Below are 222,077 nucleotides of genomic sequence, written 5' to 3' on the forward strand. Positions count from 1 at the left end.
GGCGGCGGAACTGATCGCCGGGCTGGCGGCAAGCCAGCGCAAGGTGGGCATGCTGGAGTAGGCGCTAGCGCCGGGAGCATGGGATCAGCGCTCCCGGCGCGGATTCAGCAAGGACATCGGCATGAGGCAAACGAGGCAGGAGGCAGCCAAGACGCAACATGAGAGGAGGCACGGCGCTGCCGAAGATCATGCCAGGTGAAACGATGGCAAGGCAGGAGGCCGGGTGTCGCTGTCAGGAGACATGGCAGGGATAAGTGGCAAGGAAAAGATAAAGCAAAAGATAAAGCAAAAGATGGCAAGAAAGGTAAAGCAAAGCATGGCGAGAAAAAGGTAAAGCAAAGCATGGCAGCAGGGAAAAGGCCAGGCAAGGAAAGGCCAGGCAAGGCAAGGCATGATGTCTCTCTTGTCGAGGCATGATGCCTGTCCCGTCCCGCTTTGCTATACCTCGCATGCCTGACTGCGATTGATGTGCCTGACCGCTGGCGCTCAGCGCCCCGAATGCCAGCGGTCAGGCGGGATCGGCGCATGCCGCGCTGATCCCCGGATATCGTTAATAGCGCTGCAGCAAGCCGTTGACCACCTTGACCCTATCGCCGATCTGGTAGCCTGGCTGGGAGTTTTGCATGAGGGTGCGCGTGCCGCCGTCGTCCAGGCGCAGGGTGACCCGGTACTGCATGTTGCCCGAGGTGGTGCCCGCTGTGCCGGAGGTGCCCGATTGCATGTCGCCGCTGCCCTGATCCATGCCACGTTGCACCGGCTCGATCGATTGCACCGTGGCAGAGGCGATGCTGACGCCCGACTGGCTGCCGTCCATGCTCATGGCGTTGTTGGCCGTGGACGTGCGCGTGTCGGCGCTGCCGGTGCTGGTGTCGTTCATGGTGCTGCCGGTGATGCCGGCGTTGGTCGCTGCGTTGCCCGTCGCGGTCGTATTGCTGTAGCTTTCACCACTGCGGCCGTTCATGCTGCTCATGCCGGTGCTGTTCGGATTTGAACTGCAGGCGGCCAGCGTACACAGCAGGCCGGCCAGCGCCATGGTTTTTTTTGCTCTCATCTTGTTCTCCTCTTGGTCTGACAAAGTGTTAACCCGGTTTCCAGGGTGTGGCGGAGGTCAGCGTCAATGGCGCATGCCAAGCACGCAAAGCATGGCCGCAACTACTGCTAAGTAATCCTCAGGAAAATATTGTCAATTTATGACGAACAGAACCGGATGCTATGCAAGGCCCCAGTTGCGCCGCGGTGCGCGCACTGCCAGCAGCTGGCAAGCCTCGTCGGCCACCTTGCAGAGCGCCGGTTATGGAAGTCAGAAATCACAATAATTTAATGGGGGTTACTTGGTAAGAGAGCAGGGCGGGAAAGATGTTCGATCCTTGTTATTTCACATTGAGGTACATCAAGCGCTTCAATTGTAGAGCTTGGTATAAAAGACATTCTTGTGCAGGGCGAGCACGGTGTTCGCGCTTTCCCCTTGTTCCCCGTTGCTTACTTCAGGAGAATAAATGTCTGCCGATTCCCATAGCGTCAAGCTGATCAATGAGCTGGTGATTGCGGTGTACGGTGCCCCGGGCGCTGCGAACGGCGCGCGCGCCCGTTATGCGCTGACCCAGGCCCTGCATGCCTTGACGAGGCTGTCACGGTCGGAGCAGTTGATGGAGATGCAGCGCGATGCGGCGCGTGCAGCGGGAGCGGCCAGCCGGCGGGAAATGCGCACGGCCTTGCGCCGTATCGCCAGCCGGGCGGCAGCCGGCCAGGGGCAGCTGTCGCTGGCGCTGGGTGCCGGCGATGGTGGTGCGCCGTGATCAGCCCCGCTGTTTCTTCAGCGCGGCGGCGGCCATGGCAGGCCAGCAAAAGTACAGTGGCAGCGCCACGGCCGTCGCGGCCGTGATATCGATCACCCAGTCGCTGACGGCGCCACGGCGGTAAGGCAGGAAACTCTGGATGAATTCGTCCAGCGCGCCCATGGCGGCCACCATCAGCACCGACAGCAGCGCGCGGCGCGCCATGCCGCCGGCCGTGCCGCTGAACAGGATCAGAGCCAGCACGCCATAGCCGACGGAATGCAGCACGCCGCCCGACGCATATTGGCCCACGTCCGCGCGCACACCGGGAATGTCGCCGATCAGGATCACCAGGGCATAGAGCACCAGCGCCGTGCGGTAGCGCAGGCGTTCGTAGCGGTCGGCAAAACACAGTTCGGGCAAGGGTGCAGGCATGAGGCGTCAGGACAGGTGGAAAGGCCGTCACAATATCATGGGCAGGGCGGGCTACCGTGTTTTTGCGAAAGAGCTTGCTGTGCGGGCAAAAAAAAGGCCCGCGGGGACGCGGGCCAAAAACCCAAATGAAATGGGTCAAGAGTTGAGAGTTGCTCGGTACTCACCATGTCGCGCGCCTTGCCGGCGCCCGCCACGGTCATGAAAGGGAGTGGTGTGCCATCGCGGCACACCTGTCTGTAGTCAGGCATATCGGTTGCCTGTACAGCAGATGAAGCAAGTATGGGGGACGAAGATGACGGGCTGATGACACGCCGCAACATTTTTTGCGGCGAGGCCATTTCTCGGAAAGATTGTGCGCCATGGCAAGAATGGCCATGTTTCAGGAAGGACAGCGAAAAAAAAGCCCGCTGGTGAAAGCGGGCTTAAAACTATTTTCTTGGAGGAGAATAGTGGAGACAGGTGCATTATGCTGCGTCGCACGATATGTGTCTAATGGTCTTTTCAGATAACCATTATTCTTTTTTGATATAACTGTCTGCGTCTGTCTTCATTCCTTCACGGCCACCGTGTAGTTGAGCGCCATGCGTCCGCCATCGACATAGATGGTCTGGCCCGTCATGTAGGTGGCGTCGTCGCTGGCCAGGAAGGCGGCGATGCCGGCCACTTCCTCCGGCTCGCCGCAGCGGCCCAGCGGCGTGCGCGACAATATCGTGTGGCGCGCCTGCGGGCTCGACAGCACCGCCTGCTTGGCCAGTTCCGTCAGGATGGTGCCCGGGCCGATGCCGTTCACGCGCACGCCATGCGGCGCCAGGTTCAGGGCCATGACCTTGGTCAGCTGGTTGATGGCGCCCTTCGACACCACGTACGGCACCTGGTTCGGGATCGCCAGTTCCGCATTCACGCTGGACATATTGATGATGCAGCCGCTGTTGCGCTTGACCATTTCGCGCGCCACGGCCTGGCCGCACAGGAACATCGATTTCAGATTGATGCGCATGACCCGGTCGAAATCGTCTTCGCACACGTCGAGGAAATCGGCCGCGTGCGTGACGCCCGCATTGTTGACGAGGATATCGATGTGGCCGAACTGGGCCAGGGTTTCCTTCAGCATGGCGTCGACGTCCGCCTTCTGGCTGACGTCGGCGCAAAAGAAGCGCGCCTGCGGGCCGAGCGCGGCTGCCGCCTGCGCGCCTTCTTCCTTGATGTCGACCAGCATCACCTGCGCCCCTTCGGCGATCAGGCGGGTGGCGCAAGCCAGGCCGATGCCTTGCGTGGCGCCCGTGACGATGGCGGTTTTATTGACTAGTTTCATGTGTGCTCCTCGGCGGGTGGGGGCGCCGCCATGCTGCGGTGCCATGGCGGATTTTAATCCCTGGGCAGGAATCAGAGGAGGATGGGTTCGTTCGGCAACTGGTTGCCGCGTGTGCCGTTGGCAGGGAAGTGGCTTTGCAGCAAGGTATTCAGCTGCGCCAGTGCTTCCACGGTGCTGTCGTGGTAATTGCCATCCTTGAACCCTTTGGTCATGGTGCGGCACACGGCTTGCCATTGCTCCGGCGTGACGCGGCGGCCCACGTTGCGGTCGGCCACGATATCGACCTGATGCTCGGCCAGGTTGATGTAGATGAGCACGCCAACGTTGTCTTCCGTATCCCACACGCCATACTGGGCGAACAGTTCGCGCGCCCGCTCGCGGTTGCTCACTCCCTGGTAAGCCATTCCTGGCGTCAGGGCAGCTTCGACGATCAGGCGCACTTCCGCCTGGTGCATCGCTTCACCGTCGGCAATCGCCGTCTCGATGGCTTTCAAGGTGCGCTCTGGAAAAGCCTGGCGCGCCGTCGCCGGCGTGCCCCGCAAATGTTTTAACGCGCGTCCGCAGCGCTGGCCAAATGTCAGATGTTTCGTCATTACCAATCTCCCGAGGCGCCGCCGCCGTCAAATCCGCCGCCGCCGCCACCGAAACCACCGCCGCCACCGCCACCGCCAAAACCACCGCCGCCGCCGAAGCCGCCACCACCACCACCGCGGTTGTTCAGTGCCTGGCTGAGGATGCTGCCCAGCACGACGCCGGTGGCGCCGCTGGACCAGTTGCTGCCGCGCTGCAGCCGCGTCGGCCCGCCGCGTGAGCGGAACAGGGTCAGCACGACGAGGAAGCCGAAGAACAGCAGCGGCAGCCAGAACGTCATGCCGCCCGCTTCCACCGTCGCTGGGGCCTTCTGCTGTGCGGGAGCGGGAAATTGCTCCTGGTTCAGCAAGGTGGCAATCGACCCCACGCCGGCCACCAGGCCGCCGTAATAGTCGTTTTGCTTGAAATGCGGGGCGATCACGTCTTGCAGGATGCGTTTCGATTGTGCATCCGTCAGCACGCCCTGCACTCCGCGGCCCGCCTCGATGCGCAGGCGGCGCAGCGACGAGGGGTTGTCCTTCGCCACCATCAGCAGCACGCCGTCATCAACGCCTTTGCGGCCCAGCTTCCAGGCATCCGTCACGCGGATGCTGTATTGCTCGATGGCTTCCGGTTCCGTGCTCTTGACCAGCAGCACGGCGATCTGGCTGCCCGTCTTGGCTTCGTAATCGGCCAGCACGCCTTCCAGCGCCGCCTTTTGCTTGGCGTCGAGCATGCCGGCGTTGTCCGTCACGCGCGCCGCCAGCGGCGGCACGGGCTGCAAGCCCTGTGCGCCAGCTGGCGCCATCGTCCACAGCAGCAGCGCCAGCGCCGCCAGATAAGACCAGGCTTTCATCTTATTTGCCAAAGTTGACGGTCGGTGCGGTCGAGATGGCTTTTTCGTTTTCCACCGTGAACGATGGCTTGACCTTGTAGCCGAAGACCATGGCCGTCAGGTTGTTCGGGAAGCTGCGCGCATGCACGTTGTAATCCTGCACGGCAACGATGTAGCGCTGGCGCGCCACGGTGATGCGGTTTTCCGTGCCTTCCAGCTGCGACTGCAGGTCGCGGAAGCTGGTGTCGGCCTTCAGGTCCGGGTATTTCTCGGACACCACCATCAGGCGCGACAGGGCCGACGACAGCTGGCCCTGCACTTGCTGGAATTTCTCGAACGCGGCCGGATCGTTCAGCACTTCGGGCGTGATCTGGAAACTGGTGGCGGCGGCGCGCGCCTTGGTCACCGCTTCCAGGGTTTCGCGCTCGTGCGTGGCATAGCCCTTGACGGTGTTGACCAGGTTGGGGATCAGGTCGGCGCGGCGCTGGTACTGGTTGACCACTTCGCCCCAGGCGGCCTTGGTGGCTTCATCCTTGCTCTGGAAGTCGTTGTAACCGCAGCCCGTCAGGACGCCGGCCAGGACGGTGACGCTCAGCGCCAGGCGCAGCCATTTGGTGAATTGATTGGTGATTTGCATGATGGGTTCCGTGCCGAGTAAAAGGGATGCGGCAAATATACCTGAAACGGCCCGCCATGTCGGTTTAATCAGAGCCGGTCGCCGCCTCCGCCTGCCTTCGCAACCCCGCGCCGCGTTACAATACGGGGTTTGCAACTGAATATAGAGAAGGTGTACCGTGAATTTCATCAATAAATTATCCGCCGCGTGGACGGCCAATAATTCCCTGCTGTGCGTGGGCCTGGACCCCGACCTGGCGAAACTGCCGGCCGAACTGCGCGACCTGCCTGATGGAATCACTACCTTTTGCACGCGCATCATCGACGCCACGGCCGACCTGGCCTGCGCCTTCAAGCCGCAGATCGCCTATTTTGCCGCGCTGGGCGCGGAAAAGCAGCTGGAAGACATCTGCCGCTATGTGCGTGAACACTATCCGCACATCCCGCTGATCCTCGACGCGAAACGGGGCGACATCGGCGCGACGGCCACGCAGTACGCGCGCGAAGCGTTCGAGCGCTACGGCGCCGACGCCGTCACCGTGAACCCCTACATGGGCGAGGATTCGCTCGACCCCTATCTGGCGTGGAAAGACCGCGGCGTGATCATCCTGTGCCGCACCTCGAACCCGGGCGGCTCGGACCTGCAATTCCTGAATACGGACGGCGAACCGCTGTACCAGCGCGTGGCGCGCCTGGTGGCAGATAAGTGGAACAAGAATGGCCAGTGCGCGCTCGTCGTCGGCGCCACCTTCCCTGAAGAGCTGGCGCAAGTGCGCGCCATCGTCGGCGACATGCCGTTGCTGGTGCCAGGCATCGGCGCCCAGGGCGGCGACATCGCGGCGACAGTTGGCGCGGGCCAGACGGCGAACGGCATGGGCATGATGATCAGCTCCTCGCGCGCCATCATCTACGCCACGCCGCAAGCGGGCGAAGATTTCGCCGACGCGGCGCGCCGCGTGGCGATTGAAACGCGCGATGCGATCAATCAGCATCGTTCTGCATAAAAGACCCAACACCTGAAATGCCGGGGTCGGACCCTGAGGGTCCGACCCCAGTCTCTGCATTGGGGTTTCAGTCGCGCATGGGCGCCACCATCTCCGCGTAGTCGTACAGCTCGCCTAAAATCTCTTCTCCCCGCTCATCGACCGATTCCGACAGCACGTCGATCTCCGTAAACAGCATTTCGATGGTGCGGGCGCCGCCGTCACCGTCGAACAGGCGGGCGGCGCGGTGCTGTTCCCAGCGCAGGCTTTCCGCTTCGCTCAGGGTTTGCGGGAAATTGCGGGCGCGGTAGCGGAACAGCAATTCCTGCAGGCGCTCGTCGGCAAACGAGGGGCGGGCCGTGGCCAGCTTGGCCGGCGTTTCGCGGCGCAAGGACTCAAGCAGGCGGCGGTCGTCGTTGCTGACGAAACCATTGTACAAATCCTCATCCACGTCCAGCGCGGCGTTCGCGCCCGGACGCTGGAACACTTCGGCCCAGATGGCATCCATGTTCGGCGCCGTCGCGGCCAGCTGCGCGTTGACCTTCGCCGCGTCCAGATCGATGCCCCATTGCGCGGCCATGGCCGGCGACAAAGTTTTCAGATTGCCGACCAGCATGGGCGATTTGTTCAGGTGCACGCTTTTCACGGGCAGGCGCGTCATGCCTTCCGGCATGGCATCCTTGCGTGTAAATAAACGCGTGCGGATGGTGTCGGCGTCCAGCGCGAACAGTTCGCGCGGGTCGTAGGCGCAATCCCAGACGAGGATTTCATTTTTGTTGCTCGGATGCGTGGCCAGCGGCCAGACGACGCCCAGGCAGCCCCGTTCGGCGGGGAACATGCCCGACACGTGCAGGAAGGGCTGGCGTTCGGCGGCGGCCAGGTGCATGCCCATTTCGCTGGCGACCCGGTCCTTCTTGTGCAGGGCCAGGCAGAATTCGAACAGTTTCGGCTGCTTTTCCTTGATCAGGCGCGCCAGGGCGATGGTGGCGCGCACGTCGGACAGCGCATCGTGCGCCGCTTCGTGGGCCAGGCCATTGGCCTTGCTCAAGTGTTCCAGCTTAAAACTGGTCTGGCCATCGTCGCGCTTCGGCCATTGCATGCCTTCCGGGCGCAGCGCGTGCGTCATGCGCACCACGTCGAGGATGTCCCAGCGGCCGCAATGGTTCTTCCATTCGCGCGCATACGGGTCGATCAGATTGCGCCAGAACAGGAAACGCGTGACTTCATCGTCGAAACGGATGGTGTTGTAGCCCACGCCGATGGTGCCCGGTTCCGAAAAGGCAGCTTCGATGGTGGCGGCGAACTGGTGCTCGGGCACGCCCAGCTGCAAGCACTGTTGCGGCGTGATGCCGGTGATCAGGCACGATTGCGGGTCGGGCAGGAAATCATTGGCAGGCTGGCAATACAGCATGATCGGCTCGCCGATCTCGTTGAGGTCGGCATCCGTGCGGATGGCGGCGAACTGGGCCGGGCGGTCGCGGCGCGGCTGGGCGCCAAAGGTTTCGTAGTCGTGCCAAAGAAAGGTCTGGTTAGTCATTGATGGTCGTTGCTTGATTGGTTATCCGGGCCGCTAAAAGCGGCCGCTGCTACAGTTTTCTGAAAACCTGCCGATACTACACGAGAGGATGGTCATCATCGCGTTTCCCGCATGGTGGCATACATTGTCCGTTCAAGGAGGTCTATCGTGTCAATTCCCATCGCCGCAAGCGGCAATTCCAACCCTTCCGTGACTTCCGTCAGTACGGGCGTTGCCGGCAAGGACGATAAAGTCCAGCAAAAGGACGGCATCAACGCTGAAATGAGCGTGAATGACCGCACCAAGCTGCAATTGAACGCTTCCATCATGCAGGCGTCGCTGAATGTGTCCATCGGTTCCGAGAACGAACCGCTGGCGCTGCTGTACAAGACGGCCATCACCAACATCAATGAAGCGCTGAAGAGCCAGTACGGCGACGATGCGATCCAGAACGCGGCCTCGCAGGATAACAGCGCCGAAGCGACGGCGAGCCGCATTGTATCGCTGTCGACGGGTTTTTTTGACGCCTACAAGAAGCAAAATCCCGGCATGGACGACGATACGGCCCTGACCAAGTTCATGGACACCATCAGCGGCGGCATGGAGAAAGGTTTCAAGGAAGCGCGCGATATCCTGGAAGGCTTGAAAGTGCTGGGTGGCGATATCGCTGGCAATATCGACAAGACGTATGAGCTGGTGCAGAAGGGCTATGCCGATTTCATCGCCGCGCACAGCAGCAAGAAGGATGACGCCAAGCCGGATGCAAGCAAGCCGGCCGACAGCAAGGCTGCCTGATCTATAGCATGACCCGGTTGCGTCCGCCTGCCTTTGCGCGGTACAGCGCCGCGTCGGCGGCCGCGATCAGCGCCTCGTCGTCCTGTTCGGCCGCCAGGCTGGCCACGCCGAAGGAACCCGTAATGTGCGGCAGCGCGCTGCGCATGTCGGCGAAGATGACGGCCAGCTGCATGCGCTCGCACAGGCGCTCGGCCACCCGCAGGGCCACGTGTTCGTTGGTATCGGGCAAGATCACCATCATTTCCTCGCCACCATAGCGCACGGCAAAATCCGTGGGCCGCAGGGCCGCGCCCAGCACTTGTGCGGCGATGCGCAGCGCCTGGTCGCCCGCCTGGTGGCCGTGCGTGTCGTTGAAGCGCTTGAAATGGTCGAGGTCTATCATCACCAGCGACAGCGGCGAGCCGCTGGCGTGGGCCGTGACGATCATGTTAGGCAGCAGATCCGTCAGCCAGGCGCGGTTGTACAAGCCCGTCAGGCTGTCGACCATCGATAGCTGGCGGTAGAATTCGCCCAGTTTCTGGCGCCGGCGCAGCAGGGCATTGGCGGCGCGGATGCGGAAGGACAGCAGCCGCAGCAGGTTGCGCGCCAGGCCGTTCGACTGCTCGATCAATTCCCAGACGACGGCCGCGTCGATTACCAGCAAATCGGTTTCTTCCAGGGCGGAAATGGCGGCCAGGTTGCTCGCTTCATCGAGCACCGATTGTTCGCCCACGCTTTCGCCGGGCAAGACCTTGCTGACGGTGCCGTCATCCATGCCCGTGTGGGTGTCGGCGGCCACGGCCAGCGAACCGCGCAGGACGATGTACAGACTGGCGCCTTGCGTGTCGGAAATAGCTTCGCCCGCTTCGAGGCGCATGACGGGGCAGGGCGCCAGCATGGCGGCCGTCTGGCTATCCGCCCCATCGCGAAATAGCTGTAAATCGCCGATGTTGCAGCCTGAAGCGCCGAAGTTGCCGATCTGTTCCACAATCACACTTTCAAAAAGCCGGCGCGCGAGCAGGGGGCCGGTCACTTCATGATAGCGTAAAGCGGCCTTGGCCGTAACGGCAATGCCTTGCTTGATGTCACTTACTGTGAGAAATACGACAATTATTTCATTGCCGCGTTAATACGCTGGAATGCTTGTGGTTTTATTATTGAAGTTGCCGCGCGCAAAAGGCGGGCCAGATGTGCAAAGGCAGCCTTGAACGGCTGCCTCAGTCTCTGGAAATCTTGCAGGTGGGGAATTACTCGGCGGTTTCTTCCGCTTCGGCCGTATCGATCACGGCATTCTTGCCGGTGGCGTGGCGCTTGCTGTCTTGCAGGCGGCCCAGGGCGCTATCGATGGCGCGTTTCAGTTTATCGGTGGCGCCGGCAACGGATTGATGCACGGTGGCGTTCTGTTCAGTCACGGCGATCGGTTGATAGCCAGCAACGCGTGCTTCCATGACGCAGCGGATATCGTCGGCGCCGCCTTTCGGGCCATTCGTGTCGCTGATGTGGACTTCGATGCGGGTCAGGTTGTCGCGGAAGCGGTTCAGTGCGCTTTCAAGTACGGATTGCACATGTTCGTTCAGTCCAGCGGTGTTGGCGATGGTGCTGTCGGTATGAATATTGATTTGCATATGCTTACTCCTGTCAATTCAAAAAAAACCCATCTCAGGCGTGCTGCGGCCTGGTTGCTGCCTCATGCACATGACCTCTGTGCATGGAACTTATCTTACTCCTCTTTCCAGTATTTCAAGAGGGTGCGCACGATTAAGATGAGCTTAACCCTTCAGCCAGGTCAAGTTTCCACCACGAAATGATTTTTCAACCATTGATGAGTCCAGCCGCGATATTGATCGACAGCCCCAGCACGACCAGGTTGAAGAAAAAGCTCAGCACGGATTGCCCCAGCACGATCTGCCGCATCGTGCGCGTCTGCACGGAAACGTCCGACGTTTGCACGGCCACGGCGATGGTGATGGCGAAATACAGAAAATCCCAGTAATCGGGGTTTTGCTCGTCGTCGGGAAACTTCAGCGGGCGCAGCGCGGGGTCGGCCTGGTAATACAGGTGGGCGTAGTGGAAGCAGAACAGGGTGCCGACGAGGAACCACGAGCCGACCAGGGTGAGGATCGTCAGGCCGTAATGCAGCGCGCGCTCGTCCGGCGCCATGTCTTTCATCGAGGACAGTTGCGAGACGATGGCCACCAGGCTCATCACGGAAGCGACGGACAGGGCCGACAAGACTGTTGCCGCCCGCTCGTCCTGGCGCGCCGCCATGGCTTTCACTTTGTGATGGTTGGCGCGCATCATCATCCAGGCCATCGTCGCCAGGTAAAACCAGACGGCGACGTTCCACGCCGTCAGCAAGCGCGTCATCTGTTGCCAGGACGAGGGCAGCAGCAGGCCGGCCGCCACGCCGATGACCGTGGCCAGGCTCAGGTGGGGGCGGCTGCGGATGAAGCTGCGAAACGGAAGCGTGATTTTCATGGTGCGGCTTGGTCAGTGGCGATAGCGCATCTTAGACCTTATGGGCTGGCCGTGGTGGCCGTCCTGGCGGCCGCTTCCTTTTCGTGGTGGGGGAAGCGGTCCATGCGCGACAGCACGGGGAACAGCACGGCCCAGATGCCCGTCACGGCCAGGGTGGCGGCGCCGCCGAAGAGCACGGCGCGCACGAGGCCGAACCAGCCTGCCGTCAGGCCCGATTCGAATTCGCCCAGCTCGTTCGAGGCGCCGATGAAGACGGCGTTCACGGCGCTGACCCGGCCGCGGATCTCGTCGGGCGTCTCGAACTGCACCAGCAGGTGGCGGATGTAGACGCTGACCATGTCGCCGGCGCCCATCAGGAACAGGGCCGCCAGCGCCAGCGGGAAATAACTGGTGCTGCCCAGCACCAGGGTGCCCAGGCCGAAGACGGCCACGCCGCCGAACATCCAGGCGCCCACGCGGCGCGTGATGGGGAAGATGGCCAGCGCGATCGAGCACAGGGCCGCGCCTGCTCCGGGCGCCGTGCGCAGCAAGCCCAGGCCGCTGGGGCCGATATGCAGCACGTCATGCGCGAGCGCCGGCAGCAGGGCCGTGGCGCCGCCGAACAGCACGGCAAACAGGTCGAGTGAAATGGCGCCCAGCACGATGGGTTTCGACCAGACGAAGCGCAAGCCTTCGAGCAGGGTATGCCAGCTGACGGGTTCGCGCTTGACCACTTGCGGCGCCGGCGTGGTGGCGCGCATCAGCAGGACGGACACGACCAGCAGCGCGGACGAGATCAAATACACCACCTTGGGGCCGAAGTAATACAGCAAGCCACCCAGGGTAGGGCCCAGGATGATGGCCACGTGCGAGCTCGACGAACTGAGCGCGACGGCGCGGCTGAAGTGTTGCGTGGGCACCATGTTCACCAGCACGGCTTGCGTGGCCGGCATCATGAAGGCGCGCGCGCTGCCGAACAGCACCAGCACGGCAAACACGGGCCAGACGATGGACAGTCCGCTCAGGGTAAAGGCCAGCAGGGCCAGCGCGCAAGCCAGTTGCGCCGCCAGGCACCAGGCGATGATGTTGCGGCGGTTGTAGCGGTCGGCCACGTGGCCTGCCGGCAAAATCAAGACGAGGAAGGGGGCGAACTGCGCCAGGCCGATCAGGCCCAGGTCGAACAGGCTGCCCGTGATCTGGTACACCTGCCAGCCGATGGCCACGCTTTGCATCTGCACGGCCACCGTGCCCAGCACGCGGGCGGAAAGGTAAAAGGCGAAGTTGCGGTGACGCAGGATGGCGAAAGACATGAGATTTCCAGGGGGCAGCGGGGTAGGGCGGTGGCGGCAGCGGGCGCCGCACCAGCCGCGCCCCGCTGTCTGGAAGGTGACGCTTACTTGGCCAGGTCGGCTTCCGTGGTGAAGGCGTCCGCGTAAAACTCGTCGGCTGGCAACTGGCACAGCTGCACGAAATCGCGGTTGGCCGACTCGACGACGATCGGGGCGCCGCAGGCATACACCTGATACGCGGACATATCCGGCAAGTCGGCGATGACGGCCTGGTGCACGAAGCCCGTGCGGCCTTCCCACGCGTCTTCCGGCAAGGCGTCCGAGACGACGGGCACATAGGTGAACTGCGGCAAGTCGGCGGCCCACTGGCGGCACAGCGCATCCATGTACAGGTCGTGTGGACGGCGGCCGCCCCAGTACAGGGTGATCGGGCGCGGCGATTGCTCGTTGATCATGTGCTCGACGATGGCTTTCAGCGGGGCAAAGCCCGTGCCCGAGGCCAGCAGCACGATGGGCTTGTCGGAATCTTCGCGCAGGAAGAAGGTGCCCATCGGGCCTTCGAAGCGCAGGATGTCGCGCTCTTTCATGCTGCCAAACACCTGGTCCGTGAACAGGCCGCCGGGCATGTGGCGGATGTGCAGGCTGACCGGGCCGCCTTCGACTGGCGCGCTGGCCATGCTGTAGCTGCGGCGCTTGTTGTCGCGCAGCATGATTTCGATATACTGTCCGGCGCGGTAGTGCAGGCGCTCGCTGGCCGGCAATTGCAGGGTCAGCACGACGACGTCGGGAGCGACTTTCTCGATGGTGGTCACGCGCGACGGCATTTTCTTGATCGGGTAGTCGCTGCTGCCCGCCACTTCGCGCGCCTGCACCACGAGGTCGCCCTGGGGCACGGCGCAGCACAGCAGCGAATAGCCGGCGGCCGCTTCATCTTCCGTCAGGGAGCGGGCCTGGTATGGCTTATGCTGTACGTTGCCGGAGACGATCTTGCCCTTGCAGGAACTGCAGGCGCCGCTCTTGCAGCTGTACGGCAGGCCGACGCCGGCGCGTATCGCTGCCGACAGGACGGTTTCGTCCGCTTCGCAGCTGAATTGGTGGCCGCTGGGCTGAACAGTAATTTGAAAAGTCATACAATCCTTGAGATGAAAAATATGTTAATGCACTCTTTGCGCAAGCCGTCAGGCTTGCCGCGCTTGCTGATCCTCGGCTGCGGCGACGTCGGCATGCGGCTGCTGCCGCAGCTAGCGGCGCGTTTTCGCGTCTTTGCCGTCACCAGCCAGCCGGCGCGCTGCGCGCAGTTGCGGGAAGCCGGCGCCGTGCCCATCGTGGCCAACCTCGACGACCGCGCCAGCCTGAAACGACTGGCGGGACTGGCGACGATGATCGTGCACCTGGCGCCGCCCCGGTCGTCGGGCTTGCTGGACCAGCGCACGCGCAATCTGGCCGCCATTTTACCCGAGCATGCGCGCATGGTGTATGTGAGCACCAGCGGCGTGTATGGCGATTGCGCCGGTGCCTGGGTCGATGAAACACGGCCGACGGCGCCGGCCAATGCGCGCGCGAAGCGGCGCGTCGACGCGGAACAGGTCTTGCGCGGCTGGGGCGCGCGCCGCGGCGCCAGGGTGGCCATCCTGCGCGTGCCCGGCATTTATGCGGACGATCGCCTGCCTTTGAAGCGCTTGCGCGAAGGCACGCCGGCCCTGGCCGCGAGCGACGATGTCTACACCAACCATATCCATGCCGACGACCTGGCGCGCATCATCGAGCGGGCCTTGTGGCGGGGCAAGCCGGGACGCGTGTATCACGCCAGCGATGACAGCGAACTCAAGATGGCCGAGTATTTCGACGCCGTGGCCGACACGTTCGGCCTGCCACGCCCGCCGCGCCTGCCGCGTGCCGAGCTGCGGCAAGTGGTTACGCCGATGCTGCTGTCGTTCATGTCCGAGTCGCGCCGCCTGCACAATGTGCGCCTCAAGCGCGAACTGGGCGTGCGTCTGCGCTATGCCCGCGTGGCCGATGCCTTGCAGTCGCTGTCAGCCGATGGCGCCGGCATCAGGTAAAATGGCCGGTTATCTGCGCACTTTGCTGGGCCGGCGCGCAGCGCGCCGTTCCCGCGCTGCGCCACTCACTTAAGGAATACCGCATGAGCACCCTCACTTACGAAGAATACCTGGACGAGGTCACCACCGTCCTGACGGAACTGTACGACCTCGACGACGAGGCCGCCATCAAGCTGGTGGTGGCGGCGCAGGACGCCGAATTTTTTGTCCCGCACGATGCGCATGAAGAAATGCGTACCGCCGAGCAGGCCAAGAAAGATGCGGTCACCCTGTTCGAGCGCAAGCAGAATCGTCAGCAAACGCAGGAAAAACAGCAGCAGCGCGTGCGCCAGCAAAAGAAGTAAGGATGGGGCAGTACGGGCTTCGGCGCAACGCCGGGGCCTTGCCATTTGATGCAGCGCAAACGCGCCACGGCGCGCTGGCGATATGGTGAGCGATGTCGTCACGCGTCTGGGCTCTTGTGGCGAGCTCTGCAGAGCGTGACGCTGTTTCCCGTCAGCAGGAGCGAGCCATGCGAGCGACGAGTCACCCCAGCAAGGAACAGGTGCGCGCCTATATGCGCAGGCGTGAACACGCGCTGCAGCCGCCGCCACCACCCGATGAAATTCGCCGGCAACTGGCCTGGTGCCGTGTGGACGATGCCGGATGCACTTGCCTTCCGGCCACTCCGGCCGGCGTCGCCGTGCAAGGCTGGCATTTATCAGCGGAAATGGCCCGCCTGAGCACCCTCATGGCGATAGCCTGGCTCATGCATAGCGGTGTTGCTCATCGTAAAAACTGATGACGTGCAGCAAACTTTCCCGATTTGAGTTATCCTCTAGCACATTCCAAGTGCGTCAATTCTCTTCAATTATCACAATTTTGCTTTAAGTTACGCAAAAATCAACAATAGCGTGTATTATATTGTTTGCGGCGTAAAAGCCGCATAAGTGATGGCGCTTTTTAGTGTGTTTACCCTGAATTATTGCAGAAGAGACATTCGGTTTCTTATTGCTCTAATACAACAAGTACGGATTTTTGATCATGTCTCTCAAACAAATTACCTCTTTGCCTACCTACAACCCGAATCGCGTCCTCGACGCGATCATCGACAAGCTGCAACTGAAAAATGATGCCGCCTTGTCGCGAGCTCTGGAAGTGGCGCCACCGGTCATCAGCAAGATTCGTCACAATACCTTGCCGATCGGCGCCACGATCCTTATCCGCATGCATGAAATCAGCGATTTCAGCATTCGTGAACTGCGCGAGTTGATGGCTGCCTAAGAGCGCCTGACAGACGGCAAACTGAGAGGTGCCGTCTGGGTAAGTCAGGCTTGCCGCGTGCGGCAGCCACATCTGTTTTCCGCTTTTCTATTGCGCGTCGCGGTTCAGTACCGGACGATCGACATAGAAACGCCCCATTTCCTGGCCAGTCGAGGACGACTTGACCACCGCTGCCGTCAATGAGGCTGGTGCGCTGGAAAATGCGGTGCTGGCAAGCCCGGTCGCGCGGCCCGAATACGCCGTCGCCTGTACCGCCGCACTCGAAAACGCCGTCTGCACGGCCCGGCCCGAATACGCCGTCGCCTGTACCGCCGCACTGGAAAATGCTGTTTGCACAGCCCGTCCAGAATACGCCGCTTGTACTGCCCGTCCCGAATACGCCGCCTGTACCGCACGCCCCGAATACGCCGTTTCTGCGCGGATATAATCTTCCCCGAACGTTTGCTCATACAATTGCTTCATGCGCTCGCCCACGCGGTGGTGCGCCGCTTCGTCGTCTTCGCCGCGCAAGCCGATGTACGGGAAGTGGTGGAGGAAGTAGCCGAACACCTGTTCGCAGTCCGCCGCATATTTCAGGGTGTCGAGGATGTGGTAGTGCCAGAAGGTATCGACGTCCATCAACGGTGCCGTCTCTTCTTGTGGAAATTGTTTCATCAGGATCAGGAAGCGGCGGTATTCGAATTCCACCGCATTCGCCTTCTCCAGGCTCCATCCTTCGCCTGACTCACGGTGCATCAGCTTGACCTTGATCGCGTCCAAATTCAAATCTGCAATTGCCTTGAAACTGTCGTTCGTATCCATGAATGTCCTTTTGTAAAGAGCGTTGTGGGAAATACGGTGAAGCAAGGGAAAGCGGCGGCTGTGTACTCCTGGCAAGTGGTCGAGGAATGCCTGGCCCATGGCGGGCGGGCGCTGAGTTGTTCTACATCAATATTGCATCTAATTACGAAATATGCAAGCTGAGCTTGCTTCATGCGGGCGCGCGCCTGTCAGCTGCTGGCCCGGCTTTCTTCCTGGTAGGGAAAGGCGGTGGCGTCCGCGCCCAGCGGCACGCTGACGTGCACGCTCATGCCGGCGCCGGGGCTGCTTTCGATGTAAAAAGTGCCGCCCAGCAATTTTATGCGTTCCTCGATGCCCACCAGGCCAAACGAGCCCAGCTTGTTGCGCCCGTCGATGGCCGCGCCCACGCCGTTGTCGCTGATGCTCATCGACACCGTATCGCGGCACTTTTCCAGCTTGACTTGCACGCGGCTGGCATTTGCATGCTGGGAAATGTTGCTGAGCGATTCTTGCAGGATGCGGAACAGGGCCGTCGCGCATTGATCGCTGAGGCAAATGTCGTCATGGCTTTCGTTCACTTCGCAGGCGATGCCCGTGCGCTGGCGAAATTGCGCCACCTGCCACTCGACGGCCGCATTCACGCCCAGGTCCAGCACGGTTGGGCGCAAGTCGTTGATGATTTGCCGCACGCTCTTGATGGTGGCGTCGATCTGCTCCAGGGTCGAGCGGGCGCGGGCGTTCAGGCGCGGATGGCGGCGTTGCGTGCGCGAGGCCAGCATGTCGGCGTCGATGCGCAGCACCAGCAGGTTCTGTCCCAGGTCGTCGTGGATTTCGCGCGCGATGCGCTTGCGTTCTTCTTCCTTGATCTGGTCGGCGTGGGCCGCCAGCCGGCGCAGTTTCTGGTGCGACAGTTGCAGGCGGATCTGGCTGGCGCGCAATTCCTCCGTCATGCCCGTCGCCATCTGGATGGCGCGCCGGCGCGACGACGCCAGCGTGTGGAACAGCATATACAGCAGCATGGTGCTGGCACAGCCGATCAGCAGGGCCAGCCACGGCAGGAAGGCGTCGAAGCGTGAATACAGGTCGCTCTTGCGCACGCTGAACAGCGCTTGCCAGGCGCGGCCATTGTGTTCGATCAGCATCGTACTGCTCAGATAGCGGCCCGAGCTGCCGGGCTGCCACCATGGCGCATGCATGCCCGCCGCCGTGCTGTCGAAGATGGGGCGCATGTCGTGCGGCAGCTGCAGCGGCAAGTCCGGCTGTTCCGGCGCCTGCGGGCCGATATCGAACACGGTCAGGCGGACGTTGCGTACCGGCATGTCGGCCAGGGCGCTGCGCATCATCGACACCAGGTCGTAGCCGATGCCGACGGAACCCTGGTAAGCGGCGCGCCGCTGCTCCACCGTAGCGACCGGCATGCCGAAGCGGTACACGGGCAGGCGCATGGCCATGGCCGTCAATTGGGGACGGCCGTCCATCGGCACGGGCATGCCGGAATTGCTGACGTTCCCGGAATCGCGCGACTGCGCCAGCGTTTCGGCGATCAGGGGGCGCGAGGCGATGTCATAGCCATACTTATCCGGGGCGCTGGCGATCGGTTCGACGTAGACAAGCACGGAATAATGGGCGCGTGGGGCTGGCGGATGGATGGCAAACGCCGGATAGCCGTCGCGCCCGGGTGGATAGTCGTGTTGCATGGCCGCTTCGAAGGCGGCGCGCTGCGTCTCGTCGAGTTCCTGGCTGTAATTGAGATTCATCACGCCCGGATAGTTCTGTTGCAGCGCGAGGTTTGCCACGTAGCGGTGAAATTGCTCGCGGCTCACGTGCGCATTGGCGTGGAACAGGCTGGCGGTGCCGCGCAGCAGGTTGGCATACGATTTGGTGCGTGATTCGATGCTTTTCTGGGTATTGCGCGCCAGATTGTTGAACTGTTCGCTGGCATCGCCTTCGATCGACAGCGAGGCTGCCATATAGAACAGCAGGCCCACCATCATCGACATCACAAAGCCGAGCAGCCACAGCGGTCTTTTTTCAACAGATAAGGGGTGTTCGCCGGCAGTAGAAGACATCGCCATCCGCATCAGGAAGAGGAATCGGGTGCCGCCTGGGCGGCGGAGGCTGGACTGCGTTGTACAAGCGCCATCGACATTGTAAATTGCTCAATAGCTGCCTAATATACAAAATTATCGTGAATATAGTCAACTGGCAATATTCTCAGGTGATATATATGGTTGAAACGAAAAAAAACCGCCGCAGCGGTTTTTTGGGGTGAGGGGCATGCGCGCCTTATTTGGCGGGCTGCCAGCTGTCTTTCAGGGTGACGATGCGGTTGAAGACGGGCTTGCCAGGCTGGCTGTCCACGCGGTCGGCCGCGAAATAGCCGTGGCGCTCGAACTGGAAGCGCTGTTCCGGCTGGGCCAGTTCCGCACCCGGTTCCAGCCACGCTTGCACCACTTCCTTGGCCAGCGGATTCAGTGCCAGCTTGAAGTCCTTGCCGCCCGCGTCCGGCTGCGGGTCCGTAAACAGGCGGTCGTACAGGCGCACTTCGGCGGGAATCGCCGTCGGCGCGCTGACCCAGTGCATATTGCCCTTGACCTTGTAATTGGCGCTGCCTTCCGTGCCTGACTTGCTGTCCGGGAAGTAGGTGCAATGCACGGCGATGACCTTGCCGTTGTCATCCTTGTCAAAGCCCGTGCACTCGATCACGTAGCCATAGCGCAGGCGAACCTTGCTGCCCGGCTTGTCGTCGATCGGCGGATACAAACGGAAATAGCCTTTATTTGGCACTTCCATGAAGTCGTCTTCCTCGATCCACAGCTCGCGCGAGATGGGGAAGGTGCGCAAGCCGCGCTCGGGGAAGTGCGGGTGCACGGGCGCCGTGCATTCCACGCTGTCGTTTTCAGGGAAATTGTCGATGATCAGTTTCAACGGACGCAGCACGGCCACCGTGCGCGGCGCTTTGGGGTCCAGGTCTTCGCGCAAACAGCCTTCGAGCACGCTGTAGTCGATCCAGCCGTCGGACTTGGTTACGCCCGTGCGTTCGCACATCAATTGAATCGCTTCCGGCGTGTAGCCGCGGCGGCGCATGCCCACCAGGGTCGGCATGCGCGGGTCGTCCCAGCCGTCGACGATTTTTTCTTCCACCAGCTGGCGCAGCTTGCGCTTGCTGGTGACGATGTAGGTCAGGTTCAGGCGCGAGAATTCGAACTGGTGCGGCACCGGCTTGGCAAAGAAGCCGCCGGCCGACAGGGTTTCCAGCAGCCAGTCATAGAACGGACGGTGATCCTGGAATTCCAGCGTGCAGATCGAATGCGTGATGTTTTCCAGCGCATCCGAGATCGGGTGCGTGTAGTCGTACATCGGATAGATGCACCAGGCGTCGCCCGTGCGGTGGTGATGCGCGTGGCGGATGCGGTAGATGGCCGGGTCGCGCAAGTTCATGTTCGGCGAACTCATGGCATCTTCGCTCATCTTCGCGCGCAGGATGTGCTCGCCATCCTTGAACTGGCCCGCCTTCATGGCGCGGAACAGGGCCAGCGATTCGTCGCGCGGACGGTCGCGGAACGGCGAATTCTTGCCGGCCTGGCCGAAATTGCCGCGGTTGGCGGCCATGTCTTCGGCGCTCTGGCTGTCCACATACGCAAAGCCGGCCGTGATCAGGTACTCGGCCATCGCGTACAGCTGGTCAAAATAGTCGCTCGCGTAATGCAGGTGGCTCTGGCCATCGGCCTGCTTCGGCTCCCAGTCAAAGCCCAGCCATTTCACGCTGTCCATGATGGTGTCGACGTATTCCTGCTCTTCCTTGGCCGGATTGGTATCGTCGAAGCGCAGGTTGCACTGGCCGGCGTAATCGCGCGCCAGGCCGAAGTTGACGCAGATCGACTTGGCGTGGCCCACGTGCAGGTAGCCGTTCGGCTCCGGCGGGAAACGCGTGATCACCTGGGGCAGGCCGGGACGCACGTGGGCGCCGGCGGCCAGGTCGGCTTCGATGATGTTACGCAAGAAATTGGGCGCCAGCGCTGGCGCGGCGGTATTCGGTTTATCATTGCTCATTGATCAATGCGGAAGAGTGACAGTAAAAAGCATTTTACCGTACCGCAAGCGCTTTATAAGCACGTATTTACCCCCATTTCCCGGCATGCAAGCGACGCCGACGCCGTTCTATAGGATAATTCGCCTTTAATTAGTAGAAAAACGTGACCCCGGAGCCTTTTATGGAAAATTTATATAACGTCCTCGGTGTCGCGCCCAATGCCAGCGACGATGAAATCAAGAAGGTTTACCGTTCGCTGGCCATGCGCTTCCACCCCGACCGCAACCAGGCTCCCGGCGCCGAGGCGCGCTTCAAGAGCGTGACCAAGGCGTATGAAATCCTGGCCGACCCGGCCAAGCGCGCCGAATACGACCAGAGCGTGAACCACCGCATCATCATCGACCCGGAAGCGGAAGCCTATGCCCTGTGGTGCGGCGTGTTCCGCCTGCACGGCACCGTTCTGCCGGCAGACTAAGCCTGCCGGCGGCCGCCCGGCCAGCCCGAATGATTTGAAAAACAACAACAACGGCGCTTTTGTCAGCGCCGCGCATCACATTGGAAAGCACAGCATGAGAAGAGTACACCCTGAATTCGCGTATCAGTCGCGCGAGCTGGAAGGCCAGATCGAAGGCATCCTCGGCGACCCGCCGAACCGCAAGAACTACAAAAGCATGGTCGACGCGCTGGTGGGCGAATACGCGAGCGGCGGCGGCATCGAAGACGTGAACATGCTGGCCTTCGCGCTGGTCGATCACATCACGTTCAGCGACCCGAAAGGCTTGCTGGCCGAAAGCGAAGACTACGAATTCGGCGATACGGCCCGCGTGTTTTCCATGGCCGCCTGCGCCGCGCCGGAAGCGGCCAAGATGTACGCCGCCATCGAAGAGAGCTTCCCCGACCTGGCGCGCCAGGCCATCATCACGGCTTTCCTGCACAAGAACCCACGCCTGTGGGACGACGACGACCAGTCGCTCGACCAGCTGGCCGCCAATGACGACGGCGACGACGATCACGACGAAGACGAAGCCACCGACGATTTCGCCCAGATGTTTGACCAGGATGGAGATGACCATGGCCGATAACACGGAACAAAAGAGCAATCTTCCCGCGCTGACGAAACAGGTCACGGAATTGGTGCTGTCCGGTTCGCTGGGCCACGCCGAGCAGGCGTTTGCCGACGCGGCCGACCAGTATGGCGATCTGGCCGTGGTGGAAGTGCTGAGCGCCATCCCGCCGCAGGTGACGGCCCTGCACCTGGCCGGCTTTGATGGCGGCAAGATGTCGCTGGCCACCCTGCTGGTGCCGCCAAAAGCCTGGGCCGACAGCCTGGCCTTCATCGCCGCCACCTGGAGCGACGACCAGATCGAGGACGATCCGGAACGCATCGCCGAGTCGCTGTTCGCGCACATCCACGGCGTGGTGTTTTCCACCGACGACGCCGAGCGCCGCCGCGAGCTGCTGCTGGAAGCATCGGCCACCGACTGGGGCGCCACGGCGTTCGCCATCCTGTTCTCGATGGCGCCGAAGGAAATCCTCGAAGTGGCGGGCGAGATCGTCATCAAGGGACCGTATGTGACGGGCGTGACCTCGTCCGACAACGACGTCGTGCCGCTGGCCATCGAGCTGGCGCAAGCGAATGAAGACGGCTGGGACCGCTCGCTGTTCGAACTGTTCCCCGACTTCCGCCACAGCGCCGACCTGGCCGACGCGGAATATTCGGACGACCCGGACGAAGAGCCGACCATGTTGCAGCGCAGCACCAAGGAATTGCTGTACCGCCTGCGCAAACAAGTGCCGAGCACGCGCAGCGCGCCACGCTCCAGCACGCGCCGCAGCCTGGGCACGGGCATTTTCTCGTAATGAAAGCAGGGAACGTCTAATGCTGCCAGCAATTGTTGTAGAGAATCTTCCGCGCCTGGTGCGCGCCATCAAACTGTTGCCAGGCGACCCGCGCGAAGACGCGGCCTTGAACCTGGCCGACGAATTGACGGGCATCACGGCCATGGTGGCCGAGAAGTTCACGAATGAACGCACGGCCGACGGCATCCAGAAAGCGCTGTTCCTGACGGTGGGTGGCGTCTCGCTGGGTCTGGAACAGGCCGTCACGCATGAAGGCGACCAGGCCGCCCTCGACTTCCTCGTCGAACACGGCGCCGAGCACGCATTCCAGGTGGGCTTCCGCCTGATCAAGGAATTGTCGCAGCTGCCCGAAGACGCCCTCGTCGGTGAATACGACCAGGACCCCGTCTACCTGCAGCGCCGCCTGCGCGAGCTGTTCATCGATATTTGCCAGGCCGACCCGAACCAGAACTGGGCCGGCTATGAAAAGTATGCCGTGCAGTTGCAACAGCGCAAGGAAGTGCAAGCCGTCGTGCGCCTGGCCGGCTGGCTGCGCCGCCACCATGACAACGGTCCCGTCAGCGACAGCGACTTGAATGCCGAGGGCGTCATCGCCCTGGCCATCATCTTCGCCATCGAAGGCGGGGGACGCATCATCGCGCGCACGGGCCAGAAGGAGTTTGAACGCTTCGTGCGTTCCGTGCGCAAGAACAAGCCCGACTTCGAGGAAGGCTGGGCCGCCCTGGTGGCCAAGGTGCCCGTGCAGCACCATCCCGTGTTGCTCGACCGCATAGAGTCGTACCGCCGCAGCTGCACCGTCGTGCATAAAATCCTCACGCGGGCCAGCATGAAGAGCCTGTTCGAGGACCTGGAAAATTATGCGGGTTCGGAGCTGGATGCGGATTATTCGTGACCTGCGACTTGACGCATGCGATTGTCGGATTACGGCCTGCGGCCTAATCCGACCTACGCCGACCTACGCCGACCTCATCGGCCTATTCTTTCTCTTCCATGGCCGCTTCTTCGGCCAGTTTTACAAACGCCGCCACCAGCGGCGACGTCTCTTCTTCCCTTTGTGCAAGTAATAAGCTGGTGGTCGCCTGCGGGTCGGCGATGGGGCGGTAGCACACGCCATCCATGCGGATGCGGTCGAACGAGGCAGGCAGCACGGAAATGCCGCAGCCGGCCGCCACCAGGCCGATGATGGTTGACGCTTCGCCCGCTTCCTGCGCCACCTGGGGCACGAAGCCGGCCGCCTTGCACAGGCGGAAGATCTGCGGATAAATCCCCGTGCCCGCATCCTTGGGGTACATGACAAAGCCTTCGCCCGCCATGTCGGCGATGGCAATCGCATCCTTGGCCGCCAGCGCATGGGCGACGGGCAAGACGAGGAACAGCGGATCCTGGCGCAATTGCGTCAGCTTGATATCCGATGGATACGTCGTTTCCGGCGGGCGCACGAAGCCCAGGTCCATGGTGCGGCCGCTGATCGCTTCCAGTTGATGCAGGGTCGCCATTTCGTGCAGGGTCAAGGTGACGTGCGGAAACTGCTGGCGGTAGCGGTTGATGACGGTGGCGAAGTAGGGCGTGAACGGCGTGGAAAACGTAAAACCGATGCGCAATTCGCCCGCTTCACCCCGCTGTGCCCGGCGCGCCGTGACGGCCGCCTGTTCCGACAGGGCCAGGATGCGCCGCGCATCGTCGAGGAACAGGCGGCCTGCTTCTGTCAGGCGCACGGAGCGCTTGTTGCGCTCAAACAACTGCGCACCCAATTCCGCTTCCAGCGCCTGGATCTGCTGGCTCAGCGGCGGCTGGCCGATGTGCAGGCGCTCGGCCGCGCGCGTGAAGTGCAGCTCTTCGGCGACGGCGACAAAGTAACGCAGGTGGCGCAGTTCCATATTCGTCCAGTAATCGTTTTAAAGTATGAGCTGGGCCTTGAATATATATTGGACGATATGAGTTGGCAATCCTAAGATGAAGAATCGCTCCTTCTTCGAAACACGGCCATGTCTGATTCATCGCTTGCCTTTGCCCCCGCTGCCCCATCCGCCATTCCGGTTTCTGCTCCTGTTCCCCGCACGGCCATCGCCAAGAGTTCCATCGAATTCAAGCGCAGCAACCGCGCCCTGTTCTTCGGCGGCTTTTCCACCTTCAGCTTGCTGTATTGCATCCAGCCCCTGTTCCCGCTGCTGTCGCAGCAGTTTCATCTGACGCCGGCGCAAAGCAGCTGGTCCTTGTCCGTGTCGAGCGGCTTGCTGGCCATTTCCTTGGTGTTGCTCAGCGCCGTGTCGGACCGGGTCGGCCGCAAGCCCTTGATGGTGGCGTCGATGTTTTCCGCCGCGATACTCACGATTTTGTCCGCCTTCGCGCAGGATTATGCGCAACTGCTGGCCATCCGTGCCGCGCTGGGTGTCGCCTTGGGCGGCATGCCGGCCGTGGCCATGGCGTACCTGGGCGAGGAAATCGAGGGGCCGTCTCTGGGCCTGTCGATGGGCTTGTATATTGCGGGCAGCGCGTTTGGCGGCATGTCGGGACGCTTGATCGCTTCCATGCTCAGCGATTTCCTGTCGTGGCGCTGGGCCCTGGGCGTGCTGGGCGTGGCCGGCGTGCTGGCGGCGGCGGAATTCTGGCGCAGCCTGCCCGCATCGAAAAATTTCGTGCCCAGTACCAAGGGTTGGCATGCCTTGCCGCACGCGATAAAACAGCATTTTTCCGACCGGGGCTTGCCGTGGCTGTTCTGCCTGGCGTTCGTGCTGATGGGCTGTTTCGTCAGCCTGTATAACTACATCGGCTACCGCCTGCTGGCCGCGCCATTTGGCTTGCGCCAGAGCACAGTCGGCTTGCTGGCCTTCCTGTACCTGATCGGTATCTTCAGTTCCGTCTGGGCCGGGCGCCTGGTGGATCGGCTGGGACGCCGGGGCGTGCTGTGGATTATGCTGTCGGTGATGTTGTCCGGTATTTTATTGACCCTGTTCGATTCGCTGCCGCTGATCGTCATCGGCATGGCGCTGGCCACCTTCGGCTTCTTTGCTTCGCACTCGATCGCCAGCAGCTGGGTCAGCCGCCGCGCCCGCGCACCGCAGGCCCTGGCCTCGGCTTTCTATCTGCTGTTCTATTACCTGGGATCGAGCCTGATCGGTTCCGCCTCGGGCATGATGTGGGGCTTCGATGGCTGGACGGGCGTGATCATCATGCTGGGCCTGTGCCTGGGAGGCGGCGTGCTGATCGCCTTGCGCCTGCGCCATCTGCAGCCGCTGGGGGCGCGCGAAGCGGTGGGCTGAGGCGGCTATTTGGGGCAGTTGCCGATCATCGTTTCCCCCTGCTTGCCCGCGCGCGTGGTCACGCACAGGCTGCCCAGCGCGCTGGTGATCTTGTAGGTGCGGCTGCCCTTGGCCTCATTCGCGCCCACTTCCTCGATTTTTGACGCCTCATACCATTTCGGCGGCACGGCCGCGTAGGCTTCGGCAAATCCTTGCTGCATGCGCTTGAAGCCCGTGTCCTCCAGTTTTTGTTCTCCCCGCTGGGGAAATTCCTTGCGTAAATCCTTGTCGATCTTGCCCACGTCGCGTTTGGCTTGCGCCAGGATATCGGCCGCGCTGGGCGCTGGCGGCGCCGTGATCGCTTCCGGCGTTGCCGGCGCCGGCGCCTGCTCGACGGCAGGTGGCGGCAAGGGGCGGCTGACGGGCGCCGGTATGGTTCGGCGCGGCACGTTTTCAGCGGCCGGTTTTGCGCTGCGCAAGGCTATCGGCCTGGGCGGCGCGGGGGCCGTGTAGCGCAGCCAGGCGATGGCCAGACCCTGCGGCAGGTGCTCGTCGGCGGCAAGGCGGGGACGCGACTGCAGGACGATGTAGGCCAGCCCCGCGTGCAGCAGGACGATCAGCAGCAGGCCGGGAGCGCGGCGGGGCAGGGGTGGCAGCGAGGTCATGGAGGGCAGGGTTGTTCAGGTACGCCAATGTATCTGAAGGATTTGATAATTGTCTAGAATGTCACAAGCGCTTACAAAAAAGTGCCGCATGGAAATTTCGACGCCGTGGCCGCTGGCGGGGAACCCTGCGCCGGCCTGGCGATCCAACTCCCAATACCATGGGAGGACACATCATGATGCAGGCAAAGGAAGTGGCACGGCGCTTTGGCGCCATCGAACACGCAATCGGCCAGGCGGCCCAGCTGTGCGGCAAGCAGCAGGGCATGCCCATGGACTTGAAGGATTGCATCAACCAGCTGGACCAGCAAAAGAGCGCCGTGCGGCAAGCCATCGACACGCAAGACGATGCGCGCATCCGGCAAGCCGTCGACCAGATGGAATCCTTGGGCGACCGCGCCAAGCGGGCCTGCGGCACGGCGGCCAGCGTCACGCCGGAAATGAAGAGCGCCGTGCTCAAGGTGCACGATGAGTTGTCGGACCTGAAGCACCAGCTGCATTAACCAGCTGCATTAGCTACATCTGGCGGAACAAATGCGCATATAAAGGGCTGACGCGCAGTTGCGCCGGGTGCTGGCGCAGGGTCAGCGACAGCTTGCCGGCCTCGTCGCGCACGGCCGTGGCGATGGCGCTGGCGTTGACGATGGTGCCCCGGTGGATTTGCCAGAATTGTTGCGGGTCCAGCTGGGGCAAGAGTTCCTTCAGGCTCGTGCGTATCAGCGCTTCGCTGTCCTGGCACACGACGTTGATGTATTTGTCCAGCGCTTCGAAATACACGACGTCGGCCAGCGCGATCATGCGCACGCTGTTGCCGACGGCGGCCCGTATCATTTGCAGGCGCGGGGCGGGCGGCAGCATGGCTTGCAGCTGGCTCAGCAGGCGGGCCATGTTGTCGTCGCTGGCGGACTGGGTTGCCTGCGGCGCTGGCGGCACCGTTTCGGCTGGCGCTGCTGTTGCAGTGGTTGCAGTGGTTGCAGCGGTGCCGCTGCCACCGCCGCTGTCGCGCAAGCGCTGCTGCAGCCGTTCCACCGTCTTGCCCAGTCGCGCATCGTTGACGGGTTTTAAGACGTAGTCGGCGGCCGCGTGCTCGAAAGCGGCCAGCGCATATTCGTCGTAGGCGGTCACAAACACGATGTGGGGAAACGCAACGCCGTCGGGCCACTGTTCCGCCAGTTCCTCGGCCGCTTCCAGGCCCGTCTTGCCTGGCATCTTGATGTCGAGAAAGAGGATGTCGGGTTGCAGCGCCAGGCCTTGCCGCAAGGCTTCCACGCCATTGGGGCAGGTGGCAACGATGTCGAGCTCTGGCCACAGCCGCTGCAAGGCGTGCGCGAGGGCGGCGGCGAGTATCGGTTCGTCTTCGGCGATCAGGGCGCGTGGCGCGCGTGGAGTGTATTGGCTCATGCGAGGGGACTCGTGATGGTGGATGGAAGGGGGAATGTCAGGCGGGCCGTCGCGCCCGCCGGATGGTTGGCGGCCAGCGACAGGCTGGCGGTATCGCCATGCATGCCGCGCAGGCGTTCGCGGATATTCGCCACGCCCAGGTGCGTGCCCTTGGTCTGGCCCGGATGGTCGAGGCCCAGGCCATCGTCGCTGACGGTAAGAATCAGCACGCCGCCGTCGGTGGCGGCCTGCACGTGGATATGGCCGCCTTCGATCTTCGGTTCCAGGCCATGCTGGATGGCGTTTTCCACCAGCGGCTGCAGCAGCATGGGCGGCACCTTGACCTGGCGCAAGGCATCGGGCAATTCCAGCGCAAAGCGCAGGCGCGCGCCCATGCGTATCGACATCAGGCCCAGGTAGGCTTGCATCAGGGAAAATTCCTGCTCCAGGGTGGTGGACTCGGCGCGCGAGGAAGAAAGCGTGGCGCGCAAATACTGGATCAGCTGGTCGAGCAGCAACTGGGCGCGCTCCGGATCAAAGCTGATCAGGCCCTGCAGGTTGGCCAGGGTATTGAACAGCATGTGCGGTTCGATCTGCGCCTGCAGCAGCTGCAGCTGGGCCTGCATGGCCTGGCGCGCCACGGATTCGGCGCGGGCTTTTTCCTCGGCTGCCGCCATTTGCAGGCGGGCAATCTTTTCGCGGCTGGAGAAAAACAGCACGGCGCCTCCCGTGGCCAGCAGGGTGAATACGAGTGTGCCCATCATTTGCGTGGGCAGCAGGTTTTCAAAGCCCCCCACGTCCACGCCCGTCAGCCAGCTGAACAGGGCCAAGCCCAATATTTGCGCCACGGGCACGGAAATCAGGATGATGAGCATGAAGGGCAGGAATCTGGGCCGCTGGTCCGCGCCCCATAACGTCAGGCGCACACCGTCGATCAGCAGGAAGGCGATCGTGCCGATGCACATCGAGGCGATCAGGTTTTGGCCAAAATGGCTGCCCGGATTGAGGATGAACGTGATGACAAGCGCGCAGATCACGTTCAGCGCCAGCGCGTAGCGGGCATCGTGCAGCATGCGGTAGTACGGAGACCTGGCCTTGGCTATTGGCGTATCGGCGGAGGGAGCGTCGGTTTTCATGGTGGTGTCTGCTAGTAGCGATGGGGCATTGTGTGCCAGCGCAGGCCAGGGCGCAACAGAGCTGCGACGAAACGGGACTGGCGCGCCGCCATTCACCGCGGCGCGTCGCCAAACGGGGCCGCTTTACTTTTCAGCATTGGCACGGGATAGTATGGCAAGACAGTCTTGCATCCATAAAATTGCGATAAAGGAAATCCCATGTGGCCCTATCCACGCACCCTGGCGCACCGCGGCGGCGGCACCCTGGCGCCTGAAAATACCCTGGCCGCCTTGCGCTGCGGCCTGGCCTACGGCTATCGCGCCGTGGAATTCGATGTCATGCTGGCGTCCGACGGCGTACCCGTCGTGGTGCACGACCCCGAGCTGGGCCGCACCGTGGCCGGCAGCGGCCATGTCAATGACTACACGGCCGCGCAGCTGGGAGCGATGGAGGCGGGCGCCTGGTTCGGCCCCGCATTCGCAGGCGAAGGCGTGCCCACGTTCGAGGCCGTGGTGGACTATTGCAAGGCGCAGCGCATCTGGATGAATATCGAAATCAAGCCGGCGCCCGGCTTCGACGTGCCCACGGGCAAGACCGTGGCGCGCGCTACGCGCGATTGTTTTGCAAAGGAAATTGCTGCAGGAGAGTTATTGCCGTTGCTATCATCGTTCAGCATCGCTGCATTGGACGCGGCGCGCGAGGCGGCCCCGGAACTGGCGCGCGGCTGGCTGGTCGAACAGATACCGGAAGACTGGGTGAAAAAGGCGAAGGAACTGGACGTGGTGGCCATCCATTGCGACCACCAGCAGCTGACGCCGGAACTGGCGCGAGAGGTCAAGGAGGCGGGATACGGGCTGTTCTGCTACACCGTCAACACGCCGGAGCGGGCCAGCGAGCTGCTGGCCTGGGGCGTGGATGGGTTTTGTACGGACAGGATCGACCTGATTACTGCGGTGGAATAATGTGATGAATACGCAGCGGAAATCCGGGGTCAGACCCGTCGGGTCTGACCCCAGCAGTTCGGCAGTTGTCGTCCAGAAAAAAGGTTAGAACGTTACACGCATGCCTACTGTCAAGTTACGTCCCATCAACGGCGCCGCATTCTTGATGAACGAGGTGTGGCTGTACGCCAATTCGTTCGTCAGGTTATTCGCCTTGATGTAGAACTGGGCCGGCGTCGTGCCGATGCGCGTGTCGTAGTTGGCGGACAGGTTCAGCATGTTGTAGCCCGGCGTTGCCGTTTCAAATGCTGCCACTTTATCCTGCTTGCCCACGCGGTAGAGCTCGGCCACGCCGCTCCACGCCTGCCAGTTGGCGTCGAACTTCACACCAAAACGCTGGGCCGGAATGCGCGGCAAGTTGCCACCATCGTTGGCCAGCTTGGCCCGCACGTAGTCGCCGAACACGCTGGCGCCGAACATGGGGTTCAACTGCTGGCGGATCTGCCCTTCGACGCCCGTGAACGTGGCGTCGCGCTGGGCGTACTGGATCAGCTGGAAGCCTTCGTGATTGTCCAGCGTGCTGCCGAAGATGTAGTTGTCGACCTTGTTGCGGTAGGCGCTGGCCGAGAACGTCGTGGCGCCCGCATATTTGCGCAAGGTTAAGTCGATATTGTTCGACGTTTCCTTGCCCAGGTTTTCATTGCCCAGCTCATACGTGGCTGTGGCCATGTGCACGCCGTGCGCATACAGTTCCTCGGCGCTGGGCAGGCGGTGCGTGCGCGAAATGGTCGAACCGAGCGAATACTGGGGCGCGAATTTCCACACGGCACCCAGGGAAATCGAGGTGCCCTTGGCGCTGCGGTCTTGCAAGGTGGCGCTGTCGACCGTGATGTCTTGCCATTCGTGGCGCAAGCCCGCTTCGAAGCGCCATTGGTCGAGCTTGTATTCTTCCACCAGGAAAGCCGCGTGTTTCTTTGTTACCGTCGGCGCCACGTACGCTTCTTCGCCCAAGGCGGAGAAATCGCGTTTCGACGTTTGCAGGCCGACCACGCCGCGCCAGCCGAAGACGGGATGGTGTTCCATTTCCAGGCGCGCGTCGTGGCCCTTGTTTTTAAACGTGGTGGCGATTTCCGTGCCTTCGATTTCATCGTGCTTGTAATCGGTGAACGCGGCGCGCAGGCGCAGCTTGGCGAAGCCGGGCACGGGGTCGCGCAGTTCGCTGCGCACATCCCAGCGTTCGCTCTTCAGTTTTACGTACGGCACGCTTTCGTGTTCATGCTCGTGCTCATGTTCCTCTTCGTCGCCATGGCCGTGGCCTTCGTGGCCGCCGCAATGCAGGTGCGTGCCGTGCGGGTGGCAGCTCTCGAATTCGTGGTTGTGGCCAGGTAAGCCATACTCCGCATGCTGGCTGGTGAAGGCCAGGCCCAGGAAGCCGCGCGATCCTACCCACGACACGCCCACGCTGCCCGTGTCCGTCTTGTTGTAGCTGCCGCCTACTTTCGAGCCGCCTTCCCAGCCGCTGCCGACCTTGTATTCTTTCGCGTCGCGCTTGACGCCTTCCGCGTGGAAGGCGATGTTGCCGGAGCCGCCAGTCACTTCAAAAGCGCCCGCCTTTTCGCGCGCGCCCGAGTTGGCGCGCACTTCCGCGCTGCCTTCCAAGCCCTTTGCCGGCACGCGCGTGGGGATTTTCTTGTCGATTACGTTGACGACGCCACCGACGGCGCCGCCGCCATACGCCAGCGCGGACGGGCCGCGCAAGACTTCAATCTGTTCCGACAGCATCGGTTCGGCCGCGACAGCATGGTCGGGGCTGATGGTCGATGCATCCTGCACTTCGGCGCCGTCGGACAGCACTTTCACGCGCGGGCCATCCATGCCGCGGATGATGGGACGGCTGGCGCCTGCGCCGAAATGGCTGGACGTGATGCCGGGCTGGCCGGCCAGCGTTTCACCGAGGGTCGCTGCCCTTGCCAGCACCAGTGCCTCGCCTTCGAGCACGGTGACGGGCGTGCTCATGTCGTCGCTGCCCAGGGCCAGCGCGCTGGCCGAGACGGTGACGGCAGGCAAGGTTGTCGCCTGCTGCGCCAGGGCGCTGGCAGGGGCGGCAAAGGCCAGCATGATGGCCAGCGCGACGGGAGTGGGTTGGTGAGGACGTACGGACATGGGCAAGATTTCCTTATCGGCTATCGGTGTTGGCAGGGTTGGGGCAGCGCGTGAAAAGGAAATAGCCTGCCCTAAGTTGATAATGATAACCCATTATCATTACTGTGTGACAGTTTTTCCGGGCGGTAGATAGAGGCGGATGGTGTATTCTGTCGGCTATGGAACGCACAACACGTCAAAAAACCGCTATTCAAGCCGCCATCGAGTCGGCCCAGCGCCCATTATCGGCGCAGGAAATCCTCGAACAGGCCAGCTTGCAGGTGACGCAGCTGGGTATTGCCACCGTTTACCGCAACTTGAAGTCCCTGGTGCTGGAAGAAAAAGTGCATGTGGTGACCTTGCCGGGTGAAAATCCGCGCTATGAGTCGAATGCTGTCGCCAATCACCACCACCACCATTTCCAGTGCACCACCTGCCAGCGCGTGTTCGACGTGCATGATTGCCCGGGTGACTTGAAGCGCATGGCGCCGCAAGGCTTTGTTGTCGAGCGCCATGAACTGACCCTGTACGGCCGCTGCGCCGACTGCAATGCGGCGGCCGGCGCCAGTGTGGCTGGCACAGCCCCGCACGCCTGCGCCAGCCACCACGACCCGGCTTGAGCGGGCAGGGCGGTATGCGTGGGCAGGCTTGCAACAATGCTGCCTGTCCGGCGCCAATTCCCGTACCCAGATCACGTATAATCTTCCCTTTAAAGCTGCCGCCACTCTTTGCCAAAAAAACATGAAATCAACTGAAATCCGCGACAAGTTCCTCAAATTTTTCGAGTCCAAGGGCCATTCCATCGTCCGTTCCAGCTCCCTGGTGCCAGGCAATGATCCGACCTTGCTGTTGACGAACAGCGGCATGGTGCAATTCAAGGACGTGTTTACGGGCACGGACAGCCGTCCGTACACGCGCGCCACCTCGGTGCAGCGCTGCGTGCGCGCCGGCGGCAAGCACAACGATCTGGAAAACGTCGGCTACACGGCGCGCCACCATACTTTCTTTGAAATGCTGGGCAACTTCAGCTTTGGCGACTATTTCAAGCGCGACGCGATTCAATACGCGTGGGAACTGCTGACCAAAGTCTATGGCTTGCCGGCTGACAAGCTGACCGTCACCGTGTACATCGAAGATGACGAAGCGTACGATATCTGGGCAAAAGAAATCGGCGTGCCCGTCGAGCGCATCATCCGCATCGGCGACAACAAGGGTGCGCGCTACGCATCGGACAATTTCTGGCAGATGGCTGATACGGGCCCATGCGGCCCATGCACGGAAATCTTCTATGACCACGGCGCCGACATTCCTGGCGGCCCGCCGGGCTCGCCTGACGAAGACGGCGACCGCTTCATTGAAATCTGGAATCTCGTGTTCATGCAGTTCAACCGCGACGAAGCGGGCGTCATGCACAAGTTGCCGAAGCCATGCGTCGACACGGGCATGGGCATGGAGCGCCTGGCCGCCGTGCTGCAGCACGTGCATTCGAACTATGAAATCGACCTGTTCCAGCACCTGATCCGCGCTGCCGCGCGCGAAACGGGCGCCACGGACCTGGAAAACAAGTCGCTGCGCGTGATCGCCGACCACATCCGCGCCGCCGCCTTCATGATCGTCGACGGCATCATCCCGGGCAGCGAAGGCCGCGCGTACGTATTGCGCCGCATCATCCGCCGCGCCCTGCGCCATGGCCACAAGCTGGGCCAGACGAAACCGTTCTTCTACAAGCTGGTGGCTGACCTCGCCATCGAGATGGGCGGCGCCTATCCAGAGCTGGAAGACGCGAAAGACAACGTCGCCAACATGCTCAAAGCCGAGGAAGAGCGTTTCGGCGAAACCCTGGAAACGGGCATGAAAGTGCTGGAAGCGCAGCTGGCCAAGGATGCCACGGGCATCGACGGCGCCACCGCGTTTACTTTGTACGAAACGTATGGCTTCCCGCCGGACCTGACGGCCGACATCTGCCGCGAACGCAACATCAGTTTCGACCAGGTGGGCTACGAGGTTGCCTTGAAGGAAAGCCAGGAACTGTCGCGCAAGGGCGGCAAGACGCACAAGGACAGCAAGGTCGAGTACACGGGCGAGAAAAACACATTCGTCGGCTACGACCAATTGACGTTCAGCGGCAAGGTCGTGGCGCTGTACGCGGCCGGCACGCAGGTCACGGAACTGAAGGCGGGCCAGGAAGGCATCGTCGTGCTCGACACCACGCCGTTCTACGCCGAATCGGGCGGCCAGGTGGGCGACCAGGGCGTGATCGCCTCGGGCGCGGGCAGCTTTGCCGTCAGCGACACGCTGAAAATCCAGGCGGACGTGTTCGGCCACCACGGCGTGCTGGAGTCCGGTGTATTGAAAGTGGGCGACGCCGTCTCGGCGCAAGTCGATACGGCCAAGCGCGCGCGCACCATCCGCAACCACTCGGCCACGCACTTGATGCACAAGGCTTTGCGCGAAGTGCTGGGCAGCCACGTGGCGCAAAAGGGCTCGCTGGTCGATCCCGATAAAACCCGTTTCGACTTCAGCCACCATGCGCCGATGACGGCGGAACAGATCGTCGCCGTGGAAACCATCGTCAACAAAGAGATCCTGGAAAACCGCGCCACGCAGGCGCACCTGATGTCGTTTGACGATGCCGTCAAGCATGGCGCGATGGCCCTGTTCGGCGAGAAATACGGCGACGAAGTGCGCGTGCTCGACATCGGCAGCTCGAAAGAGCTGTGCGGCGGCGTCCACGTGCAGCGCACGGGCGACATCGGCCTGTTCAAGATCATCGGCGAAAGCGGTGTTGCCGCCGGTATCCGCCGCGTGGAAGCGGTGACGGGCGAGGGCGCGCTGGCGCTGGTGCAAACCATCAACCGCCGCCTGGTCGAAGCAGCGCAAGCGCTGAAGGCGCAACCGGAAGAACTGACTGCCCGTATCGGACAGGTGCAGGACCATGTGAAGGCGCTGGAGAAGGAACTGGCCGCGCTGAAATCGAAACTGGCTTCGGGCCAGGGCGATGAGCTGGTCACGCAAGCCGTCGATGTGAACGGCATCAAGGTGCTCGCTGCCGTGCTCGATGGCGCCGACGTGGCCCGTTTGCGTGAAACCATGGACAAGCTGAAGGACAAGCTGAAAACGGCCGCCATCGTGCTGGCCAGCGTGGCTGACGGCAAGGTCAGCCTGATCGCCGGCGTGACGGCGGACGCCACGTCGAAGGTCAAAGCGGGCGAGCTGGTGAACTTCGTTGCACAGCAAGTGGGCGGAAAAGGCGGCGGACGCCCCGATATGGCGCAGGCTGGCGGTACCGATCCGAGTGGTCTGGCGGACGCCCTGGCTGGCGTGCCGGCCTGGGTCGGCGAACGCGCAAAATAAGGCGTAAGCTAGCAGGCATGCGGGGTTTTCACCCCACAGCCCCTTGAAAACGGCCCGCAGACGGTGTTTGCGGGCCGTTTTGCCGTGTGGAATCTCGTTGTGACACCACAACAGCCGATGAACTATTTTGGTGCAGCGCGTCAATGCCCCTGATTTAGAGTAGTATGTCGAAAATCAGTACAACAAAACAATGGTGGGATATTGATGATGAGCGACACACTACTTGATACCGAGATTATGGAATTTCACAAAGAACTCGACGCGCGGGGCTTGAATTGCCCGTTGCCGATTCTGAAGGCGAAAAAGGCTTTGTCAGAGCTGCAGAGCGGGGAAGTGCTGCGCATCATGGCAACCGATCCCGGTTCCGTGCGCGACTTCCAGGCTTTCGCCAAGCAAACGGGCAATGCCCTGCTGTCGCACGTGCAGACGGGCACTGAATTCGTCTTTCTGATGCAACGCAAATAATTCTGCCCGCCGGGGCCGCCGTGGCGCGGCCTGGTTTTCCTTCCTGAGCCAGCCCTTTTGCTGCCCTGCAGCGTAGCGGCGGACACCCTTGAAATCCCCGAAGCTGGACAGTTTAGATGGATTGCTCTAACAAAAAATCGCACGATCGTGCTTAAATTCGGTTCAAGATTCAAATTTCTCTTATAATCGAACGCACAATCAGCACTTGATCCGTCATTTTTATAATTTCCCAAAGGCATAGCTATGAAAGTCTTGGTACCCGTCAAACGCGTGGTCGACTATAACGTCAAAGTCCGCGTCAAGAGTGACGGCACTGGCGTCGATACCGCCAACGTCAAAATGTCGATGAACCCTTTCGATGAGATCGCGCTGGAAGAAGCGATGCGCCTGAAAGAAGCTGGCAAGGTCACTGAAGTGGTCGCCATCTCCTGCGGCGTGACGCAGTGCCAGGAAACCCTGCGCACGGCCATGGCCATCGGCGCCGACCGCGGCATCCTGGTGGAAACGACGACTGAACTGGAACCGCTGGCCGTGGCCAAGCTGGTGAAAGCCCTGGCCGAGAAAGAGCAGCCGCAACTGATCATCCTGGGCAAGCAAGCCATCGATGACGACAGCAACCAGACCGGCCAGATGCTCGCTGCCCTGCTGGGTTGGCCGCAAGCCACGTTCGCTTCGAAAGTCGTGCTGGAAGACGGCAAAGTCACCGTCACCCGCGAAGTCGACGGCGGCCTGGAAACCCTGGCATTGACCTTGCCAGCGATCATTACCACCGACCTGCGCTTGAACGAGCCACGCTATGTGACCTTGCCGAATATCATGAAGGCGAAGAAAAAGCCGCTCGAGACCGTCAAGCCGGAAGACCTGGGCGTCGATGTTGCGCCACGCCTGAAGACCCTGAAAGTCGTCGAGCCAGCCAAGCGCTCGGCCGGCATCAAGGTCCCGGACGTCGCTACGCTGGTCGCCAAGCTGCGTACCGAAGCCAAAGTCATCTAAGCGCGGCCTCGCCGTTTATCCAGAACAATTACAGGACACATCATGGTCGCATTAGTTATTGCTGAACACGACAACGCTACCTTAAAGGGCAGCACCCACCACACCGTGACCGCGGCTGCCCAGTGCGGCGGCGACGTGCACGTACTGGTCGCAGGTTCGAACGCATCGGCCGCCGCTGCTGCCGCCGCGCAAATCGCCGGCGTGACGAAAGTCATCGTGGCCGACGCGCCATATTTTGCCGACGGCCTGGCCGAAAACGTGGCCGAGCAAGTGCTGGCCATCGCCGGCAACTACAGCCACATCCTGGCGCCAGCCACCGCCTACGGCAAGAATATCCTGCCACGCGTGGCCGCCAAGCTGGACGTGGCGCAAATCTCGGAAATCACCAAGGTCGATTCCCCTGACACCTTCGAGCGCCCGATCTACGCCGGTAACGCGATTGCCACCGTGCAATCTGGCGACAAGGTCAAGGTCATCACCGTGCGCACCACCGGTTTCGACGCCGCTGCCGCCACCGGTGGTTCGGCTGCCACGGAAACCGTCGCCGCCGTTGCCGACAATGGCAAATCGTCCTTCGTCGGCCGCGAACTGGCCAAGTCCGACCGTCCTGAACTGACCGCCGCGAAAATCATCGTGTCGGGCGGCCGTGGCATGGGTTCGGCTGAAAACTTCCACATCCTGGAGCCGCTGGCCGACAAGCTGGGCGCCGCCATGGGTGCGTCGCGCGCCGCCGTCGACGCCGGCTTCGTGCCGAACGACTGGCAAGTGGGCCAGACGGGCAAGATCGTCGCCCCATCGCTGTACATCGCCGTCGGCATCTCGGGCGCGATCCAGCATCTGGCCGGCATGAAAGACTCGAAAACCATCGTCGCCATCAACAAGGATCCGGAAGCGCCGATCTTTGCCGTGGCCGACTACGGCATCGTGGGCGATCTGTTCGAGATCGTGCCGCAACTGGTCAAAGAACTGGGTTAAGTCACACCCCTTCCGGTTTTGTTATTGACAAAGCCACGCCGGCCCGCCCCACACGGCGAGCCGCGCGTGGCTTTTTTCTTGGAGAAAAGAAGATGAGCTATCAAGCCCCGCTGAAAGACATGTTGTTCGTGATGAACGAACTGGCCGGCCTGGCCGAAATCCACACGCTACCTGGCTGCGAAGACGCGACGCCCGACACGGCCGAAGCCGTGCTGGAAGAGAACGCCAAGTTCTGCGGCGGCGTGGTGGCCCCCTTGAACGGCCCCAGCGACAAGGAGCCGAGCTTCTGGCACGACGGGCAAGTGACTACCTCGAAAGGCTTCAAGGAAGCATTCAAGGCCTACGGCGAAGCGGGCTGGCAGGGCGTGCAGCATCCGACGGAATTTGGCGGCCAGGGCTTGCCCAAGCTCTTGGCCACGCCATGCATCGAAATGCTCAACTCGGCCAGCATCTCGTTCGCCCTGGTGGCCCTGCTGTCGGACGGCGCCATCGAAGCGCTCTTGACGGCTGGCAGTGACGAACAAAAAGCCGTCTACCTGGAAAACCTGGTATCCGGCAAATGGACGGGCACCATGAATTTGACGGAGCCGCAAGCCGGTTCCGACCTGGCCGCCGTGCGCACGCGCGCCGTGCCGCAGGAAGATGGCACCTATAAAGTGTTCGGCACGAAGATTTTCATCACGTACGGCGAACACGACATGGCGGAAAACATCGTCCACCTGGTGCTGGCCCGCACGCCGGATGCGCCCGCCGGCGTAAAAGGGATTTCCCTGTTCATCGTGCCGAAGTTCCTCGTCAACGCCGATGGCAGCCTGGGCGCGCGCAACGACGCCCATTGCGTGTCGATCGAACACAAGCTGGGCATCAAGGCCAGCCCAACGGCGGTGCTGCAATTCGGCGACCACGGTGGCGCCATCGGCACGCTGGTGGGCGAGGAAAACCGCGGTCTCGAATACATGTTCATCATGATGAACGCGGCCCGCTTCGGCGTGGGCCTGCAAGGCATCGGCCTGGCCGAGCGCGCCTACCAGCAGGCCGTGGCGTTCGCCAAGGACCGCGTGCAGTCGCGCGACCTGGCTGGCTCGCCCGGTCCGGTGTCCATCATCCATCACCCGGACGTGCGCCGCATGCTGATGTCCATGCGCTCGCAAACGGAGGCGGCGCGCGCGCTGGCCTACGTGGGGGCGGCCATCAGCGACGTGGCGCACCACCATCCGGAGGCGGACGTGCGCGCGGAAAGCCTGGCGACCTATGAATACCTGGTGCCCGTGATCAAGGGCTGGGCCACGGAAATGTCGCAGGACGTCACGCGCGACGGCGTGCAAGTGCATGGCGGCATGGGTTTTATTGAAGAAACGGGCGCCGCCCAGCATTACCGCGACGCCAAAATCTTGACCATCTACGAAGGCACGACGGCCATCCAGGCCAACGACCTCGTGGGCCGCAAGACGGTACGCGACGGCGGTGCCGTGGCGAAAGCCATCATCGCCCAGGTGCGCGCCACGGAAGCCCAGCTGGGCGAACTGACCGGTGCCGACTTCCAGGCCATGCAGCGTCACCTGGCCGAAGGCAGTGCCGCGCTTGAAGCGGTGGTGGAGTATGTGGTGGCGAACATGAAGACGGACATCAAGGCCGTGTTCGCAGGCAGTGTGCCGTATCTGAAGCTGGCCGGCATCGTGCTGGGCGGCTGGCAAATGGCGCGCGCGGCTGTGGTGGCGCAGCAAAGGCTGGGAGAAGGCAGCGGCGACGCTTCGTTCTACAAGGCAAAAATCGCCACGGCGCGCTTCTTTGCCGACCACATCCTGTCGCAAGCGCCAGGACTGCGCGCCACCATCATCGACGGCAGCGCCGGCGTGATGGCGCTGTCGGAGGAGCAGTTTTAAGTTGAAACTTGGCCAGCCGAAGCTGGCTGAATGCAAAAAAGCGCTGGAGATCACTCTCCAGCGCTTTTTTTAACCCCAAACGTAAGTGCCGGGGTCGGACCCTCAGGGTCCGACCCCAGTCCTTGCTCTTGGGTTCAGCTTACCTTCTGGCAATACCATTACCTGAATTGCGCACCAGGTCGCCAGCCGCCAGCCCTGGATCCTGGTCAAACGCGAAGTCCGCCTTGGCGCCCGTTTCGTATTGCACGGTGACGGTCCATACCTTGCTGTTTTTCATGTGGCCTTCGACTTGCTTGCCCGCGAAAGCGCCGCCTGCGGCACCGGCCAGGGTGGCCAGATCCTTGCCGCGTCCGCCGCCGACCTGGCGGCCCAGCAGGGCGCCGGCCACGCCGCCGCCGATCATGCCCAGCGCACCGCCTTCACCGGCCTTTTCAGCGACGTTGACTGCCAGCACCTTGCCGCAATCGGCGCAGATCTGGTGCTGTGGCTGCTTGGAAGGCTGGCTGGCGTAGGAATTACCGGCTTTTTGCGCGGCCTTGGCGTTGATGATGGCCTGGTCGTATTCGCCCTTGGCGTCGCGCAGGCATTGCATGCGCGCTTTCGAGCTGCTTTCTTCTGCACACAGTTTCTTGTCGTCCGCATAGCGGGTGCTGGCCTGCTTCGTGTCGTAGGCGTATTGCGCCTTCGGCGACAGGTTTTGCGCGAAGGCGGAAGTGCTGAACAGGGCCGTGATGGCGACTGCGAGGATGAATGGGCGACGAATCATGATCTTCTCCTAGGGGGTGTTAAATGTGCCAGTAATGTCGGCATTGTGAATGCAGTATAGAGGAAAATCATGATTGCTTACCAACACTTACATGTGGGCGAGTCGAGCTGGTTTCCGTGCGGAAATTAACCGTAGGCACCGCCTGTATACAGCAAGTCGAACAGGCGCGCCATGGTGGCGATCAGCACGCCTGCGCCTAGCATCAACGTAGCGACCAGCACGACGGCCAGGGGCCAGCCCGTGTCCGACAGGTGGCCGGAGGTGGCGTTGTAGCGCGCATCCCATTTGTCGTCCGGCATCAGGCCCAGCACCAGCGCTTGCAGGAAGCCGCCCAGGGCGGACAGAGTCAGCGGCAATATCTGATAAAACCAGTCGGCATCGGGAAACAGCTGGCGCAGCAGCAAGCTGGCGGGCAGGGCGGCCAGGTGCAGCCATCCCCAGCGGTCCTTGGCGCCATGCAGGTAGAAGCGGTGGGCGCCCAGCATGCCCAGCAGGAAGGCCAGCAGTGCCGTGAAGGCCTTGTTCTTGTGCGACTGTTGCAAAATGGTAGCGGTGGTCATGGGACTCCAGAGTTGCTCATCGGTAAAGATTGCCAGTATCGGTCATCGTCTCGCACAACGATAGCACTTTCCTGTGGCGTTTATGTAATGATTTCGCCTGATGCCAAGCCATGGCCGGCACGATAGACGCACGCGCCTATTGCGTCTTCGGCCATGACTGGTCATAATGTTTGATTAGCCCAAATTACACGCCCGTCATCATAACGCTTGCTGCCTGGCGGTAAAGCGCGCTATAATTTGCGGCTTTTTCCGCCTCAGCACACTTTTTGGAAATATTATGGTCGTTATTCGTTTAGCTCGTGGAGGCGCCAAGAAGCGCCCGTTCTTCAACATCGTCGCTACTGATTCGCGCAATCGCCGCGATGGTCGCTTCATTGAGCGTATCGGTTTTTACAACCCGATGGCGCAAGGTGGCGAAGTTCCACTGCGTATCACCGCAGACCGTCTGGCCTACTGGCAAGGCGTTGGCGCACAATTGTCGCCAACCGTTGCTCGCCTGGTAGCTAGCAACAACAAAGCAGCAGCTTAATTAGATCACTGGTTTGACGGTCAAGACTGCATCCGGGGTGAAAGTCCCCGATGACCTGGTACAGGTAGGCTATGTCTCCGGTGCTTATGGCATTGCTGGCGGAGTCAGGATCACTCCTTTCTCCGACGACGCGGATGCATTATTAAGCGTCAAAACCTGGTGGTTTGATAAACCGACCTTGCATGATGTTCAAGTCAGGCAAGCGAAGTTACACGGCGGCGACGTCGTGGCCCAGCTGGTGGGTGTGGTCGGGCGGGATGCCGCAGAAGCGCTGAAAGGCGTCTCTGTGCAAATTCCGCGTAGCCATTTCCCGACGCTGACGGCCGATGAATTTTATTGGTCCGATCTGATCGGACTGACAGTCGAGAATTTGCAAGGCGAGTGCCTCGGCACAGTGCACGACATGATGAGCAATGGTCCGCAGTCGATCTTGCGCGTTACGCCCGTCGCCACTGCCGATGAGACCGTTGAAAAGGCGCCTGAGCGCCTGATCCCGTTTGTTGGCCAGTTTGTCATTAACGTTGACAAGGCTGCCAGCAAGATCACGGTCGACTGGGGCCTCGATTATTAAACCGCCTGCGCTTAACAATGCGCCGGGCAAACGTTGCAGGATGGTGAGCGATGCAATTTGATGTCGTGACCCTGTTCCCGGAAATGTTTGCCGCGCTGACGCAGTCGGGTGTGACCCGGCGCGCCTTCGAGCAGGGGAAATGTGGCTTGTCGCTGTGGAATCCCCGTGATTTCACCACCGACAATCACCGTACCGTGGATGACCGCCCGTATGGCGGCGGCCCCGGCATGGTGATGATGGCCCGTCCCCTCGAAGCGACAATCAATGCCGCGAAGCAACGCCAGACCGAATCGGGCCTGGCGGCGCCCCGCGTGGTGTTCATGTCGCCGCAAGGCCGTCCGTTGACGCACGAGCGCGTCACGCAGCTGAAAGCCGAACCTGGTTTGGTGATCCTGTGTGGCCGCTACGAAGCCGTGGACCAGCGTTTGCTGGACCGTTGCGTCGACGAGGAAATCAGCGTCGGCGACTTCGTGTTGTCGGGCGGTGAATTGCCTGCCATGGCGCTGATGGATGCGGTGATCCGCTTGTTGCCGGGTGTCTTGAACACCGAGGCATCGGCCATCGAGGACAGTTTCGTCAATGGCTTGCTCGATTCGCCGCACTACACGCGGCCGGAAACATACGAAGGCATGGCCGTACCGCCCGTCTTGATGGGTGGCAATCATGCCGAGATCGTCAAGTGGCGCCGCCAGCGCATGCTGGAAGCGACCGCGACAAAGCGGCCTGACCTGCTGGTCAGTGCGCGCGCCGCCGGCTTGCTCAGCAAGACCGACGAAAAATTCTTGGCCAGCCTGTAAGCCGTCTCCGGACGGCCGGCAGGGTGGCCAGTAGTGCCGGGCATGTTGCCCAAATTGGTAATACCCATCCTCTACCGGGCGGATACTTGCTATCCACAGTGCGCCGGCATGATGGTTTTCGGAGTTATAAAATGGACTTGATTCAACAATTAGAGCAAGAAGAGATCGCCCGTCTGGGTAAATCGATTCCTGACTTCGCACCAGGCGATACCGTTATCGTCAGCGTCAACGTAGTCGAAGGTACGCGCAAGCGCGCCCAGGCTTACGAAGGCGTCGTTATCTCCCGTCGTAACCGTGGCCTGAACTCGAACTTCATCGTTCGCAAGATCTCGTCCGGCGAAGGCGTTGAGCGTACGTTCCAACTGTACTCGCCGCTGATCGCTTCGATCGAAGTGAAACGCCGTGGTGACGTTCGCCGCGCCAAGCTGTACTATCTGCGTGAGCGTTCGGGTAAATCGGCGCGTATCAAAGAAAAATTGCCAAATCGCCGCGTTGTGGCGAAAGCAAGCGCGTAATATCAGCGTCTGCGTTGGGAAAAGGGTGCCTCGCGGCGCCCTTTTTTTATTCTGAATTGCTGTTGAGGCAAGCTGCCATGGCCACTATCGCATTTGATCCAAAACAACTCGCCATCGATTCGATCGCCGGCGAAGCGGCGCTGGACGCCGTGCGCCTGACGCCGGACTGGCTGCGCCAGCGCCTGGCCGAACAGCCTGACTGGCAGCCCGAGATGACCCAGGATTTTCTGTCCGCCCGCGCCGTGCCCGTGCGCGCCGCCGTGCTCATTCCGCTGGTGCAGCGCCCGCAGGGCTTGACCATCTTGCTGACCATGCGCACGGATCACCTGAGCAGCCATGCGGGCCAGGTCAGCTTTCCCGGCGGGCGCAGCGAAGCCTTCGATGCGTCGCCCGTCGCCACGGCCTTGCGCGAGACGGAGGAAGAAGTGGGTCTGGCGCGCGAGCATATCGAAGTGCTGGGCTGCCTGCCCGACTACCTGACGGGCACCGGCTACCAGGTCACGCCCGTGGTGGGCCTGGTGACGCCGCCGTTCGAGCTGCGCGCCGACCCGTCCGAAGTGGCGGAAATTTTCGAAGTGCCGCTGGCCTTCCTCATGGATGGCCTCAACCATCAGCGCCTGTCGGTGGAATTGCCCGGCGGGCGGCGCTCGTTCTACGCGATGCCGTATGAGCGCTTCTATATTTGGGGCGCCACCGCCGGCATGCTGCGCAATCTGTTTCACCTCTTGCGCGCGTAAAATGATGCCGCGCACGTAATAAGTTTGATTCCAGCACGGCACTGCGCTATCGTAGCGGGCATTGCGGTATTGCTGAAAAAGACAAAAAGGACGTTTGATGACATTTCTCTCCATACTTTGCGCATTGCTGATCGAGCAGCTCAAACCTTTGCGCGCGGACAATCCGATCTACGCCGAAATCAAGAGCCTGGCGATGCGCATGGAGACCTGGTTCAATGCCGGCCACGCCAACCATGGCCGCATGGGCTGGTTCCTCATGATCGGTGCGTTGATGGTGCCGACGGCAGGCGTGTACTGGCTCTTGCGGTATTACCAGCTGACCCCCCTGGCCTTCGTCTGGAACGTCCTTATCGTCTACCTGACCCTGGGCTTCCGTCACTACAGCCATTATTTCACCTCGATCCAGCTGGCCCTGAGCGCCGGCGACGAAGCGTCCGCGCGCACCTTGCTGGGCGAGTGGACCAAACTCGACACGGTAGGCATGGAAGCAAGCGAAATCGCCCGCATCGCCGTGGAAAAAGCCCTGATCACGACGCACCGCAATGTGTTTGGCGTGTTCTTCTGGTTCCTGATGCCGGTGGGTCCTGCCTGCGCCGTGATGTACCGCGTGGCCGAATACCTGGCGCGCGCCTGGAACGAGCCTGAGCACATGCGCAATGAAGCGTTCGGCCAGTTCGCCGCGCGCGCCTTTTACTGGATCGACTGGATCCCCGTGCGCCTGACGGCCGTGGCGTTTGCCGTGGTCGGCAATTTCGAGGATGCCATCTACGCCTGGCGCAATTTCGCCCAGCGCTGGCAGGACGAGGCCATCGGCATCATCCTGACGGCCGGCGGCGGCGCCATGGGCGTACGCCTGGGCACGCCAGCGGAAACGGCGGCCCGCGTGCTCGTCACGCCGGACATGGCCGTCGATGACAGCGACAGCGAAAGCGATATCCTGCCAGGCGAAGAGCCGGGCGCGCGCGCCTTGCAGAGCACGGTGGGCCTGGTCTGGCGCGCCTTGCTGCTGTGGATGCTGCTGCTGTTGTTGATGTCGGGCGCCGTTTTCCTCGGCTGACGCGGGCGCACACGCGCCATCCATGCGCCTTGCGCGTGGAACAAGGTTAAAATAGGGGCTGGCGCGTTAGGCGTGCCGGCCCCTGTTTGCATCGTCAGGGCAGATCGAGGTAGAACCCAAGTCTTCTATAAGATATAATACTGGCTTACCGCAGCAAACGTAGTTGACTACCAGCCCGGCTTACCCGCCGGGGCCATTCACGCAATCCAGTCCCGACAAGCCACATGGCCGAGTTATCTCAAAAAACAGGGGAACTCTCAGACGAGTTCTTCATCCTTGGTCTCACCAGCAATGGCAAGCAATTCCGACCCAGCGATTGGGCCGAGCGCCTTTGTGGAGTGATGTCCTGTTTCAATCCCGAAGGTGGCGGGCGCAATGCGCACCTCCAGTATTCGCCCTACGTGCGCCCGACCGTCGTCAATGGCGTCAAATCGGTGGTGGTCAACACGAAGTTGCGCGAGATCGAGCCGATGGCGTTTCACTTCGTGCGCGAATTTGCCAAGGATAACGACCTGCAAATCGTCGAAGCCTGCTTCCTGCCGCCCCCCGAAGAAAAGTAAGACTCGTTTCATTGATGTGCCTCAAACCCGCCACGGCGGGCTGGCGTAGCGTGGACACTCTGCCTCAAACGGAGTGGCGACATGCGCATCGGCGACATCTGTACCCTGCACACCATCCATTGCCAGCGTGACACCAGCGTGCAAGACGCGGCGCTGCTGATGCGCCAGCACCACGTGGGCGACCTGATCGTGGCCGAGCAGCCGAACGGCGAGCGCGTCCCCATCGGCATCCTCACCGACCGCGACATCGTCATTTCCGTCATCGCCCTGGGCCTCGACCCCGCCAGCCTGCTGGTGGGCGACATCATGAGCGCGCAGCTGCTCACGGCCAGCGAAGACGAAGACGTCTACGACATCATCGAACGCATGCGCGTCAACGGCATCCGGCGCCTGCCCGTGGTCAACAGCCTGGGTGCGCTTTCCGGCGTCGTCAGCATCGACGACCTGCTGGCCTTCCTGGCCCAGGAGATGGCCGAGCTGGCGCGTATCAGCAGCGGCCAGCTGGTGCATGAAAAGCGCACCAGAAAGTAAGCCGGTATTGCGCAATTCCGGTCAAGTCACGCCTGCCTGAAAATGCTACAGTCGCTGCTCGTTCAACGGGAAGCGTCCATGCACACTCTGGCCAAGGCACTCTGGTATATCGAATCGCATTATGCGCAAAATATTTCGCTCGGCGACATCGCCCACGTGGGCGGCGCCTCGCCGTGCCACCTGACGCGCGCGTTTGGCCTGGCCACGGGCCACTCCGTGATGCGCTATGTGCGGGCGCGCCGGCTCAGCGAGGCGGCCCGCGCGCTGGCGCAGGGCGCGCAAGACATCCTCGCCGTCGCCCTGCAGGCCGGCTACAGTTCCCATGAGGCATTTACACGGGCCTTCCGCGACCAGTTCCAGATCACGCCGGAAAAGGTGCGGGCCCAGCGCCACGTTGCCAACCTCGCGCTGGTGGACGCCATCAAAATGGATGTGGCGCCTGGCGTGGCCCTGGAAGCGCCGCGTTTCGAGCAGGGTCCCGCCTTGCTGCTGGCCGGCCTCGTCGAACGTTATCGCGCCGAAACGGCTGCCGGCATCCCCGCCCTGTGGCAGCGCTTTCTGCCCCATGCGGCGCCCGGCCAGCTGGTGTATGGCGTGTGCTGCAACAATGACGAGGCGGGCAATTTCGATTACCTGTGCGCCATGCCGGTGAGCGACTTTTCCCAGGCCCCCGAGGGCTGGATGCGGCTGCGCATCGCGCCGCGGCGCTATGCCGTGTTTCATCACCGCGGCCACATTTCCACCATCCGCGCCACCTGGCATACGGTGTGGAACGAGTGGTTGCCCCAGTCCGGCCTGGAAGTGGCCGACGCGCCCGATTTTGAACGTTACGACCAGCAGTTCGACCCCGCCAGCGGCATCGGCGGCGTGGAAATCTGGCTCCCCTTGAAAGCATGAGCATGCTCAATACCTTGTCCAATACCTTGTCTGCGCCGGCCCTGTTTGCCGGCGGCACCGCGCTGCGCCAGCGCCTGTTGCAAATCGCTGCCGCTCTGGCGGCCGGCGTGCCTTTGTACTGGGTGCTGGGACCGCAGCCGCTGGGCCCGCTGGCCTGGTGCGCGCCGCTGCCCGTGCTGTGGCTGGCCCTGCGCTCGTCGCGTCGCGATGCGGCCTGGATGACGTTCCTGGCCGCCGTGCTCGGCTTGTCGTCGAACCTTGCCTATTTCCGCCTGCTGATGCCTTTGCCGGCCGTGCTGGCCGCGATCGCCGTCAAGGCACTGCTGTGGCTGCTGGTGGTACTGGCCACGCGGCGCCTCGTGCTGCGCTACAGGGCAAGCTGGACGGTGCTGGCGTATCCCGCGCTGTGGGTCGCCATCGATACCCTGATGGCCGCATTGCTGCCGGACGGTAACTGGGGCAGCCTCGCGTATTCGCAAGCCGATAATATTGCCGTGTTGCAGGTGGCGGCCCTGGCCGGCGTGCCTGGCCTGCTTTTCTTGCTGTGCCTGGTGCCATCCGCGCTGGCCTTGCTGCTGGCCGGGGGCCGCGCGTATGTGCCAGCGGCGAGCACAGCCGTGCTGCTGCTGGCGGCCGCGTGGGCCGGTGGCGCCTGGCGCGTGCACGGCGCCCCTGCGCCGTCCGGCCCGCTGGCGGGGCTGGTGACCATCGATGACTTTATCGGCCCGGCCACGCCGCCGGCGCGCGCGCAAGCCATCTGGGACCAGTACGCGCGCCACGTCGAAGCGCTGGCCGGGCAGGGTGCCACGCTGGTGCTGCTGCCGGAAAAGATCGCCGTGCTGGACCCCGCGCAGGCGGACGCCGTGCGGCAGCGTTTCCAGGCGCTGGCGCGCGGCACGGGCGCGTGGATCACCGTGGGGATTGGCGTGCAGGACGCCGCCGGCCGGCGCAACCTGGCCTGGTTGTTCGCGCCCGATGGCGCGGTGCCCGTCAGCTATCAGAAACAGCATCTGGCGCCGCCCGAGCGCGAGTTTCTTGCCGGTAGCGCATATGCCGTGCAGCCGGTGGCGGGGCAGGCCATGGGCCTGGCCATCTGCAAGGACATGCATTTTGCCTCCCTGGGGCAGACGTATGGCGCGGCCGGCGCGCAGGCGATGCTGGTGCCGGCCTGGGATTTTCAACTGGACGCCTGGATGGGCGCGCGCATGACGGTCGTGCGCGGCGTGGAAAACGGTTACGCCGTGCTGCGCGCGGCGCGCGAGGGCGTGCTGACGGTCAGCGATGCGTATGGCCGCGTACTGGTGGAACGGGCCAGCAGCGCCATGCCGGGCAGCACCTTGCTGGCGCCGCTGCCGGCGCAGCCGTCTATTGCCACTTGGGCTGGATGGCTGGGGCCGCTATTCGGCTGGCTGTGCGTGGCGCTAAGCGTGATCCTGCTGTGCATGGGCCGCCGCGCCGCGCCCGCTGCCTGAGGCATAAGGCTCTGTTTTGTTGCAATGCGCAAAAGCGTATTGCACGGCCTTATTTTATATTCCGCGCAGGCAGCCACATAATCGCCGCCGATGATTGCACCATCGCCGTGCATATATTCGGCGAGATACCGGCATATATATTGCACTGCAATAAGTGGTGTTATCTGGTATTGAGAAATTCGGCCATCTGGTATTAATTGGTACTTAATTCCGCCACGAAGTCATACATATCGCCGCGGAAGTAGGAGCGGCAAAATTCCACGGCGCGGCCATCGCGCAAAAAGCCCAGCCTTTCCACCGACAAGCCCGCGTCGCCTTCCTCCGCCTGCAACAGGCTGGCCTGTTCCCCCGTCAACAAAAGCGCGCTGAGCCGCTGCAAGGCGCGCACGGGCCGGTTGCCGGCCTGTTCCAGCGCGTCATACATCGATACGTCGACTGCGTCGAGCGCCGGCAGGCAACTGGCGACGATGGTCGCGTACTCCAGGCACATCGGTATTTCGTCCGCATAGCGGATGCGGTGGAAGCGGTACACGGGCGCGCCCGGCGACAGCCGCAGGCGCAAGGCCTCTTCCGGCGTGACGGTGCCCTCCGCGCGCTTGAGCCACACGCTGCGCGGCGTGCGTCCGCGCGCCCGCATGTCCTCGGAAAACGAGGTCAGCTTGGCGAAATTTTTCTCGATGCGCGTATTGATGAAATTGCCCGAGCCGGGGCGCCGCACCAGCAAGCCCTCGTTGACGAGGCCATCGATGGCCTTGCGCACGGTGATGCGCGAGACGGACAGGTCGCTGGCCAGCTGGCGCTCGGCCGGCAGGGCTTCCTCTGGGCCGAGGATGCGCTTGTCGATCGCTTCGCGCAGCGCGCGCTGCAGTTGCTGGTACAGGGGCAGGCTACTCGTCTGCCCCAGGCCTTGCATGATGTGAGCCAGGGTGGTCATACGCTGAGGGTCTCCGTTACGGCGCGTTGCAGACGCGCTCTGTATCTGTTTTGTGTCGCTGGATAATACCAAAAAAGGCCGTTATAAAACCAATTTGAATTATCAGGCCAGCAATTTATGCCCTGCCTCACAGGTATTTAACCGGCTCATACGGGCTACGGATTGATTTGGATAAAGTGGTCTGTGTGATTCAAGCAACGTTATAAAAAAAAAGTTGCAACTGGTAGTGTTCTGGTATTGGATAGTAGTATATTGGCGTTGAATTGGTTTTGTAAGTGGTTGTGCCGAAGGGTCTGCAGCATGCCGGCGAGAGTGGGCGGGCTGGAAAGAAGACCTACATTAAAAATGAAAAGGTTCCAATCCTGGAGCCTAAATCAAGGGGGAGTACATGAAACGCAATTTGACAGCTAGCGGTGTAACGCGCCTGACGCCTATCGCGGCAGCCGTGGGGTTGATGGTACTGGGTGCGAGTTTTGCCGCCCAGGCGCAGGAAGCAGTGCAGCCGGATTCAAGTGTTGTGGTGGTAACCGGCGTGCGCGCCGCAATGGCCCAGTCGCTCAATCAAAAGCGTAATTCCGACTCCCTGGTCGAAGTCGTCACGGCCGAAGACGTGGGCAAGATGCCGGACAAGAGCGTTGCCGATTCGCTGCAGCGCATCCCTGGCGTGTCCGTCGCCACGGCAGGCGGCTCCGAAGGCGGCTTTGGCGACAATGACCGCGTCAGCCTGAAAGGCACGCCGTCGAACCTGACCTTGACCACCCTGAACGGCCACACCGTGTCGAGCGGCGACTGGTATATCTCGAATATCACGAACGGCGGCCGCAGCGTCAGCTACTCCATGTTCCCGTCCGAGCTGATCGGCCGCGTCACCGTACACAAAAGCTCGCAAGCGGACCTGATCGAAGGCGGCGCCGCCGGCAATGTCAATATCGAAACCCGCAAGCCCTTGAGCTTCAAGAAGAATCTGACCCTGATGGGTTCGATTGAAGGCGCTTACACGGAATCGTCCAAGAAAACCGATGCGCAAGTCAGCGGCTTGATCAACTGGAAGAACGACGCCAACGACCTGGGTATCTTGCTGCAGGTGTTTAACGAAAAACGCACCTTGCGCCGCCAGGGCCAGGAATTCCTGTGGTGGGAAAAGCTTGACGACACGAATGCGAAAGCCTGGATTGCCGCCAATCCTTCAATCGCAGGCAAGTCTTTGTCATTCCTGACCGGTTCATCGCTGTTTGAGCAGAAGCGCCAGCGCAAGGGCGGCTCGCTGGACATCGAATACAAGGTATCGAACGACCTGAGCTTCAACGTCAACGGCTTCTACACCCGCCTCGATGCGGACAACGTCAATACCAACTTCATGCTGGCGCCGTATCAAGTCCTGTCGAATAACTGGAGCAACGTGGGTGGCGCCATCCCGTCGTCGTACACGCTCAAGGGCAACACGATTACGTCGATCGCCTTCCCGTCGAAGTGCCCGGTCGCCGATTGCTCGGAAATGGGCGCCTCGGTGCAGGACATCATTGCCCGTCCAGGTTCCTACAGCGATTCGAAATTTGTCGACTTTAACTTCAAGTACCGCGCCAACGCCAACCTGAAGTTTACTGGCCAGGTCGGTACCACGCGCGGCACAGGCCACGCCCGCGACTACGCGTATGAAGGCTGGCTGGCCTATTCGGGCAGCAGTCTGACCATGCATGGCACCGATGCGCCGGCCAATGTCGTCATCGACAATGCCGCGACCTTGAATCCGCGCACCGGCGCCCCGTTCTTCACCGGTTGGGCAACGGACACCACCACGCGTGACAAGGAAAACTATGGCCAGGTCGATGGTGCCTACAGCACCGTATGGGATGCCGTGCCGACCATCCGTTTTGGTCTGCGTACCGCCAAGCATGACCGTTCCCTGACCGCGCTCGAAGGCACCTATGGAGCGGGCGCCGGTCTGCTGGAAAATGTGCCGAAAGGCTTGACGCGTTTCCCGACCAGTCCCCTGGCCAACGTGCTGCAGAATCCCTGGACCTTCAGCGGTTCCTCGATGAAGGAGTGGGGCGACAAGTACGTGACGTACGACAGGCATGCTTACCAGGGCGAATTCCAGATGACGGAAAAGGCCAATGCCGCCTACGTCATGGGTGACCTGAACTTTGCCGACGTGCAAGGTAACTTCGGTGTGCGTTATGTCAAGACCGAGATCGACGTGGCCAATGCATCGCCGAACACCGTGTGGAAACCAACCCTCACCTCGAATACCTACAATAACTTCCTGCCGAGCGTGAACTTGCGCACGGACCTGGCGAAGAATGTCGTGTTGCGCGGCGCGGCCAGCCGCACCATGGCGCGTCCTGACTTTGGCGCACTGGGTGCCTTGAGCCTGAACGACTTGACGATGTCCGGTTCCGGCGGCAATCCGAACCTGAAGCCGATCATGTCGAACAACGTCGATGCGGGCGTGGAATGGTACTTCATGCCGAAGTCGCTGATCGCCGTGAACCTGTATCAGATGAAACTGGGTTCGTATGTCACCTACGGCTCGTCGGTGGCGCAGTACTACAACACGACTCTGGGTCGCGTAACCAACTACAACATGAGCGCCGCCGTCAATACCAAGGCGCGCGTGCGTGGCGTGGAACTGCAGTACACCCAGGACCTGAGCAATGGTTTCGGCTTCAGCGCCAACTACACCTATGCTGACGGCAAGGAAACGCAAGCGGCGCCAAAATCGGCGTGCGCCGATGAAGGCAACTGCGATATGGTCGGCACGTCGAAGAACTCGTACAACCTGTCGGGCTTCTTTGAAAATGCCAAATGGAGCGCGCGCCTGAACTACAGCTTCCGTTCCGCCTTCCTGAACGGCCTGGATCGCAAGAGCGCCATTTACCAGGATGACGTCGCCACCGTTTCGGCTTCCGTCAACTACAACATCAACGAGTTCCTGACCCTGTCGCTGGAAGGCAAGGACTTGAACAATCCGCTGTTGAAATCGTATGCCTCGACCAAAGACCAGCCGCGCGCGTTCTACAAGAATGGCCGCCAGGTATTCTTCGGCCTGCGTGGCAAGATGTAAGACGTTTTACTTGGTTAATGCCTCCCGGCGGACACCCGGGATGGCATGACAATGGCGGAGCGCAGCTGGCTCCGCCATTTTTTTATTGCAAGATGGATTTTTTATAGGGTGGGATACCTCCGATGACATTACACGCAATGCTGGCTTGCTTCGCCTGCGCACTGCCACTGGCCGCCGCCTCCGCCAGTCCTTCCGCTCCTGCCGCGCCGGCTTTCGCGCCGGAAGTGGTGGCGTATTATCCCGGCTGGAAATCGGCCGATTTTCCCGTTAACGAGCACAATATTCGCGCTGGCAATGTCAGCCTGATCCAGTACGCGTTCGCCGACATCTGCTGGGATGGCGAACATGGCAATCCCGCACCGGAGGGCGGCGGCGTGAGCGCCTGCCTGGATGCGCAGGGCCAGCCGTCCCGGCCGGCCAATGGCAGCATCGTCCTGCCGGCGCCGCAAGCTGATGCCGACAACTTGCGCAAGCTCAATGCGCTCAAGCAAAGTCATTCGCGGTTGCGCGTCCTGCTGTCGGTGGGCGGCTGGATCTGGTCGAACCGCTTTTCGGACGTGGCCGCCACGCCGGCCGCACGCCAGGCGTTCATCGCCTCCGCGCTGGAACTGGTACGCCGGCATGGCCTCGATGGCGTCGATATCGACTGGGAACATCCGGCCACGGGGGGGATTCCCTGTATCGAAGGCAAGCTCTGCCATCGCGCCGACGACAAGGAAAACTATGTGCGCCTCGCGAGCGAACTGCGCAGCGCCTTCGAGCAGGCCGGCAAGCAGGATGCCGGCCGCCATTACCTGATCACCATCGCCGCCGGCGCGCATGCCAGCCTGAGCGACGACAGCGACGCTTCGCCCGGCTGGATCGTCCGCCTGGCGGCGCAGCTGGACTGGATCAACCTGATGACGTATGACTACCGCGGCGTGTGGGATGCCGAGAGTGGCCAGCTGGCGCCCCTGCATGCCGACCCCGCCGACCCGCAGCGCGACAAGCAGCTGTATGCGGACGCCACCGTGACGCGCTTCCTGCGCGCCGGCGTGCCTGCCGCCAAGCTGGTGCTGGGCGTGCCCTTTTATGGCTATGGCTGGAAGCAGTGCGCCGCCGGTCCTCGCGGCGATGGCTTGTACCAACCTTGCGAGGGCGCCGCCAGCGGCAACGACGCTACGCCGACATTTACTTACCGGTATCTGCAGGAGCAAGGCTACCTGGCCGAGGGCGAGGGCGCGCGGGGCTTCCAGCGCCATTGGAATGCCGCGTCGCAAGTACCGTATCTGTACAACCGCGACAGCGGCGTGTTCATCAGCTATGAAGATGCGCAATCTGTGGCGCATAAAGTGCGCTATATCCGTGACAAGGGCTTGCGTGGCGGCATGTTCTGGGAATTGAGCGGCGATGCGCAGCATGTGCTGGGTACGGCCATGGCGCCCATCCTGAAGGGGGCGCAGCCATGAACCAGCGCTACCTCGCCCTCGACGTCCTGCGCGGCCTGACCGTCGCACTGATGATCGTCGTCAATACGCCGGGCGACTGGGGCAGCGTGTATGCGCCGTTCCTGCATGCCGAATGGCATGGTTTTACCCTCACGGACCTGGTCTTCCCCAGCTTTTTGTTTGTCGTCGGCAATGCGCTGGCGTTTGCGTTGGGGAAATATGAACATCTGGGCCATGGCGCCGTGCTGGCCAGGCTGTGCAAGCGCAGCGCGCTGATTTTTTTACTGGGCTTCCTGCTGTACTGGTTCCCTTTCTTCAAGCTCGACGATGCGGGCCAGTTCGCCTGGTCGCCGCTGTCGCACACGCGCATCCCCGGCGTGCTGCAGCGCATCGCCGTGTGCTACCTGGCCGCCGCCCTGATCCTGCATTACTGGAAGACGCGCGGCGCGCTGGTGTTCAGCGCCTGCGCCTTGCTCGGTTACTGGGCCATCCTGGCGACCTGGGGCGATTACAGCTTGCACGGCAACGCGCCCGCCAAGCTGGACCTGATCTTGCTGGGCGACAGCCATCTGTACCATGGCGAAGGCATCGCCTTCGATCCGGAAGGCATCCTCGGCAGTTTGCCTGCTATCGTCAATGTGATTGCCGGCTATCTGGCGGGCAGTTTCCTGCGCCAGACGGCGCCGGCGCAGCTGCGTTCGAGCCTGTATCAGCTGGCCGTGGCTGGCGTCATCTGCGTGGCCGTGGCCCTGTGCTGGAATGAAGTGTTTCCGATCAACAAGAAGCTGTGGACCAGCTCTTACGTGATGCTGGGTATTGGCCTGGACTTGCTGCTGCTGGCGCTGCTGATGTACATCATTGACGTACGTCAAATGACTGGCTGGACGTATTTCTTTGAAGTCTTCGGCAAGAACACGCTCTTCATTTACCTGGTGTCGGAAGTGCTGGTGATCATCGCGTTTACCGTGCGCATCGGCGGCGGCAATCTGTACCAGTGGCTGTACACGCACTGGTTTACGGGCTGGGCACCGGCGCGCGTGGGGTCCATGCTGTTTGCCGTCAGCTTCATGCTGCTGTGCTGGCTGATTGCCTACGGCATGGACAAGCGCAAGATCTACATCAAAGTCTAGAACTTCAGCTTCAGGCCGTAACGCGTGGCCAGGGCGGTGAAGAGCAACATCAGGGCGGTGACGGCGGCGGCATTCCACAGGCCGGCCGCGCCGCCCGTTTCAAGATACGGCCACCAGAAGTGCGGCAGGTGCAGCACGGCCGCCAGTTGCTGCCACAGGTCGGGCACGATGTAGGCGAACAGGGCATTTGTTCCGGCAGGCAACAGCACCACCGCCCAGGCGCGCCAGCGCCACACGTCGATGACGACATAAAACACGAGGAACAGGGCCAGGATGATGGCGCTGCACACGAGCGTGTAGGATTCCGTTGCCGCGATCTTGTTGATGTGGTGATACGGGCGCAGCAGCATGCCCGCCGCCAGCAGGCCCAGCGCGAACCACGCCATGAAACGTATCCTCTGGGCATGGCTCAGGGCGGCGCCGCGCAGGAACAGCTGGCCCACCAGGGTGCCGGCCAGCACATTGGCCGCCGTCGAACCGAGCACTTGCGGCACGTTGACAAACCCGTTGATACCCGCCGGCAGGAAATCCAGGCTGCCCGCCGTGCCGCCCATGTACAGCGTGATCAGCAGGGCAAACACGCCCATCAGCGCCGTACCGTTGCCCTGGCACGCCAGGTACAGCAAGCTGCACAGCAGATACGCCCAGCCGATCATGCCGAGGATGCCCCACCATGACGGTTGCAGCCAGGTGCTGGAAAATTCCGCATTCAATCCGCCGCGGAACGTCGCCAGCAGGAACAGCATCAGGATGCTGCCTGCGGCCAGTTCCAGCTTGCCCGCGCCCTGGCGCCACAGCAGGATCATGGCCATATAAAACAACAGGACATAGACGGCGTGCGGCAGCAGCGCCGCCTGCGCATCGTAGCGGTAGGCATTCGCCAGCACCACGCCGGCCAGCATCAGGCTGGCGGAGCGCCACAGCAGGCGCCCCAGCAAGGCTGGCGTGACGTGGCCGCAATGGCGCTGCAAGGCCAGCGGAATGGCCATGCCGACCATGAACAGGAAGCCGGGAAAGACCAGGTCGGGCACGGTGATGCCGTCCGCGCGCGGCCCCGCATGTTCGAGCCACCAGGCAATGCCGGGCATGCCGGCCAGGTAGTTGACCCAGATCATGGTGACGATCACGAAGCCGCGAAAGGCGTCCAGGCTGGTCAATCGTTCGGCGGCGGTGGCAGTGGCGACAGTGGCTGGCGGCATGGAAGGAGGAAAAAAGGTCGAAAAAAAAGCAGCCCCGGCCTGAGCCGGGAACCGCCTTGCGTGTGCTGCCGGGAGCGGGAATTACTGCGCCGCTGCTGCCGCTGCTGCCGGTGCCGCTGCCGTGGCAGGACGGTTCAGCCACAGGATCCAGTAGCGGGCCAGATCGCCCACGCCGTCGCCGCCCTTGACCGTTTCCAGCACCTTGATGGCGTCGTCTTTCTTGCCGGCCATGGCGTAGGAATAGCCGAGGCGCAGCTTGGCGTCTTCAACGCGCTTCAGGCCGCCCTTGGCGATGCCTTTCTGGATCAGGTCGATACCTTTGTCGAACTGGTCCATCGTCACGAAGGCGTAGCCCAGGTTGATCAAGCCCGTGCCATCCTTGCTCTTCATGGCCGAGGCTTCGCCGCTGGCGATGTTTTTCGCATCGTCGGCGGCAGCCTTGCTGGCCTGGTCGCGCAGTTTCTTGTGCTTGGCGGCATTCGCGCCCGTGCCCAGCACGCCTTTGGCAAAGCCGGCGTCGAGGACTTTTTTCGCCTCCGTCGGGAAGGCGTTCTGCAAGGCGATTTCAGCCATGTCGCTGTAGTCCTGTGGCGGCATGGTGCCGACGGCCTGGAATTGCAGGCGCAGCACGTCCAGCGCGAAGCGGTCGGAATAGCCGGCCTTGCCTTGCAGGCGGCCCAGCAGGTCGCTCCAGTAGTCATCCGACGGGTAGTAGCGCACCAGGTTTTCCATGGCGATCAGGTAGGTGGCTGGATCCTTGCTTTTCGAACCCGTGTTGGCCAGCAACTGCAGTTCTTCGATGCTTGGCGTCTTGCCCGCTTGCTGCTTGGCCGTCACGTCGGCCATCAGTTCCTGCTTGGCGCGCGCGAAATCGTTGCTGAAGTAATAGGCGCGGATGATGTAGGGACGCACGGTGGCCACGTCTCCCGTTGCCGTCTGGTAACGGGTGAACCATTTGATGGCGTTCGGGTAATCCTTGGCGTTGTAGTGGTAGTTCGCTAGTGCCTGGATGAAGTCGCCTTCCGATTTCTTGTCCAGCTTGCCCGATTCGATCACCGCTTCCAGCGCCGTCATGGCCATCGGTGCATTGTTGGTGGTCGAGGCCAGCGCCACGCGCAGGCGGTTCAGCACGAACGTTTCATACGGCGTCAGGGCCGGAATGGCGGCAGCCTGGTCGATGCGGCTTTGCACGTCGGCGTAGTTCTTGGCATCCATCGATGCCTTCACGACGGTCGGATCGAGCAGCTTGAACACTTCAGGGCGCACGGAGTCGGCCGGAGCGGCAGCGGCGGCGGCTGGCTTGGCATCCTGCGCATGCGACAGGGATGGCAGGACATTGAGGCCGATGGCGGCCAGGAGCAGACTAAGACGGGCAAGACGGAATTGGGACATGGGTTATCCTTCAATCAATAACAAAAATACGCACCTGCACTGGCAGCCGCAACATCGGGTAGTGGCTTTGCCAGAGGGGCAAGGAAGCTCGAAAAAACATCATTCTGCCAGTCTGTGTGCACAAGTCAAACAGAAGCGGCATGATACAAAACGGCTATTGTCACATAAACGGCTGAGCGGGTGCGGCAAACGTGCGCGCCAGGGCTTGCCCTTTTGCATCGAACAGCAGGCAGCGCTGCGGCGGCAGATGCAGGCGCATGGCGTCGCCCGCCTGGCGCATGCCTTCCTCGGCCGGCAGCTTAACGGCCAGCATTTCGGCCAGCATCTCGTTCACGCCCGGCATGCTGGCGTACACGATGGCCACGTCGCCCAGGTATTCGACATGGCTGACGGCCGCGTCGACCACGTTGTCGCCTGCATCGTTCGCGTGCCGCAGGCTGACATGCTCGGCGCGTATGCCCAGGGTCAGCTGGTCGCCCGGCGCCACGCTCCCGCCCTGCGCTTCGACGTCGATGACGGCGCCGCCGGGCAGGCGCACGGCCACCGAGCCGGGGCTGCTGGCGACGGCCTCGCAAGCGACGAAGTTCATCTTCGGCGCGCCGAGGAAGCCGGCCACGAACAGGTTGCCGGGATTGTTGTACAACTCGTGCGGACTGCCCACTTGCTCGATGCGCCCGCCGTTGAAGACGACGATGCGCTCGCCCAGGGTCATCGCCTCGACCTGGTCGTGCGTGACGTAGATCATGGTGGTTTTCAGTTCCTGGTGCAGGCGCGAAATTTCCACGCGCATCTGCACGCGCAACGATGCATCGAGGTTCGACAGCGGCTCGTCGAACAGGAAGACCTTGGGCTTGCGCACGATGGCGCGGCCGATGGCCACGCGCTGGCGCTGGCCGCCCGACAGATCCTTCGGCTTGCGTTTCAACAGTGGCGTGATCTGCAGGATCTCGGCCGCGCGTTCGACGGCGGCGCGCACCTCGGCCTTCTTGTGCCCGGCCAGACTCAGGGCGAAGGCCATGTTCTCGTACACCGTCATGTGCGGGTACAGGGCGTAGCTCTGGAAAACCATGGCCAGGCCCCGTTCGGCCGGCGCGACGTCGTTGGCCAGCTGGCCGCCGATATGCAGCTCGCCATCCGTGATGTCTTCCAGCCCGGCGATCATGCGCAGCAGGGTCGATTTGCCGCAACCGGACGGCCCCACGAAGACGACGAATTCGCCGTCGCGGATATCGAGGTCGATGCCGTGGATGACCGGGTGCTTGTCGTCGTACAGCTTGACGATGTTCTTTAATGCGATGTGTGCCATGGACTGTGCGATTCCTAGCTTGCGCTGGCCGGCGCGGAGGCTGCGCCGGCGTCAGATGGGTCGGAGGACTCCTTCGGGCCGATGCGCATGAAGCGCGACAGGATCAATACGGGCACGGCCGACACCAGCACCCACAGGAAGAAAGTCTTGTAGCCGAGCGCCGTCTGGATGTCGCCGCTGATCATCTTGAACAGAACGGAACCGAGCTGCATCACGCCGGTGGCAAACGCATAGTGGGCCGTCTGGTACTTGCCGACGGAGACCACCTGCATCATGAACAGGATCAGGCCGACGAAGCCGAAGCCATAGCCGAACATCTCCACGCTGAGCGCGGCCGTGATCAGGGTCAGATCGGTCGGCATGCTGTGGCTCAGGTAATAGAACACCAGGTTCGGCAAGTTCATGGCCAGGATCAGGAAGAACATGGCACGCTTGAGGCCCAGCCAGGAAGTGAAGTAGCCGCCGCCGATGCTGCCCAGCAGGAACGCGACGGTGCCGGCCGTGCCGTACACGGCGCCCACTTCCGTCGTCGACAGGCCCAGGCCGCCCAGTTCGCGCGCTTCGCGCAGGAACAGCGGGCCGATGGTCTGCACTTGCGCTTCGCCCGCGCGGAACAGGATGATGAAGGCGATCATGCCCCAGATGCCGGGCTTTTTCAGGAAGTCCACCAGCACGTCCCACAGGGTGCGGCTGATGCCTGCCACGCTCTTGTCGGCCACGGCCGCGTTGCGCACCTGCGGCAGGGCCCACAGGTGGTAGGCGGCCAGCGACAGCATCATGGCGCCGATGATCAGGAAGATCACCGACCATGCCGGCTTGATGCCGATTTTTTTCTCCAGGTAGCCGGCCAGGATCACCAGGCCGCCCAGCGAGATGAACTTGCCCGCATTGAAGAAGGCGCCTTGCCAGCCCGCGTAGGCGGCCTGCTGCTTGTCCGACAGGCTGGCGATGTACAGGCCGTCGCAGACGATGTCGTGCGTCGACGAGGCCAGCGCGGCGACGAACAGCACGGCGATGCAGGCGGCGAACCACAGCGGCGTTTGCAGGGCCAGCGCGATCAGGCCCAGGCTCAGGCCGCCAAGGAACTGGAACAGCACCACCATGGTCTTCTTGCTCGAGGCCAGTTCCATGAAGGGGCTCCACAGCGACTTGAAGACCCAGGCAAAGCCGATCAGGCCCGTCCAGCGGGCGATCTGGTCGTTCGGCACGCCCATGCTCTTGAACATCAGGCCGGCCACCAGGGCCACGGCGTAGAACGGCAAGCCCTGGGCGAAGTACAAGGTGGGCACCCAGGAAATCGGGCTGCGGACTTTTTTGCTGATGCTGATGCGCTGGTCGTGCATGGAGGCTTCCTTATCGAGAGACGTTTTCATTTGACTGCGCCGTCCATGCCGCGCATGAAGAAGCGTTGGGTAAACAGGAAGGCGAGCAGGGTCGGCACGATGGTGATCAGGGTGCCGGCCGCGATCACGCGCGTGCTGCTGCCGAAGGTGCCGCGCAAATACAGCACGCCGACAGAAAGCGGGAATTCATCGGGCTTGCTCATGACGATGGAAGGCCAGATGTATTCATTCCACGATTCGACGGCCGTCAGGATGCCGACGGTGGCCAGCCATGGCGTAATCAGGGGCAGCATGATGCGGCTGAAGATGACCCACTCGGACGCGCCATCGACACGCGCCGCGTCGATCAGGTCTTGCGGCACTTCCTCGAATGCCTGCTTGAGCAGCAAGATGGCCACGGCCGTCACCACGTTGGGCAGGATTACGCCCGTGTAGGTGTCGACCAGGCTCATTTGCGTGATGGTGATGAAGTTGACGAGGAAGTTGACCTCGGACGGCAGCACCAGCGTGGCCAGGATCAGGCCGAACACCAGTTTGCGGCCGCGGAATTTCAGGCGCGCCAGCGGATACGCGGCCAGTGAACACAGCAGCAGCTTCCAGAACACGGTAAACACGGCGATCAGCACCGAGTTCCTGAAGAACGACCAGATCGGGATCGCATTGAACACTTCGATGAAGTTGGCCAAGGACGGCGCCTTCGGCCAGAAGGTGGGCGGAAAAGCAAAGATATTGCCTTGCGTGGAAATGGCCGTCACCAGGGTCCACCAGAACGGGAAGACGCAGACGACGGCGATCGCGCACAGCACGGCATAGTGGCCCAGGATGTGCAGGCGTGTTTTCAGGGGGCGGGAGCGTTTTTTCATGGTCAGTCCCGGTTAGCGGTGCTTCGGTTTCAGGTAGCGCAGGCACAGCAGGGCGATGGCTATGCAGAACAGCGAGACGACGAAGCTGGCCGCCAGCGCGCGCGGCAGTTTCAAGTGCTTGAGGCCCTGGTCATAGGCGTAGTACAGCGCCGTGAAGGTGGAGTTCATGGGCCCGCCTTGCGTCAGCACGTCGACTTCCTGGTACGCCTTCAGGGCCGCCAGCACGGACAGGATGGAGCACAGCATGATGGTCGGGCGCAGCATCGGCACGGTGATCTTCCAGAAGCGCTGCCAGCGGTTGGCGCCATCGAGCATGGCCGCTTCCTGCATGTCCGACGGTATCGATTGCAGGGCCGCCAGGTACATCACCATATACCAGCCCAGGCCGCGCCACAGGGTGACGAACATCACGGCAAACAGGGCCAGGCTGTCGTTCGACAGCCAGCCCACGGGCGCATTCACGAGTTTTAAGGTCATCATCACGTAGTTCAGCGCGCCCTGTTCGTGGAACATGAAGCCCCACATGATGCCGACCACGGAAACGGTGGTCACCACGGGCACGTAGAAGGCGGCGCGGAACAGACGGATGCCGGGCAGGCGGTTGTTGACCAGCACGGCCAGGGTGATGGCGCCCACCTGCACGAAGGGCACCATCAGCAAAAACATCAGCGAGTTTTTCAGGCCCGAGACGAACATCTCGTTGTTGAAGATGTAGCGGAAGTTGTCGAGGCCGACGAAGCGCGTCTCGCGTATCAGGCTATAGTCGGTGAAGGCCAGCACGGAGCCGTAGCCGACGGGCCAGAAGGAAAAGGCGGCCAGCAGCAGCAGAGCGGGGGCGAGGAACAGCCAGGCTTGCACGGTATGGCGGTGGGCGAGTTTCATGGTGTCCTTAGTGGCGCGGCAGGGTGGCCAGCTTGCGGTTCCAGATGGCGACGGCCTGGTCCAGCGCCTGCTTCACGTCCTGCTTGCCCGTGACCCCGGCTTCGACTGCCTTCACGAGCGAGCGGCGCAACTCGTCGTAGTCGTCGATGCCGGCCACGTACAGGGTGCGCGAGTGGCCCATCGACAGGGCGCCGGCGGCCACCGCTTTTTCAGCCGCGCCCGCGTTCTGCGGCGTGGACAGAAAAAACGGGTCGGCCGCCGCTTTCACCGTGGTGGGAAAGACGCTGGCCTGCTTGGCGAAGGCCAGCTGGTTCTCGTCGTTCGTCAGGAAGCGCGCGAACTTGCCGACCGAGGGCAGCTGGCGCGCCAGCACGCCTTTCGGAATGGCGAAGTGCACCAGCCAGCCGCCGTCGGCGATGCCTGTGGGGCCCAGCGGCGCGGGCGCCACGTCGGTGATGGCGTAGATATCTTTCGCGTCGCCGCGGATGCGCTGTATGGCCGTCGGCGGCGCCAGCAGCATGCCCAGGCGGCCGCCCTTGTAGGCGTCGATCACGGCCGGAAAATTGTCTTCGGCGAACAGGCTTTCCTTCAGTAGGCCGCCCACTTTATAGGTGTCGGCCAGCTTTTGCACCAGCGCCACGTGCTGCGGCGAATTGAAGACGGCGCGGTTGTTCTGGACCACGCCCAGGCCCTGCTGCATGAACAGGCCATCGATTTTGGAGAGGGCGGGGGCGATGCCGGCCTTGCCCGTGCGTTGCGCGATTTGTCGCGCAAACGCCAGCTGTTCATCGAGGCTGGCGGGGCCGCGCGTGAGGCCCGCCTGCTTGAAAATGGCGGTATTGAAGGCGATCACCGCGACATTGCTGTACATGGGAAAACCGTAGGTGCCGCCCTTGAAGCGCAAGTCCGCCAGGGCGCTGGGAATGTAGCTGGCGCGCGCATCCGCGATCAGGCCATCGACGGGGGTGAGCAAGCCGTCGCGCGCGAATTCGTCGGCCCAGGGCACGTTCAGGCTGACCAGCGCGGGCGGCGTGCCGGCCACGATGCGCGTGACCAGCTTGGTCTGGATGACGTCCCATGGAAAATCGATCCATTCGATTTTGACGCCGGGATTTTGCGCCTCATAGCGCGCCACCACCGCATTGAAATACGGCGTGAATTTGGGCTTCATGCTGAAGGTCCAGAATTCGATTTTCTCGGCAGCCCATGCCTGCGGCGCGAGCAGGCCCGCGCAGGCAACAACCGCCAACAGTCTCTTGATCATTATTATTATCCCGGCCAGTGGCTCCGTAAGTGCCGGGGTCGGACCCTAAGGGTCCGACCCCAGTCTTCGCTTTCGGGTTGGGTATTGCTTAGTTTGTTTTTGTTACCTTGCTCAGATGACGCGGCGCATCCGGGTCCATGCCGCGCGCGGCCGACAGCTTGGCCGCCATCACGTAGAAGGACTGGATGGCGACGATCGGGTCGAGGTCCGGCGTGGCCGCCACGGGCAGGGTCAGGTCGCGCTCGGCCACATCGCTTGGCGCCGCCAGCAAGACCTTGGCGCCGCGCCCGCGCATCTCCGTGGCCAGTTGCAGCAGGCCGGCCTGCGTCGGGCCGCGCGTGGCGAAAATCAGCAGCGGGTAGCCGTCTTCGATCAGGGCCATCGGGCCGTGCTTGATTTCGGCGCCGCTGAAGGCTTCCGCCTGCAGGGCCGAGGTTTCCTTGAATTTCAGGGCCGACTCCAGCGCCACGGGGAAGCTGATGCCGCGTCCCACGACCATGATGTTGCGGGCCGGGGCCAGCACGTCGATGGCGGGCGACCAGTCGACGCGTGTCGCTTCGAGCAGCGCTTCAGGCAGCGCTTCCAGGCCGGCCTGCAGCTCGGGGTCGTTCTGCCACTGGGCCACCATGCGCGCGCCGGCGACCAGGCTGGTAATAAAACTCTTGGTGGCGGCGACGCTTTGTTCCTTGCCGGCGCGCAGGGGCATGGCCCATTCGGCGGCGTGCGCCAGCGGCGACTCGATATCGTTGACGAGGGCCACGGTGGTGGCGCCGCCGTCGCGGAAGTAGCGGATCGGCTCGACCACGTCGGGACTCTGGCCCGATTGCGAGATCGAGATGGCCAGCGTGTCGCGCGTCACCAGCGGCGACTTGTTCAGGGTCACCAGCGACATCGGCAGGGATGCGACGACACGGCCCAGGCGCGCCATGATCAGGTAGGCGACGTAGTTGCAGGCGTGGTCCGAGCTGCCGCGCGCGATGGTCAGCGCGGTCGAGAACGAGGTGCTCCTCAATTTGCGGCCCAGTTCCGCGTAGCGTTCCGTGTCGCTGGCCAGTTGCAGGGCGACGCATTCGGCGGCGGAAATGGCTTCTTTAAGCATCATTGAGGTCACAGATTTCTCCTTCTATATACACAGCTTTGAGTTTGAGATCGCGATCGAGTACCACCAGATCGGCGTAAGTACCGGGGGCCAGCCGGCCGCGTTCTTCCAGGCCCAGGTAATCGGCGGCGTTGGTCGACACGCGCTTGGACGCGTCGGCCAGGTCCAGTCCCAGTCCCACCAGGTTGCGCAGCGCCTGGTCCAGGGTCAGGGTGCTGCCCGCCAGCGTGCCGTCGGGCAGGCGCACGCCGCCCATGCATTTCTGCACGGCGTGGCGGCCCAGCATGTATTCGCCGTCCGGCATGCCGGTGGCGGCCGTCGAATCGGTGACGCAGTACAGGCGCGGGATGGCGCGCAGGGCCACCTTGATGGCGCCCGGATGCACGTGCAGCAGGTCGGGAATCAGTTCGGCGTATTCGGCGTGCGCCAGGGCGGCGCCGACCATGCCCGGCTCGCGGTGGTGCAGGCCGCTCATGGCGTTGAACAAATGCGTGAAACCCATGGCGCCGTGTTCCAGCGCGGCCACGCCGTCTTCATAGGAACCGAGCGTATGGCCGATCTGCACGCGCACGCCGGCGTCGGCCAGCGCGCGCACCAGGTCCAGGTGGCCGGCGATTTCCGGCGCCACGGTGATGACGCGCAGCTTGGCCAAGGTTTGCAGACGTTCGATTTCAGCCAGCGTGGCGGCGCGTGCGTAGTTCGGCTGCGCCCCGAGCTTGCCGGAATTGATGTACGGGCCTTCCAGGTGGGCGCCCAGCACGCGCGCCGTGTTCGGGCGGCGGTCCTTGGCGGCGGCGCCGATGGCGCTCAATGCCATGTCGATGTCTTCCGGCGGCGCCGTCATGGTGGTGGCCAAGAGGCTGGTGGTGCCGTGGCGCGCATGGATGGCCGCGATGGTGTAGACGGCTTCGCCGCCTTCCATGATGTCCTTGCCGGCGCCGCCATGCACGTGCAGGTCGATAAAGCCGGGCAAAATATAGTCGTCGCTGTTGGTCGACGGGTGGAGTGAATCGCCGGTGATGCTGTCGACGCGCTCGCCGAAGGCGATGGCGCCGTGGATCCAGCCGCCGGGGGTAAGGATATTGCCTTTGATAGTGCTGCTCATCTGCGCGACTCCGCTACGAATTCATAATAATCACTGCGGCAATACGAGTGGGTCAGTTCCACCGCTGCGCCGTTGTCGAGATAACTGACACGGGTGATGTGCAGCATGGCTTCACCCGTCTTGATATTGGCCAGCTTGGCCTGTTCCGCCGTGGCGTTGACGGCGCGAATATGCTGCAGCGCGCGCATCGGGATGGTGCCGCGCGACTCCAGGTAGCCGTACAGCGAATCGGTCACCTGCTGCGGGTCCGGCATGTACAGCGCGGGGATGGTGGTCGTCTCGATCGCCATCACCACTTCGTCGGCCGTGCGCAGGCGGCGCAAACGCGCCACCGGCATGTGCGGCGACAGTCCCAGCGACAGCAGTTCCAGCGGCGCGGCCGAGCCGATGTCGCGCTGCAGCCAGCGCGAGCCGGCCGTAAATCCCCGCTGGCGCAATTCTTCCGAAAAGCTCGTCAGGCGCGACAGCGGCTGTTCCAGCTTGGGCGTGATGTAGGTGCCCGAGCCGCGCTTGCGCGTCAGCATGCCCCGGTCGCACAGCATGTCGATGGCCTTGCGCGCCGTGACGCGCGAGATTTCCAGGATGTCCGACAGCACGCGCTCGGAAGGCAAGGCCTGGTTGGCGCGCCAGTCGCCGCTGGCGATGCCGTCCGACAGCATGTTCGCCAGCTGCATGTAGAGCGGCGTGTCGCTGGCCGGATTGGGTTTGAAGGTGGACAGTTTGGCCAGCATGGTCATTGCTCCTGCAAGTACTTGCGTATCAGGCGCAGACCGCCTGCGGCCGAGTCGCCCTGTGCCGGCACGACCAGTTGCAACAGTTCCGCCGGCAGGTAGGCCGACAAGGGCGCGGCCAGGCCGCCGCACAGGGCCACGGGCAAGGCGCCGGCCGGGTCGAGCGCCCTGGCGATCAGCGCGATCTGCCGGCCCGCGTCGACCAGGATGGTGCGCGCCACGGCATTGCTGGCCGCGTGTTCGAGCACCAGGCGCGCCAGTTGCGCGAAATTGGTCTGGCTGGCGGCCGCCAGCCACACTTGCATGGCGTCGCGCTGGCCGCCGCAGGCGTCGATAATGGCCGTGGCGAAGGCGCTGCCGGGCACGCGCCCGTCAACCACTTGCTGCGCGTGGTTGATGGCGCGCATGCCGATCCAGGCGCCGCCCGCCTCGTCGCCCGAGGGGAAGCCCCAGCCACCCACTTCATGGCGGCTGCCATCCGCGTGCAGCACTTCGCCCACGCTGCCCGTGCCGATGGCCACGATGGCGCCCGGCTGGCCCGCGTGCGCCCCCAGCAGGGTGGTCAGGGCATCCGATTCGAGCGCCACCAAGGCATAGCCGGGATTGTGTTCGACGAAGCTGGCGGCCCACTGCTTGTTGTGCACGCCGGCCAGGCCCAGGCCGATGGCCATGCGCTGCAACGATGGCTGTTCCAGTCCGGCCGCGCGGAAGGCCAGGGTGACGGCGTGCGCCACGGAGGTCCAGGCCCGTTCGATGCCCAGTCCCAGGCCCGATGGGCCGCTTTGTCCCTGCGCCAGTTCCTCGCCATCGAGGCGCGCCAGGCGTACGCGGGTTCCGCTGCCCCCGCCGTCGACGCCGATTATGTATTCGATCATGTTGTGCAGTCCCGCGTTTGGTTGAATGCGCCTGTCTCGGTTCTTTTATTTGTCGGGCGGCGAAAAGCTGAAGGCACTATATTGTTGCCCCGATGGCTAGTCAAGAGGTATTTAAGTGGTATTGTAAAATAGTGTGGCGCTTGACACAGCCTGCCCGAGGGTTGGCTTGCAAGTCATTGTTAGTAAAGGAATTTTTGTATGACGTGAATGGTATTGAAATTGGCCTTGTTTAATGCCAATTTTTTCGCACTGGTCTGCGCCGCGCGCTGTGGTGTTGCTTGTGTGCATGCTTGGCAAGGGACGCCATGAAGAGTAAAGTCCGCCTTTTACACCTGAGTTGGAAGAGCATGATGAACGACAAGGCAGCAAAGAGCGAGTACTGGGACGACTGGCAGCAAGAGGCGCTGGCCGCCGGCGTGTCGGCGCCGCTGGCTAAGCTGGGCATGGAAATGATGCGCACGCACCGCAAGAACCGCTGGCCGAAGGATTTCCTGGGCCGCGAAAGCGATGGCCCGGTCATGATCGAAATGTGCCTGGAAGACGAGGCGGAAACGGAATTGTTCTTTATCGAGAACCTGCATCCCTACGATGCGGAGCTGATCGAAAAGACGCGCCGCCGCCTGTGCCTGCATTGATCTGGCACTGACGTACGACTGGAACGGCCGCCTTGCGCGGCCGTTTTGCTTTTCGGCTGGCATTTTCATGGGGGAGTGTCATAATGGCCCAGGCATTTTCGCCCAGGTATGGAGTAGATAATGAGCAAGGCACAGGACAGCAAGAAAGAAGCCAAGAAGGAACCGGCCAAGACCATGAAGGAAAAGAAGGAAGCCAAGAAGGTCAAGAAAGAAGAGCGCAAGCGCTGATCATGCGCCTGCGCCGTTCATTGACGCGCCCGTGGCGTGCGCCGGCCCTGCTGGCGGCGTTCGCCCTGCTGGCCTTCGGTGTCCCCGTGTCCGGCGTGCTGGCGCAGCAAAAGCCGCCGCCGTCCACGTTCGGGCAAGTGGTGGGCAATGCCGTGCTGTGCATCGACCAGATCGACAACAAGGCCTTCTATGCCTATCTGCTGACGGCTTTTGGTCCCGCCTACAAGCATGAAGGGGGCGCCTACTGGTTCCGCACGGACGCCACCTTGTGGGGCGCGCCGATTACCGACGTGATCGTCAGCGACGACACCAGTCCCCTCGTCTTCATGGGCGTGGTGGCGGACTCGACACCGGAAAAGCTGGAACCGGCCATCCGCGGCGTGTCGGGCCTGCGTTTCAATAAACTCGACAATTCCGCCTTTCCTGTCCGTGGTTCCGTGCCTGGCAGTAAAATCGTCTACTTCCGCAGCAAGGCGAAAGTGTATTGCGCCAAATACAAGCCGTTGCCGCCCGCCCGCACCCGATGAGGGGTTCGGCTTGCCGCCGCGCATTTTGATCGTTTCATCCGCAGGGTCTCCATGTACACGCATTATTTCCAGCTCAAGCAATCGCCGTTTTCGATCGCCCCCGACCCGCGCTACCTGTTCATGAGCGAGCGCCACCGCGAAGCGCTGGCGCACCTGCTGTATGGCGTGGGCAGCGGCGGCGGCTTCGTGCTGCTGACGGGAGAAATCGGCGCCGGCAAGACCACCGTGTGCCGCTGCTTCATGGAGCAGATTCCGGAAAACTGCCAGCTGGCCTACATCTTCAATCCGAAACTGTCCGTCGAGGAATTGCTGCTGTCGATCTGCGAGGAATTCCGCATCGCCGTGGCGCCCGGCGTGGCCAGCGTGAAAGGCTATGTCGACGCCATCAACGCGCACTTGCTGGCCAGCCATGCGCAGGGCAAGAACAATGTGCTGATCATTGATGAAGCGCAAAACCTGTCCGCCGCCGTGCTGGAGCAATTGCGCTTGCTGACCAACCTGGAGACGAGCGAGCGCAAGCTGCTGCAGATTATCCTCATCGGCCAGCCGGAATTGCGCGCCATGCTGGCGCGGCCGGAACTGGAGCAGCTGGCGCAGCGCGTGATCGCCCGCTACCACCTCGGTTCGCTGACGGCGGACGAGACGGCCAGCTATATCCGCCACCGCCTGGCCGTGGCGGGCAGCACGGCGCAAACGCCGTTCGCGCCCCGTTTGATGGCGCAAATTCACGCCATGAGCCACGGCGTGCCGCGCCGCATCAACCTGCTGTGCGACCGCGCGCTGCTGGGCGCTTACGTGGAAAACCAGCCGCAAGTGACGCGCCAGATACTGCGCCGCGCCGCCGAGGAAGTGTTTGCGGAAGAGGGTAAGCCGGCTGCCGGACGGGGTCTGCGCTGGCCCCACGTGGCCGGTGGCGTGCTGGCCGGCGCCGTGGTCACGGCCGCGCTGGCCTGGCATTTCATGCCGCACGCGCCTGCCACAGTGGCCGTGGCGACAGCACCTGCCGTGGTGGCGCCGGCAGCGCCCGCTGCGGCAAGTGTTCCTGCGCCCGCGCCCGCCAGCGTGCCGGACCGCAACGCCATGCTGCGCCAACTGGCCAGCCTGTGGGGCGAGCAGTTACCGGCCGGCGACGCTTGCCAGGCGGGCGCGCGCGCCGGCCTGCGCTGCCTGCACAGCCGGGGCGGCATCGCCGAGCTGCGCGTGCTGGACCGTCCCGCCCTGTTGGCCTTGCGCGACGGGGAGGGCAGGGAACAGCTGGCGCTGCTGACGCGCTTGCAGGACGAGACGGCCACCTTGATGCTCGACGGTAAGCAGCAAAGCCTGCCGCTGTCCCAGCTGGCGCAGCGCAGCGATGGCGCTTTCACGACCTTCTGGCGTGCCCCGCGCGGCTGGCGCGACGAGGTGCCGCTGGGCGCCCGCGGCGCGGACGTGGACTGGCTGGCGCAGCGACTGGCGCAACAGCGGGGCTTGCCTGCGCCGGCCGCCAATCTGCCGCTCGACGCCGAGATGCAAGGCCAGCTGCGGGCTTTCCAGCAAAGCCAGAACCTGCGGGCCGATGGCCTGGCGGGTCCGAAAACGTATATACGCCTGATGCAGCTGGGTGACAATTCGGAGCCGCGCCTGAGCAGCGCAGCTCCTGCCGTGGCGGCGTCCGCTGCGACGGCAATGGTGGCGGGGAAATAAGATGTCCTACATACTAGAAGCACTGAAAAAATCGCAAGCCGAGCGCCAGCTGGGCGAGTTGCCGTCGATCCACGCACCGCAAGTGCAGCTGCACGATGCCGCCTCGTCCGGCGCGGCGCGGCGCGCGCCCGTCTGGCTGGCGCTGGGTGGCGTGACGGTAGCCGTGGTGGCCGCATTGCTGCTGTGGCAGCCTTGGCAGGCAGCAGCCACCGCACCGGCGGCAGTTGCTGTCGTCCCGACTGTGCTGGCCCAGGCTGTGCCCGCGCCTGTGCCGGTAGTCGTCCCGCCCGCAATCCCTGTGCCCGCGCCTGCGCCAGTGGTCGTGCCGGTGCCCGTGCCGCCAGCGGCCACCGCCGCGCCCGTGCACCATGCCAGGCCTGTGGCGGAACCAAAGCAGGAGTCGCCCGGCCAGGCCGCGCCGTCTGTCCCCGCTCCGGCGCCTGCCGTGCCCGTACCTGCGCCTGCTGCCGAAGAGACCGTCCCCGGCATGCGCGACTTGCCCGAGCCGATACAGCGGCAAATCCCTGCGGTCGCCATCGGCGGCTATATCTATTCGAAGAATCCGGCCGACCGCCTGCTGCTGATCGACAAGGTACTGCGCCACGAAGGCGAGGAGCTGGCGCCGGGACTGGTGCTGGAAAAGTTGCAGCCGAAGGCGGCCATCTTCAGTTTCAAGGGCTATCGCTACCGCGTGCCGTATTGAGTTGTTGTGCATCAAGGCCGGGCCGCCATAGCTGAACCATACTGGCCAGGCCTGGTCGAACCAGGGTCGCTGCGACCGTGTGCGCGGCCGGGGAGTTCTGATGATTGCTGCCGCAGCTGCTGGTGAGGGTGTTCTGGATGTGGGTGTGCCTGGAAACCTGGCGCGCATCGACCACATCGTCGTGCTGATGATGGAAAACCGCTCGTTTGACCACATGCTCGGCTACCTGAGCCTGGAAGGCGGGCGCGCCGATATCGATGGCTTGCAGGCCAGCCATGCCAATGTGCATGCGGGCGTCAGCTACCCCGTGCACCATTTGCGGCGCACGGCCTTTGGCCCGCAGCAAGACCCGTCGCATACGGGCATGTCGGTGGCGCAGCAATTGCAAAACAATAATGGCGGCTTTGTCGACGACTATGCGCAAACGCATCCGGGCGACCCCGACATCGATCTGGTGATGGGCTACTACAATGCATCCGACTTGCCCATGTACGATTTCCTGGCGCGGGAGTTCTGCGTCTGCGACCGCTGCTACAGTTCCGTGCCGGGCGCCACCTGGCCCAACCGCCTGTATGCCATCAGCGGCAAGGCGGCCGGCAGCCACGACAGCAAGCGCGTGCCCCTGTATGCGAACAAGTCCTTCGTGCGCCACCTCGAGCGTGCCCAGGTCAGCTGGAAATTCTATTCCGCCTGGAAGCCCTGGAGCCTGGCGCTGACGGACGACCATTACCGCTCGTCGGAAATGTACGAACCGTTCGGCTCCAGCGCGCGCCGCTATGGCTTCATCGGCGATGCGCTGGCGGGCGCCTTGCCCTCCGTCAGCTGGATCGATCCGCATTTCTTTGACAATGACGACCACCCGCCGGCCGATATCCGCGCCGGTCAGGCGCTGGTGGCGCAGGTCTACCAGGCCCTGTCGCGCGGTCCGGCCTGGGCGCGCACCTTGCTCATCCTCAGCTATGACGAGCACGGCGGCTTTTTCGACCATGTGCCGCCGGGCCCCGCCATCGATGACGACCCCGCGTTTCGCCGCTACGGCGTGCGCGTGCCCATGCTGCTCGTGTCGCCGCTGATCGCGCCGGGCAGCGTCAGCCACGAGGTGGTCGATCACACGTCGATCATCAAAACCATTTTGCAGCGCTTTTGCCGCGCCGCCGATGGCGCCTTGCCCCAGATGGGCGCGCGCGTGGCGGCCGCCAGCGGCCTGGGCGCCGTGCTGACCCTGGCGCAAGCGCGCGCCGCGCCTGCCGTGCCCGTTGCTGTGCTGGCGCAGCGGGCCGCATGGGAGGCGGAGGTGCGGGCGCAGGATTTTACGCCGCTGGCGCCCGCTTGCCAGCCTGATGGCGAAGTGGCGGCCGCTGCCGCCGTACCGTTCCAGTCCGATGCCGAGGCCGGCGCGATCGCCGCTCACCGGCAATTGGCGCGCGCGGCCAGGAATGCGCAGGCGGTGAATAGTAAAACCGCGGGAACGACAGCACCGAAGTCCACAGGCAGGCGCCGGCGGCAGGTGCCCGCCGGCGCGAAGAATGGTGGAAAACCTGGCGGCGCTTGACTTGGGCGATGCGCGGGGCAATGCGCGGCGCTGCGCCAGGCGGTCGCGCCCGTGGGGCTGCGTATAATCATTCCTTCTCAATCAAGGAGTGACCATGCACGATGCGATGCCCGCACACCCGGTACTCGGTGTGATCGGCCGTTCCGGTAGCGGCAAGACGACCCTGCTGGAATTTGTGGTGAAGGAACTGGCGGCGCGCGGCTTGCGCGTCAACCTGGTCAAGCACAGCCACCATGATCTGGCGCTGGAACCGCCGCAAAAAGACAGCGCCCGCCTGCGTTTGGCCGGGGCGGCGGAAGTGCTGGTGGCGTCGCCGTACCGTTTTGCCATCGTGCATGAGCTGCGCGGCGCGCCCGAGCCGAGCCTGGCGCAGCAATTGTCCCGCATGGGGCCGGCAGACCTGACCCTGGTCGAAGGTTTCAAGACGGATCCCATTCCCAAGCTGGAAGTGTTTCGTCCGGAAGTGGGACAGGCGCCCCTGTATCCGCACGACCCGCATGTGATCGCCGTGGCCTCCGACAGCCCGGCGCCGGCCGACTTGCGCGAAGGCGTGGAATGGCTGGACTTGAATGCGCGCGAGCACGTGCTGGCCTGGCTGCTGCTGCAGTTGCAAAATAAGCTGGAAAAATAAGTTAAAGGTTTGCCGCGGCCATCCGTTAATACTGGTAGAACCTCATTGGAGAAACGTATGGACGTCGGAAGCATTGCTCAACTGTCAACCACGATGGCGGAGACAGGCACGCGGCAAGCCGTCGGCTTGACTGTCCTGAAAAAAGCCCAGGATATCCAAAGCTCGACCGCCACTGCCTTGCTGGCAGCGTTGCCACCGGTACAGTCGGCGCCTAGCCTGCCGGCTCACCTCGGTAACCGCATCAACACGACCGCCTGAGCGCAGTCCCGCGGCGCCACTCTGGCGCTCGCACTACTTTACGCCCACACCACCGTCATCAACGGTGGCGAGTGGGCGTTTTTGTCTGCCTTTCCGCTTTCCCCCCTCCCTCTATAAAATTGACTGATTGAAGATGGTTCGCCATGGCGCGGCCGATTCAGTAGAATGACGTCCATCACCCCATGTTGCCCATCGTGCAGCCCGGGGCGTGCCGTGATTTGCCGCGATTACTTATCGATTACTTTGACCCATGCAAGAGGAATCCCCATGAACAAACGTCAAGCTCTCATCGCCGCCGCCCTCGCGGGCATCTGTGCCGGCACCACCCTCAACGCGGCCGCGCACGATGGCCCCGCTCCTGGCGACAAGGAAAAATGCTATGGCGTGGCCAAGGCAGGGCAGAACGATTGCGCCTCGTCCGATGGCGCGCATTCCTGCGCGGGCCAGGCGGAGGCGGACAACCTGCCGACCGAATGGACTTATGTTGCCAAGGGCACGTGCGAACAGGCGGGCGGCTCCGTCAAGCCCATCAAGGCCGGCAAGGCTGCCAAACCGGCCACGCAGCCCTAAGCGTCCGCCGCCTGCCCATGCCGCCGCCCATCCAGGCGCTTGCCGGCGTCGGCCTGCGCGCCGCGCATTACCGCGACTTCCTGGCGCGCAGGCCCAAGGTCGGCTGGCTGGAAGTGCACACTGAAAACTATCTGCAGCCGTCGGGCTGGGACTGGCACGTGTTGCGGACCTTGCGCCAGGATTACCCGATCAGCCTGCATGGCGTGGGGCTGGGCCTGGGTTCCGCGCGGGGCTTTTCCGAAGCCCATTTGCAGCGTGTGCGCGCCGTGGTCGAGCGCATCGAACCGGCCCTCGTGTCGGAACACCTGAGCTGGGGCGCCGTGGCGCAGCAGCAACTCAATGATCTGTTACCGCTGGCCTTGAATGGCGCCGCCCTGGATTTGTTATGCGCACGAGTGGGGCGGGTACAGGACGTGCTGAAAAGGCCGATCTTGCTGGAGAATGTCTCCACTTGCCTGCGTTTTGCCGACGATGCCATGAGCGAGGCGCAATTCCTGGCAGAGCTGGCGCGCCGTAGCGGCTGCGGCCTGCTGCTCGATATCAATAACCTGTATGTGAACCAGTGCAACCACGGCGAAGACGCTTTGGCGGCCATGCAGTCGATCGCCCCAGGCAGCGTGGGCGAGCTGCACCTGGGCGGCCATCTGCTGACGCCGCACGCCGTGATCGACCATCATGGCGCCGCCGTGGCCGATCCCGTCTGGGATTTGTATGCGGCCGCCTTGCTGCGCTTTGGCGCCATGCCTACCCTGGTCGAATGGGATACGGACTTGCCCGCCCTCGATGTCCTGCTGGGCGAGGCGGACAAGGCGCAAGCCATGCTGGCGCGCCATGCGCCGCAAGCGCCATGGCAGGGAACGGTGCTGCCGTCCCCGCCGCCGCCCGTGTTGCTTGACGCGCTGGCGGCCGGCCAGCAAGCGTTTGCCACAGCCTTGCTCGATGCTGTGGCGCCCCTGCCAGCGTTCGCGGGAGAAGCCGTGCCGCAGCGTTTCTCGCTGTACCGCGGCAACGTGAGCGCCACCTGGCGCCGCACCCTGGGCCACGCCTACCCCGTCGTGCTGGCGCTGGTGGGCGAGGCATTCTTTGGCGGCCTGGCGCGCGCGTATGGCCGCCAGTACCCGTCCGATAGCGCCGACTTGAATGAGTTTGGTGCCCGTTTCGCCGATTTTCTCGCCAGTTTCCCGCCTGTGGCCGAATTGCCTTACCTGCCGGACATGGCGCGCCTGGAATGGGCCGTGCACCTGGCCCATTACGCGGCCGATGCGCAGGGCCTGGCGCCCGAGTCGCTGGCCGCCCTGCATCCCGATCAACTGGAAGCGCGGCGTTTCAGCTTGCATCCCGCTTGCGCCTTGCTGGCGTCCAGCTGGCAAGTGGCGGCCCTGTGGCAGGCGCATCAGGAAGGTGAGGGGCAGGGGAAGTTTCCGCAGGAGTTGCAGGTGGCCAGCTGGGCGCTCGTATGCCGGACGCGCTGGAAGGCGCAGGTGCTGGTAGTGGATGCGGCCGCGCATGCGGCCTTGGTCATGTTGCAGCAGGGGCAGACGTTTGGCGCCGCGCTCGATGCGGCGTTCGAGCTGGACCCGGCATTCGACCTGGCCGCCCACTTGCGCCAGTGGCTGGCGCACGCGGTGTTGACGGCGTGACAGTTTACTCGAAGGCCCGCAGCAGGCGCGCTTCGCCCGTCTGATCGCGGTACAGGGCATTCGCGGCCAGGGTGGCGTCCATCATGCGCGTGACTTGCTCTTCTTCAAAGCGGGCCAGCTCGGCCGTGGCCGCGACGAGGGCCAGTTCCAGCCTGGCGCGCGCGCTCTGGTACAGGCTGCTGGTGTATTTGTCTGTGTTACGCAGCAATTCTTCCGCGTTTTCTATTACCTGGCGCAAGTCGCCGATCAGGCGTTCCTGGCTGCGCGTACCTTGTTCGGGCTGGTCCATGGCGCTCCCCTTCTGCAATCGATATTTATCTGACAATAACGACGTGTTGCAGCTTGATCCAGGCAGCCAGCTGGACGCATGGGGCCGCTTTCGCACCCCATGCGGGAATCAGACAGGAGCGACGACCGTGATACGGATATCGCCCACGCTGACGACCTGGTCGGCGCGGATCTTGGCGGTCTTGCGCAATTCCTTCTTGCCATCGACCTTCACCACGCCGCTATCGACCATGACCTTGCCTGCGCCACCGCTGTCGCACAGGCCGACCAGCTTCAACAGCTGGTTCAGCTCGACGAACTCGGATGTTAAATCAAAGCTTACTTTTTGCATTGTATCCCTTATTGCAACGATGTGTTTTCAACACTGAATGACGGTGTCAACTAAGATCATAGTTTACATGAAGCGAGGGAGAATGCAGGCTGAGCCTTAACTTTTGTTGGGCCGCGTCATCTCCAGGGGCACGATCCACGCGGCGAATTGCTCTTCCGTCACAAAGCCCAAGGCCAGCGCCGCTTCCTTCAAGGTCGTGCCTTCATGCTGGGCCTGCTTGGCGATTTGCGCCGCCTTGTCGTAGCCGATGTGCGGCGCCAGCGCCGTGACCAGCATCAAGGAACGCTCCATCAGGTCGGCGATGCGTGCACGGTTCGGTTCGATGCCGTGGGCGCAATGTTCGTCGAAGCTGCGCATGCCGTCGCCCAGCAGGCGCGCGCTTTGCAGGAAGTTGTGCGCAATCAAGGGCTTGAAGACGTTCAGCTCGAAATTGCCCGAGGCGCCGCCCACCGTGATGGCGACGTCGTTGCCGAACACCTGGCAGCACAGCATGGTCAGCGCTTCGCACTGGGTAGGATTGACCTTGCCCGGCATGATGGAGCTGCCCGGCTCGTTTTCCGGTATCGTGATTTCACCGAGGCCGGAACGGGGGCCGGAGGCCATCCAGCGCACGTCGTTGGCTATTTTCATCAGGGCCGTGGCCAGGGTTTTCAGCGCGCCATGGGCGGCGACGAGGGCATCGTGGGCGGCCAGGGCGGCAAACTTGTTGCTGGCCGTCTCGAACGGCTGGCCCGTCAGGCGCGCCAGTTCTTGCGCGATGCGGCCGGCAAATTCCACGTGGGCATTCAAGCCCGTGCCCACGGCCGTGCCGCCGGCGGCCAGTTGCAGCAGCGGCGGCAACGATGCCGTGATGATGTGCTCGGCAAAGTCCAGCTGCGCCACGTAGCCGGAAAATTCCTGGCCCAGGGTCAGCGGCGTCGCATCCTGCAAATGGGTGCGGCCGATTTTGACGATGTCGGCAAATTCCGTCGCTTTCGCGTCCAGGGTGGCGCGCAGCTGGCGCAGCGGCGGCAAGACCGTGTTGGCGACTGCCAGGGCGGCCGCCACGTGTATGGCGGTGGGAAAGATATCGTTCGAGGACTGGCCCAGGTTGACGTCGTCGTTCGGATGCAGCAGACGCTCGGCACCGCGCAAGCCGCCGATCAGCTCGGAGCCGCGGTTGGCCAGCACTTCATTCATGTTCATATTGCTTTGCGTGCCAGAGCCCGTCTGCCAGACGGCCAGCGGGAATTCTGCGTCATGCTTGCCGGCCAGCACTTCGTCGGCCGCCTGCGTGATGGCGATGGCTTTCTTGCCATCTAGTAATCCCAAGTCCAGGTTGACGTGGGCGGCCGCGCGCTTGACGGTGGCCAGGGCGGCGATCAGTTCGGGCGGCATCTTTTCCGTGGAGATATGGAAGTGCTCAAGCGAGCGCTGCGTTTGCGCTCCCCACAGCCGGTCGGCGGGTACGTCGATCGGGCCGAAACTGTCGCGTTCGATTCTGCTACTCATGACATCCCTTTCATCGATAGAGGTGGATCGAGTGTACTCCAGGCGTCAAAAAGGCACAGGATGATGCTGTATTGCATCATTTTTGCCGTGGCCCATCTATATTTTTGCGATTTCCTGCCGTTAAAGACAGGCGAGTCCCCCTTCTTATCCTGTTATCAAAGCGATCAGTCCATGCACAGCAGCATTATTCTCCGTTGGTCCCTGATCGCGTGCGCCGCCGCCAGCCTGGCCATGCCGCCCGTCATGGCGGCCGAACTGGGTGAGATGGCCGTGCTGTCGCACGTGGGCCAGCCCTTGCTGGCCGAGATCGAACTGACGGCACTGGCGCCCGAGGAGGCCAATGGCGTGGCCGTGCGCCTGGCCTCGCCCGATGTGTACCGCGGTGGCGGCATCGGCATGGATCCGGCCCTGCAGGGGTTGACGATCAGCCCGCTGGAGCGCGGTGGCCGCCATTATGTGCGCGTGACTACGCGGCAAGCGATCCAGGCGGGCCACGTGCATCTGTATTTATTGCTGGGCAGTGGCAATGGCGCCGTCGTGCGCCTGGGCACCCTGTGGCTGACGCCGGCGCCGCCTGCTGCCGCTGCCGTCAGTGCGCCAGCCAGGCCCGCCGTTCCGGTGCCCATGCCCATGCCTGTCCCCGCGCCGTTGCCACGCGCAGTGACTGGCGCGCCGTTGCCCGATGCTGCCGCGCTGGCGGCCCGCGCGCGTGCCGAGGGCCTGGTACGCCCGGCGCGCGTGTTCGTGCCGCCGCCCGCCGCGCCCACACCGGCTGCGCCCGCGCTGCGTGCGCCGCCGCTGCGCCGCGCCACAGCGCCCGTGGCCGCTTGCGCACCGCAGGCGGATGCCGGGCAGGCGCAAGCGTGCGTGGCGCTGGATGAGAAAAATGCGGCCCTGAATGACAAGCTCGGCGAATTGGAGGGCAAGATCGGCGCCTTGCAAAAGGCGCTGGCTCAGCCCGCCGCCGCCGCCATTGCTGCGCCGGCTGCCGCGCCTGCCGAGGCGCCGGCGCCGCATGCCAAGCCCAAGCCCCTGCACGCGGCGCCAGCCGCTGACAAGAAGGCGGGCGGCAATGGCTTGCTGTGGCTCGGTATCGGCACCGTGGCCTTCCTGTTGCTGACGGCGCTCATCGTGTATGTCGTGCGCAAGCGCAAGCAGGCGGCAGTGCCGGGCGCGCCGTCGAAATACTGGGTCTTGCTGCGCAAACCGTTCCGCCGCAAGAAAAAGGATGTGCCCGTGCTGACGGAGGCGGTGGAGGACGGAACGGTAGCCGAGCCGGAACCGGAGCCGTTCTCGCGTTAATCGTGCTGCAAAGCTGCGCTACAATTTGATATAAAAAAAGATATTGAAAAAAGACATGGATATGCTTGCCAATCGCGTTGCCTATTTCTTAAAGATGGTGTTATGATTAATTCAGTGGACTTGCTCTACGACAAAACAGCCCCAGCCTGGCGCAGTCACCAACGATAGTGTGGCGCGGCAAACAGGTGTAGCGTTGCATAAACGCCTGGGTCTGGAAGCGGTTCGCGATGCCGACGATGTGCTCGCGAACGCCGGATGCAACCGGCAGCGAGGCGACGCCAGGAGATACCTGGGGCTCGCCTTCCAAATTCCCCCTCCTTGTTCCCGAGCGCCGCAACTGCCGCGCTCCTTGCTCAGGCGGTAGATGTAAAAAAAGCACCCGCGGGTGCTTTTGTCGTTTCTGGTGCTGCAGCTTCTTACATGCGGGCGCGCGCGCCCTGCATGGCGCTCGGCAGCTGCGTCATCCACGGTTCCGTGATGGCGCGGATTTCGCGGTCGTTTGCCAGAATTTGCTTGAGCAAATCGATCTTGCGCAGGCGCGAGGCGCCGGCCAGGGCAGGCACCTTGCCCGTCATGGTCGCGCTGGCGGCGCTGGCGCACTGGTTTTCCAGGGCATCCAAGTCATTCCAGTCGCTCGAACGTGCGGCCACGACCATTTTATTGGTCATTCCTGCAATATTTTCATACATCGAGAGAACGTCGTTGGAGGTCATGAGCACACCCGTAACTAGTGAATGGATTACCGCTTGTCTAGATTAACGGCAGGTCCTGGGGGAACTTGAGGGTGTTTTTGAAAAAAAAGTGAAAATAATTTGGATAGTTTTGGCGGGCTGCCGAAATCGCCCGCCAAGCCGCATGGATGCTGGGCCGACGATGCCGGCGCTGATGGATTTATTTGACGAGTTCTTCCAGTCCCGCGCTCAGTTCGGTGGGCGGCGGCATCTTGTCGACCAGCACCGAGGGCGGCAAACCGAGCGCTTCGGCCACGTTGCTGGGGTAGCAGGCGATGATTTCTTCATTGCTCAACGCGTTTTCATCGATGCGTGCGCGCCAGGCGGCCAGGTGGATGATGGCGGCCAGGCGGTTCAGCGGCGCCTTGGCCAGCGGATCGGGAAAGGCGGCGATGGCCTCGGCAAAGGCAGGGGGGAACTTCCAGCGGCGTGCCAGTTCGGCGCCCACCTGCGCATAGTCATAGCCCAGGGAAACCCGCTCCGCGTCAAGCCGGCGCGCGTCGAGCGGCGGGGCGATCTTGTCGAGCTGCATGGCTTGTTCGGGCATGGCTGCATGGATCACCAGTTGACCGATCGCATGCATCATGCCGATGGTGAACGCCAGATCCTGGTTGTCGCCCGTCTGTCTGGCGATCCAGCGGGCCGACACGGCGCTGTGCAGGCTGTAGCGCCAGAATTGCGGCAGATTCAGTCCCGGCACGGCCTTGTAGCCGCTGACCAGGCCCGAACTGATGACGAGCGTGCGCACGGTTACAAAGCCGAGCATCAGCACGGCGTCTTCCACCGTGCCGATGCTGCGCGAGACGTGGTAATACGCCGAGTTGGCCAGCCGCAGCAGCTTGGCGCTCAAGGCCGGGTCCGCTCCCAGCTGCCGGGCGATGTCTTCGGTGGCGATGGCGGGGTTGTCGAAACTGCGCACCAGTTCATCGACGATCTTCGGGGCGGCAGGCAGGGCGTGGGGTTGCTGAAACAGCGCTTCCAGTTGCATGGCAATCTCCTTGGCATTCGCGCGGCGCGGGGTCGTGAAACTATAGGCCGATTTTTTGTCCGCATGCAAAAAAATTCCGGGGCGCTTTTTTCATGGGAAACAGGCTATGATTTTGACTATTCCATCGAAAGGATCGCCATGCACGGTTTGCGTTTTTCCTGGTCCCGGACGCCAGTCCAGGCCGCCATCATCCTCGCCCTGGCCGGCGTGTCGCTGGCCGGCTTGCCCGCCCAGGCGCATGGCCAGCAGGCGGCCGCCAGCGCCGTTGTTCCCGCTGCCCCCACGGCCTTGCCCGGCGACGATTTCTACGATTACGTGAATGGCGACTGGCTGCGCAAGACGGAGATTCCCGCCGACCGCAGCAGCTGGGGCTCGTTCGCCATCCTCGCCAACGCCACCAACGAGCGCATCATCGGTCTCGTCGAAGGCTTGTCGGCGGCGCCGCAGGCCGATGCCTCGGCGCGCCAGGTCAGCGATTTTTACCGTTCGTGGATGGATGAATCGGCTATCGAAGCGAAAGGCTGGGCGCCGATCAAGCCGCTGCTGAAGAAAATCGATGGCATACGCGACCAGGCGGGACTGGCCCGCGCGCTGGGCGAAAGCTTGCGCGCCGATGTCGACCCGCTCAACGCCACCAATTTTTATACGGAAAACCTGTTCGGCCTGTGGGTGGCGCAAGACTTGAACGACACCACGCGCAATGTGGCGTATCTGCTGCAGGGCGGGCTGGGCTTGCCTGACCGCGCGTTCTACCAGGGCGACAGCGCCCGCATGCAGGGCTTGCGCGCCGGCTACCAGGCGCATATCGCGGCCATGCTCAAGCAGGCCGGCTACAGCGATGCGCCGGCCCGCGCCGCGCGCGTGTTTGCGCTGGAGCAGCAAATTGCCGCCAGCCACGCCAGCCGCGAGGATTCGGCCGATGTCGCCAAGGGCAATAATGCGTGGCGCGCCGCCGACTTCGCCAGCAAGGCGCCTGGACTGGACTGGAAAGCCTTCTTCCAGGCGGCCGGTCTGGGCCAGCAGACGGATTTCATCGTCTGGCATCCGACGGCCATGACGGGCAGCGCGGCCCTGGTGGGTAGCGTGCCGCTGGCCACGTGGAAGGATTTTCTGGCCTTCCACGCCATCAATCATTTCAGCACGATTTTGCCGAAGGCGGCCGCCGAGCAGCGCTTCGCCTTCTATGGCAGCGCCCTGAGCGGCACGCCGCAGCAGTCGCCGCGCAGCAAGCGCGCACTGGCGGCAACCAACGCGGCCCTGAGCGACGCCGTCGGCAAGCTGTACGTGGAGCGCTATTTCCCGCCGGAATCGAAGGCCCGCGTGCAGGAGATGGTGACGAATATCGTCGCCGCCTTCTCGCGCCGCATCGACAAGCTGGACTGGATGGCGCCGGCCACCAAGGCGCAGGCGCAGGAAAAACTCAAGACGCTGTACGTGGGCGTGGGCTATCCGGAGCGCTGGGACAGCTATGCGGGCTTGCGCGTGGTGCGTGGCGACGCGCTGGGCAATGTGCAGCGCGCGGAACAGTTCCACTATCGTCAGGAGCTGGCCAAGCTGGGCCAGTCGCCCGACCGCAAGGCCTGGGCCATGCCGGCCCAGCTGGTCAACGCCGTCAACCTGCCGCTGCAAAATGCGCTGAACTTCCCGGCCGCCATCCTGCAGCCGCCGTTTTTCGACCCGCAAGCATCCGATGCGGCCAACTATGGCGGCATCGGCGCCACCATCGGCCACGAGATCAGCCACAGTTTTGACGACCAGGGCGCCCAGTTCGACGCCCAGGGCAAGCTGCGCGACTGGTGGACGCCGGCCGACCTGGCGCATTTCCAGACAGCATCCAAGCAACTGGTGGCGCAGTTCGCGGCCTATAAACCGTTCCCCGACCTGGCCGTGAATGGCCAGCTGACCCTGAGCGAAAACCTGGCCGACCTGGCCGGCGTGGCGGCCGCGCATGACGCGTTCACCCTGTCGCAGCAGGGCAAACCGGTGCAGCCTGGTGCGGACCGCGATTTCTTCATCGGCTACGGCGTCAGCTGGCGCAGCAAGGCGCGCGAAGCGGCGGCGCGCCAGCAAATCCTCACGGACGGCCATGCGCCGGCGCAATACCGCGCCGCCACCGTGCGCAACCTCGACGCCTGGTACCCGGCCTTCGACGTCCAGCCGGGGCAGCAGCTGTACCTGGCGCCGGAGCAGCGCGTGCGCGTCTGGTAGTCATTGACGGTGCCGCACGCCTAGCGCGCCGGCACCGTAAAATGGCGGAACATATCGACAGGACCGCCATGAAGCCGAACCCGCAGCAAGACCCCATCCACGCCATCACGGGCCGCACCCTGGCCCATTACGACGCCAGCGCCGAGCAGTTTTTCGAAGGCACGCGCGACCACGACGTCAGCCAGAACATCAGCGCGCTGCTGGCCGCCATCGGCAAGCCGGCGCCGCTGGCGATCCTCGACCTCGGTTGCGGCCCGGGCCGCGATCTGAAAGCGTTCACGGCCATGGGCCACCATGCGACCGGCGTCGATGGCAGCGCCCGCTTCGTCGAGATGGCGCGCGCCTACAGCGGCTGCACCGTCTGGCGGCAGGATTTCGTCGACCTCGACCTGCCTGCCGGTCACTTCGACGGCGTGTTCGCCAATGCCGTGCTGTTCCACGTGCCCAGCGCCGCCTTGCCCGGTGTGCTGCGCGCTTTGGTCGCGTGCCTGAAGCCCGGCGGTGTGTTGTTCAGCTCGAACCCGCGCGGGCAGAACCAGGAAGGCTGGAATGGCGCCCGCTACGGCAGCTACCACGACGAAGCGACGTGGGCCGCCTACCTGCAGGCGGCCGGTTTCAGCCTGATCGAGCAGTATTACCGTCCGCCCGGCTTGCCGCGCGAGCAGCAGCCGTGGCTGGCGACGGTCTGGCGCAAAGCGGGCTGATTTCGCGTCATTAGCTGATTTTTGGCATGTGTTAGGGACCGTACATAGTTTTTGCAACCTCAAGCGTAGTATGGACACATCGACACGCAGCAAGCAGTTTGCAACAGCGTGTGAGCCGCAGTACCGGCCCTTCGGGGCAGGACAACAGATGTACCAACTACAGTGAGGATCCATCATGAACAAAGATCAAGTCGAAGGTAAACTGAAGGAAGTCGGCGGTAAAATCCAGGAACAAGCTGGTAAACTGGTCGGCAGCGAAGAACAGCAAGCCAAGGGCCTGGCAAACCAGGTCGAAGGCAAAGTGCAGAAGAAAGTGGGCGATGTGAAAGATGCGGTCGAGACCGTAACGCGCAAGCCATAATCTGACGCACGCATAAAAAAACCGCCGCCTGTCGCGAGACAGGCGGCGGTTTTCATTTGCGGGCGCGCTTTACTTCGCGACGCCCAGGTTCTGCTTGAAGAACATTTCAATTTTCTTGTACACGTGGCGCTGGCCCGCGCGCGACGAGATGCCGTGCTTGGCGCCCGGGTACGTCATCAGGTCGAACTGCACGCCGCGGTTCACCAGCGCGTCGATCAGGCGCGTGCTGTTGCTGAACAAGACGTTGTCGTCGGCCATGCCGTGCACCAGCAGCAGCGGCGACTTCAGGCCGTCGAGGTGGGCGAACACGGTGCTGGCCTTGTAGCCATCGACGTTTTCCTTCGGCATGCCGAGGAATTGCTCCGTGTAGTGGGTGTCGTACAGCGACCAGTCGGTCACGGGCGCCACGGAAACGCCCATGGCGATCTTGTCGGATGCGGCCGACAGCAAGCGCAAGGTCATGAAGCCGCCGTAGCTCCAGCCGAACACGCCGATGCGTTTCGGGTCGACGAAGCTTTGCTTGCCCAGCCAGTCGATGCCGACCAGCTGGTCGGCCACTTCGGCCGCGCCCAGATTATGGTAGATGGCATCCGTGAACGCGCGCTCGCGGCGCGACGAACCGCGGTTATCGAGGCGGAAGACGACAAAGCCTTGCTGCGCCATGTACTGGTCGAAGTTGTTGCCCCAGCGGCGCGCCACGTGCTGCGAGTGCGGGCCGCCGTAGGTCGACAGGTAGACGGGATAGCGCTTGCTTGCGTCGAAGTTCGACGGCTTGACGATGGAGTAATACAGCGTCTGGCCATCGTTGGCCTTCAAGGTGCCGTACTCCGTTGGCAGGTGGTCCGCCTTGTATTTGGCGTACGGGTGACTGGCGTTCAGCGCGTTTTCTTCCAGCCAGCCCACCATGGCGCCGTCCGGGCGGCGGATGCTCACTTGCGGCGGCGTGGCCGGGTCGGAATACGTGTCGACGAAGACTTCGCCATTGCGCGAGAACGTCGTGTCGTGCCAGCCATCGGCTTTCGTCACGCGCTGCGGCTTGTCGGCCGTGCTGCCGTCCAGGGCCAGGGCGTAGGTTTGCTTGTCGATCACGGCGTCGCGGTTCGACGCGACGAACACTTTACCCGTCTTCTGGTTCACGGCCAGCACGCTGTCGATGCCCCATGCGCCGGAAGTGACCGGGTGCAGCAGCTTGCCGCTCATGTCGTACAAATACAGGTGGTTGCGGCCCGTGCGCTCGGACGACCACAGGAAGGTGCCGTTCGACAGGAAGCGCAGGTCGTCATGGATGCTGACCCAGGTCTTTGACGTTTCCGTCAGCAGGGTGCGTTGCGCCAGCGTGCTTGCATCGACGGCTACCAGGTCGAGGGTCTTCTGGTCGCGCGACTGGCGCTGGTACACGAGCGACTTGCTGTCCGCGCTCCAGTCGGCGCGCACCAGATAGATGTCCGGGTTCGTGCCCAGGTCCACCTGGCGCTGCGCGCCCGTTTCCGGAGAGACGATCAGCAGCTGCACCAGCACGTTCGGGTCGCCGGCGGCAGGGTAGCGCTGCTCGACGACGTCGGTGCGGTCGGCGAAGATTTCAAAGCGGCGCACGACGGGCACCGGTGCTTCGTCATAGCGTTTATACGCGATGGCGGAATCGTCGGGCGCCCAGTAGTAGCCGGTGCGCTGGCCCATTTCTTCCTGCGCCACGAATTCGGCTTCGCCGTTGCGGATGGTGCCCTTGCCATCGGTCGTCAGCTGGCGTTCCTGGCCCGACTTCAGGTCGATCACATAGATATTCTGGTCGCGCACGAACGAGACATAGCGGCCTTTCGGCGAGATTTTCGGATCGAGCACATTGCCCTTGGCGACCAGACGCGCCTTGTCCGGGTGGGCCGCGTCGACCAGATACAGATTGCCGGCCAGCGGCACCAGCAGCTGCTTGCCATCGGGCGACCAGCTGTAGCTGAGAATGCCGTTCAGGCTGGCCGTGCGCTCGCGTTCGCGGCGCGCCTGCTCTTCGGGCGAAATCGTTTCATTCGGCACCAGCGCCTTCGAGTCGACCAGGCGGTGCGTGCTCTTGTCCTTCAGCTTGAATTCCCACAGGTCGAGCTGGAACTGGTTGTCCGCGCGGCCGCGCAGGAACGTGACTCGCTCGCCGTCTGGCGAGACCTTCAGGTAGCGCACGCCGGGGCCGGCCAGTGCCGGATCGGCGTGGATGCGTTCCAGGGTCAGCTTTTCAGCCGATGCGGGAACGCTGGCCATCGCGGCCAGAAAACAAAGAATAAAACGCATGGATGTCTCGGTAGTTGGAAGGATGAAGGGCACTGCATGCATAGGCGAACTTGAGCGTTGCCTAAGCGTAAGACGATACCAGAGCGTGCCTCTTTATGCGATAGCCCCGGCCACGGAATATGGGGGCGCTGGCCGTATTTCCTTCGCTGGAAATATCCGATAGCCACCCATTCCATGGCGCTTTATGCGGTTCAGGCCAATATCGACCCTGCGATCACGGTCAGGCACGCGCCGCCTATCCAGGCCTGGCCATCGCGGAAGCGGACGGATACGCGGCCGTCGCGTTGCAGGCAGGTGCCTTGGCGGACGCTGTAGTCGCCACCGGCCAGCAGCTGCGCGATGCAGGCATTGGCGCTGCCCGTGACGGGGTCTTCCACCAGCGCGCCATGTTCGCTGAGCAGCGCGCGCACTTCGTAGTCGGCCGGTCCGCCTGCTGCGTGCGGGCCGTACAGCGCCAGGCCATCGGTCCCGGAGGCGGCCAGCAAGGCCGTCAGCGCGGCGATATCGGCGCGTACGGCCAGGCAGGCGGCGGCGCTTGCCAGCGGCACGCACAGCCAGCGGATGCCCATGTCGACGACGCTGCCGGCAGCGGCTGGCGTGCCGGCCAGCGCTGTTTGCAGCAGCGGCAGCAGAGTGGGTTCGAGCGCACGCGCCGTGCAGGGCGGCGCCTGGAACGCCAGCACGCCGCCCGCCTGCTGTTCAATGTGCACCAGGCCGACGCCGCATTCCTGCACGATGCGTGCGCCTTTCGGCTGCAGGCCCGCATCGAGCAGGGCGTGCGCCGTGCCCAGGGTCGGGTGGCCGGCAAACGGGAATTCCGTCTCGGGCGAAAAGATACGCACGCGGTAGTCGGCGGCGGGGTCGCGCGCCGCCAGCACGAAGGTGGTTTCCGACAGGCCGGTCCAGCGCGCAATCGCCTGCATCTGCGCGTCATCCAGGCCGTCGGCGTCGAGCACCACCGCCAGCGGATTGCCCTGGAAGGACACGCTGCTGAAGACATCGACTTGCTTGAAGGGGCGCGGTTGTGGCATGGCGGTTTCCTTGCAGGAGGGTCAGGCGGCGCGCAGGCGCTGCAGCGACAGCCGGTTCAGATACCAGGTCAACAGCACGGCCGCCACCGTCAGGCCAGTCACCAGGCCGATCCAGAAGCCGGCGGCGGCCATCGGCTCGGCCGGCGACCAGATGAAGCTTTGCGGCGCGAGGCCCAGCACGTAGCCGATCGGCAGCGAGAAGCCCCAGAAGGCCAGCAGCTGGATCAGCATCGGCTGGCGCGTCACCTTGTAGCCGCGGATGGCGCAGGACGTGGCCACCTGCGTCGCGTCGGACAGCTGGAACAGGGCGGCGAACAGCAGCAGTTGCGCACACAGTTCCTGCACCTGCGGGTCGGACGTATAGGCTTGCGCGATCTGGTGGCGGAAGACGGTGATGACGGTGGCCGAGACGATGGCCGCCGTCAGCGACATGGCCACACCCACCCACGAAATGAAGCGCGCGCGGCGCAGATTGGCTTCGCCCACGGCATGGCCCACGCGCGTCACCAGCGCGATGCCGAACGTGAGCGGCACCATGAAAACGACGGACGAGAAATTCAGGGCGATCTGGTGCGCCGACACCTGGATCACGCCGAAGCGCGCCACCAGCAGGCTGATGACGCCAAAGGCGCTCACTTCGGCAAAGTAGGTCACGCCGATGGGCAGGCCCAGGCGCAGCATGGGGCCGATGGACGACAGCTGCGGCCCTTCCCAGTGCGTGAACGGATACGTGGCGCGGTAGGCGGGCGCGATCCTGATCCAGGCCAGCATGGCCAGCAGCATCATCCACACGCAGCAGGTGGTGGCCACGGCGCAGCCCACGCCGCCCATCTTCGGCATGCCCCAGTGGCCGTAGATCAGCAAATAGTTGACGAGGATATTGAGGCCCAGCGCGGCCAGCGCGATCACCATCACGGGCTTGGTCTGGTTGATGCTGGTGCTGTAGCCGTACAGCGCGCGGTAGGCGGCGAACGGCGGCAGCGCGCAGCTGATGATGTGCACGAACAGCTTGGCCTTGGATGCGACGGCCGGTTCCAGCATCAGGTGGTCGAACACCAGCGCCGCCATGTTCGTCAGCAGGCAGGCCACCAGACCCACGAGCAGCGCCTTCCACAGCGACTGGCGCACGATGTGCGGCACCTTGTCGTGGCGCGCGGCGCCGATTTCATGCGCCACCAGCGTATTGATCGCCATCATGATGCCGCTCACGGTGACGAGCACGATGGACCAGATGGCCGCGCCCAGCGAGACGGCCGCCAGTTCCTCGGGATTCGTATGCCCCGTCATCGCCACGTCGGCCGCGCCCATGCCGACGGTGGCCAGCTGGCCGATCAGGATGGGCCAGGCCAGCTTCCACAGCGACGAGACTTCAGTGCGGATGGCGGGCAGGGTGAACGAGGTGGTGTGTGGCATGGCGGCAAGCTTGACGAAACACAAGATTCTACCGGCATTCGCCGTGCTTGTCCGCCGTGGCGCCCCGAGGGGCCGGGCGCGGTAATCATTTGTTACAGCTAAATGGGCCAGTCGCGGCTAGACTGCGTGCTCTATTTGGCAAGATGACCAAATAGTCACACCGTACTATCCTGACTATGGAGCAAGACCATGCTGAGACACACCCTGAACTGCGCCCTGTTGCTGGGCGCCGCCATGACGGCCGAACTGGCCGGCGCTGGCGAACTGACCCTGTATTCGCGCGACGATTTTCACGGCCGCTCGCAGACCGTGCGCGATACGGTCGCCAACCTGGAAGACGTCCGTTTCAACGACACGACGCAAAGCATCCGCGTGCGCTCGGGCCGCTGGGAAGCGTGCGAGGAAGCCGATTTTCGCGGTGATTGCTTCCTGCTCGAGGCGGGCGAGTATCCATCGCTCGATGAACGCGCCAACAAGATCACCTCGCTGCGCGAAGTGCGCGGCGGCTGGGGTGGGCATCCGGGCCGCGATCGTGACCGTGGGCGAGATCGGGACGGCCGCTGGGAACGCGACCGGGAGCACGGCCATTTGCCGGGGCGCTCGCTGGGCGGCGAACTGACCTTTTACACGCGCGACGATTTCGCCGGCCGCAGCTTGAGCGTGCGCAACTCTTCAGCCGACTTGCGCGAGCGCGATTTCAACGACACGGTGCAAAGCGTGCGCGTGCGCTCCGGCTATTGGGAAGTGTGCGAGGACGTAGGCTTCCGCGGCCGTTGCCGCACCCTGGAACCCGGTGAATACGCGAGCCTGGAACGCATGAGCAACCGCATCTCGTCGGTGCGCGAAGTGCGCTGACGCCAGACTGGCAAGCGTAGCCGGTCCCTGCCGGGGCCGGCTATTGCTTTTAGTAACAATTTATTGTGCTTTTCCCATACTTTGTTACACCGTTTTTTTCTGCGGATGGTTACACTGGCATCAGTTGTCATGTCGATCATTTGTCTTGAGCGACCTTCCGTGGGGGAGGGCGCTTGTTACAATGGCATCCTGGCGTTTTGGCCAGGCAAATCATCACCAAAGAATGAAGAATGGAGTTAATCATGACGGGCCCTCTCAAACACACGCTGGCATGCGCGGCGACCTTGCTGCTCTCGCTGGGGGGCCATGCGGCCGCCCATGCGGGCGAGATCACCCTGTTCCAGGATGACAATTTCCGTGGCCGCGCCGTGACCCTGCGCGAAACGGCGGACAACCTGTCGCCCCAGGGCTTCAACGACAAGGTGTCGAGCATCGTGGTGCGTTCAGGAACCTGGGATGTCTGTACCGATGCCGGCTTCCGCGGCAGGTGCAAGACCCTGGGGCCGGGCGAGTACGCCTCGATGCCTGGCATGAACGACGCCATCAGTTCAGTGCGCGAAACGGGGCGCGGCGATGGCTACAATCCGGGACGCCCGGGGCGCGATCCGGACCGTGGCAATGGCGGCTATGGCCGTGGCGGCAGCCTGGAAGTGTATTCGGGCGCGGGCCAGAATGGCGGCTCGGCGCGCCTGAACCGCGATACGGACGATTTCGTCGGCATCGGTTTCAATGACCGCACCACGAGCATCGTGATCCATAACGGCTACTGGCAGCTGTGCAGCGATTCGAACTACCAGGGCACTTGCCGCATTTTCGGCCCTGGCCGCCACGACGACCTGGGGCGTGGTCTTGACGGACGCGTGTCGTCGGCGCGCATGGTCGACGAGCGCGAAGCGCGCCGCCAGCAGCAGTACGAGAATCAGTACCAGCGGCCGCAGTACGAGCAGCAGTACCCGCAATATCAACAGCCGCAATACCAGCAGCCGCAGTACCAGCAGCGCGGCGCCGTGCTGCTGTTCCCCGAGGCGGGCATGCGCGGCGAACCGCTGGCGCTGGAGCGCAACGCGGAGGACCTGGTGCGCTTCAATTTCAATGACCGCGCCTCGTCCATCATCGTCAATGAAGGCCAGTGGGAAGTGTGCAGCGATTCGAACTTCCGTGGCCGCTGCGAAGTGATCGGGCCGGGCGAGTATGGCCGACTGAACGCCATGGAAAACCAGATTTCCTCGCTGCGCCGCGTACGCTGATTCCTTCCTGATTCAGTGTTGCCACGCCGCCTGCCGGGTTGATCCCGCCAGGCGGTTTTTACATTCCCAGCCGTGTGATGACATTTGCTTGCCCTTTGTTACACTCGCCGCCTGCCGCCTGGACTACACTGGCGAAAATGTCTCAGTATTGGAGTTGTCATGGTTCGATCTTTCCGCCCCGCGCTGCTGTGCGCCGCCACCTTCCTTGCCCCGCTTGCCGCATCGGCGGGCGAAATCACCCTGTTCCAGGATGCCGGTTTCCGCGGCCGCCCCGTCACCCTGCGTTCCGACGCGGGAGAGTTGTCGCGCATGGGCTTTAACGACAAGACCTCGAGCATCATCGTGCGCTCGGGTACCTGGGAAGTATGCAAGGACGCCAATTACCGGGGCAACTGCCGCACTCTGGGGCCGGGCCGCTACGACACCATGCCGGGCATGAACGACGCCGTTTCCTCCGTGCGCGAAGTGGGCCGCCCGGGCCATGGCGGCGGCCACCGCCCGTATCCGCCGCGCCCGGAACCGGAACGTCCTCATCCCGGTTACCCCGGCCACGGCGGCGGCCACCGTCCCGACATGAATGGCGCCGTGCTGCTGTACCCCGATGCCGGCATGCGCGGCCGGCCCGTGCGCCTGGACCGCGAGGTGCATGACTTGAACCGCTATGGTTTCAACGACCGCGCCGAATCGCTCGTCGTCAATTACGGCCGCTGGGAATTCTGCGTCGACGCCAACTTCCGCGGCCGCTGCGTGGTGATGGGTCCGGGCAGCTACGGCCGCCTGCACGGTGGCCTCGACCGCCGCATTTCCTCGCTGCGCCGCGTGCGCTGATTCCGCCGTCGGGCAGCGCTGTATTGTGCACACGCTGTCCAGCGCCCAATTCGTGTACTCTTCCCACAGGCACTTCAACCATGGGGAGCAGGCACGGTGGAATACAAGGACTATTACAAGGAACTTGGCGTCGAAAAAACGGCGACCGAGGCCGAGATCAAGAAGGCGTACCGCAAGCTGGTGCGCAAATACCATCCCGACGTGAGCAAGGAACCGGACGCCGACAAGCGCACCAAAGCCCTCAACGAAGCTTACGGCGTGCTGGGCGACGCGGAAAAGCGCGCCGCCTACGATGAACTGGGCCGTAACCAGGGCGCGCAGGGCCAGCCTTTCCGCCCACCGCCGGACTGGGGGGCGGGCTACGAATCGTCGGGCGCCGACGACAGCGACTTCTTTGCCGACCTGTTCGCCCACGTGGGCGGGCGCCGCCGCTCCAACAGCACTTTCCAGATGCAGGGCGAGGACAGCCACGCCGCCATCACCATCGATCTGCAGGACAGTTTCCAGGGCGCCAGGCGCCACATCGTCATGCGCGTGCCCGAAGCGGATGCGCAAGGCCATGTGGTGACGCGCGAACGCACCCTGGAAGTGACGATACCGAAAGGCGTCACGGAAGGACAGCAGCTGCGCATGAAGGGGCAGGGCAATCCGGGCAGCGGCGGCGCGCCCGCCGGCGATCTGTACCTGGAGATCCGCTTCCGGCCCGATGCGCGCTACAAGGTGGAGGGGCGCGACGTGTTCGAGACGGTACCCGTGACGCCATGGGAAGCGGCACTGGGCGGCGCAATCGACGTGCCCACGCCATCGGGCACGGTGTCCGTCACCGTGCCACCCAATTCGCAGACGGGGCGCAAGCTGCGCCTGAAGGGACGCGGCATCCCCGCCGCCCAGCCGGGCGACCTGTATCTGCTGCTGGAAGTGGTGCTGCCGCCGGCGAACGACGACAAGGCGCGCGAACTGTATGCAACCATGGCGCGCGAAATGGCTTTCAATCCGCGCCAGAAGCTGGGAGGGTAAATCATGACAAACAAGGTAATTGGCGAATTGCTGGAAGACCGTGCCCTGAGCCTGGAAGAACTGGCGCGCGCCTGCGCCGTGGAGCCGGACTGGGTGGTGCAGCACGTGCAGACGGGCGTACTGCTGCAGGACGGCCCGCCGGCGGGCCAGCTCACGGCCTGGCGCTTTACCAGCCTGGATCTGGTGCGCGCGCGCCGCCTGCATGAAATCGAATCCGTGTTCGACGCGAATGCGGAGCTGGCCGCGCTGGTGGTCGATCTGTCGGAGGAAGTGGCGCGTTTGCGGCGCCGCCTGCACGTGCTGGGCGTCGAGTAGTTTTTATTCAGGCTCGCCGTGCCGCTGCACGGTGATCCTGCCGATATAAAACTGCCCGTCGACGACGACCCGGTGCGGGATGCCGGCCACGTCGAAGCCGGGGCCGCCGTCTTCCATCCATTCCTGCGCCAGTGAATCAAATTGCTGCGGCGTCATGCGCAGCATCTGCGCCGTGATGACGAAGCGCGCGCCAGGTTTTTGTTTGTTGACGAAGTCGTCGATGCCGGCCATGTGAATCTCTTCAAGGTTGTGTCTGAAATCGGGGTCAGACCCCCGGACACGTTGGCACTGAGCTTTGCGTTGGCGGTGTTGAGGGGCTGACCCCAGCAGTTGTTTGGGGCTTGCCCACGCATGATACCCCCCCGCGCGCGCATCTAGAAGACTTGTTCCAGCAACGGCAACTGCTCCGCAAACCGCTCCGTCAGCCACTTGCCCGCCTGTCCCGGCGGCGTGTCGGCGCGCTGGATCAGATAAATCGGGTAATTCTCGCCATTGTCGACGGCCAGCGGCAGGTGCACGAGGCGGCCTTCTGCCAGGTCGTCGCGCACCATCGCCTCGGGCATATTGCCCCAGCCAAGGCCGGCGCGCAGCAGCGCGTGCTTGGAGCCGAGGTCGCCCAGGCGCCAGTTGCGCAATCCCAGCACGCCGAAATCCTGGCCCTGCGTCAGCACGCTGCGGTCGCTGAGCACCAGCTGCACGTGTTCGCGCGCCACGTTGGACGCGATCGGCCCGGCCAGCTGCGCCAGCGCGTGGCTGGGGGCGGCCACGGGAATCAGGCGCACGTGGCCGACGGCCAGGCGCTCGAAGACGCTGGCCGTGGACGTCATCCAGCCACCGAGGCCGATGTGGCAGCTGCCATCCATCACCAGCTGCGCCACGGCGCCCATCGCTTCGATGCGCAAGCGCAGGGCGACGGTGGGGAACTGCGCCTGGAACGCCTCGAGCACGCGCACCAGCACGCAGGTGGGAAACATCACGTCGACCACCACCGACACTTCCGCTTCCAGCCCGCCGGCCAGCGCCTTGGCACGCGCGCGCATGCCGTCGACCTTCAGGGCCACGGCGCGCGCGTCGGCCAGCAAGGCCTTGCCCGCGTCCGTCAGGGTGGGCTTGCGCTTGCCACGGTCGAGCAGCACCACATTCAGTTGTTCTTCCAGGTTGGCGATGGTGTAGCTGATCACCGACTGCGTGCGGTGCAGCTGGCGCGCCGCGTGGGCAAAGCCGCCCGCGTCGATGACGGCGACGAACACGCGCAACTGGTCGAGCGAAGGCTGGCCCGGTTCTCTCATGCTGGCTCCATATCTAGAAATTCGATGCTAATCATTTATATTTACACGGTTTCATCGATAGTAGACCCGAACTATGATGTGTGCAAGTGCAGCAAACGCCGCACCCCCCATCTATCGTTCTTGAAGGAGTGCATCATGGCAAACGTACTACACATCAATAGCAGCGTGCGCAACAGCGGTTCCCTGTCGCGCCAGTTGTCGGGCGAATTCGTCGCCAAACTGGCCGCGCAAGGCGACACCGTCGTCGTGCGCGATCTGGCCGCGCAACCGGTGCCGCACCTGACGGAAGAGGTGATGGGCGCCTTCTTCACGCCGGCCGAGCAGCGCAGCGCGCAGGCGGCAGCGGCCGTGCAATTGTCCGATACCCTGGTCGATGAATTGCTGGCCGCCGACGTGCTGGTGCTGGCCGCGCCCATGTACAATTTTTCCGTACCGTCGACCCTGAAGGCGTGGATCGACCACGTGGCGCGCGCGGGCCGCACCTTCCAGTACACGGCCAATGGCCCCGTTGGCCTGGCCACGGGCAAGAAAGCCGTGATTTTCACGGCCAGCGGCGGCGTCTACAGCGAAGGCCCGGGCGCCGCGTATGACTACCTGAGCACCTATCTGCGCACGGCGCTGGGCTTCATCGGCATCACCGACATCGAGTTCGTGCAAGCCGAAGGCGTGGCCATGGGCGAGGACGCCGTCGCCAGCGCCGTCGCCAAGGGCCGCGCGTCGATCGAGGCCCTGGCTGCCTGAGTTTGGTGACGCTCTAGTTCCAATGGGGGATTGCCAATCTAATATGGTTGGCATAAGCTTGCCGGCGGCACGCCCCGTGCCAGCCCGGCGAGCCGTTCGCCATGAAAGTCCCTCATGCACAAGTTGGCCAGCGCAGTACTGTTCGGATGTTCTTTGTTTTCAGCAGGCATTGCGCTGGCACAGACGGCACCGGTAGCGCCGCCCCACGTGGGCCGCCATGCCTCCACGCCCGAGGATATCCGCGCCATCGAAAAAGTCGTCGCCGACTTCCAAACGGCGCTGATCGCCAAGGATGTCAAGCTGCTGTCGTCGCTGTTGCTGCACACGAACATCCTGTTCGCCTCGCCGGCCGATGACGCTTTCATCCAGAAAATGCGCGACACGACGGACGTCCACTTCGACGGCGTCGCGGCGGCCGGCTACGCCGGTTTCGCCAACTTCATCAAGCGCGAACCCCTGCGCACGGAAGAAAAATTCTACAACGTCAAGATCACCCAGGACCGCCATGTGGCGTGGGTCAACTTCGACTACGAATTTCTCGTCGGCGATAAATTGTCCAACTATGGCGTGGAAGCGTGGCAGATGGTCAAGCGCGATGGTCAATGGAAAATCCTCAGCGTCGTCTGGTCCATGCATGCCGCCGCCGAGGCGGCGAAATAGGGCAGGCGCCTGCGCCGTTCAGTACAGAGTTGCCTTCTCATAATTTTTTCGCATCGTCTATACTTTCAGTGGGCGTGCCGCCATGCCTGGAAACCAGGCGTGGCGTTTCAGTTTTTCCCTGTGCCGCGTAATAAAAAGCAGATAAGTAGGTGAGTATCCTGAGCAAGCGCGATTGCATGTATTCCAACCCTACGCCGGGTAGGGCCGTTGAGACAGGCTACCCGGGGATGTCATTTTTGGAGCAAACATCGTGCCGATAAAGTACGTTGATACGTATGAAATAAATTACACGGCGGAACCCTTACGCGGTTGCAAACTGTGGGGCGCCTATGTGTCCCTGTACACCCCCTCGAACAATCCCATGCACAGGAACAATATCGTCAAAAAGCACCGCGTGCTGGCCGACCATCCGTTTGCGACGGAAGCCGAAGCCGTCAGCGAAGCGGCCGAGGTGGCATTGCAGCTGGTCGAGCGGCGCCAGCGCCGTTACGTTTTCCATCCTTGATGCCACTGCGCCGCATCCTGCAGCGCGCGCCAGGGCAGGATCTGCACTCTGCCCGAATGTACGGCTTCCAGCTCCACGTGTGTGACGGGTTCATTGGGCGTGGCCGCGGCGCACACCTTGATGACGAGGAAGTGCTTCTCCTTGTTGGCCGGTGTCACGGCCGTCCATTTGCTGTTGAGTAATTTGTTTGGACGCAAGTTATTGCGATCTGAAAGATGCATGGCGGGTCCCGGATTGGCGTGATGGCGATGTTGCCATTATCATGCAAGTTCCCGCCACGCACGAGGACCGCCATGAAACGCCAGTTGCACCTGCTCGTCATCGATCCGCAAAATGATTTTTGCGATTTACCTCTCGCCTGGCTGCCGCCGGACGCCGCACCGGCGCTGGCCGTGCCCGGCGCCCACGCCGACATGCTGCGCGTGGCGCAGCTGATATGCGAAGGGGGCAATGGCCTGACGCAGATCAGCGTGACCCTCGACGCCCACCACCGCTACGACATCGCCCACCCGGCCTTCTGGCGCACGGGCGATGGCGGCGCCGTGCCGCCGTTTACGCAGATCACCGCGCAGCAGTTGCGCGACCGATTGTTCCTGCCCGCCGCCAGTGATGCTCTGCCGCGCGCGCTGGCCTACCTCGATGCCTTGCAGCAAGCCGGGCGCTATCAGCTGATGGTGTGGCCTGTGCATTGCGAGATCGGCAGCTGGGGGCAAAATATCCATGCGGCCGTGCGCGCCGCCTACAATGCCTGGGAAGTGGATCACCTGCAAGTGGTCGCCAAGCTGAGCAAGGGTTCCAATCCGTGGACCGAGCATTACTCGGCCGTCATGGCGGAGGTGCCCGATGCGCAGGATGCGGCCACCCAGCTGAACCGCGCTTTCCTCGACACCTTGCTGCCGGCACAGCAGATTTATATTTGCGGCGAAGCGGGCAGCCATTGCGTGAAAGCCAGTACCGAGCACATCGCCGATTACCTGGAAGCGCAGCAAGGCAAGCAGGCCCTGTCGCGCCTGGTCTTGCTGACGGACTGCATGAGCCCCGTCACGGGCTTTGCAGCACAGCAGCGCGACTTCCTTGCCGCCATGCATGCGCGCGGCGCGCGGCTGGCCACGTCCGCCGACGTCTTGCCTGAATTGTTGGCCAATGCAGGCAATTGATGCTGTCCTGCAAGCGGACCCTGCTGAAATGCTTGCAGTGGCGTACTATTCTGGCTTCAGGAAGTTGGAGAAAACACACATGACCCCGATAGTGCGCAGTTTGCTGGAAACCGATCTGTATAAATTTACAATGTGGCAAGCCTTGCTGCACGGTCATCCGAATACCCATACCGAATACGAATTTGTCTGCCGCAACGCCACCGCCTTTCCCCTGGCCGAACTGAAGAGCGAGCTGGAAGAGCAGCTCGACCACCTGTGCTCGATGTCGTTTGCCGACGACGAGCTGGCCTATCTGCGCACCCTGCGCTTCATGAAGAGCGACTTCGTCGACTTCCTGACGGTGTTCCGCTTCCAGCGCAAGTTCATCGACGTGAGCACCGATGGCGATACCTTGCTCGTGCACGCGGCCGGGCCGCAGGTACACGTGATGGGCTTTGAGATTTTCGTGCTGTACATCATCAACGAACTGTATTTCCGCCGTTTCGACCTCGACGCCGCCATGCGCGAAGGGCGCCACCGCCTGGGCTTGAAAGTGCAAGCCGTCAAGGAATTCGGCAAGCTGCCGCGGCGCAAGCATCCGTTTGAATTTTCCGACTTCGGCGTGCGCCGGCGTTTTTCCGGCGCCTGGCACGACGAGGTGGTGCAACGGCTGGCGCGCGACGTGCCCGAGTATTTCAAGGGTACGTCGAATGTCTACCTGGCGAAAAAGCTGGGCATCGTGCCGATCGGCACCATGGCGCATGAATACATGCAATCGTTCCAGTCGTTTGGCGTGCGCCTGCGCGATTTTCAAAAGGCGGCACTGGAAGACTGGGTGCAGGAATACCGGGGCGACCTGGGCATCGCGCTGACGGACGTGGTGGGCATGGATGCGTTCCTGGCCGACTTCGACCTGTATTTCGCCAAGCTGTTCGACGGCTTGCGCCACGATTCGGGCGACCCCGTCGAGTGGGGAGAAAAGGCGCTGGCCCACTACGCGGCCCTGCGCATCGACGCCAATACCAAGCGCCTCGTGTTTTCCGACGGCCTGGACCTGGACAAGGCCTTCGCCCTGTACCAGCACTTCGCCGACCGCATCATGACGGGCTTTGGCATCGGCACCAATCTCACCAACGACGTCGGCTTGACGCCGCTCAACATCGTCATGAAACTGGTGCGCTGCAATGGCCAGTCCGTGGCGAAATTATCGGATTCGCCGGGCAAGACCCTGTGCAAGGATGAAACTTTCCTCGCGTATTTGCGGCAGGTCTTCCACCACCCCGCAGTGTAGGTGCCTGTCTAGAACCCCGTCACCACCGTATCCATGTGCTCGACCTGCGGTGGGGCGGCGAAAAATTCACCGACCAGGCCGCGCCATGCCTGGAAGTCCTCGCTGCCGCGGAAATGCACGGTATGGTCTTCCAGGGTTGTCCAGCCGACTACCAGACGGTAGGCGTCGCCGTTTTCGATCGAGCGCTCCAGGCGCATCGACTCGCAGCCGCGTGCGCGCTGGAACAGGGGGACGGCTTTCGTCACGGCCGCTTCGAAGGCAGCGTGCGTGGCCGATTTGATCTGGATGTGGGCAATTTCAAAAATCATGGCAAGTTCCGGTTTTGAAAGAAAGAACGCAGATCTTGCCACAGATTGTGCCCGCTTGCGGAGGGCGCCGGGTCGCATGCCGCATCGCTGTTCAAGGCGTTATCGTTGTCACGGCCCGCCGGATTGACGAAATCTTGCAGCTCGCCCAGCTGGTTTTGCTGTCCCAGCGCAAACAGCCGCGCGCGGCTGCTGTCGGCCACGAGCACCCATGTGACGTCCATCTCGTTCTCCTTGCTGTGTGCCCCTGCTAGCGCGACAGGGCCGCCACGCCGCCGTGCCTGTCCTGGCCGCAGCGGGCCGTGCGCTGTTCGATATCGTTGCCGCCGCATGCTTGCACGATGGCGTGCGCGCGTTCCTGTTCCTCGGCATGGCGCGTGGCCACCACCAGGCGCACCATGCCGCGAAACGCCGTCTTGCCATAGTTGCGCCGGTACATATGGTTGTCGCCGCCGAACAGGGCATTGATCACGCGTTCCAGCCGGCTGGTGAGGGTGTCGCGATTGCCGACCGTGAAATTGCCCTGCACGGGGCCGGCCTCGTCGTCGCCCGCGTCCAGTTGCACGGCGTGAGCGGGAAAGCCATCGGCCAGCAGCCGGTTGCGGGCGCGCTCGGCATCGGGCAAGTGGTCGAAGATACGTATGAGGATATTGCCGCTGCTGCTGTCCATGGCCCGGCCTTTCAAGGAGGTGTGCTTGATTTGACCTGCCAGCCTGCAAATAATTCTGCCTCAGCCTGTAAAATCCTCGATCAAGGCGCAAAAGTTTGATAAATATCCAGTATGGTTGCCAAGTCGCGCTAAGATACGCCTTGCGGTATCAATCTTTCATAGGAGAACTAAATGGCAGCGAAGAAAATTCTGTTTTTGACCGGCGATTTTGCAGAAGATTATGAAACGATGGTGCCGTTCCAGGCCCTGCTGATGCTCGGCCATACCGTGCATGCCGTCTGTCCCGGCAAGAAAAGCGGCGAGACGATCAAGACGGCCATCCACGATTTCGAGGGCGACCAGACCTACACGGAAAAGCCGGGCCATCTGTTCACCCTGAACGCCAGCTTCGACGAGATCGACCCGGCCGACTATGACGCCGTGATGATCGCCGGCGGCCGCGCGCCCGAATACCTGCGCCTGAACAAGAACGTCATCGCCGCCGTGCGCCATTTCGCCGAAGCGGGCAAGCCCGTCGCGGCCGTCTGCCATGGCGCGCAATTGCTGGCCGCTGCCGACGTCATCCGTGGCAAGCGCATTTCCGCCTATCCCGCCTGCGCGCCAGAAGTGACACTGGCGGGCGGCATGTATGCCGACATCGCCGTCACGGACGCCGTCACGGATGGCCAGTTCGTCACGGCGCCCGCCTGGCCTGCGCATCCGGCCTGGCTGGCGCAGTTCGTCAAACTGCTCGGTACCGAGATCCGTTTGTAACCTGTTTGTAACCCGTTTGTAACCTTCACCAGCCCGGCAGGCCGCAGCGCTTGCCAGGCGCACCACTTTTCAGATTCGAGTTCTTCATGCATGCGCCGCGCAGTCAACCTTCCCGCAAACAACTTCCAGCGTCGCGCTGGCGCCAGCGCCGTCTGGCGCAAGCCGCATCGGGCCTGAGCGCCGCGCAGGAGCGCCAGTTGGCCACCCTGCACGAGATTTCCACCTTGCTGGCGGGACAGCACGCCATCGATGCGCTGTGCCGTGGCTTCCTGCGCCACGTGATGCAGTTCGCGCAGGCCGAAGGCGGCACCGTGCGCATCCTCGATCCGCAGCAGGACACCGTGCACATCATCGTGCACGAGGGCATTTCCGACGCCATGGTGGAAGAAGAACACTGCATCCGCAACAACGATTGCCTGTGCGGCGCGGCCGTGGCGCAGGGCGTGATCCAGATCCGCGATTTCCGCCAGGTCGATGCGCTGCAGCGCTACCGTTGCCAGGACGAAGGTTTCATCGCCATCGCCGTCTTTCCCATCCTTGCGCGCGAGCAAGTCGTCGGCAGTTTTTCGCTGCACTTTGCGCGCCCGCAAGCCGTGCATGCGCAGCAGCAGGGCTGGCTGGAAACGCTGGGCCAGAGCCTCGGTATCGCCATCGAAAACCAGCGCCTGATCGCGCGCGAAAAGGAATTCGCCGTGGCGCGTGAACGCAGCCTGCTGGCCGAAGGCTTGCATGACAGCATCGCGCAAAGCCTGAACTTCATCAGTCTGCAAGTGCAGATGCTCGACGATTCCGTGCGCCGTGGCCAGCTCGACGAAGCGGCCGAAGTGTTGCCGCTGATGCGCATGGGCGTCGAGCAAAGCTACCAGGACGTGCGCGAATTGCTCGTCAATTTCCGCACGCGCTGGCATGGTAGCGACCTCGAAAGCAAGCTGTCGGAAGTGCTGGCCAAGTTCGAGCTGCAGACGGGTGTCGTCGGTACACTGGACATGAGCGGCAACGGCGCCCCGCTGGCTCCCGAGCAACAACTGCAGATATTGTTCATCGTGCAGGAAGCGCTGTCGAATATCCGCAAGCATGCGCAGGCCAGCAACGTGGCGCTGCGCGTGGACAACGGGCGCGATTTTGCGCTGCAGGTGCGCGACGATGGCGAAGGCTTCGCCGCCAACCTGCGCGACAAGAAAACGGAATTGCAGATCGGCTTGCGTATCATGCAGGAAAGAGCCGAGCGGCTCGGTGCGCAATTTGCCATCGACAGCACGCCCGGCGGCGGCACGACGATCTCGCTGGCCTTGCCGGCAGCCCGGCGCCAGGCCGCGTAACAAATGAATCATCTTTATCAGGCAACAAACACGTGAACGCACCAATCAAAATCCTGCTGGTCGACGACCACACCTTGCTGCGCAGCGGCGTCAAGCTGCTGCTGCAGCGCAATCCTCAATTCCAGGTGGTGGGCGAGGCATCGAACGGGCTCGACGGCGTGCGCCTGGCGGCCGAACTGCGGCCCGACGTGGTGCTGATGGACTTGAACATGCCCGGCGTGACTGGCGTCGAGGCGTTGCAGCTGATCTTGCAGGACCTGCCGCAGATGGTCGTGCTGATGCTGACCGTGTCGGAAAACGCGGCCGACCTCGGTGCGGCCCTGCGCGCCGGTGCGCGCGGCTATTTGCTGAAAAACATCGAGGCCGAGCAGCTGGGGCAGGCCATTTGCCGCGCCGCCGCCGGCGAATCCGTGATCGCCGACGCCATGACGGCCAAGCTCGTGTCGCAGTTCCGCGCGGGGCAGAACGCGCCGCAGGAAGACTATGACAAACTGACGCCGCGTGAACGCGAAGCCATGGCCTGCCTGGCGCAAGGGCTGAGCAACAAGGAAATCGCGCGCCAGCTCGACGTGGCCGAAAGCACGGTGAAAATCCACGTGCAAAACATCCTCAAAAAGCTTAAGCTCAGCAGCCGCGTGCAGATCGCCGTGTATGCGGTCGAGCGCGAATTGAGCAAATAAAGATCAAACAAAGTGCAAATAGTGCGCAAGCAATGCGCGATTGTTTGATCTGCATGGCGTTCCGGCCTAGACAACCCTAGTTCCTTTGACGTATGGCCTTGACCGTGCCGGCCCATTACACTCTTAGTCATTCGCTAATCTAATAAGAGAGTGTCATGCATAAGGTCAACGTCGATGGCTTGCTATCGAGCCAGGCTCTGTTCCGCCATATTTCCCCTTCGCAATTAGAGCAATTGCGCCAGGATGTCGTGCGTGTTGAAGTGGAAAAAGGCAAAGTGCTGTTCCGCAAGGGCGAAGTGGCGGAAGGCGCCTATGTGGTGGTTTTCGGCCTCGTCAAGCTCAGCGTGTTTTCCATGGAAGGTACCGACAAGGTACTGGAACTGATCCGTCCGGGCCAGAGCTTCGGCGAAGCCATGATTTTCCTCGATGAACCGTATCCATTCTGCGCCGAAGCGCTCGAGCACTGCTTGCTGCTGCGCATCCCGCCGCACGCGCTGCTGCGCCTGCTGGATCAGTCGCCGCGCATCGCGCGCCAGATGATGAACAGCCTGTCGCACCATCTGATGGGTTTTATCCGCAACGTGGAGCGCTGCTCCGTGCAGAACGCCACCCAGCGCGTGGTCGAGTATCTGTTGCAGGCATCGGATCAGCAGCGTTCGAACGAGGTCAAGCTGGACCTGAAGAAAAGTTTGCTGGCATCGTTCCTGAACCTGGCGCCCGCCACCCTGTCGCGCGTGCTGCACCAGCTGACGGACTTGCACCTGATTAAAGTCAGCGGTTCGCTGATCCAGATCCAGCCCGATGCCTTGAAAACCTACCGCCATGGTTCCGCCACGGCCATGCTGAATTAAGCGTTGATCACTCAGCTTTTTCAGCAGGCAAGGTCAGCCGCCAGAACAGCAAGGCGAGCAAGCTGACCGCCGCGCCCAGCGCGCATACTCCATGCCAGCCCGCCAGCGCATACACGCTGGTGGCGGCAATCGCACCGAGTCCGCTTCCCACCGCATAAAACAGCATGTAGCACGCCACCAGGCGGCTGTGTGCGTCGCTGTCATCCTTGAAGATGAGGCTCTGGTTCGTCACGTGGATGGCCTGGCCAGCCAGGTCCAGCGCTATGATGCCGATGATCAAAGGCCACAGTGCCGCACCCGCAAAGCTCAGTGGCAGCCATGAGGCCAGCAGCAACAGCAGGGCCGCGCCCGTCGTCCACTGCGCGCGGCCCTTGTCCGCCATGGTGCCGGCGCGCGCCGCGCCCAGCGCGCCGATCACGCCCACCAGGCCAAACGCGCCGATGGCCGCATGGCTGTAGCCTTGCGCCGTCAAAGGCAGCACCAGGGCGCTCCAGAAAATATTGAAGACGGCAAACATCAGCAGGGCCAGCATGCCGCGCACGCGCAGCACCTTGTTGTGCAGCAGCATGTCCAGCATCGAGGCGAGCAGGGCGCCGTAGGCCAGTTTTTGATTGGATGGCTGCGCCGGCGGCAACTTGCGCCACAACAGCAACAGCAGGGCGCAGGCGATGGTCGCCGAGACAACATACACGGCACGCCAGTCGGCCAGGTCCGCCACCACGCCGGACAGGGTGCGCGCTAGCAGCAAGCCTATCACCACGCCGCCCTGCGCCATGCCGACCACGCGGCCACGCTCATGGCTGGCCGCCGCGCTGGCCGCATAGGCGATCAAGCCCTGCGTCATGGCCGTGCCCAGCAAGCCGACCATCAGCATGCCGCCCAGCAAGGCGGCCGTGGAACGGGCGCAGCCCAGCGCCACCAGGGTGATGGCAAGCAAGCCCAGCTGGAACAAGGTCAGGCGGCGCCGGTTCAGCATGTCGCCCAGGGGCACGAGCAGCAGCAGGGCCAGCGCGCAGCCGATCTGCGTGGCCGTGATGACCATGCCGCTGGCCGCTTCTGTCATGCCGAATTCGTGCGCCAGGGTGGCCAGCAAGGGCTGGGCGTAATACACATTGGCCACGCTGAGGCCGGCCGCCGTGGCAAACAGCCAGACGAGGGTAGGAGGAAGTGCTGTCGTGATGGGAGTTGTCGTATCGCGCATGGGAGGTCAATTAAGTGGTTTCAAATTAAAACCACTTGGAGTCTACGCCGGGAAGTTTTAAAATGCAACCACTCAATCCTGGAGCATGACGATGGCCAAGCGCAAGAGCCTGAAAACCGACCCCTGTCCCGTGGCGCGCGCGCTCGACGTGATCGGCGAGCGCTGGTCGCTGCTGATCGTGCGCGACGCCTTCGACGGCATGCGCAGGTTCGGCGAGTTCCAGAAAAGCCTGGGCGTGGCGAAGAACATCCTGGCCGACCGCCTGCACACCCTGGTGGAAGAGGGCATTTTTACGGTCGCGCCCGCCTCGGACGGCACGGCCTACCAGGAATACGTGCTGACGCAAAAGGGGCTGGCCCTGTTTCCCGTCGTCGTCGGCTTGCGCCAGTGGAGCGAGGATCAATTGTTCGAAGCGGGCGAGTCCCATTCCACCCTGTTGCAGCGTGGCTCAGGCTTGCCCGTGCGCAGGATGGACGTGCTGGCGCTGGACGGCCGCGTGTTGCAGGCGGACGACACGGTCGTGCACAAGGTGTCGCCGCAATGAGGCGGGTGGCTGTCATCGGCGGAGGGATTACGGGCGTGACGACGGCGTATGCGCTGGCCAAGCGGGGCGTGCACGTCACCCTGATCGAGCGCCACCGTTACGCCGCCATGGAAACGTCATATGCGAACGGCGGGCAATTGTCGGCCTCGCACGCGGAAGTGTGGAACCACAAGGCAACGATTTTGAACGCCCTGAAATGGATGGCGCGGCGCGATGCGCCCCTGCTGCTCCATCCCTGGCCCAGCTGGCACAAGCTGAGCTGGTTTGCGGAGTTTCTCGCCGCCATGCCCGCTTACGAGCGCAACACCATCGCCACGGCGCGCATGGCGATCGCCGCGCGTGAACATTTGTTTGCGTGGGCGCAAGCTGAAAACATAGCTTTCGATCACCGCCGCGCCGGCATCCTGCACGTCTACCGTGACAAGGCCGGCTTCGAGCGGGCGGCCGGCGTATCGCGTTTGCTGGCGCAGGGCGGCTTGCAGCGGCGCGCCGTCACGCCGCAGGAAATGCGCGCCATCGAACCGGCGCTGCAGGGCGACTTTTACGGCGGCTACTACACGGACAGCGATTCCACGGGCGACATCCACAAATTCACCAGCGGCCTGGCCGACGCGTGCGTCCGCCTGGGCGTGGCCTGCCGCTATGGTGCACAGGTCACGGCGCTGGCGCGCGAACACGGCAAGGTGCGCGTCAGCATGGGCGAGGAAAGCATCCTGTTCGATGCCGTCGTCATCTGCGCGGGCACGGCCAGCCGCGCCATGGCGGCCATGCTGGGCGACCATGTCAACGTGTATCCCGTGAAAGGCTATTCGATTACCGTGCAATTGGATGACGCCGCCAGCCGCGCGGCCGCACCGTCCGTCAGCCTGCTTGACGATGCCACCAAGCTGGTCAGCAGTCGCCTCGGCGACGACCGGCTACGGGTGGCGGGCACGGCGGAATTCAACGGCGTCAACCACGACATCCGCGCCGACCGCATCCGCCCCCTGTTGCAATGGGTCGAGCAGTGTTTTCCCGGCATCAATACCCGCAGGGTCGTGCCCTGGGCCGGCTTGCGCCCCATGCTGCCCGACATGCTGCCGAAAGTGGGGCCGGGCAAGGCGCCTGGCGTGTACTACAACACGGGCCACGGCCACCTGGGCTGGACCCTGGCGGCCGCGACGGCGGAGATGGTGGCAGAGGCGGTGGACAAGGCGGGTGGCTAGTTCTTCGGCAGCAAATCGCTGAGCGCGGCGCGGCCCTTGACGGTCAAGAAAGGGCCGACCTTGCTGTAAGGCAGTAAAAAGTCGTTTTCGCAGCCGCTGCCGTTCGGGTCTTGCCAGAACGATACGCCTTCCGGTTTCAATGACAGGTGGAAGCGGCCACGGCCGTCGTAGTCCGTGCCCTTGCATTCGGCGTCGATGGTCACATTTTTAAAAAGGGCCTGGCGCAGGCGGTCCGGCAATGCGGCCTTGTCGTCGCCATCGCTGGCGCTGGCGCCAAACCAGTTCCACACGTCCGTTTCCTGGCCCGTTTTCACGTCCCAGGTGCGGAACTTGATGGAGATGCCGCTGGCGCCATAGCCGGCTGCCCAGCGGTAGAACTTGACTGTCACCCAGCGCGGCGACCAGTAGGTGGGATCCGCATACACTTCGTCTTCCGTCGTGAAACCGTTGCGGCCCAGGTATTCGCGGCGCGTGGCATAGAAATCTTCCAGGTCCTTCTTGTTCTTCGCCAGCACGGCGCGCAGCTGTGTGTTGATTTTCGCCACGCCGTCGCCGGGCGCCATCAGCTCCACCGTGATGGTGTCGCCCACTTGCAGGTTGCGGTATTGCTTGCCTTCAAAGGTAACGGGTTTGCTGACCTTGGTGGCGGGAAAGTCTTCCAGCGCCAGGTTGTAAGCATCGCTGGCACACGACGGGTGTTCGCGGTCGCCCGCCGCTTCCAGCAGGGTCAAGGCCAGGGGCAGGGTCTTGCCGCTTTTCGGCTCCGTCCACGTGCCGGTGAGCTTGCCACCTTGCGGCGTGCCCAGGCTCCACGTGCCCGTCGTATTGCCCTTGGCGTCGAGTTCTTGCCACAGGATTTTACCGTTGGGCCGGGACAGCATGATCGGCGTCTTGTAGCGCGTGTAGTAATAATTGCCGCTGCGGTCAGCCCCTTGCGTGGGGCTGGGCTGGTTGAAGCAGGCCACGATATTGGCCTTGCCCACGGTGCCCTGCCATACCCCTTGCACGGGCGCATCGCCAGCCATGGCGAGGTTCAGGGCGGGCAGGGTCAGGCAAGCAAACAGAAAGCGGCGCATCGGTTAATCCTCTCGTGGGCGAAGGCCGATTCTACATGGCCGCGCCCACGAGATGCCACACGTCAACTATGCGTGTGGTCGCTCCTGCGCCACGACGGCCATCGCCGCGCCCAGGTACTGCAGCATGGCCGCGTCGACGAAGCTGCCTTCCATCAGACGCGGTTCCTGCTGGTGCGCCTGGCGGAATTTCAGCTGCGTGGCCGGGTCCGTGCCCGCGTAGGAGCGGAACAGTTCCAGCCACTGCCTTGCCAGTTGCAGCACGGCCGGATCGGTGGGCGGCGTGCGCGCATCGATGGCGGCGCGCACGGCGGCGATCAGGGCTGGCCACTCGCCCGAACGCTTGCCGTAGTTGGCCACCAGGTGCGCGTATTCCTGCTCGTTGAGGAAAGGCCGGTACAGCGCCATGCGCGAGGCATTGAAGGCGGCGAGGATGAATTGCATCAAGTCCGCATCGATGCTGGTCGTCGCCTGCATCGAGGGTTCCTGCGCATGCATGTCGTTCAGGCGCGCGAACAGGCCCGGATGGGCGCTCGTGTCGCGCACCAGCTTGACCATCCATTCCATGGCCAGCGCCTGCGCTGGCGCGTCGCCTGGCCCGGCGCCCGCATCCTTGACGGCGCGCACTTTCGTTACCAGTGCTTTCCATTCCTGTTCCACGGCCGCATCGGACAGCAGCGGCAGCTGTTGCAGTTCTTCTGGGCTAAAGTATTTGTCGTACATGGTCATCAGCTCCATTGTGGTGAGCCACTCGGCCAGTTCCGGCGCCGGCCCCTGCGTCAGCTGCGTTTGCAGGCTGCACAGGCGTTCGCGCAAGGTGGAAGCCTGCGCAATCTGGCGTTCCAGCATGGCGATTTGCCGCGCCACGATGGAGGAGAGCGGCAGCTCCGGGCCGGCGAGGGCGTTGGCGATATCGGCCAGCGACAGCCCGAATTTGCGCAGCGCCATGATCCGGTGCAGCCGGTCCATGTCGCCGTGCTGGTACAGGCGGTAGCCAGCTTGCGTGCGCGCCGAAGGCGAGAGCAGGCCGATGCTGTCGTAGTGGTGCAGGGTGCGGATGGTCAGGCCCGTGAGCCTGGCCAGTTCACCGATTTTCAACAGCATCGTCTTCTCCTTGTCTTCAGTGCGTACCAACCACGATGGCGCCTGACGTAACGTCAGGGTCAAGCAGGAATGTAGCAGAGGAGCCGAAAAAACCATAAAAAGAATCCGTTGACCTTCATTTTTTTGTACGGTATATTTATAAAACCGAACGACGACTGCAGCAGAATCAGCGCGTTCGAGCCACATGGAATGACGAAAAAATCGTTGTGCGGCGCAGCAAAGCGCGCCATTGGCAGGGCTGGAAAGACAATCCGCACAGACGGATTTTTTTCACAGTTGGTTTGTACGTTAAATATAATATGCCACCGGCAAGATCCGGGCGGCGAGAGAGACGACCATGATGAAAAGTATCGTTTGCGATACGCCCGGCAGTTTGCGCATGGAGCAGCGCCCCGTGCCCGTGCCCGGCGAGGGTGAAGTGCTGCTGCGCATACGCCGCGTCGGCATCTGCGGCACCGACATGCATATCTTCCGCGGCACCCAGCCTTTTCTCAGCTATCCGCGCGTGATGGGCCATGAATTGTCCGGCCATATCGACAGTGCGCCAGCCGGCTCGCGCCTGGCCGCTGGCGACCAGGTCTACGTGATGCCCTACCTGTCGTGCGGTACTTGCGTGGCCTGCCGCCAGGGCAAGACCAACTGCTGCACCCGCATCGAAGTGCTGGGCGTGCACCGCGACGGCGGCATGACGGAATACCTGGCGCTGCCCGAGCGCTTCGTCTTCAAGACGGAAGGCATCTCGCTCGACGACGCGGCCATGATCGAATTTCTCGCCATCGGCGCGCACGCCGTCAAGCGCGGCGCGGTCGATGCCGGCAAGCGCGTGCTGGTGGTGGGCGCCGGTCCGATCGGCATGGCCGTGATGTTGTTCGCGTCCTTGAAAGGCGCCGACGTGACGGTGCTCGATGGCCGCGCCGACCGTTTGCAGTTCTGCCGCGACGCGCTGGGCATCGTCCGCACGGTGCAACTGGGCGACGGCGACAAGGAGCAACTGTCGGACGCCACCGGCGGCGAATTCTTCGACGTGGTGTTTGACGCCACCGGCAATATCGCCGCCATGGAGCGGGGCCTCGATTTCGTCGCCCACGGCGGGGCCTATGTGCTGGTCTCCATCGTGCGCGACCGCCTGTCCTTTTCCGACCCTGAATTCCACAAGCGCGAAACGACCTTGCTGGGTAGCCGCAACGCCACCGTCGACGATTTCGAGGAAGTGGTGGCGGCCATGAAGGCGGGGAAAGTGCCCACCGCGCTGCTCAATACCCACCGCACCACGCTCGACGAATTTACGGGCGTGCTCGATCGCTGGATGCAGCCCGAGGCGGGTGTCATCAAGGCCATCGTCGAGGTCTGAGATGAGCAATCTCAATCCCATACTGCAATTTGGCACCAGCCGCTTCCTGCAGGCGCACGCCGACCTGTTCGTCAGCGAAGCGGCCAAGGCAGGCGAGGCGCTGGGCCATATCACCATCGTGCAAACGACCGGCAGCGCGCAGGGCGCGGCGCGGGTGGCGGCGTTTCGCCAGGCCGGCGGCTACCCGGTGCGCATCCGCGGCTGGCAGGACGGCGCGCAAATCGACGAGGAACGCCGCGCCGACGCCGTCACGCAAGCGTGGCAAGCCGGCAGCGACTGGCGGCAGGTGCGCGATGCGGCCGTGGCCGCGCGCGTGATCGTCTCGAATACGGGCGACACGGGCTACCAGCTGGCTGATTCCGACCACGCCGGCATGCTCGATGGCGCAACCGTTCCCGCCAGCTTTCCCGCCAAGCTGCTGGTGCTGCTGCACGACCGCTTCCTGGCCGGCGCCGCGCCCATCTCGATTTTTCCGTGCGAACTGGTGGCCGACAACGGTCATGTACTGCGCCAGGTGATCGTGGCTTTGGCGCGGCAGTGGGGGGGCGATGCCGCGTTCATCGTCTACCTGCAAACGGGCTGTTTGTGGATCAATTCCCTCGTCGACCGCATCGTTTCCGAAGCGATCGAACCGATAGGTGCGGTGGCCGAGCCTTATGCGCTGTGGGCCATCGAGGCGCAGGAAGGCATGCTGCTGCCGTGCCTCCACCCGCAACTGGTGGTGACGGGCAGCCTGCGCGAGTATGAACAGCGCAAGCTGTTCCTGCTCAACCTCGGCCACACCTATCTGGCGCAGCTGTGGATGGAACGGGGCAGCCCGGCCGGCATGACGGTGCGCGAGGCGATGGACGATGGCGCCATGCGCGCCGCGCTGGAAGCCCTGTGGCACGAGGAAGTGCTGCCCGTGTTTGCCGCCATGGGGGCGCAGCACAGTGACGCCGCGCTGGCCTATGTGGCGCAGGTCAGGGAACGCTTCAGCAATCCCTTCCTCGCGCACCGCCTGGCCGACATCGCCCAGCACCACGCAGGCAAGATCGAGCGGCGCATGGCGCCCGTGGCGGCGCAGGCGCGGCAGCTGTGTCCCGCCCTGGCGCAGCCGCGCCTGCGCGCCATGCTGGCGCCGGGAGCGCAGCCATGAACGCCCCGCTTAGCGCAGTTGTTTCTTTTCTGGCATGCCGATCCAATCCGATATCGACTAAAATGGCCCACTCATCCACTTTCCCTTTCGCTGGCATAGCGCGTTCATTCATCCATGTCCAAACCCGCCACCGTCTTCAAGCGCAGTACCAATCTGCTGTTGCAATTTCTCGCCGAGAATGTCGCAGTGGGCGAGATGCTGCCGACGGAGCAGTTCCTGACCACGATCTGCCAGGGCAGCCGCACGGCGATTCGCAGCGCGATCGCGTATCTGTCGACGCGGCGGCTGATCGCCAGCCCGGCGGACCGGCGCTTGCTGCGCAAACCCATACCGGGCGACTACTTCGATATCTCCGAATTGCAGTCCGGAGCGGAGCGCATCCAGCAAGTGCTGATGGAACGCGTGTACCAGCGCGACATGCCGCCCGGCGCGGAGTTTTCGGAAGCGGAGCTGGCGCGCGAGGCGGGCGCCAGTACCGTCAGCGTGCGCGAATTTTTGATCGGCTTTTCGCGCTTCGGCCTGATCGAAAAGAAACCGCGCGGCGGCTGGCGCCTGTGCGCGTTCGACCGCTCGTTCGCCACCGAACTGGCGGACATGCGGCGCATGTTCGAGATGGCGGCCGTGGAGCATTTTGCGCACCTGCCGCATGGCGATCCGGCGTATGCGGAACTGGCGCGGCTGATCAAACAGCACGAGAAGCTGGCGGCCAGGATAGACACGCGCCACAACGCGTTTCCGGCGCTGGACCGCGAGTTCCACACCTTCCTGATCGGCCTGTTGAACAATCGCTTCGCGCAGGGCTTCTACGATATCGTCTCGTTCGTGTTTCACTATCACTACCAGTGGGACAAGGGCGAGGAAAAGGGCCGCAACCAGTACGCGGTGCAGGAGCACCTGGCGATTCTGCGCGCGCTGGCGGAGCACGACGTGCCGAAGGCGCTCGAGGCCATGCGCTCGCACCTCGATTCCTCGCGCAGCACCATGCTGTCCTCGATCGGCACGCGGGAAAAACTGAGCCAGCCGGCCGCCTAGCCGTCTTTGCCGGGGAGGGTGCGCCATGAGCCTCGCTTCCCGGCCTGCCAGCCTGCTCTTGATGTCGCCCGAGGATAACTGCCTGATCGCCAGGACAGCCCTGGCCTGCGGCGACGTCGTCGCCATTGACGGCGTGCCTGTCACCCTGGCGCAAAACATCCAGATTGGCCACAAGGTGGCGCGCCGCGCGCTGGCCGTGGGCGACAAGGTGCTGCGCTACGGCGCCCTGATCGGCAGCATCACGGCCCCCGTCGCCATCGGCGAGCATATCCACACGCACAACCTGGCAAGCGATTACATCCCCACGTTTACCCTGGGCCAGGACGGCCACCACTTCCTGGACAAGGACGACCAAGCATGAACGCTCCCGTGACGACACCCGCCCTGTCGGGCTACCTGCGCGCCGATGGCCGCAAGGGCATCCGCAATATCGTGGTGGTGGCCTATATGGTCGAATGCGCGCATCACGTGGCGCGCCTGATGGTCAACGCCTTTCCCGGCCAGCCCGTGCACCTGATCGGCTTTACGGGCTGCTTCCCCAACGAATACGCGGACCAGGTGATGCGCCGCCTGCTGACGCACCCGAACGTGGGCGCCGTGCTGCTGGTCTCCCTGGGCTGCGAAGGTTTCAATAAATACGGCCTCTCCAGCGCCGTGGCCGACAGCGACCGCCCCGTCCACACGATCACGATCCAGGAAAACAGCGGCACGCGCCCCAGCGTGAGCAGCGGTGTCGAGTGGATCGGCTGGGCGCTGGAACACCTGGCGCGGCAGGAGCGCGTGCCGATGGGGATCGATGAACTGGTCGTCGCCACCATCTGCGGCGGCTCCGACAGCACCAGCGGCATCAGTGCCAACCCGGCCGTCGGCGTGGCGTTCGATACCCTGATCGCGGCCGGCAGCCCCTGCATCTTCGAAGAGACGGGCGAACTGGTGGGCTGCGAATACCACATGCAGCGGCGTGCCGTGAGTCCGGACCTGGGCAACGCCATCGTCGAAACCGTGGCCAAGGCGGCCCGCTACTACACCATCATGGGCCATGGCAGCTTCTCGCCGGGGAACGCCGATGGCGGCCTCACCACGCAGGAAGAAAAGTCGCTGGGCGCCTATGCCAAGAGCGGTTCCTCGCCCATCGTCGGCATTTTGAAACCGGGCGACCAGCCGGCCGGCGGCGGCCTGTACCTGCTTGACGTGGTACCGGACGGCGAGCCGCGCTTCGGCTTTCCGAACGTGTCGGACAACGCGGAAATCGTCGAACTCATTTCCTGCGGCGCCCACATCACCTTGTTTACCACGGGCCGCGGCTCCGTCGTCGGCTCGGCGATTTCACCCGTCATCAAGGTGTGCGCCAATCCGCAAACCTTCGAGCGCCTGGCCGACGACATGGATATCAACGCCGGCAAGATCCTCACGGGCGAAGCCACCCTGGAAGAAGTGGGCGCGGAGATCGTCGCCGCCGTGCTGAACGTGGCCAACGGAGAACTGAGCCGCTCGGAAGACCTGGGCACCAGGAATTCGTGCTGACCTATAAACAATTCGACGCGGTGGGGCCAGGCTGCTTCCCCTTGCGCGCCGCTTGAGGGCCGCATTCATGGATGTCACACAATTGCATACCTTGCCGCGCGGAGGCCTGTCGCTGCCCTGCATCGGCATGGGCTGCGCCCCGATAGGCGGCTTGTACCAGCCAGTCAGCGACGCGCAGGCGCGCGCCACGCTCGATGGCGCCTGGGACGCGGGCGTGCGTTTCTTCGACACGGCGCCGTTCTATGGGTATACCCAGTCCGAACGCCGTCTCGGTGCGGCGCTGCGCGAACGGCCCCGCCATGAATTTGTGATCAGCACCAAGGTGGGACGGCTGATGCGGCCCGACGCCTCCGTTCGCCCCGGCGACGACGGCTTTGCCGCGCCGCTGCCGTTCCGTCCCCATTACGACTATACATATGACGGCGTGCTGCGTTCGCACGACGACAGCCTGCAGCGGTTGGGCCTGGAGCGCATCGATATCCTGTTCGTGCACGATATCGGCAAGGCGACGCATGGCGAACACGATCAGCATTACTGGCGCCAGCTGACGGCCGGTGGCGGTTTTCGCGCCCTCGATGAATTGCGCGCCAGCGGCCAGGTGAAGGCCGTGGGCCTCGGTGTCAATGAATGCGAGATCGTGCTGCGCGCGATGGCGGAATTCGACCTCGATTGCACCCTGCTGGCCGGCCGCTATACCTTGCTGGAACAGGCCTCGCTGTCGCCATTGCTGGACCTTTGCGTGGAGCGTGGCAACGCCATCGTGATCGGCGGCCCGTTCAACTCGGGCGTGCTGGCCGGGAACGGCAAGTTCAATTACGCCGATGCGCCGGCCGCCATACTCAAGCGGGTGGCGCGCCTGGACGCCGTCTGCCGTGAATTCGGCGTGCCGCTGCAGGCTGCGGCACTGCAGTTCCCGCTCGCCCATCCGGCCGTCGTTTCCTGCATCCCGGGCGGGCAAGACCTGGCGCAGCTGCGGCAAAACCTGGACTGGTTCGCCACGCCGCTGCCCGACGCCCTGTGGCTGGCGCTGCGGGACGCGGACTTGCTCGATGCGCGCGCGCCGCTGCCTGCGGGAGTGGCCGCATGATGCGCATCGACGCCCACCAGCACTTCTGGCAGCTGGCCGCGCGCGCCGGCAGCTGGCCGCCGCCATCCTTGGCCGCCATCCACCGCGATTTTGCGCCCGCCGACCTGGCGCCGCTGCTGGCTGCGCACGGTATCGTCGGCACGGTGCTGGTGCAGTCGCTGCCGTCCGAAGACGATACCTATTGGCTGCTGGCGCTGGCGGAACAGACCAGCTTTATTCGTGCCGTCGTGGGCTGGACCGATTTGCTGGCGCCTGACGCAGCGGCGGCGATTGCATGCCTGGCGTCGCAGCCGAAGCTCAAAGGCTTGCGGCCCATGCTGCAGGATATCGATGACGACCAGTGGATCGCCAATCCCGCGCTGGCGCCGGCCTTGGCTGCCATGGTCGAACACGGCGTGCGTCTGGACGCGCTGGTGCTGCCGCGCCACTTGCCCGCGCTGCTGCATTGCGCCCGTGCTTATCCGCAGTTGGCCATCGTGATCGACCATGCGGCCAAGCCGCCGATCGCCGATGCCGCCTTCGGTGCGTGGCGCGAAGACATGGCGCAGCTGGCCGCGCTGCCGAACGTGCATTGCAAGCTGTCCGGGCTGGTGACGGAAGCGCGGCCCGGCTGGCACGTGGACGACCTGCGGCCCTATGCCGCACATGTGCTGGACGTGTTCGGCCCCCGGCGCGTGATCTGGGGCAGCGACTGGCCCGTGGTGGACCTGGCAGAGGGCTATGCGGCGTGGCTGGCCGCCAGCGAGGCGCTGTTGACGCATCTGGGGCAAGAGGACAGGGACGATATTTTCGGTTTGAATGCGCTGCGCTTTTACGGCATCAGCCAGGAGACGCCATGAAAAGAATGGGCATGGTCATCGGCATCGCGCCTGAACGTATCGCCGAATACAAAACCCTGCACGCCGCCGTCTGGCCGCAGGTGCTGGCAAGGCTGGCGGCCGCGCATGTCAGCAATTATTCGATCTTCCTGCGCCAGCCGGAAAACCTGCTGTTCGGTTACTGGGAATACCACGGCGAGGATTTTGAGGCCGACATGGCGGCCATTGCCGCCGACCCGGAAACGCAGCGCTGGTGGACTTTTTGCGCCCCGTGCCAGGAGCCGCTGGCCTCGTGCGCCGAGGGTGAGCACTGGGCGATGATGGAGCAGGTTTTTCATATGACGTAGACCCCAAAAAAGGCCGGGGTCGGACCCTGAGGGTCCGACCCCAGAATTGCCAGGTGTTGGGTTAAAAATAAAAGGAGACAACATGACCGCCAGACTACAAGGCAAAATCGCGCTGCTCACCGCCGCCGGACAGGGCATCGGCCGCGCCACGGCTGAAGCGTTCGTGCGCGAAGGCGCCACCGTGATCGCCACCGATATCAACCAGGCCCAGCTCGACGCCTTGAAGGACGCGACGGGCTGCGCCATCCGCCGGCTCGACGTGACCGATGGCGCGGCCATCACCGCGCTGGCCGACGAGATCGGCCCCGTCGATATCCTGTTCAACTGCGCCGGCTTCGTCGATGGCGGCACCATCCTCGACTGCGACGACGCGGCGTGGGACCGTTCCTTCGACATCAATGCGCGTTCCATGTACCGGCTGATGCGCGCCGTACTGCCCGGCATGCTGACACGGGGCGCCGGCTCCATCGTCAATATGTCGTCCGTGGCGTCGAGCGTGAAGGGCGCGCCGAACCGTTTTATCTACGGCACCTCGAAGGCGGCCGTGGTGGGCATGACGAAATCGGTGGCGGCGGACTTCGTCACGCGCGGCATCCGCTGCAATGCGATCTGCCCCGGCACCATCGAGTCGCCGTCGCTGAAGGAACGCATTGCGGCGCAGGCGGCAGCGACGGGCGTGAGCATCGATGAAGTGCAGGCCGCGTTTGTCGCCCGCCAGCCGATGGGCAGAGTGGGCAGGGCAGAGGAAATCGCCGCGCTGGCCGTGTATCTGGCTTCCGATGAATCCGCTTTTACCACCGGCATGGTCCATGTGATCGACGGTGGCTGGTCAAACTAATTACAACGACGAGAGACACACATGAAACTGATGCGTTATGGCGCCAAGGGCGCTGAAAAACCTGCACTGATCGATGCCAACGGCGCCGTGCGCGACCTGTCCGGCGTGCTACCTGACATTACCGGCGCAACCCTGGGCAAGGATGGCCTGGCGACCCTGGCCGCCCTTGATATCGCCAGCCTGCCGGTGGTGGCGAATCCCGGCCGCATCGCGCCGCCGTGGAAGGGCGTGGGCAAGTTTTTGTGCGTGGGCCTGAACTATGCCGACCATGCGGCCGAATCGGGCATGGCCGTGCCGGCTGAACCGGTGCTGTTCATGAAGGCCACCAGCGCCATCATCGGCGCCAACGATGCCGTGGTGATGCCGCAGGACTCGAAGAAAAGCGACTGGGAAGTGGAGCTGGGCGTGGTGATCGGCACCACCGCGCGCTATGTGAGCGAAGCCGATGCGCTGTCGCACGTGGCCGGTTATTGCGTGGTGAACGATTTGTCCGAACGCGAATACCAACTGGAGCGCGGCGGCCAGTGGGACAAGGGCAAGGGCTGCGATACCTTCGGTCCGATCGGTCCCTGGCTGGTCACAAGCGACGAAGTGGCGGACCCGCAAAACCTGGGCCTGTGGCTGGAAGTGAACGGCAAGCGCGTCCAGGACGGCAATACCAGAACCATGGTCTTCGGCGTGGCCAATCTGGTCAGCTACATCAGCCGCTTCATGACCTTGTACCCGGGCGACATCATCAGCACCGGCACGCCGCCGGGCGTGGGCATGGGGCAGAAGCCGTCGGCCGTGTACCTGAAGCCGGGCGACACCATGCGCCTGGGGATCAGCGGCCTCGGTGAACAGAGCCAGACCGTGCATGCCTGGAATCCGCAACTGATCGACGGTTAAACCAGTAGCAGACCGGCGCGCCGCCAAGATGCTCAGACATCGGCGCGCCGGCCTATGGCAGTGGAGTGGAGGAGACACACCATGAATCAATCCGAAGAGATACTGGCGCTGAACAAGGTCAGCAAGCGCTTTCCCGGCGTGCTGGCGTTAGATAACGTCAGTTTCAGCCTGCGCAAGGGCGAAGCGCATGCGCTGTGCGGCGAAAACGGCGCTGGCAAGTCCACCCTGATGAAGGTGATGAGCGGCGTGTACCAGGCCGACGAGGGAGAACTGGTCTACAAGGGCAAGGTGTGCAGTTTTTCCTGCAGCGTGGATGCGGAGGCCGCCGGCATCGCCATCATCCACCAGGAACTGAACCTGATCCCGCACCTGAGCGTGGCCGAGAATATTTTTCTCGCGCGCGAACCGGTGCGCGGCATTTTCATCGACCGCAAGAAAATGCGTGCCGATGCACAGGCGCTGCTGGACCGGTTGAAACTGCGCATCGACCCGCGCCAACTGGTGAAAAACCTGTCCTGTGCGCAGCAGCAGATGGTGGAAATCGCCAAGGCGCTGTCGCTCAATACGGAAGTGCTGATCATGGATGAGCCCACGTCCTCGCTGACGGAAAGCGAGACGGGCCAGCTGTTCGACATCATCAATGAACTCAAGCGCAATGGCGTGAGCGTGGTCTACATCTCGCACCGGCTCGAAGAGATGCAGCACATCATCGACAGGGTGACGGTGCTGCGCGACGGGAAATTCGTCTGCACGGACGATTTTGCCAGCACGAGCCTGGACACCATCGTGGCCAAGATGGTGGGCCGCACCCTCGATGAAAAATTTCCCGACCGCGTCTCGACGCCGACGGATGACGTGCTGCTGCGCGTGACCGATTTGCACCGCAAGGATGTCTTCGGCCCGCTGAGCTTTGATTTGCGGCGCGGCGAGATCCTCGGCTTTTCCGGCCTGATGGGGGCGGGGCGCACGGAAGTGGCGCGCGCCATCTTTGGCGCGGATCCCCTCACCAGCGGCGCGATCCACCTGGGCGACGTGGCGGTGACCATCGACAGTCCCATCGACGCCATCGGCCACGGCATCGCCTACCTGTCGGAAGACCGCAAGAGCCACGGCCTGGCGATCCGCATGTCGGTGGCCGCCAACCTGACCCTGACGAATGTGTCGGGGCTGGCGAACCGTTTCGGCTTCATCGATTTCGCCAGGGAAGAGGCGGTGGCGCAACAGTACATCGCGGCGCTGGGCATCAAGACGCCGACCTCGAAGCAGATCGCGCGCAACCTCTCGGGCGGCAACCAGCAAAAGATCGTCATCAGCAAATGGCTGTACCGCGAATCGAAAATCATCTTCTTCGACGAACCCACGCGCGGCATCGACGTGGGGGCCAAGTTCGCCATCTACCAGCTGCTCGACAAGCTGGCGTCGGAAGGCATCGGCGTGGTGCTGATCACGTCCGAGCTGCCCGAGATCATGGGCATGACGGACCGTGTGGCCGTGTTCCATGAAGGGCGTATCAGCGGCATCGTCAACACGCGCGAGTCGTCGCAGGAAGAGATCATGCAGCTCGCATCGGGCCGCCAGGCAGCAATGCATTAACATCAGAAAGCCACAAGAAAATGAACAAAGAACTGATCCAAAAATTCGCCGCGCTGGGCAGCCTGTCGCTGTTGCTGCTCGTGTTTTCCCTGACCAGCAACGCCTTTTTCTCCGTCAGCAACGGCATGAGCGTGGCCTTGCAAGTGACGTCGATCGCCTACCTGGGCATTGCCGCCACCTGCGTCATCATCACGGGCGGCATCGACTTGAGTTCCGGCTCCGTGCTGGCGCTGGCCGGCGTGGCCGCCGCGCTGCTGGTGAAAAGCGGCGTGCCCGTGCCGGTCGCCATGCTGGGCGGCGTCGTGGTGGGCGCCATGTGCGGCGCCGTCAACGGCTTTTGCATCACGCAACTGAAGCTGCCGCCATTCATCGCCACCCTGGGCATGATGCTGATCGCGCGCGGCCTGGCGCTGCAGGTGACGGGTGCGCGCGCCATTTCCGGCCTGGGCGAGTCGTTCGGCGAACTCGGTAACGGCGTGCTGTGGCGCATAGAGCGCGACACGGGCGGCACCTTTCCCGAAGTCGTCTTCCCCGGCATTCCGTATCCGGTGGTGCTGATGGTGGTAATCGCCGTGGCCGTGTCCATCATGCTCAGCCGCACCACCTTTGGCCGGCATATCTATGCCGTCGGCTCGAATGCGGAAGCGGCGCGCCTGTCGGGCGTGAAGGTGGGCCGCGTGACCCTGCTCGTGTACACCCTGTCCGGCGCCTTGTCGGGCCTGACGGGCTGCGTGCTGATGTCGCGCCTGGTGACGGCGCAGCCGAACGAGGGCGTGATGTACGAACTCGATGCGATCGCCAGCGCCGTGATCGGCGGCGCCTCGCTGATCGGCGGCATCGGCACCATTTCCGGCACCGTCATCGGTTCCTTCGTCATCGGCATCCTGCGCAATGGCTTGAACATGAATGGGGTATCGAGCTTTATCCAGCAAATCATTATCGGACTGGTCATCTTGCTGACCGTCTGGATCGATCAGAAGCGCAACCGCGCCTGAAGCAGCAAGCAGCACGCATGAAGTCAATCTACTAAATCTATAATTACATGAGGACGACAATGAACACCATCAAAGCCATGTCACTCGGTCTGTTGACCGCAGCATTTGCCCTGAGCTCCAGCGCCGCCTTCGCCGCCCCGGGCGAGATCGCCGTGATCGTGAAGACGACCAATTCCAACTACTGGCAAAACGTGAAAAAGGGCGCCACGGCCAGCGCCGCGGACGCCAAGGGCTACAGCCTGACCTTCCAGGGACCGGCTTCGGAATCGGCCATCGCCGACCAGGTCAGCATGGTGGAAAACGCCGTCACGCGCAAAGTGGCCGGCATCGTGCTGGCCGCGTCGGACCCGGACGCGCTGGTGCCGGCCCTGAAGAAGGCGTGGGAAGCGAAGATTCCCGTCGTGCTGATCGATTCGCTGGTGGCCGACAGCGGCAAGCGCTATTACCAGTCCTTCCTGTCGACCGACAATGAAGCGGCCGGCGAGCAAAGCGCCAAGGCCCTCATTTCGCAGGTCGGCAAGACGGGCAAGATCGCCGTGATGTCGTACGTGGCGGGCGCCGGTTCCGAAACGGGCCGGGTGGGCGGCTTCAAGCGCTATATCGAAAAGAACTCGCAGCTGCAGATCGTCGGCACGTATTACTCGCAGTCGCAGATGGCCACGGCGCTGAACCAGACGACCGACGTGCTGGCATCAAATCCTGACTTGAAGGGTATCTTCGGCGCCAACGAGCCGACGGCCGTGGGCATGGGCCGCGCCATCGCGCAGGCGGGCAAGGCCGGCAAGGTGATCGCCGTGGGCTTCGATGGCAATGAAGACCTGAAAAACTTCGTCAAGGACGGCACCCTGTATGCGACCGCCGTGCAGGGTTCGTACTCGATGGGCGCGCTGGGCGTGAAAACCCTCGTCAGCCTGATCGAAGGCAAGAAGGTCGCACCGTTCGTCAACACGGGCGTGGTGATCGTCACCAAGGCCAATGTCGAACTGCCGGAAGCGAAGAACGTTTTGTATTGAGTTTCATATTGCGTATCAGCTGATCGTCAGGCGCTGCTTCAATTCCTTGAGCAGCGTGCCGGTCTTGGCGGTGAGCTGGCGCGCCAGCGGCCATGCCAGTGAAAGCGGCAAGCCTGGCGTGGCGCAGGCCGGCAGTACTTCGACGATGGCGCCGCTGGCCAGGTGCTCCTGCACCAGCCAGGTCGCCTGCTGCGCGATGCCCAGACCCGCCAGCACGGCGGCCGTCTGCGCCTCGGCATCCCCCACCGTCAGGCGCGGATCGATCGCGCGCCGTTCCACCCCGTCCTCGCCGGCAAACAGCCATGGCGCCGCCGTGCCGTCGCCGCGGCCATAGGCGATGCAGTCGTGGCCATCGAGATCCGCGATGGCCACCGGCGTGCCGCGCCGCGCCAGGTAGGCGGGCGCCGCGCAAAAGATCAGGCGCTCTTCGCCCAAGGGCATCTGTCCCAGCCCCGGCGGCCAGCTGCCCGGCGCGCCGATGCGCACGGCGATATCGATGCGCTCTTCGAACAGGTCGGAAAAGCGGTCGCTGAAGCTGATCGACGGTTGCAGCTGCGGATACTTTTCGCACAATTCAATCAGCGCCGGCATCACGCGCATGCGGCCATACGAAGCGGGCACGCCGATGCGCACCTTGCCTGCCAGTTCCCCATCCTGCTCGGCCAGCACGTTTTCCGCATCGACCAGTTCCTGCAGCACGCGCTTGCAGGTGGCGTAATAGGCATGCCCCGCGCTGCTCAACTGCAAACGCCGCGTGCTGCGCTCGAACAGGATCACGCCCAGGCGCGCTTCCAGGCGCGCCACGCTCTTGCTCACGGCCGAACTGCTCAGGTGCAGCCGTGCGGCCGCCTTGGTGAAACTACCGGCGTCGGCGGTGGCAAGAAAAGGCGCGATGCCTTTCAAGTGTTCTGACATGATTGCAGAATATTTTTCATGAATAAGGTGAAATACTATCGCGGATAAGAATTTCTGTCCGCTATATCATGGTTACTTACACAGGCATGGGAGTACGCATGAACAAGCACGCATTGATTATCGGCGCCAGTGGCGTTATCGGCAGCAATCTGGCCACGCACTTGCTGGCGCAGGGCTGGCAGGTGACGGGCGTCTCGCGCGGCCGCACGCCCGTGCCTGCCGGCTGCGCGGCCCTGCCGCTCGACGCGACGGACGGCGCTGCCGTCACCGCCGCCCTGGCTGGCCTGGATGCCAGCCACGTCTTTTTCACAGCCTGGGCGCGCCAGGCAAACGAGCAGGAAAACATCCGCGTCAATGGCGCCATGGTCGCCAATGTGCTGGCCGCGCTGGGCCCCACCGGCCATTTGCGCCATGCGGCACTGGTGACTGGCCTCAAGCACTACCTGGGACCGTTCGATGCGTATGGCAAGGGAGCAGTGCCAGTCACGCCGTTCCGCGAAGAGCAGGGCCGCCAGGACGTGGAGAACTTTTACTATGCGCAGGAAGACCGGCTGTTCGACGCGGCCGCGCGCTACGGCTTTACATGGAGCGTGCACCGCCCGCACACCATCATCGGCTACGCGCTGGGTAACGCCATGAACATGGGCCTGACCCTGGCCGTGTATGCGAATCTGTGCAAGGCCGGCGGCCAGCCCTTCGTCTTTCCGGGTTCGCCCGCGCAATGGCACGGCCTGTCCGACATGACGGACGCGGGTCAGATCGCGCGCCACCTGGCGTGGGCGGCGGACAGCCCTTGCGCGCGCAACGAGGACTTCAATATCGTCAATGGCGACGTGTTCCGCTGGAAGTGGCTGTGGCCGCGCCTGGCCGCGTACTTCGGCGTCGAGGCGGCCGATCTGCCCGAGGCGATGGCGCCGCTGGCCGGCCGCATGCAGGATGCGCCCGCGCAGTGGCGCGCCATCGCGCAGCAGCACGGCCTGGTGGAAGCTGATGTCAGCCGCCTCGCTTCCTGGTGGCATACGGATGCCGACCTGGGGCGGCCGATGGAAGTGATGACGGACATGGGCAAGAGCCGCAAGGCGGGCTTTCTCGATTACCAGGATACGCAGGATGCCTTCTTCAATCTGTTCGAGAAATTGAAGGCGGAGCGCGTCATTCCCCGCTGACCTGGTCGCGGTCAAGCAGGTTGTCGGCTTACGCCGTTCCGGCTAAGCCGACCTGCCGGGCCATCGTGGCAGTGCGTAGGTCGGCTTAGCGCGCAAGCGCGTAAGCCGACATCCCCACTGCTATTCTGGCTTGCGCCGCTCCTGCGCCCGCAGCCATTCCAGCCCCGGCCTATCGACCCGAAATTGCAGCAGCCGCCCTTGCACCACTTCCGTCACGTAGGCCGTGCGGCCATCGGGGCCGCCGAAGGTGATGTTGCTGGGCTTGGCCCCGGGCACACTGATCTCGCGCAGGATGCGCCCTTGCGGCGACAATTTCACCACCGTGCCCTTGCCGTAGCGCGTCACGTACAGATTGCCGTCGATATCCACGCGCATGCCGTCCATGCCGAAATCGTCGAATTTGATCAGCAGGCGCTTGCCGCTCAGGCTGCCATCGGCGGCGATGTCGTACATCCAGATATTGCGCTGCACGCTTTCATTCACATACAAGATCTTGCCGTCGGGACTGACCTCGATGCCGTTGGCCGTGCCCATGGTGTCGAGCGCCAGGGTCACCGTGCCGTCTTGCGCGATGCGCCACACGCGGCCCGTGTTTTCCTTCCAGTTCGGATCGCTCGCATACAGCACGTCGTCGGCCGTGATGGCGATGTCGTTCGGCTGCGTCATGCGCGGTTCGCGCGCGTGGATGGTGAGCGCGCGCGTGGCCGGGTCGACCAGGTAGATCGTGTGTTCCATGTAGTCGGCCAGATACATCTGCCCACGGCTGCCGAAGCGGATGCCGTTGGCGATGCTGGTGCCGGGCAGGGTCAGGTACACCTCGCCAGTGCCGCCGGGGCTGACCTTGCCGATGGTTTGCTGGCGCGCAAAGTTGACGGCATAGATATTGCCATCCGCATCCACGGCCGGGCCTTCGATACCCTTGGTGAAGGAATGCGCGGGCGTGAGCGTGGTGGCGAGGAACAGCGTTTCGTGCGCGGGCTGGCTGGCGCAGGCGGACAGGCTGGCCAGCGCGGCGGCCAGCACGGCCGTGCGCAGCGACGGCAGGGCGTATCGGGATTGGTGCATCAGTGTTCTCTGTATGGCAAAGGTGGCGTATGTTACCCGACACGCGCCAGCCGGGGCGCCTGGCTAGGCGGCCACCACGACCAGGTCGGGGAAGTCGTCCTGCCAGCCGTCCCACTCGTCTTGCAGATGCGCGTGCATGCCGGCCCGGTCTTGCGCCTGCTCAAACGTGTCCGCGCTGGCCAGCAGAAAATGGGCGATGGCGCGCAGGGTGGCCGGGTCGGCCTGAATGGTCACGTCGGAACAGCGTTTGGGACGTTCGGCGGCCTCGTCTTGCAGATAGCAGTGCAGCGATAAATGTGTGGTCATGAGGTTCAGTTGTTGATGTAGGCGCCCAGCATGGCGTGTGCGTTCAGTGCGGCGCGGGCCGCTTCCAATTCCCCTGGCTGCAGGTGCCAGAAGATCCAGCTGGCATGCTCTTCGCAGCGGCCATACGCCTGCATCGCGTCGCGCAGGGCTTGCCGGCGCTCGGGCGGCAGCGCATCCAGTCGGGCTTGCGTAAAACCATTGATGGGATAGACATCGCGCAGGTGCGAGTCTTGCAGCCCGCGCCGCTTGATGGCGGCCCAGTTATTTGCGGGGCAAGGAACGCCAAAGGTCATCGGATGGGCCTCGTCGAGCTGCCGGTAGCCGAGTGCGTAGCCGGTACCATAGCCCTGCGTTTCAGCGTAGCAGTAGATATACTCGCAATGCTCGAACAGACCGGGTATGGCCCGCGCACCGTCGAACAAGGGCGCCAGCGCAAGCTTGCTGGCGCGTATGGCCAGCACGAACAACGAGCCCGATGAATACACGACAAGCGCGTCGCAGTTGGTGGTCTCGTCGGCTTCGTCGGGCGGCACGATGCGCGGTGAAAACAGCTCGATGCTGTCGGTCTCTGGCGCAAACAGCATCTTCTCGTAATTTCGCTGCGAGAACTTGACGACCTTGCCGCGCTTGCTGCCGTAGCGCTCGACGGGCTCGCCGATGTGCGCGAACCAGGCGAACAGCTGGGCGCTGGCCGCGGCGGCGATGAAGGGGCTATCTTTCTTGAATTCGCCTACCAGGAAGTGATAATGATCCATGTGTCGTCAGAGTAAATGGGCAACGCGCATGATGCCATGTGCCGGCAGCTGGCGCTAGCGTGCGCATCGCAGGGATGGCGTCGGACGGGCGGGATGGAAAAAGATGCGCGACTGGACGGCGCAATGGCCGGGTTGAGGCGTATGATGGAAATACAGATGTGGTTGCCGCAAGGCCGTGCGACCGGCATGGACCCCACATCTTGCAGGTTTTTTTTCGTGGTTTTGGCAGCAATGACAACGAGGAGACATCATGGACAAACCCGAATTCATCCTGGCCGCCAAGGCCATGGAAACGCTGGAGATGTATCAAACCTTTTACGGCCACTCCAGCGAATACCAGGCGCACCAGCAGGAAGTATTGAAACTGCTGCGCCACAAGGGCGCCTCCCTGCTCGTGTCCGAGCATGGTCCGGCGAAGTTCCTGCTGGCCTTTGCCGATGCGCTGGAGGTGGCCAGCTTGCCGGGCGAGTATGTGCCGCTCAGCCGCAGGTAGGGCGGGCCTGTCGCGGCAGAGGATGAACATCTCTGCCGTGATAGCGCCTAGCCGCCGTTCCCTCTGTCGTTCAGCGACACCCTGGGCAGGCGCACGGTAAATATCGTGCCGCTTTCCAGGCTGGACTCGGCGCCGATGGTGCCGCCGTGCGCGCTGGCGATTTCACGCGCGATAAACAGGCCCAGGCCGATACTGGTGGCATTGGGCGCCTTGTGGTCGTCGGAAATGGCCAGCTGGACCAGTGGATCGAAAATGCTCTTCAGCGACGCTTCCGGGATCTGGCGGCCGAAATTTTTCACTTGCACCACGGCCGTATCGGCATCGCCGCAGGCCGTGATGGTCACCGGCTGATCATCGGTCCGGTATTGCGCGGCATTGTTGAGCAAATTGGAAAACAGCTGGGCCAGGCGGGCCGCATCGAAGTCGCCGATCATCTCGCCCGTGGTACTCAGTTCGAACTTGCATTGCGGGTGAGCGGCCGAGGCATCCTCGACGGCCGTCTTGCAGATTTCCCCCAGGTCGCCCAAGGCGGGCGAAATGGGCATGTGGCCGCCCAGCTGCGTCCTGGCGAATTCCAGCAGATCGTTCACCATGGTTGTCATGGTCGCCGCGCTGCGGGCGACCCGCGCACCGATTTGCACCGTGGAAGCGGAAGTCGCGCTCGGCCTGCTCAGCAGCGCACCGGCCATTGTCATCGTGCTCAGCGGGCTGCGCAGATCGTGGCTGAGGATGGCGAGAAAGGTATTGCGGGTGCGGTCGCTCTGCTGCGAGTAGCGTATGGCCGACTCCTGCAGCGCCTGGTCTATCGCTTCATTGAAGCGCAAGATGTCGTCCGTTGCCGTTTTCGTCGTCACCGACACCTGTGCCATCCACAAGCGCAGGACGCTGGCCCGCATGGCGCGAAATTCCGCCGTCAGTTGCGGCAGCGTGAAGCCGATCTGCTGTCGCAGGGAGCCATGCGTGGCGGCGGCCGTTTCCTTGCCCGTGATTTCCGATACGCCCGTGGTCGATTTCTTTTTTCGCTGCGCCGCGTTCTCGATGACGTCCATGTCGCGCACGATGGTTTCGAGCATCTGCTTCGCATGATCGCGCAATTCCGCTTTCGAGATGGCGGCGCCAGGAATGGGGAGCGACCTGGCGAAGAGTTCCCACTCTTGCAGGATCGGCTCCAGATGGCCGCTAATAAAGCGCGATAGTTTCACGGTGGACCAATGCGTTGATGGAAGAGGAGCCAGTGTACGCTGTTGAGGCGGGGATGGGGGATTGCTTCCCTGTGCCGGGTGTTATCTACGTGTGACCCGGAGCCATGGCGTCAGACATGTCCTTGCCAACGGGGCTCCCTTGACCCTGAAAGAAATCTTGCGTTCATGCGGTGTAGGTGGCTGGAATTGCGGTATCGCAAACAATAGCGAGCTGGAACCGGATACTCCGACGCCATGGCGGTAACTTTTTTATATCGTGTTTGTGACGATGTGTGAGTATGTTGCCACCTATTTGGTGCACACTTTGCCGCATATCAAACCGGGAGTGTACCCATGACCAGGTCACGCAGCTTGCCGCCACGTTTGCTGGGAGCAGGCTTCCGTGGCTTTTCCCTGCTGCCGCTGGCGATCTCATTTGTCGTGCTGGTGTGCCTGTCGCTGCTGGCGATCCAGCTGTGGATGACCTTGCGCGCACGCGAAGTGCAACTCAATGAAGCGGGGCGCGAAAGCGCCAACCTGGCGCAATCTGTTGCGCAGCATGCTTATGACACCATCAAGGAGGCCGATACGGTGCTGGTCGGCCTGGTGGAGCGGGTGGAAACCGATGGTGTTTCCGATCCTGAGCTGGCCCGCATGCACAAGTTGCTGGTGAGCCGTGTCGCCGAGCTGCGTCAGTTACACGGCATCTTCATCTATGCCAGGGATGGCAGCTGGCTCGTGAATTCTCAGAAAACGCTGTTGAGCAATCTGAATAATTCCGATCGCGATTATTTCCAATACCATCGAACGCATGCTGATCAGGGGCCGTATGTCGGTCCTCCCGTACGCAGCAAATCGACGGGACACTGGATAGTCACGGTGTCGCGGCGTATCAATATGCCTGACGGAAGTTTTGGCGGCGTGGCGCTGGCGACCATCGACATGAATTATTTCAGGCTGTTTTATGAACGTTTCTCAATAGGAAAAAAGGGCGCCATTTTCATCGCGAATGGAAAGGGCATTCTTTTATTGAGACGGCCGTTCGATGAAAGTTTGCTGGGTCGCGATCTTTCGCAATTTCCCCTATTTCATGATTATTTGCCCAAAAGTCCCGTTGGCACGGCAGTGATCAAGTCGCGAGTCGATGGCGTGACGCGTATCAATAGCTATCGAAGAGTCGAGGAATATCCGCTGGTCGTTTCTGCCGCGCTGTCGCAGGATGAAGTACTCGCCGAGTGGCATCTCGACATGATTTTGCAGAATGCGGTGGGGGGCGTATTGGTATTGCTGATTGCCTTCATCGGATACCGCGTGGTGCGGCAGATCGATTTGCGGGTCAGGAGCGAGGCGGGATTGGTCGAGGCGCGTAATGAACTGGAAATGATCAATGAAACCCTGGCCCGCCTTGCCAACCAGGATGGGATGACGGGGCTGGCGAACCGGCGCCACTTCGACCAGTCGCTGCTTGCCGAGTTCAGCCGTGCGCAGCGTGAGGAGAGCTCACTTGGGTTGGTGTTGATCGATGTCGATTTCTTCAAGCAATACAACGATATCTATGGCCATGTGGCCGGCGACGAGTGCCTGAGAAAAATCGGCAAAGTGGTTGCCTACAGCATGCGCAGACGGGGGGATCTTGCGGCGCGCTACGGCGGCGAGGAATTGGTCATTTTATTGCCTGGGACGGATTTGCCTGGCGCTTTGGCGGTGGCGGAAGGCGTCCGGCAAGCAGTGCAATCGCTGGGAGTCGAGCATAGTGGCAATCCCCTTGGCGTGGTGACGGCCAGCGTCGGCGTGGCGGCTTTCATGCCGACGCACCTGGAAAACCAGGCGGTCGAGTTGGTTGAGCTCGCTGATAAGGCCTTGTACAAGGCCAAGGCATCCGGAAGAAATCGGGTCTGTTATGCATCGTCTTGCGAGCCTGCCGAGCAGGCCGTGACTGCTTTTGCATTTCGATAGCCATTTTTGAAGGTGGAGGAGCGGGCCGTACTTGTCGCTACTGCTCGCCGGCGCCCTGAGGCAGGCCTTCGTTTTATCCGCGCCAGGCAGAGCCCGGTTTAGCAGATTGCTCCATACGTGCCTTTTCCCGTGCGCAGGTCGAGTCCGAAATAGCATTCGTATGCTGCCCCTTTTGTATGAACGCAGGTAATATCTCCTCTGCGCCGCTCCCGGTAATCCGCTGAGGAGCTGCAGGCCTGCTCCTGTTGCACATCGGGGCCGAGCTGGGCAAACAGTTCCCGTGCCAATTCCCCTTTGACCATGATTGCCACTTTCCGGTCGTTTCGCGTGGGCGGCAGCATGTCGGACAGCGTTCCGCCATAGATCTGATAGTCACCACGCAATGGCCTTGGCTCGCCAGTCCACTCCCGCGGCTTGTCGGCCGCATGTGCCGTTGAGAATAGAGCGAGCGCCATGGCGCAGCATGCAAGCCGAGTACTCATCCATGCTCCCTGATTTCAATATGAAGATGGTCGTCGTGCCCTTGCAGAGATCGGACGCGCCCACCGGCAATTGTTTTTTGCACCTCGCCATCGTTAAAGAAGACCTTGGTGACCATGGGATGCTGCAAAAACAGTCGTATCAATTTGATGGTGGCGTTTCGGTCATACACGTCATCAAAGCGTGACACGCGTGCGGACTGGCCTTCCAGCCTGTCATTGCGCATGGGGCGTATATCCATTTCAAGGCCTTTTCGGTGGCTCACATGTTTGTCGTACCCTAACCCTTCCGCGATACTGATATTCCCGATGCCAAATTTCCGATCATCAATTGCCTGCCATTCACGTTCGATGTAAAAGATCAGGGTTAGCAAGCTGGGGTGCGCATATTGGGCCATATGGCCGGAATGTGGCAGCCGGTGCAGATTGCCATAGACGTAATACCCGGCACCTTCCGGAGCCTGGGGCAGGATGAAAAACCCGCGCTTGTCTCTGCTCTGGGCTGAACTTCAAGCATGGTCGACTCCGCCAAGTGCAACGGTTGGGGGAGTTGGCATTGTTTCGTATTCCTTTCCACCGGGAATTGCGGTATCGCAAGCAATGGCGAGCTGGAGCGGGGTTTGCCCGTTGCTCTCGGCGGCGCGTGCGCCAGTCTGATCCATGTACAATCGGCAACATATGGATCGACGTATCCGTCCCTTCACTGCGGAGTGCGCTTGAGCGTGACACAAATATTGCAAACCTGGCTGCTGGCCTGGCGGGAAGCTTTCACGTGCGTTGGCCTGGGGCTGCGCGATGCGCGTCATGCGGGGCTGTGGTGGCGCTCCGCGCTGTGGTGCATGGCGGTCGTGGCGCTGTGGCTGGGACTGTATAGCTGCTTCGGTCGTTTTTTTGTCGAACTGAGCGCCATGCTGGCGCTGATATCCGTTACCGGCTTGCTGGGGCTGGGCGTGATGGATGGCGTCGGGACACTGGCCAACGGGCCTGCTACGCTCTCGCAGATGGGCAATATCGCCGGCGGTCTGGGCAGTGCCGCCAAGGCGATGCTGTCGATCGGCCAGATCGCCCTGGCCTTGCTGGCGCTGGCTGGCTTTTTCTATGTGATGGTTTTTATCGTCGGTGCCATCGGCACGGCGCGCTTGCCGTTGCGCTGGCTGTTGCTGGAGCGCGCCAAGGCTGTGGCGGCGCGCCGCTATGCCGCATGGCAGCCACCGGCCGGCCTGGATGCATCCTCCGCGCGCCCTGTCTGGTGGCGGCGCCTGTTGCTGTTGCTTTCCCTGCTGATCCCGATATGGGCCATGTGCGTGCTGATTTCGTACTTGCTGGCCTGGAATGTCCAAATGGTCTACGGCGCGGCAGCCGAAAAGGTGCTCGGCGCGGAACAGCAAGCGGCGTTGCGCCGCGAACAGCGTCCGGCGATTTTTGCCCTCGGATTGCTGTTGTGTTTGCTGATGCTCGTACCGGTCCTCAATTTACTGGTGCCAGCCTTGCTGTGCAGCAGTGTTTGCCATTTGCAGCGCCGCGGCTGGCGCGCAACTGGGTCACCAATCAAAGTGGAATGAACAAGGAGTGAACATGAGTGAACACGCAAGACGCGGCACCCTGGAGCGCGCGATTGAAATTGCCGCCGCCATCCATGCGGGCCAGACGGACAAGGGCGGTGCGCCGTACATACTCCACCCCTTGCGCGTCATGCTGCGCGTCGCGCCCGGTGCTCAGCAGATCGTTGCCGTGCTACATGATGTAGTGGAAGACAGCGATGGAAAAATCACCTTCGACGACCTGGCGCGCGAAGGATTTTCCCGGGAAGTCATCGACGGCGTGCGCGCCGTGACCAAGATCGACGGCGAGTCCTACGAAGCGTTCATCGCCCGCGCGGCCCTGGACCCGGTCGGCAAGGCCGTCAAGCTGGCGGATCTGGCCGAGAATAGCGATTTGTCGAGGATAGATGGGCCGACGCAGAAGGATCTGGAGCGGGTGGAGAAGTATCGGCGGGCTATTAAGCAACTCATATCGCAGCAATGATTCTTGAATACTGAATCGCGGACATGCCCCGTGGTCACCGGGTACGAGCAAGCGCCTTGCGGATGGCCTGCTCGACGGGGCGATCTATCAGCGCCAGGACGATCACCACGGCAGCGGTAACAATCAGTCCCTCCAGTAAAGCAGGATCCGGAAAAAGTCGCTGATTGGCGATGGCGGCAGGTACCGTTGCGCGCTTCCAGAGAAGCAGCAGCAGGGCGGCGCCAGCGGCGAGCAGCATGGCTGGCCGACGATGGTGCAAGCGGGCGATTTGCCCCGTCAGCAGCAATGCGATACCCCACGCAAAAGGATAGGCGCCGTGGTCGAACAGGATCATGCGCTCGTCATAGTAGACGCCGGTGTACCACGCAAAACGGGAGAAGCCGAAAAGACCATAGACGACGAGGGCCACAGCCAGCACGAGGAAACTGGAGGAAAGCAGGCGCGCAATTTTCATGGTTGGGATTTCTTTGTCAATGCGTCGAGATCGCTCCCGGCCAGGTGGCGCTTCTGCGTGGTTACTTTGATGATCTTGCCTTTGCTGACTATGGCTCGCTGGCCATGTATTTTTCTTACCGCCGCTCTTTATGTTCGGGTTGGCCTGATCGGCGTGACCGATAACAACGGAGGCAGACTTGAACGAGGCTAATTACGAGGCAATGGACGCGTGATGAGGAAGCGTGTTATTGGAAAGTTGGCAGACCATTACCATCATTCCAATTTCTGCCATGTCCGTTTTGAAGGGGATTTCACCGCGTTCTTGAAAACCGAGGCTTGCGTAGAAGCGCCGAGCACTTGAATTGGTCTTGAGTACATCGAGCCATACCAAGCTCTCCCCGCGCTTTATCGCCAGGTCGTAAATGTAGCTTAAAAGCTGTTTTCCATAGCCACGCTCGGCCTCGGATTTGAGGAAGTATATCTTTTGGAGCTCTAAACCCACCTCACCGATTATTGGCACCGGCTTCGACAAGTTGATCTTGGAAAATCCTACGACTTTGCCGCCTTCGTCGGAAGCAACAAGCCAGACTTGGTTTAATGAATTCAGCGAACTTTCAAGCGCGCTGGGCGAAAAATCTTGGTCTAAGAAATCCGATATTCCATCAGAGGACCAAATTTCCGAAAAATGCTCTCGATAGGTCTGACAGCCAATTTCACGCAGAGTACTCAGGTCAGCGGTTCCGGCTTCACGAATATTAATCATATTATTTCGATCTAGTGAAAGGGGATGCAATGTAGGACGACCTTGTAAATTGCATCATTCCATCTATCGACGAAAATTCATTGCTTATTTACAAATTTCGTGAGTGAAGGGACATTCCCCTGGGATTTAAATCATGGCATATACCCGATGATCCGCAGGCGAAAGCGGACAAAGCCGATTAGCGCTCTGAATCGCCTCCAGTAGCTTAAGACCGCGATTCTCCACGCGGGAATTTATACCGTACCAGCAGCGTAGGCCCTTTGCCGCCGGATGGCGTCAGCAGTATCTCGTCACCGGGCTGCATCTCCTCATACATCACCGTGCAACAGGTCGGCATCGAGTGGCCGCGCGCGGGATAAACACCAACGTCGGTGTGCAGGGTTGCCGCGCGTACGTCCACGCTGGCCTTGCCGGCCTTTCCTTCTTCTTGCAGCAGCTTGCGCAGTGCGGTGACGAAGTCCCCTTTGCTGAGTCTTGCCGGTGCCTGGGTGGCTTGCGGGCGAGCGGTTGCGTCGTTTTTCATGGCAGTTTCTTTCAGTGATATATTCCCGCCACTATATCATTGGCCGCGAATGTTGTTCGAAAGTTAATTAATGGATTTAATCATTGAAGACCGGACCTAATTTCCGCCATTGATCCGGCCGCCTGACCTCCATCCGGCATCCAACGCCCATATACCCACATAGAACGAGGGGCAGGTCCGCCATTCGGACACGGCCTGAGCAGCTGATATTGTTGCTAGGAAACCGCCTGCGGCGCAAGAGCTAGCCAGAGGAATCGGAGAGGGTTGCGCTTGCAAGCGCAACCCGGTTTTGCGGCGCCGAGCTGCGCTCGCCGAAGTCCCGCAAAACCCCCGCGCCCGTGCCGGACGTGGATTGATGCTCGCGTTTTGCATGCATGGAATAAATAAAAAGGGCCTCCCCGCCAAAACGGGGAAGCCCTTTTTATTTATTCGGTGGTGGATATGGCGGAATCGAACCCGCCGCATGGTCAGGTTTTATGCGGCTTTGAAGGGGTGTGTTGTCATAAAGCTGTCATTCCATAGGTATTTTTATGTTCGCCGCTGTGCTTGACGTAGAATTGACTATCTTCATTTTAAGGGTTTGACATGCGTCGGTTTAGTGAGCGTAACGGATATGCTGATGTGCCAGAAGAAATGTGTCTTGAAACAATGTCAGACCCTCTTAGGAACATGCTTTGGAATGCAATTGATACGTCAGTCTCTTGGGAGAAATATGATCTCATTTCCCAAAGGATGTGGCACAAGTTCTATAAGCTTCCCTTGGATAGTCGCCCGAGTAACCCCGTGTGGAATGGTGCCTCGGACTACACCCCATGCTGGCATGAAATTCGCACCCGATACTTTAAGGCTAACTGGGCTCAGGTCTATGATCATGTCGAATTTTTTTTGCAGGTCGGACCGCTTAAGGCGGATTTCATCAATAGTATTTTGGCCGATGAAGGTGCGGCGTACAGAGTCATTGACGGCCAAATCTGTGCTATCACAAGTGCAGCGGAAATAGCGGCTATCGAGAGTGCAATAAAGCCGAGAGAAAAATTTCAAGCTACTGCGGAGCACTTCCAGACAGCACTTTCACATCTGTCAAATCGAGAAAATCCTGACCTGAGAAATGTGATCAAAGAATCAATAACCGCACTTGAAGCAACCGCAAAAGTTGTCGCAAGGAAGGATAACGCAACCCTTGGCGATGCGCTTGCTATTCTTGAAAAGCAAGGACGTGTGGATGCAACTCTAAAAAAAGGGTTTGGTGCGATCTATGGCTGGACAAATGGGCCGAGCGGTATTCGGCATGCAATGAGTGATAGTCCGCAGCAGATTGATCGTGAAGACGCAAAGTTATATTTGATCCTGTGTAGTGCATTTTCCAACTATTTGGAGGCAGTATCTATTAAATAGCCCTTTTTTCGATATTTCCGAATATGGCTTCAGCTTTTGAGCCTGCCATGCGCTCTGCATCCGGCATCCACCGGCCGTAGACGCGCGCGATCATCGTCCAGTCTTTGTGGCCCATTTGTTTGGCCACCCACATCGGATGCTCACCGGCCGACAGAGAGCACATAGAGGGTCAGAGCACATAGAGGGGCAGGTCCGTCATTCGCACACGGCCTGAGCAGCTGATATTGTTGCTAGGGAAAACCGCCTGCGGCGCAAAAGCTAGTCAGACGAATCGGAGAGGGTTGCGCTTGCAAGCGCAACCCGGTTTTGCGGCGCCGAGCTGCGCTCGCCGAAGTCCCGCAAAACCCCCGCGTCCGTACCGGACGCGGATGCGACACCCGCGTTCTGCATGCATGGAATAAATAAAAAGGGCCTCCCCGCCAAAACGGGGAAGCCCTTTTTATTTATTCGGTGGTGGAGACGGCGGGAATCGAACCCGCGACAATCGTAGATTCTATGCGGGTTGTCGGCAGTTAGCTGCCTAATTGTCGTCGTTAGAGTCCTGCGTCGCGAATTAGTTTCAGCACAGTTGCAAACGGCTCGTCAGTGTTTCCTTTACCTTTTAGGAAAAACTGTGGTACTTCAGGGTGCAGTGGGAAAGCAAGATCGAAGTTGACTCTGTCAAATATTTCTTGAGGAGTCACGCGTCCATCATGATGCAAACTTAACAGGTCAAGATATGATCTTTCAAGCTGCTGATATCTTGCATAGCGAGCTTCTTGGGCAGCCTGCCGATTTATTTTTATTATTTGTTCAGTTTGCCTTGCTCTTGCCTCGTAGTCGTCCAAAACTATATCCCAGTTTGCAAGAAGATATCCAAATTTATCTAAAGTGTAATAATCCCAAATGTCCTCATCTATTGGATTTATTAATAAATTCTTTCCTTCCGCATCTTTCGGAAATCTATTACCTTTATTTAGATTGCAAAGACCGCAAATCCAAATGAAATTTTCCCATAACATTGCAGAGTGAGGATATGTGTCTTTTGGCTTAAAATGATCTACTTGTGAAGCCTCGCTGCCGCCACAAAACATACATCGCTCTCCCTTTCCTGCCAACTGGCCAAGGGTCGCCACCACTGACTCCTCAAACCATTTTGTCTGCCTAGAAGCAGTATAAATTTTATCTGCCGTTACTGCAGGAGTAGCCGACGCAAGGATAAGTTTTGTTTTACTAATTAGTTTTTTCGAATGCTTATCTTCTAGTAATGGTCGCAAGGGAAAATTACGCATTATGCTTCAAGCTCCGGCGTAGGCTCCAACGCTATTTCCAGTTGACTTTTGAGATTTGTAAGTTCAATTTCTTCGGATTGTGGCAATGTGCCAGTTGCTTTTTTCTTTGACGTAAGTTTTTTCCAGCGTTCAATCTGTTGATTGGCCCAAGATGATCGGGTAGAGTCCAGACCAAAGGCTGTTCCGAGTAAGGTTTTCTCGGCACGTCCCCAACGTATCTTTTCATGTTCGTCATCTGATAGCCTTCTAGGTTCACGTGAGGTATCAGTCAAGGAAGGCAGGACAAAAATGCCATTGCTGTCAGCAGCTTGGGCTACAAGCGGACTATGAGTGGTAACTAGGAACTGCATTTTTGGAAAATGCTCTTTCAGCCAATACGGTATATCTCGCTGCCAAGATGGATGCAAATGTGCTTCGATTTCGTCGATTAATACGACTCCTGGTCGATCTACATAAATCGAGCCATCTGGACGATTTTTGAATAAACCATCGTATCCATAGACATCGTATAGGCCATGAACGATATCCAAAATTGTCGCATAGACACTCCGGCATCCATCACTGATATCCCTCATGGGAAGCTCCATGCCACGGGAATCTTTCACGAATACATGATCAACAGTGATGCGGTCGATTTTCATTCCGTAAGGAAGCAATCCGTCGCCAAGCAGTTCTTTAACGGACGCAAGGAGCTTTTCCAAGGCTGGTTGAGAGCTTTCTAATGTCCGAGAGTGATTGGTTTTTAACCAATCTTCACTTTCGCTCAACGCTGCGTCCTCGCGAAATAATGTTACAAATCTGCCAACCGGTCCTCGATCTGCGGCATATCGCATTGACTCTGATGAGTTGCCAGAAAGGCGCCGCATAGGCCCGTAACCAGCAGAGAACCAACCTGACGCATTGCGATTCCACAGGCCTCGATTTGCAGGCACTCGACTACCCTTGAGATTGCGGTTTTCGATTGGTTTCAGTGAGGCATATGCATTGGTTTCAGGATTCTCTACTGAGATTCTCACTCCCGCTTCAAACGAGGCTGCGAGGCTACCTCTGCTCCCTTTACTAGTATCCAGAACTTGGTCGCGGTTGATGAGGATTGTCGTCTCTGCCTTTTTCTCCCCATGAGATATCCATCCGTGTCCCGGACCAATCAATTGCCTACCATCGTCAGGTCCGAGGAGCGCAAGTGCGATTGCTTTCAATAACGTCGATTTTCCAGAAGAGTTGCCGCCCAAAAAAACTGTCCACCCCGCATATGAATCGTCATGACGCTTGAAGTCGAAATTGAGTTTGCCAAACGACCTCACATTTTCTAGTTCGAGTGTTGTGACGTACATAGTTGCTCCGGATGAATTATTTTGAAAGATGTAGCGTAACCTAGAGAAATGATCTTGCCAACCAGTGAATCGACCAATTTTGACATACTTAACGTGGACTAATTATGAATTTAATCACCCAAACAGGTGCTCGGCCTTGCTTCCTGCGCATTGATCCGCATCAGGCATCCAGCGACCATATACTCGTGCAATCATCGTCCAGTCTGCATGCCCCATCTGCTTTGCCACCCACATTGGGTGTTCGCCGGCCGATAGCATCATGCTTGCATAGGTATGTCGTGTCTGATAGGGGTTGCGATACCGCACGCCAGCACTGAGCAGAACTCCTGTCCATAAAGTCTTACGGATCGGCTGGTCGCCCTCCCAGCGGCGTTCCAAGCGCGGATTTTGAAAGACCTCCTCACCCTTCGCCCAGGTGAATGCCTTTTGTTCCTGCAGCGCATGCATGGCGCGTTCCAAAAGCTTGACCTCGCGGCGGCCTGCATTTGTTTTCGTGCTCTCTGCCGCTTTGGAGTGCTGGGTGAGGGCGCGCGTCACCATTACAACACCACGCACGAAGTCCACGTCGGCCCAGTCCAGTGCCACCAGCTCGGACGTGCGCAAGCCTGTCCAAAACGCAAACTGCAACAGGTTGCGGCCCTGTCCAGTTGCGTGCGTGTCAATAGCGGCTTGTTCTTCCTTCGTGAACGGGTCGATATCGTCCTTCGACTGCGGTGCCTCGACCTTGGAATAGCACCAGCGCGCCAGCGGATTGACCTCGATCAGCTCGTCCTCTATCGCGTCGTCCAGCGCCTTGCGCAGCACGCTCTGGATGTTCGCCATGGTCTTGTTAGTCGCGTTCATGGGCTCCAGCTTCGCCCGCACGTCCTTCTTGCGCAGCGCCGACAGCATGATCGTACCGAACCAGGGGATCAGCTGGCCAACGACGATCTTGCGATAGCCGTTGTATGTGCTGGCCTTGAGGTGCTTTTTCTGCCTGTCCAGCCACTTGTCCAGAAACGCTTCGACGGTCTGGACATCGCCCACCTGGTCGGCAAACTTGACCGCATTGGACGATTGCGGGAAGGTGGCCGTGTAGTCAAAGCTGTTGGTGGCAATCGCGTGCAGGATCGCCGCCCGGTGGTTCTCGGCCCGTTTCAGATTAGCGGAGGTGGGCTTGAGCGCGATCCTTTCCCTGCACCTGGTGCCGCGATACATGAAGGTGATTTCGATGCTGCTTTCCGATGCAGCTTTAACCCCTCGCCCGTCTCTACCCATGATTCATATCCTTTTACGTCAATTAAAATTCGATTGTCTGGCGCTTTAATCCAGACGGCGTCTTGCGGCCAGATCCCGTCCCGGATCTTTGTTCTGATCGCGTCAGGCGTGTAGCCTGATTCGCTGGAAAACTTCGGTATGGTCATGTAGCGAAGCATTTCTTTTTCCCATTCTTGAAATCGGTTTGTACCGCCAAAGCAAACGCTTCGGCCTCCGTGTATTGCTGCACCTCAGCGCCAGGCTTGCGGTAATCGCGCAGTCGGCAAAATTCGGTGTACTGGTCCATCTTTTTAGTTTGTGGTTCGCTTTGTTGACTGGATAGCTTGTGGGTCACGTCGTCTCCATTACCGATTCGATAAAGATGCGCGCTTGCTCCGCGTTGATCGCGTTGCCGTAGGCGCGCAGGCGTCCCACTCGGGCGGGAGCCCCATGAGCCAGCGGGAATGTGCTGGGTTCAACTGGCCGCCACCTTCCATCCCGGCATGTAAGCCAGTCAGCAGATCGCCAGAGGCCGTTAACCGGGCCGGGGAGTCCATCGCCAGCATCGCAAAGTCGTTCAGATTGGAGCCGTGCCGTGTCTCTCCCATTGCCCGACAGGCCTGGCCTCCACCCGTCGAGTCGCTTGCCTGTGGCGTTGGCCAGCCCGCCAGATAGGCCTGGCGCGGTAGCTGGTCGACCCGGTCCTTGCCGTCTCGCTGGGCTACCATGCCGGGCGTATCCTTGTGGTCCCGTGTCGTTGGTGTAACCCACCCAGTAGGTGCGGTCGCGGATGTGCGGCGCGCCGATGCTCGCAGACGGGAACGCGACCGCCCCGAAGGTGTAACCCAAGGCTTCCAAGTCATCTTGTACAAGGTCGATCCAAGCATCGACGTCCTTGCCTGCAACCTGTTCTCCAAAGACTGCTGCAGGGCGCGACTCGCTGATAAGGTGCTGGAAGGCTGGCCACAGGTGCCGCTGGTCATCAAACCCAGTTCCTTTGCCTGCCGAGCTGAAAGGCTGGCACGGGCAACTGCCTGTCCAGACTGGTCGCGCGTCGTCCCATCCTGCGCGACGAAGAGCATAGGACCAAACTCCAACGCCAGCGAAAAAGTGGCATTGCGTGTAGCCGACGAGCTCGTCGGGACAAATATCTTCGATCGATCGTTCATCAACAATTCCCGGCGCTATGTGGCCGGCCTTTATCAGGTTGCGCAGCCAAGCGGCTGCGTATGGGTCAATTTCGTTGTAAAAAGCGCTCACCGGGATAGCCTCAGCTTGCGAGTTCCGCACCCGGCGCGGCAGCGCTTGCAGACTGCAGCGCAGCCAGCGGCACCGCACGGAACATGCCCAGCCACTGATGATCCAGCTCCACCCAAGCGTGCAGCTCGCCATTGCCCACGTCGCGGCGCAGGTCGTTGACGGTGCCGGCTTGGTAGCCTTCGTCGGTATCGAAGGTCACGCGGTCGCCCAGGGCGATTTGCCGCGGTGAATTGGTCGAGGTGTTCAGCATTGCGGTGCTCCTTTCAGTTTGGCGGTAACGCCGCACACGCCGAAGTGGTCGAGGGCGGCCTGGATCGCGTCGCCGCTGGAAGCGGCAATCGCGGCGTATTCAAAGCGTTCTGTTTGCGTGCGAACGATCACGGCATAGGTGCTCATGTGCCATTTCCTTCTTGGGGTGAGTTGTCAGGGACGATCAGCCGGGGATATGGGCAGGCGTTGACGGCCGCCCAGGCTGCAATCAGCGCTCTTTTTGCCTCGTCGGGCAGATCGGGCACGGGTGCCGCCGGCGGCATGGCCGGGGCAGGGCGGTCGGGGTGCGTACAGTTATTTACACGAGTCCGAGGAACGGCAACCCCAACAGCCACCCCGCGCCCGCTTGTGGCCTGTACCGGCGTCCACGTATGGCGCACGGACTTGAAGACCACGCCAATGAGGTTGCTGCAGCGCACGCCGTAGGGCGTGGTGCGCAGCGTTTCGCCGTAGCGGCCGATGACGGTTTTTTCGTCCTTGGCCAGCGTGACGACCAATTCCTTGCGCGGCACCAGGGCGCCGCCCTGGGCGCGCAGGTATTCGGCCCAGCAGGCGCGCTTTTCGCCGTCGATCTTTTGCACGGCGTTCCAGGCGCGGCGCATGGCGGCCGGGGCTTCGTTGAGCATGCTTTCCTCGATGCGGCGCAGTTCGCGCCACACGGTGACGGGCGCGCCGCCCCATTGCTGGAATTGGCGGATGCCCCAGCACGCGGCCCAGGACTCGACGCGCGCCGATGGCGTCAGCTCGACATCGCCTTCGGTGTCGGCCGTGACGACATAACCTTCTTTCGTCTTGTGCTCGGCCACGCCGTCGATGTTCTTGGCCACGTACTTGGCGATGTAGCCGGCGGCGCTGCCCTTGGCCCAGTCGATGCGTTTCACGTCCAGGCGGCGCGCGAAGGCGCCCGGTTCGCCACGGTCCACGCGCCAGGCGTAGCGCTTCATGATGCGGATGGCGCGGCCCGCCACGTCCTGCAGGTGGGCCGTCTTGTATTTCGCGGTCGGGCGCACGAACAGCAGCAAATGCCAATGCGGGCAGCCGTCGTGATGCGGCTCGGCGATGCGAAAGCCGTACAGGCCGATGCCACGGCGCGCCAGCGCGGAGCGGCACAGCGACGTCATCTTGCCCAAGTACGCATTCGCCTCGCGCGGCGTGGAGCCGTCGAACTTGTCGTTTGGCTTGCCGCTGTGCTGCATGGCGTGGAAGCGCGATGGGCATGTCCAGGTGATAAAGATGCCTTGGTCGCCGCATTCACGGGCGATCTGTTCAAAGCCGTTGATGCGCAACATCAACTCGCCGCGCCGGATGGCCTTGTTCGCTGTCGTTTTCTCGGCCAGCTCGGCGATGCTGAATTGCTGGCCGTTCTCGTTTTGCACCAGGGTGGCCGCCAGCGCCGCCGCGTTGCGGCGGTTTTGCGCCAAGCGTGACAGCACCGCGTCATTGCTGGCGTAGGGTTCGCCGCGATAGTTGACGTAGCCCAGGCGGATATTGCCGGCCTCGAAAGCGCGCTTGACGCGCTTGCGCAGTTGGCGGCGCCACCAACGGGCATCCACCAGGCGGGCGATGGTCTCGGTCATCGTGTCGAACTCGGGCAGCTCGATGCCATACGAGGCGCATTCGTCTTCCATGATCTGCAGGGCGTGCGTGTTGGACACGGCCATCCACAGCATTTTGGTGACGCCGGCCGCTGCGCGCTCGGCGGTGGCTACGATGTCGGCATCGCTCTGCGACAGGTCGACGCCGGCCGGCACGTACTGTTCGGCAAACTCGCGCACAAAGCTGGTGGCGATGGATTCATAGACTTTGTACCAGGACGACCAGACCATTTTTGCCATGGCGGCCGTGATGACGCGGTTGCGCCATTTGAACGGGATACGGGCCAGCTCGGGCGCGAACTGAGCGGATCGCAAGAAGGCTTCGTGACGCTGGGCGTCAGGCAGCAGGATTTGTTTAGATTGCATTCAACAGTCTTTCGTACACACGGATAGCGGCAGAGGTGGCGGCGCGCAGCGCGATGCGCTCTTCCTCGGTAAAGGAGTGGATGGGCGATTCCCAGCGGTCGGCGTCCATGCCGGCGGCGATCAGCACGGAGCGGCGCGCGCCGCGCGGCGACAATCCCCAGGCCTGGGCCATGAAGGGCGCCAGGCTGCGCGGCTTGATGCTGCGCAGCTGGGCCTTGGCTTCGGCGATGGCGGCCAGCGCATGCCCGGCGCCTGGTGGCGTCGGCATATCCTTGTCGCGCGCGGCCAGAATCTCGGTGGCGGGCTGGAAGGACAGGTGATTGTCGATAAGGGACGCCGGCATGCTTCAGTCCTTGATGAAGCCAATGGCCCGCAGCACGCCGGGGGCAATGACGATCAGGAGCGATAGCAGCCAGATGCCGCAGGTTTTGGCCAGGCGCAGCATCAGCGTGCCCCTGGCTTGAGAAAATGTTCTGCCCAGTAGGGGAGCGTGTGCGATGTGCCGCAGCAGTGTCGGGAACCCGCTTCAGTGGCGAAAATATAGTTCACCTCGATGGGCAGCTTGCCGACCAGGGCACGTTGCTTGGCTGGCGCGAAAAAGCCGTCACGCTCCAGTGCCTGCGCATCGCTGACGATGAAGGTCAGATTGGCGGCGCCATAGGCGTGGTAGGTCTTGGCAATCTCATGGATATGGGCGGTCAGCGCCGCGATGTCGATGCCCGCGCCAGCTTGCAGCAGAAAACACGTTGGCGCTACGGGGACAATACAATTTTGCAAGGTCGGGCGGATCGTGCTTGATGCCATGGATTTGTCGGCATGACTAGTGGCGTGCAGCGTGTTTTCCATCGGTTTTCCTTATTTCAGGTTGAACGAATCCCGCACGCTCAAAAGGGAGCGCTGCAGGGCACAGCAAAAGAGGGGAGTTACGGCGGCCGGGCTACGGCGGCGCGAGGAGCGGGATAGTCATCAGCAGCCCGCAGTCAGGTCCAGGGCCAGCTGGCTGGTGGCCGCCGTGCGCGCATGTTGGGACATCGGGATGCGGATATCCGGCTTGGGCATGGCGGAAAGCGAGAGGGTGCGCAGTACTTCCAGGCCGGCCACGAAGGAGTGCCCGCAGTCGGGGTTCTGGCACATGTAGGTGATTTCCTTGAACATGGCGGACATCGTGCGGCTTTTGACAGCGCGGACGGTGTATTCGCAATGCGGGCAGGGCAGGCCGATGACTCTCATTTCAGCTTTCTTTCCACTTGGTACAGGGCGCGACCGCGACCCGTCATGTTTTTTGATTGCTTGCGTAAGCGCGACTTGACGAGCCATTCGGCCGCCTGATCGATACTTGCCAGCCCCTGGCGTTGACGCACGAGTTCCAGCACCGCGCGCTCTTCGTCATTGAGGTGAATTTGATGGTCTGGCATTTTCTGTAACTTTAGAGTTGCTCAAAAGTGACTCGGTTTAAACGCTGCGACGCTGTACGCTGTCGATGGTGGCGTCATCCAAGGCGATCACGGCCAAGGCTTCACGCATCACGATCTGGCGCACCAGCACCGCAAGCTCTTCGCCCTGGTAGTTGGCGATCGAGGAGACAAGCTGGTGCTCGTAATCGTCCAGGCGCAGTGCGACTGTATGTTTGCGAATACGTTTTGCATCGGGGTACATGACGTTGTCCTTAGTGGGTGGATTTGGAGGTGAGTTCGCGCTTGTAGTCGGCGAGGCCGCGCAGGATCAGAAAGCGAAGAAACCAAGCCCTAGAGCGTTCAAGTTTCTCTGCGTAGCCCTCCACCTCGTCCACCTCATCAGGCGTCAGGCGGACGCCGAGTGGCCGAGAAGTGACGCCCTTGGCAGTACGCCCGACTTTTGACAAATTATTCATAATGTTATGATCTGTAATCGCTACGGAATGGCGTAAATATATCACTCATTTGAGTGATTTGGAAAGGTATTTGTACTCAAATGAAGTATTTTTTTGATCGTCTCAAGGAAGAACGAAAGCGCCTCGGCCTCAATCAGGACGAGTTTGCTGCCCTTGGTGGAGTAAAAAAGGGCGCCCAGTTCAACTATGAAAATGGCTCGCGTACCCCAGACTCCGACTACTTGGCCGCTGTCGCTGGGGTTGGGGTTGATGTGCTGTATTTGTTGACAGGAGAACATGCCACCTCATCGCTGCCAACCGATGAGCATGAATTGTTGATGGGGTATCGCAAATTGGATCTTCGCTCGAAAGCACGGGTTCTTGGGGTCGTCGAGGGAATTATCGAGTCCACCAACGAATCAATGTCGGCTGCAGGGAAAGTTCATGCACAGACAATTGTTCATGGTGAAATTGGCCAGCAAGTTCATGGGGATATTGTTGCCCCTCAAACGATCAATGTTGGGCGTAAAAAAAAATAGGCAAGGGAAGCGCTGGAAACAGAAAAAGTCTCCAATGCAGAAGTTGGCAAATCAATCAAATATTTTTATATTGTCCTTGCTTACGTTTGCCTGCGTTTGGTCATTTTTCAAATGTGATTTGATGCTCTCGACGACTAAGGGCTTTAGAAGTTCATGCTATTTTAATAATGACGCCCATTCGACTGATATTGGCGTCATGAAAGTACGAGAAGTCAAGAGTGACTGTGTGTCGCCTTCAATAATCACGCATTGTTTTATTGAAATGTTACAATGATTAACGACTAATATTTTTCTTGCCTGGCATACATCTGTGACTACAAAAAGAAAATCATATCGAAGCCGGTGCTTGGAAAGAGACTTGGCTACAGCTAAACGATCGAACCGAAAACGGTTACGCAGGAAGTGGCGAAAGTACAATCCTGATAAGCGAAATCTGATTCGTCATAAGGTGAAGCTGAATCAAAACGTGATGGTTTTGGCCGATCATAATGGTAAAACTACGATTTTGGCGCCCGTATCTCTCAACTTTAAAGATGGGGCAGAGGATACAATTGTATTTTTGGCCACACTTCGTCAAGAAGTGTTGAAGGGGCGGGTAAAAAACATTCTAATTGATCTCACATCGTTAGAAGAGATTTCTCCTGCTGCCGCAGTGGTATTGCTCGCTGAGCTGACACGCTGCATCTATTACGCGGGCAAGATTAAGAAAATCATTGGGAATTATCCGAAGACAGATCGTGCTGCGCAAGTACTTGTTGATATCGGTTTTTTCCGTGCATTTGGTGCGAAAACACCAAAATGTACCCTTGAGAATCATGGTCGAGTGTACATTAAGACAGTGTTCGGCAACCGGAGCGATGGGAGGTATACTTCAGGTTTGCTAAAGCAGTTCGAGGAGGTTTGTGGGCTTCATCCTTTGGCGTCGAAGCGTCTCTACGGCGCACTAATTGAGTGCATGGACAACGTGAAAGGCCATGCATATCCCGAGTTTCCTGGCGTAAGGCCAGACCTTTCGGGCGAGTGGTGGCTTTGCGGATTTGCCGATCCTGTACGTAGGCAAATTGCGATCGTTTTTTATGATCTGGGTGAGGGCATTCCGACGACTATCAAACGCAAGAGATCGGTGCGAATTAGGAGCTACTTGAATTTTACCGATTCGCGCATACTTAAGAGAGCAGTTGAGGTAGGCTTAAGTAGCAAAGATAGTCATCGAAGAGGTACGGGGTTACCATCTTTGAGGCAGTTTGTTGATTTTGCGCCAAGTGGTTTCCTTCGAGTTATGTCTGGACGCGGTGACATTAAATACACGCGGACATCGAAAAAAATTACTTCTCGTGACCTGAAGACTCCACTTCAAGGTTCGCTAATCGTCTGGACTATACAAGAGTCCCAACTGGAGAACGGATCGAGTGACGTCAGCGATTTGGATTTCAATACCGATCCTGTGCAACTAAGGTTTCCATATGACTAAATTATTTCAGCCCTATATTTTTATAAAATCTTTTAGCAAGTTTCCTGGTGGCAGGTACATTAAACATGGACCTTACTCTGGTGAACTTTTTCGAGAGGAGGTCTTGCGACCGCTTCTAATGGCACATGATGTAGTATCGATAGACCTTACAGGAGCAAGAGGCTTTGGATCTTCGTTTCTGGACGAGTCTTTTGGTGAGGTTGGTCTGCAGTTGGGACAGAAGGAAGCTGAGCGACGCCTCATCATTAAGTGTGATGATGACCCTTCAATAGTTGATCTTATATGGGAAAAGATCGAGATTGCCAATTCCAAATAAAAAATAGACTGGCGGATTATGGATTTGTCACTAAGTTTGATTGATGTTTTGAAGATGGGTATACCTGCGATCCTGTCATTCACATTCGGCCGATATTTGTCATCGATTACGAACAGAGAGGCCAGGTTAAAAGATGCACGGCAAAAACTAGTTGAACTCATTAGGAAAATTACCGCCGATTCAATCCTCTATCATTCGACAGTATGTGATCCTAAGAGCGCCGTTAAGGAGGCCGCATTGCTAGACCACTTGCTGCATCAGCTTCGTACGGATCTACAGAATTTGAAGGTTCTTCTTAAAATTGATAGCAAAGAAAAATATGCAGTGCGGGAACTTCATGACCTGTTTGCTGCTGTTACTCGCTACCCGTTCCAACCGGCAGAACGGACTGATGAAATAGAAACACATAGGTTATCTCAAATATCACGTGCATGCGAGATACTTGTACAAAAAGTCAATCGGTGACGGATTGGATCATTGGCATCGTGAGTATCGGAAACGCGGTGAACTGAAGAGCATCACAGGAAATATGGTGAGATGTGAACTTGTGGAGAGTTTTACTCTTTCTACAACTCGAATCCTTCTACTCTGTACTTGAGTAGCCGCCTACCCTATGCACGGAGTCAAAGCCGTTTATAGGTCATGTCAAATTGCTGAGCCGCCATTACTGTTAACCACCCCGGCTTGCTTCGGAACTCGCGGCTTTTCGCTGTTTTCAAGGATGATTTCCCGCACCTCTTCAATATGCTTCCACGCATGCAGCGCCGCCCGCTTGGCGGCCTGTTTGCTCTTGTAAATGTGCTCCAGCGTCTTGAGCGTGCCCGTGGTACCGGCCTGCTCCTGCCCCGCCTTTTTCTTCTTCGCCGCCACGTCCTTCCACCTGGCCACCACGCCCGTGATGCCCTCGTCCGGGTCATTCTCTTCCTCTCGCTCAGCCTCCACCGCTTCCGTCTTCGTTTCAAACTCCACCCGCGTGGTAAAACCGTTGCCGCCCAGGCTATGCGTGACCTTGACTGAAAGCCACTCAGTGGCGTCGATCTCGGGCTTGAAGCCCTTCACCGTCACGGGCGATTGCGGGAACACGGCCGGGTTGCCCAGGGCCAGGCTCATTTCAAAGGTAGCCAGGCCGCGCAGGATGCGCTGCCATTCGGCCACGGCCGCCGCGCGCGCGTCCGTTTCGTTGGCGAAGGTGGTGCGCAGGCGCTTGCTGTTGCCGGGCACGCCGGCCACGACGCTGCGGCGGCGCGCGTAGCGCTCGTCATGCCAGAAGGCGCGTACGCCCGTGTAGGCGTCGCTCTCGGCGCTGTGGTAACGGTGGCCGTCGCCCAAGGAGCGCGTGATGGGGATGACGGGCAGCGCCTTACCGCTGGCGGTGCGGCTCTGGTTGATGGGGATGAAGAGCAAGGTGTCATTTTTGACAGTGGCCACCGCGTCGTATTTCCTGCCCAGCCGGCGCAGGAAGGCCGCATCGCTTTCGTGGGTCTGGTCAATGTGTTCGACGGCGGTGTCGCGCAGGCGCGCCGATACGCCCGACGCCAGCTCATTGCGGAAGGCAATCGCCTCGATGATGGCGCCCAGGGTGGTCTTGTGAAAGCTGTGTTCCTGCTGCTGTTTAAACGTGTCGATCAGGTTGGCCGATCTGGCGCGCAGGGTGATGGTGTCGGGCGCGCCACTGTGCTCCACCTCGTCGACGGTGAACTTGCCCATGTCCACCAGGCCCGTGGCTTGCCAGCCCAGCGCCAGGGCGATCTGCGCGCCGCGCGGAGGCATGGCCAGCTTGCCGTCGCTGTCATCCAGCGAGATATCGAGCTGGTCGCTTTCGTCGCCACGGCACAGCGTCAGGGTCAAATTAATCAGCCGCGGCGAGACGATGGCCGTCAAGTCCTTGTCCTCGATGCTGACCTTGAAGGCGGGGATATGCTCGCTCATTTGAATTTGTCCGCCGCGCTGCCGATGGCGCTGCTGATGCTGCCGCCGATCTTGTCTTTCATGTCGTTGACTACGCCGCCGTATTTCGACGTGATGCCGCCGACCACATTGCCCACCACACTGCCCACGGCATTCTTGGCCGCGCCCGCAATGCTGCTGGTCATGCCGTCGATGCTGAGCATGTTTTTCAGGTCGCCGATGTCGCCCAGGCCCACCATGGCCAGCACGCCGTCGTCGTCGCGCTTGAGCGCAATCGAGAACTCGACGCGGCGTGCGCCGCCGCTGCCGTCGAGCAAGGTGCGGCCCTCCGTCATGCTGGTGATGCGGTACGAGCCGAGAATGCGGCCCGTGCCCTGGATCAAAATCCACGATTTACCAGTGTCGGCCATCATGCGCAGCGCATCGAGCGAGTATAGGGAGCCGGTAAGTTCCGGCGCCACCCAGCCAGACAGGGTGATGGTGTCGTCGCCTGGCCCCACGTATTGATGCGCATCGCGCAGGCCCACGCGGGCCGTGCTGGCATGCTTCCATTCTGTTTGCCGCTGCAGCTCGTGATAGGCCAGCGTTGGCAGGCTGAAAACGAACATTCCTAAAATCATCATCATGGTGGTTTCTCTTTCTTAATCGTGGTCGCGCAGGGAAGAGCGGATGCGCGCCGCCTTTTCACGGTCGCGCTGATCGAGCGCCACGCTCACCGCGCGCGCGATGGCCTGGGGATCGGTGCCGGCCTGCACGTTGAAGGTGATTTCGATCTTGTCGCCTTGAATCGTCATGCCGGCGCCGAATCCGCCCTGTGACAACGGCGCGCGCGTGTCGAAGGCGCTGGCGGGCAAGGCCGTGGCCGTGCCGATGGCAATGCCTGCGCCCAGTTGCGTGAGGCGCTGCGCCAGGCCGGAAACCTTGGCAATGGGCGCGCCCTCGCTACGGTACAGGCCCACGGCCAGCCCCTGCATGGTGTAGTCGCCCAGCTGGGCAAACACGCGGCTTGGGCTGTGGATGCCCAACTTTTCCTTGAACCAGGCAATGGTGCTGGACCCCGCATTGCTGATGGCTTCCTTCACGGCTCCCATCGAGCCGGTGATGCCGTTGACCAGGCCGCGCAGGATGTTGGCTCCGAACTCGGTGAACTGGGCCGGCAGCTTGATGCCGAACCAGCTCATCACGCCCGCGAATGCCTGGTAAAACACGCCTGCGGGTGACCAGTTGATAATCAGGGCCGTGATGCTGCCCATGCCGCCGGCGCAGACGGTGCGCAGGCGCGACCAGATATCGGCAAAGAAGGCGGCGATAGGTTGCCAGGATGCGGTAATGCGCTGCAGGATGCTGGCGCCGAAGTCGGTGAACTTGGCCGGCAGCTCGATGCCGAACCAGCCCAGCACACCCGCGAAGGCACGATAGAACAGGCCCAGCGGTGACCAGTTGGCGATCAAGGCGCTGACGCCGCCGATGCCGCCCGCAAAGGCCGTCTTGATGTGCGACCAGATGCCGGTGAAAAACGCCTTGATCGGTTCCCAGTATTTATAGATCAGATAGGCGGCGCCGGCAATGACCGTGATGGCAATGCCAATCGGGTTCATCAGAAGGGCGCGGCCCAGCCACAGTACAGCGCGTCCCGCCCACATGAAGGCGCTGCCCAGGCCACGCAAGATGGGCGTGAGCACGCCGCCCTTCACGCCCATCTTGGCGAACATGACGTGCAGCATGGCATACGGGCCGATCATGGCGGCAATGCCCAGCATCAGCGGGCCAAGCACCAGCAGCACACCGGCCAGCACGGCAAAAGCGGTAATCATGACCTTGGCCACGGTGGGGTTGCGCTCCATGAAACCGTTCAGGCGCTGCACGGCACTGATGGCCAGTTCCAGCCCCTGCGCATACAGCGGCAGGATTTTCTCGCCCATGGTCAGTTTCAAGTTGGCCAGCTTGGACTGCGCCTCCAGTTCCTTGCCGGCGGCCGAGTCGCGGCCAAGCTTGTCCAGTTGACCAATATCGGCGGCGCCACGGTTGAGCTTTTCGTTTTTGTGGATCTGCACGCGCTGTAAGTACATCTGCGAGTACAGGTTCGACGCCGTGCGGTTGGAAAAGATGCTGCCGATGGCGTCGAGCACGTGCTTTTTCTCCGTGATGCCCTTCTTGGCCAGTTGCGGCAACAGCACTTTTTCCATCCATTCGAACTGATTTTCGCGGAACAGCTCGGAACCCAGCAGGGCGCCGGGATCCAGGAAGGCAATCTGCCCTGCCTTGTCGGGCGTGACTTTGCTTTTGTCGCCGATCAGGCCGAATTCATCCAGTTTTTTGACTGATCGTTTCGTCGTGCGGCCCTGGTACAAGTTCTGGTAGGCGCTCATCAGGGACGTGCCGACGCGGTTGCCGCTCATTTCCTGCACCAGCGGTTCCATCTGGTAGTAAAAGGCGTCATCTTTCAAGCCCTTGGCGGCGATACCGCCCGTCTTGATCATGTTCAGCCATTCATTCGGGCCGACACGCCCGCCCGTGGCGGTAATGACCTGCTGCACGATGTTGGCCTGGGCTTCAAACTTTTCCTTGCTCTCCAGGCCGCCGCGCAGCTCGATGACCTTGAGCATGTCCATGAACTTGCGTTCGTTGTCGGCGCCCTCGGCCTCGCCAAAGAAGGCGTGATTGGCAAACTTCATCTTGGCCAGGGTGGGGGCGACCATTTCCGCGTGGTGTACGTCGGCAAAGGCGCTCATGCCGTCGCGCATGAGTTGCAGGTTGTCGAGCTGGCTGGTGCCGTAGGTCTTCATATTGCGCGCGAAGGCGACGGCCTCGGCTGACACCTTGTCGCCCAGGCCCAGCGCGTTGACCCTGCCGACTTCAGTTTGATAGTGCTTGGCCTCGTTCAATCCCTTGACGACGGGTGCGCCGATGACGGCGCCCGTGGCGGTCGCGCCCGCGCCGGCCATGGCCAGATTGCCCGCCTTGTTGCGCAACTTGTCCGCGTGCTGTGTGGCATTGGTGACGCGCTGCTGCTTGGCTGCCGCGTTGGCCAGCTTCTGCTGCTGCAGCGTCATGGTTTTATTGGTGGCCTCGATCTCGCGACGCAAGGTGCGCTCATGGTTGGCCAGGTCTTTCGTGCCGATGCCGGCGGCGCCCAGGCGCTCGCGCATGACCTGCAGTTGCTGGGCCTGCTGCTGGCCGGCCGTCTTCAAGGCGCCGGCCGCTTTGACGGCGGCGTTAAATTCGCGCGTCATGGCGCGCGTGGGGGCTTCCGCCCGTTTCATCTTGGCGGCCAGGCTGGCCACTTTCTGCTGGGCCGCTTCCAGCTTGTTGCGGGTCGCGTCCAGGCCGCCGTGCAGCTCGCGGAATTTACTGATGTTCTTTTGCTGGGTGTTCAGCTCGCGCAAACGGTCACTGGTCGCTTTCAACGCCTTGGCCGTGTCGCTGGAGCCGCCCATGATTTTTTTCAGCGGGCCGGTGATTTTGTCTAGTGCCGCAAACACCACCTGTAATTTCAAATCCCGACCAGCCATTTATTCCGCTCCGCTTCGCTGCCGGGCGCGTTCGCGCCAGGCCATCAGTTCATCAATCGTAAAGCCGTCCATCGCTGCCGGCGTCCAGTGAAAGACGCCGGCAATGTCGGCCATGGCGTCTTCTACTTCGCAGGGGATACCGAAAGGCGATCGGCTTTGCTCGCCAAAAAACCGGCAACCTCTGCACCCACTGCCAGCAGGTCGGCCGGGTCCATGTTGGTGATGTCGTGTGCGGTCAAGGTCGGCTCGGTGATGCGGGGCAGCACGATCTGCAGGGCCGACACGTTCAGGTTGGCCAGCTCGATCAGGGAAATGCCGCGCAGGGCGCCCGCCTTGGGCTTGCGCACGGTCAGCGAGGTGATGAAGGTATCGCCGCGCTTGATCGGGTCGTCCAGTTCGATGACTGCTTGGTTTTGGATATCGTTGTGCATGGTGTTGTCCTTGTAGGGTAGTGGTGAGTAAAAAGGGATTACAGGCCGATGGCCTTGCGGATGGCCGCATTCGTGTCGCCGCCGCCGAAGTTCTCGGTGCCGCTCATGAAGTCCAGTTCGATGACGGTGGCGCCGTCGATCAGCAGCTTGTAATAGCTGCAGGCCATGGTGTATTTGTGGGTGGTGTCGTCGCCCATCTTGGCGCCGCCCATATCGATTTCCTTGTAACGGCCGCGCACGACGACCTCGACGGCGGCGACCGTGCCGTCATCGTCTTCCTGGTAGGCGCCGGCAAAGCGCAGTTGCACGGCGCCGTGCGTGTGCGCGCCGTACTGTTTCAGGGCTTCGGCGATCAGGCCGCCGCCGCTCCATTCCAGCGACAGCGCCTCGTTGCCGAAGTCCACGGACACGGGGCCGCTCATGCCACCGGCGCGGTACTCTTCCATCTTGCGGCTCAGCTTGGGCAAGGTGACTTCGGGCACCATGCCCATGAAGGAGACGCCGTTCTGGAACAGGTTGAAGTTTTTCAGTTTGCGGGGCAGACCCATAATTTCTCCAGTATTTCAATGCGCCCGCGCAGGCGCGGGCAGGGTGGTGATGGGGATTACGCGGCGATGCGCGAGGCGAAGTCGGCCAGGTAGCGGTCGGTAATGCGTTGCTGGAAGCGCAGGTTTTCCAGCGGCGGCACGGGCGTATAGTCGTAGTCGATGGCCAGCTTGCCCGCCTTGAGCGTGTCCTTGTCGTTGTACTGCTCGTCATACCAGGCATGGCCGTCGATGATGTAGCCCTGCAATTTCAGGTCGCGGAACTTGGCGTTGATGCTTTCCAGCAGGTCGCGCACCAGGGATGGATGCAAGGGCAGATCGACAAAGGAGAAATGCGCTTCGGCGATGGTGTCGGCCAGCACCTGGGCCGTGCGCGTATAGCTTTCGAAATAGAAGAAGCCGCCCGGTGCCTCGCAGGTGCGCGAACCCCAGAAGCGGTAGCCGCCCATGTTAATCAGGGTGGTCACTTCCTTGGCGTTGAGCACGCCGGCGTCGGTGGCCGGGTCTTGCAGGTCGAAAAACACGTCCTTGCTGATGCCGGTCGGGCCGTTGACGACCACGTTGGACAGCGTCTTGTGCCAGCCCGTTTCCTCGTCAATCTTGGCGCGCAGGCCCATGGCGTAGGCCACGGCGGAAATGCTGGCTTCCTCGTCGATGGCGGTATCCCAGTTCACAAAATCGGGCCAGATGATCATGACCTCGCGCTGGCCAAACTGGCCGCGATAGGTGGTGGCGGCCACCACGTTGCTGCAGCCATACGCTGAGGCGTACACGAAGCTGCGCAGTTGCTGTGCCACGCTGGCCAGGGCGTTGGTGACGGCCTTGGTGTCCAGGCCCGGCGCGCCCAGGACGCGCGGCTTCACGCCGAGTTTACTTTGCGCTGCCAGCAGCGCTTTGGCGCCCAGGTACTTGCCATCGGGCGACACGCCGCCCACGGCATTGGTGGTGGTTTCCGCTTCCGTTTCGCCTTCGGCCACACGCACCACGACGGTCAGGGGTTTGGTCTGTGCGGCAATCGCTTCCAGCGCGCGGTACAAGGTGCCGGTCTTGCCGGCCTTGCCCATGGCGGCCAGCACGTTGGTGATGAGCACGGGCGTGTCGAGCGGGAAAGCGGCCGGGTCGGCATCGTCGGCCGTGGCGATCAGGCCCAGCACAGCCGTGGACACGGTGCGGATCGGGCGCGAACCCTCGTTGATTTCAATGACGCGCACGCCATGGTGGTAGTCGGTGGCCATGTGGCTCTCCTGGTAGGTGGTGAATGTCGGGGGTGTTACTGGGTGTTGCCTGCATCATCGAAGGCGCGCCGGGCCTCTTGCGGCAAGGCGTCGGCGATGCGCTGGAATTCGGCGCTGACGGCCGCCTGCAGGGCGTCCATATCCTGTGCGGCGGTGACCGTCGCGCAGATGGTGATGTCGAGCAGGCAGGTGCGCGCTGTGGCGATGGCTTGCGCGCTCGCCGCGTCGCCGCTGGTCAAGGCGGCAAAGCCGATACCGGCCAGGCGGTTGAGGATGCCGTCACGGCGCGCGCGAACGGTATCGAGGTAGATGGCGCACACTTGGTCATAGGGAATGGCAGGGGCCGGCGTGATGCGCAGCGCCCCTTTGACAAACTTGAACGATCCGCCGGATGCGCGGGCGGTATGGGCGGCCAGGTGGTCCGCCTCGGATACCTCAAACACATCGGACGGGATGTCCTGGTACTCGATGTTGACGGGGTAAAAAAAACCTGTGCTCGGGGAATATCTGACGGGCATGATTAGTATCCAATCGCAAAATAGGATGGGGTGATGCCGGCCGAAAGCGCATTCCCGTTGTAGGTGAACAGCCGACAGCCCGCTTTTGTCCTCATACCGGCGTTGATGTTGCTGGGCAGACTGGACCCGCTTCCACCTTGCCCTTCATATCCAGGGAAGACGTGAAAACACGCGTTGGGAAACGGAATAGGGAAGATCACGTCGACATAGCCAGATTCCGGTGTCTGTGCTCCGCCGCCCCATTGCAGGATCATGCCGCCGGGTTGTTTCTGGTAGCCGCTCGAAGACAACATCGCCGCAAAGTCGGCATTGCGCCACAGCTCGGCGGTCGAGTCGATGACTTGCCAGACTTTTGGCGCGGTCGCCATGAGGGTGAGGGATTGCCCAGGCTTGATCGTGATGCTTGGCACGTTGAAGACATCAAATCCAATGTTCACGCCTGGCGCGGCAATAATGGTGCCACTATTGAGAAGTCCGAAGAACCTGACGCACTTGCCGGAATTGTTGGGAATGCCAAGCGATACCGGGTCAGGAATGGTGATGGCCTTGCCTGCAGTAGGGAAGTACAGGGCGCAGCCCATATCATCGGCGGTGAGTGTGCGGCTTTCAATGACGTCGTTATAGCGCACCATGTTTCCTTGTGTGCGCCGGACAAAATCGGCGTTGGCCAGCTTCTTCGACGCGTCAAATTTGGGCAGCGTTTCTACTTCCTTCATGCTGTATTGCGGGTGTGGGTCTTCGGCAGCCTGGTGCTTGGCCAGTTGCTGGTCGCCATAGGTGCGCGCGCTAGTGTCCTGCTGATCGACATACGCGACCTTGGCCAGCAGCGGGTGCGGATCGGCGGCGGCTTGGTGCTTGGCCAGCTGCTGGTCGCCGTATGTGCGTGCGTTGGTGTCTTGCTGGTCGACATAGGCGACCTTCGCCAGCAGCGGGTGCGGATCGGCCGCAGCCTGGTGATTGGCAAGTTGCTGGTCGGCGTAAATGGCGACTTTGCCGTCTTGTTGATCGACGTAGGCGACCTTCGCCAGGAGCGGGTGCGGGTCAACTGCAGCCTGGTGCTTGGCCAGTTGCTGATCGCCATAGCTGCGCGCGCTGGTGTCTTTCTGATCGACGTAGGCGACCTTGGCCAGGAGCGGGTGCGGATCAAGAGCCGCCAGGTGCTTGGCCAGTTGCGCGTCGCTGTAGGCGCGCACGATGATGTCCTGGTCATCGACATACTTGCGCGTGGCCAGAATGATGGACGGGTCGATTTTCAGTTCGATGGCGGCCGTGCTGGCGACGATCAGCACGATGCGCACGACTTGCGTGCGGCCGCTGCCCTCGGCCATTAATGGCTTGTAGCTGGGCGGGCAGTTGGCCACCGCGCACAGGTCGCCGGCCTCGTCAAAGATGCCAATTTCGCGTATCCACCAGCCGCCCACGTCCTCGGGCAAGACTTGCTCGACGATGATCTGGCTTGTGTTGGCCGGGTCGATGGTCAGCTGGTTCAGGCCCGCGCGGCGCACCTCGTGCACCAGCGCCTTTTGCGTGCGCACTGGCATGGGCAAATTGCCGTTGCCGTCGCCCACGGCCAGGCTTTTCAGTTTCAGGGTTTGGCCCAGGGCGATGGCGTTGGCCAGCTTGGCCTCGCCCACTTCGGTGAGAATAGCGAAATATGTGCTCATGGATAGATGGTCAGGGTGTCGATGGTATGGGATGCGCCGGCCTGCAACAGCGTGCCGCGCACTTCGATGGTTTCCGCGATCCAGGGATACACGGTCATGGCGTCGCCGTGGTAGGCGCAAGCGCCCGCGTAGACGTTGCCGCGACTTTCCAGATAAATGGCCAGGCCCGTCATGTGGCGGCTGACGGGCTTGGCGTCGGCAATCAGGCGCTCCATTTCCTGAAACATGGCGTCCGTGATGCCGGTATCGAGCACGCCGACATCGAGGCGGAAAGTGCCCGGCACGCCCGGCGGCCTGGTTTGCCACCATTCGGTAATGCGGATCAAATAGCCCAGGGACTCGACCACGCGGCGCACGGCGGCAATCGTGCCCTTGTGCTTGTGGATGAAATAGGCCGCCTTGATGGCGCCGCGCTTGATCGATTCGGGCCAGGCGTCGTCCCATCGGTCGACGGAACAGGCCCAGGCCAGAAACGGCAGCAGATTGACCGGGCAGCGGTCGGCGTTCCACAGATCGCGCAGCGGCACGGGCACGTTGACCAGCTCGGCGCAGGCCACGGCAATGGCGCGCTCCAGCGCCGTGGTATTGGGCGGCAGGGTGGGAACAAGCTTATTCATCGCGCACCACGACATTGAGCTTGATGGCGGTGCAGCGCGCGGCCTGGGTGGCATTCAGTTCGATGTCCGCCGCCGGGCTGGTCGAGACGACCTTGCGCACGCCTTCGACGTGGACGGCGGCGCTGCAGGCGGACCGGTAGATGCTGTGCCCCAGCGGGCGGCGCGGCTGCGACACGCGCACGGCGTTGGCGCGCGCGGCGTCCAGCAGAATCGGCACTTCCGGCCCGACGCCGATAAACAAGGTGGCCTCGATCTGGTAGTCGATGACCTGGGCGGCTTGCACCGTCAGGCGGTCACCCAGGGGGCGCACGTCCTCGGCATTGAGTGCGCGCGCCACGGTGGCCAGCAGCGCGGCGTCGGCGATGCCTGTGTCGTTATTGGCCAGCACCGTGACGGTGACGCTGGCCGGCGCCGGGCTGGTGGCGCTCGCGTCCTTGACCTGGCCGTCCGCACTGCGGGCGTGGAATTCATAGGAGGCTTTCGGGCCAGCCACGGACAGGCCGTCCGGCGCTTCCTGGATGCGCAGGCGGTAGGCGTCGTTATCTTCCATGACGGCGGCCACGGGCGGCAGGGCGTTGGGATTGGCCGGCGTGATGACCAGGCGCGCTACGTTGACGTTAGCGCCCAGCTGGTCCAAGTCGCCATCGAGGGCAAAGGCCAGCATGACGGCCTTGCCGGCCTCGTTGACGCGGTTGCGCAGGATGGTTTCTTGATAGCTGTTCTCTTCCAGCAGCTTGGTGGCCGGTTCCGATTCCAGCTCCAGCAGGGCCGTGACGGCGGCGCGCTCGGCTTCCGGCAGCAGGCTCACCAGGTGGGCTTTGCGCGTGGCCAGAATGGCTTCGAAGTCGAGCACCTCGACCACGCTGGGCGCCGGCAACTGGGTCAGGTCGATGGGCGTGCTCATACAGTGCCCCCTTGCTTGACGGGTACGGACAGGGTGATGCCCTGGCCATTCGCCGTGCCATCGAGCAGCAGGGCGATGGCGCCGTCCGTGTCGCGCGTGAGCTGCACGCTGGCCAGCTGCAAACGCGGCTCCCAGCGGCGCAGGGCAAAGGCGGTGGCGGCGTAGATGCGCAACTGCGTGGCGCTGTTCAGGGGCTGGTCGATCAGCTCGGGCACCTCGGAACCATAGCGGCGGCGCCGGATGCGTGAACCCATCGGCGTGGTCAAAATGTCGGTCACGGACTGGCGCAGATGGCCCAGGCCCGTCAGGCTGCGCCCGGTGGCGGCGTGCATGCCCATCATGATTGCGGCCCGCCCGACTGGTCGCCGCCGGCCTTGACGCCGCCGTGCGCATGCTTGGCCAGGCTGATGGCGCCGGCCAGCACGTCCTCGCTGGCTTTGATCGTCCCTTGCACGGCCATGGCCACGCCGCCAGCGGCGCCGGCTTTCGCGTTCACGCCGCCGTTCAGCGCGGTGGCGCCGTTGACAATCAGGTTTTTCATGACGGTCAGATCACCCGTGCAGATGGTGCTGGGCGCGTTCGACGTGACTTTGTCGGCCGTGATGGTGGCGCTGCCGCCGGGAAGGGTAGCCGTCAGGGCATGGGCCGCGTGGTCGTACTGCACCACGGCGCCGTCGGGGTAGTGCGTGGTGTGGATACTGTCGCTCGATTCGGGCGCGTCAAATTCCTGCGAGTACAGCGCCGGTACGATGACGCCGCGCGTCAGGTCGCCGCCTGGGGAAAAGACGATCACCTGTTCGCCCACGGTGGGCGCCGACCAGGTGCGCGTGCTGCCGGCGCGCGGCGTGGCCCATTTCAGCCATTCGGTGGTGAGTGTCGGGCCGAGCCGCACGCGCGCCCTGGCCCCTTTAACCTCGGCAATGGTGCCCAGGCGGATCAGGTTTTGCAGCAAGCGGAGGAGGTCGGACAGGTCGGCGTTCATGCAGTGCATGTTGCCGAAGTCCGCGTGCGGATGCACGCGGGGGCGGGTTGATATGAAGATTAGTAACTTTGTATACTGGAAAAAGATTTTTTGTTGGGATTAGATGGTTAAATCGCGCGCAGGGGTAATTTAATAGTTGGGGATATTATTCTTTTGTAGTGGATATTATTTAAAGTCCATTCTGATTCAATTCGATCAATAAATATAGTCCAAAAATCCAATTCCTTCGGTGTGAAGGTATTTGGTACGCGTAATATCGGGACGAAAAGGGTGATTTGATTATCGTTTGTTTCGGAAAGAATTGATACCGGGCCACTGCCTTTGCAGTACGAAATATGGTGTTCGAGTCTGGTCTGTGTAATATGTCTGAAGTCTGGAGAGGAAATTCCACTTAATGGCGATATGACGTAGAGAATTCCGGCGTAAGGATGCATGTCTTCGATACTGAGCCAATGAAATACAGCGGATAGTAAAACGTAGATGATTGCAAGGATTGCAAGCTGCCCCATGGGGTGCCCTGATTTTTCGAATATAGTAATGGCAAAAACAAGCGGAAGTAAAATAACGCCAAGTAATGAATTAATAGCTATTGCAAGATATCTTTGTTTTTTTGCAATTTTATCCAGTAAGCCATCATCTCCTTTAGAAAATTTTTTTGCCAATATGGAAAATATTAATAATACTGCTGATGATATTATAAAAATTTGAAAAGTTACAGAATTTGAAGTTTTGTATAAATTTTCTATTTCCTCATTTAGCTGTGGGGTTGTTGGGCTATTTTGTATTTCATTGAATAGAATTGTTGCTATGGTGAATATGGCAAAAGCTTTACCCGATGTGGGTAAGATCCATTCTTTTAAGAAGAGGGAAAGCCACTCTTTAATCGTATATTTTTTAAGCATAAATTATTTATTTAGTTTGATTGAATTTTTTTCGTGATGTTTGTTTTTAAAAATTAGCAATTTAAACTCAAAAATATATTTTTCTTTGAGTTGTAAATTCTGAAGGAATTTTTCGCTTACAAATAGTTCCATCCTGGTAACTTTAATGCATTTTTAACTTATTGTCTTTTTTATTTCGATGTGTAGTTCAGAATTTTTCGAAATATTTGAGAAGGGAGTTTCGTATTGAATCTCGATTTGCATCACTTATTCCCAAAAGTGGGCGGGCTGGATAGGAATAAGTTGCGCCTTTTTTTTTGACTCGGTCTTGCCAGCCAAACTGATGCACCCGCGCCACGCGCGCTACCCAGCCAAAGAAACCGACTTCGATCTGGTCGCCGGTCGCCTTCACTTTCAAGTGCTTGGCGGTACGAATCTTGGCGAACATCGCCGCCTTCTGCCGCTTGATGCGCCCGTTCTTCCCCTTGAATTCCTTGCGCCGCTTGCGCGCCGGATACGCGGCGCCATCCGGCCCCTGCTGCGCCTTGATGCGCTGCGCCTGGCTGCGGCGCAGGTCGATGGCCACCTTATGATTGATGGCGCGGCGTTGGGCCGGCTGCAGCTTGGCCAGCAGCGCGCCGGCCCAGGCTTCCAATGCGCGCAGGTCTTCGCTCATGGCGTGGCCTCGGGCGTGCGCCATTCGGCCAGCAGGGTCTCGCCGTCATACAGCTTCCAGAACTCGTCCGCATAGGCCGGCATGTGCTGTATCTCGGCCAGGTGCTTGATGTCCAGGCGGCCCGCCTCGCCGGTCTTGACGGCCACGCGCTCGGTCAGGTCCAGCTTGATGGAAATGTCGACCGTTTCATGGCTATTAAAATCCACCTCGAAGGCGATGCCATGCTTGCGCGTTTCCTCGTTGGCCATCAGGTCGAGCTGGTGGACTTTCAGCCAGGCGATCAGGGCCACCATGATGGCGTCGGCGTCGCCCGCGTAATCGGTGACGATCAGGTTGAGCTTGAAGCGGTATTCGAAGGAGAGGGAGGCGGTGGCCGACGCCACCACGTTGCCCTCGTCGGCGAAGACCAGCAGGCGGTCGGGGTCGCGCTGCAGGTCGGGGATGGCGGCGGCCAGGTGCTGGCGCAGGCTATTCGGTTTGTACATGGTAGGTGTCTCTTACTAGGTTGTAGGCGTCGATGCAGGCGTTCAGCTGGCGGGTGGCGTCGTCGCCGTCCCCGGCAATGGCGTCAAGAGCTGCCGCAGTCGCTGGGTCAAGTTCGGCGCGCGCTTGGTGCCGATGGCCTGCGGCAGCGGTGGGATCTGCAGTTGCAGCGCACTGGCCGCTGGCGATGGGGATTGACAGGCGCACAGCGCCGCTGCGCACGTCAGCATGGAAACGGTCGCGTTCAGTTTTCGCATGGGTTTGTTCCTGGGTGAGGTGGTCGGCGCGCTGCGCCAGGGCGGCGCCGGCGGCGCGCTCCAGCGTCAGCACGCGGGCGGTGGCCTGGGTCAGTGCGGTGGCGGCGGTGGATGTTTGGATAGCGGCCGCCCGCTGCAGTTCGGCGATGCTGGCGTCCTTGCGCCAGCCCTGCGTCGTCCAGCCCGCGATGGCGCCGCATAGCAGGCAGGCGGCCAGCGGGCGCCAGGTGAGCTCAATCACATGGCCACCCGTTCCTTGATCCAGCCGAACAGAAAACGGCGCTGGCTCTTGTTGGCTTCCGTGATTTCCAGGTAGCGCGCTGCCTGCAGACCATTCAAGGCGCGCAGCAGCACGGTGGCGCCATCCTGGCCGCGCCATTTGAGAAAAGCGGCCAGCGCACCCAGCGACTGCGCGCCCAGGCGGCCATCGACGAACAGGGCGGGATAGCGCGCGCCGGTGTCATTGAAACCGTTCAGCCAGCGCTGCAGGAACTCGGCCGCGCGGTGCGGCCCCATGTTCACGCCCGTGTCGATCACTTCGGCGCCGATGCCGGCATGCAGGGACAGCACCTGGTCGAATTTCGGTTCCGTGATGTAGCGCGCCGTGTAAATGGCGCGCGCCACGGCCACAGGCAGGTCGCGTATCGGGCCTTGATAGCCGTTGGCGCGCGCCACGGCCACGGTGATGCCGAAATTGGTTTCGCCGCCTTTGTCGGCTGGGTCGTTCACATAGCCGCCTTCGGCGCGCAAGATGGCGTCGATGGTGCGCGCGATCAGCGGGTTTTCCATGGCGACCATCAGTGTTCCTTCGCGTCTTTGACCAGCTCGGCGATGTCCTTGTCGCTGCGGCGCTGGAACCACAGGGCCACTGCGCGCGATACCCACCAGCCGGGGGCGCCGACGATCAGATCGATGGCGGACGCGTTGACCATGGCGCCGATGGCGGGGAGCTGGGCGCACAGGAGCTGGTACACGGTGCCGCCCAGCAGGCACGAGAATACGCCCGCGCAGGCCAGGCGGGCGACGAATTCGCCCTTGTTGAAGGTTCCGTCGGCATTCAGCGGCGGCAGCACGATGTACAGCATGGCCGCGCCGACCATGCCGAGCGCCGCCTTGAAGCCGTACAGTTTGACCAGGGTGGCGAAACCACCAAACGATTCTGCGGACATTGCTTGATTCTCCGGTGAGAGGGTAGATAGATTTTTCATGAGGGTAAAAAGGTGGATTGCCGCGTTAATCCCATAGCTGCACGATGTCCGCAGCTTTGGCCGTGCTGGGTGCCGGCTCGGGCAGGGTGACGACCAGGCCGGCCGGCAGCACGGCGCCGTGGCGCGCCAGCGCGGGATTCATTTCCAGGGTTTGCTCGACGTATCCCGCACCGTCGCCCATGTAGCGCCACACCAGGGCGTCTACCGTGTCGTGCTGCTGCGTGCGTACCTGCATCAGATCAGTTCCACGGTCAGGTGCGTGCGCCCGACGATATCTGCGATGGCCCATTGCGCATTGCGCCGCTGCGCGCCGGGCGCCTCGTCCAGCCATTCCATGCTTTTCTTGTCGCTCACGGACGTGGCCGTGCTGTCGTAATCGCGGTAACGCTCGATCAGGTCCGCTTTCGCCGTGCTGTAGACGGCGCGCCGGTACTGCGCCAGCAAGCGGGACTCGCGGTTGATGCGCGTGGCCGGCACGTCGACCAGGGCGGCGATATCGGCAGCGGCCTGCTTGCCCTGCCAATCGGCCAGCTCGCGGTTGACCTGCAGGATGGCGTCCACCACGGCTTGCACCAGGCGCGCGTCGGTGACGGTGCCGTCCAGGCGCATGGCGTCGCGCATATCGGCGAGGGCAATATCGGGAAACCAGCCGTCGTTTTCGATGACGCCAGGGGTAGGCGTCGGCGGCGCGGGCGTGGCGCCGGGCGGGATGGACGGGGGCAGGGCCATGAAGGACATACGGGGCTTTCAAAAATGGGGCGGTGGACGGGGTTCATCAGGCCGAGATTGTTGCCAATGCGTTGGCCAGAATCCCCCCGTGCCGCCGTGCTGCGGGGGATGCTCTTACGTGGAACCAGCCGCGCGCTTGATGCGCCGCTCCAGCCGTTCCATATCTTTCTTGACGCCGCACGACTCGGACAGGGCGCGGGCGCGTTTCAACTGGCCCATGGCGTTTTCCGCTTGCGGCACCAGCGCCGGTGCGATGTCCGTGTCGTCGGCCTGATCGAGCACGGCGATCAGGGCCAGGCCGATGGCCTTGTGCAGCTTGGCGCGCGCCTGGTCGGGTGCGTCGCTGGTGGCCGTCAGCTGTTCCACCTGGCCCAGCACCTGGGCCGCGTGCTGCGGGTCGCTGGCCAGCTTGCCGTGCAAGTAGCCTTCGGCAAACTCGTCCAGCATCAGGGTGGCGATGTCGCGGCTGTAGGTGTCGGGCAAGGTGAACTTGTGTTCCAGCGCATAGGCGGCCATGACCAGGGCACGCTCATACTCGCCCGTGTCGATATGCCACACCAGCAGGCTGGCAAACACGTCATCCTGGGCGCCCTTGCCGCCGGCCAGCACGCCGTCGATCCACTGCGCGTAATCCGGCAGCAAGGTGGCCTTGACTTCGATCTTGCGTTCGACCGACTGGATGGACTTCAAGCGCCGGCGGTCGTCGGCCAGCTTGTAGAGCATCAGCTCATAGGCCGTGCCGGTGGTGACGCCTTGCGGCGCGGCGGCGCCGGCCGTGCGCTCGGCCAGCATGCGCGCGCGGTGGCGCAGGGCAGGGGATTGATTGGCCATTATTTGTCTTTCAGCTCGATGTTTTCCACCAGCGCGGCCAGGCCCAGGTCTTCGATCACGTAGGCGTCGTTGGACGATTCGTAGTTCTCGATGCGGTCGCGCTTGGGCACGTCCTCGACGCGGCGGCGGCGCGCGCCTTCCTGGAAGTAGATCGACAGATTGTCGAAGCGCGTGATGAGGATGGCGTTATCGGGGAAGAAGGGCACGCGCGCGGCCGGCAAGCCGCCGATGCGTTTCTGGCTGATGATGATGTCGGCCGCCAGGGTTTCCGTGGGCGCCTGCTTGGTGTTGACCAATGGAAAATACTTGTCGTTCAACAGCTTGCGCCCGACGATGGCCACCAGATTGGTGTCTTCCTGATACCACGGGTCCAGCAGGTTGACGGCATCGGTGACGGCCGCGTCCAGGTTGGCGTAATCCGCATCGGCTACGTCGCCGATGATGACCTTGCCCGGCATGCCTGCGGCGACCAGGCCCAGCACGCGCTCGGGCGCCAGCTCGCGCAGGTGCTGCAGCCAGCCCTTGTTCACGTCCTGCAGCAGCGGGTTGGCGTCCAGATCGGTGTCTGCCATGGCTTTCACGCCATTGAAGCCGATGACGATGCGGTCCAGCGCCTGGCGCGTCAAGATGGCATTGGCCACGCGCGACTGGAAGTCGGGGAACTTGGCCCAGGCGTCCAGCTTGGCATAGTTCAGATGCGTGTCGAAGTTGGTCTGCTCGCAGCGGTACTTGGTGCCGTCCAGGGTGGACAGGTCGCGCGTCTTGCGTTCCTTGTCCTTGGTATTGGTGCGGCCGGCAATCGGGCCGGATACGCCTAGGCCCAGCTTTTCGCCTTCCTGCTCGGTCACGCCGATGATGTTCACTTTCGTCAGGAACTCGCTCGATTCCTGCATTTTCGTTTCCAGCTTTTGCTGCACGCTGGGCGTGACGCTGAAGGTCTTGGCCACGTTGTCCGTGTCGTTCAGTTGGCCCAGGCGGGTTTCATATTGGCCAAAGACCTGGCGCGTTTGCTTTTTCATATATCGGTGCTCCGTTGTTGAATGGGGTGTCGTGGATGGCGTGGACGCTTAAAACTCGGTCTGCACGGCGCCGTCGTTGCCGGTGGCGGCCGGGCGGCGCGGGCCGTTACCGGGCGCTTCGTCCATCTGCGCCTTGAAGGTGGCCAGCTCGTCCTGGGTCGCTTTCTGCGCCTTTTCCGCCGCGTCGAGTCGCTTGAGGGTGTCGGCATAGTTGTCGTTGACGGTGACGACGTGGCCGGCCAGCGCCTGCACGGCTTCGCTGATGTCGGCGAACTGCGCGGCGTCGGCGCCGGATTTATTCGAAAAGCGCGACAGCAGGTTTTTCACGGCGTCGGCCAGCTTGGTGCCCTGCGGCTCGTCAAATTCCAGCGTCACCTCGACGGCGGAAGTAAACAGGTTGGCGCTTTGCTGCTTGCGGCTGGCCGAGAATTGCAGTGCCTCGGTGCCCAAGCTGGCCGGGCTGTCGGTGACGCCCAGGCCGACGAGGTAGGGCTGCGACGAGTCGGCAAAGTCGGGCTGGATTTCCAGGCTGGTGTACAGCTTCTGTTTCGCCTTGTTGATGGCGATCAGCTCCGGCGTGGGTTCGATCTGCGCGAACAGGGCCAGTTTCTTGCCGCTGTCGGTGTCCACTTCCTCGGCCTTGACGGCGATTACGTCGCCGTAGGCCTTGAACTGGCTGTCGGGCAGGATGCCGCGAATGTGCTCCAGCCAGATGCGCGCGCCGTAGGTTTTCGGGTTGTAGGTGGCGGCGATTTGCTCGATGGTGGCACGGTCGATGTTGCGGCCGTCCGTGGTGGCGCCTTCGGTGGCGACGCGGAAGAATTGGGATTTGGGCATGGTGGCGTGTCTCGGTTGATCGGATAACGCCATGGTCAACGTCTTGGCCCTGCGATTCAATGCGCTGCGGGTTGCTATGGCCAATAGCGACTTTTGCCTTTCCCCGTTCCGCGCGCGCGCGGCCTACGCTGGCGGCATGCTAGCAATTGAACAAAAACCCGAAGAAATAATCGCCGAACTGGCCGTGCCCGAGTCCGAGCCGCGCCGTGCCGCGCGCGCCCTGTACTGGAAGGGCTGGCGCATTTCGTCCATCGCCCGCCACCTGGGGATCAAGCGCAGCACGATCAATAGCTGGAAGGCGCGCGACGAATGGGACAAGGCCCAGGCCATCGAGCACGTGGAAGCGTCGGCCGAGCTGCGCCTGGTCAAGCTGATCGAAAAAGAGGTCAAGAGCGGCAGCGATTACAAGGAAATCGATTTACTCGCCCGCACCATCGTGCAGATGGCGCGCGTGCGCCGCTATGAGCAACCGGGCGGCAACGAGGTCGACCTCAACCCCAAACTGGCGAACCGCAATGCGGGGCCGAAGAAGAAGCCGACGCGCAACGACTTCAGCGAAGAACAGAAAATCCAGCTGCTCGACGCCTTCCAGGATTCGCTCTTCGACTATCAAAAGGTCTGGTTCCGCAACGGCGACCAGCGCACGCGCGCCATCCTCAAGTCGCGCCAGATCGGCGCCACCTGGTACTTCGCGCGCGAGGCGCTGGCCGATGCGATGAAGACGGGCCGCAACCAGATATTCCTGTCCGCGTCGAAGTCGCAAGCCCATGTCTTCAAGCAATACATCGTGCAGTTCGCGCGCGAGGCGGCCGGCATCGAGCTGACGGGCGACCCCATCGTGTTGCCGAACGGCGCGCACCTGTATTTCCTGGGCACCAACGCACGCACGGCGCAGGGCTACCACGGCAATTTCTACTTCGATGAATTCTTTTGGACGCAGAACTTCCAGGAGTTGAACAAGGTGGCCTCGGGTATGGCCATCCACAAGAAATGGCGCAAAACCTATTTCTCCACGCCTTCCTCGACCACGCACCAGGCTTATCCGTTCTGGACGGGCGAGCTGTTCAACAAGCGCCGCGCCAAGGTCGATCAAGTCAACATCGACGTGAGCCACGGCCGGCTCTCGTCGGGCTACACGGGCGAGGACAAGATCTGGCGCCAGATCGTCACCATCCTGGACGCCGAGCGCGGCGGCTGCAACCTGTTCGACATCGACGAGCTGCGCAACTTCGAATACAGCCCCGACCAGTTCGACAACCTGCTGATGTGCAATTTTATTGACGACTCGGCCTCGGTCTTTCCGCTGGCCGAGCTGCAGCGCTGCATGGTCGATTCCTGGGTGGAGTGGGACGACTACAAGCCGTTGCTGGGCCTGCGCCCGTTCGGCAACCGGCCCGTGTGGATCGGCTACGACCCGGCCTTGAACGGCGACAGCGCCGGCTGCGTGGTGCTGGCGCCGCCCATGACGGCCGGCGGCAAGTTCCGCATCCTGGAGCGCCACCAGTGGCGCGGGCAGAGTTTCGAAGACCACGCCGACGCCATCCGCCAGATGACCCAGCGCTACAACGTCGAGTACATCGGCATCGACACGACCGGCATGGGCATTGGCGTGCTGCCCATCGTGCGTGGCTTCTTCCCGGCCGTCACGGCCCTGAATTACTCGCCCGAAGTCAAAACCCGCATGGTGCTGAAAGCCAAAAACATCATCAGCAAGGGGCGGCTGGAGTTTGACGCCGGCTGGACGGACATTGCGCAATCGTTCATGGCCATCCACAAGACCCTGACCCCCAGCGGGCGGCACGTGACGTATGTCGCCGGCCGCAGCGATGAAACCGGCCACGCCGATCTGGCGTGGGCCTGCATGCATGCCCTCGATCACGAGCCATTCGAAGGTACCACCGACAACCACCACTCTTTCATGGAGATTTATTCTTGAGCAAAGCACGACACATGCGCGCGCGCGGCCAGCAGGCCGAGGGCGCGCCATCAACAGCGGCCACGGCGCCGGCCGCCGCCGGCATCGAGGCTTTTTCCTTCGGCGACCCGACGCCCGTGCTCGAGCACGCCGACATTCTCGATTGCTTCGAATGCTGGAAGAACGGCCACTGGTATGAGCCGCCCGTCAACCTGGCCGGCCTGGCCAAGTCGTTCAACGCGGGCGTGCACCACAGCAGCGCCATCCACTTCAAGGCCAACGTGCTAGCGTCCACCCTGATTCCCAGCAAGTACCTGTCGCGCGACGCGTTCAAGCGCATGGCGCTCGACTTCCTGACGTTCGGCAATGCCTACCTGGAAGACCGGCCCAGCCGCAGCGGCAAGGCGCTGGCATACCAGCACGCCCTGGCCAAGTACATGCGGCGCGGCGTCGATCTGGACACGTATTTTTTCGTCAACGGCTACCAGGCCGTGCACCAGTTCGACAAGGGCCGTGTGTTTCACCTGATGGAGCCGGACGTGAATCAGGAGCTGTACGGCGTGCCGCAGTACCTGAGCGCGCTGCAGTCGGCCTGGCTCAATGAGGCGGCCACCTTGTTCCGCCGTAAGTACTACAAGAACGGCTCGCATGCGGGCTTCGTGTTCTACATGACGGACGCCGCCGCCAACACCCAGGACGTGGACAACCTGCGCCAGGCCATGCGCGACAGTAAAGGGCCGGGCAACTTCCGCAATCTGTTCATGTACGCGCCGAACGGCAAGAAGGACGGCATCCAGATTCTGCCGGTATCGGACGTCGCTGCGAAGGACGAGTTTTTCAACATCAAGAGCGTCACGCGCGACGACCAGCTGGCCGCGCACCGCGTGCCGCCGCAGCTCATGGGCATCCTGCCGAACAATGCCGGCGGCTTCGGCGCCGTGGAGCCGGCCGCGCGTGTCTTCGCGCGCAATGAGCTGGTGCCGCTGCAGGCGCAGTTCGAAGCGATCAACGAGTGGGCCGGCGTGGAAGTGGTGAGGTTTGCCCCGTATGACCTGGCGACAGGCGGGGAGGGCGCGCAATGAGCGACCATATCGACAACACGGACAAGATCATCTTCGCCGAAGTTGCGCGCGGCCTGGCCGCGGTGCGCAGCCGGCCCGCCCTGGTGGCGCATGGCTGCTGCCACTACTGCGACGAGGCGCTGGCGCCCGGGCTGCTGTTCTGTGGCGTGGACTGCCGCGATGATTACGAGAAGGAGCAGGCGGCCAAGGCCCGCGCCGGCCGCCCAGGATGACCGCCACGCCGCGCTAGCCAGCAGGGCAGGGCCGAGACAGTCCAGCCGCGCCGAAGCACCCCAGCCACCGCACAAGCCGCCCACGAGGCGGCTTTTTCACGTCCCGACGATTGATGTTGCGCCAGAAGCAAGAAAAAAGCCCATTTCGGCCCGGCGCGCGCAGTTGTCCCCCCTCCACACCTGCCCGCTATATAGGGCTCTTTTGACTCAAATGTGCGCCATGGCCGAAGGCGCATGAGGACTGGCGTGGCGGGGCGAAGAGGGGGCATGCGATTTGACGCATTTTGACGCACTTTGAGTAGCTACACGTTGTTCGAAACCCTTCTATTCCCATTGGCAATCTTGCATTAAATGTGTGCAAACTTGACAATTTCATGCTAGGAGGTAATAGTGGTAAAAAGTAGAGGCAACTTTTAACGCATGCTTTGAGATAGAGCCCTATTTTTAAATGGCGTGACTGAGGATTCTGATTTCAAGGACTGACGATGAAAAAAACCGTTTTTGTGATAATGCCGTTTGTTCAAGCAAATAATAGGGACCAAGATGAGCTTACTAAGTTTTTCACCGATCATATAAAAGATCCTATCGAAAATAGTAGAGATCTAGACGGGAAATATGTTGTAAATCGTTCGTCTGATGATTTTTTAATATTGGATAATATACTTCTTGATTTGGCGAATGCAGATCTTGTAATTTGTGATCTTTCAGGGGTTACCGCTAACGCAAATGTTATCTTCGAACTTGGGATACGTTTGTCAGTATCTCATAAACCCGTGATATTGATACGCGAGAACCTTGATTCTAATAAATCGATGTTTGATGTTCATGGTCTTCATGCTTTTCATTACAAAATGAGTAGTACTAAAGATTTGGAACGATTTCTTATTAAGAAGATTTCAGAATATGACGACGATAGTTCAAAGTACAGTTCTCCGGTATTGAAAATACTCAATCATGAGGCCGCGTTTTGGATGCAGTTGCCTATACGGAAGGCAAGCGCATTTCTTGGCGGGATATCAAGTGCCGCTGACGCAAATTTACGCGCATTTACGAAGGCAATTAATATTTTCTTGCGAAAGAATGAAGTTCATGATTTTTTGGTTGATGACCCCGCTACGGTATATAAGCCAATAGAGAGTTTATCTGAAAATGTCAAGGCATTGAACTGTCTGGAGTCATTTTCGTACAACATAAGTTCTATTCCATCACTTGATTCATATCTGTCCTCTGTATATTTGCTAGGTCTTATTGAGGAATCAATTGAGAGGAAATTTAGAACGTACGCAATGCATTATTCTTTGCATTTCAATAAAGGTAATTCTGGATTTTTCTGGGATCGCAGGTTTGATGAAATTCATGCTTATGCAAAAGAAACATTGATTTTGATGAATTTGTGTCGTACGACAATTAAAATATTAAGATCAAAGCAGGGTAGCGAAGAGCGAAATGAATATATAAAATCATTTGATGGAATAATTAACTCTAGTGAATTTGAGAATATGTAATGGCTAATTATATAAATAAAACAATCCTTTCTGAGTCTTATGCACATATCAATGTGGTAGAGCTTACTGCTGAGGAAAAGATTGAATTTGAAATGGATATTAAGACATACCAAGCGCCTCGTGCAAAACGTATGCTTGGGATTGATATCGAGCCAGTAGTGAGAACGGAGGATGGCTCACTAAAGGTTTATTTGACGGTTTATGGATCTTTATCTGACGCACTCGGCGACTTTGATGATTTTAGAGATGCTCTCCAAAACCTTTATATGTCCTCAAAAATGGTCGCAGATGCTTGTAATCTTGAAAGCTTATTTTTGTCGGGAGCATCAAAGAAACAATTGATTCGGGCTGAAGCAAGAACCGGGGTGGTGAAAGCTACTAGAGAGTTGTTTGATCTTTCTACTTACTTGGCGGAGTCTCGTGACAAGTATTCTCATAAGAAGTTGAGTTTATTAATAGCTGATTTGGATAGGAAGGTAACTACGTTAAATAAAAATCTTACCTTTGCAAAAGATAGATTGATGGTATGGCGGGAAATTCATCCATTGGCAAAAAAGATTCCTGCGAACATTCATAATTTGCAACAAAGTCCTGATGAGGAATTTCAAAAAACGAATAAAGCCAATGTTCTAGAAACTTCAAATAGAATTTTTGGCTATATAAAAAGCTCTCTGGCAGATGTTGAAGCTGAGGAACTTTGATTCATTATCGGGCGGTTTTTTAATTGCCTGGAGGAAGCGAGCAGGGCGCCCTCGCACTCTGTGTGAGATTCGAAGAGCTGGGGCTACCCGCCCCGAATCCTTAACCGCTGTTGCTTGCACATGCATGTCCTACTGATGAACTGTGTGGATGCACAGCATTGACTTGAGAGCGTGATGAGGGGGGTAAGTATTCCAGCGGGGTGTCCTGCTTGTCAGCGTTGATGATGCCGCCTACAATCGGTTTGTTGGTGTGAGCCCATTATTATATATAGTAGTGGGGATACGCTGAAGGAGAGGGGAAACCCTTCATGGAAATTAACTATATTTCAAGGTTCTTCGGATTCCGTAGTGACCGGGAGAAGACGAATTTTAGGAGGCAATATGTCAGTTAGTATACTTGATATGGATAAAGAACTTAAGATTGCGGTAGGCCGTATAGTCTTGCTTGAGGCTGCGCTTGGTACGTTAATTAAACACCAATTTTCTAAAGAGCAGATTGGTGAGCTGGTAACTCACCTTGAGATCGAGAACGCTCGCTTGCTTCAGATTGGGCTTCCAAACCTGGACGGTAGTATTCTTAAGTCCCTGAAAACAAATTTATGATAGTGCACGGCCAGGTCTGGTTGTTGTCGGTAAATTTGTAGGTACGTCCCAGAAATAATGGCTGTAAGCTGCATTTTAAATTGGTGTTCGCATTACACCGCTTCCGCTAGGAAATAAAGAAACCGCCTTCGGGAGGTTTTTTTGCCTGGCGGAATCGAGCAGGACGCCTTCGCGCCCGCGTGTGAGATTCGAAGGGCTGGGCCTACCGGCCCGGCCCGCCTCGAATCCTCCAACTGCTGCCGCTGCGCGGCAGCTCCGCACGCCGCAGGCACGCGTTCGTGATTCGAATTAGCTTTTAGACTGAGCCAGCTTTCACAGCACCAATGCCTCAGTCCGTGTCTGAAAGCCGGACCTGAGCCTCGCGTATATCCGTTAATTTTTTCATCCAGTGTTGCGTTGTCAAGAAGTATTGATATTTCACAATGGCACCCCATTTAGTTGTCTATGCCCATGCAGTTCGCATAGGACCTTATAGGAGAGAAGAAAAAAATGGCAAGGCACCAGGTCAAATCTTTCAAGGTAGCTATCACCCCTTCTGGAAAATCGGTTCATGTTGAAATCGAGACAGATCTCAAAAAACCGTATAAATTTGAACTCACTTGTGACACAAACTATCCGACAGTGCAGAATATTGAGAATAAGCTGAAAGAGGCCTTAAAACACTGTGTTGATACATATGAAAAGGTCGAAGTCAGCTATTTCAAAGATCGTTTCTTCGTAACGATCAATGTGACCGATTTCATTAACACTCGGTTTTCCGGAAAAGCAGTATAGGTATTTAGGCCCGCAAATGCCGGCTGTGTGCATCACACCGCCTCCGTACGTAAATAAAAGAAGAGGCACCCATCGGGTGGCTCTTCTTTTATTTACGTACGGAGGCGAGCAGCGCTGCGTTCATAGAGGCGGTACGCTACTGCGGTATCGCTGCATCGCAGAGGTCTGATTAGGGTGTCGGTGCTAGATCAGAGTATGAGGCGAGCGCACAAAAAAAGCTGTCATTTTGTTGTCATTCCTAGGCTAAAACAGCCCAAAAACAACCCAAATAATGACAGCCTTCTTCTTGCTAACTACTTGATTCTAAACAATTCAGTGGTGGAGACGGCGGGAATCGAACCCGCGTCCGCAAGCACTCTACAGACAGTTCTACATACTTAGCACTATCATTTAATTTAACTCAGCCAGCACGGATGTGCACGTTATGGGCAAGCGAGTTACCTATTATTTAGTCGGACGCTAAGTAACCCAGCATACGACGAGTCCCTGTAAATGACTCTAGAGCTTTTGACGGCCCACCCCAGGGACGAGGTGTTCTAGAGCTAACAGCGATTAAGCTGCCAGTGCGTACGAGTTATCGTTTGCAGTTAAGTTTTTTCAGGTTGTATTTACGAGGTAGCCCGCCCTCGGTATGCCCTGCGCTGCTTTGCAACCCACGTCGAAACCAGGTCGTCCCCACAGAACCTTCATTGTAGCGCAATCTGCCCACTCTTGCATGATGCATTCGCGCCATTGACGTAAGGGGTCTGACCCGTCGGGTCAGACCCCAGCTTTCTGCTGCGAAAAGGGATGTGCCTCAAGCCGCCAGTTGCCGCTCCTGTGCCGCCTTCACTACCGCGCTGACCAGCGCGAGCAAGGCCTGCGGCGTCTCCAGTAAATGGTCGGCGTTCCAGTGCTGTGGCTCGACGGGGCCGCAGTAGCCCCAGGCGCAGGCCACCGTGCGCATGCCGGCGGCGCGGCCGGCCTGGATGTCGCGCAGGTCGTCGCCCACGTACCAGCAGGCTTCCGGCGCCAGGTCCAGGCGGCGCGCCGCTTCCAGCAGGGGGGCTGGGTGCGGTTTCGGGTGCGGCATGGTGTCGCCCGAGATCACGCAGCCGGCCGCGCCCAGGCCGATCTGGCCGACCAGCGGGTCGGTGAAGCGGGCGGCCTTGTTGGTGACCACGCCCCAGGCCAGGCCCAGGGCGGTCAAGCCTTCCAGCAGGGCGGGGATGCCGTCGAATAAGCGGCTTTCCACGGCCAGGGCCGCTTCGTAATTGTTCAGGAAGCCGTCTTTCAGGGCTTCGTAGCCGCTTTCGCCCGGGGCAATGCCATACGACGCGCCGATCATGCCGCGCGCGCCGGCCGAGGCCGTGGGGCGCAGGATGTCGTACGGCGTCGGCGCCAGGCCGGCACGTGCGCGCAGCAGGTTGATGGCCGCTGCCAGGTCGGGCGCGGTGTCGGCCAGGGTGCCGTCGAGGTCGAACAGGATGGCGCGCGGGGCTGGCAGATGGTCAGTGATCATGGCGGGCAAAGTGTGTCAAGTGGGAATGAAAAATGGCGGCCGCAGCCGCCTTGCATTGTGCGTGATGGTTACAGCGGCCGGGTGCAGGCCACCAGGTAATTGACGCTGGTATCGCTATTAAGTGAGTAAATCTTGGTCAGCGGATTGTAGCCCATGCCGCGCATGCTGTTGACGTCCAGGCCGGCGCTGCGCAGGTATTGCGACAGTTCGGCCGGGGTGATGAATTTGTCATAGTCGTGCGTGCCTTTCGGCAACAGGCGCAGCAGGTATTCGGCGCCCAGGATGGCGAACAGATACGCTTTCGGGTTGCGGTTCAGGGTCGACAGGAAGACGTGGCCGCCCGGTTTCACCAGCGCGGCGCAAGCCTTGACGATGGCGGCGGGGTCCGGCACGTGCTCGAGCATTTCCATGCAGGTCACGACGTCGTACTGGCCTGGCTCTTCCTCGGCCATGGCTTCGGCGGCGATCAGCTTGTAGCGTACCTTGGCGCCCGATTCCAGGCTGTGCAGGTCGGCAACTTTTAGTGCCTTCTCGGACAGGTCGATGCCCGTCACGTCGGCGCCCTTGCGGGCCATCGATTCGGCCAGGATGCCGCCGCCGCAGCCGATGTCGATCACGCGCTTGCCGGCCAGCGGCACTTTCGCGTTGATCCATTCCAGGCGCAGGGGGTTAATTTCGTGCAGGGGACGAAACTCGGAAGTGGGGTCCCACCAGCGGTGGGCCAGCTCACTGAATTTTTGGATTTCGAGAGGGTCGGCGTTCATAGGTCGAATAATAGCGGCAATTTTACAATTGGGCAGCCACGGACGAAAAAAAACCCCGCCGTGGCGGGGTTTTTCATGCTGTTCTTGACTTGCGCGATGACTTGCGGCAAGTCCAGGGGATCAGCTATTACTTGTTGCGGGTACCAACAACTTCGATTTCCACGCGACGGTTTTTCGCACGGCCTTCGGCAGTTTTGTTATCAGCAACAGGTTGTTTCTCGCCTTTGCCTTCGGTGTACACGCGGTTGCTTTCAACGCCTTTGGTGACCAGGTAGGCTTTGACAGCATCAGCACGACGTACCGACAGTTTTTGGTTGTAAGCATCGGTGCCGACGGAGTCGGTGTGACCCACAGCGATGATGACTTCCAGGTTGATGCCGCCCAGTTGTGCGGACAGCTCGTCCAGCTTGGCTTTGCCTTCTGGCTTCAGCGTCGCTTTGTCGAAATCGAAGAATGCATCAGCAGCGAAGCTGACTTTTTCCGAGGTAGGAGCAACGACTACTGGCACTGGCACGACTGGTGCTGGTGCTGGAGCAGGTACGACTGGTGCTGGAGGAGCCACGCATTTGCCGTCTTGCAGGGTTTCTGGCTCTACGCACAGTGGTACGTCGCAACCTGGCACCGCGTCAGCAGGTGTCCAGTAGCCGGTACGCCAGCACAGACCGAATGGGTCACGCACGATGACGCCGCGGGCATCTTGCACGTAAGCGCTTTTTGGGCTTGGTGCTTTGATGTCAGTGGTAACTGGCGCGAATGGTGGGGAGGTTGGGGTTTGGGCCGAAGCCGAGCCAGCAATCACTGCGGATGCAGCGAAAAACAGCGTTACAAATTTATTCATTCTTTTTTCCTTTCGGGGGGTGATATCCGCAGAACAACACTGCGCTACTGGTGCTACGTGCCAAGATTTTATCATGTAGACCATATGCGCTCGTTTCAGATTGCGAAACTAGCAATTAACTTCCCAGTCATTTTGCCACACGCATCAGGGGCACACGACCGTGGTTAAATCAAAGCTTGCCCGATTTTAGACCGTGCGTTGTTTTTGCGCAACGAAAATGCCCATTTGTAACGCGTCTGTAACAATTGATCGCTTTTTTTGCCTCTTTTAAGGGCAGGTGTCTTGAACTGATATTGCCATTGTGCATTATCGACAGGGCAACATGCACGGCTTCCGTGCAAACTGCCAATCTTGCCGGTATGGCCAATTTGTACAGGTAGCTGGGCGCGCATGCTAAAATCGTGCGCTTGACTGTCAAGAGTGTCGAGCAAATGCCCACGGCGGCACGGCATGGCCAGCACCTACCCTTGCGGTAGCCGTACTGGCCGTGCCGCCAGCCCGCCGATTTGTTCTGGCACTCTGCGACATGGACACCGGGCCACGCCAGCAGCGCGCGGCGCGGCGTCCACGACGACAGCCACCCAGGATATGCAGTATTGCGTCATACATTGCGTAACAGATAAGTTAACCACAGCCTGAGATCAGTCGAACCGCCAATGGATCAATTCGCAAAAGAAACAATTCCTATTTCCCTCGAAGAAGAGATGCGCAAGAGCTACCTCGATTACGCCATGAGCGTGATCGTCGGTCGCGCCTTGCCCGATGCGCGCGATGGCTTGAAGCCAGTGCACCGCCGCGTCTTGTTCGCGATGCATGAAATGAATAACGTGTGGAACCGCCCTTACGTCAAGTGCGCCCGCGTGGTCGGCGAAACCATGGGTAAATACCATCCCCACGGCGATGCCTCGATCTACGACACACTGGTGCGCATGGCGCAGGATTTCTCGCTGCGCTACATGCTCGTCGATGGCCAGGGCAACTTCGGTTCCGTCGACGGCGACGGCGCCGCGGCGATGCGTTACACCGAGTGCCGCCTGGACAAGATCGCCAGCGAGCTGCTGGCCGATATCGACAAGGATACCGTCGACTTCCAGCCCAACTATGACGGCAAGGAAAAGGAACCGACGGTCTTGCCGACGCGTATCCCGAACCTGCTGATCAATGGCTCGTCCGGTATCGCCGTCGGCATGGCGACCAACATTCCGCCACATAACATCACCGAAGTCATCGACGGCGCGCTGCACGTGCTGCGCAATCCCGAGTGCACGATCGATGAATTGATCGAGCTGATCCCGGCACCGGACTTCCCGACGGCCGGCATCATCTATGGCGTGTCCGGCGTGCGCGACGGTTACCGCACGGGCCGCGGCCGCGTCGTCATGCGCGCCAAGACCCACTTCGAAGAATACGGCAAGGATGGCGGCCGCATCGCCATCATCGTCGACGAGCTGCCATTCCAGGTCAACAAGAAATCCTTGCTGGAACGTATCGCTGAAAACGTGCGCGACAAGAAGCTCGACGGCATTTCCGACATCCGCGACGAATCCGACAAGTCGGGCATGCGCGTGGTGATCGAGCTGAAACGGGGCGAAGTGCCGGAAGTGGTGTTGAACAATCTGTACAAGCAGACCCAGTTGCAAGACACCTTCGGCATGAACATGGTGGCCCTGGTCGATGGACAGCCGAAGCTGCTGAACCTCAAGCAGATGCTGCAATGCTTCCTGTCGCACCGCCGCGAAGTGGTCACGCGCCGCACCGTGTTCGAACTGCGCAAGGCGCGCGAACGGGGCCACGTACTGGAAGGCCTGGCGGTCGCGCTGGCCAACATCGATGACTTCATCGCCATCATCAAGGCCGCGCCGACGCCGCCGATCGCCAAGGTCGAGCTGATGGCCAAGGCCTGGGATTCGTCCGTGGTGCGCGAAATGCTGGCCCGCACGGGCGACGGCACGACGCCAGGCGGCATCGATGCCTACCGTCCGGAAAACCTGCCGAAGCACTACGGCATGCAGACGGATGGCCTGTACAAGCTGTCGGACGACCAGGCGCAGGAAATTCTGCAAATGCGCCTGCAGCGCCTGACCGGCCTGGAACAGGACAAGATCGTCAACGAGTACAAGGACGTGATGGAACATATCGCCGACTTGCTCGACATCCTGGCCAAGCCGGAACGCGTGACCGTCATCATCACCGATGAAATGACGGCCGCGAAGAACGAATACGGCGCTGGCAACAAGGACGTGCGCCGCTCGCAGATCGAGTTGAATGCGACCGACCTGGAAACGGAAGACCTGATCACGCCGCAGGACATGGTCGTGACCCTGTCGCACACCGGTTACATGAAGGCCCAGCCGATCACCGAATACCGCGCGCAAAAACGCGGTGGACGCGGCAAGCAGGCCATGGCGACGAAAGAGGAAGACTGGATCGACCAGCTGTTCATCGCCAACACGCACGACTACATCCTGTGCTTCTCGGATCGTGGCCGCATGTACTGGCTGAAGGTATGGGAAGTGCCGCAAGGCTCGCGCAATTCGCGCGGCAAGCCGATCGTCAACATGTTCCCGTTGCAGGACAACGAAAAGATCACCGTGATCCTGCCGCTGTCGGGCGAGAACCGCACGTTCCCGGAAGACCATTATGTCTTCATGTCGACCAGCCTCGGTACCGTCAAGAAAACGCCGCTGAAGGACTTCAGCAATCCACGCAAGGCCGGCATCATCGCGGTCGACCTGGACGACGGCGACTTCCTGATCGGCGCGGCGCTGACCGACGGCCAGCACGACGTGATGCTGTTCTCGGATTCGGGCAAGGCAGTGCGCTTCGACGAAAACGATGTGCGTCCGATGGGCCGTACGGCGCGCGGCGTGCGCGGCATGAACCTGGAAGAAGGCCAGCACGTGATCGCCCTGCTGGTGGCAGAGAACGAGCAGCAGTCGGTACTGACGGCCACGGAAAACGGCTACGGCAAGCGTACGCCGATCACCGAATACACGCGCCATGGCCGTGGCACGAAAGGCATGATCGCCATCCAGACCAGCGAGCGCAACGGTAAAGTGGTTGCCGCGACCCTGGTCGATACCAGCGATGAAATCATGCTGATCACCACCGGTGGCGTCTTGATCCGCACCCGCGTGTCGGAAATCCGCGAGATGGGCCGCGCGACGCAGGGCGTGACCCTGATCGCCGTGGAAGACGGCACCAAGCTGTCCGGCCTGCAGCGCGTGGTGGAAACGGATATCGACGAAGTCGAGCTGACGACGGAGGCGGACGCCGCGCCTGCGCCGGCGGCGGTCGACCCGGTTGATCCGGTCGATCCGGCCCAGCCGGAGTAAGATGATTGGGGCTCTTTCGGGAGCCCCAATTGCTATTGGCGCGCCAGTTGCGGCGCCAGCCTGCGTGTCCCACTTGTTCCCCGCTTTTATAAAGTCCCGCATGCCATGAGAAAAATCGTCGCCACCTTCTTCGCCGCATTTTCGCTGGCCTTCCTCGCGACCCTGCCGGCCCTGGCCCAGAGCACGCAAGCCACGCCCGCGCGCCAGGCGGCGCCCAGCCCCGCCATGAAAGTGGCCGTGCGGCGCATGCTCGACGCGATGCAGTTCCCGCAACTGACGCGCAACATCTTCGACCAGATGCTGCAATCGATGCCCGCCATGATCCGCCAGTCGGCGCAGCAGCAAATCAACAGCAACCCGAAACTGGACGAACAGCGCAAGGCGCGCGCGCTGGCCAGCGCCGAGGAAGAAATCCCCTGGCCATCGCCACCCTGACGCAGGTATTGGCCGACCCGACCCTGATCGAAGAGCTGGGCGATGAAATGGTGCCCCTGTACGCGCGCTTTTACACGGTGCCGGAAGTCGAACAGCTGACGGCCTTCTACAAGACGCCGCTGGGCCGCAAGATGCTGGCCACCATGCCGCAACTGTCGGCCGAATCGATGGCCATCAGCCAGCGCGTGCTGAACCCCCGCGTGAATGCCGTGCTTGACCAGTTCATGCGGGCGGCCACGCAGTCGCCCCAATAAGATTCCCATTTTGCCAAGGACCGTATCGTGACCCATATCTACAATTTTTCCGCCGGCCCCGCCGTCCTGCCCAAGGAAGTGCTGGCGCAAGCTGCCGCCGAGATGCAGGACTGGCATGGCAGCGGCATGTCGGTGATGGAAATGAGCCACCGTGGTCCCGAATTCATTTCCATCTACAAGCAGGCAGTGGCCGACCTGCGCGAACTGCTGGCCGTGCCCGATAATTACAAGATCCTGTTCCTGCAGGGCGGTGGCCTGGGCGAAAACGCCATCATTCCGATGAACCTGGCTGGCTTGGCCGCGCAGCAGCCGGCCACCGTGGACTTCGTGCATACGGGCTCGTGGTCGGGCAAGTCGATCCAGGAAGCGGCCAAGTATGCCAACGTCAACGTGGCCGCGTCGTCCAAGGCTGCCCGTTTCACGGGCGTGCCGCCAGTTGGCGAATGGAAGCTGACGCCAGGCGCCGCCTACCTGCACATCTGCACCAATGAAACCATCGACGGCGTGGAATTCCAGCAGGCGCCAGGCGTGCCGGCAGGAACCACCATCGTGGCCGACATGTCCTCGCACATTCTGTCGCGCGTGATCGACGTGTCGCAATATGGCGTCATTTTCGGCGGCGCGCAGAAAAATATCGGCCCGGCCGGCCTGACCCTGGTCATCGTGCGCGAAGACTTGCTGGGCAAGGCGCTGCCGATCTGCCCGTCCGCTTTCGACTGGACCATCGTGGCCGAACATGAGTCGATGTACAACACGCCGCCCACCTACGGCATCTATATCGCCGGCCTGGTTTTCCAGTGGCTCAAACGCCAGGGTGGCGTTGCAGCCATGGAACAGCGTAATATTGAGAAAGCGGCGCTGCTGTACGCGGCGCTCGATGCGGACGACTTCTATCAGAACCGGGTCGACCCCGCATACCGCTCGCGCATGACCATCCCGTTCTATCTGCGCGACGAAAGTCTGAACGACGCATTCCTGGCTGGCGCCAAGCAGCGCGGCCTGCTGCAACTGAAGGGCCACAAGTCCGTCGGCGGCATGCGTGCATCGATCTATAACGCGATGCCGATCGAGGGTGTGCAAGCCTTGGTGAATTATCTGAACGAGTTTGCCGGACGCTGAGTCGCCTAGACGACCGCGCCGGCCCGCCGCCGGCGCAGGCCGCGCGGCCATGATTGAAGTACAGCTGACGAAACAAACCACCATGACCGATAAATTGAAACCGCTGCGCGAACAGATCGATGCGATCGACGCGCAAATCCTCGAACTGCTGAACCGCCGCGCGCAAATCGCCCAGCAAGTGGGCCACGTGAAAGCGGAAACCCAGGCGCCCGTGTTCCGCCCCGAGCGCGAAGCGCAGGTGCTGCGCGGCGTGGCCGAGCGCAATCCCGGTCCCATGGGCGACCGCGAAGTGCAGACCATCTTCCGCGAAATCATGTCGTCCTGCCGCTCGCTGGAAAAGCGCGTGACCGTGGCCTACCTTGGCCCGGCCGGCACCTTCAGCGAACAGGCCGTGTATCAGCAGTTCGGCAGCGCCGTCGAAGGCTTGCCATGCGCGTCCATCGATGAAGTGTTCCGTTCCGCCGAGGCGGGAACGGCGGACTTTGGCGTCGTGCCGATCGAAAATTCCTCGGAAGGCGCCGTCAACCGCACCCTGGACATGATGCTGCAGACTAGCCTCATCATCAGCGGTGAAGTGGCGATCGCCGTGCACCACAGCCTGATGACGAAGAGCGGCAACATGGATGGCGTCACCGCCATCTGCGCCCATTCGCAGGCGCTGGCGCAGTGCCAGGTGTGGCTGAACCAGAATTATCCGAACGTTGCGCGCCACGCCGTGGCCTCGAACGCCGAGGCGGCCCGCATGGCCGGCGAAGATGGCACGGTGGCGGCGATTGCCAGCGAACTGGCCGGCGCGCAGTACAAGCTGGGCGTGGTCAAGGGCCATATCCAGGACGACCCGCACAACCGCACGCGCTTTGCCGTCGTGGGCACCTTGCAGACGGCGCCGTCGGGCAAGGACCAGACCTCGCTGGTATTGGCCGTGCCGAACAAGGCCGGCGCCGTGTACCAGTTGCTGGCGCCTCTGGCCAAGCACGGCGTGTCGATGACGCGCTTCGAATCGCGCCCGGCGCGCATGGGCAGCTGGGAGTATTATTTCTATGTCGACGTGGAAGGCCACGTGCACGACACGGCCGTCGCCCAGGCGCTGGGCGAGCTGCAGAGCAATGCGGCGTTTTTCAAGGTGCTGGGGTCGTATCCGGTCAGTTTGTAACCCGGTAAAGGCCGGGGTCGGACCCTCAGGGTCCGACCCCAGTCATTGCTTTGGGGGTTCATCAATCATTCACCAACTTTTAAAGAACACCATGTCTAAAAATATCGGTCCAGAATACGTCCGCGCCATCGCCCCTTACCAGAGCGGCAAACCGATCGCGGAAGTCGCGCGCGAATTCGGCCTCGACGAGGCAGCCATCGTCAAGCTGGCGTCGAATGAAAATCCGTACGGCATGCCGGAATCGGCCAAGCAGGCGATGATCGCCGCCATCGATGACCTGGGCCGCTACCCGGACGCCAACGGCTTCGACTTGAAAGCCGTGCTGTCGAAGCGCTACGACGTGCCGGCCGACTGGATCACCCTGGGCAATGGCAGCAACGACATCCTGGAAATCGCCGCGCACGCGTTTGTGCAGCATGGCCAATCCGTCGTGTACTCGCAGTATTCGTTCGCCGTGTACGCGCTGGCCACGCAAGGACTGGGCGCGCGCCACCTCGTCGTGCCGGCGCAAGCCTATGGTCATGATCTGGACGCCATGGCGGCGGCGATTGCCGACGACACGCGTTTGATTTTCATCGCCAACCCGAACAACCCGACCGGTACCTTCCTGACGGCCGCGCAGCTGGAAGCCTTCCTGCAAAAAGTGCCGGCGCACGTCGTCGTCGTGCTGGACGAGGCCTACAACGAATTCCTGTCGGCCGATGACCAGTACGAGTCGACGGCGTGGGTGCGCCAGTATCCGAACCTGGTGGTCTCGCGCACCCTGTCGAAGGCCTACGGCCTGGCCGGCCTGCGCATCGGCTTCGCCATCGCCCAGCCCGTGCTGACGGACCTGATGAACCGCATCCGCCAGCCGTTCAACGTCAACTCGCTGGCGCAGGCGGCCGCGATTGCCGCCCTGAACGACAAGGCCTTCCTCGAGCAAAGCGCGCGCAACAACGCGGCCGGCTACCAGCAGTTCACTGAAGCGTTTGCGCAACTGGGCCTGGAATACGTGCCATCGCACGGCAATTTCGTGCTGGTCAAGGTGGGCGACGATGAAGGCGCCGGCGCGCGTGTGAACCTGGCGTTGCTGAAACAAGGCGTGATCGTGCGTCCCGTGGGCAGCTATGGCTTGCCGCAATGGCTGCGCATTTCCATCGGCCTGCCGCAGGAAAACGCCATCTTCATCGCCGCGCTGACGAAAGCGCTGGCCTGACCTTATGACGACGCCTGCACTGAACAAGGTAGTGATCTTTGGCGTGGGCCTGATCGGGGGCTCGTTCGCGCGCGCCCTGAAACATGCGGGCGCGGTGACCACCGTGGTGGGCATGGGCCGCTCGCCGGCCTCGATGGCGCGCGCCTTGGAGCTGGGCATCATCGATGAAATCGGCGGCGACATGGCGCAAGCCTTGCATGGCGCCGACCTGGTGCTGCTGGCCGCGCCTGTGGCGCAAACGGGTGCCATCCTGGCGTCCATCGCGCCGCATCTGCAGCCCGGCACCATCGTCACCGATGCGGGCAGCACGAAGAGCGACGTGGTGGCGGCCGCGCGCGCGGCGCTCGGTGGCAAGGTGGGGCAATTCGTGCCCGGCCACCCGATCGCGGGGCGCGAGACGAATGGTCCCGACGCGGCCATCATCGACCTGTATCAGGGCAAGAAAGTGGTGCTCACGCCGCTGGCGGAAAACGCCGCGGACGACGTCGAACGCGTGGCGGCCGCCTGGCGCGCCTGCGGCGCCATCCTGCACACTTTGAGCCCCGAAGAACATGACAAGGTGTTTGCCGCCGTCAGCCATCTGCCGCATCTGCTGGCCTTTGCGCTCGTCGACGACATCGCCAACAAAGCGCACGCAGGCCTGCTGTTCCAGTACGCGGCCAGCGGCTTTCGCGACTTTACGCGCATCGCCGGCTCATCGCCGGAAATGTGGCGCGACATCAGCCTGGCCAACCAGCCGGCGCTGCTGCACGAACTGGACGCCTACCTGGCGCAGTTGACGACCTTGCGCGCCCACCTGGCCGCGAACGACGGCGCCGCCATCGAAGGCGTGTACGCGAACGCCCAGCACGCGCGGCAGCAATGGATCGAGGCGATTGAAACGGCGGAAATTCCGCCCGCGCCCACACGATAAATACTCAAGGATTCCAGCATGACCCAGACCAAGCACTATCCCCACCATATCGATCTGAAACCGGTGATGCACGCCGAGGGCACGGTGCGCCTGCCCGGCTCGAAAAGTATTTCCAACCGCGTGCTGCTGCTGGCCGCGCTGGCCAAGGGCACGACGAAAATCATCGACTTGCTCGCCTCCGACGACACCTTCGTCATGCTGACGGCATTGACGTCGCTGGGCGTGAAATGGACGCAGGATGAATTGACGGGCGACCCGGCCACTGCCCACCAGGTGCATCACGTGGAAGGCTGCGGCGGGGTGTTCCCGCACCACGAGGCGGATCTGTTCATGGGCAATGCCGGCACGGCCATTCGCCCGCTGACGGCGGCGCTGGCCGTCATCGGCGGCGACTACACGCTGCATGGCGTGTCACGCATGCACGAGCGCCCGATCGGCGACCTGGTCGACGCGCTGAACGCCGTCGGCACGCAGATCGAGTACACGGGCGAGCAGGGCTTCCCGCCGCTGCGCATCCGCCGCGGCCATATCCACGCGCAGCGCATCGCCGTGCGCGGCAACGTGTCGAGCCAGTTCCTGACGGCCCTCCTGATGGTGGCGCCGCTGATGGCGCGCGACCATGCGGTCACCATCGACGTGACGGGCGAGCTGATTTCGAAGCCGTACATCGAGATCACCCTGAACCTGATGCGCCGCTTCGGCGTGACGGTCGAGCATGACGGCTGGCAGTCGTTCACCGTGCAGCCGGGCCAGCAATATCAAAGTCCTGGTACGATCCACGTGGAAGGCGACGCTTCGTCGGCCTCGTATTTCCTGGCGGCCGGCGCCATCGGCGGCGGTCCCGTGCGCGTGGAAGGCGTTGGGCGCGACAGTATCCAGGGCGACGTACGCTTCGTCGAAGCCTTGCAGCAGATGGGCGCGACCATCACCATGGGCGAGAACTGGATCGAAGCCCGTTCGAACGGCGTGCTAAAAGCTGTCGATATGGACTTCAACCATATTCCCGACGCGGCCATGACGATCGCCGTGGCCGCCCTGTACGCGGACGGCACCTCGACCTTGCGCAATATCGCCAGCTGGCGGGTGAAGGAAACGGACCGCCTGACGGCCATGGCGACGGAGTTGCGCAAGCTGGGTGCGGAAGTGGAAGAGGGCGCGGACTACCTGCGCGTGACGCCGCCAGCGCAGATTCAGGCAGCCACCATCGACACGTATGACGACCACCGCATGGCCATGTGCTTCTCGCTCGCCTCGCTGGACGGCGCCGCGCGCCGCGGCAACGAGATGCGCATCAACGACCCGAAATGCGTGGCCAAGACCTTCCCCGAGTATTTCGCCGCATTCGCGGGGATTGCCAAAGACACCCTGATTTAATTGATTGCCTAATACTATGCCGACCTCCAACATCCCAGTCATCGCCATCGATGGCCCCACCGCTTCCGGCAAGGGCACGGTGGCGCACCGCGTGGCCGACAAGCTGGGCTTTCATTACCTGGACTCGGGCGCGCTGTACCGCCTGACTGCCTTGAGCGCGCTGCGCCGCGGCACGGACTTGCGCGACGAGCACGCGCTGGCCAAGCTGGCCGAACACCTGCCTTGCCATTTTGCCGGCGGCGAGATCCTGCTGGCGCATGAAAACGTCACCGAGCAGATCCGTGCTGAAGAAGTGGGCAATACGGCGTCGAAGATTGCCGTATTGCCAACGGTGCGCCATGCGCTTGTGGGTTTGCAGCTGGGCTTTCGCAAGACGCCAGGCCTCGTGGCCGACGGGCGCGACATGGGCACGGTGATCTTCCCGCATGCCCCATTGAAGGTGTTCCTGACGGCCAGCGTCGAGGCGCGCGCGCAACGGCGCTACAAGCAATTGATAGACAAGGGTTTTTCTGCTAATATGGAAGACCTTCTGATGGATTTGCAGGCGCGGGACGAACGTGATACTCACCGTGCGATTGCGCCGCTGGTTCCCGCGGAAGGGGCGCATGTCCTGGATACGTCGGAAATGACGGCTGATGAAGCCGTCGAAACCGTGTTGAAATGGTATGCGTCAGTTGCAAAATAGTGTGATTTTTATGCTATGTGGTGCCCGTTGACGGCTCCTGGCCTGTCCGGGTGTGTCAAAAACCTAACCCAGTTTAAGTCGCATCGTGCGATCTCTGCTGGATAACCTGTGTGAACCCTATGTCTACTGTTACAACTAACGAATCTACCGGTATGGAAAGTTTTGCTGCGCTCTTCGAGGAATCGTTGTCGCGTCAAGATATGCGCTCCGGCGAAGTTATTTCCGCTGAAGTCGTGCGCCTCGACCACAATTTCGTGATCGTGAACGCTGGCCTCAAATCCGAAGCATTCATCCCTGTCGAAGAATTCAAAAACGACCACGGCGAACTGGAAGTCAAAGTTGGTGACTTCGTTTCCGTGGCGATCGAATCGCTGGAAAACGGTTTCGGCGATACCATCCTGTCGCGCGATAAAGCCAAGCGTCTGGCTTCGTGGCTGGCTCTGGAAAAAGCGATGGAATCGGGCGAAATCGTCGTCGGTACCGTCAATGGTAAAGTCAAAGGCGGTCTGACCGTGTTGACCAACGGCATCCGCGCGTTCCTGCCGGGTTCGCTGGTTGATACCCGTCCTGTCAAAGACACGACCCCATTCGAAGGCAAAACCCTCGAATTCAAAGTGATCAAGCTGGATCGCAAGCGTAACAACGTGGTTCTGTCCCGCCGCGCCGTCATCGAAGCTTCGATGGGCGAAGAGCGTCAGAAACTGATGGAAACGCTGAAAGAAGGCACGGTCGTGACCGGCGTCGTCAAAAATATCACCGACTACGGCGCGTTCGTGGATCTGGGCGGTATCGATGGCCTGCTGCACATCACCGACCTGGCATGGCGCCGTGTACGTCACCCGTCGGAAGTACTGACGGTTGGCCAGGAAATCACCGCCAAAGTCCTGAAATACGATCAAGAGAAAAACCGTGTTTCGCTGGGCGTGAAACAACTGGGCGACGATCCTTGGACCGGTCTGTCCCGTCGTTACCCACAAAGCACCCGTCTGTTCGGTAAAGTAACGAACCTGACCGACTACGGCGCATTCGTTGAAGTGGAACAGGGTATCGAAGGTCTGGTACACGTTTCCGAAATGGACTGGACGAACAAAAACGTTGCTCCTAACAAAGTTGTCCAACTGGGCGACGAAGTAGAAGTGATGGTTCTGGAAATCGACGAAGAGCGTCGTCGTATTTCGCTGGGCATGAAACAGTGCAAAGCCAATCCATGGGACGACTTCGGTGTTACCCATAAGAAAGGTGACAAAGTCCGCGGCGCGATCAAATCGATCACCGACTTCGGCGTGTTCATCGGCCTGGCCGGCAACATCGACGGTCTGGTGCACCTGTCCGACCTGTCCTGGACCGAAACCGGCGAAGAAGCCGTGCGTCGCTTCAAGAAAGGTGACGAACTGGAAGCCATCGTTCTGGCCATCGACGTTGAGCGCGAGCGCGTTTCCCTGGGCGTCAAGCAACTGGAAGGTGACCCATTCAACAACTTCGCAGCCATGAACGACAAAGGCTCGCTGGTAACCGGTACCGTTAAATCGGTTGAGCCTAAAGGCGCCGTGATCCAACTGTCCGAAGAAGTTGAAGGCTACCTGCGCGCTTCCGAAATCTCGCGCGACCGCGTTGAAGATGCTGGTACGCACCTGAAAGTCGGCGACACCGTCGAAGCTATGGTTCTGAACATCGACCGCAAAGCCCGTGGTATCCAACTGTCGATCAAAGCGAAAGACAACGTTGAAACCCAGGAAGCCATGCAGAAGATGGCAGCTACCGACAACAACGCAGCTTCGGGCACCACCAGCCTGGGCGCCTTGTTGAAAGCTAAGTTCGATAACAAGAACTAAGACTGCGGATACGGCAGATGACAAAGTCCGAGCTGATCAACCGCCTCGCTGAGCGTTATTCTCAGCTGGTGGCGAAAGATGCGGAGTATGCCGTCAAGACCATTCTCGATGCGATGACCAACGCCCTGGCGACCGGTCAGCGTATCGAGATCCGCGGTTTTGGCAGTTTTGCCCTGAACAGCAGGCCCCCGCGCATCGGCCGCAACCCGAAATCCGGCGACAAGGTGATGGTTCCCGAAAAACGGGTGCCCCACTTCAAACCGGGCAAACAGTTGCGCGAGCGCGTGGACGCGATGGTCGGGCAACCGATTATCGAGGATTAATCGTCTGCTGGAAGGCGACATAAAGAGCGGCGTCCTTGGATGCCGCTTTTTTTTGTTAATATGCTGAGAATACCTGACATAAGCTACTGCGCGTCGCGCTTTGCGGCCTGCGATGCTCACCGTACTCAAGTACGGTTGCGCTTCTTGGCCACAAATCACTGACGCTCGCTACGCTTCTGTCAGGCATTCCAAGGTTGTGCCATACGGGCATTTTTTGTACTTTCTGGACGTATCGATGAAAATCATCTCCACCATCGTTGGCTGTGTTCTTTTCGTCCTGTTCTTCAGTTTTGCGCTGAAGAATGCGCAGGTTGTTGACCTGCATGTTTTCCTTAATTATGAAATTCGCGGCCCCCTGGTCCTGATGCTGCTGGGCTTTTTTGTCGCTGGCGCGAGCCTGGGCGTATTGGCCCTGACGCCGACCGTGTTCCGTCACCGCCGCGAAGCGACCAAGCAAAAAACCACCATTGCCGCGCTGCAGACCGTTGGCGTGGCCAGCAATGTCCAGCCGCAACCGGACAGCGTGAGCGCGCAGTAAGCGCCGCCGTCGCTCCTATCTCTCTTACTCGAATAAAAACAATCGCATGGATTTTGAACTCTGGTGGCTCTTGGGTATCCCGATGTTTTTCGCGCTGGGCTGGATTGCCGCGCGCGTGGACATTCATCAACTGGTGTCCGAATCGCGCAGCCTGCCGCGCAATTATTTCAAGGGCTTGAATTTCCTGCTCAACGAGCAGCATGACAAGGCCATCGACGCCTTTATCGAAGTCGTCAAGCTGGACCCGGAATCGGCCGATATGCACTTTGCGCTGGGCAATTTGTTCCGCCGCCGCGGCGAAACGGAGCGCGCCATCCGCGTGCACCAGAACTTGCTGGCGCGCCCGGACCTGCCGCTGGAACAGCAGGGCCACGCCGCCTACGAGCTGGGCATGGATTACCTGAAGGCGGGTCTGCTGGACCGCGCCGAAGAAACTTTCAATAGCCTGATCGACACGCAATATGCGGCCCAGGCGCGCCGCGCGCTGCTGGAAATCTACCAGCGCGAAAAGGAATGGCCACGCGCCATCGAAGCGGCCGTGGGCTTGCAGGAATCGGGCGCCGGCGCGCGCCAGAAGGAAATCGCCCAGTTCTATTGCGAACTGGCGCATGACGCCCTCGTGCACATGAAACCGGACGAGGCCATGCCGCTGCTGGAAAAAGCCTTGCAGACGGACCGCAAGAGCGTGCGCGCCACCATCCTGACGGGCGACGTGCTGCTGGCGCGCGGCGACGTGGAAGGCGCGCTGACCACCTGGCGCCGCGTGGAGCAGCAAAGCGTGCCGCACGTGGCCCTGGTGGCGCAGCGCCTGATGGATGGCTACACCAAGCTGGGCCGTCCACAGGAAGGCGTCAACCTGCTGCGCTCCTACCTGGAAGAGGCGTCGTCGATCGACCTGATCGAAGTCGTCTTCAAGGCCGTCATCGAACTCGATGGCGTGGAAGCGGCGAAGCAGCTGGTCAGCGCCGAGCTGCGCCGCACGCCAACCCTGCTGGGCCTCGATAAACTGCTGGAAGCGCGCATGATGGATGCGCCGGCCGCGATCTGGTCCGAGCTGTCGATGGTGAAAAACCTCGTGCACGGCTACACGCAAAAGCTGGCCCGCTACCAGTGCAGCCACTGCGGCTTCAAGGCGCGCCAGTTCTACTGGCACTGCCCTGGCTGCAATAAGTGGGAGACTTACCCACCACGCCGCACAGAAGAACTCAATGTCATGAACTGATTCGTACACGTCACCTTGTCCTGAGCAATGTGGCGTGTACTTCTATGTAAGACCTGCTTTTTATCCATACGGTACATCCATGAAAATCACTATTATCGGCACCGGCTATGTTGGCCTCGTGACCGGCGCCTGCCTGGCGGAGCTGGGCAACGACGTCTTTTGCCTCGACCTGGACGCACAGAAGGTCGCCTTGCTCAACAGCGGCGGCATCCCCATCCATGAACCTGGCCTGGAAGAAGTCGTGGCGCGCAACCGCGCCGCCGGGCGCATGACCTTTTCCACCGACGTCGAAGCGGCAGCCGCACACGGCGTGATGCAATTCATCGCCGTCGGCACGCCGCCCGATGAAGACGGCTCGGCCGACCTGCAATACGTGCTGGCTGCCGCGCGCGGCATCGGCAAGTACATGACGGACTTCAAGGTCATCGTCGACAAGTCGACCGTGCCCGTCGGCACGGCGGAAAAAGTGCGCGCCGCCATCCAGGGCGAACTCGACGCGCGCGGCGTGGCCGCCACGTTCTCGGTCGCCTCGAACCCGGAATTCCTCAAGGAAGGCGCGGCCGTCGAAGACTTCATGCGTCCGGACCGCATCGTCATCGGCGTCGACGCCACGCCGGATGGAGAGAGCGCGCGCGAATTGCTGAAAAGCCTGTACGCGCCGTTCAACCGCAACCATGAACGCACCTACTGGATGGACGTGCGCTCGGCCGAATTCACGAAGTATGCGGCCAACGCCATGCTGGCCACGCGCATCTCGTTCATGAATGAACTGGCGAATCTGGCCGACAAGGTGGGCGTCGACATCGAAGCCGTGCGCCACGGCATCGGTTCCGACCCGCGCATCGGCCACAGCTTCCTGTACGCCGGTTGCGGCTATGGCGGTTCCTGCTTCCCGAAAGACGTGCAGGCGCTCGAGCGCACGGCGCGCGGGCACGGCCAGGAATTGCTGATCCTGCGCGCCGTCGAGGCCGTCAACGACCAGCAGAAGCAGGTGCTGGGACGCAAAGTGGTCACTCGCTTCGGCGAAGACCTGACGGGCCGGCATTTCGCCGTCTGGGGCCTGGCCTTCAAGCCGAATACGGACGACATGCGCGAAGCGTCGGCCCGTGTGCTGCTGGCTGACTTGCTGGGACGCGGCGCCACCGTGGCCGTGTACGATCCCGTCGCCATGGCCGAGGCGCGCCGCGTGCTGCAGCTGGACTTGACGCCGGAGCAATTGGCCAAGGTGCGTTTTGCCGACAGCTCGAAAGATGCGCTGCAGGACGCCGATGCGCTGGTCATCGTGACCGAATGGAAAGCCTTCCGCAGCCCTGACTTCGAGCAGGTCAAGGCGCGCCTCAAGCAGGCCGTGATCTTTGACGGACGCAACCTGTTCGAGCCGGCCGTCATGGCCGAGAACGGCATCGAATACCACGGGATCGGCCGCTCGATCCTGACGCGCACATGAGCGCCCAAGAGGTGGTCGCCTTGACGGCGCCGGCCGCATTGGCCCAGGTGCGCCTGCTGGTGGTAGGCGATGTGATGCTGGACCGCTACTGGTTTGGCGACGTCAGCCGTATTTCGCCGGAAGCGCCCGTGCCCATCGTGCGCATCGAGAAGCGCGAAGAGCGCCTGGGCGGTGCGGCCAACGTGGCGCGCAACGCGGCCGCGCTGGGCGCGAAGACGAGCTTGCTGGGCGTGGTCGGCGACGACGAGGCCGGCAGCCAGGTCGAGCGCCTGCTCGAAGGCGGCGGCATCCACAGCTATCTGCAGCGCGATGCGGCCATTTCCACCATCATCAAGCTGCGCGTGATCGGCCGCCAGCAGCAGATGCTGCGCATCGACTTCGAGGATGCGCCCAGCGATACGGTGCTGCGCGACAAGCTGGCGCAATTCAATGCCCTGTTGCCGCACTATGATGTAGTGGTCCTGTCCGATTACGCCAAAGGCAGCCTGGTGAACGTGGCCGAGATGATCAAGGCGGCCCGGGCGGCCGGCAAGATCGTCATGGTCGACCCGAAAGGCGATGATTTCAGTCGCTATGCCGGAGCGTCAGTGCTCACTCCGAATAAATCGGAACTGCGCCGCGTGATCGGCAACTGGAATACGGAAGAGCAACTCACGGAACGCGCGCAGCAGATGCGCGCGCAGCTGGGCCTGGACGCCTTGCTGCTGACGCGCTCGGAAGAAGGCATGAGCTTGTACACGGCCGATGAAGTGCTGCACATGCCGACCGATGCGCGCGAAGTATTCGACGTCTCGGGCGCCGGCGACACGGTGATCGCCACCATGGCGGCCATGCTGGGCGCCGGCATGAGCCTGGGCGACGCCGTGCGCACGGCCAACCGCGCCGGCGGCATCGTCGTCGGCAAGCTAGGCACGGCCACCGTCACCCGGGAAGAGCTGTTCCCGCAGTAACTATGCCGCTGTATGCCGCATCTCACCTGCGCCGGTCCGTTTGATCTGGCGCAGGTTCTCCTACCATTCCGCTGTCCCGTCTTGTCAACCGTATCACGCCCCAGCCGTTAAGCCGTTAAGGCGCCGTTCCTCCTTTGCGTTCGAGTCATCTTGAAACCACCTTACGGAGAGATATCCATGTTCAAAAAAATACTGCTGGCCATCGCCACCCTGATCGCGACGATGGGCTTTGCCTTTGCCCAGGTCGATGTCAACAAGGCGGACCAGGCGGCACTCGACAGCGTCAAGGGCATCGGCCCCGTCACGTCGAAAGCCATCATCGATGAACGCGCCAAGGGCGGCGCCTTCAAGGATTGGGCCGATTTCGAAAGCCGCGTAAAAGGCATCGGCCCGAAAAGTTCGTTGAAGCTGTCGGAAGCGGGCTTGCAAGTGAATGGCCAGGCCAAGTCCGGCGCGCCAGCGGCGCCTGCTCCGGCGGCGAAAGCTGTCCCGGCAAAAAAGGAAACTGCTGTGAAGGAAGTTGCAGCGAAAGAAGCCGCACCGAAGCCAGCTGCTGCGACCGACACCGCTGCGGCGCCAGCCAAGACAGCCGCTGAAACGAAGAAAGAAGCTGCTGCCGCGAAGAAAGAAGCCAAGGCCGCCGCTGCCGCCGCCAAGAAAGAAGCAGCTGCCGCCAAGGTCGTGCCTGCCGCCGCTACCGCGCCAGCCGCCGCCGATGCCGCCCCCGTGAAAACGGCTGCCGAAACGAAGAAGGAAGCCGCTGCCGCGAAGAAAGCGGCAACGGCCGCCAAGAAAGAAGCCAAGGCTGCGGAAGCGGCGGCGAAGAAGGAAGCCAAACTGGCTGCTGCCGACGCGAAGAAGGCCGAAGCCGAGAAAAAGTAAGTGTGTTGCTGTAGTTTGCTGTAAGGCGTGTTGCGTGGTGGTGCCGCGCAGCACGAGAAGAAAACCCCGCGTGGTACCGGCCGCGCGGGGTTTTTTTTATGCGCCTACAGCTGCGATTCGATCGGCAGCCAGCGCATCACGGATACCAGCATGCGGCGCCAGAAGCCCGCTTCCGGATCGTGCGTCCACACTTTGGCGGGCACTTCGGTGGCGTCGGACCAGCGCAGGGCGCCGTTGTCGAGGAGCAAACGGTAGCTGGTGTCGCTCGCCGTCGAATGGTGGAACAGCGCGCGCATGTCGTTCGCCAGCGCGGCATCGTCGAACAGCACGCCCATCTCCGTATTGAGCTGGGCCGAGCGGGGATCGAGGTTGAAGGAGCCGACGAAGCCCCGCTGGCCGTCCACCACCATGGCCTTGGTATGCAGGCTGGCGCGGCTCGACCCCATCAGGCTGATGCGCTTGCGGTGCTGGGTCTTCAATTCATACAGTTCGATGCCGCCGCCCAGCAGCGCCTGGCGGTAGCGCGCATAGCCCGCATGCACGAGGGCCACGTCGGTGGCGGCCAGCGAGTTGGTCAGCACCTGGACCTGGACGCCGGCGGCGACTTTTTCGCCCAAGGTCCGCGTCAGCGCCGCGCCGGGCACGAAGTATGGCGAAGTCAGCAGCGCTTCCTCGCGCGCCTCCGTCAGCAGGGGCAGCAAGCTGTGCATGAGCCAGTGCTCGCTGCGCTGCAAACTGGCCACTGGCGCGGCTTTTTCCGGCGGATCCGACAGCACCTGCACTTTTTCGCTCCAGTGCAGGCGCACGCGGCCATCGAGGTGGGCTTGCAACTGGCCCGCATCCGTCAGTTGCCGCAGGTAGGGTGAAGCGCCCAGTTCGCCCGTCAGTGCGTCGAGGCGGGCGCGCACGGCCTGCAGTTCCGGCGCGCCTGCGTCCTTGCCAGCGTGCAAGGCGCGGATGGGGATGACGGCGCGGCTGTTCCAGAAGCGGTCGAAGATATCGCTCGTCTGCTGCACGGCGGGCCCCACCAGCAGCAAGTCCGCATCCTGGAAATTGACTTGTTCTGCGGCATCGAAATATTCATCGCCGATATTGCGCCCGCCGACGAGGGCGACCCTGCCGTCGACGATCCAGGCCTTGTTGTGCATGCGCCGGTTCAGGCTGACAGCGCGCAAGGCCATTTCCGTGGCGCGCAACCAGATGCCGTCGCGGTTGCGGCCCGGGTTAAACATGCGCACGTCGATCAGCGGGTGGCTGTCGAGCGCGAGGATGGCGGCGTCCTGGCCACGCGCGTTGATATCGTCGAGCAACACTCGCACGAGCACGCCGCGATCGGCCGCGCGTAGCAGTTCGCGCACCAGCAGCCGTCCCGTGACGTCGTTATGCCAGATGTAGTATTGCAGGTCGAGGCTGCGGCCCGCCTCGCGCGCGCTCAGGGCGCGCAGGGCGAACGCTTCCAGATTGTCGTCGATCAGCGCCGTGCCGCTATCGCCGGGCCGTTGCGCCAGTTGCGGCGCCAGCACGCGGTCGAGCAGGGTGGCATCCATCGCCACGGGCAGGGCCGTGCCAGGCGCGCCTAGCGAGCGCTCGGCGAAGCGCCCGTAGCTGTACAGGGCGGCGATGCTGAGCATGGCAAACAAGGTGGCCAGCAGCAACAGTTTCACGAACATGCGGCGCACCGTCAGCGCACCGCGGGCATGCTGCGGCGCGGGAAAAGCCTGGTGGTGTGGAGCATGCGGACTCTTTCAGCGGGATGGCAACAGCCGATTGTAGCAGTTTCTACAATGCACGATTTTCAGGCGGAACCGGCCGGCAGCCGCGCCAGGAAGCCGTGAATCTGGGAAACAACTGCCGCGCCTTCACCGACGGCGGCGGCCACGCGCTTGGTGGAACCGGCGCGCACGTCGCCGATGGCGAACACGCCCGGCACGCTTGTTTCCAGCGCGGCCCGGTCGGGCAAGTCTGGCGGATAGATTGTGTGGCCGTGGGCGCGGCATTCGGCGCGCGTGACATCGAAGCCCGTGCGGATAAAGCCCTGTTCGTCGACGGCCACGGCGCAGTCGTGCAGCCAGTCCGTGTTCGGGTCGGCGCCGACGAAAAGAAACACGCGGCGCACGGCGCAAGCGGCTTCCTCGCCCGTGCGGTTGTTGCGCCAGCGCACTTCCGTCAAGCCATCGTCGTCGCCTTCGAGGGCGATGATTTCCGTGTGTGTGTGCAAAGTGATGTTGGGCGTGGCGGCGATGCGCTCGATCAAATAGCTCGACATGCTGGCCGCCAGGCCTTCGCCGCGGATCACCATGTGGACTTTGGCGGCGTGACCGGCAAGAAACACGGCCGCCTGGCCGGCCGAATTGCCGCCGCCAACGAGGATGATCTCTTCCTGCCGGCACAGCTTGGCTTCGATGGGCGAGGCCCAGTAATACACACCCCGTCCCTCATAGGTTTTCAGGTTCGCCAGCGAGGGGCGGCGGTAGCGCGCGCCGCACGACAGCACCACCGTGCGGGCGCGCACCTGCGTGCCGTCGCACAAGTTGACGCGCAGGGGCCAGGTGTCGCACAGCAGGTTGGCGGCGCTGGCTGGCGTGGCGATCTCGACGCCGAATTTTTGCGCCTGCACATAGGCGCGTCCCGCCAGCGCGCGACCGGAGATACCGGTGGGAAAACCCAGGTAATTTTCGATGCGCGCGCTGGCGCCCGCCTGGCCGCCGTACGCGCGCTGTTCCAGCGCCAGCACTGTGAGGCCTTCGGAGGCTGCATACACGGCCGTGGCCAGGCCGGCGGGGCCGGCGCCCACCACCAGCACATCAAAAATCTTGTCACCGGACAAATCGGGCAGCATGCCCAGACAGCGTCCCAGTTCCGCATTGCCGGGATTCTTCATGATCTTGCCGTCAGGGCAGACCACCAGCGGCCATTCCTGCGGCGTAGGCTGGTAGCGCTCGGCCAGCGCGGCGGCGGCCGCATCGGTGGACGGATCAAGCACCGTGTGCGGATGGCCATTGCTCGACAGAAAACTTTGCAGGTGGAACAGATTGCCATTGCCGCGCGGCCCTACCAGCACGGGGCCGCCCGAATTCGATTCGATCAGCGCCACGCGGCGCAGGATCAGGGCGCGCACGATGCGTTCGCCCATCTCCGCCTCGGCCACGATCAGCGCGCGCAGGGATTCCGAACTGATGTCGAGCAATTCCACGGCGCCCACGGCGCTGCCGTTGACGAGGGTGGGGCGGCCGGACAATTGCGCCACTTCGGCAATGAAGTGGCCGACGCCCACTTCGCGCAGGACGGACGCCTGTCCCATCACTTCGTGGCGCTTGATGCTGACCCGCCCGGACAGTATCACCAGCATGCCGAAGCTGCTGCTGCCCGCCTCGAACAGGGTATCGCCATCGGCAAAGCGCTGCAGCGTGCCATAGCGCTGCAAGCGCTGCAGTTCGAGCCCATTGAAGACGGGCGAGATCTGGTGGCTGCGGCCCTGCAAGTCGAGCGTGGCGAACTGGACGGGATCGTCCTGCGTCGTTTCGGGAATGAATTCGGGTGTGCTGCTGGCCATGGCGAGTCCGTTCGGAGGCTGAATAAGCAAATAACAAAAATAACTAACAGTGACGAGTCTAGCGCATGCGGCACGCGCCTGCCGCAATACCCCTTGTGTACGCCCGGAAATGGCGGCGCGGCAGGCGCCATGCCGCATGTGGCGGCGCAGCAAGGCGCGCGTGCGGGCCCGGCTGCTGGAGCCGATCAGCGATACGCGGGCCGGCATCTCATATTAGAATGGGTCTTTGTTGAACCTACTCAAACAGACACGATGGCTTACAAGACACTTGAAGATACGATAGGCAATACCCCGCTGGTGCAGCTGACGCGCTTGCCGGGTGCCGATGCGCTTGCGCGCAATAACGTCATCCTGGGCAAGCTGGAAGGCAATAATCCGGCCGGCTCCGTGAAGGACCGCGCGGCCATGTCCATGCTCAAGCGCGCTGAAGAGCGCGGCGTCATCAAGCCGGGCGATACCCTGATCGAGGCGACCAGTGGCAATACGGGCATCGCGCTGGCCATGGCCGCCGCCTTGCGCGGCTACAAGATGCTGCTCCTGATGCCGGATAACCTGAGCGTGGAGCGCCGCCAGAGCATGGCCGCCTACGGCGCCGACATTTTATTGACGCCGAAGACGGGCGGCATGGAATATGCGCGCGACCTGGCCGAGCAGATGCAGAAGGATGGCCGTGGCGTGATCCTCGACCAGTTCGCCAACGAAGACAATTCGCGCGCCCACTATGAAAGCACCGGGCCGGAAATCTGGCGCGATACCAATGGCCAGGTCACGCATTTCGTCAGCGCCATGGGCACGACGGGCACCATCATGGGCGTGTCGCGCTATTTGAAGGAACAGAATCCCGCCATCCAGATCATCGGCGCGCAGCCCGAGGAAGGTTCGCAGATTCCCGGCATCCGCAAGTGGCCGGAAGCGTACCTGCCGAAAATCTACGACAAGTCGCGCGTCGACCAGGTGGAGTATGTGAGCCAGGGCGTGGCTGAACGCATGGCGCGCAGCCTGGCGGCGGAAGAAGGCTTGTTCTGCGGCATCTCTGCAGCCGGCGCCTGCGAAATCGCGCTGCGCATCTCGCAAACGGTGGAAAACGCGACGATCGTGTTTGTCGTGTGCGACCGTGGCGACCGCTACTTATCTACCGGTGTGTTTCCTGCTTGATAGTTGATACGGGAAAATAATGTCGGCCAGAACGGCCTGAGAACTGCTGGAAATACCCCCTCCCCATGGCGGGGAGGGAAAACCTGCGGAACTGGCAGGATCAGCCTTGTGGCGTTTCGCCTTCTTTTGGCTTGAATTGCTTGTCGCTGATGCGGAATTTGTTGCGGCGGTCACCCATCAGGTAACGCAGGTCACGGATGCTCAGGTCGCTGACTTCGTGCATGCGGATCAACAGCGATGCGCCGACCGGCAGGCGGTGGTGGCGGATTTTACTGATGACTGGTGGCGCTACTTCCAGCGCGCGGGACAGGGCTGCGTCGTTTTTCAGGCGCAGGTTTTCGATCAGGGTATCGAGCAGTCTGTTTGGGTTGTACTGGAGCAGATCGTCGGAGTCCGAATCGCTGTTCATATCAATGCCGACTTGGTTTGTCATGATGTTATTGTTCCTTCTGTAGTTGCACTGCAAAGTAAAAAACACTCGGAGCTCGCTCTTGCTGCGTTCATGTTCATTCTTTACTAAAAGGAACGAATTCACACACGGTACGATCCGGGATACAGTTTTTCGTAATATATACACAATTGTACAACAGGATTCAATTTCAGGCCGGAAAGCCCAGCAATCTTGCTTTGTACAAAATAGGTGTTGTCTTGTTGCAACACCTATTTATTCTTTATTATGCTCTATGATAGAACAAAAATTGTACTTTGACAAAAGTTAAGTATAAAACCATTTCCGTATTCCGTGCCGCACAAAGGCTGGCGAGCAAGGCTGGCACATGTTATCGGCCCTACCATAGACTTGTTTTCTGGTCGCTTCAACATCCCTTACGCTTTCTTACAAGTAATATTATAACTTTACACTGACTTTCGGTTAGCGTGCGCGCACTTGGCTGATGGCCTTGCCCAGGTCGATCACTGACATGGCATAAAAATAACTTCTGTTGTACTGAGTTATAGCAAAGAAGTTATTGGTTGCCAAGTGATACTCAGTTGCTTCTGAACCATTTTGCAGATCGATCAGGCCAAACAGCATGTTCTGGGGTGTGGACGGGCCGGCACTGACGCCCGCCTCCTGCATTTCCGCCAGCCGGTACTTCGCTTGCAAGCCCTGGCCGATGAATTTTTCCCAGGCGCGGCTGGCCGAGACGGTGACGGGATAGGTGCTGATGGCCGGATCGTCGCGCCGCCAACCGTGCTCGACGAGGAAATGCGCGACGCTGCCGATGGCGTCGGCTGTGGAATTGCGCAGGTCGATGTGACTATCGCCATCGAAGTCCACCGCATATTTCATGATGCTGCTAGGCATGAACTGGGGCAGGCCGATGGCGCCCGCATACGAGCCGAGCAGGGTCAAGGGATCGATGCCATCCTTGCGCGCGTACAGCAGCGCGTTTTCCAGTTCTCCCTTGAAAAACTCCATGCGCGCGGCGCGCGTCGGGCTTTCCGGGTAGGAAAACGCCAGGGTCGTCAGCGCGTCGAGCACGCGGAAACGGCCCGTGTTGCGTCCGTAGACAGTTTCCACGCCGATGATGCCGACGATGATTTCGGCCGGCACGCCATATTCGCGTTCGGCGCGCGCCAGCGCTTCCGCATTCTCTTCCCAGAATTTCACGCCCGCATTGATGCGCACCGGCTCGATGAAGCGGGCGCTGTACGCTTGCCAGTTCTTCGGCTTGCCCGGCGGGGCCGGCTTCATCAGTTGCACGGTCGACTCGACATAGCGCACCTTGCCGATCAGGACATCGAGTTCGGCGCGGTTAAAGCCGTGTTTGGCGGACATCTCGTCGAGGAAGGCGCGTACTTCTTTCCAGTTGGCATAGTCGACAAATTCGCCTTCGAAGTCGAATTTCGCCGGTGCTTTTTTGGCCGCTGTCTTGGCGGGTGGCGTCTTGGCCGCGCGCACGGCACGGGCCCGGTCGGCAGCGGAAATATTGCTGTTTTCGCCAGCATGCGCGGTGGACAGACACAGGGGAAGGGCGAGGAGCAGGGACAGGGCGGGGTATTTGATCGGTAACAAGGAGCGTCTCATCGGCATTGGGTTAACAGGCGGCGCAAGTTGCGCCGCGCGCGGAATTGTTCGTCTGGGTTGGCATTACCATACTTCATCGCGGCATAGATTGCCAGAAACTGTGCAATGGCGGCGTGCGCCTCTTGTGTGGCCTTGCCTGCGGACAGCCGCGCAGCATAACCGTGCGGGCCTTCATGCGGCGCACGGCTGTAGCCGCGCCGCGCCTGCTGCTGGCAAAACTGCGCGTACAGGGCCTCGAGCGGATCGCCTTGCCGCGCCTGCCGCCACCAGACCAGGGCACCGGCCACGGCCGCCAGCAGGGCCAGCACGGCGCAAGCGGCTGCCAGCTTTTTTGCGGGCACGTTTTTCAAGCCGTCGAGCATGGCGCGCTGGCGCTGCGGCGTGGTGTCGAGCACCCAGTTGCTCCAGACGTGCTCGGCTTGCTGCCATTGCTGGCGCCACGCGGCAAGCGCCCCGTGCGCGCCGCCATCGAGGCCGGCCAAGGCGCGCCACGCCGTCAGCGGCGACGGGGCCGGCGGCAGGGCGGCGTCGAGGTTGCGCTCGGTGCGCAGGGGCGCCACGGCGCCGGTGGGATCGACGCGTACCCAGCCCCGGCCGGCCAGCCACACTTCGCTCCAGGCATGGGCGTCGGACTGGCGCACGCTCAGGCTGTTGTCCGTGCCGTTGCGCAGGCCGCCCTGGTAGCCCGTGACGACGCGCGCGGGTATGCCCATGGCGCGCATCAGCACGACAAAGCTGCCCGCGTAATGCTCGCAAAAGCCCGCCTGCGTGGTAAACAGGAAGTCGTCGACGCCATGCTTGCCCAGCAGTGGCGGCTGCAGGGTGTAGCGGAACGGCGCACGGCGAAAGTGGTCGAGCACGGCGGCGATGGCGTCGGCGGGCGCCAGCGCCTGCGCGCCCTGGCCGCGCAATGCGCGGGCCCAGGCCACGCTGCGCGGATTGCTGCCAGCGGGCAAGGCCAGCCATGGCTGCTGCTGCTCTGGCGACAGGCCCGCCTGCAGCCGGTAGCGTGGCAGGGAACTGACGCGGTAACGGACGGTCGAAGTAATAGGCTGTATGGTCAGCACTTCCACCGCGGACGACACGACATACGGATTGCCTGGCAGGCGTTCGATGCTGCGCGGTACGTCGAGCGCGAAGATGCGCCGTTGGCCGCTCGCTTGCAAGGTCACTTCGTATTGGCTGGGCTGGCCTTCCAGTGCGATGTCTATCCGGTTGTCGCTGGCCGGTGCGCGCTGGCCCGCGCCCCGGCGCGTCCAGGTGGCGCCGTCGAAGTCGCCCAGCACGACGCCGCGCCAGTACAGCTGCTCTTGCGGTGGAAGTGGTGTACTGAAACTGGCCGTGAAGACGGGTTCGCTTGACAGAGCCAGCGAGGCGATGGCACCCGGCTGCATGCTGTCGGACAAGCCCGTGCGCGCCTGCGCGCCTTCCGGCGCCGCGCCCCACAGGGGGCCGTCGATGCGTGGCACGGCCAGAAACAGTACGGCCGACAGGGGAAGGGCCAGCGCCAGCATGCGACCCAGCAAACGCAGCCTTTGCGCCAGGCGCGGCTGCACGGCGCCGTACTGGGCCGACAACAGGCCAGCGAGCAGGACGATGACGGTGGCCAGCATCCACGCGGCGCTGAGGATGCCTTGCGCATGGAAGAAGTTCGCCAGCAGGAGGAAAAAACTGAGGAAAACAAAGACGAAGATGTCGCGCCGGCCATGCATTTCCAGCGACTTCAAGGCCAGCAGCAGGGCCAGCATGGCCACGCCGGGATCGCGTCCCAGCACGGTGCCATAGCTGGCGTAGACGCCGGCGATGCCGAGCAAGGCCAGCGGCGCGAGCACGGTCAATTGGGGCTGGCGCCGGCCCCGCACGGTAATGACGGCGCGCCACAGCAGAAGGGCGGCAGCGGCGGCCGACAGCCACAGGGGCAGGTGCAGCGCGTGCGGCGCCAGCACCATGGCGGCGGCCAGCAACAGCAGCACGATATCGGCCTTGTCGCGCGGCAAGTTGGTCAGCCAGGCTTTCATGGCGTCGCCTGCGCTGGCGGCCAATCGTGCGGCACATCATGCAGCGCCAGCGCGCGCAGGCAGGCGTCGCGCTGGCTGGGGCCCAAGGCCGGTGCCAGAGTCAGCGCGCCCAGGCGCAAGCCGTATGGCAAGCCCGTGCGTTCCGCCTGCAGCACCCAAGCGGCCAGGCGCGACAAACGCGCTTCCGGCGCCAGCGCGTGCAGAGTGGCGAGATCGAACACGATGCTGCCACGGGCTGCGCCCGCTTGCGCGTCGGCGGCTGGCTGGAATTGCTTGCTGAATAAATGCTCGCCGTCATGCCGGGCGATCTGGCGCCAGGCCAGGCGGTGCAAAGGGTCGCCGGTCTGGTAGGCGCGCACGCCGGCCAGTTCCAGGGCGCCGCCGGACGAGTGTGGCTGTTGTGGTGTCTGCTTTGCCGGCTGTTCTGTCCCGGCCGGCAAGGGCAGCGGCGGCGCGTTCTGCTCGGGCTGTGGATACACGAGCACGCGCGCTTCGGGTTGCCAGTGGCACCAGGCAACAAACAGGCCCAGCGGGAAACTGCCGGACAGGCGCAAGGGCGGGGCATCGAGCCAGCCGCGTTGCCGCGCCGCTACGACGATATGGATGGCCGTTTCCCCGTGGGCATCGATATCGGCCAGGCTAGGCGCTGCGGTGGAATCGATCACGGCCAGCTGGATCGCATGGCGCGGGCGCGCGCTGCGGTTGATCAGGCGCAAGGTGAACGTGGCCTGGCCGCCCGCGAACACAGCTTGGCCCGGCGTGGCGGCCAGCGCCAGGCCCGCCAGGTTGCGGCTGGCAAACAGCATGTCGGCGATGGCGCAGGCGGCCGCGAAATACGTGAGCGCATAGCCCAGGCCCAGGCGGTAATTGACGGCGGCGATCCATAGCGCCAGCAGCAGCGCGGCAAACGCCAGGCCCGCGCGCGAGGGACGGATGTGCACGCGCTGCGCGCCCAGCCAGGGGCGCGCCGGCAGCCAGCGGATGGTGCGCAGGCGCATGGCAGTCAGACGGGAGTCGCCAGCAGCAATTGCTGCAGCAGGGTGCGGCTGTCCGTCGACCCTTGCGCCGCATGCAGGCGGTGGGCGCAGACGGGTACGACTATGGCTTGGACATCGTCGGGCGTGACGTGGTCGCGTCCGGCCAGGGCGGCCCAGGCGCGCGCCGCCTGCAGCAGGGCCAGCGCGGCGCGCGGACTCAGGCCATCGGCAAACACGCCCGGCACGCGGGTGGCATGCACGAGGGCCAGCACGTAGTCGACGACGGCGGCCGAGGCGTGGATGGCGCGCAGGCCTGCCTGCGCCTGCAGCAATTCTTCCGCGTTCATGACGGCCGGCAAGGTTTGCAGCATGGCGCGGCGGTCGGCACCGAGCAGCAGTTCCCGTTCGGCGGCCGCATCGGGGTAGCCCAGGGTGACGCACATGAGAAAACGGTCGAGCTGCGATTCGGGCAGGGGAAAGGTGCCCAGCTGGTGCGCGCAATTCTGCGTGGCGATGACGAAAAACGGCTGCGGCAGCGCGCGTGTGACGCCGTCGAGCGTCACTTGCCGCTCTTCCATCGCTTCGAGCAAGCCCGATTGCGTCTTTGGCGTGGCGCGGTTGATCTCGTCGGCCAGCAGCACCTGGGTAAACAGGGGACCAGGATGAAACACGAAACTGCCACTGCCCCGGTCATACACGCTCATGCCGGCCACGTCGGCAGGCAGCAGGTCGCTCGTGAATTGCTGGCGCTTCCATTGCAGGCCCAGCGAGATGGCCAGCGCGTGCGCCAGAGTCGTCTTGCCCACGCCGGGCACGTCTTCGATCAGCAGGTGGCCGCCGGCCAGTACGCAGGCTAGGGCCTGGCGGATCTGCAAGTGTTTGCCGACGAGAACTTCGCCGATCTGCTGTGCGGCCTGGTGTATTTTCGAAAACATGCTATTTCTATCACAGTAAGTCGGATTATTTAATTTACAATCGCTTTGGCCAGGTCAAGCCGTGCCGCCCGCCCGTGTCGGGCTCGTGGTAGATTAGTGCAGTAGCGGCACAGACCGGCCAGTGATTTTATGCGAGAACGCGCAGGGCGAACAGGAATGCCATGCAGTGTTCCCGGAGAACGGACAGAGACAGAGGTAACCAGTACAGCGCATGAGCACAGCCATTTATACCCATCCCGATTGCCAGCGCCATGAAATGGGCGACTGGCATCCAGAATCGCCGGCCCGCTTGCAGGCCATCAATGATCAATTGATCCTCGCGCACATCAGCGACCTGGTCGAGCACCGCGATGGCGTGCATGCGCAATTGTCCGATATCGAGCGCAACCACAGCGCGACGGCCATCGGCCTCGTGCGCGACAATGTGCCGCAGGCCGGTGACTATTACCCGCTCGATGGCGACACCCTGCTCAACGCGCACAGCTACGAGGCGGCGCTGGCCGCCGCTGGCTCGGCCGTGGCGGCCACGGATGCCGTCATCGATGGCGAGATCAGCAACGCCTTTTGCGCGATCCGCCCGCCCGGCCACCACGCGCGGCCCAGCGAACCCATGGGTTTTTGCCTGTTCAATAATGTCGCCATCGCCGCCAAGCATGCGCTCGACGTGCGCGGCCTGGAACGGGTCGCCATCGTCGATTTCGACGTGCACCATGGCAATGGCACGGCCGAGTCCGTGGCAAATGATCCGCGCATCCTGATGGTGAGCTTTTTCCAGCACCCGTTCTATCCGTACAGCGACGTGGAATCGTACACGGACACGCGCGTCAACGTGCCCGTGCCGGCCCGCTCGAAGGGCGACGCCGTGCGCCAGCTGGTGCTCGACCACTGGCTGCCAGCGCTGCACCGGCAGCAGCCGCAGATGATTTTCATTTCCGCCGGTTTCGACGCCCACCGTGAAGACGATGTGGGCGGCATGGGTCTGGTGGAGGCCGACTACACGTGGATGACGCAGCAGATGATGGCCGTGGCCAATCAGTATGGCAAGGGCCGCATCGTCAGCTGCCTGGAAGGGGGCTACAACCTGTCGTCCCTGGGCCGCAGCGTGGCGGCGCACGTGAAGGCGCTGGCGGAGCTTTAACTAAAGCAAACTCGGGCGGCTGCGAGAATTCGTGTGGCGGTGCGTCTGGTAGTCGAGCGCATCGCCGGCCATGAAGCGGCGCCAGGCTTGCGTGTAGACGAGCGACGATTTGTCCGCGTCAAAACTGTCGAGCTGCAACATGTCGCGGTGATGCTTGATTTCATTGACCAGTTGGTCATACAGCACTTGCAAGCCATAGCTGTCCGCGCTCTGGCGCTTCAACCGTTCTTCCAGCTGCGCCACTTGGTCCTGCAACTGCCGGCATTCCTTCTTCCAGTCATTGCGCGGCACGCGCTTGGGCGCCATGCCAGTGTGTTCCATCATCATATCGCACTATCCCATCGCCTATCTCCCCGGCGGGAGCCAGCCTGGAAAATAATTGCTTTTCATTTAAGAGGCGATATTAGAGCATACTTTTTTGTTTCTTTCAGTAAATATAAAAATCCATGTGGAAATATTTGACCTGGCTTCCCGGGCGCGTCTCACTGATGCTGCATTGTCTGCAAGGGCGCTGCCGGAGCGGCTCCAGCCATCTTGCCCTCGTCGGCGTACGTCAGGGTCAGCAGGGTATCGTCGTCCCAGTTCACGTCATGCAGCGGCGGCACGTAGCGCTGGCGGTCTTGCGTGAGGCGGATGTCCAGGGTGCGCTCGCCCGAGCGCGCCTGCACGGCAAGCAGCTTGCGGGCCACGGGAAACGGCACGTGGATCAGCGACGAGTGGCACGGTCCGCCCGCCAGGCGGAACAGGTTGCGCCGTACAAAGGACAATTCGTCCTGCTCGACGGCCCAGCGGATTTCGCATTCCAGGCGCAAGTCGCCCAGGCGGCGCACGTTCTGCGGCAAGCCCGGCGTGTGGATGTCGGCGCGCCAGCGCAAGGTGTCGCGCTTCTTGTTGCTGACCAGGTCGGCATTCGCATCGTAGGCGGTCTTGTCGCGCGACAAAGTGAAACCGCCATCCGCCGCCAGCGGCACGGGGATCGACAGGTTGTCGGCTGACAGGTGCAGGGTCACGCCATCGAGCCTGGCCTGGGGCGTGGCGGGTATCAGCATGAAGCGCAGCGGCGCGGCTGGCGCCAGGCGCTGGTGGTCGGCATACGCGTCGAGTCCCCTGAGCATGGTGCGGTAGGGGCGCAGGTCGGGATCGCGCGTGCCTTGCACGTCGACGATCTGCTGCATTTCCTGATTCACCGCCTCGCCCGGCGCCGCCGGTTTTTCCTGGGCCATGGCGGGCAGCAGGCAGGCGTAAAGGGAGGCGAGGAGGCAAAAGCGGGAAAAGTGCATGGAATGCGTGTCAGGTTAAGCTTGCGATGGGGAACCGGTCAGGCTGGACGGATTGCAGATCTTATCATTCAGGTAACTGCCAAATTATCACCAATTGTCTCGTTCATGTCGCACGGCTGGCGTTGGCGGCGGAAAATGGGACGTCGTGGCGGCAACCACGTAAAATAGCGGATTGACCGAACGATTTTGAAAGCAAGAGCATGGCGATACAATGGTACCCAGGACACATGAACGCGGCCCGCAAGAAAGCGGCCGAGACCATGGAAAACACCGATCTGGTGATTGAAGTGGTGGACGCGCGCCTGCCGGCAGCCAGCTGCAATCCCATGGTGGACGAGCTGCGCCTGTTCCGCCAGCGCCCTTGCCTGAAAATCCTCAACAAGACCGACCTGGCCGACCCTGCCGCCACCGCCGCCTGGGTGGCGTATTTCAATGCCCAGGAAGGCGTGACCGCGTATGCGATGACGACCAAGAAGCCGGGCGACGTGGCGCGCATTCCGGATCTGGCCAAATCGCTGGCGCCGCACCGCGGCGTGCCGACGAAGCCGCTGCGCATCATGATCATGGGCATCCCCAACGTGGGCAAGTCGACCCTGATGAACGCGCTGCTGAAAAAGCGCGTGGCCAAGGTGGGCGACGAGCCGGCTGTTACAAAGATGCAGCAAAAGCTGTACCTGGACAAGAACACCATCCTCGTCGACACCCCCGGCATGCTGTGGCCGAAGATCGCCATCCCCAGCGACGGCCTGATGCTGGCGGCCAGCCACGCCATCGGCTCGAACGCGCTGATCGAAGAGGAAGTGGCCGTGTTCCTGGCCGAGGAATTGCTCAAGCGCTACCCGGACTTGCTGGCAACCCGCTACGGCACCAAGGTCGATGAAGTCGACGCCATCGGCGTGGTCGAGGGCATCGCCGCCAAGCGCGGTTTCCGCATCAAGGGCGGCGACTACGATTTCGAGAAAGCGTCGCACACCCTGCTGCTCGATTACCGCAGCGGCATCCTCGGACGTATCTCTCTGGAAACGCCGGACACGCGCGCGGCCCTGCTGGCCCAGCACGCGGCCGAGATGGCGGAAAAAGCGGCCAAGGCGGCGGAGATTGCCGCCGAGAAGGCGAAGAATGCGGCGCGCGGCAAGCGCGGCACGTAATGAACTAAAAGCCGCTTGTTAGCGGCTTTTTTTAACCCAACAGCGACGACTGGGGTCGGACCCTGAGGGTCTGACCCCGGCATTTTCGCTGTGCGGGTTTATGTTGCCGCCTTAGCCAAACCGGAAACTCGTCACCGCCAGCGCTCCAAAAAAATCCTCCTCGTGATACACCACCTGCGCCGTTTCCTGTTCGGCCGCGCCGAGCGCCACCATCAGCGGCAGCAGATGGTCTTCCTGCGGATGGGCCTGGCGCGCGCCCGGTGCTCTGTCCCAGGCCAGCAATTGCTCCAATCTTTGTTCCGGCGGCAGGGCCATCGCCTGACGCAGCCAGGCGTCGAACTGGTGCGAGGCGACGGCGCCCGCCTGGCCGAACTGGCGCAGGTTATGGTAAGACAGGCCGCTGCCCAGTATCAGCACGCCTTGCCGGCGCAGGCTGGCCAGCGCGCGGCCCACCTCGATGTGCGTGAGCGGGTCGTAGCCGTGTTTCAGCGACAGCTGTACCAGCGGCATGTCGGCCTGCGGGTAGATGGGGAACAGGGCGCTGAAGGTGCCATGGTCGAAACCGCGCTCGTGGTCGAGGCGCGCCGGATGTCCAGCCGCGTCCAGCAACTGTTTGACCTGCGCCGCCAGTTCCGGCGCGCCGGGCGCCGGGTACTGGATTTGATAGGTGTGCGGCGGAAAGCCCGAATAATCGTAGATCATGCCTGGCCGGGGGCTGGCCGAGACGAGGAACTGCGGCCCTTCCCAGTGCGCCGTGACCACCAGCACGGCCTTCGGCCGCGCGCCGATCTGGCGTGGGATATCCTGCAAGGATGCTTCGAGCACGTCGTAGCGGTCGCCGAACTGGTCTTTCATGAACGGCCACGGGCCGCCGCCGTGCGACAGGAAGTAAGTAGGGAAGGTGTGCTCTTGCATGGCGGCTCCGGAGTGGAATGGCTGATGCTACCGATGATAGTCATGCGCGGTCAGTTGATCAAGATTGAAATTATTGATGTATCATTTCCATTTTGTTGATGATCGGATCGTCATGGATACCTTGCGCAGCATGCGCGTGTTTCGCGCCGTGGTGGAGCTGGACAGTTTCGTGCGCGCCAGCGAGCGCCTGGATGTATCGCCGGCCATGGTCAGCAAGCACGTGATGCACCTGGAGCGCCACCTGGGGGCGCGCCTGCTGAACCGCAGCAGCCGCCACCTGAGCCTGACGGAAATCGGCAAGGTGTATTTTGAACAGTGCCGCGACATGCTCGACAATCTCGACGAGGTGGAAGCGACCGTGGGCCGCACGACGGTGGTGCCACGCGGCATGCTGCGCCTGAGCGCGCCCGTCTGGTTCGCCAACGCCATCTTTACGCGCACCCTGGCCGCCTACCGCGAACGCTTCCCGGAAGTGACGTTCGACATCGACCTCAGCGGGCGTGTGGTGAACCTGGTGGAAGAGGGTTTCGACCTGGCCCTGCGCGTCAGCCAGGCGCCGTCGCCAACCCTGATCGCGCGGCCCATCGGCAGCATCGCCTTTCACCTGGTGGCCGCACCCGCCTACCTGGCGCGCGCGGGCCACCCGCAGCTGCCGCAAGACCTGGCGCAACACGCCATGATCAGTTATTCCTTGCTGGCAAACGGTAATGAACTGGATTTCGATGGGGCGCAAGGGCGCGAGAGGGTGAAGTTTTCGCCCGTGTTGCAATGCAATAACGAAAGCCTGCTGCACGCGGCCGCGCTCGACGGCATGGGCATCGCGCTGCTGCCGTCGTGGCAGACGGATGCCGACCTGGCGGCGGGGCGGCTGGTGCGCCTTTTCGATGATTTCAAGCTGGCGGGCGGCAAGGTGTACGCCGTCTACACGAGCCGCCGCTACCTGTCCTCGAAAGTGCGCACCTTCATCGACTTTCTCGCCGATGAAGGGCGCCTGGGGACTTGATTACGCGAGCGAGCGCTTGACGTCGATCAGCGCGAACAGGCGCGCGCTGCGCATCCACGCCAGCGCCAGCGCCGCCAGCTGCGTCACCAGCAAGCCGGCCACGATGGCCAGCGGACCGGGCGCGGCCAGGTTCAGGCGCGCCACGCCCAGCAGCGCATACAGCGCCAGTCCCAGCAAGGTAATGACGAGGTAGATGGCCAGGCTGGCCAGCGGACGCCGGCGCAGCATGCCGAGGCCCCGCCACCAGGCCTTGACGGCCGAGGTGCGGCGGCGGTCGACGGCCAGCGCCGCGCGGCCGGCGTCGAGCGTGGCGCAGGCCAGCAGGAACAGCACGCCCGCGAACAGCAAGGCCAGGTGGCGGGCCAGGTCGGCATCGGCTTCCAGGATGGCTTTCGCCGCGTGCTTGTCGGCCAGTTTCAGCGCGCCGGCGCCGATCGTCAGCGCCAGGCCCAGCGGCACGATGCTCCACAACAGCATGCGCAGCATGCGGCCGTATTCGCTGAAGGCGCCCGTCAGCAGGGGACCGAAACCGAGTGGCGCCGGCGCGCGTGCGGCCGTCACCACCAGGCCGCTCAGCAGCGGCGACAGCAGCAGGGCCAGCACGATGCCGGTGATGGCGGCCTGGCTGATGGCGGCGCCGTTGCGCCCCGCATTGGCGACCAGGTCGGCCAGGGTCATCAGGTCGAGCTTGTGCGCCAGGGCCGCCGCATGCACGGCGTTATCGAGGCTGGCGCTCAAGGTGCGCCACAGGGGAATGACGGCAAGGATGGCGGGGACCAGCAGCAGGCCGGCCCACAGCAGCAGCAAGCGCCATTGCAGGGCGGCGCGGCTGGCGCGCGTGGTCAGTGTCAGGCCGCTGGCCCGTGTCGTGGAAGTGGCGCTCATACGATGGCAATCAGGGAAAGGAGGTATTGGAAGGCGGCGGCAAGGTCGAAGCTCCAGCGCCGCGCGGCGGATTTGTCGGCTTTCAGGGTGCGGCCGTCATCGAGCTTGTTGACGTCGAGGTAGTGCACGCGGTCCGGGTCCAGTTCGGCCGAGACGGCCTTCACGGGCTTGCTCCAGGTGTAGCGCTGCCACAGCTGCTCGTTGTCCCACACCACGCGTTCGGACGTGCCGTCGGCGAACTTCACCAGCAGCACCTGCGGCACGGGCGCGCCGCGGCGGCGCAGGACCACGCTGGTGAGATACGGATACGGCCCGGTGCCGGGCTTGGCGTCAGGGTGCGCCTTGTCCCACGCCTCGCGCACTTTTTTCTCCTCTTTTTCCAGCGTGTCGGCCGTATGTTCCACGCGTTTGCCGTTCACCAGCGCCGTGCCGGCCAGCGGCGTCTGCTCTTCGCTGGTGAAGGTGCCGATGCGGTCGTCGATGTTCGCGCTGGCATACACTTGCTGCGCGAAGACCTGCTCCACGATGCGCCGCTGGCCCGTCGCCTCGGCCAGCGTTTCACGCAGGTCGGCCACGCTCGGATGGCGGAATTTCCACTGTTCGTAATAGGCCTTGAAGCCCCGTTCCATGGCCTCGCTGCCGATGCGCGCTTCCAGGTCGCGCATGGTGATGGCCGTGCGGCTGTAGACGGGGCCTACGCCCTGCAGGCGGTCCCACGCGTTCTGGCCCAGCGGATCGGCCGCATCCTGGCGCGGTGCGGCCATGCGCTCGAATTCGAAGACCTTGAAGACGGGATCGAAGCCCAGGCGCTTGAGCAGGGGCGTGGTGGCGTGGATGTGCTGGTCGCGCGCGCGCAGCATGCGCTGGTCCCAGTACTCGTTCAAGCCTTCGTCGAGGATCGGTTCCTCGAATTCGTTCGATGCCAGGATGCCGTAGAAATAGCCATGGCCGAATTCATGGATGGTGACGAAATCGAGGCCGAATTCGGGAATGGTCTTCGGCTGCAGGTTGGCGTAGCTCGACGCCGTGATGAAGGTCGGGTACTCCATGCCGCCCGCTTCGGCCGCGTTAAACGGCGGAATCACCACCGTCAGCGTCTTGTACGGATACGGGCCCAGGGTGCGCGAGAAATACGTGAGCGAATCCTTGGCCGCCTGCAGCGCGGGCGCCGCGTTCGACGCATATTCTGGCGGGTACAGCACCTTGATGGCCACCGGCGGGCTGCCAGGGCCGCTCCAGCTGCCCGTCAGCGGCTGGGCGCTGTGCTTGTCGGCCGTCCAGGCGAAATCGTGCACGTCGCCCTGCACATAGTGATGCGTGAGCATGCCGTTCTTTTCCTGCGGCGCGCCTTGCAGCTCGCCCGTGGCGCCCACCGTGTACTCCTTGGGCACGGTCAGCTTCACGTCGTAGTGGCCGAAATCGGCGTAGAACTCCGAATTGAGGTGGAATTCATGCGCGTTCCAGCGCGGCGCGGTGGCGCCCCGTTCGCCGGGCAGTTCCAGCACGGCGATCTTCGGGAACCACTGGCCGACCAGGTGGAAGCTGCCGAAATAGCCGGTGCGCGCGATGACGCGCGGCAGCTGGTCGAAGAAGCGGATGTCGAGCGTCGTCTCGGCGCCCGGCGCGACGGCTTGCGGCAAGTCGACGCGCACGACGGTGCGGTCGGTGGCCGGGCCGTTGTCGGGCTGGACGAAATGCCAGGGCGCCTTGGCGCCGTTCTGCGTCATGCTGCGCAGTTCGATGTAGCCCCACTCGCCGTCGCGCGTGTCGACGCCCGAGCGGAAGCCAGTATCGAGCTTGCGCTTTTCGGTGAAGAAGGTCGAATGTTCGCCTTCGAAGGCGTTCAGGTACAGGTGCAGGTAGACGCTGCTGACGGCTTGCGCGCTGCGGTTGCGCCAGCGCAGTTTCTGCTGGCCGTCGATGGTGTGCTTGACGGGATCGAGCGTCGCTTCGATCTGGTAGTCGACCACGCGGTCCGACAGGGTCGCTTGCGCGCCCGTGCGCGCGCCGCCCCAGGCGTTGCTGGCGCTGGGCGTGCTGACGGCCGACGCGTGCGGCGACGCCAGGGCGATGCCGTCGGCCGATGGCGCCAGCGGCAAGGGCGCGCTGGCTGGCTTGCCTTGGCCAGGCTGCGCGAACAGGTCGGCCTGCAGGGCAAGGCCGGCCAGCAGCAGGGCGGCGATGGAGAGGGCTTTGAGCTTGCCCGAGATGGGGAAAAAACCAATGCTGCGGCGCGTGCCGCGGGGACTTGGCGGCCCCTGGCGCGTTGTGCTACGACTTTCCATGCGTGACTCCCACAGTGACTTCTTATTGTTGATTTTTAAATGCAGTCGGCTGCGCCCAGGATCGCCGGGCGCAGCTTAATATACCTACAAAAATGCCAAATCACCAATAAAATATTGGCATAAGGAAAGTACCACCGGGCTGGCGCTTGCGGCGCCGCGCGCCGTGCGTATAATGATTCGCTTTTGCCATCCCTCCGTTCCGCCTGCGCGCACCCGCGCCGCGGTGACGCCTCAAGCCTGCCGCCATGATGCCTGCCCCTCCCGTCCTGACCATCGCCACGCGCGCCTTGCTGCTGTGCGCCCTGGCCATGCCGGCGTGCGCGCAGGAAGGTGTGGCTGGCGTGGATGCTGGCGCGGCCGGCGTCACGCATGGCGACGTGTCCGCCGAACTGGGGCAGGGCGGCCAGCACAGCGTGCGCGGCGCCCTGTCGCGCGAGCAGGGCGGCATGACGCTCGATGCGGCCGTCGACGCTCTGCGCAATGGCAATTACCGCGATGGCAGCGTGTTTCACCAGCGCGGCTTCACCGGCGGCGCGGAATGGAAGGCGCGCCAGGGCCGCTTCGGCTTCAGCGCCGACCAGCTGAACCAGGACACCCGCTATCCCGCGCCCGAGGCGCCGTTCCTCGCCTTGCTGGCGGCCCGTCCCGAAGACCTGTACCGCTATGAGGTGCGGCGCGCCAGCGCTTTCGTGCAGCGTTATGTCGGCAAGTTCGAGCTGGGCGTGGAACTGTCGCAGCGGGAAAAACGCGCCACGGCCCACTATGCGGGTGAGGACGGCAGCAGCGAATCGACCTACAGCAGCCGTCGCCGGCAGCTGGCGCCGCGCCTGCGCCATTACGGCAAGGTGGGCGGCGTGGGCACGGATACGGAAGTGGGCCTGGACCTGATGCAGTGGCAGCGGCGCTCGGGCCGCGATGGCGATGCGCGCCGGCGCCAGATTTCGCGCGCGCTGCTGCTGCGCGAGGAGCTGGCCTTCGGTGGCCCGTATGCGCCGCGCCTGCTGCTGGGACTGCGGCATGAACAGTTCCAGCTCGATCCGGCCGACCTGCCCGCCGGCGGCAGCGACTGGGAAAACCAGAATGCCTGGGACGTGCAGGGCAGCCTGCAATTGCGTCCGCAACTGAGCGTGTACGCCAAGGCCGCGCGCAGCTACCGCATCGACGACGACGGCTATACCCGCGCCGGCTACCGCCCCCTGGCGGGCCAGCTGCGGCGCGACATGGAAGTGGGCGCCACCGTCGGCGACGCGGCCCGCAGCGCTTCCGTGCGCGTCTTCAGCGAGCGCCTGAGCAACCAGATCGTCTTCGACCAGAACCTGGGCCAGCTGGGCTTTGCGGGCAACCTCGACCCCTCGCGCCGCGACGGCATCGCCATCGAGGCCAGCATGGCGCTGGCGCGCGACTGGCGCCTCGACGGGCAACTGCGGCAAGTGCATGCGCGCTATGACGATTACGCCTACGACGGGCCGGACATCGCCCTCGTGCCCAAGACTCTGGCCAGCCTGCGCCTGTACTGGACGGGGCAGGGCGGCGCCAGTGGCGACGTGGGCGTGCAGTGGCTGCGCGCGCTGCGCTATGGCCCCGATTTCGCCGGCAGCTGCCTGGCGCAAGTGCCCGCGTTTGCCACCGTGGACGGGCGCTATGCGCGCAAGCTGGGCGCCTGGGAGCTGGAACTGGCCGGCAGCAACCTGGCCAACCGCCGCCATTATGGCGATGCACCGGGCTGCCGTTCCAGCATTTACCTCAACGACGCGCGCCAGCTGCGCGTGTCGGCGCGCTACCATTTTTGAGGCGCAGGCGCAGCGGGGCTTAAATGCGGCTTAAGCGGGCGCAAAGCGGGGCGATAAACACGGCTTTTTTCCGCCCGGGCCTCATCGCCCGGCGCAAAAAGTGGTAATCTCGCCCCGTTCACGACCACTTTATGATGAAGGATTATTATGCGTTTTCTGCGTTTCTTGCGTCCCCTGCTTGCCGCCGTCACCCTGGTGGCGGCCACAGGCGGCGCCATGGCGGCCGATACCGGCTTTACCACGCTCGCGACGCCAGTGCGTACGGACACGGGCAAGAAGGTGGAAGTGGTCGAGTACTTCATGTATTCGTGCCCGCATTGCTACGCGCTCGATCCGCTGATGCACGACTGGGTCAAGAAGCAGGGCGACAAGATCGCCTTCCGCCGCGTCCACCTGGCTGCCACCGGCCCGAAAGACTCGCAGGCGCACGCCTATGCCACCCTGGAAGCGATGGGCCAGCTGGACCAGTTCCACGACAAGATCTTCCGCGCCATCCACGTCGAGCGCAACCGCCTGAACCGCGATGACGCCATCCTCGACCTGCTGGTCAAGAACGGCATCGACAAGGCGAAATACCTGGACATGTTCAATTCCTTCGGCGTGCAGACCAAGCTGAAACGCAACGAACAGCTGATCACCGCCAGCAAGATCGACAGCGCGCCGACCATCGTCATCGATGGCCGCTTCGTCACATCGCCGGCGCAGTTGTCGCGTCCGGGCCAGTCCGAGCCGCAAACCCAGACAGCGACCCTGCGCGTGATGGATGAACTGGTGGCGCGCGTGCTGAAAGAGCGCGCCCCGGCGCCGGCGAAGAAGTAAGCGGAGCGCATCATGAAACAGCTGCCCTGGACCCTGTGCGCGCTGGCCCTGGCCCTCGTGGCGTGGCTGGCGATCACCGTCGTCAGCGTGGAAAACCAGCGCAATGCGCTGGTCACCAAGGCTTGCGTGGACCCCGCATTCAAGAACGAGGTCGACGCGAAATGCCTGGCGTCCGTGCGGTCGCGCGAGCACTGGTGGCAGCATCTGAGCTACGCCATGACGCATTTCCGAAATTGAAGGCGTCAGCATGAAAACCCGCCGCGCGCGGGTTTTTTTTCGTCCGCGTATGATGAAGCCACAACTATTCAGGAGGGACAATGAAGGAAGTGATCTTGATTACCGGTAGCAGCCGCGGCATCGGTGCGGCGACGGCGCTGCTGGCGGCGCGCCAGGGCTATGCCGTGTGCATTAACTATGTGCGCGATGCGCAGGCGGCCGAGGCGCTGTGCGCGCGCATCGTGGCCGACGGGGGCGAGGCCATCGCCGTGCAAGCCGACGTCAGCGACGAAGCGCACGTGGCGCGCTTGTTCGGCGAAATCGATGCGCGCCTGGGGACACTCACGGCGCTGGTCAACAATGTGGGCGTGCTGGAGCAGAAATGCCGGCTGACCGACATTTCCGCGCAGCGCCTGGAACGCGTGCTGCGCACCAACGTGATCAGTTATTTCCTGTGCTGCCAGCAGGCCGTGCGGCGCATGTCGACGGCCCATGGCGGGCAGGGCGGACGCATCGTGAATGTCTCGTCGGCGGCCGCGCGCATCGGCTCCCCGAACGAATACATCGATTACGCGGCTTCGAAAGGCGCCGTCGATACCCTGACCCTCGGCCTGGCGAAGGAAGTGGCGGCCGAAGGCATCCGCGTCAACGGCGTGCGGCCCGGCATCATCCATACGGAGATCCACGCTTCCGGCGGCGAGCCGGGAAGGGTGGCGCGCCTGGCGCCCGGCGTGCCGATGCAGCGGGGCGGCCAGCCGGAAGAAATCGCCGACGCCATTTTGTACCTGCTGGGACCGGGCGCGACCTATGTGACGGGCAGCATCCTCGACGTGGCGGGCGGGCGCTGATTTTCAACTCATTTTCAAATCTCGCGAGCGACTGATTCAAGCGCGGGGCCAATTATCAAGCAGGGCAAGCGAGTCCAGAATGGCGGTGTGCCATGTGCACGCCGATCAACCAACCTGGATTCATCATGCCCGTATCTGCTTCCGCCTCCGTTTTTGCCCCCGCCCTCCTGGCCCTGTCGCTGCTGGGCGCCGCGCCAGCCCATGCCGCCATGGATTTGCCCATGCCGGCCCACCTGTCCGGCGCCACCTCCACGGATACAACGGCGCTGGCCGCGCGCCGCTACGCCGCGTTCTGGCAGAGCGGCGATCCTGCCCTGGCGCGTCTGGCGCTGGCCGACGATTTTATTGACCGCACCTTGCCCGCCGGCCGTCCGCAGGGACTGGCCGGCCCGCTGCAGGCCTCGCAAGTGTTCCATGCGGCCGTGCCGGACTTGAAAGTCGCCATCGAGGAGATGCTGGTGGCCGGCGACCGGGTCAGCCTGCGCCTGCATTTCACGGGCCATTTCACCGGCGTCTTCCCCACGCCGCAGGGCGAGCTGCGCGGCCAGGGGCAAGCCATCGATTTCCATGCGTTCGATTTGTACCGCGTGAACGCGCTGGGGCGCATCAGCGACAACTGGCACCTGGAAGATAATCTGACCCTGCTGCGCCAGCTGGGCGTGCTGGCGCAGTAAGGGCGGCCGTCAGACTTGCAGCGCGGCGAACTGCTGCAGCAGGAACTCGGCCAGCAGGGCGATGCGCGGCGCCTGGAAGCGGCTGCGCCGGTACAGCAGGTTCAGGGGGACGCTATCGGCAAAGTAATCGTCGAGCACCGTCTGCAGGCGCCCCGCGCGCAGGTCGTCGCTGATGTCGAGCAGGGATTTGTAGGCATAGCCATGGCCGGCCACGGCCCAGCGGCGGATGATTTCGCCATCGTTGCTGTGCCAGCCGCCCTGCAGGCGCAGGCCGTGGCGCTTGCCATTTTCGCGGTAGCGCCATTCCTGCGGCGCGCCGTCGCCGGCCATGAGCACCAGCGTCGGTAGCGACGCCAGGTCGCGCGGCGCGGCCGGCAAGCCGACCCTGGCGGCCAGCGCGGGCGCCACGCACACGACGCGCCTGCCCGGGTGCAGCAGGCGCGCCACCATGTCGCTGTCGGGCAGCTCGCCGTAGCGGATGGCCAGGTCGACGTCGTCCTGCACCAGGTCGGCCGTGGCGTCCGTCAGGGTCAGCGCATGGCGCACCTGCGGGTGCAGCGCGGCAAAGCGGTCGAGCATCGGCAGCAGCAACTGGCGGCCGATGTCGGACGGCGCCGAGATGCGCACCAGGCCGCGCACGGCGCCGTCGCCCGCATGCAAGCCGTCTTCGGCCTGCGCCAGCAAGTCCAGCGCCTGTTCGCTGTAGCGGCGGTAGTGCACACCTTCATCCGTCAGGCGCAGCTGGCGCGTGGTGCGTTCGAACAGGGTGGCGCCCAGCGCCGTTTCCAGGCGCGCGATGGCGGCGCTGGCGGCGGCCGGCGACAGGCCGTGCTTGCGGCCGGCCGCGGAAAAGCTGCCCAGCGCCGCGGCGTCGAGGAACAGGGCGATTTCCGCCAGGCGCCCGGCGCCGCCGCGGCTCATGCGGGGTGCGCGGTCGCTGCTGGCTTCGGCGCCGCTGCCGAATGCGGCGTGATCACCACGGTGCACGTGGTGCCGGCCACCAGCAATTGCCCCTTCGGCTGCTCGTCGATGTGGATGCGCACGGGCACGCGCTGCGCCAGACGCACCCAGTTGAAGGTGGGGTTGACGTCGGCCAGCAATTCGCGGCCCGTGGCGGCGTCGCGGTCCGTGATGCCGCGCGCGATGCTTTCGATGTGGCCATGCAGGGTGCCGCCGCTCATCAGGTTCATTTCCGCCTTGTCGTCCTGCGCCAGCATGCCCAGCTTGGTCTCTTCGAAGTAGCCGACCACGTAGTACGAGGCGCTGTCGATGACGGCCAGCTTGGCCGCGCCGACGGCGGCGAAATCGCCCTTGTGCACGTTCAGGTTCGTCACGTAGCCGCTGACGGGGGCGCGCACGGTGGTGCGCTCCAGGTTCAATTGCGCCAGCGCGCGGGCGGCCACGGCGGCCTGCACTTGCGACGAGGCCGAGCTGGCGGCAAAGGCCGCGCTTTCGCGGCTTTCCGTCGAGATGATGCTGGCGTCCAGGCCTGCGCGGCGCTGCGCTTCCTTGCCGCGGCGACCCTGCTCCGTTTTTTGCGCGGCCAGCACGGCGTCGGCCTGCGCCAGTGCGCTCGCATAGCGTTCCTTGTCGACGACGAACAGGATATCTCCCTTCTGCACCACCTGATTGTCGCGCACCAGCACTTCCGTGACGGTGCCGGCCACGTCGGCGCTGATGTTGACGATGTCGGCCTTGATGCGGCCGTCGCGCGTCCACGGCGACTCCATGTAGCGATCCCAGACGGTCTTGCCTGTCCACAGGGCTGCGGCCAATAGCAGCACGGTGATTGCATAGCGGGTCAGTTTGCTTACCATGGTGGCAGCCTTTCCTTGATGGGGTTGAACAGTTTTTTTATTTGTCTAGCTATTTGTAAAGCGATAGCGCCAGCGCGCCGAAGATGGCGATGAAGATGCACAGCCGCGCCAGCGACGGATGCCACACCATGCGGTACACGCCCAGCCAGCCCAGCACGCGGTCAAGCAGGGTTTGCAGGGCTATGCCGAGTAGGAACAGGGGCAGCAGGGTAGGAATCAGAATTCCGAACAGGGCGAATTCACGCGGCATGGTGGTCTCCGGCGCCAGGCGCCATATGGTCGAGTAATGAGGTGTAGATCGAATGCAGGTCGGCCAGCGCCGTCTGCAGGCGCGCGCTGCGCTCGCCGGTCGCATCGGCTTCCGTCTGGGCCGCGCGCACGACGGCGCCCGCCTGCAGGGTGGCCGCCAGGGCCGCCTGCAGTGCGGGGTCGCTGCGCGTGCGCAGCCAGGCGGCGATGTGATCCACGCATTGCTGCAGCGCGTGGCGTGTGGCGCCTGGCCGGGCCGTGGCAATCAGTTCGCGCAATTCGATCACGGAATGGCCGATTTCCAGCAGGGTCAGGGCCTGGCGCACGACGGCGCGCGTGGCTTCGCCCGGCGCCGGTCCGGCCGCCGCATTGAGCTGGCTGAGCAAGTCGCGCACGCGGTTGTCGAAGCGGTGTTTTACTCGGCGTGCGGGCGCCGTGCACGCATGCAGCGCTTCGCGCCACAGGGCACGGCCGATGTGGTCCTTGTGGCCCATCGTGTGCTCGGGCAGCAGCACGGCAAATACGAGGGCGGCCAGCATCAGTCCGACGATCAGTGCCATGCCCGTGTTCAAAAAGGCCGCGCCATCGACGTGCATCACATTCGTCGGCGCCATCTGCGTGATGAAGGTCGACACGCCCAGGCCCACGCCCAGCTTGGCCGGATTCGTCATCAGGTACAGGCCGACGGCCAGAAACGGCGCAAAACTGAGCACCAGCATGGGGAAGCCGTCGCCGTGCACCAGCACGAAATACACGCAGACGAGCGACAGCGGCATGGCGATGAGGAAGCCTGCCAGCACTTGCCGGATCATCAGGATGGGGCGCGGCGAGGAGGAGGCCAGCGCGCAGAACACGGCCGCCATCAGCATCGCCGTGCTGGCGTAGGGCCAGGCGAGGAAATAGGCGCCCAGCGCCAGCAGGGCCAGGCTGATGCCGGCGCGCGCGCCGCTGGCGAGCACCAGCGCGGGCGGCGTCTTCGGCGCATACGCCTGCGGCGTGCTCACGTCCAGCGGCGTGTCGTGCACGAGGCTGAAATACACTTCGTGAAAGCGGCTGATGTCGCGCGCGAAGCGTTCGAGCAGTTCGCACACGGTGTCGAAATCGATGCGCTGCGCATGCGCGATGGCCGCGCCGTCGATGTCCGCGCGGGCCTGGCCCAGCGCCGTTTGCAGATGCCGCTGCATGGTGTCGAGCGAGTCTTGCGACGGCGTCGTTTGCAGCGCTTCGGCGACGATGGCGTACAGGGGCGCGCAGGCCTGCATGACCTGGGTTTCGCCATCGCGCTGCAGCCGGTCGAACAGGCGGTGGAAGGTGTAGAAGGTGGTCAGCGCCGTCATGAAGGTGGCGTTGAAGGCGTGCAGCTTGCGGTTTTGCGCGCGCACGTGGCTCACTTTGCTGGTGACTTCGAACAGGGCGGCCGAGCGGCCCAGTTCCAGCGCCGCCACGTCGGCGGCAAACTGCAGATGCGTCAGTTCCACCTGCGCCGGCGTGAGCTTTTGCTGCAGCACGTCCTGGCAAAAGGTGAGGAATTTGCCGTAGCGCGCCTGCACCGTGCGCATCACCTGCGTGCCCTGGTGGCGTGGCAGCAGCACGCTGGAGACGGCGGCCGAGCAGATGATGCCCAGGCTCACTTCAGCCACGCGCGTGACGGCCAGCGAGAACACCTGCATCGGCTGCTCGATGGCGGGCAAGACGATCATGCAGGCCGTGTAGCCGGCCAGCACGTACACATACGACTGGGCGTTGCGGTGCAGGGCCGAGCCGCTCGTGCACAGGCCCACCCACAGGGCCAGGCCGGCGAACAGCAGCACGGGCTGCTGCGGGAACAGGCCGATCAGGGTCAGCGCGGCCGTGCATCCGAGCAGGGTGCCGCACAGGCGGTAAAAGCTTTTTTCCAGCACCATGCCGCTGCTGGGCAGGGCCAGGATGATGGTGGTGGTCATCGCCGTGCTGGGCGAATCGAGGCCCAGGCGGTAGGCCAGCCACAGGGCGCAGAATGCGGCGATGAGGGTCTTGCCGACGTAGATCCAGCGTTCGCCTTCCGTCGCGCGCCAGTCCTGCAGCGCCAGCGCCAGCCAGTGGGCCGCCCGGCTCAGGGGGCCGTGCGTAGATGTTGTTGCTGTGGCTGGCGTCATCGATAGGCTATCAGTTCTGGTTGTTGAGATTGTTCAAATTGCGCAGCTGGCGCATGTACAGCTTGTCGAGCACTTGCAGCTCTTCTTCCGTGAACCCTTCGTACAGGGCCGAGGTTTCCTGGTACACGTCGGGCAGCGCCGTTTCGATCAGCGCGCGGCCCTTGTCGGTCAGCGAAATCATCACCGAGCGGCGGTCGCCGGGGCGCGTGCCACGGTGGATCAGGCCGCGCGTTTCCAGGTCGTTGCACACGCGCGTCAGGTTGGCCGGCTTTTCATGGCAGGCCATGCCCAGGGTGCAGGCGTTCGAGGTTTCATCGTCCGTGCCGTACAGCACGGCCAGCACCATGTAGCTGGCATCGACCAGGTCGTGCTTTTTCAGCGCGGCGTTGGTCAGGTCCTTCATGCCTTTTTGAATGTGGTACGTCATGCGCAATAAACGCATCAGTTCCATGGGGAAGCCTGGCATGCGCGTGCGGATGTTTTGCAGCCGCTTGGAGGTGGCGTCAAAAGCGGTCATGTCATATTCCTTCATGTGTGAATAAAGTTCCGATTGTATCTTGTTGGGCTAGGGCAATGCCAGGATTGCAAGCTCAGATGCCGCCTCCTAACGCATTCATCAAGGAAACGTACAGATCGAGCTCGCGCGCCCCATTCTGCGCCTGCTGCTGTTCTTCCGCCAGCAGCGCCACTTGCGTGTTGAGCATGGCGATGGCGTCGCTCATGCCCGCCTTGTAGGCCTTTTCCGCCAGGTCGCGCGCGCGCTGCGCCGTCGCCAGCGCCTGCACGGTCAGCTGGTGCTGTTTGGCCAGCGATTGGGCGCGGGTGACGGCATTGGCCACGTCCGACATGGCGTTGATGACGGTGGCGTTGTATTGCTCCACGGCGCCGTCGTACACGGCCGTCTGGCTGCCCAGCTGGGCGCGCAAACGGGCGCCGGCAAAGATGGGCAGGCTCAGCGCGGGCGAGACGCCGCGAATGTCCGAATTGGCGTCGAGAAAATGGCTGAAGCCAAATGCCTGGAAGCCGGCGAAGGCCACCAGGTTGACGTTCGGGTAGAACTCGGCTTTGGCCGCATCGATGCGCTGCGCCGCCGCTTCCACTCGCCAGCGCTGGGCGGCGATGTCGGGACGGCGGCCGATCAGCTCGGCCGGCAGGGCGGCGGGAATGGCCAGCGGCTGGTCCAGGCGCAGCACGGGACGCGTGAGCGCCGCACCGGCGGCCGGCCCCTTGCCTGCCAGGGCCGCCAGCTGGTTGCGCAGCAGAGCCAGCGATTCGGCCGACTGTTCCAGCTGGCGCCGGCCGGCCGGCAAGGTGGTTTCGATTTGCGCCACGTCAATGTCCGTGCCGATGCCGGCCGCCTTGCGCTGGCGCGTG

At 62.1% G+C, this 222,077-nt stretch carries 238 protein-coding genes, 1 other RNA gene and 1 pseudogene (2 of these 240 only partly in view); 118 read left to right on the forward strand and 122 right to left on the reverse strand.

The window, feature by feature from the left end; translation table 11 throughout:
* Positions 1–61, forward strand: partial view of an NAD(P)-binding protein gene (locus P9875_RS07100; RefSeq protein ID WP_278317942.1) — the 3' end only. 3,776 nt of this gene lie to the left of the window's left edge; the window shows 61 of its 3,837 coding nt (coding positions 3,777–3,837); the start codon falls outside the window, past its left edge; it ends in the stop codon at positions 59–61.
* 134 nt (positions 62–195) lie between these two features.
* Positions 196–417, forward strand: a complete 222-nt coding sequence (locus P9875_RS07105; RefSeq protein WP_278317943.1) for a hypothetical protein — start codon at positions 196–198, stop codon at positions 415–417.
* 133 nt (positions 418–550) lie between these two features.
* Here the strand turns inward: P9875_RS07105 and P9875_RS07110 are convergent, their stop codons facing one another.
* Positions 551–1,051: a hypothetical protein gene (locus tag P9875_RS07110; protein WP_278317944.1), complete on the reverse strand. Its 501-nt coding sequence runs from the start codon at positions 1,049–1,051 to the stop codon at positions 551–553.
* 445 nt (positions 1,052–1,496) lie between these two features.
* On the opposite strand from P9875_RS07110, the gene P9875_RS07115 reads away from it, so the two are divergent.
* Positions 1,497–1,796, forward strand: a complete 300-nt coding sequence (locus P9875_RS07115; RefSeq protein ID WP_099400830.1) for a hypothetical protein — start codon at positions 1,497–1,499, stop codon at positions 1,794–1,796.
* On the opposite strand, the gene P9875_RS07120 is transcribed toward P9875_RS07115, so the two are convergent.
* The 5 genes from P9875_RS07120 to P9875_RS07140 all read right to left on the reverse strand — a co-directional run bounded on the left by P9875_RS07120 (position 1,797) and on the right by P9875_RS07140 (position 5,564).
* Positions 1,797–2,210 carry a VanZ family protein gene (locus P9875_RS07120; RefSeq protein ID WP_278317945.1) on the reverse strand — a complete coding sequence of 138 codons (414 nt, stop codon included), beginning with the start codon at positions 2,208–2,210 and terminating at the stop codon, positions 1,797–1,799. It abuts the gene before it with no gap.
* A gap of 547 nt (positions 2,211–2,757) precedes the next feature.
* Complete coding sequence (locus P9875_RS07125) at positions 2,758–3,522, reverse strand: SDR family NAD(P)-dependent oxidoreductase (RefSeq protein ID WP_035825332.1); 765 nt, start codon at positions 3,520–3,522, stop codon at positions 2,758–2,760.
* A gap of 71 nt (positions 3,523–3,593) precedes the next feature.
* Positions 3,594–4,115 carry a TPM domain-containing protein gene (locus tag P9875_RS07130; protein ID WP_099400831.1) on the reverse strand — a complete coding sequence of 174 codons (522 nt, stop codon included), beginning with the start codon at positions 4,113–4,115 and terminating at the stop codon, positions 3,594–3,596.
* Complete coding sequence (locus P9875_RS07135; RefSeq protein ID WP_278317946.1) at positions 4,115–4,948, reverse strand: TPM domain-containing protein; 834 nt, start codon at positions 4,946–4,948, stop codon at positions 4,115–4,117. Before P9875_RS07135 ends, P9875_RS07130 begins: the two co-directional genes overlap by 1 nt.
* A gap of 1 nt (position 4,949) precedes the next feature.
* The gene (locus tag P9875_RS07140; RefSeq protein ID WP_034781723.1) at positions 4,950–5,564 is read right to left on the reverse strand and encodes a LemA family protein; all 615 of its coding nucleotides are present in this window, start codon (positions 5,562–5,564) and stop codon (positions 4,950–4,952) included.
* 157 nt (positions 5,565–5,721) lie between these two features.
* Here P9875_RS07140 and pyrF point away from each other — a divergent pair, with 157 nt between their 5' ends.
* The gene (gene pyrF, locus P9875_RS07145; RefSeq protein ID WP_278317947.1) at positions 5,722–6,546 is read left to right on the forward strand and encodes an orotidine-5'-phosphate decarboxylase; all 825 of its coding nucleotides are present in this window, start codon (positions 5,722–5,724) and stop codon (positions 6,544–6,546) included.
* A 67-nt stretch (positions 6,547–6,613) separates the two neighbouring features.
* Here pyrF and sbcB read toward each other — a convergent pair whose 3' ends face one another.
* Positions 6,614–8,062, reverse strand: coding sequence for an exodeoxyribonuclease I (gene sbcB, locus P9875_RS07150; protein ID WP_278317948.1), 1,449 nt, complete (start codon positions 8,060–8,062; stop codon positions 6,614–6,616).
* A gap of 147 nt (positions 8,063–8,209) precedes the next feature.
* Here sbcB and P9875_RS07155 point away from each other — a divergent pair, with 147 nt between their 5' ends.
* A complete protein-coding gene (locus P9875_RS07155) occupies positions 8,210–8,836 on the forward strand; it encodes a DUF5610 domain-containing protein (protein WP_278317949.1) in 627 nt (208 codons plus the stop codon).
* A gap of 1 nt (position 8,837) precedes the next feature.
* Here P9875_RS07155 and P9875_RS07160 read toward each other — a convergent pair whose 3' ends face one another.
* The 5 genes from P9875_RS07160 to P9875_RS07180 form a co-directional block, all read right to left on the reverse strand.
* A complete protein-coding gene (locus P9875_RS07160; RefSeq protein WP_176389395.1) occupies positions 8,838–9,803 on the reverse strand; it encodes a GGDEF domain-containing protein in 966 nt (321 codons plus the stop codon).
* Between the two features lie 259 nt (positions 9,804–10,062).
* On the reverse strand, positions 10,063–10,440 hold the full coding sequence (locus P9875_RS07165) for an HPF/RaiA family ribosome-associated protein (protein WP_034781728.1): 378 nt from the start codon (positions 10,438–10,440) through the stop codon (positions 10,063–10,065).
* Between the two features lie 187 nt (positions 10,441–10,627).
* On the reverse strand, positions 10,628–11,293 hold the full coding sequence (locus P9875_RS07170; RefSeq protein ID WP_278317950.1) for a DUF1345 domain-containing protein: 666 nt from the start codon (positions 11,291–11,293) through the stop codon (positions 10,628–10,630).
* Positions 11,294–11,331: 38 nt separating this feature from the next.
* On the reverse strand, positions 11,332–12,582 hold the full coding sequence (locus tag P9875_RS07175) for an MFS transporter (RefSeq protein ID WP_035825344.1): 1,251 nt from the start codon (positions 12,580–12,582) through the stop codon (positions 11,332–11,334).
* Positions 12,583–12,665: 83 nt separating this feature from the next.
* Positions 12,666–13,691 (reverse strand): CDP-6-deoxy-delta-3,4-glucoseen reductase, encoded by a 1,026-nt coding sequence (locus P9875_RS07180; RefSeq protein ID WP_035825350.1) that lies wholly within the window; start codon positions 13,689–13,691, stop codon positions 12,666–12,668.
* Positions 13,692–13,703: 12 nt separating this feature from the next.
* Between P9875_RS07180 and P9875_RS07185 the strand changes: the two genes are divergently transcribed.
* The 4 genes from P9875_RS07185 to P9875_RS07200 all read left to right on the forward strand — a co-directional run bounded on the left by P9875_RS07185 (position 13,704) and on the right by P9875_RS07200 (position 15,884).
* Positions 13,704–14,621: an SDR family oxidoreductase gene (locus tag P9875_RS07185; protein ID WP_278317951.1), complete on the forward strand. Its 918-nt coding sequence runs from the start codon at positions 13,704–13,706 to the stop codon at positions 14,619–14,621.
* Positions 14,622–14,704: 83 nt separating this feature from the next.
* A complete protein-coding gene (locus tag P9875_RS07190; protein ID WP_035825355.1) occupies positions 14,705–14,965 on the forward strand; it encodes a hypothetical protein in 261 nt (86 codons plus the stop codon).
* Positions 14,966–15,132: 167 nt separating this feature from the next.
* Complete coding sequence (locus P9875_RS07195; RefSeq protein WP_278317952.1) at positions 15,133–15,402, forward strand: hypothetical protein; 270 nt, start codon at positions 15,133–15,135, stop codon at positions 15,400–15,402.
* Between the two features lie 242 nt (positions 15,403–15,644).
* Complete coding sequence (locus P9875_RS07200; protein WP_029496207.1) at positions 15,645–15,884, forward strand: hypothetical protein; 240 nt, start codon at positions 15,645–15,647, stop codon at positions 15,882–15,884.
* A gap of 87 nt (positions 15,885–15,971) precedes the next feature.
* Here the strand turns inward: P9875_RS07200 and P9875_RS07205 are convergent, their stop codons facing one another.
* From P9875_RS07205 to P9875_RS07215, 3 genes are all read right to left on the reverse strand, one after another.
* Positions 15,972–16,685 (reverse strand): glycine-rich domain-containing protein, encoded by a 714-nt coding sequence (locus P9875_RS07205; protein ID WP_035825357.1) that lies wholly within the window; start codon positions 16,683–16,685, stop codon positions 15,972–15,974.
* A gap of 188 nt (positions 16,686–16,873) precedes the next feature.
* Complete coding sequence (locus P9875_RS07210; protein ID WP_278317953.1) at positions 16,874–18,733, reverse strand: CHASE domain-containing protein; 1,860 nt, start codon at positions 18,731–18,733, stop codon at positions 16,874–16,876.
* A 217-nt stretch (positions 18,734–18,950) separates the two neighbouring features.
* Positions 18,951–20,717: a glutamine--tRNA ligase/YqeY domain fusion protein gene (locus tag P9875_RS07215; RefSeq protein WP_278317954.1), complete on the reverse strand. Its 1,767-nt coding sequence runs from the start codon at positions 20,715–20,717 to the stop codon at positions 18,951–18,953.
* Positions 20,718–20,878: 161 nt separating this feature from the next.
* On the opposite strand from P9875_RS07215, the gene P9875_RS07220 reads away from it, so the two are divergent.
* From P9875_RS07220 to P9875_RS07235, 4 genes are all read left to right on the forward strand, one after another.
* On the forward strand, positions 20,879–21,172 hold the full coding sequence (locus tag P9875_RS07220) for a DnaJ domain-containing protein (protein WP_010395442.1): 294 nt from the start codon (positions 20,879–20,881) through the stop codon (positions 21,170–21,172).
* A gap of 94 nt (positions 21,173–21,266) precedes the next feature.
* Complete coding sequence (locus tag P9875_RS07225) at positions 21,267–21,779, forward strand: hypothetical protein (RefSeq protein ID WP_035828715.1); 513 nt, start codon at positions 21,267–21,269, stop codon at positions 21,777–21,779.
* The gene (locus P9875_RS07230; protein ID WP_035825364.1) at positions 21,769–22,557 is read left to right on the forward strand and encodes a hypothetical protein; all 789 of its coding nucleotides are present in this window, start codon (positions 21,769–21,771) and stop codon (positions 22,555–22,557) included. Before P9875_RS07225 ends, P9875_RS07230 begins: the two co-directional genes overlap by 11 nt.
* Before the next feature lie 19 nt (positions 22,558–22,576).
* Positions 22,577–23,449: a hypothetical protein gene (locus P9875_RS07235; RefSeq protein ID WP_176389402.1), complete on the forward strand. Its 873-nt coding sequence runs from the start codon at positions 22,577–22,579 to the stop codon at positions 23,447–23,449.
* 82 nt (positions 23,450–23,531) lie between these two features.
* Here the strand turns inward: P9875_RS07235 and P9875_RS07240 are convergent, their stop codons facing one another.
* The gene (locus P9875_RS07240; RefSeq protein WP_128140359.1) at positions 23,532–24,434 is read right to left on the reverse strand and encodes a LysR substrate-binding domain-containing protein; all 903 of its coding nucleotides are present in this window, start codon (positions 24,432–24,434) and stop codon (positions 23,532–23,534) included.
* Between the two features lie 108 nt (positions 24,435–24,542).
* Between P9875_RS07240 and P9875_RS07245 the strand changes: the two genes are divergently transcribed.
* The gene (locus tag P9875_RS07245; RefSeq protein WP_278317955.1) at positions 24,543–25,817 is read left to right on the forward strand and encodes an MFS transporter; all 1,275 of its coding nucleotides are present in this window, start codon (positions 24,543–24,545) and stop codon (positions 25,815–25,817) included.
* Between the two features lie 5 nt (positions 25,818–25,822).
* Here the strand turns inward: P9875_RS07245 and P9875_RS07250 are convergent, their stop codons facing one another.
* Complete coding sequence (locus P9875_RS07250; RefSeq protein ID WP_099400843.1) at positions 25,823–26,461, reverse strand: hypothetical protein; 639 nt, start codon at positions 26,459–26,461, stop codon at positions 25,823–25,825.
* 173 nt (positions 26,462–26,634) lie between these two features.
* On the opposite strand from P9875_RS07250, the gene P9875_RS07255 reads away from it, so the two are divergent.
* Positions 26,635–26,961 carry a hypothetical protein gene (locus P9875_RS07255; protein WP_099400844.1) on the forward strand — a complete coding sequence of 109 codons (327 nt, stop codon included), beginning with the start codon at positions 26,635–26,637 and terminating at the stop codon, positions 26,959–26,961.
* Positions 26,962–26,974: 13 nt separating this feature from the next.
* On the opposite strand, the gene P9875_RS07260 is transcribed toward P9875_RS07255, so the two are convergent.
* Both P9875_RS07260 and P9875_RS07265 read right to left on the reverse strand, forming a co-directional pair.
* Complete coding sequence (locus tag P9875_RS07260; RefSeq protein ID WP_099400845.1) at positions 26,975–27,859, reverse strand: LytR/AlgR family response regulator transcription factor; 885 nt, start codon at positions 27,857–27,859, stop codon at positions 26,975–26,977.
* Complete coding sequence (locus P9875_RS07265; protein WP_099400846.1) at positions 27,856–28,974, reverse strand: sensor histidine kinase; 1,119 nt, start codon at positions 28,972–28,974, stop codon at positions 27,856–27,858. The genes P9875_RS07260 and P9875_RS07265 overlap by 4 nt, the downstream gene beginning before the upstream one ends.
* Positions 28,975–29,172: 198 nt before the next feature.
* Between P9875_RS07265 and ugpQ the strand changes: the two genes are divergently transcribed.
* Entirely contained in the window at positions 29,173–29,916 is a 744-nt protein-coding gene (gene ugpQ, locus P9875_RS07270; protein WP_278317956.1) for a glycerophosphodiester phosphodiesterase, read from the forward strand.
* An 84-nt stretch (positions 29,917–30,000) separates the two neighbouring features.
* Here the strand turns inward: ugpQ and P9875_RS07275 are convergent, their stop codons facing one another.
* Positions 30,001–32,058 carry a TonB-dependent receptor domain-containing protein gene (locus P9875_RS07275; RefSeq protein ID WP_278317957.1) on the reverse strand — a complete coding sequence of 686 codons (2,058 nt, stop codon included), beginning with the start codon at positions 32,056–32,058 and terminating at the stop codon, positions 30,001–30,003.
* A 158-nt stretch (positions 32,059–32,216) separates the two neighbouring features.
* On the opposite strand from P9875_RS07275, the gene P9875_RS07280 reads away from it, so the two are divergent.
* From P9875_RS07280 to P9875_RS07305, 6 genes are all read left to right on the forward strand, one after another.
* Complete coding sequence (locus P9875_RS07280) at positions 32,217–32,657, forward strand: Fur family transcriptional regulator (protein ID WP_035825393.1); 441 nt, start codon at positions 32,217–32,219, stop codon at positions 32,655–32,657.
* A gap of 121 nt (positions 32,658–32,778) precedes the next feature.
* Positions 32,779–35,391, forward strand: coding sequence for an alanine--tRNA ligase (alaS, locus tag P9875_RS07285; RefSeq protein WP_278317958.1), 2,613 nt, complete (start codon positions 32,779–32,781; stop codon positions 35,389–35,391).
* Positions 35,392–35,598: 207 nt separating this feature from the next.
* Positions 35,599–35,856 (forward strand): sulfurtransferase TusA family protein, encoded by a 258-nt coding sequence (locus P9875_RS07290; RefSeq protein ID WP_225317265.1) that lies wholly within the window; start codon positions 35,599–35,601, stop codon positions 35,854–35,856.
* Between the two features lie 243 nt (positions 35,857–36,099).
* A complete protein-coding gene (locus tag P9875_RS07295) occupies positions 36,100–36,849 on the forward strand; it encodes an electron transfer flavoprotein subunit beta/FixA family protein (protein WP_099379460.1) in 750 nt (249 codons plus the stop codon).
* 42 nt (positions 36,850–36,891) lie between these two features.
* Positions 36,892–37,824 carry an electron transfer flavoprotein subunit alpha/FixB family protein gene (locus tag P9875_RS07300; protein WP_278317959.1) on the forward strand — a complete coding sequence of 311 codons (933 nt, stop codon included), beginning with the start codon at positions 36,892–36,894 and terminating at the stop codon, positions 37,822–37,824.
* Between the two features lie 92 nt (positions 37,825–37,916).
* Positions 37,917–39,707 carry an acyl-CoA dehydrogenase gene (locus P9875_RS07305; protein WP_278317960.1) on the forward strand — a complete coding sequence of 597 codons (1,791 nt, stop codon included), beginning with the start codon at positions 37,917–37,919 and terminating at the stop codon, positions 39,705–39,707.
* A gap of 139 nt (positions 39,708–39,846) precedes the next feature.
* On the opposite strand, the gene P9875_RS07310 is transcribed toward P9875_RS07305, so the two are convergent.
* On the reverse strand, positions 39,847–40,473 hold the full coding sequence (locus tag P9875_RS07310) for a glycine zipper 2TM domain-containing protein (RefSeq protein WP_278317961.1): 627 nt from the start codon (positions 40,471–40,473) through the stop codon (positions 39,847–39,849).
* A gap of 125 nt (positions 40,474–40,598) precedes the next feature.
* Complete coding sequence (locus tag P9875_RS07315; RefSeq protein WP_278317962.1) at positions 40,599–41,033, reverse strand: NINE protein; 435 nt, start codon at positions 41,031–41,033, stop codon at positions 40,599–40,601.
* A 277-nt stretch (positions 41,034–41,310) separates the two neighbouring features.
* On the opposite strand from P9875_RS07315, the gene rpsP reads away from it, so the two are divergent.
* The 10 genes from rpsP to P9875_RS07365 all read left to right on the forward strand — a co-directional run bounded on the left by rpsP (position 41,311) and on the right by P9875_RS07365 (position 48,699).
* Positions 41,311–41,562, forward strand: a complete 252-nt coding sequence (gene rpsP / locus P9875_RS07320; protein ID WP_010395524.1) for a 30S ribosomal protein S16 — start codon at positions 41,311–41,313, stop codon at positions 41,560–41,562.
* 13 nt (positions 41,563–41,575) lie between these two features.
* Positions 41,576–42,133 carry a ribosome maturation factor RimM gene (gene rimM, locus P9875_RS07325; protein WP_034759867.1) on the forward strand — a complete coding sequence of 186 codons (558 nt, stop codon included), beginning with the start codon at positions 41,576–41,578 and terminating at the stop codon, positions 42,131–42,133.
* Positions 42,134–42,183: 50 nt separating this feature from the next.
* A complete protein-coding gene (gene trmD, locus P9875_RS07330) occupies positions 42,184–42,930 on the forward strand; it encodes a tRNA (guanosine(37)-N1)-methyltransferase TrmD (protein ID WP_278317963.1) in 747 nt (248 codons plus the stop codon).
* 131 nt (positions 42,931–43,061) lie between these two features.
* The gene (rplS, locus tag P9875_RS07335; protein WP_035825414.1) at positions 43,062–43,445 is read left to right on the forward strand and encodes a 50S ribosomal protein L19; all 384 of its coding nucleotides are present in this window, start codon (positions 43,062–43,064) and stop codon (positions 43,443–43,445) included.
* A 77-nt stretch (positions 43,446–43,522) separates the two neighbouring features.
* Positions 43,523–44,182 (forward strand): CoA pyrophosphatase, encoded by a 660-nt coding sequence (locus P9875_RS07340; RefSeq protein ID WP_099400852.1) that lies wholly within the window; start codon positions 43,523–43,525, stop codon positions 44,180–44,182.
* Positions 44,183–44,279: 97 nt separating this feature from the next.
* Positions 44,280–45,239 (forward strand): CobD/CbiB family protein, encoded by a 960-nt coding sequence (locus P9875_RS07345; RefSeq protein ID WP_035825418.1) that lies wholly within the window; start codon positions 44,280–44,282, stop codon positions 45,237–45,239.
* Between the two features lie 224 nt (positions 45,240–45,463).
* Positions 45,464–45,799, forward strand: a complete 336-nt coding sequence (locus P9875_RS07350) for a DUF3579 domain-containing protein (protein ID WP_029496213.1) — start codon at positions 45,464–45,466, stop codon at positions 45,797–45,799.
* 81 nt (positions 45,800–45,880) lie between these two features.
* On the forward strand, positions 45,881–46,330 hold the full coding sequence (locus tag P9875_RS07355) for a CBS domain-containing protein (RefSeq protein WP_070221849.1): 450 nt from the start codon (positions 45,881–45,883) through the stop codon (positions 46,328–46,330).
* 78 nt (positions 46,331–46,408) lie between these two features.
* Positions 46,409–47,227 carry an AraC family transcriptional regulator gene (locus P9875_RS07360; RefSeq protein ID WP_176390812.1) on the forward strand — a complete coding sequence of 273 codons (819 nt, stop codon included), beginning with the start codon at positions 46,409–46,411 and terminating at the stop codon, positions 47,225–47,227.
* Positions 47,224–48,699 (forward strand): nitrilase-related carbon-nitrogen hydrolase, encoded by a 1,476-nt coding sequence (locus tag P9875_RS07365; protein WP_278317964.1) that lies wholly within the window; start codon positions 47,224–47,226, stop codon positions 48,697–48,699. The genes P9875_RS07360 and P9875_RS07365 overlap by 4 nt, the downstream gene beginning before the upstream one ends.
* A 193-nt stretch (positions 48,700–48,892) precedes the next feature.
* Here P9875_RS07365 and P9875_RS07370 read toward each other — a convergent pair whose 3' ends face one another.
* Entirely contained in the window at positions 48,893–49,633 is a 741-nt protein-coding gene (locus P9875_RS07370; protein WP_035825427.1) for a GntR family transcriptional regulator, read from the reverse strand.
* 388 nt (positions 49,634–50,021) lie between these two features.
* On the opposite strand from P9875_RS07370, the gene P9875_RS07375 reads away from it, so the two are divergent.
* From P9875_RS07375 to P9875_RS07385, 3 genes are all read left to right on the forward strand, one after another.
* Positions 50,022–52,697: a TonB-dependent receptor gene (locus P9875_RS07375; RefSeq protein ID WP_278317965.1), complete on the forward strand. Its 2,676-nt coding sequence runs from the start codon at positions 50,022–50,024 to the stop codon at positions 52,695–52,697.
* A 122-nt stretch (positions 52,698–52,819) separates the two neighbouring features.
* Complete coding sequence (locus tag P9875_RS07380; protein ID WP_278317966.1) at positions 52,820–54,145, forward strand: glycoside hydrolase family 18 protein; 1,326 nt, start codon at positions 52,820–52,822, stop codon at positions 54,143–54,145.
* Positions 54,142–55,254, forward strand: coding sequence for an acyltransferase family protein (locus P9875_RS07385; protein WP_278317967.1), 1,113 nt, complete (start codon positions 54,142–54,144; stop codon positions 55,252–55,254). Before P9875_RS07380 ends, P9875_RS07385 begins: the two co-directional genes overlap by 4 nt.
* Here the strand turns inward: P9875_RS07385 and P9875_RS07390 are convergent.
* The 11 genes from P9875_RS07390 to P9875_RS07440 all read right to left on the reverse strand — a co-directional run bounded on the left by P9875_RS07390 (position 55,251) and on the right by P9875_RS07440 (position 67,313).
* Positions 55,251–56,453: a DUF5009 domain-containing protein gene (locus P9875_RS07390; RefSeq protein ID WP_278317968.1), complete on the reverse strand. Its 1,203-nt coding sequence runs from the start codon at positions 56,451–56,453 to the stop codon at positions 55,251–55,253. The two genes, P9875_RS07385 and P9875_RS07390, sit on opposite strands and share 4 nt — an antisense overlap.
* A gap of 81 nt (positions 56,454–56,534) precedes the next feature.
* On the reverse strand, positions 56,535–57,845 hold the full coding sequence (locus tag P9875_RS07395; RefSeq protein ID WP_035825436.1) for a tetratricopeptide repeat protein: 1,311 nt from the start codon (positions 57,843–57,845) through the stop codon (positions 56,535–56,537).
* Between the two features lie 160 nt (positions 57,846–58,005).
* A complete protein-coding gene (locus tag P9875_RS07400; protein ID WP_035825439.1) occupies positions 58,006–59,151 on the reverse strand; it encodes an ABC transporter ATP-binding protein in 1,146 nt (381 codons plus the stop codon).
* A gap of 14 nt (positions 59,152–59,165) precedes the next feature.
* Positions 59,166–60,494 carry an MFS transporter gene (locus P9875_RS07405; RefSeq protein ID WP_051959439.1) on the reverse strand — a complete coding sequence of 443 codons (1,329 nt, stop codon included), beginning with the start codon at positions 60,492–60,494 and terminating at the stop codon, positions 59,166–59,168.
* Between the two features lie 26 nt (positions 60,495–60,520).
* Entirely contained in the window at positions 60,521–61,357 is an 837-nt protein-coding gene (locus P9875_RS07410) for a carbohydrate ABC transporter permease (RefSeq protein WP_051959441.1), read from the reverse strand.
* Between the two features lie 12 nt (positions 61,358–61,369).
* Positions 61,370–62,239, reverse strand: a complete 870-nt coding sequence (locus P9875_RS07415) for a carbohydrate ABC transporter permease (RefSeq protein WP_070292156.1) — start codon at positions 62,237–62,239, stop codon at positions 61,370–61,372.
* Positions 62,240–62,246: 7 nt separating this feature from the next.
* Positions 62,247–63,503, reverse strand: coding sequence for an ABC transporter substrate-binding protein (locus P9875_RS07420; RefSeq protein WP_278317969.1), 1,257 nt, complete (start codon positions 63,501–63,503; stop codon positions 62,247–62,249).
* A gap of 88 nt (positions 63,504–63,591) precedes the next feature.
* Complete coding sequence (locus P9875_RS07425; RefSeq protein ID WP_099400865.1) at positions 63,592–64,605, reverse strand: SIS domain-containing protein; 1,014 nt, start codon at positions 64,603–64,605, stop codon at positions 63,592–63,594.
* Positions 64,595–65,707 (reverse strand): N-acetylglucosamine-6-phosphate deacetylase, encoded by a 1,113-nt coding sequence (gene nagA / locus P9875_RS07430; protein ID WP_176391053.1) that lies wholly within the window; start codon positions 65,705–65,707, stop codon positions 64,595–64,597. Before nagA ends, P9875_RS07425 begins: the two co-directional genes overlap by 11 nt.
* Complete coding sequence (locus P9875_RS07435) at positions 65,704–66,438, reverse strand: GntR family transcriptional regulator (protein WP_046685618.1); 735 nt, start codon at positions 66,436–66,438, stop codon at positions 65,704–65,706. Before P9875_RS07435 ends, nagA begins: the two co-directional genes overlap by 4 nt.
* Positions 66,439–66,440: 2 nt before the next feature.
* Positions 66,441–67,313, reverse strand: a complete 873-nt coding sequence (locus tag P9875_RS07440; protein ID WP_278317970.1) for a BadF/BadG/BcrA/BcrD ATPase family protein — start codon at positions 67,311–67,313, stop codon at positions 66,441–66,443.
* Positions 67,314–67,660: 347 nt separating this feature from the next.
* On the opposite strand from P9875_RS07440, the gene P9875_RS07445 reads away from it, so the two are divergent.
* The 9 genes from P9875_RS07445 (at position 67,661) to P9875_RS07485 (ending at position 75,740) form a co-directional block, all read left to right on the forward strand.
* The gene (locus P9875_RS07445; protein WP_035825453.1) at positions 67,661–67,948 is read left to right on the forward strand and encodes a hypothetical protein; all 288 of its coding nucleotides are present in this window, start codon (positions 67,661–67,663) and stop codon (positions 67,946–67,948) included.
* A gap of 230 nt (positions 67,949–68,178) precedes the next feature.
* Positions 68,179–68,703 carry a hypothetical protein gene (locus P9875_RS07450; protein WP_176391051.1) on the forward strand — a complete coding sequence of 175 codons (525 nt, stop codon included), beginning with the start codon at positions 68,179–68,181 and terminating at the stop codon, positions 68,701–68,703.
* Positions 68,704–68,754: 51 nt separating this feature from the next.
* The gene (locus tag P9875_RS07455) at positions 68,755–70,386 is read left to right on the forward strand and encodes an AAA family ATPase (RefSeq protein ID WP_278317971.1); all 1,632 of its coding nucleotides are present in this window, start codon (positions 68,755–68,757) and stop codon (positions 70,384–70,386) included.
* A 1-nt stretch (position 70,387) separates the two neighbouring features.
* Complete coding sequence (locus tag P9875_RS07460) at positions 70,388–71,089, forward strand: general secretion pathway protein GspB (RefSeq protein WP_278317972.1); 702 nt, start codon at positions 70,388–70,390, stop codon at positions 71,087–71,089.
* Between the two features lie 100 nt (positions 71,090–71,189).
* A complete protein-coding gene (locus tag P9875_RS07465) occupies positions 71,190–72,641 on the forward strand; it encodes an alkaline phosphatase family protein (RefSeq protein ID WP_278317973.1) in 1,452 nt (483 codons plus the stop codon).
* Positions 72,642–72,735: 94 nt separating this feature from the next.
* On the forward strand, positions 72,736–73,272 hold the full coding sequence (gene mobB / locus P9875_RS07470) for a molybdopterin-guanine dinucleotide biosynthesis protein B (protein WP_278317974.1): 537 nt from the start codon (positions 72,736–72,738) through the stop codon (positions 73,270–73,272).
* 57 nt (positions 73,273–73,329) lie between these two features.
* Positions 73,330–73,530, forward strand: a complete 201-nt coding sequence (locus P9875_RS07475) for a YjfB family protein (RefSeq protein WP_034781856.1) — start codon at positions 73,330–73,332, stop codon at positions 73,528–73,530.
* Between the two features lie 267 nt (positions 73,531–73,797).
* The gene (locus P9875_RS07480; protein ID WP_077400619.1) at positions 73,798–74,100 is read left to right on the forward strand and encodes a DUF2282 domain-containing protein; all 303 of its coding nucleotides are present in this window, start codon (positions 73,798–73,800) and stop codon (positions 74,098–74,100) included.
* Between the two features lie 17 nt (positions 74,101–74,117).
* On the forward strand, positions 74,118–75,740 hold the full coding sequence (locus tag P9875_RS07485; protein WP_278317975.1) for a DUF692 family multinuclear iron-containing protein: 1,623 nt from the start codon (positions 74,118–74,120) through the stop codon (positions 75,738–75,740).
* Between the two features lie 4 nt (positions 75,741–75,744).
* Here the strand turns inward: P9875_RS07485 and P9875_RS07490 are convergent, their stop codons facing one another.
* The 3 genes from P9875_RS07490 to fumC form a co-directional block, all read right to left on the reverse strand.
* Positions 75,745–76,029 carry a hypothetical protein gene (locus tag P9875_RS07490; RefSeq protein ID WP_035825472.1) on the reverse strand — a complete coding sequence of 95 codons (285 nt, stop codon included), beginning with the start codon at positions 76,027–76,029 and terminating at the stop codon, positions 75,745–75,747.
* A 108-nt stretch (positions 76,030–76,137) separates the two neighbouring features.
* Positions 76,138–76,359, reverse strand: coding sequence for an RNA-binding S4 domain-containing protein (locus tag P9875_RS07495; protein WP_278317976.1), 222 nt, complete (start codon positions 76,357–76,359; stop codon positions 76,138–76,140).
* Positions 76,360–76,455: 96 nt separating this feature from the next.
* Positions 76,456–77,850: a class II fumarate hydratase gene (gene fumC / locus P9875_RS07500; protein ID WP_278317977.1), complete on the reverse strand. Its 1,395-nt coding sequence runs from the start codon at positions 77,848–77,850 to the stop codon at positions 76,456–76,458.
* 171 nt (positions 77,851–78,021) lie between these two features.
* Between fumC and P9875_RS07505 the strand changes: the two genes are divergently transcribed.
* On the forward strand, positions 78,022–79,152 hold the full coding sequence (locus P9875_RS07505) for a hypothetical protein (RefSeq protein ID WP_278317978.1): 1,131 nt from the start codon (positions 78,022–78,024) through the stop codon (positions 79,150–79,152).
* A gap of 416 nt (positions 79,153–79,568) precedes the next feature.
* Here P9875_RS07505 and P9875_RS07510 read toward each other — a convergent pair whose 3' ends face one another.
* A complete protein-coding gene (locus P9875_RS07510; protein WP_235211804.1) occupies positions 79,569–79,820 on the reverse strand; it encodes a flagellar protein FliT in 252 nt (83 codons plus the stop codon).
* Between the two features lie 223 nt (positions 79,821–80,043).
* Positions 80,044–80,871 (reverse strand): HDOD domain-containing protein, encoded by an 828-nt coding sequence (locus tag P9875_RS07515; RefSeq protein ID WP_278317979.1) that lies wholly within the window; start codon positions 80,869–80,871, stop codon positions 80,044–80,046.
* Between the two features lie 138 nt (positions 80,872–81,009).
* On the opposite strand from P9875_RS07515, the gene P9875_RS07520 reads away from it, so the two are divergent.
* From P9875_RS07520 to P9875_RS07530, 3 genes are all read left to right on the forward strand, one after another.
* A complete protein-coding gene (locus tag P9875_RS07520; RefSeq protein WP_278317980.1) occupies positions 81,010–83,079 on the forward strand; it encodes a M13 family metallopeptidase in 2,070 nt (689 codons plus the stop codon).
* Between the two features lie 68 nt (positions 83,080–83,147).
* Positions 83,148–83,783 (forward strand): class I SAM-dependent methyltransferase, encoded by a 636-nt coding sequence (locus P9875_RS07525; RefSeq protein WP_278317981.1) that lies wholly within the window; start codon positions 83,148–83,150, stop codon positions 83,781–83,783.
* Positions 83,784–83,958: 175 nt separating this feature from the next.
* Complete coding sequence (locus tag P9875_RS07530) at positions 83,959–84,144, forward strand: CsbD family protein (protein WP_035825486.1); 186 nt, start codon at positions 83,959–83,961, stop codon at positions 84,142–84,144.
* Between the two features lie 69 nt (positions 84,145–84,213).
* Here P9875_RS07530 and P9875_RS07535 read toward each other — a convergent pair whose 3' ends face one another.
* The 3 genes from P9875_RS07535 to P9875_RS07545 form a co-directional block, all read right to left on the reverse strand.
* The gene (locus P9875_RS07535) at positions 84,214–86,421 is read right to left on the reverse strand and encodes a S9 family peptidase (RefSeq protein WP_278317982.1); all 2,208 of its coding nucleotides are present in this window, start codon (positions 86,419–86,421) and stop codon (positions 84,214–84,216) included.
* A 191-nt stretch (positions 86,422–86,612) separates the two neighbouring features.
* Positions 86,613–87,452, reverse strand: coding sequence for a PhzF family phenazine biosynthesis protein (locus tag P9875_RS07540; RefSeq protein ID WP_278317983.1), 840 nt, complete (start codon positions 87,450–87,452; stop codon positions 86,613–86,615).
* A gap of 21 nt (positions 87,453–87,473) precedes the next feature.
* Entirely contained in the window at positions 87,474–88,865 is a 1,392-nt protein-coding gene (locus tag P9875_RS07545) for an MATE family efflux transporter (protein ID WP_278317984.1), read from the reverse strand.
* A 189-nt stretch (positions 88,866–89,054) separates the two neighbouring features.
* Between P9875_RS07545 and P9875_RS07550 the strand changes: the two genes are divergently transcribed.
* From P9875_RS07550 to P9875_RS07570, 5 genes are all read left to right on the forward strand, one after another.
* Positions 89,055–89,720 (forward strand): beta/gamma crystallin family protein, encoded by a 666-nt coding sequence (locus P9875_RS07550; protein ID WP_278317985.1) that lies wholly within the window; start codon positions 89,055–89,057, stop codon positions 89,718–89,720.
* Positions 89,721–89,962: 242 nt separating this feature from the next.
* Positions 89,963–90,967, forward strand: a complete 1,005-nt coding sequence (locus P9875_RS07555; protein ID WP_278317986.1) for a beta/gamma crystallin-related protein — start codon at positions 89,963–89,965, stop codon at positions 90,965–90,967.
* 159 nt (positions 90,968–91,126) lie between these two features.
* On the forward strand, positions 91,127–91,795 hold the full coding sequence (locus P9875_RS07560; protein ID WP_099400878.1) for a beta/gamma crystallin-related protein: 669 nt from the start codon (positions 91,127–91,129) through the stop codon (positions 91,793–91,795).
* Positions 91,796–91,891: 96 nt separating this feature from the next.
* Positions 91,892–92,812: a DnaJ C-terminal domain-containing protein gene (locus P9875_RS07565; RefSeq protein ID WP_176390492.1), complete on the forward strand. Its 921-nt coding sequence runs from the start codon at positions 91,892–91,894 to the stop codon at positions 92,810–92,812.
* Positions 92,813–92,815: 3 nt separating this feature from the next.
* Entirely contained in the window at positions 92,816–93,127 is a 312-nt protein-coding gene (locus P9875_RS07570; RefSeq protein WP_034759737.1) for a MerR family transcriptional regulator, read from the forward strand.
* Positions 93,128–93,130: 3 nt separating this feature from the next.
* On the opposite strand, the gene P9875_RS07575 is transcribed toward P9875_RS07570, so the two are convergent.
* Together P9875_RS07575 and P9875_RS07580 are read right to left on the reverse strand one after the other, a co-directional pair.
* Positions 93,131–93,358, reverse strand: coding sequence for a hypothetical protein (locus tag P9875_RS07575; RefSeq protein ID WP_070221813.1), 228 nt, complete (start codon positions 93,356–93,358; stop codon positions 93,131–93,133).
* Between the two features lie 143 nt (positions 93,359–93,501).
* The gene (locus tag P9875_RS07580) at positions 93,502–94,416 is read right to left on the reverse strand and encodes a LysR family transcriptional regulator (RefSeq protein ID WP_099400881.1); all 915 of its coding nucleotides are present in this window, start codon (positions 94,414–94,416) and stop codon (positions 93,502–93,504) included.
* A 135-nt stretch (positions 94,417–94,551) separates the two neighbouring features.
* Between P9875_RS07580 and P9875_RS07585 the strand changes: the two genes are divergently transcribed.
* The 3 genes from P9875_RS07585 (at position 94,552) to P9875_RS07595 (ending at position 96,322) form a co-directional block, all read left to right on the forward strand.
* Entirely contained in the window at positions 94,552–95,157 is a 606-nt protein-coding gene (locus tag P9875_RS07585) for an FMN-dependent NADH-azoreductase (RefSeq protein ID WP_278317987.1), read from the forward strand.
* 153 nt (positions 95,158–95,310) lie between these two features.
* Complete coding sequence (locus P9875_RS07590) at positions 95,311–95,817, forward strand: hypothetical protein (protein WP_278317988.1); 507 nt, start codon at positions 95,311–95,313, stop codon at positions 95,815–95,817.
* A gap of 361 nt (positions 95,818–96,178) precedes the next feature.
* On the forward strand, positions 96,179–96,322 hold the full coding sequence (locus tag P9875_RS07595; protein WP_217916871.1) for a hypothetical protein: 144 nt from the start codon (positions 96,179–96,181) through the stop codon (positions 96,320–96,322).
* Here P9875_RS07595 and P9875_RS07600 read toward each other — a convergent pair.
* The gene (locus P9875_RS07600) at positions 96,304–96,543 is read right to left on the reverse strand and encodes a TIGR02450 family Trp-rich protein (RefSeq protein ID WP_176390496.1); all 240 of its coding nucleotides are present in this window, start codon (positions 96,541–96,543) and stop codon (positions 96,304–96,306) included. The genes P9875_RS07595 and P9875_RS07600 overlap by 19 nt on opposite strands.
* 72 nt (positions 96,544–96,615) lie before the next feature.
* On the opposite strand from P9875_RS07600, the gene P9875_RS07605 reads away from it, so the two are divergent.
* Both P9875_RS07605 and pncB read left to right on the forward strand, forming a co-directional pair.
* Positions 96,616–97,479: a cysteine hydrolase gene (locus P9875_RS07605; RefSeq protein ID WP_278317989.1), complete on the forward strand. Its 864-nt coding sequence runs from the start codon at positions 96,616–96,618 to the stop codon at positions 97,477–97,479.
* 79 nt (positions 97,480–97,558) lie between these two features.
* Positions 97,559–98,749, forward strand: a complete 1,191-nt coding sequence (gene pncB, locus P9875_RS07610) for a nicotinate phosphoribosyltransferase (RefSeq protein ID WP_278317990.1) — start codon at positions 97,559–97,561, stop codon at positions 98,747–98,749.
* A gap of 8 nt (positions 98,750–98,757) precedes the next feature.
* On the opposite strand, the gene P9875_RS07615 is transcribed toward pncB, so the two are convergent.
* The 3 genes from P9875_RS07615 to P9875_RS07625 are packed head-to-tail and all read right to left on the reverse strand — an operon-like array spanning position 98,758 to position 99,724.
* A complete protein-coding gene (locus tag P9875_RS07615; RefSeq protein ID WP_035825510.1) occupies positions 98,758–99,057 on the reverse strand; it encodes an antibiotic biosynthesis monooxygenase family protein in 300 nt (99 codons plus the stop codon).
* Positions 99,054–99,278, reverse strand: coding sequence for a host attachment protein (locus P9875_RS07620; protein WP_278317991.1), 225 nt, complete (start codon positions 99,276–99,278; stop codon positions 99,054–99,056). Before P9875_RS07620 ends, P9875_RS07615 begins: the two co-directional genes overlap by 4 nt.
* Before the next feature lie 26 nt (positions 99,279–99,304).
* Positions 99,305–99,724 (reverse strand): hypothetical protein, encoded by a 420-nt coding sequence (locus tag P9875_RS07625; protein WP_278317992.1) that lies wholly within the window; start codon positions 99,722–99,724, stop codon positions 99,305–99,307.
* A 171-nt stretch (positions 99,725–99,895) separates the two neighbouring features.
* Here P9875_RS07625 and P9875_RS07630 point away from each other — a divergent pair, with 171 nt between their 5' ends.
* The 4 genes from P9875_RS07630 (at position 99,896) to P9875_RS07645 (ending at position 103,327) form a co-directional block, all read left to right on the forward strand.
* Positions 99,896–100,477, forward strand: coding sequence for a DJ-1/PfpI family protein (locus tag P9875_RS07630; RefSeq protein WP_278317993.1), 582 nt, complete (start codon positions 99,896–99,898; stop codon positions 100,475–100,477).
* An 86-nt stretch (positions 100,478–100,563) separates the two neighbouring features.
* Positions 100,564–101,796 carry a GAF domain-containing sensor histidine kinase gene (locus P9875_RS07635; RefSeq protein ID WP_278317994.1) on the forward strand — a complete coding sequence of 411 codons (1,233 nt, stop codon included), beginning with the start codon at positions 100,564–100,566 and terminating at the stop codon, positions 101,794–101,796.
* Positions 101,797–101,828: 32 nt separating this feature from the next.
* Positions 101,829–102,476 carry a response regulator gene (locus tag P9875_RS07640; RefSeq protein WP_035825522.1) on the forward strand — a complete coding sequence of 216 codons (648 nt, stop codon included), beginning with the start codon at positions 101,829–101,831 and terminating at the stop codon, positions 102,474–102,476.
* A 155-nt stretch (positions 102,477–102,631) separates the two neighbouring features.
* The gene (locus P9875_RS07645) at positions 102,632–103,327 is read left to right on the forward strand and encodes a Crp/Fnr family transcriptional regulator (RefSeq protein WP_034759676.1); all 696 of its coding nucleotides are present in this window, start codon (positions 102,632–102,634) and stop codon (positions 103,325–103,327) included.
* Positions 103,328–103,334: 7 nt separating this feature from the next.
* On the opposite strand, the gene P9875_RS07650 is transcribed toward P9875_RS07645, so the two are convergent.
* Positions 103,335–104,528, reverse strand: a complete 1,194-nt coding sequence (locus P9875_RS07650) for an MFS transporter (RefSeq protein WP_278317995.1) — start codon at positions 104,526–104,528, stop codon at positions 103,335–103,337.
* Between the two features lie 91 nt (positions 104,529–104,619).
* On the opposite strand from P9875_RS07650, the gene P9875_RS07655 reads away from it, so the two are divergent.
* Together P9875_RS07655 and P9875_RS07660 are read left to right on the forward strand one after the other, a co-directional pair.
* Positions 104,620–105,072, forward strand: coding sequence for a winged helix-turn-helix transcriptional regulator (locus P9875_RS07655; protein WP_035828729.1), 453 nt, complete (start codon positions 104,620–104,622; stop codon positions 105,070–105,072).
* A complete protein-coding gene (locus P9875_RS07660) occupies positions 105,069–106,277 on the forward strand; it encodes a D-amino acid dehydrogenase (RefSeq protein ID WP_278317996.1) in 1,209 nt (402 codons plus the stop codon). The genes P9875_RS07655 and P9875_RS07660 overlap by 4 nt, the downstream gene beginning before the upstream one ends.
* Here P9875_RS07660 and P9875_RS07665 read toward each other — a convergent pair.
* Together P9875_RS07665 and P9875_RS07670 are read right to left on the reverse strand one after the other, a co-directional pair.
* The gene (locus P9875_RS07665) at positions 106,274–107,353 is read right to left on the reverse strand and encodes a hypothetical protein (RefSeq protein WP_278317997.1); all 1,080 of its coding nucleotides are present in this window, start codon (positions 107,351–107,353) and stop codon (positions 106,274–106,276) included. The genes P9875_RS07660 and P9875_RS07665 overlap by 4 nt on opposite strands.
* A gap of 66 nt (positions 107,354–107,419) precedes the next feature.
* Positions 107,420–108,454, reverse strand: coding sequence for a MerR family transcriptional regulator (locus tag P9875_RS07670; RefSeq protein ID WP_278317998.1), 1,035 nt, complete (start codon positions 108,452–108,454; stop codon positions 107,420–107,422).
* 340 nt (positions 108,455–108,794) lie between these two features.
* Here P9875_RS07670 and P9875_RS07675 point away from each other — a divergent pair, with 340 nt between their 5' ends.
* The 13 genes and pseudogenes from P9875_RS07675 to P9875_RS07735 all read left to right on the forward strand — a co-directional run bounded on the left by P9875_RS07675 (position 108,795) and on the right by P9875_RS07735 (position 121,078).
* The gene (locus P9875_RS07675; protein WP_099401087.1) at positions 108,795–109,805 is read left to right on the forward strand and encodes a zinc-binding alcohol dehydrogenase family protein; all 1,011 of its coding nucleotides are present in this window, start codon (positions 108,795–108,797) and stop codon (positions 109,803–109,805) included.
* Between the two features lies 1 nt (position 109,806).
* On the forward strand, positions 109,807–110,943 hold the full coding sequence (locus tag P9875_RS07680) for a mannitol dehydrogenase family protein (RefSeq protein WP_176390506.1): 1,137 nt from the start codon (positions 109,807–109,809) through the stop codon (positions 110,941–110,943).
* A gap of 114 nt (positions 110,944–111,057) precedes the next feature.
* A complete protein-coding gene (locus P9875_RS07685; RefSeq protein WP_278317999.1) occupies positions 111,058–111,975 on the forward strand; it encodes a GntR family transcriptional regulator in 918 nt (305 codons plus the stop codon).
* A 25-nt stretch (positions 111,976–112,000) separates the two neighbouring features.
* Positions 112,001–112,336, forward strand: a complete 336-nt coding sequence (locus P9875_RS07690) for a UxaA family hydrolase (RefSeq protein ID WP_278318000.1) — start codon at positions 112,001–112,003, stop codon at positions 112,334–112,336.
* Positions 112,333–113,555: pseudogene (locus P9875_RS07695) on the forward strand (UxaA family hydrolase). The gene P9875_RS07690 and the pseudogene P9875_RS07695 overlap by 4 nt, the downstream one beginning before the upstream one ends.
* An 11-nt stretch (positions 113,556–113,566) precedes the next feature.
* Entirely contained in the window at positions 113,567–114,586 is a 1,020-nt protein-coding gene (locus P9875_RS07700; protein ID WP_278318001.1) for an aldo/keto reductase, read from the forward strand.
* Positions 114,583–115,425, forward strand: a complete 843-nt coding sequence (locus P9875_RS07705; RefSeq protein ID WP_278318002.1) for an amidohydrolase family protein — start codon at positions 114,583–114,585, stop codon at positions 115,423–115,425. Before P9875_RS07700 ends, P9875_RS07705 begins: the two co-directional genes overlap by 4 nt.
* Positions 115,422–115,751, forward strand: a complete 330-nt coding sequence (locus tag P9875_RS07710) for an L-rhamnose mutarotase (RefSeq protein ID WP_278318003.1) — start codon at positions 115,422–115,424, stop codon at positions 115,749–115,751. Before P9875_RS07705 ends, P9875_RS07710 begins: the two co-directional genes overlap by 4 nt.
* An 82-nt stretch (positions 115,752–115,833) precedes the next feature.
* Positions 115,834–116,589 (forward strand): SDR family oxidoreductase, encoded by a 756-nt coding sequence (locus P9875_RS07715; protein WP_099400901.1) that lies wholly within the window; start codon positions 115,834–115,836, stop codon positions 116,587–116,589.
* Positions 116,590–116,610: 21 nt separating this feature from the next.
* Positions 116,611–117,477 (forward strand): fumarylacetoacetate hydrolase family protein, encoded by an 867-nt coding sequence (locus P9875_RS07720; RefSeq protein ID WP_176390892.1) that lies wholly within the window; start codon positions 116,611–116,613, stop codon positions 117,475–117,477.
* 81 nt (positions 117,478–117,558) lie between these two features.
* Positions 117,559–119,070: a sugar ABC transporter ATP-binding protein gene (locus P9875_RS07725; RefSeq protein ID WP_278318005.1), complete on the forward strand. Its 1,512-nt coding sequence runs from the start codon at positions 117,559–117,561 to the stop codon at positions 119,068–119,070.
* Between the two features lie 20 nt (positions 119,071–119,090).
* Positions 119,091–120,065 carry an ABC transporter permease gene (locus P9875_RS07730; protein WP_034759656.1) on the forward strand — a complete coding sequence of 325 codons (975 nt, stop codon included), beginning with the start codon at positions 119,091–119,093 and terminating at the stop codon, positions 120,063–120,065.
* Positions 120,066–120,124: 59 nt separating this feature from the next.
* Entirely contained in the window at positions 120,125–121,078 is a 954-nt protein-coding gene (locus tag P9875_RS07735; RefSeq protein WP_099400904.1) for an ABC transporter substrate-binding protein, read from the forward strand.
* Between the two features lie 15 nt (positions 121,079–121,093).
* On the opposite strand, the gene P9875_RS07740 is transcribed toward P9875_RS07735, so the two are convergent.
* Complete coding sequence (locus P9875_RS07740; protein ID WP_278318006.1) at positions 121,094–121,993, reverse strand: LysR substrate-binding domain-containing protein; 900 nt, start codon at positions 121,991–121,993, stop codon at positions 121,094–121,096.
* 98 nt (positions 121,994–122,091) lie between these two features.
* On the opposite strand from P9875_RS07740, the gene P9875_RS07745 reads away from it, so the two are divergent.
* On the forward strand, positions 122,092–123,159 hold the full coding sequence (locus P9875_RS07745) for an SDR family oxidoreductase (protein WP_278318007.1): 1,068 nt from the start codon (positions 122,092–122,094) through the stop codon (positions 123,157–123,159).
* Positions 123,160–123,279: 120 nt separating this feature from the next.
* Here P9875_RS07745 and P9875_RS07750 read toward each other — a convergent pair whose 3' ends face one another.
* From P9875_RS07750 to P9875_RS07760, 3 genes are all read right to left on the reverse strand, one after another.
* The gene (locus tag P9875_RS07750; RefSeq protein ID WP_200880313.1) at positions 123,280–124,224 is read right to left on the reverse strand and encodes an SMP-30/gluconolactonase/LRE family protein; all 945 of its coding nucleotides are present in this window, start codon (positions 124,222–124,224) and stop codon (positions 123,280–123,282) included.
* 63 nt (positions 124,225–124,287) lie between these two features.
* A complete protein-coding gene (locus P9875_RS07755; RefSeq protein ID WP_278318008.1) occupies positions 124,288–124,530 on the reverse strand; it encodes an Imm32 family immunity protein in 243 nt (80 codons plus the stop codon).
* Positions 124,531–124,535: 5 nt separating this feature from the next.
* Positions 124,536–125,285, reverse strand: coding sequence for a hypothetical protein (locus tag P9875_RS07760; protein WP_278318009.1), 750 nt, complete (start codon positions 125,283–125,285; stop codon positions 124,536–124,538).
* A 250-nt stretch (positions 125,286–125,535) separates the two neighbouring features.
* Between P9875_RS07760 and P9875_RS07765 the strand changes: the two genes are divergently transcribed.
* The gene (locus tag P9875_RS07765; protein ID WP_035825558.1) at positions 125,536–125,778 is read left to right on the forward strand and encodes a hypothetical protein; all 243 of its coding nucleotides are present in this window, start codon (positions 125,536–125,538) and stop codon (positions 125,776–125,778) included.
* A 47-nt stretch (positions 125,779–125,825) separates the two neighbouring features.
* On the opposite strand, the gene P9875_RS07770 is transcribed toward P9875_RS07765, so the two are convergent.
* On the reverse strand, positions 125,826–126,980 hold the full coding sequence (locus P9875_RS07770; RefSeq protein WP_099400910.1) for a sensor histidine kinase: 1,155 nt from the start codon (positions 126,978–126,980) through the stop codon (positions 125,826–125,828).
* A 333-nt stretch (positions 126,981–127,313) separates the two neighbouring features.
* Here P9875_RS07770 and P9875_RS07775 point away from each other — a divergent pair, with 333 nt between their 5' ends.
* The gene (locus P9875_RS07775) at positions 127,314–128,915 is read left to right on the forward strand and encodes a sensor domain-containing diguanylate cyclase (protein ID WP_278318010.1); all 1,602 of its coding nucleotides are present in this window, start codon (positions 127,314–127,316) and stop codon (positions 128,913–128,915) included.
* 98 nt (positions 128,916–129,013) lie between these two features.
* Here P9875_RS07775 and P9875_RS07780 read toward each other — a convergent pair whose 3' ends face one another.
* Both P9875_RS07780 and P9875_RS07785 read right to left on the reverse strand, forming a co-directional pair.
* The gene (locus P9875_RS07780; RefSeq protein WP_278318011.1) at positions 129,014–129,370 is read right to left on the reverse strand and encodes a hypothetical protein; all 357 of its coding nucleotides are present in this window, start codon (positions 129,368–129,370) and stop codon (positions 129,014–129,016) included.
* A 23-nt stretch (positions 129,371–129,393) separates the two neighbouring features.
* Entirely contained in the window at positions 129,394–129,768 is a 375-nt protein-coding gene (locus P9875_RS07785) for a hypothetical protein (RefSeq protein ID WP_423221823.1), read from the reverse strand.
* A gap of 141 nt (positions 129,769–129,909) precedes the next feature.
* On the opposite strand from P9875_RS07785, the gene P9875_RS07790 reads away from it, so the two are divergent.
* Positions 129,910–130,956: a hypothetical protein gene (locus tag P9875_RS07790; RefSeq protein WP_278318013.1), complete on the forward strand. Its 1,047-nt coding sequence runs from the start codon at positions 129,910–129,912 to the stop codon at positions 130,954–130,956.
* Positions 130,957–130,969: 13 nt separating this feature from the next.
* Entirely contained in the window at positions 130,970–131,419 is a 450-nt protein-coding gene (locus P9875_RS07795; protein WP_278318014.1) for a hypothetical protein, read from the forward strand.
* A 34-nt stretch (positions 131,420–131,453) separates the two neighbouring features.
* Here the strand turns inward: P9875_RS07795 and P9875_RS07800 are convergent, their stop codons facing one another.
* From P9875_RS07800 to P9875_RS07810, 3 genes are all read right to left on the reverse strand, one after another.
* Positions 131,454–131,873 (reverse strand): hypothetical protein, encoded by a 420-nt coding sequence (locus tag P9875_RS07800; protein ID WP_278318015.1) that lies wholly within the window; start codon positions 131,871–131,873, stop codon positions 131,454–131,456.
* Positions 131,874–132,065: 192 nt separating this feature from the next.
* Complete coding sequence (locus tag P9875_RS07805; protein ID WP_278318016.1) at positions 132,066–132,617, reverse strand: GNAT family N-acetyltransferase; 552 nt, start codon at positions 132,615–132,617, stop codon at positions 132,066–132,068.
* Between the two features lie 205 nt (positions 132,618–132,822).
* On the reverse strand, positions 132,823–133,140 hold the full coding sequence (locus P9875_RS07810; RefSeq protein ID WP_278318017.1) for an HNH endonuclease: 318 nt from the start codon (positions 133,138–133,140) through the stop codon (positions 132,823–132,825).
* A gap of 585 nt (positions 133,141–133,725) precedes the next feature.
* Between P9875_RS07810 and P9875_RS07815 the strand changes: the two genes are divergently transcribed.
* Entirely contained in the window at positions 133,726–134,535 is an 810-nt protein-coding gene (locus tag P9875_RS07815; RefSeq protein ID WP_278318018.1) for an AbiJ-NTD4 domain-containing protein, read from the forward strand.
* A 533-nt stretch (positions 134,536–135,068) separates the two neighbouring features.
* Here the strand turns inward: P9875_RS07815 and P9875_RS07820 are convergent.
* From P9875_RS07820 to P9875_RS07885, 14 genes are all read right to left on the reverse strand, one after another.
* The gene (locus P9875_RS07820) at positions 135,069–135,806 is read right to left on the reverse strand and encodes an HNH endonuclease (protein ID WP_278318019.1); all 738 of its coding nucleotides are present in this window, start codon (positions 135,804–135,806) and stop codon (positions 135,069–135,071) included.
* Positions 135,806–137,140 carry an AAA family ATPase gene (locus P9875_RS07825; protein ID WP_278318020.1) on the reverse strand — a complete coding sequence of 445 codons (1,335 nt, stop codon included), beginning with the start codon at positions 137,138–137,140 and terminating at the stop codon, positions 135,806–135,808. The genes P9875_RS07820 and P9875_RS07825 overlap by 1 nt, the downstream gene beginning before the upstream one ends.
* Before the next feature lie 114 nt (positions 137,141–137,254).
* Positions 137,255–138,397: an Arm DNA-binding domain-containing protein gene (locus tag P9875_RS07830; protein WP_278318021.1), complete on the reverse strand. Its 1,143-nt coding sequence runs from the start codon at positions 138,395–138,397 to the stop codon at positions 137,255–137,257.
* A gap of 142 nt (positions 138,398–138,539) precedes the next feature.
* Positions 138,540–138,731, reverse strand: a complete 192-nt coding sequence (locus P9875_RS07835; protein WP_278318022.1) for a hypothetical protein — start codon at positions 138,729–138,731, stop codon at positions 138,540–138,542.
* Positions 138,728–139,714 carry a DNA cytosine methyltransferase gene (locus tag P9875_RS07840; RefSeq protein ID WP_278318023.1) on the reverse strand — a complete coding sequence of 329 codons (987 nt, stop codon included), beginning with the start codon at positions 139,712–139,714 and terminating at the stop codon, positions 138,728–138,730. The genes P9875_RS07835 and P9875_RS07840 overlap by 4 nt, the downstream gene beginning before the upstream one ends.
* Complete coding sequence (locus P9875_RS07845; RefSeq protein ID WP_278318024.1) at positions 139,647–139,886, reverse strand: hypothetical protein; 240 nt, start codon at positions 139,884–139,886, stop codon at positions 139,647–139,649. The genes P9875_RS07840 and P9875_RS07845 overlap by 68 nt, the downstream gene beginning before the upstream one ends.
* Entirely contained in the window at positions 139,880–140,032 is a 153-nt protein-coding gene (locus P9875_RS07850) for a hypothetical protein (RefSeq protein ID WP_162995787.1), read from the reverse strand. The genes P9875_RS07845 and P9875_RS07850 overlap by 7 nt, the downstream gene beginning before the upstream one ends.
* Positions 140,029–141,867, reverse strand: a complete 1,839-nt coding sequence (locus P9875_RS07855; RefSeq protein WP_278318025.1) for a replication endonuclease — start codon at positions 141,865–141,867, stop codon at positions 140,029–140,031. The genes P9875_RS07850 and P9875_RS07855 overlap by 4 nt, the downstream gene beginning before the upstream one ends.
* Positions 141,857–142,210 (reverse strand): hypothetical protein, encoded by a 354-nt coding sequence (locus tag P9875_RS07860; protein WP_278318026.1) that lies wholly within the window; start codon positions 142,208–142,210, stop codon positions 141,857–141,859. The genes P9875_RS07855 and P9875_RS07860 overlap by 11 nt, the downstream gene beginning before the upstream one ends.
* Before the next feature lie 101 nt (positions 142,211–142,311).
* Positions 142,312–142,713 (reverse strand): hypothetical protein, encoded by a 402-nt coding sequence (locus P9875_RS07865; RefSeq protein ID WP_278318027.1) that lies wholly within the window; start codon positions 142,711–142,713, stop codon positions 142,312–142,314.
* A gap of 120 nt (positions 142,714–142,833) precedes the next feature.
* Positions 142,834–143,097 (reverse strand): ogr/Delta-like zinc finger family protein, encoded by a 264-nt coding sequence (locus P9875_RS07870; protein WP_071079002.1) that lies wholly within the window; start codon positions 143,095–143,097, stop codon positions 142,834–142,836.
* Positions 143,094–143,282 carry a hypothetical protein gene (locus P9875_RS07875; RefSeq protein ID WP_096234259.1) on the reverse strand — a complete coding sequence of 63 codons (189 nt, stop codon included), beginning with the start codon at positions 143,280–143,282 and terminating at the stop codon, positions 143,094–143,096. The genes P9875_RS07870 and P9875_RS07875 overlap by 4 nt, the downstream gene beginning before the upstream one ends.
* Before the next feature lie 37 nt (positions 143,283–143,319).
* Positions 143,320–143,523, reverse strand: a complete 204-nt coding sequence (locus P9875_RS07880; RefSeq protein WP_035825594.1) for a hypothetical protein — start codon at positions 143,521–143,523, stop codon at positions 143,320–143,322.
* A 10-nt stretch (positions 143,524–143,533) separates the two neighbouring features.
* Complete coding sequence (locus tag P9875_RS07885) at positions 143,534–143,737, reverse strand: hypothetical protein (RefSeq protein WP_278318028.1); 204 nt, start codon at positions 143,735–143,737, stop codon at positions 143,534–143,536.
* An 80-nt stretch (positions 143,738–143,817) separates the two neighbouring features.
* On the opposite strand from P9875_RS07885, the gene P9875_RS07890 reads away from it, so the two are divergent.
* From P9875_RS07890 to P9875_RS07905, 4 genes are all read left to right on the forward strand, one after another.
* Positions 143,818–144,255: a helix-turn-helix domain-containing protein gene (locus tag P9875_RS07890; protein WP_278318029.1), complete on the forward strand. Its 438-nt coding sequence runs from the start codon at positions 143,818–143,820 to the stop codon at positions 144,253–144,255.
* Between the two features lie 358 nt (positions 144,256–144,613).
* Positions 144,614–145,726, forward strand: a complete 1,113-nt coding sequence (locus tag P9875_RS07895) for a hypothetical protein (RefSeq protein ID WP_278318030.1) — start codon at positions 144,614–144,616, stop codon at positions 145,724–145,726.
* On the forward strand, positions 145,719–146,042 hold the full coding sequence (locus tag P9875_RS07900) for an STAS-like domain-containing protein (protein ID WP_278318031.1): 324 nt from the start codon (positions 145,719–145,721) through the stop codon (positions 146,040–146,042). Before P9875_RS07895 ends, P9875_RS07900 begins: the two co-directional genes overlap by 8 nt.
* A gap of 18 nt (positions 146,043–146,060) precedes the next feature.
* On the forward strand, positions 146,061–146,507 hold the full coding sequence (locus P9875_RS07905) for a hypothetical protein (protein ID WP_278318032.1): 447 nt from the start codon (positions 146,061–146,063) through the stop codon (positions 146,505–146,507).
* A 180-nt stretch (positions 146,508–146,687) separates the two neighbouring features.
* Here the strand turns inward: P9875_RS07905 and P9875_RS07910 are convergent, their stop codons facing one another.
* From P9875_RS07910 to P9875_RS08025, 24 genes are all read right to left on the reverse strand, one after another.
* Positions 146,688–147,971, reverse strand: coding sequence for a phage late control D family protein (locus P9875_RS07910; protein ID WP_278318033.1), 1,284 nt, complete (start codon positions 147,969–147,971; stop codon positions 146,688–146,690).
* Positions 147,968–148,576 carry a phage tail protein gene (locus P9875_RS07915; RefSeq protein ID WP_278318034.1) on the reverse strand — a complete coding sequence of 203 codons (609 nt, stop codon included), beginning with the start codon at positions 148,574–148,576 and terminating at the stop codon, positions 147,968–147,970. The genes P9875_RS07910 and P9875_RS07915 overlap by 4 nt, the downstream gene beginning before the upstream one ends.
* 15 nt (positions 148,577–148,591) lie before the next feature.
* On the reverse strand, positions 148,592–151,462 hold the full coding sequence (locus P9875_RS07920; protein ID WP_278318035.1) for a phage tail tape measure protein: 2,871 nt from the start codon (positions 151,460–151,462) through the stop codon (positions 148,592–148,594).
* Positions 151,463–151,576, reverse strand: a complete 114-nt coding sequence (locus P9875_RS07925) for a GpE family phage tail protein (protein ID WP_071650284.1) — start codon at positions 151,574–151,576, stop codon at positions 151,463–151,465.
* Positions 151,577–151,584: 8 nt separating this feature from the next.
* Entirely contained in the window at positions 151,585–151,893 is a 309-nt protein-coding gene (locus P9875_RS07930; protein ID WP_278318036.1) for a phage tail assembly protein, read from the reverse strand.
* Between the two features lie 38 nt (positions 151,894–151,931).
* A complete protein-coding gene (locus P9875_RS07935) occupies positions 151,932–152,441 on the reverse strand; it encodes a phage major tail tube protein (RefSeq protein ID WP_278318037.1) in 510 nt (169 codons plus the stop codon).
* Positions 152,442–152,497: 56 nt separating this feature from the next.
* Positions 152,498–153,673, reverse strand: a complete 1,176-nt coding sequence (locus tag P9875_RS07940; protein WP_278318038.1) for a phage tail sheath protein — start codon at positions 153,671–153,673, stop codon at positions 152,498–152,500.
* 35 nt (positions 153,674–153,708) lie between these two features.
* Positions 153,709–154,191 carry a hypothetical protein gene (locus tag P9875_RS07945; protein WP_278318039.1) on the reverse strand — a complete coding sequence of 161 codons (483 nt, stop codon included), beginning with the start codon at positions 154,189–154,191 and terminating at the stop codon, positions 153,709–153,711.
* Between the two features lie 2 nt (positions 154,192–154,193).
* Complete coding sequence (locus tag P9875_RS07950) at positions 154,194–155,855, reverse strand: phage tail protein (RefSeq protein WP_278318040.1); 1,662 nt, start codon at positions 155,853–155,855, stop codon at positions 154,194–154,196.
* Positions 155,852–156,472 carry a phage tail protein I gene (locus P9875_RS07955; protein WP_278318041.1) on the reverse strand — a complete coding sequence of 207 codons (621 nt, stop codon included), beginning with the start codon at positions 156,470–156,472 and terminating at the stop codon, positions 155,852–155,854. Before P9875_RS07955 ends, P9875_RS07950 begins: the two co-directional genes overlap by 4 nt.
* On the reverse strand, positions 156,465–157,376 hold the full coding sequence (locus P9875_RS07960; RefSeq protein ID WP_278318042.1) for a baseplate assembly protein: 912 nt from the start codon (positions 157,374–157,376) through the stop codon (positions 156,465–156,467). Before P9875_RS07960 ends, P9875_RS07955 begins: the two co-directional genes overlap by 8 nt.
* Positions 157,373–157,717, reverse strand: coding sequence for a GPW/gp25 family protein (locus P9875_RS07965; protein WP_141172291.1), 345 nt, complete (start codon positions 157,715–157,717; stop codon positions 157,373–157,375). Before P9875_RS07965 ends, P9875_RS07960 begins: the two co-directional genes overlap by 4 nt.
* Positions 157,714–158,367 (reverse strand): phage baseplate assembly protein V, encoded by a 654-nt coding sequence (locus P9875_RS07970; RefSeq protein WP_278318044.1) that lies wholly within the window; start codon positions 158,365–158,367, stop codon positions 157,714–157,716. Before P9875_RS07970 ends, P9875_RS07965 begins: the two co-directional genes overlap by 4 nt.
* Before the next feature lie 98 nt (positions 158,368–158,465).
* Positions 158,466–159,260: a hypothetical protein gene (locus P9875_RS07975; RefSeq protein ID WP_278318045.1), complete on the reverse strand. Its 795-nt coding sequence runs from the start codon at positions 159,258–159,260 to the stop codon at positions 158,466–158,468.
* 187 nt (positions 159,261–159,447) lie between these two features.
* Positions 159,448–159,915, reverse strand: coding sequence for a phage virion morphogenesis protein (locus P9875_RS07980; RefSeq protein WP_278318046.1), 468 nt, complete (start codon positions 159,913–159,915; stop codon positions 159,448–159,450).
* Positions 159,912–160,400, reverse strand: a complete 489-nt coding sequence (locus P9875_RS07985; RefSeq protein WP_278318047.1) for a phage tail protein — start codon at positions 160,398–160,400, stop codon at positions 159,912–159,914. Before P9875_RS07985 ends, P9875_RS07980 begins: the two co-directional genes overlap by 4 nt.
* Positions 160,384–160,896, reverse strand: a complete 513-nt coding sequence (locus P9875_RS07990) for a lysis system i-spanin subunit Rz (protein ID WP_278318048.1) — start codon at positions 160,894–160,896, stop codon at positions 160,384–160,386. The genes P9875_RS07985 and P9875_RS07990 overlap by 17 nt, the downstream gene beginning before the upstream one ends.
* The gene (locus P9875_RS07995; protein ID WP_278318049.1) at positions 160,893–161,453 is read right to left on the reverse strand and encodes a glycoside hydrolase family 108 protein; all 561 of its coding nucleotides are present in this window, start codon (positions 161,451–161,453) and stop codon (positions 160,893–160,895) included. The genes P9875_RS07990 and P9875_RS07995 overlap by 4 nt, the downstream gene beginning before the upstream one ends.
* Positions 161,453–161,824, reverse strand: a complete 372-nt coding sequence (locus P9875_RS08000; protein WP_070224671.1) for a hypothetical protein — start codon at positions 161,822–161,824, stop codon at positions 161,453–161,455. Before P9875_RS08000 ends, P9875_RS07995 begins: the two co-directional genes overlap by 1 nt.
* Positions 161,825–161,888: 64 nt before the next feature.
* Positions 161,889–162,098 carry a tail protein X gene (locus P9875_RS08005; RefSeq protein WP_278318050.1) on the reverse strand — a complete coding sequence of 70 codons (210 nt, stop codon included), beginning with the start codon at positions 162,096–162,098 and terminating at the stop codon, positions 161,889–161,891.
* Positions 162,098–162,601 carry a head completion/stabilization protein gene (locus tag P9875_RS08010; RefSeq protein WP_278318051.1) on the reverse strand — a complete coding sequence of 168 codons (504 nt, stop codon included), beginning with the start codon at positions 162,599–162,601 and terminating at the stop codon, positions 162,098–162,100. The genes P9875_RS08005 and P9875_RS08010 overlap by 1 nt, the downstream gene beginning before the upstream one ends.
* Positions 162,602–162,706: 105 nt before the next feature.
* A complete protein-coding gene (gene gpM, locus P9875_RS08015) occupies positions 162,707–163,423 on the reverse strand; it encodes a phage terminase small subunit (protein WP_278318052.1) in 717 nt (238 codons plus the stop codon).
* Positions 163,423–164,442, reverse strand: coding sequence for a phage major capsid protein, P2 family (locus tag P9875_RS08020; RefSeq protein WP_278318053.1), 1,020 nt, complete (start codon positions 164,440–164,442; stop codon positions 163,423–163,425). The genes gpM and P9875_RS08020 overlap by 1 nt, the downstream gene beginning before the upstream one ends.
* Positions 164,443–164,490: 48 nt before the next feature.
* Complete coding sequence (locus tag P9875_RS08025) at positions 164,491–165,279, reverse strand: GPO family capsid scaffolding protein (RefSeq protein WP_278318054.1); 789 nt, start codon at positions 165,277–165,279, stop codon at positions 164,491–164,493.
* A 136-nt stretch (positions 165,280–165,415) separates the two neighbouring features.
* On the opposite strand from P9875_RS08025, the gene P9875_RS08030 reads away from it, so the two are divergent.
* The 6 genes from P9875_RS08030 (at position 165,416) to P9875_RS08055 (ending at position 171,297) form a co-directional block, all read left to right on the forward strand.
* Entirely contained in the window at positions 165,416–167,215 is a 1,800-nt protein-coding gene (locus tag P9875_RS08030; protein ID WP_278318055.1) for a terminase ATPase subunit family protein, read from the forward strand.
* Positions 167,212–168,276 carry a phage portal protein gene (locus P9875_RS08035; RefSeq protein WP_423221824.1) on the forward strand — a complete coding sequence of 355 codons (1,065 nt, stop codon included), beginning with the start codon at positions 167,212–167,214 and terminating at the stop codon, positions 168,274–168,276. Before P9875_RS08030 ends, P9875_RS08035 begins: the two co-directional genes overlap by 4 nt.
* Positions 168,273–168,488, forward strand: a complete 216-nt coding sequence (locus P9875_RS08040) for a hypothetical protein (RefSeq protein ID WP_278318056.1) — start codon at positions 168,273–168,275, stop codon at positions 168,486–168,488. The genes P9875_RS08035 and P9875_RS08040 overlap by 4 nt, the downstream gene beginning before the upstream one ends.
* A 485-nt stretch (positions 168,489–168,973) precedes the next feature.
* Positions 168,974–169,993, forward strand: coding sequence for a hypothetical protein (locus P9875_RS08045; RefSeq protein ID WP_278318057.1), 1,020 nt, complete (start codon positions 168,974–168,976; stop codon positions 169,991–169,993).
* On the forward strand, positions 169,993–170,694 hold the full coding sequence (locus P9875_RS08050) for a hypothetical protein (protein WP_278318058.1): 702 nt from the start codon (positions 169,993–169,995) through the stop codon (positions 170,692–170,694). The genes P9875_RS08045 and P9875_RS08050 overlap by 1 nt, the downstream gene beginning before the upstream one ends.
* 381 nt (positions 170,695–171,075) lie before the next feature.
* Entirely contained in the window at positions 171,076–171,297 is a 222-nt protein-coding gene (locus P9875_RS08055; RefSeq protein WP_278318059.1) for a hypothetical protein, read from the forward strand.
* Positions 171,298–172,387: 1,090 nt separating this feature from the next.
* Here P9875_RS08055 and ssrA read toward each other — a convergent pair.
* From ssrA to P9875_RS08080, 5 genes are all read right to left on the reverse strand, one after another.
* Positions 172,388–172,748: a transfer-messenger RNA gene (gene ssrA / locus P9875_RS08060) on the reverse strand.
* Between the two features lie 119 nt (positions 172,749–172,867).
* Positions 172,868–173,572, reverse strand: coding sequence for an HAD family hydrolase (locus P9875_RS08065; RefSeq protein WP_278318060.1), 705 nt, complete (start codon positions 173,570–173,572; stop codon positions 172,868–172,870).
* 68 nt (positions 173,573–173,640) lie between these two features.
* A complete protein-coding gene (gene ubiG, locus P9875_RS08070; protein ID WP_035825644.1) occupies positions 173,641–174,336 on the reverse strand; it encodes a bifunctional 2-polyprenyl-6-hydroxyphenol methylase/3-demethylubiquinol 3-O-methyltransferase UbiG in 696 nt (231 codons plus the stop codon).
* Between the two features lie 127 nt (positions 174,337–174,463).
* Positions 174,464–175,174: an outer membrane protein OmpA gene (gene ompA / locus P9875_RS08075; RefSeq protein WP_035825645.1), complete on the reverse strand. Its 711-nt coding sequence runs from the start codon at positions 175,172–175,174 to the stop codon at positions 174,464–174,466.
* A 164-nt stretch (positions 175,175–175,338) separates the two neighbouring features.
* The gene (locus P9875_RS08080; RefSeq protein WP_176388710.1) at positions 175,339–175,566 is read right to left on the reverse strand and encodes a hypothetical protein; all 228 of its coding nucleotides are present in this window, start codon (positions 175,564–175,566) and stop codon (positions 175,339–175,341) included.
* A 264-nt stretch (positions 175,567–175,830) separates the two neighbouring features.
* Here P9875_RS08080 and gyrA point away from each other — a divergent pair, with 264 nt between their 5' ends.
* The 16 genes from gyrA to P9875_RS08160 all read left to right on the forward strand — a co-directional run bounded on the left by gyrA (position 175,831) and on the right by P9875_RS08160 (position 192,834).
* The gene (gene gyrA, locus P9875_RS08085; protein WP_278318061.1) at positions 175,831–178,509 is read left to right on the forward strand and encodes a DNA gyrase subunit A; all 2,679 of its coding nucleotides are present in this window, start codon (positions 175,831–175,833) and stop codon (positions 178,507–178,509) included.
* Positions 178,510–178,614: 105 nt separating this feature from the next.
* Positions 178,615–178,944 carry a hypothetical protein gene (locus tag P9875_RS08090; RefSeq protein ID WP_278318062.1) on the forward strand — a complete coding sequence of 110 codons (330 nt, stop codon included), beginning with the start codon at positions 178,615–178,617 and terminating at the stop codon, positions 178,942–178,944.
* Between the two features lie 8 nt (positions 178,945–178,952).
* Positions 178,953–179,198 (forward strand): DUF2059 domain-containing protein, encoded by a 246-nt coding sequence (locus P9875_RS08095; RefSeq protein WP_278318063.1) that lies wholly within the window; start codon positions 178,953–178,955, stop codon positions 179,196–179,198.
* A gap of 27 nt (positions 179,199–179,225) precedes the next feature.
* On the forward strand, positions 179,226–180,317 hold the full coding sequence (gene serC / locus P9875_RS08100) for a 3-phosphoserine/phosphohydroxythreonine transaminase (protein ID WP_278318064.1): 1,092 nt from the start codon (positions 179,226–179,228) through the stop codon (positions 180,315–180,317).
* An 82-nt stretch (positions 180,318–180,399) separates the two neighbouring features.
* Entirely contained in the window at positions 180,400–181,470 is a 1,071-nt protein-coding gene (pheA, locus tag P9875_RS08105) for a prephenate dehydratase (RefSeq protein WP_035828753.1), read from the forward strand.
* A gap of 91 nt (positions 181,471–181,561) precedes the next feature.
* The gene (hisC, locus tag P9875_RS08110) at positions 181,562–182,668 is read left to right on the forward strand and encodes a histidinol-phosphate transaminase (protein ID WP_278318065.1); all 1,107 of its coding nucleotides are present in this window, start codon (positions 181,562–181,564) and stop codon (positions 182,666–182,668) included.
* Between the two features lie 4 nt (positions 182,669–182,672).
* Entirely contained in the window at positions 182,673–183,581 is a 909-nt protein-coding gene (locus P9875_RS08115) for a prephenate dehydrogenase (RefSeq protein WP_278318066.1), read from the forward strand.
* An 18-nt stretch (positions 183,582–183,599) separates the two neighbouring features.
* A complete protein-coding gene (gene aroA, locus P9875_RS08120) occupies positions 183,600–184,955 on the forward strand; it encodes a 3-phosphoshikimate 1-carboxyvinyltransferase (RefSeq protein WP_278318067.1) in 1,356 nt (451 codons plus the stop codon).
* A 16-nt stretch (positions 184,956–184,971) separates the two neighbouring features.
* Positions 184,972–185,640 (forward strand): (d)CMP kinase, encoded by a 669-nt coding sequence (cmk, locus tag P9875_RS08125; protein WP_278318068.1) that lies wholly within the window; start codon positions 184,972–184,974, stop codon positions 185,638–185,640.
* Between the two features lie 152 nt (positions 185,641–185,792).
* Positions 185,793–187,472: a 30S ribosomal protein S1 gene (gene rpsA, locus P9875_RS08130; protein WP_034751798.1), complete on the forward strand. Its 1,680-nt coding sequence runs from the start codon at positions 185,793–185,795 to the stop codon at positions 187,470–187,472.
* A gap of 17 nt (positions 187,473–187,489) precedes the next feature.
* Complete coding sequence (locus P9875_RS08135; RefSeq protein ID WP_008446215.1) at positions 187,490–187,795, forward strand: integration host factor subunit beta; 306 nt, start codon at positions 187,490–187,492, stop codon at positions 187,793–187,795.
* A gap of 235 nt (positions 187,796–188,030) precedes the next feature.
* A complete protein-coding gene (locus P9875_RS08140; protein WP_034751796.1) occupies positions 188,031–188,333 on the forward strand; it encodes a LapA family protein in 303 nt (100 codons plus the stop codon).
* 46 nt (positions 188,334–188,379) lie between these two features.
* Positions 188,380–189,555: a lipopolysaccharide assembly protein LapB gene (gene lapB / locus P9875_RS08145; RefSeq protein ID WP_035825667.1), complete on the forward strand. Its 1,176-nt coding sequence runs from the start codon at positions 188,380–188,382 to the stop codon at positions 189,553–189,555.
* A 79-nt stretch (positions 189,556–189,634) separates the two neighbouring features.
* Entirely contained in the window at positions 189,635–191,002 is a 1,368-nt protein-coding gene (locus P9875_RS08150; RefSeq protein WP_278318069.1) for a UDP-glucose dehydrogenase family protein, read from the forward strand.
* Positions 190,999–191,952 carry a D-glycero-beta-D-manno-heptose-7-phosphate kinase gene (rfaE1, locus tag P9875_RS08155; protein WP_278318070.1) on the forward strand — a complete coding sequence of 318 codons (954 nt, stop codon included), beginning with the start codon at positions 190,999–191,001 and terminating at the stop codon, positions 191,950–191,952. The genes P9875_RS08150 and rfaE1 overlap by 4 nt, the downstream gene beginning before the upstream one ends.
* A gap of 177 nt (positions 191,953–192,129) precedes the next feature.
* Positions 192,130–192,834, forward strand: coding sequence for a ComEA family DNA-binding protein (locus P9875_RS08160; protein WP_278318071.1), 705 nt, complete (start codon positions 192,130–192,132; stop codon positions 192,832–192,834).
* Between the two features lie 104 nt (positions 192,835–192,938).
* On the opposite strand, the gene P9875_RS08165 is transcribed toward P9875_RS08160, so the two are convergent.
* Complete coding sequence (locus P9875_RS08165) at positions 192,939–194,504, reverse strand: phospholipase D family protein (protein WP_278318072.1); 1,566 nt, start codon at positions 194,502–194,504, stop codon at positions 192,939–192,941.
* A gap of 125 nt (positions 194,505–194,629) precedes the next feature.
* Positions 194,630–196,387, reverse strand: a complete 1,758-nt coding sequence (locus P9875_RS08170) for an FAD-dependent oxidoreductase (protein ID WP_278318073.1) — start codon at positions 196,385–196,387, stop codon at positions 194,630–194,632.
* A 252-nt stretch (positions 196,388–196,639) separates the two neighbouring features.
* Here P9875_RS08170 and cysM point away from each other — a divergent pair, with 252 nt between their 5' ends.
* Positions 196,640–197,542 carry a cysteine synthase CysM gene (gene cysM / locus P9875_RS08175; protein ID WP_035825682.1) on the forward strand — a complete coding sequence of 301 codons (903 nt, stop codon included), beginning with the start codon at positions 196,640–196,642 and terminating at the stop codon, positions 197,540–197,542.
* Positions 197,543–197,642: 100 nt separating this feature from the next.
* On the opposite strand, the gene P9875_RS08180 is transcribed toward cysM, so the two are convergent.
* From P9875_RS08180 to P9875_RS08200, 5 genes are all read right to left on the reverse strand, one after another.
* Positions 197,643–197,975: a hypothetical protein gene (locus P9875_RS08180; protein WP_034751784.1), complete on the reverse strand. Its 333-nt coding sequence runs from the start codon at positions 197,973–197,975 to the stop codon at positions 197,643–197,645.
* Between the two features lie 438 nt (positions 197,976–198,413).
* Positions 198,414–199,559 (reverse strand): lytic murein transglycosylase B, encoded by a 1,146-nt coding sequence (mltB, locus tag P9875_RS08185; protein WP_278318074.1) that lies wholly within the window; start codon positions 199,557–199,559, stop codon positions 198,414–198,416.
* An 8-nt stretch (positions 199,560–199,567) separates the two neighbouring features.
* Positions 199,568–201,589 carry a transglutaminase TgpA family protein gene (locus P9875_RS08190; protein WP_278318075.1) on the reverse strand — a complete coding sequence of 674 codons (2,022 nt, stop codon included), beginning with the start codon at positions 201,587–201,589 and terminating at the stop codon, positions 199,568–199,570.
* Entirely contained in the window at positions 201,586–202,587 is a 1,002-nt protein-coding gene (locus tag P9875_RS08195; protein WP_278318076.1) for a DUF58 domain-containing protein, read from the reverse strand. The genes P9875_RS08190 and P9875_RS08195 overlap by 4 nt, the downstream gene beginning before the upstream one ends.
* Positions 202,588–202,592: 5 nt before the next feature.
* Entirely contained in the window at positions 202,593–203,501 is a 909-nt protein-coding gene (locus P9875_RS08200; RefSeq protein ID WP_278318077.1) for an AAA family ATPase, read from the reverse strand.
* 211 nt (positions 203,502–203,712) lie between these two features.
* Here P9875_RS08200 and P9875_RS08205 point away from each other — a divergent pair, with 211 nt between their 5' ends.
* Positions 203,713–204,639, forward strand: a complete 927-nt coding sequence (locus P9875_RS08205; protein ID WP_225243326.1) for a histone deacetylase family protein — start codon at positions 203,713–203,715, stop codon at positions 204,637–204,639.
* On the opposite strand, the gene P9875_RS08210 is transcribed toward P9875_RS08205, so the two are convergent.
* Both P9875_RS08210 and P9875_RS08215 read right to left on the reverse strand, forming a co-directional pair.
* Positions 204,640–204,966 carry a hypothetical protein gene (locus tag P9875_RS08210; protein WP_158300052.1) on the reverse strand — a complete coding sequence of 109 codons (327 nt, stop codon included), beginning with the start codon at positions 204,964–204,966 and terminating at the stop codon, positions 204,640–204,642.
* Between the two features lie 155 nt (positions 204,967–205,121).
* Positions 205,122–205,919 (reverse strand): hypothetical protein, encoded by a 798-nt coding sequence (locus P9875_RS08215; protein ID WP_219313117.1) that lies wholly within the window; start codon positions 205,917–205,919, stop codon positions 205,122–205,124.
* Positions 205,920–206,146: 227 nt separating this feature from the next.
* Between P9875_RS08215 and ylqF the strand changes: the two genes are divergently transcribed.
* Positions 206,147–207,067, forward strand: a complete 921-nt coding sequence (gene ylqF, locus P9875_RS08220) for a ribosome biogenesis GTPase YlqF (protein ID WP_035825692.1) — start codon at positions 206,147–206,149, stop codon at positions 207,065–207,067.
* Positions 207,068–207,178: 111 nt separating this feature from the next.
* Here ylqF and P9875_RS08225 read toward each other — a convergent pair whose 3' ends face one another.
* Positions 207,179–207,982: a DODA-type extradiol aromatic ring-opening family dioxygenase gene (locus P9875_RS08225; RefSeq protein ID WP_278318078.1), complete on the reverse strand. Its 804-nt coding sequence runs from the start codon at positions 207,980–207,982 to the stop codon at positions 207,179–207,181.
* A gap of 112 nt (positions 207,983–208,094) precedes the next feature.
* On the opposite strand from P9875_RS08225, the gene P9875_RS08230 reads away from it, so the two are divergent.
* Positions 208,095–208,985, forward strand: coding sequence for a LysR family transcriptional regulator (locus P9875_RS08230; RefSeq protein ID WP_278318079.1), 891 nt, complete (start codon positions 208,095–208,097; stop codon positions 208,983–208,985).
* Here P9875_RS08230 and P9875_RS08235 read toward each other — a convergent pair whose 3' ends face one another.
* Positions 208,986–209,870, reverse strand: a complete 885-nt coding sequence (locus tag P9875_RS08235; RefSeq protein WP_278318080.1) for a hypothetical protein — start codon at positions 209,868–209,870, stop codon at positions 208,986–208,988.
* Positions 209,867–212,155, reverse strand: a complete 2,289-nt coding sequence (locus P9875_RS08240) for a M1 family metallopeptidase (protein WP_278318081.1) — start codon at positions 212,153–212,155, stop codon at positions 209,867–209,869. Before P9875_RS08240 ends, P9875_RS08235 begins: the two co-directional genes overlap by 4 nt.
* 245 nt (positions 212,156–212,400) lie before the next feature.
* Here P9875_RS08240 and P9875_RS08245 point away from each other — a divergent pair, with 245 nt between their 5' ends.
* The 5 genes from P9875_RS08245 (at position 212,401) to P9875_RS08265 (ending at position 216,502) form a co-directional block, all read left to right on the forward strand.
* Positions 212,401–213,945 carry a TonB-dependent receptor domain-containing protein gene (locus tag P9875_RS08245; RefSeq protein ID WP_278318082.1) on the forward strand — a complete coding sequence of 515 codons (1,545 nt, stop codon included), beginning with the start codon at positions 212,401–212,403 and terminating at the stop codon, positions 213,943–213,945.
* A gap of 147 nt (positions 213,946–214,092) precedes the next feature.
* Positions 214,093–214,764 carry a thiol:disulfide interchange protein DsbA/DsbL gene (locus P9875_RS08250; RefSeq protein WP_278318083.1) on the forward strand — a complete coding sequence of 224 codons (672 nt, stop codon included), beginning with the start codon at positions 214,093–214,095 and terminating at the stop codon, positions 214,762–214,764.
* 12 nt (positions 214,765–214,776) lie between these two features.
* Positions 214,777–215,001, forward strand: coding sequence for a hypothetical protein (locus P9875_RS08255; RefSeq protein ID WP_278318084.1), 225 nt, complete (start codon positions 214,777–214,779; stop codon positions 214,999–215,001).
* An 80-nt stretch (positions 215,002–215,081) separates the two neighbouring features.
* Entirely contained in the window at positions 215,082–215,828 is a 747-nt protein-coding gene (locus P9875_RS08260; RefSeq protein WP_278318085.1) for an SDR family oxidoreductase, read from the forward strand.
* 125 nt (positions 215,829–215,953) lie between these two features.
* Positions 215,954–216,502: an ester cyclase gene (locus P9875_RS08265; RefSeq protein WP_278318086.1), complete on the forward strand. Its 549-nt coding sequence runs from the start codon at positions 215,954–215,956 to the stop codon at positions 216,500–216,502.
* A gap of 9 nt (positions 216,503–216,511) precedes the next feature.
* On the opposite strand, the gene P9875_RS08270 is transcribed toward P9875_RS08265, so the two are convergent.
* The 6 genes from P9875_RS08270 to P9875_RS08295 form a co-directional block, all read right to left on the reverse strand.
* Positions 216,512–217,489 (reverse strand): LysR substrate-binding domain-containing protein, encoded by a 978-nt coding sequence (locus P9875_RS08270; protein WP_278318087.1) that lies wholly within the window; start codon positions 217,487–217,489, stop codon positions 216,512–216,514.
* Positions 217,420–218,319 carry an efflux RND transporter periplasmic adaptor subunit gene (locus P9875_RS08275; protein WP_099400981.1) on the reverse strand — a complete coding sequence of 300 codons (900 nt, stop codon included), beginning with the start codon at positions 218,317–218,319 and terminating at the stop codon, positions 217,420–217,422. The genes P9875_RS08270 and P9875_RS08275 overlap by 70 nt, the downstream gene beginning before the upstream one ends.
* 49 nt (positions 218,320–218,368) lie before the next feature.
* Entirely contained in the window at positions 218,369–218,569 is a 201-nt protein-coding gene (locus P9875_RS08280) for a DUF1656 domain-containing protein (protein ID WP_278318088.1), read from the reverse strand.
* Positions 218,559–220,703 carry an FUSC family protein gene (locus P9875_RS08285; protein ID WP_257626503.1) on the reverse strand — a complete coding sequence of 715 codons (2,145 nt, stop codon included), beginning with the start codon at positions 220,701–220,703 and terminating at the stop codon, positions 218,559–218,561. The genes P9875_RS08280 and P9875_RS08285 overlap by 11 nt, the downstream gene beginning before the upstream one ends.
* A 10-nt stretch (positions 220,704–220,713) precedes the next feature.
* A complete protein-coding gene (locus P9875_RS08290; RefSeq protein ID WP_046682655.1) occupies positions 220,714–221,220 on the reverse strand; it encodes a MarR family winged helix-turn-helix transcriptional regulator in 507 nt (168 codons plus the stop codon).
* A gap of 73 nt (positions 221,221–221,293) precedes the next feature.
* A protein-coding gene (locus P9875_RS08295) for an efflux transporter outer membrane subunit (protein ID WP_099400983.1) crosses the window boundary here: on the reverse strand, positions 221,294–222,077 show its 3' portion. Its footprint extends 629 nt past the window's final position; only the last 784 of its 1,413 coding nucleotides appear in the window; the start codon falls outside the window, past its right edge; its stop codon occupies positions 221,294–221,296.

The organism is Janthinobacterium rivuli (genome assembly GCF_029690045.1).
Classification (GTDB): domain Bacteria; phylum Pseudomonadota; class Gammaproteobacteria; order Burkholderiales; family Burkholderiaceae_D; genus Janthinobacterium; species Janthinobacterium rivuli.

Bases quoted from the DNA above. Each gene is read 5' to 3' on its own strand.
- P9875_RS07925 (WP_071650284.1), bottom strand. From the start codon at position 151,576: ATGGCCGACATTGCCGGCGTCTTTCACTGGACGCCGGCAGCGATGGAC.
- ugpQ (WP_278317956.1), top strand. From the start codon at position 29,173: ATGTGGCCCTATCCACGCACCCTGGCGCACCGCGGCGGCGGCACCCTG.
- hisC (WP_278318065.1), top strand. From the start codon at position 181,562: ATGTCTAAAAATATCGGTCCAGAATACGTCCGCGCCATCGCCCCTTAC.
- P9875_RS07700 (WP_278318001.1), top strand. From the start codon at position 113,567: ATGGATGTCACACAATTGCATACCTTGCCGCGCGGAGGCCTGTCGCTG.
- P9875_RS07460 (WP_278317972.1), top strand. From the start codon at position 70,388: ATGTCCTACATACTAGAAGCACTGAAAAAATCGCAAGCCGAGCGCCAG.
- P9875_RS07260 (WP_099400845.1), bottom strand. From the start codon at position 27,859: ATGAGCCAATACACTCCACGCGCGCCACGCGCCCTGATCGCCGAAGAC.
- P9875_RS07965 (WP_141172291.1), bottom strand. From the start codon at position 157,717: ATGATGGGCATGCACGCCGCCACCGGGCGCAGCCTGACGGGCCTGGGC.
- rpsA (WP_034751798.1), top strand. From the start codon at position 185,793: ATGGAAAGTTTTGCTGCGCTCTTCGAGGAATCGTTGTCGCGTCAAGAT.
- P9875_RS07205 (WP_035825357.1), bottom strand. From the start codon at position 16,685: ATGGATACGAACGACAGTTTCAAGGCAATTGCAGATTTGAATTTGGAC.
- P9875_RS07390 (WP_278317968.1), bottom strand. From the start codon at position 56,453: ATGCCGCCAGCCACTGTCGCCACTGCCACCGCCGCCGAACGATTGACC.
- P9875_RS07340 (WP_099400852.1), top strand. From the start codon at position 43,523: ATGGCCACTATCGCATTTGATCCAAAACAACTCGCCATCGATTCGATC.
- P9875_RS07635 (WP_278317994.1), top strand. From the start codon at position 100,564: ATGCATGCGCCGCGCAGTCAACCTTCCCGCAAACAACTTCCAGCGTCG.
- P9875_RS08140 (WP_034751796.1), top strand. From the start codon at position 188,031: ATGAAAATCATCTCCACCATCGTTGGCTGTGTTCTTTTCGTCCTGTTC.
- P9875_RS07860 (WP_278318026.1), bottom strand. From the start codon at position 142,210: ATGCCGGCGTCCCTTATCGACAATCACCTGTCCTTCCAGCCCGCCACC.
- P9875_RS08285 (WP_257626503.1), bottom strand. From the start codon at position 220,703: ATGACGCCAGCCACAGCAACAACATCTACGCACGGCCCCCTGAGCCGG.
- P9875_RS07575 (WP_070221813.1), bottom strand. From the start codon at position 93,358: ATGGCCGGCATCGACGACTTCGTCAACAAACAAAAACCTGGCGCGCGC.
- P9875_RS07290 (WP_225317265.1), top strand. From the start codon at position 35,599: ATGAGCGACACACTACTTGATACCGAGATTATGGAATTTCACAAAGAA.
- P9875_RS07620 (WP_278317991.1), bottom strand. From the start codon at position 99,278: ATGGACGTCACATGGGTGCTCGTGGCCGACAGCAGCCGCGCGCGGCTG.
- ubiG (WP_035825644.1), bottom strand. From the start codon at position 174,336: ATGAACGCCGACCCTCTCGAAATCCAAAAATTCAGTGAGCTGGCCCAC.
- P9875_RS08045 (WP_278318057.1), top strand. From the start codon at position 168,974: ATGAAAAAAACCGTTTTTGTGATAATGCCGTTTGTTCAAGCAAATAAT.
- mobB (WP_278317974.1), top strand. From the start codon at position 72,736: ATGCACGATGCGATGCCCGCACACCCGGTACTCGGTGTGATCGGCCGT.
- P9875_RS07655 (WP_035828729.1), top strand. From the start codon at position 104,620: ATGGCCAAGCGCAAGAGCCTGAAAACCGACCCCTGTCCCGTGGCGCGC.
- P9875_RS07245 (WP_278317955.1), top strand. From the start codon at position 24,543: ATGTCTGATTCATCGCTTGCCTTTGCCCCCGCTGCCCCATCCGCCATT.
- P9875_RS07560 (WP_099400878.1), top strand. From the start codon at position 91,127: ATGGTTCGATCTTTCCGCCCCGCGCTGCTGTGCGCCGCCACCTTCCTT.
- P9875_RS07715 (WP_099400901.1), top strand. From the start codon at position 115,834: ATGACCGCCAGACTACAAGGCAAAATCGCGCTGCTCACCGCCGCCGGA.
- alaS (WP_278317958.1), top strand. From the start codon at position 32,779: ATGAAATCAACTGAAATCCGCGACAAGTTCCTCAAATTTTTCGAGTCC.
- P9875_RS07135 (WP_278317946.1), bottom strand. From the start codon at position 4,948: ATGAAAGCCTGGTCTTATCTGGCGGCGCTGGCGCTGCTGCTGTGGACG.
- P9875_RS07600 (WP_176390496.1), bottom strand. From the start codon at position 96,543: ATGCATCTTTCAGATCGCAATAACTTGCGTCCAAACAAATTACTCAAC.
- P9875_RS08275 (WP_099400981.1), bottom strand. From the start codon at position 218,319: ATGGTAAGCAAACTGACCCGCTATGCAATCACCGTGCTGCTATTGGCC.
- P9875_RS07530 (WP_035825486.1), top strand. From the start codon at position 83,959: ATGAACAAAGATCAAGTCGAAGGTAAACTGAAGGAAGTCGGCGGTAAA.
- P9875_RS07870 (WP_071079002.1), bottom strand. From the start codon at position 143,097: ATGAGAGTCATCGGCCTGCCCTGCCCGCATTGCGAATACACCGTCCGC.
- P9875_RS08245 (WP_278318082.1), top strand. From the start codon at position 212,401: ATGATGCCTGCCCCTCCCGTCCTGACCATCGCCACGCGCGCCTTGCTG.
- P9875_RS07595 (WP_217916871.1), top strand. From the start codon at position 96,179: ATGCACAGGAACAATATCGTCAAAAAGCACCGCGTGCTGGCCGACCAT.
- P9875_RS08080 (WP_176388710.1), bottom strand. From the start codon at position 175,566: ATGCGCGCCCAGCTACCTGTACAAATTGGCCATACCGGCAAGATTGGC.
- gyrA (WP_278318061.1), top strand. From the start codon at position 175,831: ATGGATCAATTCGCAAAAGAAACAATTCCTATTTCCCTCGAAGAAGAG.
- P9875_RS08135 (WP_008446215.1), top strand. From the start codon at position 187,490: ATGACAAAGTCCGAGCTGATCAACCGCCTCGCTGAGCGTTATTCTCAG.
- P9875_RS07440 (WP_278317970.1), bottom strand. From the start codon at position 67,313: ATGATCGAATACATAATCGGCGTCGACGGCGGGGGCAGCGGAACCCGC.
- P9875_RS07395 (WP_035825436.1), bottom strand. From the start codon at position 57,845: ATGTCCCAATTCCGTCTTGCCCGTCTTAGTCTGCTCCTGGCCGCCATC.
- P9875_RS07905 (WP_278318032.1), top strand. From the start codon at position 146,061: ATGGATTTGTCACTAAGTTTGATTGATGTTTTGAAGATGGGTATACCT.
- P9875_RS08090 (WP_278318062.1), top strand. From the start codon at position 178,615: ATGAGAAAAATCGTCGCCACCTTCTTCGCCGCATTTTCGCTGGCCTTC.
- P9875_RS07400 (WP_035825439.1), bottom strand. From the start codon at position 59,151: ATGGCACACATCGCATTAAAGAACATCGTCAAGCTGTACGACGACAAG.
- P9875_RS08205 (WP_225243326.1), top strand. From the start codon at position 203,713: ATGAGCACAGCCATTTATACCCATCCCGATTGCCAGCGCCATGAAATG.
- P9875_RS07475 (WP_034781856.1), top strand. From the start codon at position 73,330: ATGGACGTCGGAAGCATTGCTCAACTGTCAACCACGATGGCGGAGACA.
- P9875_RS08115 (WP_278318066.1), top strand. From the start codon at position 182,673: ATGACGACGCCTGCACTGAACAAGGTAGTGATCTTTGGCGTGGGCCTG.
- P9875_RS07125 (WP_035825332.1), bottom strand. From the start codon at position 3,522: ATGAAACTAGTCAATAAAACCGCCATCGTCACGGGCGCCACGCAAGGC.
- P9875_RS07360 (WP_176390812.1), top strand. From the start codon at position 46,409: ATGCACACTCTGGCCAAGGCACTCTGGTATATCGAATCGCATTATGCG.
- P9875_RS07740 (WP_278318006.1), bottom strand. From the start codon at position 121,993: ATGTCAGAACACTTGAAAGGCATCGCGCCTTTTCTTGCCACCGCCGAC.
- P9875_RS07670 (WP_278317998.1), bottom strand. From the start codon at position 108,454: ATGCTGTTGAAAATCGGTGAACTGGCCAGGCTCACGGGCCTGACCATC.
- P9875_RS07190 (WP_035825355.1), top strand. From the start codon at position 14,705: ATGAGCACCCTCACTTACGAAGAATACCTGGACGAGGTCACCACCGTC.
- P9875_RS07175 (WP_035825344.1), bottom strand. From the start codon at position 12,582: ATGTCTTTCGCCATCCTGCGTCACCGCAACTTCGCCTTTTACCTTTCC.
- P9875_RS07775 (WP_278318010.1), top strand. From the start codon at position 127,314: ATGACCAGGTCACGCAGCTTGCCGCCACGTTTGCTGGGAGCAGGCTTC.
- P9875_RS08030 (WP_278318055.1), top strand. From the start codon at position 165,416: ATGCTAGCAATTGAACAAAAACCCGAAGAAATAATCGCCGAACTGGCC.
- sbcB (WP_278317948.1), bottom strand. From the start codon at position 8,062: ATGACTAACCAGACCTTTCTTTGGCACGACTACGAAACCTTTGGCGCC.
- P9875_RS07225 (WP_035828715.1), top strand. From the start codon at position 21,267: ATGAGAAGAGTACACCCTGAATTCGCGTATCAGTCGCGCGAGCTGGAA.
- P9875_RS07820 (WP_278318019.1), bottom strand. From the start codon at position 135,806: ATGCGTAATTTTCCCTTGCGACCATTACTAGAAGATAAGCATTCGAAA.
- P9875_RS07900 (WP_278318031.1), top strand. From the start codon at position 145,719: ATGACTAAATTATTTCAGCCCTATATTTTTATAAAATCTTTTAGCAAG.
- P9875_RS08160 (WP_278318071.1), top strand. From the start codon at position 192,130: ATGTTCAAAAAAATACTGCTGGCCATCGCCACCCTGATCGCGACGATG.
- P9875_RS07365 (WP_278317964.1), top strand. From the start codon at position 47,224: ATGAGCATGCTCAATACCTTGTCCAATACCTTGTCTGCGCCGGCCCTG.
- P9875_RS07200 (WP_029496207.1), top strand. From the start codon at position 15,645: ATGTCTCTCAAACAAATTACCTCTTTGCCTACCTACAACCCGAATCGC.
- P9875_RS08230 (WP_278318079.1), top strand. From the start codon at position 208,095: ATGGATACCTTGCGCAGCATGCGCGTGTTTCGCGCCGTGGTGGAGCTG.
- P9875_RS07465 (WP_278317973.1), top strand. From the start codon at position 71,190: ATGATTGCTGCCGCAGCTGCTGGTGAGGGTGTTCTGGATGTGGGTGTG.
- P9875_RS07300 (WP_278317959.1), top strand. From the start codon at position 36,892: ATGGTCGCATTAGTTATTGCTGAACACGACAACGCTACCTTAAAGGGC.
- P9875_RS07750 (WP_200880313.1), bottom strand. From the start codon at position 124,224: ATGCACCAATCCCGATACGCCCTGCCGTCGCTGCGCACGGCCGTGCTG.
- P9875_RS07745 (WP_278318007.1), top strand. From the start codon at position 122,092: ATGAACAAGCACGCATTGATTATCGGCGCCAGTGGCGTTATCGGCAGC.
- P9875_RS07830 (WP_278318021.1), bottom strand. From the start codon at position 138,397: ATGGGTAGAGACGGGCGAGGGGTTAAAGCTGCATCGGAAAGCAGCATC.
- P9875_RS07420 (WP_278317969.1), bottom strand. From the start codon at position 63,503: ATGATCAAGAGACTGTTGGCGGTTGTTGCCTGCGCGGGCCTGCTCGCG.
- P9875_RS07795 (WP_278318014.1), top strand. From the start codon at position 130,970: ATGAGTGAACACGCAAGACGCGGCACCCTGGAGCGCGCGATTGAAATT.
- P9875_RS07885 (WP_278318028.1), bottom strand. From the start codon at position 143,737: ATGAATAATTTGTCAAAAGTCGGGCGTACTGCCAAGGGCGTCACTTCT.
- P9875_RS07915 (WP_278318034.1), bottom strand. From the start codon at position 148,576: ATGATGATGATTTTAGGAATGTTCGTTTTCAGCCTGCCAACGCTGGCC.
- P9875_RS07705 (WP_278318002.1), top strand. From the start codon at position 114,583: ATGATGCGCATCGACGCCCACCAGCACTTCTGGCAGCTGGCCGCGCGC.
- P9875_RS07275 (WP_278317957.1), bottom strand. From the start codon at position 32,058: ATGTCCGTACGTCCTCACCAACCCACTCCCGTCGCGCTGGCCATCATG.
- P9875_RS07985 (WP_278318047.1), bottom strand. From the start codon at position 160,400: ATGTACAAACCGAATAGCCTGCGCCAGCACCTGGCCGCCGCCATCCCC.
- nagA (WP_176391053.1), bottom strand. From the start codon at position 65,707: ATGAGCAGCACTATCAAAGGCAATATCCTTACCCCCGGCGGCTGGATC.
- P9875_RS07790 (WP_278318013.1), top strand. From the start codon at position 129,910: ATGGTCGACTCCGCCAAGTGCAACGGTTGGGGGAGTTGGCATTGTTTC.
- P9875_RS07625 (WP_278317992.1), bottom strand. From the start codon at position 99,724: ATGGACAGCAGCAGCGGCAATATCCTCATACGTATCTTCGACCACTTG.
- P9875_RS08210 (WP_158300052.1), bottom strand. From the start codon at position 204,966: ATGATGATGGAACACACTGGCATGGCGCCCAAGCGCGTGCCGCGCAAT.
- P9875_RS07810 (WP_278318017.1), bottom strand. From the start codon at position 133,140: ATGAAAAACGACGCAACCGCTCGCCCGCAAGCCACCCAGGCACCGGCA.
- P9875_RS07865 (WP_278318027.1), bottom strand. From the start codon at position 142,713: ATGGAAAACACGCTGCACGCCACTAGTCATGCCGACAAATCCATGGCA.
- aroA (WP_278318067.1), top strand. From the start codon at position 183,600: ATGACCCAGACCAAGCACTATCCCCACCATATCGATCTGAAACCGGTG.
- P9875_RS08065 (WP_278318060.1), bottom strand. From the start codon at position 173,572: ATGATCACTGACCATCTGCCAGCCCCGCGCGCCATCCTGTTCGACCTC.
- P9875_RS07410 (WP_051959441.1), bottom strand. From the start codon at position 61,357: ATGAAAAAACGCTCCCGCCCCCTGAAAACACGCCTGCACATCCTGGGC.
- P9875_RS07180 (WP_035825350.1), bottom strand. From the start codon at position 13,691: ATGACTTTTCAAATTACTGTTCAGCCCAGCGGCCACCAATTCAGCTGC.
- P9875_RS07950 (WP_278318040.1), bottom strand. From the start codon at position 155,855: ATGAGCACATATTTCGCTATTCTCACCGAAGTGGGCGAGGCCAAGCTG.
- P9875_RS07350 (WP_029496213.1), top strand. From the start codon at position 45,464: ATGGCCGAGTTATCTCAAAAAACAGGGGAACTCTCAGACGAGTTCTTC.
- P9875_RS07815 (WP_278318018.1), top strand. From the start codon at position 133,726: ATGCGTCGGTTTAGTGAGCGTAACGGATATGCTGATGTGCCAGAAGAA.
- P9875_RS07630 (WP_278317993.1), top strand. From the start codon at position 99,896: ATGGCAGCGAAGAAAATTCTGTTTTTGACCGGCGATTTTGCAGAAGAT.
- P9875_RS08250 (WP_278318083.1), top strand. From the start codon at position 214,093: ATGCGTTTTCTGCGTTTCTTGCGTCCCCTGCTTGCCGCCGTCACCCTG.
- P9875_RS07315 (WP_278317962.1), bottom strand. From the start codon at position 41,033: ATGACCACCGCTACCATTTTGCAACAGTCGCACAAGAACAAGGCCTTC.
- P9875_RS07370 (WP_035825427.1), bottom strand. From the start codon at position 49,633: ATGACCACCCTGGCTCACATCATGCAAGGCCTGGGGCAGACGAGTAGC.
- P9875_RS07615 (WP_035825510.1), bottom strand. From the start codon at position 99,057: ATGATTTTTGAAATTGCCCACATCCAGATCAAATCGGCCACGCACGCT.
- P9875_RS07170 (WP_278317950.1), bottom strand. From the start codon at position 11,293: ATGAAAATCACGCTTCCGTTTCGCAGCTTCATCCGCAGCCGCCCCCAC.
- fumC (WP_278317977.1), bottom strand. From the start codon at position 77,850: ATGAGTAGCAGAATCGAACGCGACAGTTTCGGCCCGATCGACGTACCC.
- P9875_RS07445 (WP_035825453.1), top strand. From the start codon at position 67,661: ATGATGAACGACAAGGCAGCAAAGAGCGAGTACTGGGACGACTGGCAG.
- P9875_RS07120 (WP_278317945.1), bottom strand. From the start codon at position 2,210: ATGCCTGCACCCTTGCCCGAACTGTGTTTTGCCGACCGCTACGAACGC.
- P9875_RS07505 (WP_278317978.1), top strand. From the start codon at position 78,022: ATGCACAGCAGCATTATTCTCCGTTGGTCCCTGATCGCGTGCGCCGCC.
- P9875_RS08055 (WP_278318059.1), top strand. From the start codon at position 171,076: ATGTCAGTTAGTATACTTGATATGGATAAAGAACTTAAGATTGCGGTA.
- P9875_RS08165 (WP_278318072.1), bottom strand. From the start codon at position 194,504: ATGTTCGTGAAACTGTTGCTGCTGGCCACCTTGTTTGCCATGCTCAGC.
- pncB (WP_278317990.1), top strand. From the start codon at position 97,559: ATGACCCCGATAGTGCGCAGTTTGCTGGAAACCGATCTGTATAAATTT.
- P9875_RS07975 (WP_278318045.1), bottom strand. From the start codon at position 159,260: ATGCTTAAAAAATATACGATTAAAGAGTGGCTTTCCCTCTTCTTAAAA.
- P9875_RS07140 (WP_034781723.1), bottom strand. From the start codon at position 5,564: ATGCAAATCACCAATCAATTCACCAAATGGCTGCGCCTGGCGCTGAGC.
- P9875_RS07875 (WP_096234259.1), bottom strand. From the start codon at position 143,282: ATGCCAGACCATCAAATTCACCTCAATGACGAAGAGCGCGCGGTGCTG.
- P9875_RS07690 (WP_278318000.1), top strand. From the start codon at position 112,001: ATGAGCCTCGCTTCCCGGCCTGCCAGCCTGCTCTTGATGTCGCCCGAG.
- P9875_RS07540 (WP_278317983.1), bottom strand. From the start codon at position 87,452: ATGCCACAACCGCGCCCCTTCAAGCAAGTCGATGTCTTCAGCAGCGTG.
- P9875_RS07880 (WP_035825594.1), bottom strand. From the start codon at position 143,523: ATGTACCCCGATGCAAAACGTATTCGCAAACATACAGTCGCACTGCGC.
- P9875_RS07825 (WP_278318020.1), bottom strand. From the start codon at position 137,140: ATGTACGTCACAACACTCGAACTAGAAAATGTGAGGTCGTTTGGCAAA.
- P9875_RS08225 (WP_278318078.1), bottom strand. From the start codon at position 207,982: ATGCAAGAGCACACCTTCCCTACTTACTTCCTGTCGCACGGCGGCGGC.
- P9875_RS08215 (WP_219313117.1), bottom strand. From the start codon at position 205,919: ATGCACTTTTCCCGCTTTTGCCTCCTCGCCTCCCTTTACGCCTGCCTG.
- P9875_RS07305 (WP_278317960.1), top strand. From the start codon at position 37,917: ATGAGCTATCAAGCCCCGCTGAAAGACATGTTGTTCGTGATGAACGAA.
- P9875_RS08170 (WP_278318073.1), bottom strand. From the start codon at position 196,387: ATGGCCAGCAGCACACCCGAATTCATTCCCGAAACGACGCAGGACGAT.
- P9875_RS07250 (WP_099400843.1), bottom strand. From the start codon at position 26,461: ATGACCTCGCTGCCACCCCTGCCCCGCCGCGCTCCCGGCCTGCTGCTG.
- P9875_RS07235 (WP_176389402.1), top strand. From the start codon at position 22,577: ATGCTGCCAGCAATTGTTGTAGAGAATCTTCCGCGCCTGGTGCGCGCC.
- P9875_RS08200 (WP_278318077.1), bottom strand. From the start codon at position 203,501: ATGTTTTCGAAAATACACCAGGCCGCACAGCAGATCGGCGAAGTTCTC.
- P9875_RS08000 (WP_070224671.1), bottom strand. From the start codon at position 161,824: ATGTCCGCAGAATCGTTTGGTGGTTTCGCCACCCTGGTCAAACTGTAC.
- P9875_RS07945 (WP_278318039.1), bottom strand. From the start codon at position 154,191: ATGCCCGTCAGATATTCCCCGAGCACAGGTTTTTTTTACCCCGTCAAC.
- P9875_RS07725 (WP_278318005.1), top strand. From the start codon at position 117,559: ATGAATCAATCCGAAGAGATACTGGCGCTGAACAAGGTCAGCAAGCGC.
- P9875_RS07215 (WP_278317954.1), bottom strand. From the start codon at position 20,717: ATGAGCAATGATAAACCGAATACCGCCGCGCCAGCGCTGGCGCCCAAT.
- P9875_RS07910 (WP_278318033.1), bottom strand. From the start codon at position 147,971: ATGAGCGAGCATATCCCCGCCTTCAAGGTCAGCATCGAGGACAAGGAC.
- P9875_RS07735 (WP_099400904.1), top strand. From the start codon at position 120,125: ATGAACACCATCAAAGCCATGTCACTCGGTCTGTTGACCGCAGCATTT.
- P9875_RS07345 (WP_035825418.1), top strand. From the start codon at position 44,280: ATGACATTTCTCTCCATACTTTGCGCATTGCTGATCGAGCAGCTCAAA.
- P9875_RS07230 (WP_035825364.1), top strand. From the start codon at position 21,769: ATGGCCGATAACACGGAACAAAAGAGCAATCTTCCCGCGCTGACGAAA.
- P9875_RS08235 (WP_278318080.1), bottom strand. From the start codon at position 209,870: ATGAGCGCCACTTCCACGACACGGGCCAGCGGCCTGACACTGACCACG.
- P9875_RS07240 (WP_128140359.1), bottom strand. From the start codon at position 24,434: ATGGAACTGCGCCACCTGCGTTACTTTGTCGCCGTCGCCGAAGAGCTG.
- P9875_RS07265 (WP_099400846.1), bottom strand. From the start codon at position 28,974: ATGAAAACCGACGCTCCCTCCGCCGATACGCCAATAGCCAAGGCCAGG.
- P9875_RS08040 (WP_278318056.1), top strand. From the start codon at position 168,273: ATGAGCGACCATATCGACAACACGGACAAGATCATCTTCGCCGAAGTT.
- P9875_RS07850 (WP_162995787.1), bottom strand. From the start codon at position 140,032: ATGAGCACCTATGCCGTGATCGTTCGCACGCAAACAGAACGCTTTGAA.
- P9875_RS07605 (WP_278317989.1), top strand. From the start codon at position 96,616: ATGAAACGCCAGTTGCACCTGCTCGTCATCGATCCGCAAAATGATTTT.
- P9875_RS07665 (WP_278317997.1), bottom strand. From the start codon at position 107,353: ATGCGCCGCTTTCTGTTTGCTTGCCTGACCCTGCCCGCCCTGAACCTC.
- P9875_RS07480 (WP_077400619.1), top strand. From the start codon at position 73,798: ATGAACAAACGTCAAGCTCTCATCGCCGCCGCCCTCGCGGGCATCTGT.
- cysM (WP_035825682.1), top strand. From the start codon at position 196,640: ATGGCTTACAAGACACTTGAAGATACGATAGGCAATACCCCGCTGGTG.
- P9875_RS08025 (WP_278318054.1), bottom strand. From the start codon at position 165,279: ATGCCCAAATCCCAATTCTTCCGCGTCGCCACCGAAGGCGCCACCACG.
- P9875_RS07165 (WP_034781728.1), bottom strand. From the start codon at position 10,440: ATGCAAATCAATATTCATACCGACAGCACCATCGCCAACACCGCTGGA.
- cmk (WP_278318068.1), top strand. From the start codon at position 184,972: ATGCCGACCTCCAACATCCCAGTCATCGCCATCGATGGCCCCACCGCT.
- P9875_RS07375 (WP_278317965.1), top strand. From the start codon at position 50,022: ATGAAACGCAATTTGACAGCTAGCGGTGTAACGCGCCTGACGCCTATC.
- P9875_RS07995 (WP_278318049.1), bottom strand. From the start codon at position 161,453: ATGGTCGCCATGGAAAACCCGCTGATCGCGCGCACCATCGACGCCATC.
- P9875_RS07385 (WP_278317967.1), top strand. From the start codon at position 54,142: ATGAACCAGCGCTACCTCGCCCTCGACGTCCTGCGCGGCCTGACCGTC.
- P9875_RS08280 (WP_278318088.1), bottom strand. From the start codon at position 218,569: ATGCCGCGTGAATTCGCCCTGTTCGGAATTCTGATTCCTACCCTGCTG.
- P9875_RS07780 (WP_278318011.1), bottom strand. From the start codon at position 129,370: ATGGCGCTCGCTCTATTCTCAACGGCACATGCGGCCGACAAGCCGCGG.
- P9875_RS07585 (WP_278317987.1), top strand. From the start codon at position 94,552: ATGGCAAACGTACTACACATCAATAGCAGCGTGCGCAACAGCGGTTCC.
- gpM (WP_278318052.1), bottom strand. From the start codon at position 163,423: ATGGCCAATCAATCCCCTGCCCTGCGCCACCGCGCGCGCATGCTGGCC.
- P9875_RS07940 (WP_278318038.1), bottom strand. From the start codon at position 153,673: ATGGCCACCGACTACCACCATGGCGTGCGCGTCATTGAAATCAACGAG.
- P9875_RS08020 (WP_278318053.1), bottom strand. From the start codon at position 164,442: ATGAAAAAGCAAACGCGCCAGGTCTTTGGCCAATATGAAACCCGCCTG.
- P9875_RS07425 (WP_099400865.1), bottom strand. From the start codon at position 64,605: ATGATGCTTAAAGAAGCCATTTCCGCCGCCGAATGCGTCGCCCTGCAA.
- P9875_RS07680 (WP_176390506.1), top strand. From the start codon at position 109,807: ATGAGCAATCTCAATCCCATACTGCAATTTGGCACCAGCCGCTTCCTG.
- P9875_RS07220 (WP_010395442.1), top strand. From the start codon at position 20,879: ATGGAAAATTTATATAACGTCCTCGGTGTCGCGCCCAATGCCAGCGAC.
- P9875_RS07130 (WP_099400831.1), bottom strand. From the start codon at position 4,115: ATGACGAAACATCTGACATTTGGCCAGCGCTGCGGACGCGCGTTAAAA.
- P9875_RS07645 (WP_034759676.1), top strand. From the start codon at position 102,632: ATGCATAAGGTCAACGTCGATGGCTTGCTATCGAGCCAGGCTCTGTTC.
- P9875_RS07515 (WP_278317979.1), bottom strand. From the start codon at position 80,871: ATGCAACTGGAAGCGCTGTTTCAGCAACCCCACGCCCTGCCTGCCGCC.
- P9875_RS07485 (WP_278317975.1), top strand. From the start codon at position 74,118: ATGCCGCCGCCCATCCAGGCGCTTGCCGGCGTCGGCCTGCGCGCCGCG.
- P9875_RS08005 (WP_278318050.1), bottom strand. From the start codon at position 162,098: ATGCAGGTACGCACGCAGCAGCACGACACGGTAGACGCCCTGGTGTGG.
- P9875_RS07660 (WP_278317996.1), top strand. From the start codon at position 105,069: ATGAGGCGGGTGGCTGTCATCGGCGGAGGGATTACGGGCGTGACGACG.
- P9875_RS07570 (WP_034759737.1), top strand. From the start codon at position 92,816: ATGACAAACAAGGTAATTGGCGAATTGCTGGAAGACCGTGCCCTGAGC.
- P9875_RS07890 (WP_278318029.1), top strand. From the start codon at position 143,818: ATGAAGTATTTTTTTGATCGTCTCAAGGAAGAACGAAAGCGCCTCGGC.
- P9875_RS07525 (WP_278317981.1), top strand. From the start codon at position 83,148: ATGAAGCCGAACCCGCAGCAAGACCCCATCCACGCCATCACGGGCCGC.
- P9875_RS07855 (WP_278318025.1), bottom strand. From the start codon at position 141,867: ATGCAATCTAAACAAATCCTGCTGCCTGACGCCCAGCGTCACGAAGCC.
- lapB (WP_035825667.1), top strand. From the start codon at position 188,380: ATGGATTTTGAACTCTGGTGGCTCTTGGGTATCCCGATGTTTTTCGCG.
- P9875_RS07550 (WP_278317985.1), top strand. From the start codon at position 89,055: ATGCTGAGACACACCCTGAACTGCGCCCTGTTGCTGGGCGCCGCCATG.
- P9875_RS08010 (WP_278318051.1), bottom strand. From the start codon at position 162,601: ATGTCCTTCATGGCCCTGCCCCCGTCCATCCCGCCCGGCGCCACGCCC.
- P9875_RS07760 (WP_278318009.1), bottom strand. From the start codon at position 125,285: ATGGATCATTATCACTTCCTGGTAGGCGAATTCAAGAAAGATAGCCCC.
- P9875_RS07710 (WP_278318003.1), top strand. From the start codon at position 115,422: ATGAAAAGAATGGGCATGGTCATCGGCATCGCGCCTGAACGTATCGCC.
- P9875_RS07490 (WP_035825472.1), bottom strand. From the start codon at position 76,029: ATGGACCAGCCCGAACAAGGTACGCGCAGCCAGGAACGCCTGATCGGC.
- rfaE1 (WP_278318070.1), top strand. From the start codon at position 190,999: ATGAGCGCCCAAGAGGTGGTCGCCTTGACGGCGCCGGCCGCATTGGCC.
- P9875_RS07650 (WP_278317995.1), bottom strand. From the start codon at position 104,528: ATGCGCGATACGACAACTCCCATCACGACAGCACTTCCTCCTACCCTC.
- P9875_RS07920 (WP_278318035.1), bottom strand. From the start codon at position 151,462: ATGGCTGGTCGGGATTTGAAATTACAGGTGGTGTTTGCGGCACTAGAC.
- P9875_RS07765 (WP_035825558.1), top strand. From the start codon at position 125,536: ATGGACAAACCCGAATTCATCCTGGCCGCCAAGGCCATGGAAACGCTG.
- rpsP (WP_010395524.1), top strand. From the start codon at position 41,311: ATGGTCGTTATTCGTTTAGCTCGTGGAGGCGCCAAGAAGCGCCCGTTC.
- P9875_RS07255 (WP_099400844.1), top strand. From the start codon at position 26,635: ATGATGCAGGCAAAGGAAGTGGCACGGCGCTTTGGCGCCATCGAACAC.
- P9875_RS07380 (WP_278317966.1), top strand. From the start codon at position 52,820: ATGACATTACACGCAATGCTGGCTTGCTTCGCCTGCGCACTGCCACTG.
- P9875_RS07805 (WP_278318016.1), bottom strand. From the start codon at position 132,617: ATGATTAATATTCGTGAAGCCGGAACCGCTGACCTGAGTACTCTGCGT.
- P9875_RS07545 (WP_278317984.1), bottom strand. From the start codon at position 88,865: ATGCCACACACCACCTCGTTCACCCTGCCCGCCATCCGCACTGAAGTC.
- P9875_RS08050 (WP_278318058.1), top strand. From the start codon at position 169,993: ATGGCTAATTATATAAATAAAACAATCCTTTCTGAGTCTTATGCACAT.
- P9875_RS07195 (WP_278317952.1), top strand. From the start codon at position 15,133: ATGCGAGCGACGAGTCACCCCAGCAAGGAACAGGTGCGCGCCTATATG.
- P9875_RS07280 (WP_035825393.1), top strand. From the start codon at position 32,217: ATGGAACGCACAACACGTCAAAAAACCGCTATTCAAGCCGCCATCGAG.
- P9875_RS07110 (WP_278317944.1), bottom strand. From the start codon at position 1,051: ATGAGAGCAAAAAAAACCATGGCGCTGGCCGGCCTGCTGTGTACGCTG.
- P9875_RS08260 (WP_278318085.1), top strand. From the start codon at position 215,082: ATGAAGGAAGTGATCTTGATTACCGGTAGCAGCCGCGGCATCGGTGCG.
- ylqF (WP_035825692.1), top strand. From the start codon at position 206,147: ATGAACGCGGCCCGCAAGAAAGCGGCCGAGACCATGGAAAACACCGAT.
- P9875_RS08290 (WP_046682655.1), bottom strand. From the start codon at position 221,220: ATGACCGCTTTTGACGCCACCTCCAAGCGGCTGCAAAACATCCGCACG.
- P9875_RS07115 (WP_099400830.1), top strand. From the start codon at position 1,497: ATGTCTGCCGATTCCCATAGCGTCAAGCTGATCAATGAGCTGGTGATT.
- trmD (WP_278317963.1), top strand. From the start codon at position 42,184: ATGCAATTTGATGTCGTGACCCTGTTCCCGGAAATGTTTGCCGCGCTG.
- P9875_RS08180 (WP_034751784.1), bottom strand. From the start codon at position 197,975: ATGACAAACCAAGTCGGCATTGATATGAACAGCGATTCGGACTCCGAC.
- P9875_RS07455 (WP_278317971.1), top strand. From the start codon at position 68,755: ATGTACACGCATTATTTCCAGCTCAAGCAATCGCCGTTTTCGATCGCC.
- P9875_RS07935 (WP_278318037.1), bottom strand. From the start codon at position 152,441: ATGGGTCTGCCCCGCAAACTGAAAAACTTCAACCTGTTCCAGAACGGC.
- P9875_RS07435 (WP_046685618.1), bottom strand. From the start codon at position 66,438: ATGCTGGCCAAACTGTCCACCTTCAAACCCAATCCGGCCAGCGACACG.
- P9875_RS08150 (WP_278318069.1), top strand. From the start codon at position 189,635: ATGAAAATCACTATTATCGGCACCGGCTATGTTGGCCTCGTGACCGGC.
- pheA (WP_035828753.1), top strand. From the start codon at position 180,400: ATGACCGATAAATTGAAACCGCTGCGCGAACAGATCGATGCGATCGAC.
- P9875_RS07295 (WP_099379460.1), top strand. From the start codon at position 36,100: ATGAAAGTCTTGGTACCCGTCAAACGCGTGGTCGACTATAACGTCAAA.
- P9875_RS07930 (WP_278318036.1), bottom strand. From the start codon at position 151,893: ATGCACAACGATATCCAAAACCAAGCAGTCATCGAACTGGACGACCCG.
- P9875_RS07755 (WP_278318008.1), bottom strand. From the start codon at position 124,530: ATGACCACACATTTATCGCTGCACTGCTATCTGCAAGACGAGGCCGCC.
- P9875_RS07535 (WP_278317982.1), bottom strand. From the start codon at position 86,421: ATGCGTTTTATTCTTTGTTTTCTGGCCGCGATGGCCAGCGTTCCCGCA.
- P9875_RS07845 (WP_278318024.1), bottom strand. From the start codon at position 139,886: ATGCTGAACACCTCGACCAATTCACCGCGGCAAATCGCCCTGGGCGAC.
- P9875_RS07580 (WP_099400881.1), bottom strand. From the start codon at position 94,416: ATGAGAGAACCGGGCCAGCCTTCGCTCGACCAGTTGCGCGTGTTCGTC.
- P9875_RS07450 (WP_176391051.1), top strand. From the start codon at position 68,179: ATGCGCCTGCGCCGTTCATTGACGCGCCCGTGGCGTGCGCCGGCCCTG.
- P9875_RS07310 (WP_278317961.1), bottom strand. From the start codon at position 40,473: ATGATTCGTCGCCCATTCATCCTCGCAGTCGCCATCACGGCCCTGTTC.
- P9875_RS07495 (WP_278317976.1), bottom strand. From the start codon at position 76,359: ATGCAAAAAGTAAGCTTTGATTTAACATCCGAGTTCGTCGAGCTGAAC.
- P9875_RS07960 (WP_278318042.1), bottom strand. From the start codon at position 157,376: ATGAGCACGCCCATCGACCTGACCCAGTTGCCGGCGCCCAGCGTGGTC.
- P9875_RS08265 (WP_278318086.1), top strand. From the start codon at position 215,954: ATGCCCGTATCTGCTTCCGCCTCCGTTTTTGCCCCCGCCCTCCTGGCC.
- ompA (WP_035825645.1), bottom strand. From the start codon at position 175,174: ATGAATAAATTTGTAACGCTGTTTTTCGCTGCATCCGCAGTGATTGCT.
- P9875_RS07730 (WP_034759656.1), top strand. From the start codon at position 119,091: ATGAACAAAGAACTGATCCAAAAATTCGCCGCGCTGGGCAGCCTGTCG.
- P9875_RS08195 (WP_278318076.1), bottom strand. From the start codon at position 202,587: ATGCGCCTGCGCACCATCCGCTGGCTGCCGGCGCGCCCCTGGCTGGGC.
- P9875_RS07210 (WP_278317953.1), bottom strand. From the start codon at position 18,733: ATGTCTTCTACTGCCGGCGAACACCCCTTATCTGTTGAAAAAAGACCG.
- P9875_RS07405 (WP_051959439.1), bottom strand. From the start codon at position 60,494: ATGCACGACCAGCGCATCAGCATCAGCAAAAAAGTCCGCAGCCCGATT.
- P9875_RS08255 (WP_278318084.1), top strand. From the start codon at position 214,777: ATGAAACAGCTGCCCTGGACCCTGTGCGCGCTGGCCCTGGCCCTCGTG.
- P9875_RS07685 (WP_278317999.1), top strand. From the start codon at position 111,058: ATGTCCAAACCCGCCACCGTCTTCAAGCGCAGTACCAATCTGCTGTTG.
- P9875_RS07970 (WP_278318044.1), bottom strand. From the start codon at position 158,367: ATGCACTGCATGAACGCCGACCTGTCCGACCTCCTCCGCTTGCTGCAA.
- P9875_RS08240 (WP_278318081.1), bottom strand. From the start codon at position 212,155: ATGGAAAGTCGTAGCACAACGCGCCAGGGGCCGCCAAGTCCCCGCGGC.
- P9875_RS07980 (WP_278318046.1), bottom strand. From the start codon at position 159,915: ATGAGCGAAGACCTGCGCGCATTGGAAGCCTGGGCCGGCGCGCTGCTG.
- P9875_RS07510 (WP_235211804.1), bottom strand. From the start codon at position 79,820: ATGACCAATAAAATGGTCGTGGCCGCACGTTCGAGCGACTGGAATGAC.
- P9875_RS07185 (WP_278317951.1), top strand. From the start codon at position 13,704: ATGAAAAATATGTTAATGCACTCTTTGCGCAAGCCGTCAGGCTTGCCG.
- rplS (WP_035825414.1), top strand. From the start codon at position 43,062: ATGGACTTGATTCAACAATTAGAGCAAGAAGAGATCGCCCGTCTGGGT.
- P9875_RS07720 (WP_176390892.1), top strand. From the start codon at position 116,611: ATGAAACTGATGCGTTATGGCGCCAAGGGCGCTGAAAAACCTGCACTG.
- P9875_RS07520 (WP_278317980.1), top strand. From the start codon at position 81,010: ATGCACGGTTTGCGTTTTTCCTGGTCCCGGACGCCAGTCCAGGCCGCC.
- P9875_RS07355 (WP_070221849.1), top strand. From the start codon at position 45,881: ATGCGCATCGGCGACATCTGTACCCTGCACACCATCCATTGCCAGCGT.
- P9875_RS08190 (WP_278318075.1), bottom strand. From the start codon at position 201,589: ATGAAAGCCTGGCTGACCAACTTGCCGCGCGACAAGGCCGATATCGTG.
- P9875_RS07675 (WP_099401087.1), top strand. From the start codon at position 108,795: ATGAAAAGTATCGTTTGCGATACGCCCGGCAGTTTGCGCATGGAGCAG.
- P9875_RS07800 (WP_278318015.1), bottom strand. From the start codon at position 131,873: ATGAAAATTGCGCGCCTGCTTTCCTCCAGTTTCCTCGTGCTGGCTGTG.
- P9875_RS07415 (WP_070292156.1), bottom strand. From the start codon at position 62,239: ATGAAACTCGCCCACCGCCATACCGTGCAAGCCTGGCTGTTCCTCGCC.
- P9875_RS07955 (WP_278318041.1), bottom strand. From the start codon at position 156,472: ATGAATAAGCTTGTTCCCACCCTGCCGCCCAATACCACGGCGCTGGAG.
- P9875_RS07555 (WP_278317986.1), top strand. From the start codon at position 89,963: ATGACGGGCCCTCTCAAACACACGCTGGCATGCGCGGCGACCTTGCTG.